Genomic DNA, 230,686 nt, shown 5'->3' on the forward strand with positions numbered 1-230,686 from the left:
AACTGGAATTTAAGCGCCCTAAGAAAATGGGATTCAAAGGATCTGTAACATCCACAAAGGCCGTGCTATTCGTCATTGCTGCAATTGCATATTCTTTTTCTGTTGTTGGGTCTGTCCAACCCCAAAGATCACTTCCTTCTGGGGTTCCGTTCGTATTTGCAAGTATATTAATAGGAACTCGAGAAAGTAAATCATAATTATTACAAGGATATACTCCTGCAAAGCCATTTATACATGGTGTTTGTGCACATATTATATGTGTAAAAAAAAGAAATAATATAGTAGTTTTTTCATCTTTTGCAAAATATAATTCAAAAATACTATTAAAAACCCGTTGTGCATTATGATTTAAGAAAAAAAATTTGCTCATCTTACTGAAAATCAGTAAATTGATTTAACCACAAATCACTTACAATGAGTAACTTAAATGCAAATTACGAAAGAATATTGGAAGTTTTAAGAAAAATATCAAAAGAACAACTTTTAACCTATCAAAGGAGAAAACCTAAAATGAGCGATTTAGAACTGATTACTTTAAGTTTAACGGCTGAATTTATGGGAGTTGATAGTGAAAATGATTTATTTAGAAACTTACCAGCATCATTTTTAGCAAAAATAGAACGAAGTGTTTACAACAGGCGAAGGCGTAATTTAGTACCACATTTAGAAATTATTCGTTTAAAATTAGCTTCTTTTTTTAATGATTTTGAAGATTATTTTATCATCCACAGCATGCCTTTAGAGGTTTGTAAATTAGCTAGAAGTTCACGTTCAAGAATTTGTAAAAAAGATATTTATAGTGCTCCAAATAAAGGATACTGTGCCTCACAAAACTCAAGTTATTACGGCTATAAACTGCATGCTATTTGCTCTGTAAATGGTGTTTTTCAAAGTATAGATTTGTGCCCTGCGCCAGTTCATGATATTCACTATCTTAAAAATATTAAGACTCAAATTAGTGATTTTACTTTAATTGGAGATAGAAGGTATCTATCCGCAGAAGTACAACTTAACCTTTTTGAAACTTGTAATATAAAACTCAATACTCCAATGAGAAACAATCAAAATAATTATAAAAAACAACCTTACATATTTAGAAAAAAAAGAAAAAGAACTGAAACACTATTTTCACAACTATGCGACCAATTTATGATCAGAAGAAACTATGCAAAATCTTTTCATGGTTTTAAAATTAGGATATTATCAAAGATTACAGCGTTAACAACTATACAATATATCAATACATTTATATTTGATAGAAATATCAATAATATTAAAATTAGTATTATTTAAAGTGCACAACGGGTTATTAAAAATGTATTTTTATTAATTTTTTATGTTAAAGTAATTGTTTCTATTTTTAGAATCTACTTATCTTTGCAGTATGTTAGAAGACAAAAATCAACAAAGAACATCATTGGCAGAACTAGGAGAGTTTGGCTTAATCAATCATATTACAAAATATTTTAAAACTGAAAATTTATCAACAATTAAAGCAATTGGAGATGATGCAGCCGTTTTAGATGCATCAGAAAAACAAACTTTAGTTACTACAGATTTATTAATTGAAGGTGTGCATTTTGATTTGAGCTACATGCCGCTTAAACATTTAGGATACAAAGCTGTAGTGACCAATCTATCTGATGTGTATGCAATGAACGGAGTTGCAGAGCAAATAACAGTTTCACTAGCTGTTTCTAATCGTTTTTCTTTGGAAGCAATTGAAGAATTGTATGCGGGAATTCAGTTAGCTTGTGAAACTTATAATGTCGATTTAATTGGTGGCGATACTACTTCATCAACCAAGGGAATGTTAATTTCTATTACTGCGATTGGTAAAGTAATTAAGGACGAAGCTGTATACAGAAACACCGCAAAAGAAACCGATTTAATTGTGGTTACTGGCGATTTAGGTGCTGCTTATTTAGGACTACAAGTCTTAGAAAGAGAAAAACAAGTTTTTAAAGTGGACCCTAATAATCAACCAGATTTAGAGAATTACACCTATTTAATTGAGCGTCAGTTAAAGCCTGAAGCTCGAAAAGATGTTGCTGGTTTATTAAAAGAATTAGAGATAAAACCAACTTCTATGATTGATGTTTCTGATGGATTATCGTCTGAACTTTTTCATATTTGTACTCAAAGTAAAGTGGGATGTAAAGTATACGAAGACAAATTGCCTTTAGATCCTCAAGTAATTTCTGCTTGTGAAGAATTTGAGCTAGATTCTACAATGGTTGCTTTAAGTGGTGGCGAAGATTATGAGTTGCTTTTTACTGTTGCCATTGCTGATTTTGATAAAATTAAAGGAAATCCTCATTTTTCAATAATTGGTCATGTTACCCCAGAAAACCAAGGTTTGCAATTAATTACAAGAGCTGGTCAAGAAATTGGGTTGAAAGCACAAGGTTGGAACTCGTTAGATAGACAAGATTAAACCAAGTCTTTTATCACTAAAAATGACCATTATTTTTAATGGAATCACTGCGTTTAATTTTATGTAATGCAAAATATTTTGCGCTTCCTTGAGGTTTTTCATACATCAATATTTTAATAGGTACTGAGATATTTTATTCACCTTATATAAACTTAAGTTTAATTTAAATGACGCTCAAATTGGGCTCGCTTTATTTTTTAAGGCCTTGGTTTGTTAATTTCAATTCCGTTTATGACAATCATAAAAAAAACAGGCGATGGTAAATCAACCAAAATAATAGTTTTTCTATTGGCAATTGCCTTTAATTTACCATTGTTGGAAGGAAGTTATATACTTCTTTATAAGAGTTTAATGTTAGAAGTTAACTAATTTTTTTAGAAACTCAACTTAACATCTCCTCAAAAAATCTTTCAAAACAGTAATTAATTTAGCGGTATTTTCAATATGGCTCATGTGTCCATCAGGAAAAATAACAAGTTCTGAATTGGTTTTTTTAGCTTCTTCCAAGGAAGTTTCGAAATCTAAAACAGGATCTTTTTCGCCAATAATCAGCAATTTTTTAAAATTATTTTCTGATAAAACAGCATTTGAATTTGAGCGTAATTTCATGCCTTCTTGAGCAGCAATATAACCTTGCAAAGATGTTTGTAAAGCTTCTTTTTTTACAGTGTTAATTTCGTTTTTAAAAGCAGCTAAATTTTCTTGATGAAACAAATTTGAAATAGATAATTTTACCATATTTTCAAAATTATTTTTCACCATTTTATTTGCTCTTGTTCTTAATTTTTTTCGTTCTTCAGAATCTTCGTAAGAGGTTGAATTTAATAAACATATCCCTTTTATTTTTGTAGAATTTATTTTGGCAAGCGCTAAAGAAATATAGCCTCCCAAGGAATGCCCAACCAAAATATATTTTCTGATTTTTAAGTGTTTTAAAACAGCATCAATTGTTTCAGCAAACAACTCCATAGAATGCACATATCCCAAACAATCAGATTTTCCGTGACCTAATAAATCAACTGTAATAATTCTGTTTTTTTTGATGAGTTCTAGTTTGATTTTATCCCACATTGTGGAATTCTCTAAAAACCCGTGAATCAGCACAACTGCAGTTCCTTTTCCTTCATCAGTATAAAAAATGTTGGCGTTTTTAAAATTCAAAATCATAGAAACAAATATAAGATTTGATTCTATTTAGAGAACTTAAAACATCATAAACTATTTACTATATTTGAAAAGTATTCCATTAAATCAAATTTATGTTTTTCAAAAAAATAACACTTTTAACACTCTTTGTTTGCTCATTAACCCTTAACGCTCAAATTGATGAGAAAAAACTCGATAAGTTAATAACTCAAACCTTAAAAACTTTTGAGGTGCCAGGTATTTCTGTTGGTATTTTGAAGGATGAAAAAATAGTCTACGCCAAAGGTTTTGGAGTTCGTTCTTTAACGAATCAAAAAGATATGAACGAAAGCACATTGGTTGGTGTTGCTTCTAATAGCAAGGGTTTTACTTGTTTTGCATTGGCAATGATGGTGGATGAAGGCAAATTAAATTGGGACGATAAAGTACGGAAACACATTCCAGAGTTTCAATTGCAAGACGCTTGGGTTACAGAACAATTTACCATTAGAGATTTGGTAACGCACAGAAGTGGTTTGAGTTTGGGTGCAGGAGATTTGATGTTTTTTCCGGAAGGAAATGATTTTACGGTAAAAGATGTAATCAGCAATGTGAAATACTTAAAACCAGAAAGTTCATTTAGAAGTGAATTTATGTACAATAACAACATGTTTATTATTGCTGGCGAAGTTTTAAAACGTCTTAGTGGTCTTACTTGGGAAGAATTTATTGAGATGAAAATAATGAAACCTGTTGGAATGACAGACAGTAAAGCATCTTACAATAGAGTAACCAATAAAACCAATAGTATTGATGCGCACACTATGGCCGATGGCAAAGTAATTCAGATTCCGCATGATTGGAGCGAAACAGCAAATGCTGCTGGCGGAATTGTAAGTAACGTAAATGACATGCTAACTTGGGCAAAATTTTTAATGAATAATGCCGTTACTAAAGATGGAAAACGTTTGTTAAGTGAGCAACAATTTAATGAATTATGGCAACTGCAAACAGCTATGAAAGTTGGTAAAAATGACAGTTACAACTCCAACTTTAAAGGCTATGGTTTGGGTTGGTTTTTAACGGATGTAAAAGGTGGTTACAAACAAGTATATCATACAGGTGGTTTGTTGGGAACCGTGACTCAGTTCACAATGATTCCAGATTTAGATTTGGCGATTGTAGTATTAACAAATCAAATGAATGGTAGCGCTTTTAATACAATTACAAACACCATTAAAGACACTTATTTAGGGTATAAAGATAGAGATTGGTTAAAAAATTACGGAGACAAAAACACCAATTATTTGCAATATAATGACAGTATTAAAGAAAGTGTTTATAGCAACGTAGCACTTGCACAAAAGAATCAGAATTTACCAAAACCGAATCAAATTGTTGGCACGTATCATGACGATTGGTTTGGAGATGTTACGATTACAAATGATGGAAATTCTTACAGTATAAAATGCGAACGTTCTGCTGCTTTAGTGGGAGAATTATTACCGTACAATCAAACTACATTTGTTGCAAAATGGAACAATAGAAGTTTTGATGCCGATGTTTTTGTAAACTTTACTTTTGATGAAAACGGAAATGCAACAAATGCCAGTATGCATTATGTTGCGCCAATTACTGATTTCAGCTTCGATTTTCATGATTTAAACCTTAAAAGAACGAAGTAATTTTGAACAAAACAAAAGAAATTTGGATTGCAGGTTTTGCACTTTTTTCACTCTTTTTTGGTGCAGGAAATTTAATTTTACCTCCTTTTTTAGGCGTAAAATCTGGTTTAGATTGGTGGATTGTTGTCTGTGGATTTGTTTTAACAGCAGTAACGATTCCTATTTTGGCTATCTTTGCACACGCAAAATTACAAGGAACTTTATATGATTTTGGCAAGAAAGTTTCCCCATTTTTTAGTACTATTTATTGCTTGTTAATTTACCTAATTGCAGTTGCAATTCCGTCTCCAAGAACCGCAGCAGTAACGCATGAAATGACCGTGCAACCATTTTTTGATACACCGCCACTTTTAACAAGTATTATTTACTTTGTATTGGTTTTTATTTTTGCTATAAATCGTAGTAAAGTTATTGGTTTAATTGGTAAGTTTTTAACGCCAATTATTGTTACAATTTTACTGATGATTATTGCAGTTGCGTTTTTTACATCACCAGAAATTATAACGCCAACCACTTTTAAAACGCCTTTTATAGATGGTATTTTAGAAGGATATCAAACCTTTGATGCCATTGGAGGTGTTGTTGTTGGAGCCGTAATTATCATCTCATTAAATTATAGTAGCCACACCACTTTTGAAGCGAAAAGAAAACTGATTAGACAAGCTGGTTTTATTGCTGGGACAGGTTTACTTTTAATTTACGGAGGTTTAATTTTAAGCGGATCTTTATTTTCTTCAACATTTGCAGAAAACGCAACAAGAATTGAAGTTTTATCAGGATTAAGCACACAAACTTTAGGCAATCTCGGAACTACTTTTTTAAGTGTTTTGGTCGCCCTGGCCTGTTTTACAACGGCTGTCGGAATTGTAACAGGAACAGCAGATTACATCAAAGGAATTTACAATGATTCACAAACTGCATATATGGTTACTGCGGCAATTTCATCAGTAATTGGTATTATTGTTGGGAGCTATAATGTTGGTTTTATTATTGATGTTGCAGTGCCTGCTTTAATGTTTTTATATCCGATTACAATTGTGCTCATTTTACTAAATATCGTTCCTGATAAATTTGCTTCAATACTTGTTTTTAGAGGTGTAGTTTTGGCAACTTTTATCTTTAGTATTCCGGATTTTTTAGGCTTTATAATTCCGAGAGAAAATTTAACTGGAATTAAAAGTGTGATTCCTTTAGCCGAGTTTAGTTTGGGATGGGTATTGCCTGCTTTATTGATTTTTATTGGGTTGAATCTTTTGGGGAAGAAAACCACAACTAACTAACTTTTTTTCCATAAGTCTATTCGTTTTTCAATTTTTCTTTGAGGCAGTCTATTATTGAACAGATAAAGTTCTTTTATTTTTTTGAAGAGCTATTTTATTTATAATCAAATTTTGATTTAATAATTCTTCAAAAACGTATAATATTCCTCGAACTTCTAAATCATCTTTTCTTGCCTGTTTTCTTAATTGACCATCTCCAGTTAACAAAATTCCATAGAGTTTTTTACAATAATACCGAACATAGCAGTCTTCAAAGCTTACACCAGTGCTTTTTTTAAAATATTATTTATTCCAAAAAATCATCAGTAGAAACCGTTTCAATGATATTGAGTCTGTTATTTGAATTTTTATTTATAAGTTTTAATGGCTAAGTTCTAAAGTAAATATGTTTTATCTTAGCAAAAAAGAACATTTATGATACCTTCTGATTTTAGAGATTATTTTTTGAGCAGTAGCTTAATTATCCAACAAGATATTGTAAACTCTTTACTGTCTTTATCAACATCGGGTTCACATTTAGAAGAAGATAAAGAACGAAAAGCAGTTACTTGTCCTCATGTAAAAGCGAACGCATACTTGCAAACGGTACATTAAAAGGCGTACAACGCTATTTGTGTAATGGTTGTGGTAAAAACTTTAGTGAAACGACAGGGAAATTTTGGTTTGCATTAAAAAAGAAAGACAAGATTAACAAGTATCTTTATTGTTTACTATCGAGCTATAGTATTAGAAAAAGTGCAAAGGAAACAGGAATCTCAATTCAGACCTCATTTGATTGGCGTCATAAATTATTAACCTCATTTTCTAGCGTGTCAGTATCCGAATTTGAAGGTATTGTAGAGAGTGATGATTTGTTTTTTCCAATTTCAGAAAAAGGGAATCGTACTTTAGAAAGAAAACCTAAGAAACGAGGAGAAAAAGCTAGCAAAGCAGGTATATCTAATGAAAAAGTAGCCGTAATTGCTACCTGCAATCGTTCTGGAAATAAGGATTTTGAAGTGGTTACAACAGGACGAATTAGTAAAAAAGACCTAAACAAGGTGTATCAAGGTAAGCTCGATAAAGCAACAGTACTTTGCAGCGACAGTCATAGAAGTTATGCTGCCTTTGCAAAATCTAATACAATTATTCATAAGAAGTTCAACGCATCAAAAGGACAGAAAACAGTTGATAAAATATATCATGTTCAGAATGTGAATAATATGGATATGAGATTGAGGAAATTTATGGAATCCTTTAATGGTGTAGCAACTAAATATCTGCAAAATTATTTAAACTGGTTTTTGGTACTAGAAAAAATAAAGAATAAGACCAATAAAATGGCAACACTTGCTAGTATTGCATTAGCTTCTAATCAAGTCTGGATACAATTCAAAGAAATAGCTATAAACAATATGCTTTTTAGAACTTAGCCAAGAAAATCAATTGAAAATAACATAGAAATTAATTTTTCTAAAAGGGAATGTGAGTTATTATAAACCGTTGTTGCAAATCCAAATCAAATTATAAAAAGAGAGGAACTCACCAAAAAAGTTTGGGAAGATAATCGTGTTTTTCTAGGTATAATTGTAGATGCATACATTTCTAAACTCAGAAAAAATTAAAAGATGATGCTAGTATTCAGCTTATAAATATTCACGGAGTTGGTTATAAATTCGAAATAAAATAAAAAAACAGAGTATAAATGCTCGGTTTTTTTAGAAGCTATTTCTTGACTTTAACTATTCGTTTTATCCAAAAAAAATGTTTTTCCTTAATGACTGTTTAAACTAAAAAGCCCAACTTAGCTAACGTTAATTATAAGTTACTTGTGCTGAACGCCAAAAAGAATTTCTCCTTCAAAAATTTCTATTGGTTTAGGTTTAGAATGCACTTTCATTTACTGCGTTTCGCACATTACAGTTCTTATGTCTTAAGTTGTTTTTTATACTGCAATAAATTTAAGGAAAAGCAACATAAATTAGGGTATAAAATAGTTTAAATTCAGCGTTTTACTTCAAATATAAATAATAAAAATGCAATTTTTTGTATTGTCGATTTATCAAAATTAAAAGCCCTATTTTTGTATCTGGTTTTATATATTTAGAAAAAAAATAATTATTTGTTAAACTACTATTCATATCCGCATACGACTTCTAAAGAATGGGTAACTTTTGTTCACGGAGCAGGAGGCAGTAGTTCTATTTGGTACAAACAAATTCGGGATTTTAAAAAGCATTTTAATGTTTTAATTTTGGATTTAAGAGGGCACGGAAATAGCAAGCCAAAGTTTAAAGATACCTTTAATCCTAAATATACTTTTGATTCTATTACAAATGATATTGTTGAGGTTATAGAACATCTAAAAATTAAAAAATCACACTTTATAGGTATTTCATTAGGCACAATTTTAATACGGAATTTAGCCGAAAAAAGGCCGGAATTGGTTAAAAGTATGATTATGGGTGGCGCAATTATAAAGCTTAATTTTCGTTCGAGAGTGCTTATTAAGGTTGGTGTTGTTTTTAAATCGGTTGTTCCATATATGTTGCTATATAAACTTTTTGCGTTTATTATAATGCCAAGGAAAAATCATAAAAAGTCGAGATTACTGTTTGTAAACGAAGCTAAGAAACTATATCAAAAAGAGTTTATACGTTGGTTTAAATTAACATCAGAAATAAACCCATTATTGCGTTTTTTTAGAACAAAAGATATAAATATTCCTACTTTTTATATCATGGGCGCTGAAGATCATTTGTTTCTGCCTTCTATAAAAAACATTGTTTCTCAGCATCTAACATCTAGCTTGTTTATTATAGAAAATTGCGGTCATGTTGTAAACATAGAGCAACCACAAACCTTCAATCAGCAAACAATTCGATTTATTTCTTCTATAAATTAGATTCTGTTAAACCTATTTACCGCTTTTTTTACTTTTTTAAAATCTAATAAACTAAAACGTTTAGAGAGGTATTAATGAAATGAATAAACTTTTATGCAAATCGTATTCGTATTCCAATGAAGATTTTATTAAGTCGAGCAAGGCATTAATGGTTAAATTTTCATCCATAGAAAAAGTTTTTGACAAAATTAGAACTCTATTAATTCTTCTTGGCATAAGATAAAAGCAAGAATATGGAAAGGCTTAGAATTTAAGGCAACTACTGAATTAGATTTTACACATATTGCTGATGGAATTGGCACAGGTGACGCTTTTGTGACAGGAATAATTCATGGTCTATTAAATTTGATGACGATAAAGCAATGGAATTTAGGAACGCTGCTTGCGCCATAAAACAGACGTATTCGTCAGATGTTAACTCCAAAAATGAAAAAGAAGTACTATCTATTTTAAAAGGAAATGTTACTGGCAGGTTACTTCGATAAAAACGTGCTAAAACAAAAAAAGCGAGTTTTAAAACTCGCTTTATAAAAAATAGTAAGTTGAATTAATGATTCATCAATTCCTCAATTTCATCTGCTTCAATAGGTATGTTTCCCATTAAATTAAAAGGAGTTCCTTTTTCTTGAACAACAACATCATCTTCTAAACGAATTCCAAAACCTTCTTTAGGAATGTAAATTCCTGGTTCTACAGTAAACACCATATTTGCTTTCATGGGTTCATGTAATAAACCATAATCATGCGTGTCTAGACCAATATTATGGCTTGTTCCGTGCATAAAATATTTTTTATACGCTGGCCATTTTGGGTCTTGATTCTGCACATCTGCTTTGTCTAGTAAACCTAATTTCAACAATTCTGATGTCATTATGTTCCCAACTTCTTTGTGATATTCTTTCCAAATAGTTCCCGGAAGTAACATATTTGTAGCCTCTTTTTTAACTTTATTTACAGCATTATAAACTGCTTTTTGTCTATCCGTAAAACGACCAGAAACCGGAATTGTTCTAGACAAATCACTTTTATAATTTGCGTATTCTGCGGCAATATCAAACAAAATTAAATCGCCTTCTTTACATTGTTGATTGTTCTCTATGTAATGCAAGACATTGGCATTATTTCCCGAAGCAATTATTGGGGTATACGCAAATCCTTTAGACCTATTTCTGATGAATTCATGTATTAATTCTGCCTCAATTTCATATTCCCAAACACCAGGTTTCACGAAGTTTAAAATTCTTCTAAAACCTTTTTCTGTAATATTACAAGCCTGTTGCATTAAATCTAATTCAATAGGGTCTTTTACAGCGCGTAAACGTTGTAAAATAGGATTACTTTTTACCACAGAATGTGCAGGATATTTTGCTAATAACCATTTTGTAAAACGGTTTTCGCGTGTTTCTGTTTCTGCAGAAGCTCTGTAATGTTCGTTGGTATTGATGTAAAAAGTATCGCAATAGGTGGTCATCTCAAACAAGACTTTTTCTAAATCCTGCAACCAGTAAACAGTTGAAATACCGCTTGTTTTAAAAGCAGCTTCTTTGGTTAGTTTTTCACCTTCCCAAACAGCAATATGATCATTTGTTTCTTTTACAAATAAAACTTCCCTAAAATCTGGATTTGGACAATCTGGAAATAAGATTAACACACTTTCTTCTTGATCTACACCACTTAGATAAAAAATATCTCGGTGTTGTTCAAAAGGCATTGTGCTATCTGCACCAATTGGGTAAATATCGTTTGAGTTAAAAACCGCTAAACTATTTGGCTTCATTTGAGAAACGAAATTTTTACGGTTTTTGATAAAAAGTTGTGAGTCTATTAGATGATATTTCATGCTTATCTGAATTTAGAAACAAAGGTAGGAATTATTAAAGCAAACAGACCTTGATTCTAAACATCATAAGGTTTAATCTAAAATACTAGAATAAAATTAGCGGGATTTCTAGTATCTTTTTTCGCCAAAAAAAGGGAAAAAGGTTAAGAATATCAACAGGTATTCGAACGGTTTCAATCCCTAACGCAAATTTAGGAAAACATTAAAATCTATAGAGAAGTTTTCAAAATTTCTTGGGTATAAAAAGAAATCCTACAAAGTTTTCAAAACTTTGTAGGATCTAATATTTTTAAAAATTTTCACACAATGACCTGTGCAAATCTCTTAAATTCTTGCTTAGTATCTTTTCTTTTTAGGGGCGCCAGTTCTGCCTCTTCCAGTAGTACTTTCTGTCTTATTTCCTTTAAAATGAGGCTTATTTTTTGGCTTATCTCCTTGAGAATTAGAGCTCTTATTTTTCTTACCAAAAGAACCTTTACTTTGTGTTGCGGCTCTTTTTGCAGGTGCCGTATCTGTAGGTTCAAAACCCTCTAAAACAGTAGTTTTTAATTTCTCGTTTAGTATTTTTTCAATTTCATTTTGGTATTCAGTTTCCTCACTACAAACCAAAGAAATAGCTTCTCCTGCAGCACCAGCCCTACCAGTTCTACCAATTCTATGAACATAATCTTCTGGTACATTTGGCAATTCGTAATTAATAACATGCGGTAATAAAGGAATGTCTAAACCACGAGCAGCAATATCTGTTGCTACTAAAATTTTAATACTATTATCTTTAAAGTTTTTTAACGCTTTTGTTCTCGCGCCTTGACTTTTATTTCCATGTATTGCAGCTGAAGAAATTCCAGCTTTAATTAATTTTTCCGTCAATTTATTAGCACCATGTTTTGTTCTTGTAAAAACCAAAACTTGATTCCAATTTCCGTCTTTTATCAACTTAATAAGTAACGTGGTTTTATCATTTTTATCAACATTAAAAACTTTATGCGTTACTTTTTGTGCGGTAGAATTTTGTGGAGCAGTTTCTACAGAAACTGGGTTTCTTAAAATACCAGCTGCTAATTTTTTAATATCATTAGAAAAAGTCGCAGAAAACATCAAATTTTGACGCTTTGCAGGCATAAAGCTAATAAGCTTATTTAAATCTCTAGCAAAACCCATGTCTAACATTCTGTCGGCTTCATCTAAAATTAGTACATCAATTCTGTTAAAAGACACTGCTTTTTGATCATGTAAATCTAACAACCTACCAGGAGTAGCAACTAAAATATCTACACCTTGTTTTAGTGTTTTTATTTGACTTGCTGCTTTTACACCTCCAAAAACTACTGCAGATTTTACATTTACATATTTGCTGTATTCTCTAACATTTTCATGAACTTGAGCAGCTAATTCTCTTGTTGGCGTTAAAACTAACACACGTAAAGGTCTGTATTTTGGATGTTTTGTTTCTGATAAATATTGTAAAATAGGCAAGGTAAAACCAGCTGTTTTCCCTGTTCCTGTTTGTGCTGAAGCTAAAATATCTTTTCCTTCTAAAATAACAGGAATTGCTTTTTGTTGTATTGAAGTAGGAACTGTATATCCTTTTTCTTCTACTGCTTTTACTAAAGCATCTGATAAACCTAGGTCTTTAAATGACATTGATAATATTTAAAAAAATGTAAATTTTGTTTTTTATAGAACTGCAAATGTACATTGATTAATTGTTTACTTTTAGTTATATATGGTTTAGTTAAGTTACAAGCAAAAAAAAAAGATGCTATTAGCATCTTTTTAAAGTTTTTATTTACACAAAACTACCTGCAATACCAATAATAATAGTTGTTATTAAGCCATAGGCATTATCACTCATCAGTACATCGGCTATATAACCGCAAACGGCTCCAATAACCATTGTGTATAATAATCCAATCATAGTTTAAAAATTTAATTGATTAATTATTGTTAATTTAGTAAAAAAATAATGCCTAAAATCTTTTAATGAAAACATTAAATTTACAGATTTAAAAACAGTCTTTTAACTTTGTGAATCACAACAAGTACTCATATGAAAAAAATTACACATTATTTATTGTTTTTATGCAGTAGTATTTTAATAGCTCAGCAAGCACCTACAAGTTCTATTGTAATAGAAAAATCTCTAAAAGAGAAAAAAACCTAGAAAATAGCTCTTTAGTAAAAAACATCAATTTTACAAATATTGGTCCAACGGTTATGAGTGGACGAGTTGTAGATGTAGATGTAAATCCTAATAATACAATTGAATTTTATGTGGGCTACGCTTCTGGGGGCTTGTGGTATACAAATAATAACGGTACAACTTTTACACCAGTTTTAGACAGTTCGCCAACTCAGAATATTGGAGATATTGCAGTAGATTGGAACTCAGAAACCATTTGGGTGGGTACAGGAGAAAAAAATTCTTCACGTTCTTCGTATGCCGGAATTGGTATTTTAAAATCTACGGATAAAGGCAAAACTTGGCACAATGTTGGTTTGCTAGATACTCATCATACAAGTAGAATTCTCATCAACCCAACTAATACAGACGAAGTTGTTATTGGTATTATTGGTCATTTATATTCTTCAAACAAAGAAAGAGGTGTTTTTAAGACTTCGGATGGAGGAAAAACATGGTCAAAAACTTTATATATTGATGAAAACACAGGAATTATAGACGTTGCAGTTGCGCCAGAAAATTTTAATATAATGTATGCGGCTTCTTGGGAAAGACAGCGTAAAGCTTGGGATTTTGATGGTGATGGTAAAAATTCTGCCATTTATAAAAGTATAGACGCAGGCACAACTTGGACCAAGATTTCTGATAAAAGCGGATTCCCAACTGGCGACGGAGTTGGTAGAATTGGTTTAGCAGTTTTTGATGAAAATACCGTGTATGCTTTACACGACAGTCAATTTAGAAGAGAAAAAAGCAAGGACAACAAACTTTCTGACGACTTAACAAAAGAAGATTTTAAAACAATGTCTTCGGATGATTTCTTGAAATTAACGGATAAAAAACTAAATACCTATTTAAAAAATAACGGATTTCAAGAGAAATACAGCGCAGAAAATGTAAAACAAATGGTTCGTGTTGGTTCTGTAAAGCCAGTTGATTTGGCTAAGTATTTAGAAGACGCAAATTCTATGCTATTTGATACTGAAGTTGTCGGAGCCGAAGTTTTTAAGACTATAAACGGTGGGAAAACTTGGAAAAAAACGCATGAAGATCATTTAGACGGATTGTATTCTTCTTACGGATATTATTTTGGGGAAATTAGAGTAGATCTTCAAGATGAAAACGGAATTTACGTATTAGGAGTTCCTATTTTAAAATCGAAAGATGGCGGAAAAACATTTACATCCATCAGTAAAGAAAACGTACATTCAGATCACCAAGCTTTGTGGGTTAATCCTAAAAAATCTGGCCATATTTTAAACGGAAATGATGGTGGTTTAAACCTGTCTTATGATGATGGCGAAAGCTGGATAAAATTAAATAATGCTGCAGTAGGGCAATTTTATTCTGTCTATGCAGATAACCAAAAAAATTACAAAGTGTATGGCGGTTTGCAAGACAACGGCGTTTGGGTTGCAGATAATAATGCAAGAATTGATAAAAGCTGGCAACAATCTGGTCAAAATCCGTATGAGTCAATTATGGGCGGCGATGGCATGCAGGTTCAGGTGGATGATAGAAATTCGAATATTGTTTACACAGGCTATCAATTTGGAAATTATTACAGAATTGATCGAGAAAAAGATAATCAAAAATACATCCAACCAAAACATGTATTAGGTGAAAATCCGTATCGTTTTAATTGGCAAACACCAATTTTGTTATCGAAACACAATCAAGATATTTTGTATTTAGGAGGTAATAAATTACACAGATCTTTAAATCAAGGAGATGATTGGGAAACAATTTCTGATGATTTAACAACAGGAGGTAAAAAAGGAAATGTTGCTTACGGAACCATAGCAACCATTGCCGAAAGTCCGTTTCAATTCGGATTATTATACACAGGTTCAGATGACGGATTTGTATATATTTCTAAAAACGGAGGAGGTTCTTGGACAAAAATTTCAGATTCATTGCCACAAGATTTGTGGATTTCTAGAGTAGTAGCTTCGGCACACAAAAAGGAAAGAGTATATGCAACTTTAAATGGTTACAGATTTGATGATTTTACGCCTTATATATACATGTCTGATGATTATGGACAAACTTGGATAAATATTGGTGAATCGATTCCAACAGCAGCGGTAAATGTAATTAAAGAAGATCCAGCAAATGAAAATATTTTATATGTTGGTACAGATAATGGTTTGTATATTTCTTTTGATAAAGGGACTTCTTGGCAAGTATTTAGTAAGAATTTACCAAACGTTGCTGTACACGATTTAGTAATTCAGCCAACGGCAAAACATTTAATTGTTGCAACACACGGCCGTAGTTTATACAAAGCAGACATTGAACCTTTACAGCTTTTTACGGATGCTTTAACGGCGAAACCAACCCATATTTTTGCAATTAACTCCATTAAAAAAAGAGATTCTTGGGGAAGTTCCAGGAGTAAATGGTCAGAGCCAAATTTACCTGAAATCAATATTCCTTTTTATACAAATGAAACCCAAAAAGTAACTATTGATATTTATTCAGGAACTGAAAAAGTGAACTCAATTTCTGTGGACGCTGACAAAGGTTTCAACGAATCAATTTTTGATGCCTCTTTTTCTGATAAAGGTAAAAAAGCATTTGAAAAAGTGAATAAAGAAGTGAAAATTGAGAAAGCTAAAAACGATGTGTATTATTTGCCTACAGGAAAATATAACTTTAAAATTGGCGAAGCAACAACAGCGTTTGAGATCAAATAAAATTAGATAAATTTAATTACAAACTAGAACTTGCCTGATTTGCCTAATATGCTATTAAAAGCATGATTGTATTTAAACTTATAATTATTAGTTCCTAGCTTTTTGCAACTTTTTTACTGTATAATTACTTTATTTTTAGCTTAATAAAAAAATACAGCAAGTTCATTTAATTAGTAGGTCAATTCAATTCTAATGATTTAAAAATTATTGAAGATATTGATGACACTCAAAATATTTAGAGCAACAGCTTTAAGATCTCAATAAAGCATGCCGCTCTTTTTTTCGCGAATACCCCAACTAAACTATGAAAAAAACACTCTCTATATTTTTTTTAATTTGTACATTTCAACTTTATTCCCAATCTAATTTTAAAAGTTTTTTTGAGCTTTCTGGACTAAAAAAAACGTGGGTTTTGTTTCATCCTTTTAAGGCTGTAAAATCATTAGAAATTTCTAAGGAAGCCAATAAAGTTTCAGATTCTATAAAAAAAACAAACTTGTTAGATGGTGATGCTGCGGGTGGTCAAGTTGATGCTTTTAGACATGCATATTGGATGGCAAGATTGCATCAAGAAATTGGTAAATCTGCTGCTCGTTCTTTAGGAAAAGCGCACGAAAAAGAAAACTATTTAACATACAAAGAGCGTAAATTAGAAGATGGAGTTGCGCCAGATGAAATTTCATCAAAGATGGATTTGTACAATAATGACCAAGGCCTAAAATTGATTTCTAAAGGAATTGAAGTTTCTAAAAAGGGGTTGATTTATAGAGTTGTGAATGCAATTTTGAAAGGCAAAATGAAAATTATACAAAAAGATAAAAAAGGAAATTTTTTAACCTGTGACGGTGTTCTTATTTTAAAAGAATCTTTAATAGGGAAATGGGAAAATAACAAATGTTTGGTGAGTTCTAATTTATAAAATTAATAGAAAAACAGAATTTGTTTCGCTTTTTTTATCAAACGCTTTCGTAAATTATTTATAACAGTTCTAAATACAAAATAATTAGCGTATTATTTATTGGATTGAAAACGATTTCGCCGTAAATTTGTCTAAAAATTTAATTAAATTTATACAATGAGCGGATTTTTCAAATCTTCAATTGGAAGAAAAGTAGCAATGGCGCTTTCGGCATTTTTTTTAATGTTCTTCCTTTTACAGCATTTATCAATAAACATTTTATCAGTATTAAGTCCAGAGACTTTTAATGAAGTTTCTCATTTTATGGGAACAAATCCTTTAGTTCAATTTGTTTTGCAACCTGTGTTAATTTTTGCAGTTGTTTTTCATTTTGTAATGGGTTTTGTTTTAGAACTAAGAAATTCTAGAGCCAGAAAAGTGGCGTATGTAAAGAACAATGGTGCTGCAAACTCATCTTGGATGAGTAGAAACATGATTTGGAGTGGAATAACAATTCTAGCTTTCATTGGTTTACATTTTGTCGATTTTTGGTTTCCAGAAATCAATACAAAATTTATACAAGGCGATTGGTCTGGAACTATGGAAGGTGTTGAAGGGTTGCGTTATCATGAAGAGTTAGTGCATAAATTTGCGCATCCGGCAAGAGTTATTGCGTATGTAGTTGCATTTATTTTCTTAGGATTGCATTTAGCCCATGGTTTTACATCAGCGTTTCAATCGATGGGTGGAACAGCGGGAAGAAAGAAAACATTACAAACAATTGGTAAAGCATATTCAATTATAATTCCAGCAGGTTTTATTTTTATTGCAATTTATCATCACTTTAACCATTAATCTTATAAAATTATGGCTTTAGATTCAAAAGTACCAAAAGGTCCAATTAAAGATAAATGGACAGATTATAAAAATCATATCAATCTTGTAAATCCAGCAAATAAACGGAATATAGACGTTATCGTTGTGGGTACCGGTTTGGCAGGTGGTTCTGCTTCTGCAACCTTAGCAGAGTTAGGCTACAATGTAAAAGCATTTGCATACCAAGACTCTCCAAGAAGAGCGCATTCAATTGCGGCTCAAGGAGGAATTAATGCAGCAAAAAATTATCAAGGAGACGGAGATTCTACGTACAGGTTATTTTATGACACTGTAAAGGGCGGCGATTACAGATCTAGAGAAGCAAACGTATATAGATTAGCAGAGGTTTCTGCAAATATTATAGATCAATGTGTGGCACAAGGTGTTCCTTTTGCTCGCGACTATGGTGGTTTATTAGACAACCGTTCTTTTGGTGGAGTTTTAGTTTCTAGAACTTTTTATGCAAAAGGGCAAACAGGACAGCAATTATTGCTAGGAGCCTATTCTGCAATGAATAGACAAATTGCTCGTGGTAAAATAGAAATGTTTAACAGACATGAAATGTTAGATGTTGTTATTGTAGATGGAAAAGCCAGAGGAATTATCGCAAGAAACTTAGTTACAGGAGAAATAGAGCGTCATTCAGCACATGCAGTTGTGATTGCTTCAGGTGGATATGGAAATGTATACTTCTTATCGACCAATGCAATGGGTTCTAATGTAACTGCTGGTTGGAAAGTGCATAAAAAAGGAGCCTATTTTGCAAATCCTTGTTATACACAAATTCACCCAACATGTATTCCACGTTCTGGGGATTATCAGTCTAAATTAACTTTGATGTCTGAGTCTTTAAGAAACGATGGAAGAATATGGGTTCCGAATAGCTTAGAGGATGTAAAAGCGATTAAAGAAGGGACTAAAAAACCTACGGATTTAACGGAAGACCAAAGAGATTATTTCTTAGAAAGACGTTATCCTGCATTTGGTAATTTGGTTCCACGGGATGTTGCTTCAAGAGCAGCAAAAGAACGTTGTGATGCTGGTTATGGCGTAAATGCTACAGGAGAAGCTGTGTATTTAGACTTTGCAGCATCTTTTGAACGTTACGGAAAAGAACAAGCGAAGATTCATAATATCGCGGATCCATCCGCAGCAAAAATTAAAGAATTAGGAAAAGAAATTGTAAAAGCGAAATATGGTAATTTATTTCAGATGTATGAGAAAATCATAGATCAAAATCCATACGAAACGCCAATGATGATTTACCCTGCAGTGCACTATACAATGGGTGGTGTTTGGGTTGATTACAATCTGATGACTACAATTCCTGGATGTTACGCAATTGGAGAAGCAAATTTCTCTGATCACGGTGCAAACAGGTTAGGAGCATCCGCATTAATGCAAGGTTTAGCAGACGGTTATTTTGTGCTGCCGTATACTATTGGAGATTATTTAGCAGATGATATTAGGACAGGAAAAATAGCAACAGATACTCCAGAATTTGATGCAGCAGAAAAAGATGTTACAGAAAGAATAGAATTCTTTATCAATAATAAAGGAACACATTCTGTAGATTATTACCACAAAAAATTAGGAAAAATTATGTGGGATAAATGTGGAATGTCTAGAAACACTGAGGGGTTAAAAGAAGCTATTGAAGAAATTTCTGCATTAAGAAAAGACTTTTGGAAGAATGTAAATGTGCCTGGAACAGCTACAGAATATAATGAACAATTGGCAAAAGCAGGTAGAGTTGCAGATTTCTTAGAATTAGGAGAATTATTTGCAAAAGACGCTTTAGAAAGAGAAGAATCTGCAGGAGGACACTTTAGAGAAGAGCATCAAACAGAAGATGGAGAGGCGAAAAGATTAAAAGACTTTCAATTTGTTTCTGCTTGGGAGTACAAAGGGGAGCCAAAAGATGCTATTTTGCATAAAGAGCCTTTAGAGTACGAAAATATAGAAGTTAAAGAAAGAAGTTATAAATAATATAGTTTATGGTTGATGGTTGTTAGTTTCTGGAAACAGCAGCTAACAACAAACAACTAAAAACCAAAAACTAAATAAAAATGAATTTAACACTCAAAATTTGGAGACAGAAAGACTCAAAAGATAAGGGTCAAATGGTTAATTATAAAGTAACTGAAATTTCAGAACATATGTCTTTTTTAGAAATGATGGATGTTTTAAATGAGCAGTTAGTAAATTCTGATGAGGAGCCAGTTGCTTTTGATCACGATTGTAGAGAAGGTATCTGTGGTATGTGTTCGATGTATATTAACGGCGAAGCACATGGCCCAGGTAGAGGCGTAACAACCTGCCAGCTGCACATGCGTATGTTTAAAGATGGCGATACCATTACCATTGAACCTTGGCGAGCAGTATCTTTTCCTGTTATAAAAGATTTAGTTGTAGACAGATCTGCTTTTGATAGAATTCAGCATGCAGGTGGTTATATTTCTGTAAATACATCTGGTAATACACAAGACGCAAATTCAATTCCTATTTCTAAATATGCTGCAGATACAGCAATGGACGCTGCAACTTGTATTGGTTGTGGAGCCTGTGTAGCAGCTTGTAAAAACTCGAGTGCAATGTTATTTGTAGGTGCAAAAGTATCTCAATACGCATTGTTACCACAAGGGCAAGTAGAAGCCGCAGATAGAGTTAGAAATATGGTTGCTCAAATGGATTTAGAAGGTTTTGGAAACTGCACAAACACAGGAGCTTGTGAGGTAGAGTGTCCTAAAGGAATTTCTTTAGACAACATCGCAAGAATGAATAGAGAACTAATGAAAGCGTCTATTTAATAATAGAAATTTCATCTAATAATAGAAAAAACTCTTTAGTGAACGCTAAAGAGTTTTTTTATAACTTATTTTCCGTTAAAAGTATTCATGGTATTGGCTAAACCTTCAATGCCAAAAGAAGTGATTATTTTTGCAGATGTTGGCAAACGTTCAATTAACAAGCTAGTTTCTTCTTTATTCCATTCGCCTAAAACATAATCTACTTGGCGTCCTTTAGAGAAGTTACCGCTAATTCCAAATCTGAATCTAGGATATACATTTGTACCTAATTTTTCTTGAATATCTTTCAAACCATTATGGCCACCATCACTTCCTTTTGCTTTAATTCTGAGGGTTCCAAAATCGATATTTAAATCATCTGTTACAATTAATAAATTTTCTACAGAAATTTTTCTTTTTGCATCCAAAATTTTACCGCTTTTCCACTTAAGTTCATAAAAGTGCTTGGCTTTAATAAAATAAAAGTTCTTCCTTTAAAACGAAAAGTAGCTACATTTCCTAAGGTATCAGTTTCAAAAACTACGTTATGTTCTTCTGCTACTTCATCAACAATTTTAAAACCGATATTATGACGCGTATTCACATATTTTTCACCGATATTTCCTAAACCAACAATTAAAATTTTTTTCATCAACGCTTTTCTAGTTTCAACTTTTATACTAGATATTTTATAAAAGAAGTTTATTAAATTCATTTGCAAAAATACTAAGAAAATATAGGATATCTGCTTGAAACAAATTTACTAGTTACTTGTTTTTAGTCAAAATCTTAAAAAAAATATTTTGGCGAAATTTCTTAAATAGCAAGTAATCTTTCGAGGTCTAATTTCGACTTACCTCTTTCTACTTTAAAATAACCATTTTCTGTAAGACTTAGTTTTAAACTATATCTATTTGCGATAAACCAACGTCTACTCTTTTTTGTACTATTTTTTTTAAAACTGAAGTATAAGAGTAACTTTCAAATTTTTCATTCTCTTTTTCTTTCATTTTTTTTTCAATGTACCAAAAGTAACACAAAAAAAATACTTTTTTACTTTCTATTTTAGACTAATGGTTTCTAGGTAGAAGGCTGCCTTTCACAGAAACCATTAGTCCAAAATGGAAATCGATTTATTTTTTTTAACCAATAATCTTTCTCAAATTTGAAAAGAGAAAATTGCTAATATTCACCCATTGTGCATTTTAAATTATTGAGTTAATTATTTAATTTCCGTATATTATAGTCATTAATATAAGAGATATGGAACAATTTGAAGGTCAAGATATACTAAACTTTATAAAATAATTGCCAAATAATGATGCTTGTAAGGCATATTTATCAAAAATAAAATGGCAAGATGGTTTTACTTGTAGTAAATGTGGTCATACAAAAGGCTGTGAAAAGTCAGGTTACAGATACCATTGTTATAGTTGTCAGCATGTAGAAAGTGCTACAGCAAATACGCTTTTTCATAAAGTTAAGTTCGGCTTACAAAAAGCTTTTTGTGTAGCTTTCGAAATGAGTACTAGTAGTAAAAGTATTTCGAGTATTCAAATGGGTAAACGTTTTAGTATTCACCAGGGAACAGCATGGTATTTTATGCAAAAAGTGCCTAAAACAATGAAGAGCAGTTAAAAATATCCTTTAGAAAAATTAATTCATGTTGATGAATTTACTGTTGGAGGAAAAGAAGAAGGCAAACAAGGAAGAAGTTATGATTCAAAAAAGAAAAAGGCAGTGATAGCTGTAGAATTGACAGATGATAATAAAGTTAAAAGAGTTTACATAAAGTCTATTGATGATTATTCAGCACAATCATTAACACCAATATTTGAAGAACATATAAGTACATCTGCTATAATTATAACGGATAAATGGAGAGGATACGAGCCATTAAAAGAAATGTATGATATTGAGCAAAAATACAGTAATAATGGAAAGAATTTCAAGCAATTACACATTATGATTATGCAAGTTAAATCATGGCTCAGAGCAATACCAACTCATGTAACCAAATGGCATATTCAAGCTTACTTTGATGAATTTTGTTTTAGAATTAATCGCTCTCAATTTAAAACCAACATTTTTCATAAAACAATTAAAAGAATGGTAGAAAGCAAACCAATATATCAAAATCAAATAAAAAGGATGTTAAGCGTATAACTCAATAATTTTATATAAATCCTTCCCAAAATACTTCGATTTCACTCCCTTTATCTCCACTTTATAAAAATTCAATTTATTCATAATCAATAGGTTGAGGTTTTTTGTTTTTATACTATTTATTTTTCACCTTTAAGTTTGCGTAGTTTATGCATAAGCTTTTCAGCAATACTGTTCTGTTCATTTTCTGGTTTTTTAATGATCATATTTTATTTCTGTTTATAATTTTGATTTTGGAATTAAAGTAGATTTAGTTTCCTATGCCATTTTTGAAGCTAAAAAAATCTAACTATTCTTCTTGATTAATAAGTCTTTTTTTGTAAGGCAAAATAGTAATAGCATCATTTTATTTTAGATAGTAATATTTTAGATATGAAATCAAATACTTTTACCATAAAGGAAATACTGTTTTTTTTTGATAATTCAACGTTATTAAACTCAACTTTCGTGGCCTAAAGGTTACACTCATTATAATTTTAGTAAAATTTTCAATATTCTTTTGTAATTTGCCTAAAGTTATTTAATGCCTAAAATTTATGATTTTTAGAAACAGGTACGCTCTATTATCATTGATGATAAAAGCGAAAAGAGTGTCATAATGAGGAATAATCAAGAAATTTTAAGATACAATCAAATTAAACAGTTTTTAAATTACAAAGTTAAAAAATAGAATATGACACAAAATAAACAAAAAAGTACGTTAGTTCCAATTCTTATTATTGCTGGATTATTTTTTATATTCGGATTTGTAACTTGGATAAACGGAGCATTAATTCCGTTTATGAAAACCATCAACGAACTTACAGATGCACAATCTTACCTAGTTGCATCAGCTTCTTATATCTCTTTTTTTGTTATGGCTTTGCCGGCATCCTACATCATAAATAAAATTGGTTATAAAAAAGGAATGTCTTTAGGTTTAATAACTATGGCAATTGGTGCTTTACTTTTTATACCCGCTGCAGAAGCAAGAACTTATTGGGTTTTTTTAGTGGCAATTTTTATTCAAGGAGCAGGAATGACGTTATTGCAAACAGCTTCTAATCCATATATCACCATTTTAGGACCTATGGAAAGTGCCGCAAAACGGATAGCAATAATGGGAATTGCAAATAAAGTAGCTGGCGCTCTTGGTTCTGTAATATTTGGTGCAATTTTATTATCAGGAATAGGCAGCATTAAAGAAAAGTTCCTTGTTGTTGATGATATAGAAAAATCAAATTTATTAAACACAATGGCAGATAGTGTTGTTACACCTTATATTGTAATGGCTGTAGTGTTATTTTTATTAGGAATTTTAATAAGAAAAGCACCTTTGCCAGATGTAGAAGCACAACCTATTGAAGTTTCGGAAACAGGAGAAAAAGCAAAAACAAGTATTTTTGAGTTTCCACATTTATGGTTAGGTGTTTTAGCACTGTTTTTATATGTAGGTGTTGAAGTTGTTGCTGGAGATACGATTATTTCTTACGGAATTTCTCTAAACATTCCTGTTGAAGAAGCAAAGTTCTTTACTTTATTTACATTAATGGCAATGGTTGCAACCTATGCTTTGGGGGTGTTTTTAATTCCGAAATATATAAGTCAGTCTTTGGCGTTAAAAGCGAGTGCAATTTTAGGAATCCTTTTATCCTTTTGTATCGTATTTACAACCGGCTTCACGTCTGTACTTTTTGTTGCAGCTTTAGGTATTGCAAATGCTTTAGTTTGGCCGGCAATTTGGCCTTTAGCATTAACAGGATTAGGAGAATTTACAAAAACAGGATCAGCTTTATTAATCATGGCAATTTCTGGAGGCGCAATTATTCCGCTTTTATATGGTGCTTTGGTAGATCATAAAAAAGCAGCATTAATTTCAACAGGAATAAATGAAGTTAGCGCTTTAGCAGAAGCGGCTTCTTTTGGATATTGGATTTTATTACCTTGTTATTTAGCAATTCTTTATTACGCTTTCTTTGGTCACAAAGTTCGGTTAAAATAAGGAGTAACTTAATTTCTATATTCAATTTTAACACATAAGAAAAGCATTAAAGAAAACTCTTTAATGCTTTTTGTATTTTACCTAACGATTTTTATTTTACCAGATTTTTACTCTGTCCTCTGGTTTTAAATACATTTTATCACTTTCTTTAACGTCAAACGCTTTGTAAAAAGCATCAACATTTTTAAGAGGCATATATGCTCTGTACATTCCAGGAGAATGAGGATCTGTCATAATTAAATTTTTTAAAGCTTCATCACGCATTTTAGTTCTCCAGATAGTTCCCCAAGAAAGAAAAAAACGTTGTTCTGGCGAGTAATCATCAATATCCGCTGGTCTTCCGTTTTTCTTTAAGAAGATTTGCAACCCTTCATAAGCAGCTTGCACACCACCTAAATCTCCAATATTTTCTCCCAAAGTATATTCGCCATTTAAGTGCATACTATCAATTGCAATAATATCGCTATATTGTTTTACCAATTGTTTGCCAATAACTCCAAATTTCTCAGAATCTTTATCTGTCCACCAGTTTTTAAGGTTTCCATCACCATCAAAACGAGCACCAGAATCATCAAAACTATGAGAAATTTCATGACCAATAACAGCACCAATTCCACCATAATTTACAGCTTCATCTGCTTTATAATCATAAAAAGGAGGTTGTAAAATTGCAGCAGGAAAAACAATTTCGTTATTTACAGGGTTAAAGTAAGCATTTACTGTTTGTGGAGACATTCCCCATTCCGTTCTATCTACTTCTTTTCCTAATTTTGCCATGTTTTTGTTGTAGTTCCATTTAGAAACGTTGATTGCATTTTCAAAGTAAGAACCACCTTCTTTTAAACCTGTAACTTGTAATTCAGAATAATCTTTCCAAACGTCAGGATAAGCAATTTTAACGGTTAACTTATGTAGTTTTTCTAGCGCTTTTTCTTTGGTCACTTCTGTCATCCAAGGTAATTGAGCAATTCTAGTTTCAAAACCAAGCATTACATTGTCAATCATTTCTTCAGCTTTTGCTTTTGCTTCTGGTGGAAACATTTTTTCTACATATAATTTCCCTAACGCCTCACCAATTGCGCCATTTAAATTACCAAGTGCACGTTCATCTCTTGGGCGTTGTTTTTTAGCCCCACTCATTTCTTTGCTGTAAAATTCCCAATTTGCAGTTTCTAAATCGGTCGATAATAATCCTAAAGAACTATTAATGGTAGTCCAACGTAATAATAATTTTATATCTTCTACAGAACGTTCTTTAAAAACGGTACTCATTGCTTTAAAATACCCAGGATCTGTAACAATAACTCTATCAATATCTGCAACACCAATTCCTTCTAAATGTGCTTTCCAATCAATTGCAGGCGCTAGTTTTGTAAGTTCTTCAACAGACATTGGATTGTACATTCTTCGAGTATCTCTACTTTCCTCTTTCGTCATCATTGGTGCTGCTAAACTTTTTTCAAAAGCAACAATGGTAGCCGCATTCGTTTTTGCAGTAGCTTCATCTGCACCAAATTCCTGCAATATTTTTGCTACAAATTCTTGGTATTTCACTAACTTATATGCAACTTTTTTATCTACATAATAATCTCTAGACATTCCTAAACTTCCAGGGCCCATATACCCTGCATATTCGCTACTATTTTTTAAATCGTTATAAACGCTAAAACCATAGAAATTACCACCATCATAAGGAGCCATATTTGTAATGTAGTTTTCTACATCTTTTTTGGTTTTAATTTCTTCTATTTTTGCTAAAAAAGGCATTATCGGAGCTTTTCCTTGTTGATTTCTAGCAACTGTATCCATGATTGTTTGGTAGTAATTAACCGCCTTTTCTTGGTCAGAATCTATTTCGTTTCCTTTGGCATCTTTTATCTTCGGAAAATTTCTTTCTTTAATGGCTGAGTTTAAAATATCTAAAACATCTGCATCTGTTTTTTTACGAAGTTGGTTAAAACCACCCCAAGAAGTTTGATCATCTGGAATTTCTGTTTTATCGATCCATGTTCCATTTACATGTCTAAAAAAATCATCTGTAGGTTTTACAGTTGTATCCATATTTTCTAAAGCAATCCCAGGAGCTTTTTCTACAGGCTTGTCTTGTTTACATGCAATAATACCCAAAGAGGCAATTGCTGATACAAAAAATACTTTTTTAAATGTTTTCATTGTTTTTTGAATTTAATGATTTGTTACAAAGTTAGTTCAAAGATGTTTATAATTTTATTTCGCCTTTGGCGGATTTGGTAATTGATCAAAACCCATATTAAATAAAGTAAAACCAAAAATGTCTGCATATTGGGCAATGGTTTTTGTAACCGGAGTTCCTGCGCCATGGCCAGCGTTGGTTTCTATTCGGATTAAAGTAGGGTTTTCTCCACACTGTTTGTTTTGCAACTCTGCCGCAAATTTAAAACTATGTGCAGGTACAACTCTATCATCATGATCTCCAGTGGTTATTAAGGTTGCAGCATGTTTTACACCAGCTTTTACATTATGAACTGGCGAATATCCTTTTAAATAGTCAAACATTTCTTTGCTGTCTTCTGCGGTTCCATAATCATAGACCCATCCTGCGCCAGCAGTAAAAGTATGATATCGTAACATGTCTAAAACGCCAACTGCAGGCAACGCAACTTTCATTAAATCGGGTCTTTGTGTCATTGTTGTGCCAACCAATAAACCGCCATTAGAACCTCCTTGAATTGCTAAAAATTTTGAGGAAGTATATTTTTCTGCTATTAAATATTCAGCTGCAGCAATAAAATCATCAAATACATTTTGTTTTTTTAGTTGCGTTCCTGCATCATGCCATTTTTTCCCAAATTCTCCTCCGCCTCTTAAATTGGGTACCGCATAAACTCCTCCTTGTTCCATCCAAACTGCGTTTGCAATACTAAAAGTAGGAGTTAAACTCACATTAAATCCGCCATAACCGTATAAAATAGTTGGGTTTTTCCCATCTAATTTTACTCCTTTTTTATGCGTAATTATCATGGGTATTTTTGTGCCGTCTTTTGATGTGTAAAAAACTTGTTTACTTTCAAAAGCATCAGAATTAAATGCAATGGAAGGTTTCCAGTAGGTCGTATACGTTCCGTTTGTTGGATTAAATTTAAAAGAAGATGCGGGTGTTTTGTAATTAGTAAATGAAAAATACAATTCTTTTGCGGTTGTTTTTCCTCCAAAACCACCAACAGATCCAACTCCTGGTAATTTCACTTCTCTAAGTAAGTTTCCTTCAAAATCGTATTGCAGCACTTTTGAAACTGCATCAACCATATAAGTTGCGAAAATAAAACCTGCACCAGTCGACGGACTTAATACATTTTCTGTTTCTAGAATAAAATCTTTCCAGTTTTCTGGAGTAGGATTTGCTGCATCTACAGAAACCACTTTTTGATTAGGAGCATTTAAATTTGTTGCTAAATATAATTTGCTTCCTCGATTATCAATAACTCGGGTGTCACTTTTTAGATCGTCTAAAATCGTAATTAATTTACTGTTTGGTTTTGATACATCCTTTATGAATAACTTATTTCCTGATGTGGAAATTTGAGCAGAAATTACTAAATATTTATAATCTTCAGTTAAATATCCGAAAACATATCGGTATTTTTCTGAAGTCTTTTCACCAAAAATTAAGATATCGTCCTTTTGCGAAGTTCCTAATTTGTGATAATATAATTTGTGTTGATCTGTTTTTGCAGACAATTCACTTCCTTTTGGTTTATCGTAACTTGAGTAGTAAAAACCTTCATTTTTATACCAAGAAATGCCAGAGAATTTAATATCTACTAAAGTGTCTTCTTGTATGGTTTTACTTTCTGCATCTAAAATAATTATTTTTCTCCAGTCAGAACCGCCTTCAGAAATTGAGTAGGCAGCCGTTTTTCCATCTTCAGAAAAGCTTAAAGAACCTAAAGAAGTAGTGGCATCCTCAGAAAAAGTATTCGGATCTAAAAAAACTTCTGCTTCAGCATCGCCTTTTTTTCTGTAGATAACCGATTGATTTTGCAACCCGTCATTTTTAGAAAAATAGGTATAATCACCTTCAATAAACGGTGTTCCTACTTTTTCGTAATTCCATAATTCTGATAATCGATTTTTTAATTCTTCTCTGTAAGGAATTTTGCTTAAATAAAGGAATGTAACTTTATTTTGTGCTTTAACCCAGGCTTCGGTTTCTGTACTTTTATCATCTTCTAGCCATCTGTAATTGTCTATAACGGTTGTTCCGAAGATGTTTTCTATTATTGGGTTTTTTATGGTTTTTGGGTACTTCACGTTTTTGTTTATTTGATTTTTTTATTGCAAGAAACTAAAATGCACTTACAAAAAGCACTGGTATTAGAAATTTAGTATTCTTGAGAAGTCGGTTTTGTTCTTATCAAAATTAATTGATATCTATTAAATCTAGCTTGTTTTAACAATTTTTAATTTTTAAGATGTGTAACCGAAGTATGTTTGTAATGTTTGGGGTTTTTAACGATTGGTTTGGCATTGAAAACAATGCAGTATTGCTTTAAGAATTTAGTATGACAGAAAATTTAACAAAAGAAAGGTTTTTAGAAGAAATCTTCAATTTTGAAGAAAAATAAAGAATGGAAGTTTGAGGGTAAATGACCCGCAGTAATAGCCTTTTATGCAGATTGGTGTGGCTCTTGTAAAATGATTGCCCCTGTTTTAGAAGTAATGAATAAAGTATCCAATGATAAAAATCTATAAAGTAGACACTGAGGTAGAGTAAAAATTTGCAGTTGCATTTTGCTAAAAGAAGCATTTCCTCTATGTTTAAAAGGGGCTTAACAAGATACTGACGAAAAGGAGGAGTGAAAAATCTGATATTTTATTGGTCATAAGAACTATTTAAATCAAAGTCGGATTCTCAAAATTAAAAGTTCAAGCTTTATTTATTTACTTAATTTTGTAACAAGTGGTGGTTTTTTAAATATAAGTGAGTAATATAATACCCGTTATGCATTTAAACAATATTGACTTTTAAATTGTTTATATTCCTGTTAAAGACAAATTTGTTAATGTATTGAATGATAGTTAATGCTGTTAATTTTGAGAGAATTCTTGTCTTAAAACCTTCAAAAGTTTTCGCATAATTATTCCGTATTTTAAACTGGTCACAAAGTTGAGAAAACAAGGTCTCAATTCGTTTTCTTTTCTTCCTAAAAATATACGTTTGTTTTTTGTAATTCTGTTGATTTTTACGCATTGGAACTTCTAATTTAATTTGTTTACTCTCAAATAAATCTAACTGATAGTCAGCACTTAGGTATTTTTTGTCCCCTAAAACCACACAGTTATTAAACTGATTTTTAATGTCTTTTAAATAATGAATATCATGTACAGAAGCTTTGCTAATATCAAAACTTTTAAACACGCCATCAATAGAACAAACAGCATGTATTTTATAGCCATAATAATGCATGTTTTGACTAGCACAATAACCTCTATTTGGGGCTGAATAAAAGTACTCTTTACAAACTTTACTTCTCCCGCTTCTTGAGAGTTTTACAATCTCCAAAGGCATACTATCTACCACATAATAGTTTTCAAACTCCGTGAACTTATTGGAGAGTTGAGTTCTTATAAATTCAATGGCAAAAAATAATTTTCGCTTCCGTTTATTGTAAACTGATCGCTCTATTTTAGCAAACAAATATTCTGGAATATCCCGAAACAACTGACATTCACTGTCTATACCCATATATTCTGCTGTTAAATTCATAGCGATTAATTCAATGTCTTTTAGTTTTGGTTTCCTGTTTTGACGTAAAAATTGTTCCTTTTCTGTAATTGTGGCTAAGACTTCTAAAATTTTATTGTAATTTGCTCTAAAGTTATTCATTGTATTTAATCGATTGATTGTCAATTAAATATACGCCTTTTAATAGTCAAATGAATAACTTTTTTTAACTATTTATAATGCACAACGGGTTATATATATATATTAGCATCGCTAAAAGGCTGTCCTTGTTTATAGTCAAAAAAAATTAACAATGAATAACTTGAGGCTATTGTATAATTATGAAAATATTATTAAGTAAAAATAACTTGTACTGGGCTTGTGTGGTGTTGCTTTTTACAACGCATTCTAAAACTCAAGAACTTTTCTATTCAGCATCCGAAAAAATAACTACTCCCCATTTTAAATCTGTAGAGCCTTTAAGTGCATCAACAACAAAATTTAATTATGGAGTTACGGAAACTTCGTATTCAACATTAGATACAACTATTACATCAATCAAGCTTAAACCAACGGTTGGGTTATTTCCAACAATTGAAACAATGAAGCAAGTAAATTCAAATTTACTGCCACAAACAGCTTGTGAAGGAGCTTCAGGAAATCAACTAGTTAACCCCTCCTTTGAAGTGCCTGAACAATCTTATGCTGGAAATAATATTTTGAAATGGCCAGAGATAAATGGTTGGTATGGAGAAGGATTTGATCCAAATATTGTAAGATGCGATTGAGTTGTATCTGCTGGTGGCCCAAGAAATGCACAGGAGGGCTCTCAATATTTAGATATTGCAGGAGGGGAAGCGGATTTTTATCAAGAATTTGACTTTCAGTGCAATACAAAAGTATTCTTTTCTGGTTATTTTTCCGTTCGTGATGGCCAGACTTCCACAGGAAGAATTGATATAGTACGCGTTAATAGCGATAATACCACTGAAATTGTTGCTAGTTCAAACCAGTTAAATATGCCATCTTTTGCTGAAATGTGGTATTTAGCTTCTGGGGATGCTGTATTACCAAAAGGCAGGTATAGGTTTCAAATCAGTATGAGTAACACCTCTAATTTTGATAATGCTTGTTTTTCTTTTGACTATCCAAATATTGAGACTGGTTCGTATGATCCATTATGCGAAAGTAGTAGTAGTATTACACTTACAGGTACCCCAACTAATAGTTTTGGTACTTGGACTGGCAGTGGTATAAGTGATAATGGTGACGGAACAGCAAGTTTCAATCCGTCAGGTTTAGGCGGAACTGCTGTAACCGCAACTTATTCTCATTTCAATGCTTCAGGTTTCGGTTGTTCTCAAAGCACTAATATTACCGTGAATCCATCGATTACTCCAACCTTCACTCAAGTAGCTGCTATTTGTAATGGGGAAACTTTAGATGCATTATCCACTACATCGGACAACAATATTACAGGAGCCTGGTCACCAGCAATGGACAATACGCTAACCACCACCTATACTTTTACACCAGATGCGTCAGAGACCTGTGCGGTCAATGAAACGATGACCATCACGGTGAATCCATTGATTACTCCAACTTTCACTCAAGTAGCTGCTATTTGTAATGGGGGAACTTTAGATGCATTACCCACTTCATCGAACAACAATATCACAGGAACCTGGTCACCAGCAATGGACAACACGCTAACCACTACCTATATTTTCACCCCAGACACCACACAACCGGGTCAAGCTTGTGCAGTCACTGAAACGATGACCATCACGGTGAATCCACTGATTACTCCAACTTTCACACAAGTAGCTGCTATTTGTAATGGGGAACTTTAGATGCATTACCCACTTCATCGAACAACAATATCACAGGAACCTGGTCACCAGCAATGGACAATACGCTAACCACTACCTATACTTTTTCACCAGACACCACACAACCGGCTCAAGCTTGTGCAGTCACTGAAACGATGACCATCACGGTGAATCCATTGATTACTCCAACCTTCACTCAAGTAGTTGCTATTTGTAACGGAGATGTTTTAGCAGCATTACCCACTACATCGAACAACAACGTAATAGGAACCTGGTCACCAGCGATCAACAATACACTAACCACCACCTATACTTTTTCACCAGACACCACACAACCGGGTCAAGCTTGTGTGGTTAATCAAACGATGGAGATCACGGTGAATCCACTAATTACTCCAACATTCACTCAAGTAGCTGCTATTTGTAATGGGGAAAGCTTAACAGTATTGCCGACTACATCGAATAACGGAGTAACAGGAACCTGGTCACCAGCGATGGATAATACTGCAACTACGATATATACCTTTACTCCAGACACCACACAAACGGGTCAAGCTTGTGCGGTCAATGAAACGATGACAATCACGGTGAATCCACTAATTACGCCAACATTCACTAGAGTAGACCCCATTTGTAATGGGGAAACTTTAACAGCATTGCCGACTACATCGAATAACAACATTACAGGAACTTGGTCACCTGTAATGGACAATACTGCAACTACAATATATACTTTTACTCCAAACGCATCAGAGACCTGTGCGATCAATCAAACGATGACCATCAAGGTGAATCCATTGATTACTCCAACCTTCACTCAAGTAGTTGCTATTTGTAACGGAGATGTTTTAGCAGCATTACCCACTACATCGAACAACAACGTAATAGGAACTTGGTCACCAGCGATCAACAATACACTAACAAGCACCTATACTTTTTCACCAGACACCACACAACCGGGTCAAGCTTGTGCGGTCAATGAAACGATGGAGATCACGGTGAATCCACTAATTACTCCAACATTCACTCAAGTAGCTGCTATTTGTAATGGGGAAAGCTTAACAGTATTGCCGACTACATCGAATAACGGAGTAACAGGAACCTGGTCACCAGCTATGGACAATACGCTGACCACCACCTATACTTTTTCACCAGATGGGTCAGAGACGTGTGCGGTCAATGAAACCATGACAATCACAGTGAATCCATTGATTACACCAACCTTCACTCAAGTAGCTGCTATTTGTAATGGGGAAAGCTTAGCAGTATTGCCGCCTACATCGAATAACGGAGTAACAGGAACCTGGTCACCAGCTATGGACAATATGCTAACCACCACCTATACTTTTTCACCAGATGCGTTAGAGACCTGTGCGGTCAATGAAACCATGACAATCACGGTGAATCCACTAATTACACCAACATTCACTAAAGTAGACCCTATTTGTAATGGGGAAACTTTAATAGCATTACCCACCACATCGAACAACAACGTAATAGGAACCTGGTCACCAGCTATGGACAATACGCTAACCACTACTTATACTTTTTTACCAGACACCACACAACCGGGTCAAGCTTGTGCGGTCAATCAAACGATGGAGATCTCGGTGAATCCATTAATTACACCAACCTTCACTCAAGTAGCTGCTATTTGTAATGGAGATGTTTTAGCAGCATTACCCACTACATCGAACAACAACGTAATAGGAACTTGGTCACCCGCGATGGACAATACTGCAACTACGATATATACTTTTACCCCAGACACCACACAACCGGGTCAAGCTTGTGCAGTCACTGAAACGATGACCATCACGGTGAATCCAATTACTCCAATATTCGCTCAAGTAGCTGCTATTTGTAATGGGGAAACTTTAGATGCATTACCCACTTCATCGGACAACAATATTACAGGAACCTGGTCACCAGTAATGGACAATACGCTAACCACTACCTATACTTTTTCACCAGACACTACACAACCGGCTCAAGCTTGTGCAGTCACTGAAACGATGACCATCACGGTGAATTCACTAATTACAGCAACTTTCACTCAAGTAGCTGCTATTTGTAATGGGGAAACTTTAATAGCATTACCCACCACATCGAACAACAACGTAATAGGAACCTGGTCACCAGCAATGGACAATACGCTAACCACGACCTATACTTTTTCACCAGACACCACACAACCGGGTCAAGCTTGTGCAGTCACTGAAACGATGACCATCACGGTGAATCCATTGATTACTCCAATATTCGCTCAAGTAGCTGCTATTTGTAATGGGGAAGCTTAGATCCATTACCCACTAAATCGGAAAACAATATTACAGGAACCTGGTCACCAGCGATGGACAATACGCTAACCACCACCTATACTTTTACACCAGATACGTCAGAGACCTGTGCTGATTTAATGACACTAGAAATTGTTGTTAATAATATTGTAAATTCCATAAATAGTATTAGAGTTAAAGTAAATCTGGTTCCTTCTTCTTTTGATGATAATCAATCAATAGAGGTAATTGCTTCAGGAGGTACTGCTCCTTATGAGTATAAATTAGAAAATGGACCTTGGCAAGACAGCCCTATTTTTAATGATATAACAGATTATTTTTATATAGTTTTCGTTCGTGAGAAGACAGCCTGCAATAATCAACCGGCGACTTCTGTTCAAGTAATAAATCATCCTGTTTTTTTTACACCTAATAATGATGGTTTCAATGATATTTGGAATATTAAAGGCTTAGAAGTGCAACCAGAAGCCCAAATAACTATTTATGATAGGTATGGCAAAATTATAACTATTTATAAACCTACTAGCCCTGGCTGGGACGGTTTATATAATGGTAAAAAAATGCCGTCTAATGATTATTGGTTTACAATTGAATATATTGATACAGAAAATATCCCTAGAGTTTTTAGATCACACTTCTCATTAATTCGTTAAGTTCTTAAAAGCTAAAAATTAATTTATATATTTTCTAACAAGAATCATTAAAAAAAATGTATCATCACTTTTAAACGTGAACTAAAACAGTACAATGACAGAAAATTTAACAAAAGCAACATTTTTAGAAAAAGTATTCAATTTTGAAAAAAATAAAGAGTGGAAATTTGAAGGAGAAAGACCTGCAGTAATAGACTTTTATGCAGAGTGGTGTGGACCATGTAAAGCTTTAGCGCCAATTTTAGAACAACTTTCAGAAGAATACGGAGACAAAATTGATGTTTATAAAATAGATACAGAAGCTGAGCAAGAATTGGCTGCGGCATTCGGAATTAGAAGTATCCCTTCTATGTTATTTTGTCATGCAGAAGGGCAGCCACAAATGGCAAACGGCGCTTTACCAAAACCAGAATTAGAACGCATTATTGCGGATGTTTTAAAGGTTACAAAATAATAATTTTTTGTAATTTATATATTTCACAGAAAGAACATTCTATGATTTTGACAAGGTTGTTAAATGCAAAAAGCTAAGCAAATAAAGTAGCAAAAGCTTCTTCTATTTTACCAACTAAAATATGGTTTATAGTGTGTTTTTTTGAGGTTATTTTATTTTGGTGCAACAAACGTTTTGTAACCCAATTTTTCTGCTTCTAAAATTCGTTAGTCAATTTTAGAAACGGGTCTAGTTTCACCTGCCAAACCAACTTCTGCTGCAAAACATACATTGGGTAATACCGTTTAAAATAATTTTCAAATAGTTAGGGATCAATACCAAAAGTTGCGGAGTAAAATTTAAAAGCTAAACTTTGATATTTAAAATATTTAAGATTTGGAGGGTTGAATAGATGTAGTTAAATTATTATTACCAGAACTTCTTGTAAACTATTTTAACCTATTAATAATAGTTAAATTATTAGGATGAATCATCTAAAAATTAAAGCGTTTAGAGTTCAGTTTAGGTTGTTAGAAATAAAGAATTCTTCCTTTTTAGACTCTCAAATATTTATGCATAAATTCTAAATACCACAACTTTTGGACTTGATCCAGAATATTTTTAATTTAATTTTATGATTTTAGTTTATTTGGCTTCCTAAATATTTCTTATCTTTGTTTAAGAAAAAATCATAAACGTTAAACAAAAAAAACATGAAATTATTTAAACTATCAGTTTTATTTATCTTTTTATTTGCTCTCACAAGTTGTGGAGGAACAGATAAAAAAAAGGAAGAATCAACTCCTAAAAAAGAAATAAAAACCCCAAAAAAAACAAAACCAGAAGTCGATTTGTACAGCGATATTGAGGCATCTAACAATATTTTGTTGACTTCTAGTGACGCATCTGTATATAGCAAAGAAATATTAAAGGTTGAAGGAAGTAAAAAAGTGAAAATTACTTTTAAACATACTGGCAAAATGGATAAAAAAGTAATGGGACACAATTTTGTTTTACTCAAAAAAGGAGTTAGCATGTCTTCATTTGGTAAAGAAGCAGCAAACGCAGTCTCAAATGGATATATACCAGAAAATACACAAGATGTTATTGCATATACCAAATTAATTGGTGGAGGTGAAGAAACAACAATAGAGTTTGATGCTCCAGAAGTTGGAACATACAGATTTATTTGTACTTTTCCTGGACATTATATAGCTATGAACGGAAAGTTTATTGTAATTTAAGTATAAAATCTTAAAACAGATATAGAAAAGCAAGAAATTAGTAATTTCTTGCTTTTCTATATCTGTTATTTTTTACCAAAAATAGTATTCAAGTAGTTTCTTATAAAATTGTAAACTAAGCAAATAAAGTAGCAAAAGCTTCTTCTATTTTACCAACTAAAATCAGGTTTATAGTGTGTTTTTTTGAGGTTATTTTATTGTATTTTGATGCAACAAACGTTTTGTAACCCAATTTTTCTGCTTCTAAAATTCGTTGGTCAATTTTAGAAACGGGTCTAATTTCTCCTGCCAAACCAACTTCTGCTGCAAAACATACATTTGGATTGATGGCAATATCTTCATTGGATGATAAAATTGCAGCAACAACCGCTAAATCAATTGCAGGGTCGTCTACATTTATACCCCCAGTAATATTTAAAAACACATCTTTTGCGCCCAATTTAAAACCTGCTCTTTTTTCAAGAACAGCTAAAATCATGTGTAAACGTTTTAAGTTATAACCTGTTGTAGAGCGTTGTGGAGTTCCGTAAACTGCGGTAGAAACTAACGCTTGAATTTCTATCATTAAAGGACGGATTCCTTCTAAAGTGGATGCAATTGCTGTTCCACTTAAATCTGCATCTTTTTTAGAAATCAATATTTCTGACGGATTTGAAATTTCTCTTAATCCGTTTGATAGCATTTCGTAAATTCCTAATTCTGATGTAGAGCCAAACCTGTTTTTTTGAGATCTTAAAATTCGGTATGTATGATTTCTGTCGCCTTCAAATTGTAAAACAACATCAACCATATGTTCTAAGATTTTTGGACCGGCAATGTTTCCATCTTTGTTGATGTGACCAATTAATAAAACCGGAGTAGCCGTTTCTTTGGCAAATTTTATCAATTCTGCAGCCGTTTCTCTAATTTGAGAAATACTACCAGGAGAAGCTTCAATAGCACTTGTGTGCAATGTTTGAATGGAATCTATAACCAAAACTTCCGGTGCTGTTTCTTCTATGTTTTTAAAAATTTGTTGCGTATTCGTTTCTGTTAAAATTAAGCAATTAGAGTTTTTCCCTTCTAATCTTTCTGCTCTCATTTTTATTTGAGACTGACTCTCTTCACCAGAAACATACAATACTTTTTGACGGATGTTTAAAGCAACTTGTAATAATAAGGTTGATTTACCAATTCCCGGTTCACCGCCTAAAAGTGTAACAGAACCTTTTACCAATCCGCCACCTAAAACCGTATCTAATTCGTTGTTATTCGTAACAACTCGTTCTTCAGGATTTAATTGAATATCAGCAATTTTTAAAGGTTTATTTACCCTTTGTTTTGCTGTGGTAGATTGTTTCCAAACACGTTTTTCTTCTTTGTGAATTATTTCTTCTACAATGGTATTCCATTCTTTACAGGCGCCACATTGCCCAACCCATTTTGCATGTTGAGTTCCACAATTTTGACAGAAAAAAGTTGTTTTGGTTTTTGACATTTATTTACTTACAAATTTTGAAAGTAACAAAGTTACAAGTTTCTACAATCTCATAAAATAAAGTTTAGTTATTTTATTAAAAATAAATAGATTTCACAGATTTTTAAAAATGTTAATTATTAATTTAATGCACTAAGATTGTATTTTTTCTAATAAATTCTTATGAGTTGTAAAATGGCCTTCGTTGATTCTTTTTTCAGCTTCCTTTACTTTTGAACTTATATTTCTTTACATTAGTGTCCGATAAAACTACAAATTTTAATTAAACCCATTTTTGAGCCCAGTAAACACGTTCTATATTTTTCTTTTTGAGTTAGCAAGGTGTCTATTTAAAAAGTTGCAGTTGTATATCTGGAGGTTTTGATGTGAGTTCCCACCATTGTTTGTTTGGGTTTTCGAGAAATTTAAACAGATCAATGTAGGTCATCAGATGAAATCTCATCACAGAAACCATATTTGAATATGCCCATTTTCGTTTGATTTTTCTTTGTATCACAAGCATGATGAGTTGAATGATTAATGCTGACCATATCTGAATCTCTATTGCATTTTGATTATCTCCAAGAAAATATTTAAGGGGAAAGTTCTGCTTGAGTCTTTTAAACATCGTTTCAATCTGCCATCTGTGTTTGTATATATCTGCTACTTGGTCTGGAGATATTTCTGCATTATTGGTGATAAACTCATATACCTTTTCTTTTGTAGCATCCCAATAAGCAACTCTTCTTATTTGAATAGATTTATCGTCTTTTTCTATCAATATAAGTTCATCTTTTAGTATTGCATCACTTGTTTTGTCTGCTAAATCAAATTCTTTAATGCTTTTATAGACAGCATTGTCTTTTTGGCGAGTTACAAAGTAAATATCATTTAAAGTCCACTCTAAATATTGGAGATAATCATTGTATGCTTTATCAAAAACGACAAAAGAATCTTTCTCTAAATTTAACTCTTTTAAAAAAGTGTGGTCGTGAGTAGCAGCACTGCTAAAACGTATCAGACAAGGTACATCTTCCAAAGCATTTATCATTGTGTGCATCTTTATACCTCCTTTTTTCTTACCTGTAATAGGATTACGACCAACTCCTTTTAAAATATCACTAAATAGGCTGATTGTGGTAGAATCTACAATTTTTAAATTCTTTACAGGAGATTTTAATGGACTGCTGTCCGATAAAAATGGAGCGTAGCGTTTGTATAATTTTGAATAAATTGCTCCAAAGACTTCACTGGTTCTTTTCTTGTTAGCATCTGACAATGTACTTCGCTTAGGGAAATGTTTTAGATTTAAATGGCTGATACGCCCTTCACAAGCTAATAAAACGGTCGACAACTCTCTAAGTGAGGAAACTCCACTCATTGTGGCATAAAGCATCGTGACTAAATGGTCGTAGGTTTTAAACTTTTTGTAGTAGCGGTCACTGTTATAGATTTTGGCTGTCCGAGTAATATCTGCTTGTGGTATATATTTTAAAATCTGTTTAATTATTGGTGTTCCGCTAAAGTGTGTACTTTTGTTCATATCTCAATTTTGTGGTAAAAATCAAGATATAAATAAAGCAGGAAATCCAACTATGGAAATCCTGCTTTTAAAATTATTTATCGGACACTAATGATTTCTTTAGTTAAAGATTCAGAATTTACTGAGTTCACAACAATATCCGAAGACATTTTTTGGCTTTTATAATGTATATTAGACATAGCCTCTACTTCATTTAGACTATTTTCATTAGTTTTTAAAATCCATTTTACTAAAGCTTTTCTTTTTCTGATAGTTTCATACAATTGCTTTTATCAAAGAAAGTTTTTTTAAGCAAGAAATAAGTTTAAAAGCTTTTCTAAAAGTTGGTAAATAGGTGCGTTAGCGATTGAAACGACATCCTTTTTGCTTTTTTGTAAAAAGATATAGTGTAAAGCGCGACCTTTAGGGAACGCCCAAAAATTATTTTTTATTGTAAATAGGAAGCACTAAAAATGCCAAACCACCAAAAATAATAATCATTGCAGTTTGTGCGGTCCACATAATCCAGCCAAAAGCAGTTGCAGGTTCTGTAGGAATATCAAATAAAGCCAATGCACCAGCAACCGCAATTGGGTATAAACCGATGCCGCCATTTGTTGCAGCAATAGAAAATCCGCCAGCAATAAAGCCAATTAAAATTCCGCCTAAAGGAACATTTAAACCATCAATTGCTGGGATTGTTGCCCAGAACATGGCAACATACATTACCCAAATAAAAATGGTATGAAAGATAAATGCCCATTTGTTTTTCATTTTAAAAATGCTGGTAACACCTTCTATTAGACCAGAAACAAAGGTTTTTATTTTTAATAAAAACCCTGATTTTGCTTTTTTTACAAAGGATGAAAAAATATAGAAACCAATAGTTAAAACGGCTAAACCAATGATAATCTTCGTTGGATTAAAATTCTTTGTAAGTAAATTGTAAATAAAATCGAACTGTACAAAAAGTGTAATTAAAACAATGCTAAGCATCATAATTAAATCGGCAATTCTTTCTGCTACAATGGTGCCAAATCCTTTTTCAAAGGGAACATTTTCGTAATTTGTTAGCACTAAAGCTCTAGAGACTTCGCCAGCTCTTGGCAAGGCTAAGTTTACTAAATAACCAACTAAAACTGCCAAAACATTGTTTGCGAATTTTGGCTTAAAACCTAATGGTTCTAGCATAAATTTCCATCTATACGCTCTAGAAAGATGGCTTAAAATACCAAAGAATAATCCAAGGAAGATCCAACTATAATTGGCTTCTTTAAAATATCCAATAAGCACATCCATAGAAATTTTAGAGAGCGAATACCACACTAAAAAACCTCCCAAGATGAGAGGTAATACTATTTTTAAAACTTTTTTAATGTTCAATACTTTAAGTAAGAGTGTTGTCTTTTTCGTTTGGAAAAACGAGTGAAGGTTTAAATTTCTTTGCTTCTTCGAAATCCATAAAAGCATACACAATTAAGATTAAAATATCGCCTACAGCAACTAAACGGGAAGCAGCGCCATTTAAAGTGATTTCGCCACTTTTTCTTGGACCTGGAATTGCATAGGTTTCTAAACGGTTTCCATTATTGTTATTTACAATTTGAACGCGTTCACCTTCTATAATATTGGCTGCATCCATTAAATCTTCGTCAATGGTAATGCTTCCTATATAATTTAAATCGGCACCTGTAACTTTTACACGATGGATTTTAGATTTGACTACTTGTACTAGCATGTTGCAAAAATACTATTTTTTTGTTTATAAATTATGTAATCGGATGTTATCAATCAATCTGATTTTGCCTACAAAAATCGCAATAAAAGCACGATATTTTTTGCCAGATTCCTTATTTTTTATGGTTTCTAATGTTTTTTCATCAGCAATTGTAAAATACTCTAATGTAAACAAAGGGTATTTTTTAAACTGATCTTCTACCCATTGGGTAAGGTTATTAGGGTTTTCTACCCCAAATTTCTTACGTACTTCTTTTAATGTTTTGTAGATAAAAGGCGCAGCTTCCCTTTGTTGCTCTATAAGTCTTGCGTTTCTAGAACTCATCGCTAAACCATCTTCTTCTCTAAAAATAGAACATCCTTTAATTTTTATATTAATGCGATGTTTTTTCACCATTTTTTTGATGATTTGCAATTGCTGAAAATCTTTTTGGCCGAAATAAGCTCTATGAGGTGCTACAATTTCGAACAACGTTTTTACGATTGTGCCAACACCGTTAAAATGGCCATCTCTAAACTTACCCTCCATTTTATGCTCTAAACCATCAAAATCAAATGTATCAGCAACTATTTTTTCATTATAAATCTCTTTTACAGAAGGATAAAAAAGCACATCGCAAAAAACACTCTCTAATAATTTAATATCGTTTTCTATGGTTTTAGGATATTTTATTAAATCGTCATTGTTATCAAATTGAGTGGGGTTTACAAAAATGCTAACCACAATAATATCGTTTATTTTCTTGGCTTGACTAATTAAAGATAAATGACCTTTGTGCAAAGCGCCCATTGTTGGTACAAGACCAATGGTCTTTTTTTGTGCTTTTAGGTCTTGTAAATAAACTTTTAATTCGTTTTTATACTTGAAAATTTTCATTCTAGAACTTTAGGAAATGTATGCAAACTTACCATTTTAACACGATATTAGAAGAATAATTTGTATTTTTGCCAATCTTATAAAAATAGTTTGAATTAATGAAGGACAAGAGAATTTTATTTGTATCATCTGAAGTGGTTCCTTATTTACCAGAAACGGAGCTGTCTTCTACCGCTTTTATATCGGCAAAAAACGCTCATTCTAAGGGGGTTCAAACTCGTATTTTTATGCCTAGATATGGTGTAATTAATGAGCGAAGACATCAATTACATGAAGTAATTCGTTTATCTGGAATGAACTTAGTTGTAAATGATATAGACATGCCTTTGATAATTAAAGTTGCTTCGATCCCAAAAGAGAGAATGCAAGTTTATTTTATAGATAACGAAGAATATTTTAAAAGAAAAGCTGTTTTTACGGATGAAGACGATGAAATGTTTTCAGACAATGATGAACGTGCAATTTTCTTTGCGAAAGGAGTTGTAGAAACTGTAAAAAAATTAAACTGGGCGCCAGATATTATTCATGTTCATGGATGGATGGCCTCGTTATTACCGTTATATCTAAGGAGTTTTTACAAAGAAGAGCCGCTGTTTACAGAAAGTAAAATTGTGACTTCTTTATACAACAATGGTTTTGAAGGTGAATTAAGCGCAGACTTGGCAGAAAAAGTAAAGTTTGATTTATCGGAATCTGACAAGCTAGCAATAATACAAACACCAAACCATACCAATATTTTAAAAAGTGCGATAGAAAATTCTGATGCTATTATTCATGGAAGTGAAATAATCTCGGACGAATTGAGTTCTTTTATAGAACAAAAAGGAATACCGGTTTTAGAATATGAATCAGGGAATTTAAAGGAATCTTATTTAAATTTTTACGCTGAATTATTAGCGGCTAATTAATTGTTTATAAAGTGAGAAAAGTTATTATAAAGAGTGTTTATGTAGGTATTTTGTTGTGGTTTTTTTTAGCAACCATATCATGTGAAGAAGATTTTACAGACATTGGATCGAATGTTATAAGTAATACAAAATTTAGTACAAATTTCTTTAATATAGAAATTACTGCAGAAAATAGTATTCTGGAAAAAGTAAAGTCTGATAATATTACTAGAGAGCCTGGGCAATATTTATTAGGGGTTTATAAAAGTGCAGATTATGAAAAACTAGAGGCTTCAATGGTTTCTCAAATAGCAATAAGTGCAGGTTTAACCCTACTTGAAGCTGATACAATTGCAAAATATGAAACAAGTACAACCTCTATTATTACAACGATAGATACTGTTTTTATAAAACTACCTTATCAGGCTACTTTAATTGAAAGTACAGCAACAGGACCAAAATATACTTTAGACTCTATTGTGGGAGATCAAACTAAGGCGTTTACATTTAACGCATATCAGACAAGCACCTATTTAAGTAGATTAAACCCCGCAGATCCTTCTAAATTAAATAGTTACTTTTCTAATGATGTTTTTGATAAAAAAGGTGATGCATTAAACGCTGTGTCTAATTTTGAGTTTAAACCGAGTGCACATGATACGGTAATGATCATCAAAAGATGGGCAAGCAATAAAACACTTGTTACAAGAGATACCGTAAAATATTCAGCTTCAACATCAACAGTTGTCCCTCTGCCATTTGCTGCAATTCCTTTAAATGAAGACAAGTTTAAGCAACTATTTTTAGATAAATATGGTTCTTCAGATTTTGATTCACAAGATGCATTTAACGATTATTTTCGAGGACTTATTTTAGAGGCATCAGGAAGTGAAGGTTCGTTAATTTCGTTTAATTTCATTAATTTAGTTGCGGCTTTAAGACCATCTATAGAGGTTTATTATACCAATACAGCTATCAATACGCAATCAGGAGATACAATTAAAACATTTAGAAAAAATAATTCTTTTTTATTGTCTGGAGTTAGAAGTGCTATTTATAAGATGGACGAAAAAACATATCCTGTAAACAACGAAATAAAATTACAAGGAACAGCAGGAAGTGAAGCCTCAATAGATCTTTTTGGTCCAGACTTAGATAATAACGGTATTGCTGATAAAATTGAGGAATTAAGAGCTAAAAATTGGTTAATTAATGATGCGTCTTTATCATTTTATATAAATCAATCTTCGGATACAACCGCGATACCTTTCAGGTTGTATATGTATAAAACTGCAGATAATTCTAGTACAAGTGAAAATCTAACGCAAATAAAAGACTCCTATTCAGAGCCTAATTTTGGAGGCTTTTTAGAAAGAGATGCAAGCGGAAAAGCAGAAAAATATACTTTTAGAATAACAGATTATATTTCTGATATTTTAAGTGGTGCAGAAACTGTTTCATCAATTTTAAAATTAAAAGTTCATAATATATCGGATGATCCTATTTCTACTACTCTTTTTACAAATTACAATTGGAGTCCAAAAGTAATTACACTTTTAAATCAAGATGCTTTAAATGGAGATAAAAGAGCAATATTAAAAATTTCTTATTCAGAGAAAAAGAATTAATATAATTGAATTAACCAACCCAAAAAAAAATGTTATGTGTGGAATATCGGCCTATATAGGTTATAGAGAGGCTTATCCAATCGTGATTAATGGTTTAAAAAGATTAGAATACAGAGGGTATGATAGTGCAGGGGTAATGATCTATGATGGTGCTCAAATGCAATTATCTAAAACCAAAGGAAAGGTATCGGATTTAGAGCTTATTACGGATAAAGATGAAAAAAGAAAAAAAGGAAATATTGGTATCGGGCATACACGTTGGGCAACTCATGGAGTTCCTAATGATGTAAATTCTCATCCGCATTTATCTCAATCTGGAGATTTAGTTATTATTCATAACGGAATTATAGAAAACTATGATACTATAAAAAAAGAATTAATAAGCAGAGGTTATACTTTTAAAAGTGACACAGATACAGAGGTATTAGCAAATTTAATTGAAGAAGTAAAGAAAAATGAAGGTTGTAAATTAGGTAAAGCGGTACAATTAGCTTTAACGAATGTTGTTGGTGCTTATGCCATTGCTGTTTTTGATAAAACAAAACCAGATGAAATAGTGGTTGCTCGCTTAGGTAGTCCTATTGCTATTGGAGTAGGTAAAGACAATAAGGAGTTTTTTGTGGCCTCTGATGCTTCGCCTTTTGTAGAGTATACAAAAGATGCTATTTATCTAGAAGATGAAGAAATGGCTATCATTAAAATTGGTAAAGGAGTAAAAGTTCGTAAAATTAATGATGATTCTAGAGTAGATCCAATTATTCTAAAACTTCAAATGAGTTTAGATCAAATTGAAAAAGGCGGTTATGATCACTTTATGCTTAAAGAAATTCATGAACAGCCAAAAGCAATTACAGATACGTATAGAGGAAGATTATTAGCTGATAAAAATATGATTAAGATGTCTAGTATAGAGGACAATCTTGATCGGTTTTTAAATGCAAATAGAATTATTATAGTTGCCTGTGGTACTTCTTGGCACGCTGGTTTGGTTGCAGAATATCTTTTTGAAGATTTAGCAAGGATTCCGGTTGAAGTAGAATACGCATCAGAATTTAGATATAGAAACCCTATTGTAACAGACAAAGATGTAGTAATTGCAATTTCACAATCTGGAGAAACAGCAGATACGCTCGCTGCTATTAAATTAGCAAAATCTAAAGGCGCTTTCGTTTACGGAGTTTGTAATGTTGTTGGTTCTTCTATTGCCAGAGAAACGCATTCAGGAGCTTACACGCATGCAGGTCCAGAAATTGGAGTAGCATCAACCAAAGCGTTTACAACACAAATAACCGTGTTAACCTTAATTGCTTTAAAATTAGGTCAAGCAAATAAATCTTTATCAGATGATGTTTTTAAAAACTATCTAGATAAGATGCAATTAATCCCAGAGCAGGTTGAACAATTGTTGAAAATTGATGACCATGTAAAGTCGATTGCAGCGGTATATAAAGATGCGAAAAACTGTTTATACCTAGGAAGAGGTTTTAATTTTCCGGTTGCTTTAGAAGGTGCTTTAAAGTTAAAAGAGATTTCTTACATTCATGCAGAAGGATATCCTGCAGCAGAAATGAAACATGGACCAATTGCTTTAATTGATGAAAATATGCCAATTTTTGTTATTGCTACCAACAGGGGGCATTATGAAAAAGTTGTAAGTAATATTCAAGAAATAAAAGCGAGATCAGGAAAAATTATTGCTATTGTAACCAAAGGTGATACACAGGTTAGAGATATTGCAGATCATGTTATTGAAATTCCTGATACAGAAGAAGCATTAACACCATTATTAACTACAATTCCTTTTCAGTTGTTATCATATCATATCGCCGTAATGTTAGGAAGAAATGTAGATCAACCTAGAAATTTAGCAAAATCGGTTACGGTGGAGTAGTCGGCAGATATCTAGGTTGATTTCTTTCATTTTAAAGGTATTTCGACGGGTTTTAGGACTGCGGGAGTACTGTTTATTTTACCCGAATTTGTGACATAATTGTCGAGGGAAACTTTCAACTTTGTATTTTTAGTTCATGAGTCTGATCGGAGTGGTTATATGAAACCACTGTTCGATTTAAAATTGTTCTGAGAACTTTTGTTTTACCCTCAACAGTCCATTCAGAATAAGATCTAAAATATGAATCCAATAAGGTTAGGTTACTATATCAAGATGTTTGTCTTCCAATTCTTTTTCTCAATGAGTTAACGAGTTCAACTTCTAAAAAAACCTTTCTGAAATCATCATTCATTGAGTTTTTTAAAGACTTATATACGTTAGGACTACTATAACCTTTTAACAGATTTTGTTTTTCCACTTCCACTAAACCATTTGTAATGGTCTCCTTATTGTCCTTCAATTCACTAAGTCTATCTAAAACTCGTCGTTCTGATTGTTCTATTAATAGAGAGAATTCTAAATTATCATTTTCAATGGAAGATTTCAATGAGATGATTAAAGAATTAGGTTCTTTTAAAAGGTTCAAAACTGAATTCCATTGGAACTCTTCCATAGAACCTATGTTTAAAAACTTTTTCATATCACATTCTTCGTCTGATGTAGATAACATGTTAAAAGTTATCTCTGATAATGGACAATAGTAATGATGAACACCTTTGGTTTCATTTACTTTACCCTCCAATAGGTCTACTACAGTAACAATACATGACGTTTCTCAGTAAGAACTTTCTTTTAGCTCTATTAAACTGACCTCTTCTTTTTAGTTTTTTTCTCTAAACATCTTAATTTCTTGAAAAAGTTTTTTAAAAACATAAATCGCCAAGTATTTAATGAGCGCTATTTAATGAATATAACTCCACTCCATTTGACGTAATAAAATTAAAAATTAGAAGAGGCTTAAAATATGATTTTTACCATACTTTGTCGTGAATTTTGGTAGGATTATTATCGTTCCAAATTGTAAGAATATCTGTTGCAACACTAGCCCCGCTTCCTGCAGCTATTGCAAATTGACTTCTACAGCCAGCAATAGTTCCGCAACAATATAAGCCGCGTTGTATAAAATGATTTTTATTTTTTAATTGAATTCTATCTTTATCTGGATTTGCTTTTTCATGCGGAATAACAAACGCCTCTAAACCTTTTATTGAAAAGGGTTTTGAATAGTTTAAAGCCAGCACTACAATTTTTGATTGATAGGTAGTTTTATTAGTTGTTACTATATAATTACTATTAATTTCTTCTACGGATAAAACTTTCTCATTTTCAATTTGAGAAACAGCAGGATATAAATTTGATAAATGCTCTTTTCCGCTTATTAAAATATCTTTTCCTAATGTTTTTGGTTGCAAACCTAATACATTATTAAATAAAGCATTTTCTAAATGAGAAGTGCGTTGATGCATAATAATTGCTATTTTTTTATCCGCAGCAAAAGGTTTGTTCTTAGCTGAACCTAAAACAAGCGCACATTGCATTCCAGAAACACCACCACCAATAATTAGAGCATCAAAAATCATTTAGATAAAAAGCATTTTTATGTTTTGAGTAAAGAGTTTTACAGAAATAGCTAATAAAATCACACCAAATACTTTACGTATAATTTGTATACCTGTTACACCAATTAAACGTTCTATTTTAGAAGAAGTTTTTAAAACGATATATAAAAAGATAACATTTAAAATTACAGCGATTATAATATTTTGTACGGCAAATTCTGCTCGTAAAGAAAGTAACGTTGTTAAACTTCCTGGGCCAGCAATTAAAGGAAAAGCGAGAGGAAAAACGGTTGCAGTTACTGCTCCATGATTGGCATCATCTTTGTATAAAGTAATTCCTAAAATCATTTCTAAAGCAATAAAAAACAGAATAAAAGAACCTGCTACTGCAAAAGAATTTACATCAATGCCAATAAATTTTAATAAACTTTGTCCTAAAAACAAGAAAACGATCATTATTAAACCAGAAATTAGAGACGCTTTTTCAGATTGAATATGTCCTACTTTTTTACGCAAATCTATAATAATTGGTATGTTTCCAATAATATCGATTACTGCAAACAAAACCATAAAAGCAGTTAGAATTTCTTTGTAGTTAAAGTCCATAATAAAAAAAATTAATTTTTTGTAAAATTAGTCAACTAACTTTACGAATTAGTCAAAAATTAGAAAAAAATAATCTTATTTTTGCGAATATGTTTCAACTAGGAAAAACAATTGTTTCTGAGGATATTATTGAAAAAGATTTTGTGTGTAATTTATCTGCCTGCAAAGGTGCTTGCTGTATTAATGGCGATGCCGGCGCACCTTTAGAGAAAGAAGAAACCACAATTTTAGAAGAAATTTATCCGAAGATAAAACCTTTTTTACGAAAAAAAAGTATAGAAGTTATTGAAAAAGTAGGCACTTGGGTTACAAGTGAATCCGGCGAATTAGAAACACCTTTAATAGATGGTGCAGATTGTGCGTATGTAATTTTTGATAAAAATAAGACAGCGCTTTGTGCAATTGAAGAAGCATATAATCAAGGAGAGATTGGTTGGAAAAAACCAGTTTCTTGTCATTTATATCCTATCAGAGTTAAAGATTACAGTGAATTTTCTGCCGTAAATTATGATAAATGGGAAATTTGTGATGATGCCTGTACTTTAGGAAAAGAGCTTCAAGTGCCTGTTTATAAGTTTGTAAAACAAGGTTTGGTTCGAAAATTTGGACAGAATTGGTACGATGAATTAGAAAAAGTAGCCGAAAAACATGTAAAATAATTTTTTAAATTATACTATATAAATTTAGGACAGCATCAAATTTTTTGGTGCTGTTTTTTTTATGGCACGTTCTTTGGTTTAACAAAGTCTTAACATTTAAAAACTTTCTAATTATGAAAAACTTAAAAAAATTACCAACCAAACAATTAGAAAAATTCTCTAACATTTTTACACAGCTAGGCCTTGTAGTAGTGCTTTTTATCGTTTACCTAACGTTAGAGCACAAAACGGAGCAAAAGCAATTTGCAGTTTTAGATTTCGATCCTCCAGAAATTGTTGTTTTTCAGCCAGATCAAATTATTCAATTCACTAGGGAGGTAAAAGATATTCCAAAACCAAAAATTGCAGCTGTTTTTATTCCTGATGAACCAATTGAAAAGGGGAATAATGATATTATTGAATCCATCATTGATATACCAACAAAAACTATTGTACAAATTAATCCTGATGATATAATTGAAATTAAAGAGTTTGTTGAAGATCCAATAGAAACCGTGCCTTTTATAAACATCGAATTTGCACCAGTTTTTAGAGGATGTGAAGGTTTATCAAAAGAAGATAATAAAGTCTGTTTTGATAAGAAAATGAAGCAATTTGTGCAGCGTAATTTTAATTTAGAATTGGCAAGTGAAATAGGTTTGCAATCTGGGAAATATAAAATACAGACCCAGTTTATTATTGACAATCAAGGAAATGTAGTGGATATAAAAATTAGAGCACCACACCTTAAGTTAAAAAACGAAACGCTACAATTAATTGAAAAGCTTCCCAAATTTACTCCCGGAAAGCAAAGAGACAAGCCTGTAAAAGTTAAATATACGTTGCCCATTTCTTTTCAAGTAAATTAAAATTAACCCCAACTTTAAGTTGGGGTTTTTTATTATTTTGTATTTTTGAATTTATGAAAATCAATCAATTTTTAGATGCTACGTATTTAAAAACAGCATCACAGGCAAATATTTCTGAAGAAGAGAATCAGCAAAAAGTAGTTGACTTAATAGATGAAGCTATTTTGTATCATTATAAATTAGTGATGATTCGTTCAAAATACATTTCCTTAGCAAAAGAAATGCTTCTAAAAGTAAATGCGGATGTATTAATAGGAACTGTTATCGACTTTCCAGAAGGAAACTCATCCAAAGAACAAAAGTTAGAAGAAGCCAAAAAAGCAATTGCTTTAGAAGCCGATGAACTTGATTTTGTCTTAAATTATACTGCTTTTAAAGAAGGAAAAATTAATTTGATTAAAGCAGAGGTTTTTGCTGCCACTAAACTGTGTTTAGAAAACAACAAAGTTGCAAAATGGATTATAGAAGTTGCGGCCCTAACATCAGAAGAAATTATTGTAATTTCACAGTTGATAAAAGAAGTTGTACTTACAAATTTTGATGAAAATGCTGCTAAAAAAGTGTTCGTAAAATCATCTACCGGCTTTTTTAAAACCGAAGACAACAAACCAAATGGAGCGACTTTTGAAACCATGAAACTAATTTCTGAAAATGCAAAACCATTGCAAATAAAAGCTGCAGGTGGAGTTAGAGATTACGGAACAGCTTTAAAAATGATTTCTTTGGGAGTTGATCGAATTGGAACGTCATCCGCAAAAGAAATTTGCAATAAAGAAGAAAATGGTAACTCAAAATATTAAATTTCGTATGGATTATTTTGCACATGAAACAGCAATTATAGATGCTAATTGCAAGATTGGTAAAGGCACAAAAATTTGGCATTTTAGTCATATTATGTCCAATTGCGTTATTGGAGAATCTTGCAATCTCGGACAAAATGTGGTAATTTCTACGGATGTTATTTTGGGTAAAAATGTAAAAGTGCAAAACAACGTTTCTATTTACACTGGTGTTATTTGTGAAGACGATGTTTTTTTAGGGCCCTCAATGGTTTTTACAAATGTGATCAATCCTAGAAGTGCGGTTATCAGAAAAAATGAATATTTAAAAACAACGGTAAAAAAAGGCGCAACTATTGGTGCAAATGCAACGATTGTTTGTGGTAATACTATTGGTAAATTTGCTTTTGTTGGAGCTGGTGCAGTGGTTACAAAAGAGGTTTTGCCGTATGCGTTGGTTGTTGGAAATCCGTCGAAACAAATTGGTTGGGTGAGCGAATTTGGACATCGTTTAAAATTTGATGAAAAAGGTTTCGCGACTTGTAAAGAGAGTGGTGAAGAATATCAATTGAAGGATAATAACGTAACTAAAATTTAATATAGAAGTATGAAAGTGAAAGAAAATGATTTTTTTATTGATAAATTGATTCTAAAATATCAAACATTATCACACAAAGAAAAAACGCTTTTAAATATAAGTATTGCATTATTATTTGTACTTTTTATTATTGGATCATTCTATAATGGTGGTGAAATTCTTGGAAAGTTTTTATATACTGTTAGTCATTAACTTTTCTTAAAAGCTTCATTTCCTCGTTTTAAAATATTGAAAAAAATTAAACCATATTGTTTAGACATCAAGGCAAAAGTAGAACTTTAAAACACAATTTAAGAATCGCTTCTGTTTTGTCTTTTGTAGCCGGAATTGTAAATGTTACCGGTTTTTTAGCCTTTAAACAACTGGCAACAAATGTAACAGGGCATTTTGCTTTATTTATCACGGATGTTGCAGACTTTAAGTTCTGGAAAGGAACCATTTATTTTCTCTATATTTTTTCATTTCTCTTTGGTTCTTTTTCGTCAAGTTTTTTAATCGAGAAGTTCAGAGCAAATAGAAAGCTAAACGTTTTTGTTTTACCAACATTAATTGAATGTTTCATTTTAATGTCAATTGCGCTTATCAGTAATGTTGTAGATATAGATTATCCTAATTTAATCGTTTGTTTACTTCTCTTTGCAATGGGAATGCAGAACTCTTTTGTAACCAAAATTTCAAATGCAATTGTTAGAACAACGCATTTAACAGGGTTATTTACAGATTTAGGAATTGAACTATCTCAATTGTTTTTCCCAGAAACGCATCCGCATAGAGAAAAAATTAAAGCCACTATAAAACTGAGAATTTTTATAATTTGTTTTTTCTTTTTAGGAGGAATAATAGGCGGATACCTTTATTCTAGACTCGATTTAAAATTAAACACGCTTATTTTCGGAGCAATAATTTTGTTATTAAGTCTATTTTATGATGATTTAAGGTATAAAGTAATTAGAGCTCGAAGAAAATTTAAACATAGAAAGTAATTAACACAATGATTTGTCTAGAATCACTATAAGATTCAATGAAGGATAAACTTGTTTTAAAGCTGTAACGGGAAAAAATAATAAAGAATTTTTAAAGGATAAAGTAACACTAGAAAATTTGACTTTAGAGCAAAAAGAAGATGCATGATTGTTATTTCTGATGGAACAAGCAGACAGAAATAAAACGGTTAGTAAAGAACAGGTTTATAAAATTCTAAAATAAAAAAACCGAAGTAATTATTTTACTTCGGTTTTTTTTGCACTGCCAACTGAATATTAAAAACTGCTGACTAATCTATGGCGCCGGATTCGGAATTAAGTCGTGCACTGCATTTATTTCAGCAATAATTTCATCGGATAAATGAACATTAATGGAGTCGATATTCCCTTTTAACTGACTCATTTTTGTTGCTCCAATAATATTACTAGTTACAAATGGTAACTGATTTATAAATGCCAGAGACATTTGCGATAATGTTAAATTATGTTTTTTTGCAATTCCTAAATATTTTATCACAGCTTTTTCTGATCCTTCATTTTTATACCTAGCAATAAACCTTGGAAACAACGTTCCTCTTGCGCCATCAGGTAAATTACCATCTAAATACTTACCAGATAAAACTCCTTGCGCCAGAGGAGAATATGCCAATAAACCAATCTCTTCTCGCATAGAAACTTCGCTTAAACCCACTTCATAACCTCTATGAATTAAAGAATATGAATTCTGAATAGTTACTGGTTTTGGCAAATTGAACTCTGCTGAAGTTTGTAAATATTTCATGGTGCCCCAAGGCGTTTCATTAGACAAGCCAATGTGTTTTATTTTTCCTTGTTTGATAAGATCTTGCAAAGTTTCTAAGATTTCTAAATGTTTTTCTACTTCTTTAGAAGATGTTTTAAAAGGGTAATCTCTTACTCCAAAACAATTTACACCACGATCTGGCCAATGTAATTGATACAAATCTAAATAGTCTGTTTTTAAACGTATAAGACTTCCTTCTAGTGCTTCCGTAATATTTTGTTTATTGAATCCGCCAGTTCTAATGTGGGCTGTATAATCGCCGCCGCCAGCAATTTTACTAGCTAAAACAACTTTGTTTCTATTACCTGTTTTTTGAAACCAATTTCCAATAATTCTTTCTGTTTCTCCATACGTTTCTGCCTTTGCCGGAACAGGGTATAATTCTGCAGCATCAAAAAAGTTTACACCATTTTCAAGCGCATAATCCATTTGTTCATGTGCTTCTGCTTCTGTATTTTGATTTCCCCAAGTCATGGTTCCTAAACAAATTTTGGAAACTTTTGTATCTGTATTTGGTAATTTTGTGTATTTCATTTTTGATGTGTAATTGTTGATTTGTGTACGTGTAAAAATAAAGCTTAATATTTAATAAAAGAAAAAGCGTGTAATTTTAACAATTACACGCTTTAACAATTAAACTTTTTGAGTTATACGCTTAGCATCTGTTTTATTTGATTTTGATATATTGGTTTACTTTCTACCATTCTATTAATCGTTTTATGAAATATGCTGGTTTTAAATTGAGAGCGATTAATTCTAAAACAAAACTCATTAAAGTATGCTTGAATATGCCATTTACTTACATGAGTTGGTATTGCTCTCAACCATGACTTAACTTGCATAATCACAATGTGTAATTGTTTGAAATTAGCACCATTATTACTATATATTTGGTCAATGTCATACATCTCTTTTAAAGGTTGGTAACCTCTCCATTTATCAGTTACTATTTTAGCAGATGTGCTTATATGCTCTTCAAATATCGGGGTTAATGATTTTGCAGAATAGTCTTTGATGGATCTGATATAAACTCTTTTAACTTTATTGCCATCTGTTAATTCTACTGCGATAACAGCCTTTTTCTTTTTCGTATCATAACTTCTTCCTTGTTTGCCTTCTTCTTTCCCTCCAACAGTAAATTCATCAACATGGATTAATTTCTCTAAAGGATATTTTTGACTGCTTTTCATTGCTTTACGCACTTTTTGCATGAAATACCACGCTGTTCCTTGGCGAATGCTAAAACGTTTTCCCATTTGAATACTTGAAATACTTTTACTACTTGTACTCATTTCAAAAACCACACAAAAGGCTTTTTGCAATCCAAATTTAACTTTATGAAATAAGGTGTTTGCAGTGGCGCTTTCTAAGTGTTGACAGTTATAACAATGGTATCTATAATCTACTTTTTCACAGCCTTTGGTATGACCACATTTCATACAAGTAAATCCATCTTGCCATTTTATTTTGGCTAAATACGCTTTACAAGCAGCATCATTTGGTAATTCTTTTATAAAGTTTAGTATATCTTGACCTTCAAATTGTTCCATATCTCCTGTTTTAAAGGATATAATATATGGAAATTAAATGACTAACTCAATAAACTTTTATACTTATTTATTTTAAAATTGCTTCAATGCCTGGTAACGTTTGTCCTTCTAACATTTCTAACATTGCGCCACCACCAGTAGAAACATAGCTTACTTTTTCTGCAAAGCCAAATTGTTTAACAGCGGCAACAGAATCTCCACCACCAACTAAAGAAAAGGCTCCGTTTTTGGTTGCTTTGTCAATAGAATGCCCAAGTGCAATAGTACCTGCAGCAAACGATTCCATTTCAAAAACTCCTAAAGGTCCGTTCCATAAAATAGTTTTACATTTATTTACAACATCGTCAAAAATTACTCTAGATTTTGGTCCAGCATCAACGCCTTCCCATCCATCAGGAATTTTATCAATATCACAAATTTGTGTATTAGCATCGTTGCTAAAATCATCTGCAGCAACCACATCAACAGGAATGTGAACTTGCACATTTTTAGCTTTTGCTTGTTTTAAAATTTCAAGGGCTAATTCCATTTTATCATCTTCGCAAATTGAGTTTCCAATTTTTCCTCCTTGTGCTTTCACGAAAGTAAAACTCATTCCGCCACCAATAATTAAATGATCAACTTTGTCTAAAATATTTTCAATTACCGTAATTTTTGAAGATACTTTTGCACCTCCTAAAATTGCTAGAACTGGTTTTTCAGAGTTGTTTAAAACTTTATCGATACTTTCAATTTCTCTTGCTAATAAGTTCCCAAAACATTTATTTCCTTCAAAAAATTGTGCAATAATGGTAGTTGATGCATGCGCTCTGTGAGCAGTTCCAAAAGCATCATTTACATAAATATCTCCTAATTTAGAAAGTTGTTTTGCAAAAGCAACATCACCTTTTTCTTCTTCTGCATAAAAACGAAGATTTTCTAATAATAAAACCTCTCCATTTTCTAAATTAGCAACAGCTTCTTCTGCCTTTGCGCCAATACAATCATCAACAAATTTTACTTTTACTCCAATAATAGTTGTGATTTCATCAACAATATGGCGCAAAGAAAATTCCTCTTGTTTTCCTTTTGGACGCCCTAAATGCGACATTAAAACGCAACTTCCGCCGTCTTTTAAAATCTGAATAATAGTTGATTTTGCAGCTTCAATTCTAGTAGCATCTGTAACTTCAAATTTGTCATTTAAAGGCACATTAAAATCTACACGTATAATTGCTTTTTTATTTTCGAAATTAAAATCTTTCAGTGTTTTCATTATTGTTGGTATTTTCAACAAAAATACTTTTTTATTTACGGTTATTAAAATTGATAACTCAAAATTTAAGATAACGTTTGCGTAATTTAAATTGTTTAAAATTTGCCTTGAATTCTAGAATTAGTGCGGAACAAATTTTTATATTTGTAAATGCTTTTCAACCAAATTATAGGTCAAGAACATATTAAAAAACATTTGCAACAATCTGCTGAAAATGGCAGAGTTCCGCATGCACAATTATTTGTGGGTAAAGAAGGTTCTGGGACATTGCCAATGGCGATTGCTTATGCGCAGTTTTTATTATGTAATTTTTCTGATGCTGTTGATTCTTGTAATATAAAGTGTAATAAATTACAACATCCAGACTTGCATTTTGCATTTCCTGTAACTACGAGTGATGCTGTGAAAAAACATCCTGTAAGTGATTTATTTTTAGAAGATTGGCGTCATTTTGTTGCCGACCAACCCTACGGAAGTTTATTTAATTGGTTGCAACAAATTGGAGTAGAAAACAAGCAAGGATTAATAGGGGTTGATGAAGCGGAAGCTGTTGTAAAAAAATTACAATTAAAAAGTTACGAAGGCGGATTTAAAGTAATGATTATTTGGATGGCAGAAAAAATGAACATTGCTGCTGCCAATAAATTATTAAAACTGATTGAAGAACCGCCGAATAAAACTGTTTTTTTGCTGATTACAGAAAATGAAGAACAGATTATAAATACAATAAGATCACGTTGCCAAGCCTTACATTTTCCTGCATTAAGTGAACAAGATATTGCAAATACGTTGGTTGTAAATCATCAAGTAGAAGACAAAGAAGCTATAAATATTGCACATCAAGCAGAAGGAAACTTTAACAAAGCGTTGCATTTAATGCAAAATGATGCTGCTGATTTGGTTTTTGAAGAATGGTTTATTGCTTGGATTAGAACTGCTTTTAGAGCCAAGGGAAACGCAGCCGTTGTGCAACAATTAATTTCTTGGTCTGATACGATTGCAAAAACAGGACGTGAAACTCAGAAACGGTTTCTAGAGTATTGTTTACAATTTTTTAGACAAGCATTATTAATGAATTATAAGTCTGATCAGTTGGTTTTTATGGAAACAAAGTCTAGCTTTGATCTTTCTAAATTTGCACCTTTTGTGCATTCTGGAAATATTCTAGACATAGAAAAAGAGCTAAATGACGCCATGTATCATATAGAAAGAAATGGAAATGCAAAAATTATTTTGCTAGATCTTTCTATGAAGTTAACGCGTTTTTTGCACAATAAAGAAGAGAAAGTTTAGGTGGATTTATTTTTTCCAAGTGCCACCAAAAACATAATTTGGGTTTTCTTTTTTTAAATTTAATACGCATTCTTTGCAGGCAAAAATCCATTTTTTGGTAAACTCATACTGAATTCTATACATAATTGAGAAATCTTTTTTACATATTTCACAGTATTTAATTCTAGGTTTCGTTGCCATTAAAACTCCTTTCGTTTTTAAAATTGAAATTACAAGTTAGTTAATCTTGCTACATATTTGCCAATTACATCGAATTCTAAATTTACAACATCGTTAACTTGTAAGGTTTTAAACGTGGTATGTTCCCAGGTATACGGTATAATTGCAACACTAAATTCGTCTCTTTTAGAATTCACAACCGTTAAACTGATGCCATTTATAGTAATAGAACCTTTCTCTATGGTGATGTTGTTTTTGCTAGATGTGTATTTAAAAGTACAAACAGTACTTCCATTTTCATCTTTCATGTTTGTGCAAGTTCCGGTTTCATCCACATGCCCTTGAACCATATGGCCGTCCAATCGATCGCCCAATTTCATAGCGCGTTCTAAGTTTACGATATCGGCTATTTTTAATTTACCAGTATTGGTTTTATCCAACGTTTCTTTAATGGCAGTTACGGTATATTCATCCTTGTTAATGTTAACAACCGTTAAACAAACGCCATTATGCGCCACACTTTGATCTACTTTAAGTTCATGTGTGATGCTACTTTTTATGGTTAAATGTGCATTTTCTTGTTCTTTTACAACGTTTGTTACTGTGCCAAGTGTTTCTATAATTCCTGTAAACATATCTCTAAAATTTCGTTACTTTTGTAGACATCAAAAATAGCAATATTACAAGAGTTATATGGATAAATCTGATAAAATAATCGTTGGAATTTCAATTGGAGATTTAAATGGAATTGGCATTGAAGTAATTTTGAAAACATTTGAAGACAAAAGAATGTTGGATTTTTGTACTCCGGTACTTTTTGGATCTACAAAAGTGATTTCCTATCATAAAAAAGCTTTAGAAATCGAAACTGCAGTTCACGGAATTACCGCAATAAATCAAATTAATCATTCTAAAATTAATATTTTAAACATTTGGAAAGAAGAAGTTGAAATTGAATTAGGTACCGCAACTAAAATTTCTGGAGATTATGCTGCAAAATCATTAGCATCAGCGGTAGCACATTTAAAAGATAAGACAATTGATGTATTGTTAACGGCGCCCATCAATAAAGAAAATATACAATCAGAAACATTTAATTTTCCTGGTCATACAGAGTATTTAGAGGCGAATTTAGAAGGTAAAAGTTTAATGATTTTAATGACAGATGAATTGCGAATTGGCTTAATAACAGGTCATATTCCAATTGCTAAAGTAGCAGAGTCTATTACGCCAGCATTAATTAAGAGCAAAGTAGAAACGATGCATGCATCATTACTTCAAGACTTCGGAATTAATAAGCCAAGAATTGCTGTTCTATCTTTGAATCCGCATTGTGGCGATAAAGGCGTAATTGGTGCAGAAGACGACGAAATTATTAAGCCAACAATAGACGAAATTAAAGAAACAGGCAAGTTAGTTTATGGCCCTTATGCCGCAGATGGCTTTTTTGGATCGGAAACATACAAACAATTTGATGGGGTTTTGGCAACCTATCACGACCAAGGTTTAGCACCTTTTAAAGCGTTGTCTTTTGGTAAAGGGGTTAATTTTACTGCAGGCTTAAATGCAGTTAGAACCTCGCCAGATCACGGAACAGGTTATGAAATTGCAGGTAAAAATAAAGCAAATCCGTCGTCATTTATTGAGGCATTGTTTACCGGAATTAAAATTTTTAAAACAAGAAAAGAGTATTTAGAACTCACTCATAATCCGTTGATTATAAAATAAAAATAAACATTCTTCTTTTTTTGATATAAAATATTGCAGAAATACATTTTTTTGTATCTTTGCCCGCTCAATTGATGTTTGATAATGAAAGGTTTGAAAGAATTCACGATACCGTTTGTAGGGTTAAAAGAAGGGAAACACCTATTCAATTACACAATTGATAATAAGTTCTTTGAAACTTTTAATTTTGATGATTTTAATAGTTCATCAATAAAAGTTTTGCTAACATTCGTAAAAAAGAGCACATTATTTGAGCTTGGTTTTACCGCAGAAGGTACTGTTGAGGTTCCCTGTGATATATCAAATGAGTTATATCATCAAGAAATAGATGCAAAGTTACCAATAGTAGTAAATTTTGGTCCAGAATATAATGATGACAATGAGGATATTTTAATTTTACCTCATGAAGCATATGAGTTAGATGTGTCTCAATTTATTTACGAAATGATTGTTTTAGCAGTTCCTAATAAAAGAGTTCATCCAAAGGTTTTGGATGGAACAATGGAATCTGAAGCACTAAAGAAATTAAAAGAATTACAAATAAAAGAAGTGAAAACTGTAGATAATACAGACCCAAGGTGGGATAAATTAAAGAATTTAATAACAGAAAAAAACACATAAAATGGCGCATCCTAAAAGAAAAATATCTAAAACAAGAAGAGATAAAAGGAGAACACATTATAAAGCAGCTGATCAACAAATTGCAACAGACCCAACAACTGGAGAGGCTCATTTATATCATAGAGCTCACTGGCACGAAGGAAAATTATATTACAGAGGTCAGGTTGTTTTAGAATCTGCAACAGCAGAAGTTTAAAAACATCTTTTTTAAAATACACCGAAACCCTCAATTTTGAGGGTTTTTTTACGTGTTTCAGGTAAAAACCATCTCTTTTGATGATTTTTAACCAAAAAAGTGAAATATTTTTCACTACTTTTGACCGTTCTAAACTTTAGAAACTAAACCTTACTTATGACTAAAATCACTGCAGCAATTACAGCCGTGGGAAAATATGTTCCTGATTATATCCTAACTAATAAAGAATTAGAGAAATATGTAGAGACTAATGATGAATGGATTACATCAAGAACAGGAATTAAAGAAAGAAGGATTTTAAAAGGCGAAGGACTTGGTACTTCTTACATGGCAATAAAAGCTGCAGAAGATTTATTGAAAAAATCGAATACAAAACCTGAAGACATCGATTTGGTAATTGTGGGTACCGCAACACCAGATTTACCAGTAGCATCAACCGCTGCTTATGTAGCTTCAGAGATTGGAGCAACAAATGCTTTTGCGTACGATTTACAAGCTGCATGTTCTAGTTTTTTATACGGGATGTCTACTGCAGCTAGTTATATAGAATCTGGTAGATATAAAAAAATACTTTTAATTGGTGCAGATAAAATGTCATCGATTATAGATTATGCAGACAGGGCAACTTGTATTATATTTGGTGATGGAGCAGGAGCTTCTTTATTTGAACCAAATAACGAGGGTTTAGGTTTGCAAGATGAGTATTTAAGAAGCGACGGAATTGGAAGAGATTTTCTAAGAATAGAAGCTGGTGGCTCTATTATGCCTGCTACAGAACAAACGGTAAAGGATAAAAAACATTTTGTATATCAAGAAGGTAAAACGGTTTTTAAATACGCAGTTTCTAACATGGCAGATGTATCAGAAAAAATGTTAACGAGAAATAATCTTACAGAAAAAGATATTCAGTGGTTAGTTCCGCATCAAGCAAATAAAAGAATAATTGAAGCTACAGCTAATAGAGTTGGTGTTGCACCAGAAAAAGTGATGATGAATATTCATAAATATGGTAATACGACATCAGCAACTTTACCTCTTTTATTAGCAGATTATGAAAATCAATTAAAAAAAGGAGATAATTTAATTTTCGCAGCATTTGGTGGAGGCTTCACTTGGGGAGCAATTTATTTAAAATGGGCATATAATTCGTAAAAAAAACAACTAAACAATAAGAAGCATGGATATTAAAGAAATTCAAAATCTTATAAAATTTGTAGCTAAATCTGGCGCTAGCGAGGTAAAGTTAGAAATGGAAGATATTAAGATTACCATTAAAACGGGTACAGAAACTACAATAGTGCAAGCTGCGCCAATGGCAAGCGTACCTCAAGTAGCTGATGCGGCAACTGCGCAGTCCGCTGCAGAAACAGTAACGGTTATTAAAGCTGATGATGATTCCAAATACCTAATTGTTAAATCGCCAATAATTGGTACTTTTTACAGAAAACCATCTCCAGACAAATCTAATTTTGTAGAGGTTGGTACAGAAATAAGCGCTGGTGATATCGTTTGTGTTATCGAAGCAATGAAATTATTTAACGAAATTGAATCTGAAGTTTCAGGTAAAATCGTTAAAGTTTTAGTGGATGATTCTTCTCCTGTAGAATACGATCAACCATTATTTTTAGTAGATCCATCTTAATTTTAGATTTCTAGATATTTAGACGTTTTAGACGCTAAATAATCAAACAATCCAATTATCTAACTAAATCTAAACTTTAAAAGATGTTTAAAAAAATATTAATTGCCAATAGAGGGGAAATTGCACTTCGTGTAATTAGAACCTGCAAAGAAATGGGTATAAAAACTGTGGCAGTATATTCTACTGCAGATGCAGAAAGTTTACACGTTAGATTTGCTGATGAAGCTGTTTGTATTGGTCCACCTTCAAGTGCTGAATCTTATTTAAAGATGTCTAATATTATATCTGCTGCAGAAATTACGAATGCAGACGCAATTCATCCTGGATATGGTTTTTTATCTGAAAACGCTAAATTTTCTAACTTATGTGAAGAACATAATATTAAGTTTATCGGTGCTACAGGGAAGATGATTGATCAAATGGGAGACAAAGCAAATGCTAAAGCGACCATGAAAGCTGCTGGTGTGCCTTGTGTACCAGGATCTGAAGGTATAATTGCTGATTTTGCAGAATGTGAAAAATTAGCAAAACTTACAGGATACCCTGTAATGCTAAAAGCTTCTGCTGGTGGTGGCGGTAAAGGAATGCGTGCTGTTTATAAAGCAGAAAATTTAAAAGACGCTTGGGATTCTGCTAGACATGAAAGTAAAGCTGCTTTTGGTAATAACGATATGTACATGGAGAAGCTTATTGAAGAGCCAAGACATATTGAAATTCAAATTGTTGGAGATTCTTACGGAAAAGCGTGTCATTTATCAGAAAGAGATTGTTCTGTACAAAGACGTCATCAAAAGCTAACAGAAGAAACACCTTCACCGTTTATGACTGATGAGTTAAGAGAACAAATGGGAAATGCAGCTGTAAAAGCGGCTGAATTTATCAATTATGAAGGCGCAGGAACTATAGAGTTTTTAGTTGATAAACATAGAAATTTCTACTTTATGGAGATGAATACTCGTATACAAGTAGAGCATCCAATAACAGAAGAAGTCGTGAATTACGATTTAATTCGCGAACAAATTCTTGTAGCTGCAGGGGTGCCAATTTCAGGTAGAAATTATTATCCACAATTACATGCTATAGAATGTAGAATTAATGCAGAAGACCCGTATAATAACTTTAGACCATCTCCTGGAAAAATATTAACTTTACATACTCCTGGAGGTCATGGAGTAAGAATGGATACGCATGTGTATGCTGGTTACACAATACCGCCAAATTACGATTCTATGATTGCTAAATTAATTGTTACTGCTCAAACAAGAGAAGAAGCAATTAATAAAATGAAAAGAGCTTTGGATGAATTTGTAATTGAAGGCATTAAAACGACCATACCTTTCCATAGACAATTAATGAATCATCCAGATTATGTAGCGGGTAATTACACTACAAAGTTTATGGAAGATTTTGTGATGAAACCCTAAAATATTTTATCAAATATATATTCAAAATAGAGAATACATATTTGTATTCTCTATTTTTTATCTTTAAGCTAAAATTGGATATCTATGAAAATTGACGGAATTGATAAAATAATCATTAAAAGTCTTGTAAACGATGCAAGAACGCCTATACTTAGTATTGCTCGAGAAGTAGGTGTTTCTGGAGCTGCCATTCATCAACGGTTAAGGAAATTAGAAAAATCGAAGTTAATAGACGGCTATAAAATGGTGATCAATCCAAAAATTTTAGGATACTCCACGACCGCCTTTATTGGTGTTTTTTTAGATTCCTCAAGCCTTTATTCGTCAGCAATAAAGCGATTAAAAGAAATTCCCGAAATTATAGAAAGTCACTATACAACGGGTAATTACGCCATTTTTATTAAGGTTTTGTGTAAGAATAACGAAGATCTAATGCAACTTTTAAACAAGGATATCCAAAACATTAAAGGCGTATCTAGAACAGAAACTTTTATTTCATTAGATCAACAGATTGATAGGCAGATAACTATTTAGGTAAAGCTATTTTAACGATAGACTTCTACCTTTGAAAGAGGTTTATAAATGATTTATCCAATAAATTAAATTACAGTTCTTTTTTATTTCGTTTTTGTTTAGATAAGAAACTTTACAAGAGGTTTTATCTTGTTTTAATTATTTTGGCTTTAGTCTAATTTATATATGTTAAATTGATAATGTCTTTAAATTCAGACAAAGCTGAAAAAGAAGTAACTATCAGCGCGACTGTTTTTTTATTGGACTTTTATTTCCATCTATGATTGCTTTTAATGCATACCAATTTAAATAATTTTGTGAATATTTTGATGAGACTCCATTGAATTTCTCTAGCCATTTTTTTAAATATTGTGCGGTTTGATTGACATGTTGAACACGATAAATTCCTTTTTTTACATACCCTTTGGCTGATACTTTTATTGTTTGATGCTCAAGTTGATTCTCTTTAGCAAAAGCTTCAAGACTTCTATACTCATCTGCACATAAAACTGTCTTTGGGACTAATTTATCCTTCAAAATATCATTTATATTTCCCCCGATATGCTACCTCTTGTGGCAACTTGTAAATGTTTATTTCCCTTTCTATCACAACTTATAAGAATTGCTGCTTTATCTTGATTGATGCCTTTTTTCTTTTTTATAAAAGCACTTTTACCTCTCTTTTTTGGCAATCGTTTTGGGCTTTGGTTTCCTTTTTCTAAAAATTCAATAAAAACAGCATCATTCTCACAAATTCCTGATAGCATTTGTTCTTTTTGGACCTTACCTAAAGCAGCAAGTATTTTATGTCTACAATCAAAAGAAGTTAGCTTGCTGATACCTGTTAATTTAATACATTTATCAAGGCTATAACCTTCCAGCATATTAGGAATATAAACTTTTAATAGTTCTTTTTTCTTTAAATGAGCTGTTACAGTGCCCGCACTCACTCTAAAATTCTTCTTGCAAGTCTGACCTCTTGCTTAACAACACATTCACGCCATTCGTCATTATTAAAGGGCTACTAAACGCTACGTGAGTTGCTTTTTGGCAAAAATATTATTTATTTAAAATAGTATTTATAAGTTGGGGGATTTATAAATTGATCCAAAAAGGACTGATTTTTCATTCTTTTTTTAATTATAAATAGTTTGAGTTTTTTTATTTTTTTGGCCTAGACATTAAAAATTAAATTTACTTATTTAAGTTCAGAAAACAAATTTTTTAGATATCTAGCCATTTATAGATAATTTGAAGAAATTGCCTTCTGTTAAAAGGTTTAAATAGATAATCATATTACTAAAGATGAAAAGTTTAATCTTTATGCTATTAATATGTTTTTTGTTGAGGTTTGTTATAACTCATTAGAAAATAAAATCTCGGGTATTAAGAGTTTTAAGAGTGGTTATTTATTAGATAAACCCGTTGTGCATTATAAATAGTTAAAAAAAGTTATTCATTTGACTATTAAAAGGCGTATATTTAATTGACAATCAATCGATTAAATACAATGAATAACTTTAGAGCAAATTACGATAAAATTTTAGAAGTCTTAGCCACAATTACAGAAAAGGAACAATTTTTACGTCAAAACAGGAAACCAAAACTAAAAGACATTGAATTAATCGCTATGAATTTAACAGCAGAATATATGGGTATAGACAGTGAATGTCAGTTGTTTCGGGATATTCCAGAATATTTGTTTGCTAAAATAGAGCGATCAGTTTACAATAAACGGAAGCGAAAATTATTTTTTGCCATTGAATTTATAAGAACTCAACTCTCCAATAAGTTCACGGAGTTTGAAAACTATTATGTAGTAGATAGTATGCCTTTGGAGATTGTAAAACTCTCAAGAAGCGGGAGAAGTAAAGTTTGTAAGGAGTACTTTTATTCAGCCCCAAATAGAGGTTATTGTGCTAGTCAAAACATGTATTATTATGGCTATAAAATACATGCTGTTTGTTCTATTGATGGCGTGTTTAAAAGTTTTGATATTAGCAAAGCTTCTGTACATGATATTCATTATTTAAAAGACATTAAAAATCAGTTTAATAACTGTGTGGTTTTAGGGGACAAAGGATACCTAAGTGCGGACTATCAGTTAGATTTATTTGAGAGTAAACAAATTAAATTAGAAGTTCCAATGCGTAAAAATCAACAGAATTACAAAAAACAAACGTATATTTTTAGGAAGAAAAGAAAACGAATTGAGACCTTGTTTTCTCAACTTTGTGACCAGTTTAAAATACGGAATAATTATGCGAAAACTTTTGAAGGTTTTAAGACAAGAATTCTCTCAAAATTAACAGCATTAACTATCATTCAATACATTAACAAATTTGTCTTTAACAGGAATATAAACAATTTAAAAGTCAATATTGTTTAAATGCACAACGGGTTATAATTAATTTACAATTAGGAGCGAATAACTTTTTAAATATTTACCTAACTAAACAAAATAATTTTACTGATAGTATTGGTTTATGGGATGCTACACAAATGGGAGAAAATGGCTAGTTTTACTATATAAAATGGAATTTAAAACTACAATTATTAAACACTTAATTCTTTTTTGTTGTTTTCTTTAAAAAAAATGCAAATTTTTAGGGTATTTTTTTTGTTTTTCTGTCTTATATAATAAATCGGTTCTCTCTTTTTACTTAAGTAAGACCCAATTAAACACATTTCAGATTTATTAACTAAATAATTTATTTATGAAACTAAATAACATTTTAAAAAATTTAATGTTTTCTTTTTTGTTTTTGCTGTCATTAACAATGGCAGCTCAAACTATTAAAGGAAAAGTAACAGACGCTTCAGGTGGTACTTTACCATACATGAATGTAGTTCAAAAGGGAACTACAAACGGAACGGTTACCGATGATAACGGTGAATTTACCATAACGGTAAAAAGTTTACCAACAAAGTTAGTGATTTCTTCTATGGGTTTTATGACCAAAGAAATAACGGTTACAAACACTACTTATGTAACAATCGTTGTAAGTGAGGACAACGCACTAGATGAGGTTGTTGTTATTGGGTCTAGAAATCCAAATAGAACAGCGATAGACTCTCCTGTGCCAATTGATATTGTAGATATTAAGGAATTAATAGCAACGTCTCCACAAGTAAATTTAAATCAGATTTTAAATTTTGTGGCTCCTTCATTTACCTCTAATACACAAACCATTTCTGATGGTACAGACCACGTAGATCCTGCAGCTTTAAGAGGTTTAGGGCCAGATCAAGTATTGGTGTTAATTAACGGAAAAAGAAGACACACCTCTTCTTTGGTAAACGTAAACGGTACTTTTGGTAGAGGTTCTGTGGGAACGGATTTAAACTCAATCCCTGCAGCTTCTATTAAAAGAATTGAAGTTTTAAGAGATGGTGCTGCTGCACAATATGGTTCTGATGCCATTGCTGGGGTAATTAACATTGTATTAAATGAAACTGTAAACGAGTTGTTATTTAATGTTACTACTGGTGGTCATTTTAGTAAAAACTCTAACGGACAAACTGGGGGTGTAGATGGTGAAACTATTAATATTAGCGCTAATTATGGTTTGCCTTTAGGTAAAAATGGAGGGTTAATTAACTTTACCGGAGATTTTGATTATAGAGAAGACTATAACAGAATGAAAGAATGGGAAGGAAGTATTTTTAATTTGTACAACACCGTAGAAAGATTTGCAAATAATGATGGTTATGATTTGTCTAAATTATTAGATAATGATGTTAACGACGTTATACAGTATGCAAATTCAGCAGGTATCAATTTAAATGGTGCTAGCACAAAAGCTGATTTACGAACTATTTTATCTGGTGATAATACTTCTGCAGAATTAACAGCTAGAGGTTTAGATAGAGCAGATTTTAATATGAGAGTAGGACAATCTCAAGTGCGTGGTGGTCGATTTTTTGTAAATCTTAAATTACCTTTAGATGATAATGGTACAGAATTGTACTCTTTTGCTGGTTTAAGCTCTAGAACTGGTAATTCTGCTGGTTTTTACAGACTTCCAAACCAAAGCAGAACTTATACTCCTGCTTATATGAATGGTTTTTTACCAGAAATTAACTCTACCATTACAGACAAATCTGTTTCTATGGGGATTAAAGGTATTGTAGGTGATGCTTGGAATATAGATTTTTCTAATACTTACGGTAAAAACTCTTTCTTATATACTATTGGTAATACGTTTAATGCATCACAACAAAATGCATCACCAGCTACTTTTGATGCAGGTGGATTTTCTTTTATGCAAAATACTATCAATTTAGATATCAATAAATTTTATGAAGATACTTTTCAAGGATTAAACGTTGCCTTTGGATCTGAATATAGATTAGAAAACTATGAAATTATTTCTGGTGAAGAGAGTTCTTATGCACAATATACCGCAGCTGGTGAAGTAATTAAATTGCCAACTCAATCACCATCTGTAGACTTCTTTGGAAGCGGAAGACCAGGTGGTTCTCAAGTGTTTCCTGGCTTTAGCCCTGCAAACGAGTTGTCGAGAGGTAGAAGTAGTGTAGCAGGTTATATAGATTTAGATGCAACATTATCTGATGCATTTTCTGCAACATTTGCAACACGTTTTGAAAACTATTCAGATTTTGGTTCTACCTTAAACTTTAAACTAGCAGGTATTTATAAAGCTTCAGAAAATTTTAGATTAAGAGGTTCTTTTAACACTGGTTTTAGAGCACCATCTCTACAACAATTAAACTTTAACTCTACGTCAACTATTTTTCAAGATGGTATCCCTGTAGAAGTTGGTACTTTTTCTAATGATAGTAGAGCTGCAAAATTACTAGGGATTCCTCAATTAAAAGAAGAAAAATCTAGAAGTTTTAGTACTGGTTTTACGGCTAAATTACCTGAGTCTAACATTACTTTATCTTTAGATGGATTTTTAATAAATATAGATGATAGAGTAGTTTATACAGGTCAATTTAAAGGTCCAGGAACAGGCACTGAATTAGACAACTTGTTGTCTCAAGCAAATGCATCTGCAGCGTCTTTCTTTGCTAATGCAATAGATACACGTTCTAGAGGGATAGATTTAGTAATTACCCACAAAGCAGATATAGGTTCTGGCTCTAGACTTACAACAGACTTAGCGGCAACCTTATCTAAAACAGAACAAGTTGGTGCCATAAATTCTTCTGAAGTACTAAGAAATGCGGGTTTAGAGAGCACTTATTTTTCTGAAGATAGCAGAATTTTCTTAGAAGAAGCTGTGCCTAGAACAAAAATAAATTTAACCAATAACTTTACTACGGGTAAATTTAATATCTTTTTAAGAAACGTTTATTTTGGTGTAGTTTCTGAAGCAACAAATTCAGTAGCAAATCAACAAGATTTTGCTTCTAAAATAGTTACAGATTTATCTTTTGGTTACAAGGCTAGCGAAAGCTTAACGATGACTATTGGGGCTAATAACTTATTAGATGTATATCCAGATAGAGCTATTCAAGCGAACAGAAGTGATGGTCGTTTTGATTGGTCTAGAAGATCTCAACAATTTGGTATTGGTGGTCGTTTCTTATTTGCAAGAGTAAGTTTAAACTTAAAATAATAACTACTCCTTTTTATTTTAAAAATAATTTTTTGAAAAGCTCTCAAAAGTACTTTACTTTTGAGAGCTTTTTTCTAAAAAAAATTGATTATGATTGCTATCAATAAAAATATCTTAGCCTTAAAACCTTCTGCTACTTTAGAGATTAATCAAAAAGTAAAAGAATTAAAAAATAAAGGTAAAACTATTTTTCATTTAGGTTTTGGGCAATCGCCTTTTTCTGTTCACAAATCTATTGTTAAAAAACTTCGAAAATACGCTACTGTAAACACCTATCTTCCAACTTTAGGGTTGCCCGAATTAATAAATCAAATAGGCGTTTTTTTAAAAGAACATCAAGGCATTACGGACACAAATAGAGCTGTTTATATTGGTCCAGGGAGTAAAGAACTTCTGTAGCAAACGATACTTTTATTAGAAGGTGTTTTTCTGATTCCGAAAGGAAGTTGGGTAAGTTACGGCCCACAAATACAAGCAAAAGGAAGCCGTTTTAAAATACTTTCTACAGATTTTGAAAATGATTTTAAATTAAAAGCTACAGATTTAGATGCTTTTTGTAAAATGGACACCTCAAAACAAAAAACTTTGATTTTAAATTCACCCAATAACCCAACAGGAGCTGTTTATACAGCACAAGAATTAACAGAAATTGCTGCTATTTGTAAAAAATATGGCGTTATTGTTTTGTCTGATGAAATTTATTCTCAACTAAATTTCAACGCAAATTACAGCCCTAGTATTTGTACATATTACCCTGAAAAAACGATTGTTTTTGGCGGGCTAAGTAAAGTGTTTTCTGCTGGTGGTTATAGATTAGGATTTATGTCTTTACCAAAAGAATTTAACTATTTAGAAACAAGTTTTAAAGCATTGTTTAGTGAAACTTTTAGTAGTGTTTCATCACCAATACAATATGCGGCAATAAAGGCTTTTAAAATGGATATAAAATTGCAATTGTATGTTGAACAGCAGTCTGAAATTTTAAAAAATATTGCTGCCTTTGTGAAAACCGAATTAGAACTGGCACAGGTTAGTTGCACAAAAGCACAAGGGGGTTTTATATGATGATTGGTTTTGAAAAACATAAAAAGCAACTTAAAAAATTAGGCTTTTTAACAAGTAAGCAATTAGCAGATTATTTATTAGACACTTATAGCGCGGCATTATTACCAGCTTCCGATTTTTATTTTAATAAGGATGAGTTTTGGTTTCGATTGGCATTTGTAGATTTTAATGAAAAAAAAACGCTTAAAAAAAACAGCCAATTAAATTTTGATAAATCGTTTGTAAAAAAGAATTGTCCAAATGTATTTTATGGGGTAGAAAAGCTAAAAGAGTTTGCTTTTACTCTTTAAAAGAAACTACGTTAAATTTATTTTCTACATACTCGCCATACGTAAAATACTGAATCCAATCGCCTAAATTTATATACGTAGAATTCTGTTGTAATTTAATTTCTAAAGGTAAGTGTCTGTGACCAAACACAAAATAATCATAGTGTTTTTCTGTGAGTTTTTGTTTACAATATAAAATGAGCCACTCGTTTTCTTCGCCTAAAAATTTAGCATCTTCATCCCCAGAAATAAGTTTGTTTTTAACAGACATATACTGCCCTAATTTTACGCCCAAATCCGGGTGAAGCCATCTAAACAACCATTTAAATAAAGGAAATGTAAACACCTTTTTCATGCGTTTATAGCCTTTATCTCCAGGACCTAAACCATCACCATGACCAATTAAAAACTTTTTATTGTTGATGAGAAACTCCTGTGGTTCGTGATATACAGTAATGTTTAGTTCTTTTTCAAAATAATCATGCATCCATAAATCATGGTTCCCAACAAAGAAATAAATAGGAATTCCGGAATCTTTAATTTCTGCTAATTTTCCTAAAACACGCACAAATCCTTTAGGAACAACTGTTTCATATTCGAACCAAAAATCAAACAAATCACCCAATAAAAAAATAGCTTCTGCGTCTTTTTTAATTCCGTCTAACCAAGCAACAAACTTTTTTTCTCTGGGGAAACTTGCTGCCGCAGTTGGTGCTCCAAGATGTTGATCTGAAGCAAAATATACTTTTTTATTTTCTGATGTAGTTATTGTAATCATTGGTGCAAAGAAAAGCTATTCCTTTTTACTTTCCAACTCTAAAACCTTTTGTAACATTTTATCGTCTTCATGTATAATTCTATAAAAGCCAATATCACCAAAAAGAGCACTTGCAATAGATGCTTTTAAGTATTTTTTAATACCTTCTTGTGATTCAGAAGATAGCTTTGCCCATTTTTTTATGTTCGTTAAATAGCTATTTAAAACAGTGTTATCTTTATCAAAATCGGTAATAAAGCTATTTACAGTCCATTTTGATAATTTTTTACGGTTGTTATCTACGTACTCAAAAGCAAAATTATTTATTGAATTAAAATAGAAATTTGAGAGGTAAGAAGTTGTGTCTATAGCAACAAAAATATCAGGAATAATGCCACCTCCGCCGTATACTATTTTTCCTTTTGGAGTTTTGTATTGTAAAGAATCTACTACTTTAATGCTGTCTCTGCTTAACAATTCTCCGCTTGCTATTCTTTTTTGATAATCTTTGTAATAGTTTCTTTTTTTGCCATTTGTATATGGTTTTTGAATAGAGCGCCCAGTAGGAGTGTAATATCTCGCCGTTGTTAAACGAACTGCCGAACCATCGCCTAAATCCATTTCTATTTGCACTAGACCTTTACCAAAAGAACGTCTTCCAATAATGGTTCCTTTATCATTGTCTTGCAAGGCTCCTGCCACAATTTCTGAGGCGGATGCAGAGTTTTCATCAATTAAAACATACAAACCACCTTTTTCAAAAGAGCCTATTTCCGTAGCAAAAAACTCTTCAATTTCTTCTTTGTTGTTTTTTGTAAAAACCATGAGTTTGTTGTCTTCTAAAAACTCATCAATAATTCTATTTGCAATATCTATGAAGCCACCACCATTTCCGCGTAAATCTAACACCAAAGATTTCATGCCTTTATTTATTAGCGTAGTCATTGCAGATTTGAATTCTATATATGTATTTCTCGCAAAACGATCTAGTTTTATATAGCCAATAGAATCGGTCATCATATACGCTAAATCGACACTTTTTATGTTTACTTTTCCGCGAGTAACATCAATCTTAAATAAAGAATTGTTGCTTTTTCTATAAATTTGAAGAGTTACTTTGGTTTCTGGTTTTCCTTTTAAGTATTTAGGAATATTATCACTTTTAATTTTTTTACCAAACAAAGTGTCTTTATTAGCCATTAAAATGCGGTCTCCCGCTTTAATACCCGCTATAACACTTGGGCCACCTTTTATAGTTTGAACAACCGTAATTGAGTCTTTGATCATTCTAAATTGAACGCCGATTCCCACGAAATTACCTTGCATACTTTCTGTAACTGCTTGTAAATCTTCTTTAGGAATGTACACTGAATGTGGATCTAATTCTCCCAACATTGTTGTGATTGCGCCATCTAACAAGCTGTCGGTATCAACTTTATCTACATAATCTTGTTCAATAAAATTAATCAGTTTTTTAATTTTTAACTCTTTGGATGGTGTTTTAGAAAACGAGAATAATTCGTTCGAATTTCCGCCAAAAAAAACGCCAATTAAAATACCAATAACAACAGCAATTGAAAAATATATGGGCAAACTATTTTTATTCATAAGGTAAATGTTTAATTTCTACACCAGCTTTTTCTAAAAAATCTAAACCAGCATCATCTCTGTAAGCTTTTGCATATACAACACGCTTTATACCTGCTTGATGTATTAATTTACTGCACTGTGTACAGGGTGATAATGTAATGTATAAAGTGGCGTTTTTAGCAGATTGTGTAGAAGAAGCAACTTTTAAAATTGCGTTAGCTTCTGCATGTAAAACCTCCCATTTTGTTACTCCTTCTTCGTCTTCACAACAATTATCAAAACCAGTTGGTGTTCCGTTGAAACCATCAGAAATAATCATTCTATCTTTTACAATTAAAGCGCCAACTTGTTTGCGTTTACAATGCGATAATTTACCCCATTCTAAAGCCATTTTTAAATAAGCTTTATCGTATTTTAATTGCTTTTTTTCTGTCATGAAACGAAAGTATAAAGATTTGTAGAATTAGGATGTTAATTAATAGACAAAAATATTACCAAAAAACGCTATCGATCATCATTTGTATAGAGAAACCAATAACTATGGATGAAAAAACTAAAATCCAATCTCTTCTATTTACGTTAAATACATTTTGAAAGAAGAAACCAAGACTTAAAATTGATAGCACTATAATTACTTGTGCAGCTTCAATTCCTAATGCGAATTCTAGCAATGGTAAAACTTTATCTTCTTCTTGGCCAATCATCATTTTAAAGTAATTGGAAAAGCCTAAACCATGAATTAATCCAAAAAATAAGGCAAAAACTAAGTTGATATTTTCTTTTCCTTTGGATGTTTTTTTCGCGGTAAAAAGATTAATTACAGCTGTAATAAAAATGGTTAACGGAATTAAAAACTCAATTAAATCTACGCTGATTTGTACAATTTCAAAAGCGGCTAAAGCCAAAGATAGTGAATGACCTAGTGTAAATAAGGTTACTAACCACAAAACTTTTTTCCATTGTTTAAAAGAAAAAACAACCGTCAAAACGATTAGAAATAAAATATGGTCAATGGCAGAAAAATCTAACACATGATTTAAACCCATTTTAAAATACAGCATAAAATCGTCCATATAAAATCTTAATTTAAAAGTTGTCAAAGATATTAAAAACTAGTAAATATTACAATTTTGAAACGTTTACATTTGTGTTAGATAAAAATGAAATAATGGAACTTACACGTTTTGAAATGGCAATGCTATTTATTGATAAGGAAAATTCAGAAGATATAAACACGATTATAATTGATGGCGTAAAACAATCTAAAGAATTATTGTATTCGCAAAGAATGACCAAAAAGCTTTTGCAATTTGAGCCGAACGCGTCTGAAGCACTTCAAATAGGGGCAAGAGCGCAGCATATTTGTCGCTGGAAAATTGCCAGAAACGAATATGCAATGGATAGAGTTGGGTATTTAAAATGGCGTGAAACTTTGAAAAAAATGCATGCGAGTATTACATCAGAAATTTTACAAAAAGTTGGTTTCGATACTCAATTTATCAATCGGGTTGAAAATATAATGCTAAAAAAATTTCTCAAAAAAAACGAAGAATCTCAAACTTTAGAAGACACGATTTGCTTGGTTTTTTTAGCTGATTATTTTGAGGAGTTTGCAGAAAAGCATACAGACGAAAAAGTAATCGATATTCTAAAAAAAACATGGGTAAAAATGTCTAAAAAAGGACACAATGCGGCTTTAACTATTTCTTTTTCTGATAAAAGTTTTGCTTTGGTAAAACAAGCTATTTCCTAAAAATTTTCTAATAGGTTAAATCCTCATTGCTATAGAAATAATGAGGCTTTGCCATTTCTATTGATTCACTTCCTGCTGGTATTCCTAAATTCTTCATCGTTTCACCGCTAGATAAACATTGAAAATAAATTCTACTTTTATAACCTAAACAACGCAAACTATTTGAATCGCGCGCAATTGCGCCAGCAGAAACATCTCTTGGTTCATTTGGAATATTTGGAGCATCAAAATCCCAATACGGAATATCGTCTTCTGGTAAGTTTTTAAGGTTTAATATGAACGCAGTAGTTTCTTTTGCTTGGTTTAAAACTAGAATAGTAGCAAAAATAACATCTTTAACAACAATACAGTACATCAATAAGTTAATTTTTAATAGAAATATAAACAATATTAAAATTAGTATAATTTAAAATGCACAACGGGTTTATTATTCTTTATATGGGTACTCATGAATTAGCCGTATTTAAAATTGAAACTCAAATTTGAGCTTTGGGGAACGGCTATTTTATATAATGGCGTTATGAGCCAGAAAGTTATTGAATGAAGGCAATTCCTGTTTTTGCAAAAGATAACGAAACCAGCATACCTCATTTTGAATTCATAAATACTGTAAGATCTGTTCCCTAAGAACTATTCTCAGAAGGAACTTTTATAATGCCTAATATTAGAAATAGTCATGTGATTATAGGGCGTATTCCTTCTGCTATAGGTAAAACCGGACAAGGAGCTATTGGAGCAAGAGAAAATCATTTACTATGAGTGATGGCTTTTATGGAGGAAATACCTCACGTGCACGCGTACATCAATAACCAGAAACTAAGTCTAACAATAGTTGGTGTTCGTAGCTATTCCTAACAAAATCTGTTCTCTAAGAAAAGCATAGAAAAGTTTAAAATCTTTATAGGTTTTAAAAATATGGTCTGTTGCAACTTATGTATTTCTACAGACGGGTTAAAGGAAACTTTTACGAGGCCAATCATTTGGAAGGCGATGTGGATATGTACAGTATTATAAAGGAGGTTGTGGTTGAAGGACACAGGAGAAAGGCAGCAGGAATAAAAAATGCATTAATCCCTATGCGCCAGATCACTGCCATCAAATACTGGACGATTTGCATAAAAAAAACGAATCCTGGATATTCAGGAGTAGGAAGATTAAGAGGCTTGGCTGAATTGAGAGGTTTAGAATTAGGGATTGTAAAAAGTTAGGCTTAATATTTATTTTCGTTGACTTTGCTTATAGTTTCGGGGTGATTTCCCCATAAATTTCTTGAAAATTCTTGAAAAATATAAGGGATCTTCAAATCCAACCTTGTAGCTTATTTCTTTTATACTTAAATCTGTATAGTTTAAATATTCGCAAGCTTTTTGGATTTTTTTAAGTTAAAAAAAACAACAATAGGGTAACCAGTTTTATTTTTAAACTTGGTGTGTAAATATGATTTTGAGTAGTTAAATTTTTCTGCAATCTCGTCTATTGTGAAATTCTGAATTAAATTATTTATTAAAAAATCTTTAATTCGGTCTATTAAGGTGTCATTTTGTATTGTGTCTATATTTAATTCAAAATCATGATAAATAAAGGAGCTAATTAAATTTAGACTTAAGAGATTGGCATATTCAATATAGTTTTCTAAATAATTACTACTAAATAAATTCAATATTTTTTCAAATAGTTCAATTTTAGCAACTGAAAAAGGAACGTTTTTGTAATTGCTTGAATGTGTTGATGAGTATCTTTCATATAGTTCAGGTGCAAGTATTCCTTTGAAATGAAACCAATAAAAATGATTGTGCTTGAGAATTATAAGTGCATAAATTTTTGATAATAAATATTTTAAATTAAAAATTAAAGAACAGGTTATCCTTATTTTTTCATTTATAAAACAACATTAGAAAAGCTAATAATGTAAAAACACCTCAAAACAAGAAAAATAGAAACAATAGATTTTCGGTGATAAGCTAATCTTTGAATAGCCTCTAAAGTTAATTACAAAATAACTAAGAGGCAGATTCTAATATACTCTTGGGTTTATTCTACTACCTCAAAGTTGTCATGCGTGTTAAAGTATATGTATGCACTATAAGAAGTCCCTACAATTTCAGCTTTATTCTGACCACTTATAAGTTGGATTGGATTTGATTTAGCCCCATCACTTGTAAAAGACATTATATACGGAATACCGTTTACAGTATATTCTATCTTTGTGGATTTAAAAATACCACTTCCTTCAGCATTTGTTTTAATTAACACTGCATAATTGGTATTCGGCTTTATACATTCTCCCTGTAATAGCGCCGATCCGTCCACATGCACAAAAGCGATACTCGTGGGAGTTATTGTTTTAAATTGTTCGTCTTTTGAACAACTAGATAAAAATATTATAAATGTAATTAAGATGCAATATGATGTGCGCTTCATAACGATTTTTTTAAATTAATTTTAATTTCCTTAAAATTTCCATCAACACTAACTTTATAATTGCCTTCATTTAAGTTGTTGAAAATCACCTCCCCATTATTAACTGTTCGGGTGGATAAAATAACCCCCTCTATACTTAAAACCACTTCTTCCTTTTCTACAGGAAATAAAACCTTAATTGCTCCACCTTCATAACAAACAGCCTCTTTTTTATAGTAGCTAGCAGTTACGGTTTTAACAACAACCGTCCACTGCTTAACTGTTGTTTGATCTTCAGATAGTACAGTAAAAACTACCGGATTTGTATAGTTTAATGCGTTGGCTCCTGAAATTTGTTTTGCGTTTCCGAGGTAAACTGAAGCGCCAGAACTGATAACAAAATTAGCGTTCAAGGCAGTTATGTCCTGACCTTTATTGAGATATACTGTAATTTGAGAACCTTCAATTACTACGTTGTTTGAAATAATATCTTTAAAACTAACGTCTAACATTTGAGCTCCTGATTGTAAAGCTGGACTTGCAAAAGCATAAGCCTGAAAAAGGTCTCCATATTGCTCATTTGTTTTAAACGGTATGGTTTTATTAATACTCTTTACAGCATTTTTTCCCGAATCATAAATTTTGAAACTAATTGTTTCATTATTTACATTTGAAAAAACAGTCAAATAGGCATAATGTCGCTTTTCACTTGCCACATAGATCACATTGGTAATTCCACGACACTCCCCATTTACAAAGGCAGCAACTTTATCATTAGGACTAACTAATCCAATTCCATCACTATTCAAAAACCCAACAAATGTCATGGTGTATTGATAATTATTTTGGTTTACAGACCAATTTGGATCCTGTCCAAAAATGGAGTTACTCATTAAAAACAGCGCTATGACAGAATATATATGATTTTTCATTTTTTGAAATTTATTTCATTAAAGCTCCTAAAGCACTTTTAAATAAACGCTTTAGGAACTGTTGTTTTGAATATTAATTTTTCATCACTTTGTTTACAGTCTTTTCTCCATTGATTTCGATTTGAAGTAAGTAGGCTCCGGATGCAACTTTTGGTTGGATTTTTAATACGTTTTCACCACTTACAACATTTTGTTTTTTATCAAATACCATTTGACCTGTTAATGAATATAATTGAATAGAAACAATTTGATCCTTATCAGCATTCACCTTTAGAGTGATTTCATTATCAAATGGATTAGGAAAAATTTTGACATAATTTATGATTTCCTCAATAATTATTGGTTTATTAATCGTTCCAAGAATATCATTGCCTTTGAAACTAAAGTTTTTTGAAGTCCTTTTTTCATTGGTACCATCTCCAATATAAAACACCAAGGTTTCGGACGATTCACCGTAAACCGTTATAAAACTTAGTGCCTTGCCATTGACTTCTTGATTCAAAGCAGCACCTTTTAAAACGCCGCTGGCATCATAAGCAAACAATTCACTGTACCCTTGGGGTAATGAAACTACCGCATTCATATTAGCAGCATACTTTGTAAACTCAGGTTTAATTGTTTGCAGATCTGAGTCAGCTAATCTGATGTCCTTTTTAGCAGGATTTATTTTAGCTGTTTGTTCTAAATAACTAGGATATTTGAATGACTGGGCTGTATTTGAACTTGAATTAAGCATATAGCCTTGTCCTGCTTTTAGATAATTCAGTGTTCCATTCCAACCTACGATCGGATCATAAATCGCAAATGAATTTTGTGACTTAATAACATCCCCATCGTTCGCATCAAAATAAGCTAAAGCTTCTTTAGTAAGGCGATTTCCTAGCAAGGGATAAGGAAGCCAATTCCAACCTGTTTCTATAAGAAACGTCCATGAAGAAATATCTACGGGAACTCCTGTTAGCATCAAAACTTGATCATTTGCCATATACACTTTGTACATTTCGGTATTAGTAAGACCTCCTGAATTAGTAATTTGTCCTGACCAACCCGTATTAGATAATGTATTATCGGTGTAGGTATCAAAACCAGAAAGATGACTTAAAATTCGATCATTGGTTTTTAAATTCAAGCTATTAGTCAACTGATTTAAGTCTGAAAAATTGTTATCATTCACATTAACTGAGATCCATGACCAACCTTTATTTAGATCAATTTTCTGCTCTAATAAGTCTGAGTTTTCAAAAATTACTGGTAAACTCAGCCTGCCTTGTACGCCATTCTCTTCAAAAAGAATAAATGAACTATTATCGACAGTGGCTAAAATAACTTCTCCTTGTGAGGAATCCCATATTTTAAATTCAATATTCTCACTAATAGTAGCATTACTGTAAACTGTTAGGAAAGCAAAATATTCCTGATAAGCTGAGTTGTAGATCAAATTTGTAACACCTCTAATTTCGCCATTATAAAAGGCGGCAATCTTATCATAGTAATCTTCAGAAAATTTACCATCTATTTTTATTTTCCCGACAATACTCATACTGTAAGAATACAAACTTGGGTCTACGGTCCAATCGGGTGCTTGAGCTAACTCTTTAACTTTAATGTATAACTTTTCGTCGTGTCCATAATCCGTTTGTAAAAATATATTTTCGTCATATTCTCCTGCTGTTAACTCTTTATCAATACTTGCGGTAATATTGATTTGACTGTCCGGATTAATTGTCCCTGAAGCCTTACTTAGCTTTAACCAACTAGGTATATTTGAAATATTAAATGGCTGTACTTTTCCCCCTTTGTTTAAAACTGCAATTACAAATGATTTTTCTTCTCCACTATTTTTTACAATATCAACAATCTCATTATAGCCATCAGCAAACCAACTCACATCGTTACGTTCTACATAAGCAGTCCAGGTTATTGGTGATTGCTGCGCATTATTGGCATCATCATACATTCTTTCTACGCTGATATCTATAACTTGCCCTTCCAGTAAGGCCCAGCTATCAATTTTTGGGGTAATGATAAGTTTGTCTCCATCAATAACGTAATCAACGTCAAAATTTATCAACTCCCTTTCTGGTTTAATAGCCGGATCGTCATTGGAATAGTTTACAGCCCCACTGCTTAAAACTGCATCACTTGGAATTACAGTTTGATTCGTGTCTTCATGGTAATATCGTGGTCCATTTGCAGTGACAGGATCTGGTGCATTCATCCTAGCATATAAAAGTAACCCTGGACTGTCAAAATTTACTTCATAATAGCGATCTCGACTTACTTGCTCCTCATTACGTAAGGTGTTCCATAACCTAAATTCGTCAATTTTACCTGTAAAAGGGCGGTCGACCGTTTCAATACCAGCTAAGTCTATTTGCCCTCTTGCACCCAACCAAATTTTATTTCCTGAGAAACCCCCAATAGTTGTTATTGCATTTGAGGTGACTGGTTCGGCATCGACATAACTTCTTAAAGAACCCAGGCGATTGAACAACAAAGCAACATGATGCCAAATACCATCTGCAACTGATTTCGTGGTTATTGTATATGATTTTCCTTCATTTTCAAAGCTTAACATGCCAGAAGAGTTCATGTTAATGGCCCATTTATTGCCAAAACCATTGGATTGAAGGACATCCGTTCCATCGCCTTTCCCGTTTGAGAAGATGGTGGCATCTTGAGAAACATCTGTTTTTATCCAGAAAGAAATGGTAGCATCCATTTCATTGGAAATTTGTACAAATCCAACGTTATCTAAAGATAAGTACTGTCCATTTTCAAATTGATACGAAGTTCCTTGTGGTTTGATACTCCAAGATGCACTAAGGATAGCATGCTTAAATCTAGCTTTATCGTGCGCAATAGTTCCATCACCTTCATCCATTGGCCAATAGCCAATAAGGTTTGCTTCATTACCAACTAAAAGATTGTACATTTTGGCATATGCATCTTCTAGACTTATTGATTTATTCCATATTCGGAAATCATGTATATTCCCAATAAAAGTATTCCCACCTATTACTAAGGCATTGCTATTGGAAATTGACAAATTACTACTTGCAGTATTACTAGCAATCACAGCAGCATCTTCATAAATACTTATTTCACTAGTACTACTTTTATGAGTAAAAGTATAATGATGGAATAAATTGTCATTGGTAATAGTTCCTTTGGCCGTTAAACCACCTAATTCAAATGAAATATCGTTATTATCCAATCCAATTTTTAAACCTCCATTTTGATCAACTACAGTAGCCATTGCTGCTTGGGTACTATTATTCATCCAAAACTCAATTGTTAAATCTCCTGTTGTCACTTTTGGATTGTTGATTACCGCGGTATTTTCAGTACCTTCAAAACGTAGTGATATGTTATGATCTATAAGCCCTTGATTGGTTTTCCCTTGTACTTGAATATTGCTAGTTGCAGAATTATAAAAGATATTTTCGTTGAAATTTACTTCTAAATCTTCTCCAGCACCCAAGATACCATCGATGGGCAATGGTATCCCAAATTTTTGAGGAGCATGTAAGTCTACTCTGCCTGTGATAACTTCCGAGATAAATTCAGTAGTTGTACAAATTGTTCTAGCTCTTATTTCATAGTTGCCATCCTGCAAATTTTTACTTGCGATGTAAAATGAATAGTTTAATGATGAATTGTCTATTAAAATGTTATCCAATTCACCACCAGCAATAGCATTTGTTAAATTTTCTTGTGTTCCATAATAACTTTGTAAGCGAGACCAGTTCGGCGATGTTGCCGCGCGGTATTCTAACACTATCTTTTCAAAGCTATCAAAATCAGTATTAAAACCTGTAAGATTTATTACCAATGGTTTTGTAGATCCATCTGTATTGTAAGCTTCGTCTACATTATACATCCAATTATTTAATGGTGCACTCACCGTAATTTCAGTGCAAGACGGGATAAAAGAAGCAGAGACGGTAGCTTCTGAACTCACATTGTCTGGATCGCAATCTGACTCCAACCGAATCGTTATATTTTCATAATCATAAACATCCGAAATTGACTTCCCTAAAGTTAATTTGTAGTAAACGGGCTTGCCAAATGGAATAAACAAACTATTGCCTTGTGGAGAAATATTGATTAAAGCATTGTTTGGATTGGTAGTGTTGTCAATTACTAAATTATAATAGGAATACTCAGGATCAATAATGTCGCTTAAGTTTTCTAATTTTAAAGTGAACTCTGCATTACTTCCTTCAGGGACATTGCTAAGGCTATTAGGTCCTTCTATGGTCAACTGAATGTTCTCTACGTGTTGGGTTGCAAAACTTAATGGAGCTTTCGCATCAGTTTCGCAACAGCTAGTATCATTAGAAAATTCTAAATCTAATGCTGCTAAATCCTCTTCTTTTGTTTTAGAATTTGAGTCTTGAATAGACCAATATTCGGTAAAATAGTCTTTAAATTTTGCTTCAGTAAAAAATTTAGATTCTTCAGCACCTTCATAAGGACATGAAGTACTCCCGCCCTGAGTAATAAAAATAGGTCCATTCCCATCAAAAGAATTTACCACATCAACACTTAATAAATTGGCAGGATCATTGTCTTTTAAGGTATAAGATATATTTGTAATTGCTACATCCTCCTGAGCTAACGAGGTTTCTATCCCCTGCTGAAAATAGGAGTTTAAGGTATTGACTACTCCTGTTCTATTTACATTAAATCCCCATTCTAAAGCAAAATTTTCATCAATTGTTAAATTATATTGTGTTGCCTTTGTTGATATAATAGCTGTCTCAACACTATTTGTAACCTCGCCTACACCGGCATCAAATGAAATATTATCATCAAAATGTTCATTTAACAACGTACTTATGTTCGTAGATTCGTTTAGCTGGTGTATCAGATAAGATTCAGCATCTGGATCATCGTCATTGGCGCCTATTGCTTTTTCAATTTCGCTACTGAAGGCCGTAATAACATCGGCTAAGGAAGTCTTGTATTTTTCACGCTCATTTTTTGCCAAATACTTGCTTTTTTCATTATCCGAGATTACTTTTTTCCACAAACGAATTTGTTCTTCATATTGCTCAATCTCCAATGTGCCTTCTACTCCTGGAATGAGCAAACCATTATTAATATTAGAAATAAACAACTCATATTCTGGAATCAAAGTCGTTAAAATATGTTTTTGTGAAAAAACAAAAAAGGTTTCAGAAGGTTCATCCACAAAATAGACTGCTTTTTGCGTACTTATATAAACTGATGTTCCGGCAGAATTAACTAGTTGTAGTGAAACTGAAGTCCCAATTTGAGCTGTCGAAGCCTGAACATCATTAAAAGAACCATAAAATTGGTTAGTCGATTTTCCTATATACAAATCGCCGTCTGATCCTACATAATCAGGATCGTCGCTAGTAGAGATGGTTTTGTTAAAGGTATAAGTTTTAGTCAAACTTTTTCCGTCTGTTGAGGTCCTAGAAAGTCCTATTCCAAGATCCGAAGTATCTTCGACTTCGCTTGAAATCATAGGTCCTGCTAAACCGCCTCCCGCCTCAAAATAAACCCCTAACAAAATTTTGGCTACATCCTCAGTTCCTTCTTGATCTGCAAAAGAGCTTTCAGTTGTAAAAGTAAAACTGGTACCTTGTTCAATAGATGCAAAACTGTTAGACCCTGGAGGGTCTCTCAAAATAATGTCTGGCCTGTCTGGCGCTGCTGTAACAAAGGTCTGTGTTCCATCTGATTGCCCCCCTAAAATAAGACCATGATTAATATAATTGGCAACCGGGTAATCGGTCCCATTGATGCGATAGTTTAGGGAACTTAACAGTGTAAATGGTGATGAAATCGCAGGCAATCCCCCCTTAAATGAATAGGTCAAAACACTTTCGTCATTTGGGTCTACTTCAATTAATTCAGAATCGGCTAGTGCAAAATTATTATTAATAATTAGCTCTCCATCTGTAACAGTTACAAAATCTTCAACCGCTGCATTTGGATCATCATAATTCGTGTAACGCTCAAATCGATTCAAAACCACTTTATAGTTTGCAAACTGTGAATACACATATAATGAATCATTACCAGTAGTTGTAAAGCCAGCAGTGGGTATAAGAGTTCCATTTATGTCTATGTTTTCATCATGTGTTTGTGAAACTACTTCGGCAACAGGGGCTGAGCGATAGGTAAAGCTTTTTTCGTAGTTATATGGCTCTCCTGTCGCTGTAGTTTCATCCTCAAATTTATATGTTGGCGTGGTGACAGCAGCAACATCTGAAAATGATAAATTTTCTGCTGTTCCGGGAGCTAAAATTGATATCGGTGCAATCGTTGCACTTGGAATGGTTAAATCACTGGCTACTAGTTCATAATCTAAAGGTAATAATTCTATTCTATATTCCCCTGATTCCTGATTTGTGGTAAAATTAGCCTTTGTAAACGCAGTAGCAGGTGATCCAGATGGTTTGTATCCTAATGTAATAGTCGCAACTCCAATATTATTTTTAGAACTTACTGTCACTGTACTTTGCACTCCATTTGCAGCGATGACGGATTTTTGAAACAAACCGTCTTGTCCAAAACCAATTACTCTTTGAGATTCAACACTTCCCCCGACCACTCTACCGACTACTGTAACCCTAGTTTCGTCAACAAAAGTTACGGACTCATAAGCGTCTTCAAAAAATTCTTTAGAGGTGCCTTCTGCGGCAGGATACCTTCCGTTATAAGAGAATTCATGTCCCTGTTTTTTTACAGTGATCACATGATTCCCTATTGGTACATTTACTTCAAAAAGTCCATCCTTATCTGTAACAACTGGCTCATTAAAGTCGTTCAGGACAATATTCCCATCTATGTATACATTCACATCTTCTGAAAAAATTGTTGCATATTGATCTAAATAGTCATCCGAAATATCACTTGGGGTACCATTGTCATTTAGCCAATATTCTCCCTTTGAATATTTTAAATTTCCTATTAGATAATAATTGTAACCTGGATCCAATATACCTGGTCCGTTAACTTTGCCCATAACAGCGAATACATCTTTTGTGTCATAAAGCACTTTCCCTTTAAAAATGAAAGATGATTTGTCTTTAAAATCAATTTTATTTACCACCTCAGATCCTTGTCCTAAAAACACCAATTGCTGGCCAGGCTCAAAGTTGTGCTGACCATACATTGGGGTAATTCTATACGACTCTCCAGTACCAGAATAGGGTATGGCATTGATTTGATAATTCCCATATTCATCTGTAACTCCTAAGACACCTAACTGGTCCACTGCCGGAAGATTTCCAGCACCTGAAACCCATGTTGTTGATACTAATTTTCCATTATTTTTGTTGTAATTAAATCCATTTCGAGAAAAATCATAGGCAAAATCACCTACATTTTCGTTTGCACTTAAATAACTAATTAAATTAGCGCTATTCCCACTAATATAACGACTATAATCTGTTCGAATAGTAACTGTGTCTATAACCGTGTTCCAAATTCTTATTTCATCAATAATCGCATCTGCTCCCCCGCCAATGGTAAGTTTATCCCATTGTGAATTTTGATTTGTCAAAGCGAATGAATTTGTGTTTGGAGTACCCAATACAACATCAAAGTAAGGAGCTGTGTAATTTGGATCTATACCTATTAATTTTGTATTTACATCTGTTTCATATTCCTCGCTTATAGCTCTACCATTGATAAATAATGAGGGAGCAAGTCCATTTTTGATGATTACCGAAATATGGACAAAATTGTTATTAAAATCAGCAACCGACACTAACTGATCATCTCCTCTGGAGTTGAGTGTACCCGATGGATAGTAGTTATTTAAATTAATAAGACTTCCGTCAATATTTATCTGAAGAATATTCGATGTTGCAAATAATTTTATAGTGACATCAATTGAACTTTCGTAGCCTAATGAACTGTCTAAACTAAATAATGTTATCGCAGTTTGTGCATTTGTTGTATAGGGAGTTTTTGGCTTTACCCATGCTTGAAAAGTACCTTCGGTAGAAATAGTATCGTCTAGTCCTTCGATTTCTACTCCTCCTGTTCTAGGAATATCTAGGGCGCTTCCAAAGCTAATGGCACCTCCTTCTGAAGTTGCAGTAACAACTACATCTTTTACAGGTGCTCCACCATCATAACTTACGTTCCCTGTAACTATGGCAGTTGGCGTTCTAAACCCGATTCCTGTAATGTAAGTATCATACAGCTTTTCTGTTTCGCTAACACCCTCCGCTACCAACTTGTACTCGTATAAAACACCCCCTTCTTCATATTTATCTTCATACTCATTATCTGTTACTGGAATGTTTGCAATAAAATTAGCTTCACTCCAAGCTACTGGATTACTGGTATATACCCGTCGGTACAATTTAAGCATGGTTATTAAATCGGCATTGTTTCTTATAACCCAGCTTATTAGTATTTTATCTCCAACATAACCTTTTGAAATATCAAATGATCCTTCGGCATCTGTAAAAGTAGGATATAGATACAAAATATCGAACGGAAAACGAATATCTAAAGGAGTCGTAGTACGCCTATGAGAATTTTTATTTTGTCCCAAGTACGGAAGACCTACTTGTATGCTAAAATTAGGATTAATAGCAGTGGTTTGTATAGCCTGCGAGACAGAAACAATTTTTACACCATCTTCACTTTGTGCCCATAACCCTATTGATAGTAGGTAACAGCCTACTACCATAATTACTTTTTTCCTAATCATAATGCTAGAATTTTATGATATGATTCACCCCATAGTTTACTGGACGTGTTTCTGTACTTCCAATAGATCCAGTTGAACCTGTGATGGTGTGGGTGTGAGAACCTTCATCGCTTGAGGTATTAGTGTAAAAATTTCTACTTATTTGAAACTCACCATGACCTCCTCCAGCAACCCCGGAGACACCACTAGTTAGAGGAGTGTATCCTGAATTATATGTATGTGTATGTGAGCCATCCGAACTATTGACCAAAGTACCTTGGTTATGTAAGTGACTCTCAAATTCATCTGTTTGTATCGTGTTTAATGTTGGACCTACATTTGTAGCATATGTGCTGCTACTATTGGTACCACTACCTCTTAAAAACATACCTCGTAAGTCTGGCGTTTTAGTACCAATCAAGGCAATTAATTCGGCAGCTGAAGCAGGCAAAGCATTTCCATCACAAAGAGCCCATCCAGCAGGGGCTACTGTTCCAATAAATGGCATAATAGAGCCGGTTGGTACGCCATTACTAGCTGCAATGGCATAGGGAACATGTTTTAACATCTCATCAGAGACTAAAGTTGTTCCTTTTTTTATTCTTAAATAGGCTTGAAAATTTGAAAATTTATAATTATTTACCTCAGTATTATTTAAAACATGTGAAAAAATACCAAAAGCATCCGTTGTCAAATTTATAGTTTCAATAGAGCCTATTGTAACTTCAGCACTACTGGCATCTTTATAATATAATTCAAAAGATAAACTTACAGTGGAATTTGTTAGCGCAGTATTGTTGCTATCTCTGGCAATCCCTTGTATTGCAATCCCTGTTTGTGTAGCTGTTGTTTGTGCATAGTTTACCAAAAAACTTAGCGACATTAAAAATGATAATAAAAGTAATTTTGAGTTCATGGTGTGAAAATTATTTGTTGGTTATTTAATTGCTATTGTTTTATTTTAAACTAAAATTTTTGATGTTTTGATTTTTTAAAGATGAAACTTTTGATTACGATGATTTTCTTGACTGTAATTGTCAAGATTTTTATTTTTTCACATTAAAATAATGTGTATCAAAAATTTAAATCCAAATTATGAACAGGTAAGATATAAAGAAAGCACTGTATTTTTTCACTGATGCTTTTTGATTTTTATTTATTTTAAAGTATTTTGCAATAAATTTAAACTTTTATCAAGACAACAAACTTGCTTTAAAATAGAATCAAAGCATGGAATGAGGGAAGAAGTAAAGTATTTTTAAAAAATTAAATTTCTATGGTGGTATCATTATTTTATATTATTTGCGGTTTTTTGGGATATCTAATTGCATTAATATCGTCCCTAAAAATCAAATCTAACAGGGCTATTAATGGTTACCTGCTTTTGGTTATTATCCTTGTTGCTACTCGACATTTAACAAATGGCTTGAGTTATTTTATAGATTCAATATACTTTCATAAGGTTATTATTGGCTCTAATCGTTTTTTTATATTGATTATACCCAGCTTATACCTCTATTTCAGAGAGATTATTTTTCCGAAGAATTCTTTTTCAGTTAAAGATATTTTACATTTTATATCACCTATTGTATTTTTTATTTTACTTCAACTTATAAAATTTGATGTTCTTGGAAATTTTGATCTTTCAATTATTTCTTATATTTTATTTACAGTATTTACTTTTTATGTTTCTAGTTATATTTTTTTTTGCTTTCGTCTTATAAACAGAGAGGTCTGGTCAAAAAAGAAAGATCTCAAAATTAAAAGTCATTTATTTTATCATTGGAGTAAATTTTTAATGCTATTTTTAGTGCTTTCAACTTTAAGGGTTATCATTTCCCTATATTTAAGAATTCAAGGCGATAATTTGGTTTCTGACTCTGATGACCTATGGGTATCTGCAATTATATGGCTTCCTATTTATTTTAAAATCTTAATTTCCCCTGAAATACTTTATGGATACAATGCATTAAATAGCATAATACAAGATGGTAAAATATCTTCTTTACATTTTGATTTTTGGGATATAAATTCAAAGAATGATCTGAACAATCTACAACACATAAAATTAAAAGAAATTGTAACACCAAATATCATCGACTATATTACAAGAATAGAAAAAAAAAGATTTTGTTATGAAACTTTTAAAATAAATTCATTTACAATTTCTGATTTTGCAAGAAATCTAAATATTCCTACTAGTCATTTAATTTATCTATTTAAATATCATTCTAAAATTTCTTTTGCAGATTTTAAAAAGTCTATTCGTATACGCCAGGCTATTGATCATATTGAGTCAGGTTATCTAAACAAGAACACTATAGAATCTCTGGCACAAAAAGTGGGTTTTAGCACATACACTTCCTTCTATACTAGTTTTAAAGAAATTACGGGAAAATCTCCAAGATTATATGTTAAAAATATAAACATTTATTGAGTTATTAATATAAATTCTGTATCTTATTATAGGTAAACCCTTTGTGCATTTAAACAATCTAAAAGTCAATATTGTTTAAATGCACAACGGGTATATCATATTCTTTTCCAAGAGAAGTACTTTTCCAATTCTTAACTAAAAAATCTTCTAAATGTTTTTCTAATGCAAACTCAGTCAGGTCTTCGATAGTTTTATCAGCAGATACAATTAAAGGTAATCGATTACCTTCAATCAATTTTTCAATCTCATCTGCATGGCCATTTAGGTCACAATGAGTCAAACCAGAACCTGTAGAACCTTGAAGAGCTTTACTCATGTCAATTCTATTTACTGTTTTACTATGCCAATTTACTTTTCTTCTGTGAGGAAGAACTTCTCCTTTTACAAAATAATAATCAGAAGAAATTTCTCCAACATGATACACTCCATTTCCATCTGGACAAAGAATTATATCGCCTGCAGATAAGTATACACAAACTGCATGAACACTACCAGCATGAATTCCTATAGCTATGTTAGATTTTTCTGGATTTAAGTTTTTATAATATGGTTTAAATTTCTTTTTAAAAGCCTCCCAGTCGTAATTAATAAAATCTGACAATTCATCCTTTAAATCAAAATCTATACCTATAAATTCTCCTTTTAGGCAATCATTTAAATGAGCGCTTTTACCCCCTGGCATTATTCTATAATATTTCATAACTTAATTCCGTGTATGTATATGAATTGTGAGCTTGTTGTAACCTCAATAATTTTAAATCCTGTCGACTCTATTTCTTTTTTTAATGCTTCAATGCGTTTTTCGACCTTCTTCTTTGGCTCACAAACGAATAGGTTTCCATAAGGTTTCACAACTCTAAAAGCCTCTTTTATATAATCTAAATAGTTAGACCCCATCAGAGAAAGAGAGAACACAATGGCATCAATTTCATTGTCCTGAAGAGGCATTGAACTCATGTCACATGCTGTAACATCCTTATCTATTGCAATATAATCAAATGCATGTACTTTGTTTGTAACCTCCTTAGACAAAAGATTTTCTCCACAACCCATGTCAGCAATAATCCACTCAGGTCGTTCCTTTATCTTTTTAGCGATTTCAAGATATGGGATTTCATCCCAATCTTTTCTTCTATCTGCATACAAACTATGATAATAATACCATTCACTAGGGTCTTTAATAAGTCGTTTACTGGTGCTTTCAGACCTTGTGGTACTCCAAGATTTATTCATTTCAGAGAAGTCTCCTAATGTAGGTTTTAAGAATTCTACAATCTCAGGTCTTAGCGGTAAAACTAAATCTTTCCGATCTACAGAAGTTATCTTACCATCATTTACTCTTTCTTTCCAAGATTTTAACGCTTGTAAAGAATCTGAGCATAATTTTTGTTTTGAAGGTATATGCTTAGATGGAATAATACCATCAACTGCTGCATCAGCAAGAGTTCTTTTCTCTCTAATTAATTGGAGGCGTTGTTTATCCCAAGACCACCTTTTATCATCTAAATCTACATATACTTGTGGTATGATGATCTCTACATCCCCAAACTTACTTCCTTGCCTATATGTACGTCCTTTAAGTTGCGTGTATTCCGAATCTGTCCAAGGAAGGGTTAATAATATCATGTTGTTACAAACATTTTGTAATCCATCAACACCAGTTCCAATGGTTCTGGATGCTATTAAAATATCAACATCTCCTTTAATAAAATCACGCTTACTTTGTTCTCTTTCTGCTGTGCTTTGCTCTCCAATATAAAGAGCGTGAGAATACCCTTTAGATTTCACATACTTTGCAACCCTTTTTGGTATTCTATCTTTATCAGTAAAATAGGTATATATAATAGTTTTGGGCTTTAGGTAGTTCCCTAAAACAGTCAACTTACTTTCTAATAATATTTTCTCTAAACCTAAATAATCTTTATTGCTGTTATCTTTTAACTTATCTGTTAAATCTGTTCCCTCAATATTTAAAATAGGCGTGTTTTCTGCGGTAAGCTCCTTCAGTATTATGTCATATTTTGGAATGTAACGAATACCATTTAAGAGTAACTGATTAAATATTTTTAAGGCATTCGAGATTGTGCCTCGGGTATTAATATCATCATACTTTTTACCAGTAATAAGCTTAAGTAATGATTTAGCCTCAATAAGGTTATTAATTACTGGTGTAGCACTCATTCCAAGTAAATGGAAGTTAGTGTTCATCTCTGCTGAACGTCCAATTAAACGCATTAAAGCACCTCTACGAAGGCTTTCTTTTTTATCTCTTTGCTTTGAGTTATGTACCTCATCTAGTACAATAAAATCAATAAGATTATTCTCGTTTAAATCTTGAAATATCTCTTCTGTATACCCTTGCTGAAATTTCTCATAATTTAAAAGCAGGTAGTTGTGTTTTGACCTATCGAACTTTTTACCTTTCTTAAAGTTTGAGTGTACTAAGCTATCTGGATAAACATCTAATATATCTTCTTCTAACTGAGATACTGTTGAATTCAAACAGATAACAACCGTTAACCTTGAGTCTATTTCTCTACTGGCAATTATAAATGAAATTGTTTTACCAGCGCCAGTTCCACTCCAGTTTCCATAACGCTTATAATCTTTTACTCTCTTTACAGTAAGCTTCTGCATCATGTTTGGTAGATACTTAAAAGCATACCCTTCTGGAGGTGAGTAATTGATAACCTTATTGTACTCCTCTAAAAATAAGTCTCGCAGTCTCGATGAATTCTTTCCGCCATTTAAGAGTTTAATTTCATCAACCTCTCTTTTGTCATTTATAACTTCGTTCCAAACCTTTTTAAGTTTGTATTGAATAAAAAACTCTACAGCCTCATCGTCACAAGTCCCAATCAGTTCTTTATCTAAAACAAGGATGTCCTCATTTGAAATACTTGGCAATCCTTGACGCTTTTTTTGTTCTTCCTCAGAGTATTCGACATCTTCAATAGATGGCGCCTCTGTAGAAGAGATGGCATCGTTTAATTCTTCATCATAAGATGAGGTTAACTCTTCTAATTTATCTGATAATTCTTCTGTTCTACTTTCGCTTATTTCTTCATCTTCTTCAATCCCTAACTTCTCTTTTAAAGTTTTTAGGGAGTTTTCTTTAGTTCCTTCAAGTGTAAAAACTAACTCTTCAAATTCTTTGGGTAGTTTTCCTTGAGCTATAAGCATATTAAGCTCCACAGGGTCCATGTTAAGTATGTCCTCGTTTCTTATGTCATTAATGAAATTAATTACCCTTTCAGGATTCCATCCCGAGTTACATGTCGGGCAGCCTTGTCCAAACATATGTTTTGAAGGAGTTTGTGAAAACTCTCCATGCAAATGACAATCTATTATTACTTTTTTGTTGTTGCCCTCGTATTTAACCTTTGAATAATTATATCTGTCTGCATGAACTTGCATGGATTTTTTAACAAAATCTTCGATTGTAAGTCTTTGGCTTAAAGCGCTATTAATTATCCCGCATTTTGGGCAACCCTGACCTTTTAGGTGGTTATTTCTTAATTGTTTAAAAACTCCATGAATACTGCATATAATTTCTATTGGCAAAAGTGTATTTTTATAATTTACTTTTGAATAATCATATGTGTTACTGTGTATTTTTTGAAAATCAGAAATAACTTCTTCTGATGTTAAATTCTTACCAGCACATTTTGGACATCCTGAACCACTTAAATGACTACCAGGCGATTGTTCAAAAACACCATGCTGTGCGCATATTATTGAAATTTTCGATTTAGTATTACGATAACTTTTAATATTTGAATAATCATAATTATTATTGTGTATTTTATTAAATTCTATACATAATTCTCTAATACTATATTTTGAATTTCCAGCGCATTTAGGACACCCTCCTTTTAAATGGGTGTTATATGTTTGCTTAAAACTTCCATGAGTTTTACATATTATCAATAATTTTGATTTAGAATCAACATACTTAACTTTTGAGTAATCGTACTCATCTCCTTTTACTTTAATAAACTCTGTAACAACCTCGTCTGTATTTTTGTCATAACCTCTACATTTTGGACACCCCTGTTTATTGCGGTAATGATTTGCGGGTAGCATACTGAACTCCCCGTGATCTTTACAAACTATTAAAACCTTTTCCTTTTGACTTTTGTAGATTGCGTTACTATAATCATATTTATTGGAAAATAATTTTTGAGACTTTTCAATAAACTCCTCAGTTGTCAACTGTCCTTTTCCGCTACATTTAGCACAGCCAAATTTCTTGTGAGAGTATGGTGATTGTTCAAACACTCCATGAACTGGGCAAATAATGTTAATATTAGTTTCAGAATTTTGATAATCTGAAAGAGAATAATCATATTTGTTTTTATGGACTATATTATATTCCTTTAATAAATTTTCAAAACTTACAGGAGCATTCTTGGCACAACTTGGACAACCTGATTTGCTGAATATATGTTTTCCAGAACTTTTTAAAAACTCTCCATGCACATTACAAATGATTATTGATTTTGAACTATTAGAAATATAGGTGAATTTTGAATAATCGTACTTGAGACCATGAATTTGATTAAACATCTTTACACATAAGTCTTGTTTATTTACCGAGTTACGTATAATACATTTCGATCCTTTGCTTATCATTGAGTCTGGGGACAACCAATGTCTTGAATCCCATTTCTTATCAATTACAATAACTTTATCCTTAGCACTTAAATACTCAACCTCAGAATAATCATAATCATCATTCCAATGACCACTATCTTTAAGTTTTTGAAGAAATTCTAATGTTTTTTGTGATTGAGGCATTTAAATTCTTTTTCTTATTTTCCCAAATATAATCAATTGAATTTGGATATATAATAAAATAAAAGTGCAAACAAATGGAATTTAATGAATAACATTTTGCAAAATCAATAAGGACTGTAAGATGCTAAATAAACTAAGGACCAACTATTAAGTTGTATGAAAACTCAAGGTGAAGTAAAAAGATTAAACGTATGGAACAAAACCAAAACTATAAATCTTAAAGAAAGTACTTTGGCTAATATATTAAGGAGATTTCTAGTGTCAAATCTGATAAAATATCTTGCACTAAGACACAAAGGGTTACCCCTGCACAAAATTTTACAACCCTAAATAAAACATAGGCAAGATATAATGCTTCATCTCTTGTATACATAGTGTTAACAAGGTTTTTAGCTGATAGCGACCACACTAGGGTATTTCTGAGGTTCAGGTGCAAAGAACCTTAGGGTTATACCCTATCTCACGAAGACCACCCCTCAAAAGAAAACCGATATTTTTAAGAGCATAATCTTAGAAATTAAATAATTTAAGACCGTTGCAAGGTGAATATTTTATTCCCAAAGTTCAGAGATTTTTATCTTCTCCACAACCTTTTGTGTTGATCACAAAATAAATAATAACCCGTTGTGCATTTAAACAATATTGACTTTTAAATTGTTTATATTCCTATTAAAAACAAATTTGTTAATGTATTGAATGATAGTTAGTGCTGTTAATTTTGAGAGAATTCTTGTCTTAAAACCTTCAAAAGTTTTCGCATAATTATTCCGTATTTTAAACTGGTCACAAAGTTGAGAAAACAAGGTCTCAATTCGTTTTCTTTTCTTCCTAAAAATATACGTTTGTTTTTTGTAATTCTGTTGATTTTTACGCATTGGAACTTCTAATTTAATTTGTTTACTCTCAAATAAATCTAACTGATAGTCAGCACTTAGGTATCCTTTGTCCCCTAAAACCACACAGTTATTAAACTGATTTTTAATGTCTTTTAAATAATGAATATCATGTACAGAAGCTTTGCTAATATCAAAACTTTTAAACACGCCATCAATAGAACAAACAGCATGTATTTTATAGCCATAATAATGCATGTTTTGACTAGCACAATAACCTCTATTTGGGGCTGAATAAAAGTACTCTTTACAAACTTTACTTCTCCCGCTTCTTGAGAGTTTTACAATCTCCAAAGGCATACTATCTACTACATAATAGTTTTCAAACTCCGTGAACTTATTGGAGAGTTGAGTTCTTATAAATTCAATGGCAAAAAATAATTTTCGCTTCCGTTTATTGTAAACTGATCGCTCTATTTTAGCAAACAAATATTCTGGAATATCCCGAAACAACTGACATTCACTGTCTATACCCATATATTCTGCTGTTAAATTCATAGCGATTAATTCAATGTCTTTTAGTTTTGGTTTCCTGTTTTGACGTAAAAATTGTTCCTTTTCTGTAATTGTGGCTAAGACTTCTAAAATTTTATCGTAATTTGCTCTAAAGTTATTCATCGTATTTAATCGATTGATTGTCAATTAAATATACGACTTTTAATAGTCAAATGAATAACTTTTTTAACTATTTATAATGCACAACGGGTAATAATACTCTTTTTATATAAATTCAGGACAAAAAAAAGCGTTACAGATCTGTAACGCTTTTTATAATTTATAGCTCGCAAAGATTACTCTGCTGCAGCTTCTTCTGTAGCTTCCTCTGTTTCTGTTTCTGCTTCTTCATCTTCTATTAAAGTTGCATTACGTGAAGTTCTTACTTGGACTACAACAGTATTATCTGGATGCATAAATGTGTAATTATCGTTAGATAATGAAGTTACAAATAATTTATTTCCAATTTTTAATTTAGAAATATTTGCTGTTACAAAATCTGGTAAATTAGCTGGTAATGCTTTTACTTTTAATTTACGGTTTGTAAAACGCAAAGAACCACCATTTAATACTCCTAAAGAAGTACCTTCTAATTGAACTGGAATATTCATAGTAATCTCCTTATCATCAAATAATTGATAAAAATCTACATGTAAGATTTTTTCTGATACTGGGTGAAACTGAATATCTTGCAAAATTGCAGCTATTTTATGACCATCAACGTCAAGGCTTGCTGTGTATACATTTGGAGTATAAACCAAGCTTTTAAACGCTTTTTCTTCTGCTGAAAAGTGTATTGGTGATTTTCCCCCGTATATAACGCAAGGAACCATACCAGCATTACGTAAGGCTTTAGTTGCTACTTTGCCCACGCTTTCTCTTTTTGATCCTTTAATTGTAATTGATTTCATTACTTTGTTTTATTAATTATTTTACATTAAAAATTGATCACTAATTGAAGTGTTGTCTTGCACTTTGTGCATAACATCCGCAAATAATGGCGCGCAAGATACTACTTTTATTTTTGATGTCTCTTTTTTAAGCGGAATACTATCAGAAACAATCAATTCTGTTAATCCAGAGTTTTCTATCTTTTCATATGCATCACCAGAAAGTATAGGGTGTGTGCAAATTGCACGCACACTTAAAGCTCCTCTTTCCATCATTAAATTAGCCGCATGCGCTAAAGTACCACCTGTATCAATCATGTCATCAACCAAGATAACATTTTTTCCTTGAACATCTCCAATCAATTCCATGTGACCAATTACATTCGCTTTTATTCTTTGTTTGTAACAGATTACAACATCACATAATAAGTGTTTCGAGTAGGCATATGCTCTTTTAGAACCGCCCATGTCTGGAGATGCAATTGTTAGATTTTCTAAGTTTAATTCCTTAATATAAGGCATAAAAATAGTAGACGCGAATAAATGATCTACTGGTTTTTCAAAAAACCCTTGAATTTGATCTGCATGTAAGTCCATGGTCATAATTCTTGTAGCTCCTGCTGATTGTAATAAGTTCGCTACTAATTTTGCTCCAATAGCTACTCTTGGTTTGTCTTTTCTATCTTGTCTTGCCCAACCAAAATATGGCATAACCGCTGTAATATGTCTTGCTGAAGCTCTTTTTGCGGCATCTAACATTAATAACATTTCCATTAGGTTATCTGCATTTGGAAATGTAGAACCGATAATAAAAACGCGTCTTCCACGAACAGATTCTTCGAATGCTGGCTGAAACTCACCATCACTGAAGTACGTAGTATCTACTTTACCTAAAGTTATATTGTATTCTTTTGCAATTTTCTCTGCTAAAACTATACTTTGCCTGCAAGCAAATAATTTTGGGGATAATTGATTTTTAGACATTTAATTGAAATTTTGTTGTGTTGTTGTTAGCTAACAAAAGTAGAAATAATTTATTGAGTGTGAAATAATTCTTTTCAGTTTAAAATACTAAAAATATTTAGTAGATTTGTGAACCAATTAATTACTTGCTCAAGTGGCGGAATTGGTAGACGCGCTGGATTCAAAATCCAGTACTTTCGGGTGTGTGGGTTCGATTCCCACCTTGAGTACTTAAACCGTTGTTAATCTTTTGATTTTCAGCGGTTTTTTATTTTTATAGACTTTAAATTTCCGACCTGTTTCCGACATTTTTTAAAAGCTTGCTATTTACAGTGCATTCCTTTCACTAATCCTGAGAGTAGCAATCGCTTGCTATCTTGTAAATAATCTATTTGTAACCTATAATATTAGTAATTAGCTAACAAGGTTAGAGAACTAAATAAAAATAAACTAGAGCAGCAACTAATAAAAACCTGAAAAAATCCGAGAAAATTAAGACCGTTGCAAAAAGCGAACTTAATTAATTTTACTTTTTAGAGTTCCCTTTTTTTTAGCTAAAACATCGATTATGCTATTTTTTTTCTATTTTAAGTGAGTAAATGCCTTTTTTAGGCTTCATTTTTCCTTAATTTTTACAATTAGACGCAAATATCCCTGGACTTCGATATAAATTGTAGCACATTGCCTCCATCAAATTTTGTGCTTGCATTTTTTTCATCCCTCTATATCTTGCAATTCCACCTTTAAACCATAATTTTATTCCTCCAAAAGTACGTTCAACTTTAAACCTTGTTTTTCCTATTAATTTATTGAATCTAGTTTCCCATTTTGTTAACGGTTTATTTTTTACCGCCTTTTTAAGGATATGATTCTTTAAATTACGCTTCTTTAAAATCGCAACATTTTTCTTTGATTGGTACCCTTTATCTGCCTTTAGAGGGATGTCTTTTGGTAATACCACATTTACAGTTTCTAGAACTTCCTCCAAATTTGCAATCTCATTTTTGCTCGCAGTTGTGGTTAGTACTCCTAGAACGAGTCCTTCGTTATCCGTTACATGATGCTTTTTAAACCCAAAATGGTACTTTCCTCTTTTCTTTAACCAAGTACCCTCTTTATCGACACTATCTGGATATTCTTTGTGTACTTCTACTTGGTCTGCACAGCGGTCTTCGGTTACCTTAAAATTTGTTTTTCCTTTTGGTCTAAGTGGCGTATCTATTACACTAGCGTCTATTATTAAACCTGTTTTTACAATGATATTATGTGCATCTAGCTGTTTGTTTATGGAGGTAAATAATTTTTCGAAGGTTTGTGTTTTGGTTAATGCGGTTCTAAACCTACTTAAAGTACTATGATCTGGAGCAACCTGTTCAATGGTCATCCCACAAAAATAACTAAAGGAAAGACTGTCATTTATTCGGTCTTCAACTTCATAATCGCTTAAACCATACCAACTTTGTAAAAGACACATTTTAAAAAGTAATGTCCCATCATAAGAAGGCTTGCCAGTGGCACTTTTTCCTTTTAAATAATCATTATTTATTAGGATAGAGATCGTATCCCAATCGATAAGGGTGTTTATTTGGGTGAAAAATGTCTTTTTAATTTTTCTTGCTCGTAAATCGCAAATGCTATCGGCTAAAGTTGGTTGTTTTTGTATTTTCATACACTAAATTTACAACTTAATATACTTACAATTAAATATTTAACATAAATAATTACGTGTTATTTTTGTGCTTTTTATTAGGTACTTCCTTGCAACGGTCTTAATCTGTATATTTTTGTGATTTCACTAAGGGAAGTATTCAAACTTTCTAAGCTGATTTTTCTTTTAGAAAACATTATGGCTATTTTGTTGATTAACCCTATCTGATTTTCAGTGTAGATGGTTAATGTATATTCTTGTTTCATTTTTTGTTATTGTATTTTTATAAATTTCAAACCCGTTGTGTATTTAAACAATATTGACTTTTAGATTGTTTATATTTCTATTAAAACCAAATTTGTTAATGTATTGAATGATAGTTAATGCTGTTAATTTTGAGAGAATCCTTGTCTTAAAACCTTCAAAAGTTTTCGCATAATTATTCCGTATTTCAAACTGGTCACAAAGTTGATAAAACAAGGTCTCAATTCGTTTTCTTTTCCTTCTAAAAATGTACGTTTGTTTTTTGTAATTCTGTTGATTTTTACACATTGAAACTTCTAATTTAATTTGTTTACTCTCAAATAAATCTAACTGACACTCACTGTCTATACCCATATATTCTGCTGTTAAATTCATAGCGATTAATTCAATGTCTTTTAGTTTTGGTTTTCTGTTTTGACGTAAAAATTGTTCCTTTTCTGTAATTATGGCTAAGACTTCTAAAATTTTATCGTAGTTTAAACTAAAGTTATTTATTATATTTAATCGATTGATTGTCAAATAAATACTCGCCTTTTAATAGTCAAATAAATAACTTTTTTTAACTATTTATTATGCACAACGGGTTTGAATTGATTTTTTTTACTAATTTCACGCCCTTAAGGTGTAATTATTAAACTATTAACTAAATCTTTATAAATAAAACCACTTCTTTTAAATCAGAAAATTAACATTATGAACAAAAAACTCCTCAACAAAGGTGTGCACTCCTTGTTTAATATATTAGGCACATTGCTATTTACGCTAATTTTAATTCCTCAAAATATTGCTGCGCAGAAATCAATGTCAGATCAAGACCAAATAATCACTAAATGCATTACAATTGAACAATTAGAAGCTAAAATACCTGTTGATGTGAAAGCTCAAATGAGTGAGTATTATATTCTAAACAGTGGTATAAAATTTTATTTTTCTTCAACGTTTGAAATTTCAAATAAAAAAACATCATTAATTAGTAAAGGAGAAATTAGTTTAAATAAACCATATTTTTTATTTCACACATTAAATATAGATAATGAAAAGGCATTTGTTAGATACTACTTCATTTATAGCTATAACGATGTTGAAACCACGGTGCCTATCACAATTGAATTTGTGAAGAATAATTTTTTGTGGCAGATATTAAATTATAAAATATAAAAATGTAGATTATGTTAAAAAAAATACTAGACCAAATACTATCTTAAAATTACTACTTCTGTTTGCAATATTTATTGTAGAATTTGCAGTTGCTCAAAATGTTGTTATGAATAATGGCTCTAGAAGAGTTGGTGATGGGATTGAAAACTCAATCAATAGCTCAGGGAACATGCAACAACCATTTTATTATAGTTCAGATAGTAATGCATGGCGTCAATTAACATATAGTAATTACCCATTAGACATAAGATGGGGTGTTGGAGGAGATGGAGTAAATGACTGGAATATCAATGGAAGTAAACAAGATAATCCTACAGTTTCAAATATTGTTTATGATTATTCAGGATTTACAACAACAAATGCAGGTACTGGTGAAGGTTATGGAACAATTAAATTTACAGGGAATATTACTGTTGATGGAAAATTGTTTTTAATTCAAAATACATATTCCTTAGGATCATCAGAAGGCTTTTTTCAAATTAATGTTAAAATAACCAATGTTAGTGGTGTAGATGCATCAAATGTTAGATTATGGGTAGGTACTCGTGACGACTGGGTTGGAAATACAGATAGCCCAACAAAAGAAAGAGGTAATTTGGTAGATGGTGCTTTTCAAATGATAGGAGCCACTAATGAGCAAGCAAAAGCAATTAAAGTTTTAACAGCTGATGAGGCTATTTTAGTTTATAGTAATTCAAATAGAGCTTATACCACTATAGCACATTATGGTCCTTTTAGTAATGCGACTGATAAAGATCCAGCTACAAACGCTATTACCGAGACAGGTGACGGATCTTACGCTATGTATGTTCGATTTAATGATTTAGCATCAGGAGAGAGTGACGAATTAGACTGGTATTATGCCTCAGGAACATTAGCAGAGATAGATGATATTATTACTGATGTAGCTGCAGCATCAGCAGCAGTTGGTAATATTTCATATACTACAGCAGATTACACCTACTCTTTTTCACAAAATGGCACAAGTTATTATACGGTTGTTGCAGAAGGTTCAACAGCACCAACTGATGCTCAAATAAAAGCAGGGGTAGATTATACAGGGGGCATAATTGTGACAAGTGGTAATGCTACCACAACTGCCAGTGTGAATACAGTATACAATTTAACAGGACTTAGACACAACACAAACTACGATATATATGCCGTTACAGAGTGGGATAATGGAGGGCTTGAATTTTCTTCAATTAGCACTTCAAATTTCACAACTTCTTCACTCCCCCTAACCATCACAGGTCTTACAGGAGTAGATAAAGAGTATAATGGCACAACAGCTGGAACAGCTACTGGAACAGCTGCCTTATCTGGTGTTATTAGTGGAGATGATGTTGCTCTTGGAGGTTCTCCAGTATTTACTTTTACTTCTGCTAATATAGGAACAGGAATTACAATGAATACTACTGGCTATACGATTTCAGGAGTTGATGCATACAAGTATAGTTTATCGCAACCAATACTATCGGCAGATATTACTCCAGATACACCGCCTACAGTAACAATCACAAGTCCGGTTGCAAATCCAACAAATAGCACATTTACAACGACCTTTACTTTTAGTGAAGACGTTACCGGTTTTGTGATTGGAGATATTACTTTAACAAATGGAGCTGCTTCAAACTTTACTGCAACTAGTAGTTCGGTTTACACAGCCCTGATTACACCAACTGCTGATGGAATTGTAACGGTTGATGTTGCTGCTGATGTAGCAAATGATACTGCTACGAACGGAAACACAGCTGCTGCACAATTTAGCACGTTATATGACGCTACAAGTCCGACGGTAACGATTACAAGTCCGGTTGCAAATCCAACAAATAGCACATTTACAACGACCTTTACTTTTAGTGAAGACGTTACAGGATTTGTTATTGGAGATATTACTTTGGGCAATGCAATAGCTTCAAACTTTACTACCACTAGTAGTTCGGTGTACACAGCGCTGATCACACCAACTGCTGATGGAATTGTAACGGTTGATATTGCTGCTGATGTAGCAAATGATGCTGCGACAAACGGAAACACGGTTGCAACTCAGTTTAGTACAACCTATGATGCGACAAGTCCGACGGTAACGATTACAAGTCCGGTTGCAAATCGTACAAATAGCACATTTACAACCACCTTTACTTTTAGTGAAGACGTTACCGATTTTGTGATTGGAGACATTACTTTGGGCAATGCAACAGCTTCAAACTTTACTACCACTAGTAGTTCGGTGTACACAGCATTAATCACACCAACTGCTGATGGAACTGTAACGGTAGATATTGCGGCCGATGTATCAAATGATACTGCTACGAACGGAAACACAGCTGCTACACAATTTAGCACGTTATATGACGCTACAAGTCCGACGGTAACAATTACAAGTCCGGTTGCAAATCCAACAAATAGCACATTTACAACGACCTTTACTTTTAGTGAAGACGTTACAAGTTTTGTGATTGGAGATATTACTTTAACAAATGGAGCTGCTTCAAACTTTACTACAACTAGTAGTTCAGTTTACACAGCATTAATTACACCAACTGCTGATGGAATTGTAACGGTTGATGTTGCTGCTGATGTAGCAAATGATACTGCTACGAACGGAAACACAGCTGCTACACAATTTAGCACGTTATATGACGCTACAAGCCCGACGGTAACAATTACAAGTCCGGTTGCAAATCCAACAAATACTGCATTTACAACGACCTTTACTTTTAGTGAAGACGTTACAAGTTTTGTGATTGGAGATATTACTTTGGGCAATGCAACAGCTTCTAACTTTACTACCACTAGTAGTTCGGTGTACACAGCATTAATCACACCAACTGCTGACGGAATTGTAACGGTTGATGTTGCTGCTGATGTAGCAAATGATGCTGCTGCGAGCGGAAACACAGCTGCCACACAATTTAGCACGTTATATGACGCTACAAGTCCGACGGTAACAATTACAAGTCCGGTTGCAAATCCAACAAATAGCACATTTACAACGACCTTTACTTTTAGTGAAGACGTTACCGGTTTTGTGATTGGAGATATTACTTTAACAAATGGAGCTGCTTCAAACTTTACTGCAACTAGTAGTTCAGTTTACACAGCCCTAATTACACCAACTGCTGATGGAATTGTAACGGTTGATGTTGCTGCTGATGTAGCAAATGACACTGCTTCAAACGGAAACACAGCTGCTACACAATTTAGCACGTTATATGACGCTACAAGCCCGACGGTAACAATTACAAGTCCGGTTGCAAATCCAACAAATAGCACATTTACAACGACCTTTACTTTTAGTGAAGACGTTACCGATTTTGTGATTGGAGATATTACTTTAACAAATGGAGCTGCTTCAAACTTTACTGCAACTAGTAGTTCAGTTTACACAGCCCTGATTACACCAACTGCTGATGGAATTGTAACGGTTGATATTGCTGCTGATGTAGCAAATGATACAGCAACCAATGGAAATACAGCTGCAACTCAGTTTAGTACAACCTATGATGCTACAAGCCCGACGGTAACGATTACAAGTCCGGTTGCAAATCCAACAAATACTGCATTTACAACGACCTTTACTTTTAGTGAAGACGTTACAAGTTTTGTGATTGGAGATATTACTTTAACAAATGGAGCTGCTTCAAACTTTACTGCAACTAGTAGTTCGGTGTACACAGCCCTAATTACACCAACTGCTGATGGAATTGTAACGGTTGATGTTGCTGCTGATGTAGCAAATGATACTGCTACGAACGGAAACACAGCTGCTACACAATTTAGCACGTTATATGACGCTACAAGCCCGACGGTAACGATTACAAGTCCGGTTGCAAATCCAACAAATACTGCATTTACAACGACCTTTACTTTTAGTGAAGACGTTACCGGTTTTGTGATTGGAGATATTACTTTAACAAATGGAGCTGCTTCAAACTTTACTGCAACTAGTAGTTCAGTTTACACAGCCCTAATTACACCAACTGCTGATGGAATTGTAACGGTTGATGTTGCTGCTGATGTAGCAAATGATACTGCTACGAACGGAAACACAGCTGCTACACAATTTAGCACGTTATATGACGCTACAAGTCCGACGGTAACAATTACAAGTCCGGTTGCAAATCCAACAAATAGCACATTTACAACTACCTTTACTTTTAGTGAAGACGTTACCGATTTTGTGATTGGAGATATTACTTTAACAAATGGAGCTGCTTCAAACTTTACTGCAACTAGTAGTTCGGTGTACACAGCATTAATCACACCAACTGCTGATGGAATTGTAACGGTTGATGTTGCTGCTGATGTAGCAAATGATACTGCTACGAACGGAAACACAGCTGCTACACAATTTAGCACGTTATATGACGCTACAAGCCCGACGGTAACGATTACAAGCCCGGTTGCAAATCCAACAAATAGCACATTTACAACGACCTTTACTTTTAGTGAAGACGTTACCGATTTTGTGATTGGAGATATTACTTTAACAAATGCAACAGCTTCTAACTTTACTACCACTAGTAGTTCAGTTTACACAGCCCTGATTACACCAACTGCTGATGGAACTGTAACGGTTGATGTTGCTGCTGATGTAGCAAATGATGCTGCTTCAAACGGAAACACCGCTGCAACTCAGTTTAGTACAACCTATGATGCTACAAGCCCGACGGTAACAATTACAAGTCCGGTTGCAAATCCAACAAATAGCACATTTACAACGACCTTTACTTTTAGTGAAGACGTTACAAGTTTTGTGATTGGAGATATTACTTTAACAAATGGAGCTGCTTCAAACTTTACTACAACTAGTAGTTCAGTTTACACAGCATTAATTACACCAACTGCTGATGGAATTGTAACGGTTGATGTTGCTGCTGATGTAGCAAATGATACTGCTACGAACGGAAACACAGCTGCTACACAATTTAGCACGTTATATGACGCTACAAGCCCGACGGTAACGATTACAAGTCCGGTTGCAAATCCAACAAATACTGCATTTACAACGACCTTTACTTTTAGTGAAGACGTTACCGATTTTGTGATTGGAGATATTACTTTAACAAATGGAGCTGCTTCAAACTTTACTGCAACTAGTAGTTCAGTTTACACAGCCCTAATTACACCAACTGCTGATGGAATTGTAACGGTTGATATTGCTGCTGATGTAGCAAATGATACAGCAACCAATGGAAATACAGCTGCAACTCAGTTTAGTACAACCTATGATGCTACAAGCCCGACGGTAACGATTACAAGTCCGGTTGCAAATCCAACAAATACTGCATTTACAACGACCTTTACTTTTAGTGAAGACGTTACAAGTTTTGTGATTGGAGATATTACTTTAACAAATGGAGCTGCTTCAAACTTTACTGCAACTAGTAGTTCGGTGTACACAGCCCTAATTACACCAACTGCTGATGGAATTGTAACGGTTGATGTTGCTGCTGATGTAGCAAATGATACTGCTACGAACGGAAACACAGCTGCTACACAGTTTAGCACGTTATATGACGCTACAAGTCCGACGGTAACAATTACAAGTCCGGTTGCAAATCCAACAAATAGCACATTTACAACGACCTTTACTTTTAGTGAAGACGTTACCGATTTTGTGATTGGAGATATTACTTTGGGCAATGCAACAGCTTCTAACTTTACTACCACTAGTAGTTCGGTGTACACAGCCCTAATCACACCAACTGCTGACGGAATTGTAACGGTTGATGTTGCTGCTGATGTAGCAAATGATACAGCAACCAATGGAAACACAGCTGCCACACAATTTAGCACGTTATATGACGCTACAAGTCCGACGGTAACAATTACAAGTCCGGTTGCAAATCCAACAAATAGCACATTTACAACGACCTTTACTTTTAGTGAAGACGTTACCGGTTTTGTGATTGGAGATATTACTTTAACAAATGGAGCTGCTTCAAACTTTACTGCAACTAGTAGTTCAGTTTACACAGCCCTAATTACACCAACTGCTGATGGAATTGTAACGGTTGATGTTGCTGCTGATGTAGCAAATGATACTGCTACGAACGGAAACACAGCTGCTACACAATTTAGCACGTTATATGACGCTACAAGTCCGACGGTAACAATTACAAGTCCGGTTGCAAATCCAACAAATAGCACATTTACAACTACCTTTACTTTTAGTGAAGACGTTACCGATTTTGTGATTGGAGATATTACTTTAACAAATGGAGCTGCTTCAAACTTTACTGCAACTAGTAGTTCGGTGTACACAGCATTAATCACACCAACTGCTGATGGAATTGTAACGGTTGATGTTGCTGCTGATGTAGCAAATGATACTGCTACGAACGGAAACACAGCTGCTACACAATTTAGCACGTTATATGACGCTACAAGCCCGACGGTAACGATTACAAGCCCGGTTGCAAATCCAACAAATAGCACATTTACAACGACCTTTACTTTTAGTGAAGACGTTACCGATTTTGTGATTGGAGATATTACTTTGGGCAATGCAACAGCTTCTAACTTTACTACCACTAGTAGTTCGGTGTACACAGCATTAATCACACCAACTGCTGACGGAATTGTAACGGTTGATGTTGCTGCTGATGTAGCAAATGATGCTGCTGCGAGCGGAAACACAGCTGCCACACAATTTAGCACGTTATATGACGCTACAAGTCCGACGGTAACAATTACAAGTCCGGTTGCAAATCCAACAAATAGCACATTTACAACGACCTTTACTTTTAGTGAAGACGTTACCGGTTTTGTGATTGGAGATATTACTTTAACAAATGGAGCTGCTTCAAACTTTACTGCAACTAGTAGTTCGGTGTACACAGCCCTAATTACACCAACTGCTGATGGAATTGTAACGGTTGATGTTGCTGCTGATGTAGCAAATGATACAGCAACCAATGGAAACACAGCTGCTACACAATTTAGCACGTTATATGACGCTACAAGCCCGACGGTAACAATTACAAGTCCGGTTGCAAATCCAACAAATAGCACATTTACAACGACCTTTACTTTTAGTGAAGACGTTACCGATTTTGTGATTGGAGATATTACTTTGGGCAATGCAACAGCTTCTAACTTTACTACCACTAGTAGTTCAGTTTACACAGCCCTGATTACACCAACTGCTGACGGAATTGTAACGGTTGATGTTGCTGCTGATGTAGCAAATGATACTGCTACGAACGGAAACACAGCTGCTGCACAATTTAGCACGTTATATGACGCTACAAGTCCTATTGTTCCAGTCATTCTTGGTATTGACACCTATACTTGTTCATCGATTACAAGAAATACTGGTGATAACACTTTAGTATTTAATGGTTCTGCTGAACCTGGAACAACGGTCGAAGTATTTGTAAGTATTGTTTCTGTAGGAACTACAACTGCTGATAACACGGGTAATTGGATTTTTGATCATTCCAGTACAGTTCTTGATGATGGTGTTTACAATATTACGGCAACTTCGACAGATACCTCTACAAATAAAAGTAAAATGTCTGCAACTTTTATCATTATAATTGATACCAAAGATTTTGATGAAGATGGAATTCAAGATTTCTGTGATGACGATGATGATAATGATGGAGTATTAGATGCTGATGACAATAGTTATTTACCAAACCCTGACCAAGCGGATACCAATAATAATGGAATTGGAGATGCGCAAGAAGATTGTGACAATGACGGAATTTTAAATTATTTTGACACCGATAATGCGAGCTGTCAAGGAAGCATTGTGATGAAAAAAAAATATGGGATCTCTCCAAATGGAGATGGTATTAATGATACTTGGGGAATTGAGAACATTCAATTATATCCAAATAATGTAGTTCGTATTTATAACAGATCTGGAAAAGAAGTCTATGAAATGAAAGGCTATAACAATACTTTTGATGGTTTTTCTAACAAAATAAACTCGACCAGAAAATTACCTGTGGGAGCTTATTACTTTATAGTAGAATTTAATACTCCTGAAGCCAAACCAGCCAAAGGATGGATATATATCAATTATTAATTATTAAAAATGAATTGCAACAAATTTTTAAACATAGAAAACATGAAAAAATTTATATATATATCGATCCTAATTGCTATTTGTACTGTACAAAATAGTTCAGCGCAGCAAGATCCAAATTTCACCTTGTATAACTTTAACATGAACATCATCAATCCTGCCTATGCAGGAAGTTTGGATATCAAAGAAATTAACATTGGTTACCGAAGTCAATGGGTTGGTATTAGTGAAGCCCCAAATACGCAAATCTTAAACTACACAACCCCTTTAGAAAACAATTTAGGGCTTGGGATTTCTGTTGTTAGAGATCAAGTATTTGTATTGAACGAGACAGATATTGCCTTAGATATTTCGTATAAACTAAAAATTTCTGAAACCCATGATTTATACTTTGGTGTAAAAGGAGGCGCTTCTATTATAAATATTGATTTGACCAATGCAGGTTCTAGTGTTGAAGATCCTTTGTTTGCAAGGAATGAAAGTTTTTTGAATCCACAGTTTGGAGCAGGAATGTATTTAAGACATGATGACTTTTACTTAAGTATCTCTTCTCCTAATTTTTTAAACGGAAAGAGATATGAAAAACAAGGAAACGTTCCAAGGGCAGCAGTAGACAATTTACATATGTATTATGGCTTTGGATATCATTTTGATGTTTCAGACAACCTAAGAGTCACTCCAGGAATTATGCACAGAAATACAGAAGGAGCTCCACCATCTACAGATATCAATGCGACTGTTAAATACAATACCATTCAAGCTGGAATGAATTATAGAATTGATGAAATGTATTCAATATTTACCATGTTTAACATTGTAGAGAACATTCAATTTGGTACAGCTTATGACTTTACAATCTCAAAATTTAATCAAGTAAATGATAATGGATCAATGGAAATAATGATTAAATTTCAGTTTTAAATAGAAATAGCTAATAAAAGTAGCTTTCCCATCTACGAAGGCTACTGTATTATACTGATATAGGTTGACCTTTTTTTTATATTAATTTCAATTTTTACCGAAATTTAGTTTATTTTTCCGATATGACTTATACTTAATATTCGGATTCAAATGGACTTCGGCAGGTTTTCTTAAACCGAGGCTAAAAAGGGTTCTTAAATTGTTGTAAATATATACTACTTGTTTCGTGACTTCTTGAGCAATGTTAGTGTTTTTAATACAGTTTCTAAGTCCATATTCATATTTTAAAGTTCTATTAATTCGCTCTGCAATTGCATTTTCATACGGGTCATATTGTTCAGTTATACTTATCATGATGCCATTTTCTTCTGCAAAGGCTGTATATTTAGGATTACAGTATTGAGAACCTCTATCAGAATGATGTATGAGTCTTTTGTCGCGGTATTTTCTATTTTTAATAGCCATTTCCAGTGCTTCTGTGCAAAGTGATGTCTTTATATTGTTATCTAGTTTATACCCCATAATTTGCTTAGAATAAGCGTCTGTAACAATTGCTAAATAATTATGTCCATTGTCGGTTTTAATGTATGTTATATCGCTTACCCAGAGTTGTTCTGATCTATTGGGTACTTGGTCTTTAATTAGGTTTTTATATTTTCTAAATTGATGATTGCAATTTGTTGTTGTAATGTAGTTTTTGAGTTTGGGTACCAGTAAATTATGAAGTCTTAAAACGTCATAAAATTTGTCTCTTCCTATTTTAATTTCCTGATTTATAAAACCTTGTTTAAGTTCTGCATAGCGCTTAATTCCACCAGTTCTCTGTGCAACTACTTTACGATAATCTTGAATCATTATGATAATTTTCTCATCGTTTAGTTGTTTGTTTTCTTGTGCTTTAAGTCTTTTGTAGAAGGCTTGTTTACTAATCCCAAAACATTCATAGAACCATTTTCTTTTAAACGGTTTTTCTTTTTTAGTGCTATCTCTTTTGCTACTATTTTGGGCAGCGACTTTTTTGATAAATCGACACCTGTAATGATCTCCATATCGGCAATAATATCTTGCTGAAAGTCTTTGATAAACTCCAATGCTTTAATACGATCTTTTAATTTTTTATTTCGTCTAGTTTACTCATTCCTGTATTTTGTTGCACTAAAGTACTATATTTTTTAATCCAATAGCCAATAGTAGTTCTAGGTATATCATATTTTTTAGAAGCGAAGTTGGTTGAGATCTGACCATTTTGAATTTGGTCAACAACGAATAATTTAAGCTCTAAAGTTACTTTTTCGTAAGTTTTTTTTCGGCAGTGTTCATTTTGTGTTTTCATAAGTGACTATAATTAAGTGTTTAATTTTTAGTCAACCTATTTCAGGAAAGTACATAAAACTTGGGATTATCTGGTTGACTGTAGATATAATGCTTCACCTTAATCATCATTTCTTCCTTGGAAATGTTAAAATCGTAATATGTTGATTCATTTAAAAGTCAGAATAGAAACATCACAAATTAATGCGGAAAAATAAGGTGACTTTTTTAATTATGGTGTTAATGTAAATATAAAAAATAATAACTGGTATATTTTATTTATAAAAAGAATGATTCATAGAATAAATAGTACGTTCTGTATATGAGTAGGTTACCCCGTTTGTACGCGCACCATCAAACATTTAAACCCTATGCGTTGTGATTAATTTTGACTATTAATGTGCAAATTTTCTCTGCATAAAAAAGGTTCCAAGACTGAATGTCTTGAAACCTTTACTACTTTCTTAAAAACAAAAAAGCCTTAACAAATTAATGTTAAGACTCGTTTTGCTCCCTCTCTTGGGCTCGAACCAAGGACCCTCTGATTAACAGTCAGATGCTCTAACCAACTGAGCTAAGAAGGAGTTTGCCACACAAATTTTTATGGTTTGTGTTTAGCGAGTGCAAATATAAATTTTTTTGGAACATTGCCAAATACTTTTTAAACTTTTTTCAATAAAATTTTAATAATTATAAATAAGTCCTTATTACTAAAATTCGTATTTTTGTCCGAATAATATGCTTCTAATAGAAGCGCAAACTATTATATGGACAAATTTTCGTTCTTAAACGCAGCACATACTGGCTTCATAGCCGATTTATACGATCAGTATCTCATACATCCAGATTCGGTAGAACCAAGTTGGAGGAGTTTTTTTCAAGGATATGATTTAGCAAATGAAAAATATTCTTTAAAAGAAGAAGACGATTCTATAGAAATTCCGCAAGAAGTTAAAAAGGAATTTTTAGTGGTAGATCTTATAAATGGATACAGAACTCGTGGTCATTTGTTTACTAAAACAAATCCGGTAAGAGAAAGAAGACAATATTATCCAAGTTTAGATCTCGAAAACTTTGGCTTGTCTGAAGCAGATCTAGACAAAGAATTTTCTGCTGGTGATGTTTTAGGCCTTGGTAGAGTTAAACTTTCTGACATCATTACTCATTTACAAAGCATTTATTGCGACTCTATTGGAGTTGAATATATGTATATGCGTAATCCTGAAAAATTGAAATGGTGGCAAAATCGTTTGAATGAAAACGACAACCATCCAAAATATAATTCGGAAGCCAAAATATATATTTTAGGAAAGCTAAATCAAGCCGTTACTTTTGAGAGTTTTTTACAAACGAAATACGTAGGTCAAAAGCGATTTTCATTAGAAGGCGGAGAAACATTAATTCCTGGAATTAGTGTGATGCTAAGAGATGCTGCAGAAAAATTTGGTGTTAAAGAATGTGTTTTAGCAATGGCACATAGAGGTCGTTTAAATACATTGGTAAATATATTTAAGAAATCAGTAAGAGATCTTTTTAGCGAATTTGAAGGAAAAGATTTTGAAGATGAAGATATAGATGGTGATGTAAAATATCACTTAGGTTTAACGTTAAGTAAAACCTACAGAAATGGCGCTAAGATTAAAATGAATTTAGTTCCAAATCCGTCACATTTAGAGGCTGTTGCTGCTGTTGCAGAAGGAATTGCGAGAGCAAAAATCGACAGAAAATACAATGGCGACTCTAGTAAAATATTACCGATAATAATTCATGGAGATGCCGCAATTGCAGGGCAAGGTATTGCTTATGAAATAGTTCAAATGGCGAAATTAAATGGTTATAAGACAGGAGGAACTATCCATATTGTTGTAAATAATCAAATAGGATTTACTACGAATTATTTAGATGCACGCTCAAGCACCTATTGTACAGACGTTGCTAAAGTTACGTTGTCACCAGTTTTACACGTAAATGCGGATGATACAGAAGCGGTTTGTCATGCAATGGAAATGGCGTTAGAGTTTAGAATGAAGTTTAAAACTGATGTTTTTATTGACTTATTAGGATATAGAAAATACGGTCATAATGAAGGCGATGAACCTCGTTTTACACAACCAAAATTATACAAAGCAATTGCAAAACATAAAAATCCGAAAGATATTTATGCAGAAAAATTACTTTTAGAAGGTACTATAACAGATTCTCATGTAGATGAAATTACTGCTGAATTTAAGGACATGTTAGAAGTTGAATTTGATGAAGCTAAGAAAGTAGAAAAATCAAAAGTTAGCGAGTTTATGCAATCTACTTGGAAAGGCTATGAACGCCAGCAGCTAGATGCAATGATGCTTGCTGAAGATACAAAATACGATCTTGATAAATTAAAAAATATAGCAAAAGTAGTTTCCACAGTTCCTAAAGACGCAAAATTTGTAAAAAAAGCAGAACGTATTTTAGAAGGTAGAGCTAAAATGACTTTTGAAACCAATCAACTAGATTGGGGTATGGCAGAGAATTTGGCGTACGGCTCTTTAATGGAAGAGGGTTTTAATATTCGTATTTCTGGACAAGATGTAGAAAGAGGAACCTTTTCTCACAGACATGCTATTTTACGTGATGAGGTTACTGAAGAAAGAATCAATTTATTAAATACAAACCCCCATAATAAAGGACAAATGACGATTTACAATTCGTTATTGTCTGAATACGGTGTACTTGGTTTTGATTATGGATATGCAATGGCAAACCCGAATACATTAACAATTTGGGAAGCACAATTTGGAGATTTTTCGAACGGAGCTCAAATTATGTTTGACCAGTATATTTCTGCTGCAGAAGATAAATGGAAATTGCAAAACGGAATTGTAGTTTTATTACCTCACGGGTATGAAGGGCAAGGTTCTGAGCATTCATCGGCAAGAATAGAGCGTTATTTACAATTATGTGCAATAGACAATATGACGCTTGCAAATTGCACAACGCCTGCAAACTTGTATCATTTATTGCGTCGTCAAATGAAACGTAATTATAGAAAACCTTTGATCGTTTTTACACCAAAGAGTTTATTACGTCATGCAAAAGTAATTAGTACTATTGAAGATTTAGCAACAGGTGAATTCCAAGAAGTTATAGACGATACCCTGCAGCCAGATGGCGTTACAAAACTAGTTTTTTGTATGGGTAAATTTTATTATGATTTATTAGCAGAAAGAGAAGAATTACAAAGAGAAGATATTGCTTTGGTAAGAATTGAGCAATTATTCCCTTTACATTTAGAAAAAATTCAAAAAGTAATAGATAGATATCCAAATGTTACAGAATATATTTGGGCACAAGAAGAACCAAGAAATATGGGAGCTTGGAGTTTTATGCTACAGCGTTTTGAGTTGGTAAAATTAACGGTTCGTTCTCGTAAATATTATGCAGTTCCTGCCGCAGGCTCTAGCACAAGATTTAAAAAACGTCATAGAGCTGTGATAGATAGTGTTTTTATTGATGAGTAAGTAGCGTTAAGGATTGAAACGGCATCCTTTTTGTTTTTGATTGAAAAGAAAAAATAAAAAGATACAGAGTAAAGCCTGTTAAAACGCCCAAATAATAAAAAGAATTTTAGATTAAAAAAAATATAGAACTGATGATTTTAGAAATGAAAGTTCCTTCTCCAGGAGAATCAATTACAGAAGTAGAAATTGCAACTTGGTTAGTTGAGGATGGAGATTATGTTGAAAAAGATCAACCAATTGCAGAACTAGATTCTGACAAAGCAACGTTAGAATTACCTGCTGAAGAAAGTGGAATTATCACTTTAAAAGCAGAAGAAGGTGACGCTGTTGCTGTAGGTGCGGTTGTTTGCTTAATTGATACAAGCGCTGCAAGACCAGAAGGTGATGCGCCAAAAGCGGAAGTAAAAAAAGAAGAAAAGAAAGTTGAAGTTAAGGAAACACCAAAGGCGGAAACGTATGCAACCGGAACAGCTTCTCCCGCCGCTAAAAAAGTATTAGCAGAAAAAGGAATTGAAACATCAGCAATTAAAGGAACAGGGAAAGATGGTAGAATAACTAAAGACGATGCTGTAAACGCAGTACCTTCTATGGGAACTCAGCCTGCGAACGGTTCTAGAAATACAGAACGCAAAAAAATGTCTATGTTGCGCAGAAAAGTTGCGGAACGTTTAGTCGCTGTAAAAAACGAAACGGCAATGTTAACTACTTTTAACGAAGTAAATATGCAGCCAATTTTTGATTTACGCACGGAGTACAAGGAAGCATTTAAAGCAAAACACAATGTAGGTTTAGGTTTTATGTCTTTCTTTACATTAGCAGTTGTGAGAGCATTAAAAATGTATCCTGATGTAAACTCCATGATTGATGGAGATTTTCAAATAAGTAATGACTTTCAAGATATTTCTATTGCAGTTTCTGGTCCTAAAGGATTAATGGTTCCTGTTATTAGAAATGCTGAAAACCTATCTTTTAGAGGTGTAGAAAGTGAAGTAAAACGTTTGGCTTTAAGAGCTAGAGACGGACAAATAACAATTGATGAAATGACAGGTGGAACTTTTACGATTACCAATGGTGGTGTATTTAGTTCTATGTTGTCAACACCAATTTTAAATCCTCCTCAAAGCGGAATTTTAGGGATGCACAATATTGTAAACAGACCAATGGCAGTTGATGGGCAAGTTGTAATTCAGCCAATAATGTATGTTGCGCTGTCTTATGATCACAGAATTGTTGATGGTAGAGAATCTGTTGGTTTCTTAGTTGCGGTTAAAGAAGCATTAGAAAATCCTATGGAATTATTGATGGATAACAATCCAGAAAAAGCATTAGAAATGTAGTTTCTTTTTAGAAACAAGACTTTTTAAATATAAAAATCTTGAGCTTTTGCTCGGGATTTTTTTTTGTTTGATAATTAGATTTGCTTCTAGTGTTTTAAAAATATAACTTGGCTACTTTCATATTCAGAAAATTAGTTACAAAATGGATACTCAATTCAAAAATATACATAAAGTTATTTCTACTTATATTGATATTAGTGACGAAGAATGGGCTCGTTATTCCTTGATGTTAGAAGTAAAAGAAATTAAGAAAAAGAGCATTATTCTTAGTGAAGGTATCATTTGTAGAGAGGTTTTTTTTATAAATAAGGGATTGTTGAGAATATTTTTTGTGGATAATAACGGAGAAGAGAAAATGTTTCATTTTGCATTAGAAAAAACCTTTGCCACAGATTACAAAAGTTTTTTAAAGGAAATACTGTCAAATTATTCAATTCAGGCGATGGAAGACACGCAGGTTCTTGTTATGTCGCTTGATATGATTTTGGGTGGTTACAAAATGATTACAAACGGCGAAAAGTTGGGAAGACTTTTAGCAGAAGATTATTTCTTTATGTTTAATGATAAAATTCAGGCGATGTATACACAAAATCCTCTTGAGCGTTACAATGACTTAACCAGCAGTTTTCCTAAAATATTTCAACGAGTACCACAACATGTAATTGCTTCGTATTTAAATATTAGTTCGGTTCATTTAAGCCGCTTAATTAACGCATCTTAATAGCTTTAATTGAAACTGATAACATTTGTTATCGTTAAAATTTTGTTTCTGCCTTATTTTTACGTTTATTACTAATGAGATTCAAAATTTTCTGATATGATACAAATGAAGGGTAAAACAGTTTTAATAACTGGCGGAGCGTTGGGTATTGGTAAAATCATGGCTCGTTTGTTATTAGAGCGTGAAGCAAAAGTAATTATTTGGGATATTGATCAATCAAAAATGGATAAAACGATGGATGAATTTTCTAGCAGAGGTGATGTGGTTGGATATATTGTGGATGTTTCGGATATCAATCAAATTGAAAAAACAGCCCAACAAGTAAAACAGGAAGTAGGCATTGTTGACGTACTTATAAATAATGCAGGTATTGTTGTAGGAAAATATTTTCATGAACACACTACGTTAGATATCTTAAAAACAATGGAGATAAATGCAAATGCCCCGATGTTTATCACCAAGGAATTTTTGAATGATATGCTCAACCAAAATTCTGGACATATTTGTAATATAGCATCTTCCGGCGGATTAATTTCAAACCCAAAAATGTCTGTGTATGCAGCAAGTAAATGGTCATTAATTGGCTGGTCTGATAGTTTGCGTATAGAAATGAAACAGCTAAAAAAGAACGTTCATGTAACCACCATAATGCCATATTATATCAATACAGGAATGTTTGATGGTGTAAAATCAAAAATACCAATCCTCGAACAAGAAGTTGCAGCACTTACAATCATAAAATCCATAGAGCAAAAGAAGCGAATGGTAACTATTCCTGGTTATATATACAGGCTTACAAAACTAGGTCAGGGGTTTATGTCGATAGATGTTTTTGATTGGTTTGCAGGAACGGTATTAGGTATTTATAAAACGATGGAGCATTTTATTGGGCATAAAAAGTCATAAAAAAAGATTAATGAAAGATACAAAAGAAGATTTAATTATTAAAAATATAGCGAATCATCGTACTTTTTTTTTAACACAAAAAACAAAAGGGTTTTCTTTTAGATTAACTCAGCTTCATAAATTAAAAAAAGCAATTCTTGAATATCAAGAAAAAATAGAGAATGCCTTGTGGGAAGATTTGCATAAATCACCTGAAGAAGCGTATTTAACCGAAATTAGTATCGTTCTCGGGGAAATTGATAATCACCTAAAACACTTAAAAAAGTGGGTTTTACCAAAGAAGGTAGCAACACCAATTCATTTGTTTCCGTCATCTAGTAAAGTACTTTTCGAACCGTTAGGAGTTGCATTAATCGTTGCTCCGTGGAATTATCCGTTTCAGTTGTTAATTAATTCGTTGGTAGGTTCTATTTCATCAGGATGTTGCTGTGTTTTAAAGCCATCACCAGACACACCTAATGTTGCGAAGGTATTGGAAAATATGATTTCAGAAAATTTCGATTCAGATTACATTAGCGTGGTTCAAGGCGGACGAGAAACAAATACTCTATTATTCGCGCAGCGTTTTGATCTTATTTTCTTTACAGGAAGTTCTAAAGTTGGTAAAGTAGTAATGAGAGCGGCTGCCGAAAATTTAACGCCTGTGGTGTTAGAATTAGGAGGGAAAAGTCCATGTATAGTAGATGCTGATGCCAATATTGATATAGCAGCAAAACGAATTGCTTGGGGTAAATTGATCAATGCAGGGCAAACTTGTATTGCTCCAGATTATCTTTTTGCGCATCAGTCTATTAAAGAGGAGTTATTAAACAAAATTGCTGAGAATATAAAATTAATGTATGGTGATGATATAAAACAAAGTCGTTTTTATCCGCGGATAGTTAATGAGAAAGCAACTTATAGATTACGTACTTTATTAAAAGAAGGGAAAATACATACTGGTGGAGATGTTGATGTAAAAGAAAGGTTTATTACACCAACAATTATAGATGAGGTTACTCCTGATTTTCTGATAATGCAAGAAGAAATATTTGGACCTATTTTACCAGTAATGACTTTTAATCATATCGATGAACCGATCAATTATATTAATAAGAACGAGAAACCGTTGGCTTTTTATTATTTCGGAAAAAACAAAAATGTGAAAGAAGTTTTATCAAAAACTACTTCTGGCGGCGCTTGTATTAATGATACTTTAATGCATATAACCAATGATAATTTACCTTTTGGAGGAGTGGGTAACAGCGGAATGGGAACTTATCATGGTCACGAAAGTTTTTTAGCTTTTAGCCATAAAAGAGCAGTGGTAAATACGCCAACTTGGATCGATTTACCCTTAAAATATGTGCCTTTTAAGTATTTTAAATGGATGAAGAAAATTATTTAGATATCTTGTAACCTTTTATGAAATTAATAAAATAGTCTCGAAAATGAATATTTTTAAAATTCTAATACTTTTCAGTAGCACCTTATTACTAACCAGTTGTGCGTCAAAAAAAATAAGTGATATTTCGTATCTTAAAAGTTCAAAAGCTTTGGTAGAATCTTTTCCTGAATTGAATGTTTTTAAAACTCGAAAATCTAAAAATAACCCTGTTGTAATTTTTATTCACGGTGGTTCTTGGAACGAAGGGAATAAAAATATCTATGGATTTTTAGGTCGTAATTTTGCTAAAAAAGGCATTGTAACGGTTATTGCTAATTATACTTTAAGTCCGGATGGAAGTTACGATACCATGGCGAAAGAAGTTGCTGCAGTAATAAAGTGGACGTATGAAAATATTGAAAAACACAACGGAAACCCCAATCAAATATTTTTAATGGGGCATTCTGCAGGTGGTCATTTAATTGCTTTGGTTGGCACAAATCCTAAATATTTAGAAAACACTAATTTGATAAAAGGCATAATTTTGAATGATGCGGCAGGATTAGATATGAATTCTTTTTTAGAAAAATATCCGCCAACTAAAAATCGTAATTACGATGTAACTTGGACAAAAAATCCAGAAAATTGGAAAGATGCTTCACCTATTTATTTTTTATCAGAAAAAACACCTCCAATTTTTATGATTACTGGTACTAAAACCTATCCTTCAATTATTTCACAGAACAAAGATTTTGTTCAGAAATTGAAAACTTTTCAACCAAATGTGAAGATCAATTTTTTGAATAAAAAACACGTACCAATGATGAGTCAGTTTATTCTTCCATGGAATAAAAATTACAAAGAAATTATAAAATTTATAGAAGTAAATAAATAGGAGTAATCTCAAGTACTTACTTTTCAGAGCGTCGAATAAATTTACAGATTGATAGAAGTTTGATTGCAGTCTAAATCAGCATTTTGCTTTAGAGGTATCTAAATGCTGAAATTTTCCCTGGTTTTTTGTTACTCTTTTTTGAATCTCTTGTTAATTAACTTTTGTTTCCACTCATCTCCAAGGAAATCAAAAATATTTAGAGAATAAACTCCTATGATTACGATCCAAGAAAGGAGTAGCCAGAAAAAGACACCCCAATTTGAGGCATCATTAATTGCAAGGATAACAGGAGCTATTAAACTTAAAATTGCGATGGCAAGAAGTTTATAAAATCCTTTTATATTTTGAATGTATGCTTCTTCCTTTCTAATTTGTGCTATTTCTTTCTTTTTATCGGAATCAATAATATCTATTTCAAAAACAGCTGCTAAAGATTTTAAAGATTCTAAACCTGCATTTTCGCCATTTTCAATCCGTTGAATAGTTCTGATACTTAATCCGCTCATTTCTGCTAATTGCTCTTGTGACCAATGGCGTTGCAATCTCATTTCTTTGAGGTCTCTTAAATTTATAGTTGTCGGGTTCATACTTTTTCCATATTATTTATTGGACAAAGATACGGATTCACTTTTCTATTGCGATGCAGCCAATAGGTAAGGGATATGACACACATACGACAGCAGTCTGACAGCTATAGATTTAGTAAAACAGACAAATATTAAATAACTTTACTCATTTTTAGTGCTATTTTTTATGAAGTTATTTATGATTGTTTACCTTGCAGCAAAAAGATACAATGCAAACAAATCCTGAGTTAGAACTTGCCTTAAACTTTATTGAAAAAACAGACAGGAATCTTTTTATCACAGGAAAAGCAGGTACAGGAAAAACAACTTTTTTACATCAAATTAAAAAGGAATCTTTAAAAAGAATGGTTATTGTTGCGCCAACTGGTGTTGCGGCAATTAACGCAAAAGGAGTTACGATTCACTCTTTTTTTCAAATGCCTTTCGGACCTATTTTACCCAACCAAATTGCAAATACTTCGAATGCGCAACGTAAGTTTTCAAAGACAAAAATTGATATTATTAAATCGTTAGATTTAGTAATTATTGATGAAATTTCTATGGTGCGTGCAGATTTATTAGACGGCATAGATCAAGTACTGCGTCGTTATAAAAACAGAAATAAAGTGTTTGGTGGCGCGCAAATTTTAATGATTGGAGATTTGCAACAATTAGCGCCCGTTGTAAAACCGAACGAATGGAGTTTGTTACAGCAGCATTATCATACGGTTTATTTTTTTAGCTCAAAAGCCTATCAAGAAGCCAATGTGGTTTCTATAGAATTAAAGCATATTTATCGTCAGAAAAATGAAGATTTTATCAAAATATTAAATGAAATTAGAACCAATACGCTATCCGAAGAATCTGCTGAAATTTTAAATAAAAATTATAATCCTACTTTTTCGCCAACCAAAGAAGATGGGTATATCACATTAACAACTCATAATAATAGAGCTAATTTAATGAACAGCTCTGAGTTGAATAAGCTCAAAACAAAGAGTCATTTTTTTAATGCTGAGATTTCTGGGAAATTCAATGAAAATTCGTTTCCTAATGACGAAAAATTAGAATTAAAAGTTGGTGCGCAAGTAATGTTTATTAAAAATGATTCGTCACAAGAAAAAAGATATTTCAACGGAAAAATAGGAATCGTTACAGACATTTCTAAACAAAATGTTACGGTACAGTGTGCCAACGAAATTGATGAAATTGTTACAGAAAGAGAAACTTGGGAGAATATAAATTATTCCATTAACGATGACACGAAAGAGATAAAAGAAGATATTACAGGTTCGTTTTCTCAGATTCCTTTACGTTTGGCTTGGGCAATTACCATTCATAAAAGTCAGGGTTTAACCTTTGAAAAAGCTATTATTGATGCAGAAGCTTCGTTTGCACACGGACAAACTTATGTAGCTTTAAGTAGATGTACTTCTTTGGATGGATTGGTTTTAAAAACACCAATTACCAGCAACGCAATTATTAATGACAGAACGGTGAGTTCTTTCAATGAAACGGTAGAAGAAAATCATCCGGATGAGCGAATTTTAAACGCATCGGAAATACAATTTCAGCTTAATTTAATTTCAGAATTATTAGATTATCAGCCATTTTTATATCCAATAACAAGATTGGTTGATATTTATTACAAAAATCAAACAAGTATAAAAGGAGAAGTTATTGAGTATTTACAAACAATTAAAGATGATGGAGTTGCTGCGTTAATGAGGGTTTCTAATGGATTCAAAAATCAGTTAAATGTAATTTCTGAAGATGGTATCTTGCCAGAAAATAATTCAGTTATTCAAGAACGATTTATAAAAGCGGTTGATTATTTTTTGTCAGAAACTATTAAAAATTCGGTACAACCATTTTCTAAAATTTCTTTTTCTTCGGATAATAAAACGGTAAAAAGCGATTTTACAAAGCAATATGATAATTTTCAAGAACTCTTAAACGAAAAAGTGTTTGCGCTCAAAAGCATGACGAAAGGGTTTAAAGTTCAAGACTATTTAAAAGTGCGTGCAAATGCCGTTTTGCAAAAAACAGAACCAACCAAAAAGAAAACGCTTTCTACGAAACGCGACCCAATTTTAGCATTAAAATTACGTGAATTGCGAGATGAAATTTCTAAATCTTTGGGTATTCCGCATTTTCAAATTTTTACACAAATAACCTTATATGCAATTTGTGACGCTTTGCCAAGAAGTGAAAATGAGCTTTTAAAAATTGAAGGATTAGGAAAAACACGTGTTTCCAAATATGGAGAACAAATTTTGGAAGCTATAGAAACCTATTGCTCAAAAAACGGAATTAACAAGTTCAACGAGCAAAAAAAGGAGGACAAAAAACCAACAAAACAGATTTCTTTTGAGTTGTTTAAATCGGGACTTTCTCTAAAGGAAATTGCCAAAGAAAGAAGCTTAACCTCGGGAACTATTTCAAGTCATTTAGCAAGTTATATTCCTTCTGGAGATGTCGATATTTTAGAGTTGGTAGACATTAAAAAGTATAAAAAATTATAAAAGCAATAGAAGAAACCGAGTTTAAAACGCTAACAGAACTCAAAGAAAAAGTAGATAAATCATTTACTTTTATGGAGTTAAGAATGGTTTTGTTGTCTATGGAGAATTAGGTTTTTAAGAAGCTTGTCATTTCTTTAAAAATCAGCATTATTTTGTAAGTAGAGATTTAAATTAAATTAAGGATTTTATCTATTTCAAATCTTTCAACAACAATTGCACCGTTTTATAGCCATTCCATTCGTTTTCATCCAAAGCATAGACAATATCAAAATCATTTTGAACAAAGTCTATTTTATCGCCTAAATTAAAACCAATAGCGTTGTAGGTTTTTTGATTATCACCTTGAAAAATAGTTAGTTTTAAATGCGTTTTGTCTGCACCAACCTGTTTGCCATATCCATTATCTCGAACACAAGTAGACGTAAAAGTGGGTTTCATATTCATGGGGCCAAAAGGGGCCATTTGCTGAATGATTCGAAAAAATTTAGGTGTAATTTCTGATAAATCAATTTCTGCATCAATAGAAATTTCGGGAGTTAAGAACGCTTTATCAATTGTTTTTGCGACAACCTCCTCAAACTTTTTTTTAAAATTTTCGTAATTCTCGGGTAACAATGTTAATCCGGCAGCATATTTATGTCCGCCAAATTGCTCTATAAATTCAGTACATTCTTCTAGCGCATTATAAACATCAAAACCTTTTACAGAGCGGGCAGAAGCTGCTAATTTATCGCCACTTTTTGTAAATACTAAAGTTGGTCTGTAGTACTTTTCTATCAATCTAGAAGCTACAATTCCGATAACTCCTTTATGCCAATCTTCTTGAAAAACAACGGTAGAGAAACCTTGCTCTTCTTCATTATCAATAATTTGAATAATGGCTTCATCCGTAATTCTTTTATCTAATTCCTTTCTATCCGCATTAAAAATTTCGATTGCGGCTGCAAATTCTATTGCCGAATCTAAATCCATTTCTGTTAATAATTCAACAGCATAATTACCATGTTTCATTCTCCCTGCAGCATTTATTCTTGGCGCTATTATAAAAACAACATCGGTAATCGTTAGTACTGTTTTTTTAACTTGATGGATGATTGCTTTAATTCCGTTTCTAGGTCTTTCATTGATGACTTTCAAGCCATGATAAGCCAAAATTCTATTTTCGCCGTTCATAGGTACAATATCTGCAGCAATCGCAGTGGCAACTAAATCTAAATAAGGCACAAAATGATCAATAGTTTGATTTCTAGAAACACCTAAAGCCTGAATCAATTTAAAGCCAACGCCGCAACCACATAATTCATCAAAAGGGTAGTTACAATCTTCTCTTTTTGCGTTTAAAACAGCAACCGCCTTTGGAATTTCTGGCCCAGGTTTATGATGATCGCAAATAATAAAATCGATATTTTTTTCTGATGCATACGCCACTTTTTCGATGGCTTTGATACCACAGTCTAAGGCAATAATTAAAGAAAAATCATTGTCATGTGCAAAATCAATTCCCATATAAGAAACGCCATAACCTTCTGAGTAACGATCAGGAATATAGGTTGCAATATTTGGATAAATTGTTTTTAAATAAGAGGAAACTAAAGAAACAGCAGTTGTTCCGTCAACATCATAATCACCAAAAACTAAAATATTTTCGTTATTCGAAATTGCAGTTTCTATTCTTGCAACGGCAACATCCATATCTTTCATTAAAAAAGGATCATGAATGTTTTTTAAACTAGGACGGAAAAACTTTTTAGCATCCTTAAAGGTTTCAATATTTCGTTGACAAAGAATCGCTGCAATTGTTTTATTAACTTGCAATTCTTTAGCTAATGTATCAATCTTTTCTTTTTCTGGTTTTGACTTTAACGTCCATCTCATAGCAATATTTTGAGGTTTATTGGCAATTTTTAAATTGTATGCAAATGAATTTCTATTTCTACTTCAGCAAATTGTCGAAACATTTCTATGACTCCGCAATATTTTGTGACTGATAAGTTTACCGCTTTTTGAATTTTTTCTGACTGTAAATTACTGTCTGTAAAATGATAATCAACCTTTACTTTGTTATAAAACCTAGGGTGTTCGTCTGTTAATTCGGCCGTAACTTCAACTTTGAAATCAGCAACTTCTGCGCGCATTTTTTCCAACAATGAAACAACGTCTAATCCAGAGCAACCGGCTAAAGAAGAGAGCATTAAAGCTTTCGGTGCAAAGCCAACAGTATCTCCATTATCTTGAGATTTATCAAACATTGTCAATTTAGATCCGCTAGGATTATCCGTTTCAAAATGTGATTTACCTGTCCAAACTGTTGTTATTATATTTTTATCCATAATTTATTAAATATTGAAGTATTAAATTGTGCTTTATTACAAAAGTAAGAAAACACACATAAGTTAATGATTAAAAACAAGAAATCTCTAAAGTTTAAAAATAAAATAGTAGTTTTTGTTTTATTGATTTTGAGTACGTTTTTGTATTCACAAAGTCCGCCATCTATTACAGCAGAAAGAAGGCAAGCTTTTTGTTTAGGAAATGCTATGAAAATTATTACAGATTTTTCAATTACGGATATAAATGATACAACAAATGCCACTGCCTGCGAATCTGGATTGGTAACCATTACTGCAACAAAAAGCATAAGCGAGGGAGAAATTTTATGGTTTAATGCTTCTACAGGAGGCATGCAATTAGCAACAGGAGCTTCGTATACAACAAATGTTTTAACAGGAAACACCTCCTTTTAAGCAACAGTTTCTTTAAACGGATGTAAAACTTTACAAAGAACGCCAGTAATCGTAACTGTAAATAAAAGGCCAGTTATAACATCTACTGTTAACGATTTAATCTGTTTTAGAATATCCAAAGTTTTTTACGCCGAATGCTGATGCTGATAATGATATTTGGAAAATAGAAGGATATGATAAAAATTTCAATACAATTTCTGAGGTATATATTTACGACCGATTTTGGAAATTAATTTATACGATTGATAAAAATTCTGATGGTTGGAATGTCATTCGTATAACGGAAAATCAATATCTAATGAGTATTGGTTTAAAACTATTTTAACAGATCTTAATGGGTATTCTATTGAAAAGACAGGAAATTTTAGTTTAATAAGAAAGTAGATGTTCAATTAAAATATCTAATTGTTCTTTAGTGTGATTGGCGTTCAACACAATTCTATTAATTTTTTTTGATGAGGTTGGATAATAAAAACTGGTAATTACTATTTTTTTTGTCAATAAATAATCGGCAATGTTTTCATCATTTATAAAAAAACAGGATAGTTCTTAGAGATATTTATTTTGTCTAAATATTTCAAGTTTTCATATACATAAGTGCAATTTTCTTGCAACTTTTTTTGTTGATTTTTGTATAAATCTTGACCGTCTAAGAAGCTTTCTAAAAAAGCAGGATTCATACCAGAACTTCCAACAAAAAGTGGATTTTCTCTAATTAAATTGATAAATTTATTTGTACCAGAAATAACGCCACCGTTAATTCCGAACGCTTTTGTAAGCGAAGAAACAGTTACAATTTCTATATTATTTTGAATGTTGATTGTAGCTGAAATTCCGTTTCCATTTTCACCTAAAATACCAAAACTATGAGATTCATCAACCAAAAGAAATACTTTTTTTTGGGATGAGATTTCTTGTAAAAAATTAAAATTATAAGGCTTGGTTTCTAAAGCAGCAATTGCATCAACAACAATACAAATGGTTTCTTTTTTTTGATTAATTAATAAAGAATTTAAATCATTTTCTTCGAAAACAGGAAGTGCATTTTTGGCTAAAATTGCTGGATGTGTTTTTGGCATAAAATAGAAAGCATCAACAATTTTCTCTAACGTAGAAATTGCAAATTGCCCAGCAATAGTTCCAGAAGAAACTGTTGTGCAATCTTCATTATTTATAAAAGTAGACAAAAAATCTTCTCCTCTTTTGTATACATTTAATTTAAGGTTTGCATTTCTAGAACTGCCATAAGAAGTTCCCCAATTTTTAATATTTTTAAAAATAATTTCTTGAAATTCGGGCAATACAGCAACTCCCAAATAAGAAGTTCCGCTAAAATATAAATGCTCAATATCGCTTATAAGAACAGCAGTATTTGGGGCTTTATCTAACTGCATCTTTAAAGTAAGTTTACGCCAGTTCCGTTTTCATCAGCATAAGAAATCACACCATTATTTATGGTAATTCCTGCTGCTATATCGGTTTTTAGTAACAAGCTTCCGTCCATATCTACATAATCTAATAAAGGCAATAAATGAGCAATAGCAGAAATACCAACAGTAGATTCTGTCATGCAACCCACCATTGTTTTTAAGCCTAACCTTCTTGCATTTTCTAACATTCTTTTACCAGGAGTTACACCACCGCACTTTGTAAGTTTTACATTTACACCATGAAATAATCCAACACATTTTTCTACATCACTCTCTACAATACAGCTTTCATCAGCAATAATTGGCAGTGCAGCGTTTGTATATAATTTTTTAGCACCTTCTATGTCATCTGCTTTTAAAGGTTGTTCTAAAAATTCGACGCCAAGTTCTTTTAGTTTAAAAGAATTCTCAATAGCTTCCTCTGCGGTCCAACCACAATTTGCATCAATTCTAAAAATAGCGTCTGAGTGTTTTCTTAATGCTGTTACTATTTTTATATCATCTTTTGTGCCTAATTTTATTTTATAAATCGGCCAAGGAAGTTCTTTCATTTTAGCAACCATTTTTTCAACAGAATCAATACCAATCGTGTAATCTGTCATCGGATTTCTATCAATTTTTAAATCCCAAACTTCATATAATTTTTTGTTTTGTTTGCGTGCATATAGATCATTAAAAGCAATGTCTAAAGCACATAAAGCAAACATGTCATCTTTAAAAAGGGGTTGTAATTTTCTCCAAAATTCGGTAGGTTTTTCTGTGGATAATGATGCTATAAAAGCTTTGTTTTTTGAGATAACAGCAATCATTTTATCAGTAGTACTATTGTAATAAGGATTTGAAGTGGCTTCACCAAAGCCAGAAAACCCGTCAGAATTTAACTCAACAATTAATGTTTCTTGAAAATCATGAGACTCTCTAGAAATTGTAAAAGTGTGTTTTAGCTCAAGATTAAAAGAATGTAGTTTAATTTTCATTTTTTAGAGTTATATTTATGGTGAAGTTATAAAAATAATTCATAAAAATAAGATAATGCCATTAGTAACTCCTCTTTCATCAGAACACGATTTAGAAACAAAAAAGCTAGCAGAATTTTTTAATGAAACATTGGGTTTTTGTCCTAATTCGGTTCTAACAATGCAACGCAGACCAGCCATTTCTAAGGCTTTTATCAACCTAAATAAAGCAGTAATGGCAAATGAAGGACGCGTTACTTCCGCATTAAAAAGAATGATTGCATGGGTTTCTAGCAACGCAACTGGTTGCAGGTATTGCCAAGCGCACGCAATTAGAGCCGCCGAACGTTATGGCGCAGAACAAGAACAATTAAATAATATTTGGGAATTTAGCACGCATGCAGCATTTTCTGAAGCAGAAAGAGCCGCTTTAGATTTTTCTTTAGCAGCTTCAATGGTACCAAATGCAGTTAATGCAAAAATTAAGGAGGAGTTATATAAATATTGGGATGAAGGAGAAATTGTAGAAATGTTAGGTGTAATTTCACTCTTTGGATATTTAAATAGATGGAATGACTCGATGGGCACAACTTTGGAAGAAGATGCCATTGAAAGTGGTAATCAGTTTTTAGGAAAACATGGTTTTGAAGTTGGTAAACACAATGGTTCTAAATACTAAATTTAGAGCTAAAATAACCTTGTCTTTTTAATGAGAAGGTTATTTTTTCTATTAGGTCTCCCAACCTAAATAGTTTGGTAATGCAAACATAAAAAAAGGTGTAGTTTTACAAATGTAATTTGCAAAGGAGTATATTTAATTTTTGTAATTTTTAAGTAAAATATTGAAGCGATGAATGTAGCGGAAAAAAAACTATTTAATTATTTAAAAGCAAGGGCTTCAGAAAACGTTTCTTTTGCAGACGAAATTGCAGATATTTTGGACATTAGCGACGATGCCGCTTATAGAAGAATAAAAGGAGAAACATCCTTAATTTAAATGAAGGTTTAAAACTTTCTAGGGACTTTAATTTTAACTTAAAGAAGGTCTTTATTGATAAAGAATTGGATGAGGAAAGAATAATTGTAGAAAAAACACACCCAATTTTATCAAACAACGCTCTAAAATTATTTTTTAAATAAGGAACAACCGAGGCTCAAAAGGTTTATAGTTCTAAAAACGGACAAATAATTAATTGGGCAAAAGAGTACCCTTTTTATCATTTTGATAGCCGACTGTTAAAGAGCTTTAGACTCTATGTATTTGTAAATACACTAAGTAAAGATCCAGCGCAAAAAAAGATTCCTTTTTCTAAATTTAGGCCGTCTGCTATTCTTTGAGAAAAGTATGAAGCTTTTTTAAATCAGTATAAAAAAATTGCATTGGTAGAGGTTTGGAATGATTCTACCATAGACAATATTTTAAATCAAATTCAATTTTTTCATGAAGTTGGCCTTACCACAAAAGAAGAACCGTCTTTAATTGCGAATGGTCTAAAAGATTCTTTGAAATTAATAGAGGAGGATTCAAAAAATAAAAAGAGAACTATAAATAAAAATAGTTTTCATTTGTATCATAATAATATAACTTCTCTTTTAAATACAGTATTTATGAAATCGCATACCGAAAAAAAGTATTTGTGCCGTATACAAATTTAACGTATTTTAAAGTTATTGATAAAAATACTACAAATCAAATAGAGGAATATATAAAAAGGCAAATAGAATTTTCTACCAGTCTTTCTGGAGAAGCTTCTTTTGAAAGAAGCAAGTTTTTCAATATAATGAATCAAAAGATAGATGACAAAATGCTAAAACTATTGCTTTAGTGTTTTTTCGATTTCACTTGTAATGGAATCAATTAATTTTTGTGATTTTTCTATTTCTTTACGGATTGTTTTCTCATCAGAAACCAAATCTTTAGTGGTTGCAAAAGATTTTTGATACCAGTCTTTCCAAGCTTCAATAATTTCTATTTGGGTAGCTAAAGAATCTCCGTTATTAAGTGCAATTTTGCTTTGTTTTAATTCTTCATTTAAACGAACTACAGCCGCTTTTTCTAAATCTGATAAAACTGATTTTGCAGTATTTTCATCGGCATTTAATAAGGTATAAGCAGCAATTAACGCCGTTGTTCCTACATTTTTTAAAGTACTTTTTGATACTTTGTCAATTCTGTCGTTGTCTGTATGATAAAACTGATCTGTAAAATGCCAAAATAAAACACTTGGTATATTTTCTCTTAAAAAAGGCACGTGATCACTTCCGCCTTCAAACGGGTTTGTGCTCACAATCCAATTGGTTCTTTTGCCCTGTGCTTTGAATTTGTCAATTAAAAAATCGTTTAAATAATGAGGTTTCATCTGGTCTAAACTCATTTTAGAACCGCCCCATTCTGTATGTTTATCGCTTCCACGTGTCCAAATTGCACTTGGATCTGGCATTTTTTCTATTAAGAAAGTTCCGCCAGTTTTCTCAGTATTTTCACCAACCATGTCCAAAGAAATTCCCCATTTAATATTTTTTACTCTTAGAGAATCTTCTTGCACATACCTTCTAGTAGAAATAATTTCATCACCCCATAAAAAAGTTAAAGTTCTTTTTGGTTGATATTCTTTTCGCTTGCTAAATTTTGCTGTTAAAGTTGCCATTTCAAGCGCAACTCCAACGCCTGTTGCGTTGTCATTTGCGCCAGGTTCTTGAATGTGAGCGCTAAAAACCAAGCGTTCTTTTGGATTTTCACTTCCTTTAATATCCGCAATAATTGTAAGTTCTTCGGATGGATAAATATTCGTTTCAACCATCACTTTTAATGCTACTTTTTTATATTTTAATGCTCTTTTTAATCTTTCTTTAGCCTGATAAGAAAGTGCAATTGCCCAAGGTTTGGTTACAGAATCTAAAGGAATTGAGCGAAATTGAATAGAGGTTGTATTTTTTTCTGGTTGTAAATAAGCAGGATTGTCGTAGGTTATAATTCCTGCTGCTTTTCCATCAACAATTGCCGCTTTAAAAATTTGATACGGACTGGTTTCTGCAAAGACAATTTTGCCTTTTACATCCATCGTAGAAAGTTTTTGTACGTCGTCAATATAGACAACTTCTGCTGTGATTCCTTCTTTTGGAGTGCTGTAAGAATTTAAAGCAATCATATTTCTGTTGGTGCTATGTTGCAATAAGGACTCAATTTCCCCTTCAATTAGGACCCTTGCATTTACAGATTCCCAAGTTGGTTTTTGAAGTGATCGCTTTTCTATTCTATACGTTAGTATGTCTTTTTCAGTGGCATTTTCTTCTAAAATATAACCTGCTTTTTCTAGTTCTTCGGCAATTTTATAAATTGTTTTATTAAAACCGATATTCCCAACAACTCGCCAATATTTTTCTACAAAAGAAGTCGTTTCAAAAGCTAAATCACCAGTAAACTCTTGATTGATAATATCAGCATAATTGGTAGAATTTAGCTCTAAAGGTTTCTGGTTTTTACAATTGATAAAAAAGGTTGCAATCAATAACAGAATAATCGATTTTTTTAGCATTGTATTATTTTTTAATTTTTTTTGGTCGCAGATACGTTCAAATAAACTGTTTATGAGTAAAAACCATTAAAATTTTTTATTTTTTTATACTTAAGGCTTCATTTTCAAAAGATAAACCCTTAAAGCCAGTTTTCATAAAATTTCGAATATTATAATGAGAAGTTCCTTTTTCGTCATTTAAAACAGTTCTATAATTTTCGCCAAAGCAAAGCAACGTTTCTGCTTTTGTTAATTTATGCAGAATGGCAAATGAAAATAATTTACAAGAGCCTGAATTTTCGCCAACTTTATTTTTAAAGTTACCATTTTTAAAAGCTGTTGGTGTAAAGTTGTAATTATCGTCAATTACTTGCATGGTTTCTGCGAACGTAATTGCTGACGGAGTTGTTTTTAGTTTGGCTTTGAATTGTTGAATGGTCATAATGGATTTAGGTTCTATAATTTTTTCGATTTTTGGTTCTAAGGTTTTAAAAGCATATTCATTTACTAATTGTTGTAAAAATGGCACATCGTTATCTTTCATGAAAATTAAATACAAAATTTGGCCATTTGTATCTAAAGTCGATATATTTCCAGGAATCGTTGAAACGCTTTTTCCTGTAAAATACTTATAAAAAGCCAACCCTAAAAGATAGGTTCCGTTTGAAGAAGGATGAATATCGTCATGGAATAATTCTATATCAGGTCTGTATTTAATTGAGCTCGCAAAAAGTGGTCCGCCGGGAATAAAATTTGAATTTGTTTGTTCAGAAAGGTTTTTATGCAATTTTTCGATTTCCGGCAACATTAAAGGATTCGATTTATAAGCCCACGTCATCATAAAAATGGGTTCAGCTCCTTTTGTTCTCACCAAATCAGCAAATTTTTTACTATAATCTAGAAATTTTTCTGGGGTATTAATGGCACTCAAACTATGATTGTTAAAAACGACATAATCCCATTTTTCTAATTCAATCATGATGCGAGTTTGTGTTCCTCTTTCACTTTTCCAATGATTTTCTAAACTAGAACCGCCAACAGTAGAATGCTTTGTTTCTATAATTACGTCTTGAGATTTTGCCATGGCAGAAACTACTTGCGGTAAATTATTATAATAAGTAAAACTATTACCCACAAACAAAACCCTAATTTTTTTGTCTTGGGCAGCTAAAGAACTACTTAAAAACAGGGCTAATAACAAATAAGATGTAAAGATTATTGATTTTAAATTCATGTTTAAGCGATTTTATTATTCTTTCTAAGAAAGTGCAATATTAATAATTTTATTTATTGGGTTTATTAATATTGAAAATATAAATTTTCCATTTGTAAAAGTCGTTGGAGTAAAATTGTAATTGTCAGCAATTACTTGCATCGTTTCTGAAAAATTAATTCCTATTGGAGTTGCTTTTAGTTTGATTTTGAATTGTTGGAGAATCATAATGATTTTTGAAAATCAAAAACAGAAAAAATATAGTTTATTATTACCGTAGGTAATTAGTATGATTTTGAATCTTTTAAAAAATACAACGATTTTACTGTTATAAATGAATGCTATTTTGCGTTCTATAAATAGAATGAACAAAGAATATTTTAAAGTTACTGTCTTTTCACTATCAGAACGATTATTTCCATTGGTAGCTCGTTTATTGGGTGATAAAACGAAAGCAGAAGATGCTATTCAAGAAATAATGATAAAACTTTGGGAAAAAAGAAAACAATTAGATAACCACCCAAATATAAAAGGTTTTGTGTTTTTAACAGCGCGTAATTATTGTATTGATTTATTAAGAAAAAAAAGAATTTTTGTTGATGATATTTCAACACATTTAAGTGTTTCTAGTTTTGATAAAGAAGAATCTCAATTAGAATGGGAAGAATTGAATTTAATTATCAATAAAGTTTTGAATAAGTTAAGTAAACAGCAGAGAGAAATTTTTGTAATGCGTGATTTGGATGGTTATGAGTTTACAGAAATAGCCACAGCAATGGAGATTAAGATAGAACATGTTAGAGTGTTATTGTCTAGAGCAAGAAAACAGATAAGCGAAGAATTAGAAATAAAATACAAGTATGAAAGAGGAAACTATTAAAAATCTAATTGAAAAATATAAAAAAGGAGAAACTTCATTAAGTGAAGAAAAAGAACTTTTTAATTCGGTAAATGAAACTCGGTCAGAAATAGCAAATTTGTCTCAATTTATAAAGAACAATCAAATAAAGACTCCAGAGAATTTGAATGAGGAACTGTGGGAATCTTTTGATGAAAAAAGTGTTAAGAACAATAAATTCCGAATTGGTATTTATTCTGCGGCTGCTTCAATTTTGCTTATTTTCTCTCTTTATTTTTGGAATTTTGAGCCCAATAAAATGACTTATAATGAAAAATTGGCATTATTAAATGAAGCTAAAAGTATGTTTGCAGATGAATCATTAAAAGAAATAAATCATACTATAATTTTAGAAACCGATTTAGTCATCGTGTACACCAGTAATAAATAAATTAAACAATTAAATATTTTAAAAATGAAAAAATCAGCATTTTCAATTATTGTACTACTATCATTTGTAGTAACAATGCAAGCGCAGAAAGTAGAAATAAAAAAAACTACGAAAGAAGAAAAATTATACGTAAAAGTTAAAGAGGGTGAAAAGCCAGTTATTTATGTAGATGGTAAGAAATTCGATTTTCCAATAGAATTGATTGATCAAACCAAAATACAATCGATGTCTGTTTTAAATCATGAAAATGCGGCAAAAATGTATAATGAACCAAATGGTGTTATTTTAATTAAAACTAAAATTACAGAAGAAATTATAGCTCCCGAACTACATATTGTTGCAAATAAAAATTTAGTTTCAAAAAATAAACCAATGATAATAATAGATGGTGAAATAACCACTCAGGAAGTTTTAGGGAATTTACTGCCAGAAAACATTGAAAGTGTGGATGTTGTAAAAGGAGAAAAAGCCTTAAAAGAATATAATGCACTAAATGGAGTAATTATTATTACCAAAAAGAAGAAAAATAAAAAGTAAATTTAATAACATAAAAAAATTCAGACCTCACAGATTTTCAAAAACTTTGAGGTCTTTTAGAAGAGTAATATTTATTTTGTAATAACCAATAGCTATTTCTTCCCCTCAACAATAATAACAATTTCTCCTTTAGGTGGTTTAATCGTATAATGGGCTAAAACTTCAGTTGCGGTTCCTCTAATGGTTTCTTCAAACATTTTTGTGAGTTCTCTTGACACAGAAACTTGTCTGTCAGCGCCAAAATATTCTACAAAATGTGCCAAAGTTTTTAGTAGTTTATGCGGAGATTCATAAAAAATCATGGTTCTGTTTTCCTCGGATAAAAGCAAAAAACGAGTTTGCCTTCCTTTTTTAACAGGTAAAAAGCCTTCAAAAACAAATTTATCATTTGGCAAGCCAGAATTTACCAAAGCAGGGACAAAGGCAGTTGCGCCAGGTAAACAATCTACTTCAATATTATTTTCTACACACGCTCTTGTTAGTAAAAAACCAGGATCTGAAATTGCAGGAGTTCCGGCATCAGAAATTAATGCGCAGGTTTCACCGTTTTGTATTCTTTGTACAATACCTTTTACAGATTTATGCTCATTATGCATATGATGACTGTGCATTTGTGTGCCAATCTCAAAATGTTTTAAGAGTTTTCCGCTAGTACGTGTGTCTTCTGCTAAAATAAAATCTACCTCTTTTAAAACACGAATCGCTCTAAAAGTCATATCTTCCAAATTACCTATTGGTGTAGGAACTAAATATAATTTACTCATTTTATTTCAGTTATCAGTTATCAGTTATCAGTTATCAGTTATCAGCGTGCTGTAATATTGATAAATGATAATTGTTCATTGTTAAATTGATTCGTAAGTTTCAACAGTAATATCAGCAATTATATCTCCTGTGTGCTTAATGCTTAAAGGTTCAAATAATAAAACATGAACTTCCTCTTTTGCAATAGGTTTATGTTCTACTCCTTTTGGTACAATATAAAATTCACCTTTATTTAAAGTGACTGTTTTATCTCTCAATTCAATATCTAAACTACCTTTCATTACCATAAATAATTCATCTTCATTTTCGTGTTTATGAAATAGAAACTCACCTTTTAGTTTTGCTAATAATATTTGCTGTCCGTTTAATTCGCCTATTTTTTTTGGAGACCAATGATCGGAAAACAACTTGAATTTCTCTTGAAGATTAATAACAGTCATAAAGCAAATTTACAAAGAATTGTACGGATTTTGCGTTACCGATTGCAGCAATTGTTTGAGCTCTTTTTTGTTTAAAAAAAGCGAGTGCGAAAAGCGGGGCATTTCTCTTTAGAAATGAACGCCCAAAAAAGGTTTTTTCTAATGAAATTGTTTAATTTTGCTGTTCATTAAAAGAAAAGAAATGTATAGAAGTCATTCTTGTGGCGAGGTAAGAGCATCGCATATAAATACAGAAGTAACCTTAGCGGGTTGGGTTCAGAAATCTCGTGACAAAGGGTTTATGGTTTGGGTAGATTTACGTGACAGATACGGAATTACGCAACTTATTTTTGATGAAGAACGCACGCCAAAAGAAATGATGGAAAAAGTGAAATCGTTAGGAAGAGAATTTGTGATTCAGATTACGGGAACTGTAATTGATCGTGAATCTAAGAATGATAAAATGGTTACTGGAGACGTGGAAGTGTTGGTTTCTAAATTAGAAATTTTAAACGCATCAATGACACCCCCTTTTACAATTGAAGATAAAACTGATGGCGGAGAAGACATCAGAATGAAATATAGATATTTAGACATTAGAAGAAATCCTGTAAAAAACAGTTTAATTTTTCGTCATAAAGTAGCTATGGAAGTTCGTAAATACTTGTCTGATCAAGAATTTATAGAGGTTGAAACACCATATTTAATAAAATCTACACCAGAGGGCGCAAGAGATTTTGTGGTTCCAAGTAGAATGAACGAAGGTCAGTTTTACGCATTACCACAATCTCCGCAAACATTTAAGCAACTCTTGATGGTTGGCGGAATGGATAAATATTTTCAGATTGTAAAATGCTTTAGAGACGAAGATTTACGCGCAGACAGACAGCCAGAATTTACACAAATTGACTGTGAAATGGCGTTTGTTGAGCAAGAAGATATTTTAAATGTTTTTGAAGGATTAACGCGTCACTTATTGAAAGAAGTTAATAATGTTGAGGTGGATAAATTTCCAAGAATGTTATATGACGATGCAATGCGAATCTACGGAAATGACAAACCAGACATCCGTTTTGGGATGGAGTTTGGCGAGTTAAATGAAGTGGCACAACACAAAGATTTTGGTGTTTTTAACAGCGCAGAATTGGTGGTTGGCATTGCAGTTCCTGGAGGAAATGCATACACAAGAAAAGAAATTGATAAATTAATTGACTGGGTTCGAAGACCACAAGTTGGTGCTTTAGGCATGGTTTATTGCAGAGTTAACGAAGACGGAACTTTTAAATCTTCTGTTGATAAATTTTATGATCAAGAAGACTTGGCAAAATGGGCAGAAAAAACGGATGCAAAAGCGGGCGATTTAATCTGTATTTTATCTGGTGTAACTAATAAAGTAAGAGCACAACTATCTGCTTTAAGAATGGAATTAGCAGCACGTTTAGGATTGAGAGATCCAAAAGTATTTGCGCCACTTTGGGTAATTGATTTCCCGTTGTTAGAATTAGATGAAGAAACTGGGCATTATCATGCAATGCATCACCCTTTTACATCTCCAAAACCAGGGCAATTAGAAATGTTAGACACAGATCCTGGAGCTGTAAAGGCAAATGCATACGATTTGGTTTTAAACGGAAATGAAATTGGTGGAGGTTCTATAAGAATTCACGATAAAAAAATGCAAGCTACCATGTTGCGCCATTTAGGTTTTTCTGATGAAGATGCCAGAGCACAATTTGGTTTCTTAATGGATGCTTTTGAATATGGTGCGCCACCTCACGGAGGTTTGGCTTTTGGTCTAGATAGATTGGTTGCTATTTTAGGCGGACAAGAAACAATTCGTGATTTTATTGCGTTTCCGAAAAATAATTCAGGTCGAGATGTAATGATTGACGCGCCAGCGTTTATTGATGATGATCAACTAAAAGAATTAAGTTTGAAACTAGATATTAAATCATAAAATTTTAAATCCCGCTTTTAGCGGGATTTTTTGTTTCTGTCTCTAATTTTTGAAAAATTAAAAATGGTAAAGAACCAATAAAGAAAACTCCTTTTTGAGAAACTTCACTTTTTATGTGAGTTTGTATTATTCTTGGCGGAGTTATAGTTGTATATTTTGCTTTGAGTTTGTTAAGAGATATAAATAATCAAGAGAAAAAATAGAGTAGCTTACTTTTTTAACTGTTTAAATCTCTAATCATAAGGCGTGAAATTATTTTTTTTCTGATTTTAAAATATTGTTAATTTAAAAAAAGACCACAAAAATCATTTTTTATTAATGTAAAAGACATTAAAATTAAAGACAAACCATTCTAGAAAACAGGTATTTTTAAGTGTTTTTGTATTAATTTTACCGATGCATTAATTATCTATTTAGATTATACTTATTAAAGTATAAAATACATCAAGAATAATTTTATAAATATTTATTACAATTACAACAAGTGCCAACAACAAAAAACATATTCAAAAAAATATTAATTTGGAGATATAAGCACATCTCTGAAAGACAATTTATTTATATTTTAAGCATCCTAGTTGGCTTCTTAGCCGGTTTTGGTGCTGTAATTTTAAAAAACGTAACGCACTTTTTTCAACATCTTTTAGAAGGAAATGTCGTGAGAGATTATCACCATGCATTTTACTTTTTATTTCCAATTATTGGTTTAACACTCGTGTATTTTGTCATAAAATATGTTATTAGAAATAAAGTAAGTCATGGTATTCCTTCCACACTTTTTGCTATTTCAAAAAGAAAAGGAATTATGAAGCGTTACCAAATGTTTGCGTCTATTTTAACAGCTCCAATAACAGTTGGTTTTGGAGGTTCTGTTGGGTTAGAAGGTCCAACCGTTGCAACGGGTGCAGCAATTAGTTCTAATATTGCAAGGTGGTTTCATTTAAATCAAACGACTAGAACTTTATTAATTGGTTGTGCTGCTGCTGGTGCACTTTCATCAATATTTAAAGCGCCAATTGCAGCTATTATTTTTGCGATAGAAGTCTTTAGTTTAGACTTAACAATTGCTTCGATGTTGCCATTACTTTTAGCCTCATTATCCGCAATTATTACTTCTCGTTTCTTCTTTGGTTCGGATGTTTTGCTACCATTTGTAATAGAAGATCCATTTAAAATAAACGATATTTTATATTTTATATTTTTAGGAATTATTGGTGGTTTAGTGTCCATTTATTTTACGGAAGTTTATGATAGAATTCAGAAATTTTTTGATAAAATGAGTTCGCCAATAAAACGTCTTTTAGTAGGTGGAATTGGTTTAGGTATTCTCGTTTATTTCATTCCGCCGCTATATGGTGAAGGTTTTGAGGTAATAAATAATCTTCTTGTGGGAAACCACGAGGAAGCATTGAGAAATAATTTTATGCAATTAGATTTATCAAATGTATGGATTGTAATTTTGTTGTTATTTGGCTTAGTTTTCTTTAAAATTATAGCAAGCGCTTTTACTTTTGGAGCAGGAGGAGTTGGTGGTATTTTTGCGCCAACACTTTTTATGGGAAGTGTTATGGGAAATTGTGTTGCCAAAATAATTAATACAACGGGATTCTCTAATGTGTCCGAAAGTAATTTTACACTGGTAGGAATGGCTGGTTTAATGGCAGGAGTTTTACATGCACCATTAACTGCAATATTTTTAATCGCTGAACTTACAGGTGGTTATGAACTTTTTATACCCTTAATGCTAACTTCCACAATTTCATATTCTATTGCAAAATATGTACATCCGTATTCTGTGTATGCAATGCAACTGGGTAGAAAAGGAGAATTAATAACACACAATAAAGACCACGCAGTGTTAACTTTAATGGATATTGATAAAGTTATAGAAAATAATTTTGTACCTGTTTATTCAGATATGAATTTAGAAAATATGATAAAAAATGCGGTCGTAAAATCTAATAGAAACATTTTCCCTGTACTTAATAAAGAAAGTGAAAAACTAATTGGTATTATTTTATTAGACGATTTAAGACCGGTAATGTTTGATCAAGCTTTATATAAAACTCTATTTGCAAGAGATGTAATGCAAAATCCGCCAGAAATAATAGTGATAGGTAAGGATAAAATGACCGACATCATGAAGAAGTTTAAAGAGAGTGGTGCTTGGAATTTACCTGTTATAAAAGAAGAGAAATACATAGGTTTTATCTCAAAATCGAAATTATTAACCGCTTATAGAAATAAGCTGATAGAAGTTACTGCGTAAAGCAAAGAAAAGAAATGAGAACAAATAGTTTTACCGCAAAAATGAGTAAAATATCTAACGAGGCGTTAGAAACAATTTTTAACGAAAAAAGTAAGTATACAGAAGAAGCTGTGCAGGCTGTAATTTGGGAATTGGAAAATAGAAGTTTAATTGAAAAAACGGAAATTCTTTATCAAGATCCAGAAAAAGTAGTTCAAGTAACTAAAGTTGCCAGTACAAAAGAAACGCAAGAAAAAAACGAAAGTCCTTTCGAAGAATTGGTGTTGCCTGTTTTATATTCACAAAAAGCGGTTCAAGGTTTTACGATATTTTTCACCACAATATTTGGGGCGGTTTTATTAATGCGAAATTTAAAAGAAATGAACAAACCAAAAGCAGGAATTCTGGTTCTTGTTTTTGGAAACGTGTACACCTTATTTTCAATTATCCTTTTAAATTATCTTCCTAAAATGTTTTTTATCACTTTAATATTCAATCTTATTGGTTATGCAATTCTAATTGAATTTTTTTGGAACAAACATTTAGGAACGGACTTAGAATATAAAAGAAGCAAGTTTGGAAACCTTTAGTTATTTCTCTTTTAATTACTGTGGGATTAGTTTTCTTACAGTTTCAACCACAAATTTAGGCGTAGTAAGAGCGTTAAATAGAAATTAAAGTAGATTCTCTAATAATTAAATTGGTTTTAATTTCTATGGTTTTGCTAGCTAAATATTCTTTAGGGTTTTCAATTTCCTTTATGAGATAATTAACAGCAATTTCTCCAATTCTATTTCCTGGCTGATCTACAGTTGTTAGTTTTGGCTGAATAATTGTAGAATTTAAAGAATTACTAAAACCTACAACAGCAATTTCTTCAGGTATTTTGATATTAAATTTATGTAGCGTTTGTATGGCACCAATTGCAGCTGTATCAGTAATAGAAAAAATAGCGTCTGGTTTTTCCTGTAAACTAATTAATTGACTTGTAAGTCTTCTGCCTTTTTTAAGGGAAATATCATGCGTGCTTAAAATTAATTTTTCATCTATAGCAATATTGTTGGTCTTTAAAGCTCTTAAATATCCCTGAAATATTTTTTCAGAATTATACGATTGTTCAAATTCTTTAAGAATAGCAATTCTTTTTTTACCTATATTAATAAGGTGTTCAACTGCATTGAAAGCAGCCTCTTCACCATTAATAATTATTTGAGTACAAGGAACTTTTGCAGAAACTTTATCAAAAAGAATTAAAGGTTTCTGATTTAACGCATATAATATAGGATCAACATCAACCGTATTTTTTGATAATGACATAAGAATACCATCAACCCCAAATTGAAGCATCGTATGTAGCATTTCTTTTTCTTTTTTTACATCATTATTCGTTTCAGAAATAATTATTCTATATCCCTTAATTTCTGCTTGCAATAATATTTCTTTTAAAATTGTTGATATAAAGTAAGAAAGAATATTTGGCACAATAACGCCAATAATATTTGTTTTATGTTGTCTAAAACCCTTCGCAAAAATATTGGGCATATAATGTAACTTTTTTGCAAGGTTTTTTACCTTTTTTGTGGTTTCTTCACTAATATCTGGGTGATTATTTAAAGCTCTAGATACTGTAGAGGTAGAAATATCAAGCAGTTGAGCCATCTTTTTTAGTGTTGTAACTTCTTTTTTCATCAAAATATAGTATTAATTTTATAAAAATATAAAAAACAAACGTTCCCGCAATCGTTTGCGTTATATTTTCGTAATAAAACCTTAAAAAAATAATGTACTTGTTAATAGATTTACCTAATAATTAACTAAATCATAAAAAAATGAAAAAATAGTACTAACATTAATTTGTATTATTAGCTTTTCTGCAATGAATGCGCAGACAAAAGTTAAAGGAACAATTAAAGATACTACAGGAGAACCAATACCTGGTGCAAGTATCCTAATTAAAGGAACTAGTTTTGGAGGGTCTTCAGATTTTGATGGTAATTTTAGTTTTACAACTTCTAGTACTGGAACCCAAACTTTACAAGTTTCTTACATCGGTTATAGTATTTTTGAAAAGACCTTAAATTTAGATGGAACAACATTAACAGTAAATGTTGTACTACAAGAAGGAGGAAATCAATTAGATGAAATTGTTTTAACAGCTTCTGCAACATTTAGGTCTCAAAAAGAGACACCAATGTCTATTAGTTCTATTAAACAAAAGGAGATTACTAGATTATCGGCAAATTCTCAAGCAGATATTATTAGAAGTATTCCTGGTATTACTGCGGAAGGAGGTGGTGGTGAAACTGCAACTAATGTATTTGTAAGAGGTTTACCTTCTGGAGGACAATATGTGTTTAATCCATTACAATATGATGGTATGCCTTTAATGAGTACGTTTGGTTTAAACTCATCTGCACATGATGTGTATGCAAGACCAGATATCGGTTTTAAAGGAGTGGAATTTGTTAGAGGAGGTTCTGCTGTTTTATACGGAGCTGGTTCTGTTGCTGGTATTATTAACTACACAAGTAAAACAGGAGATACTAATGCAGAAAACATTGTAAACATAGAATGGGCAGATCAAGGACGTTTAAAAACAGATTTTTATACCGGAGGTAAATTAGGTGGAGAAGACTCAAACACTTATTATGCATTTACTGGTTTTGTAAGAAAAGATGATGGTCCAATAGAAACAGGAATGCCAACAAGAGGTGTTCAATTTAGAGCCAATATTAAAAAGAAATTTGAAAATGGTTCTTTTACAGTTCATGGACAACTTATTAATGACAACGCTCAATTCTTTATGCCTTTACCTTTAGATGGTAGTAGAAATAGAATTGCAGGAAATGATGGAGAACCAGTATCTCAATTATTGTCTAGCCAGTTAGCAAATACTTCTTTCTTAACAGCTGGTGGTGCCTATGAAAGTCCAATTGAAGATGGAGTTTCTACGCAAGGTGGTTATGTAATGGGAGATTTTAACTATAATTTTTCTGATGATTTAAAATTCAAATCAAAAGTAAAATTTGCAAACTATCAACATAATTTTGCTTTATATGTTGGTGGAAACGGAACCTATAACAACCCATTAACGTTAGCAAATTATGTAAATAATGTAGCTCCTGGTAATACAGGATATACAGCACAATATCAAGGAGGAGTAGGTTCAGTGAATCCTAATGACCTAGTTGTAGAAAACTTACACGTAGATCGTTTAAGACCAATGACAGATTATTCTGGTGAAGCTTCTTTAACAAAAACCATAGAAACTGATAAAGGAAGTCATAATATTACTGCTGGTGTGTATTTAGCAAGAACAGAAGCAGAAGACGTAAACTATCAATACAGAGTTTTATCAGAATTTAACAACAATCCTCGTTTGGTAAATTTAAGTTATACAGACGCAGGTGATAATAATGTAACATATTCTGATGGAGGTTTATACAACAGAATTGGTATGACAGCGAATAACTTTTTATCACAAAGTAAAACCGCATTTTACTTAACCGATGAAATGGTTTTTGACAAATGGCGTTTTGATGCTGGTATTAGAATAGAAAGTACAAAAGGTACTTTTAATAAAGGTAATGTTGCAACTAGTGCAGTATATGATGATGCTGATTTAACAGCAAACCTAGCGAATGTACAATTTGCTGATGGTAGTTTTGTAAGAGGAAATGTAGAAGCTACAGATTGGGCAGTTTCTTTGGCAGCATTGCATAACTTAACAGAAGATGTAAATTTGTATGCTAACTTTTCTAGAGGGTTTTTCTTTCCACAAATTAGAGGTTTTGCACGAACTGCAGGAATACCAAATACCAATTACGACTCTGAAAAGATTACACAATTTGAAGCAGGTGCTAAATTAGGTACTGAAAAATTATCAGGTTCTTTAGCTGCTTATTATGTAAGTTTAAAAGATAGAGTAAGAATTACTCAAGGGTTTTCAGGGGGTGCTCTAGTAGATTTATTAAGGTCTGACCAAAGTACTTCTACATTTGGTGTAGAAGCAAACTGGTCTTATAAATTTACAGAGCATTTAGATTTTAGAGGTTCTGCAACGTATCAACAACACGAAATCACTAAAAATATTGATGAAGATTTAGTGAATGGCGGTTCTGCCGAAGTTAATGTTGGTAATGAATTAGCAAGACAACCAAATTTTTTAACAACATTAGGTTTACACTTTGACAATAGTAGTTTTGATGCATTATTTACGCTAAACCATACAGGTAAAAAGTTTACAGCAGATAATAACAATGTAGAGTTAGACGCTATTAATATTTTTAGACTTGGTGCTGGATACACATTTGGTCTAAGTAATGATAAGGATAGAAATGAAAACTTAAGATTAGGATTCTCTGTTTTTAATTTATTTGATGATGCTGGTGTAACAGAAGGAGATCCAAGAAATATAAACCAAGCAGGTGACGCAGAATTTTTCTACGGAAGACCAATTTTACCAAGAAGAATGTTTTTAACTGCAACCCTTAATTTTTAATACCCCTAATTAATTTTAGTGTGCTCACTACTTAAAAACATCTGGGTAGTGAGTTTTCAAATTAAGTAACATCAATTTTTATACAATGAAGAAATTACAAGAACAAGCTATAGAAGTACTTAATAATAACTGGACAGGAAGTTTTAGTATTCCATGTGCTAACTTATATCCATTTCAGTGGTTTTGGGACTCAGGTTTAATAGCGATAGGTTTTGCGCATTTTGATATGCCAAAAGCCGAAAAAGAAATAGAAACATTATTAGATGCACAATGGGAAAATGGCTTTATACCACACATCATTTTTCATACAGAGAATGATAGCTATTTTCCGGGAGCGAGTTTTCATCGCTCAGATTTACATCCATTAGCTTCAAAAAAATACAAATCTACAGGAATGACACAGCCACCTGTAACGGGTTTTGTGTTAGAAGAAATGTATAAAATTAGTAACCAAAAAGAAGCTTCTTTAAAATATATAGCATCAGTAATTGATAAAGTATATTTTAATCACGAATATTTTTATAAAAATAGAGATCCTCAAAATGAAGGCTTGGTTTACATCTATCATAATTGGGAATCTGGTACAGATAATTCACCAATTTGGGATGATATTTGGGAAACCATGAATCCGCCAGAATATACTTTTGAGAGAAGAGATACCACACATGTAGATGCAGCACAACGTCCATCTAAAAGAGAATATGATCATTATTTACACATTATAGAAATTGCAAAAGAACATAATTATAGTGATGAAAAAATCGCTGAATTATCACCTTTTCTGGTTCAAGATCCATTATTTAATGCAATGCTAATCAAATCAAATGAAAGTTTAATAACTTTATATAAATTGATTGGAGGTAATATTGATAAAATTGAACAACTTAAAAAATGGCAAGAAAAAAGTAAAGAATCATTTAATAATAAGTTATTTGATGACGAATTAGGAGCTTATATTCATTACGATTTAAGAAACGAAAAACCGTTAAGATATTTATCATCATCATCATTTTCACCTTTGTTTGCAAATATTCCTACAAAAGAGAAAGCAGACAAGATGATAAAAGTAATGATCGAGAAATTTGGAGGAGAACACCAGTATCTGTGTGCTTCTTTTGATCCAACAAGTGCGCTATTTAATCCAAAAAAATATTGGAGAGGCCCAGTTTGGATAAACCTAAATTGGATGCTTTTTAATGGGTTAAACAATTATGGTTATACCGATATTGCAGAACGTGTAAAACAAGATACCATTAGTCTTATTAAAAATAATGGTTTCTATGAGTATTTTGATTCTAGAAAAGAAATGCATACAAATGGAAAAGCGGGTTATGGAGGAAATAATTTTTCCTGGAGTGCAGCTTTATTAATTGATTTACTTGAAAAATAACCAAAAACCATGAACTGGCTAGACTACAGTATTATACTATTTTATATCATTTTCTTCTTAGGAATGGGATTCTTTTTTAAGGATAATAAAGATTCCAAAGATTATTTTTTAGGAGGTAAAAGCATGGGATGGTTTCCTTTAAGTTTATCAACAATGGCAACACAATTGTCTGCCATAAGTTTTATTTCTGCTCCTGCCTTTGTAGGATTAAAATTAGGTGGTGGAATGAAATGGTTAACCTTTGAGTTTACTGTTCCTCTTGCTATGATTTTTATAATGATTGTTATAATTCCGCCATTATTTCGTTCTGGAGTTGTTAGTATTTATGAATTTGTTGAAAAACGTTTTAGTGCTTCAACTAGATTAATTTTAAGTGTTGTTTTTCAGTTAAGTCGTGCTTTGGCAACTGGTGTAATGGTGTATGCAATTGCCATTATTTTACAATCGGTTTTAGATATTGATTTTGTATACACAATTTTAATAATAAGTGTTATTACGATTATTTATTCTTGGCAGGGTGGCATGAAAGCTGTTGTTTGGGGAGATGCCATACAAATGATTATTCTGTTTTTTGGTTTAATTATTTGCTTGTATTTTGGATGGAGTCAGTTACAAGAACTTGGTGGTTTACAAGAAGGTTTTAATCCTGAAAGACTAAAAGTAATCGATTTTAATTTAGGCGTAGGAGAAGGAAATGAATACGGATTATTACCAATGATTTTAGGAGGTTTCTTTTTATATGCTTCTTATTATGGATGCGATCAAACACAAGCACAAAGACTTTTATCCGCTAAAAGCGAAAAAACGATTCGTCAATTATTATTAGCAAACGGGCTTTTAAGATTCCCTGTAGTATTAATTTACTGTATTATGGGACTTGTTATTGGTGGTTTAGTAACTTTAGCTCCAGATTTTTTACAAGAAATTGCAAATACAACTCAAAAATATTTTCCAGAAGAATTTGCGAAAAATGGTATAAAAGCAGATTTAATGATTCCTGTTTTTATCATGAAATATTTACCACATGGCCTTATCGGTATTTTAATGGTTGGTATTCTTTCTGCAGCAATGTCTTCTTTAAGTTCTACCGTTAATTCTTTATCTGCTGTAACCGTTGAAGATTTTTTTAACCGTGGTAAAACAAAATTAACAAATAAGAAATATATGATGATTTCTAAAGCATCAGTAGTGTTTTGGGGATTAGTTTGTATTGCTAGTGCCTTTTTGTTTGGTGGTAGTAAAAGTGCCGTTATAGAAATTATTAATGCAATAGGTTCTGTGTTTTATGGCCCTGTATTAGTAACCTTTGTGCTAGCTTTCTTTTCTAAAAAAGTAAACCATATTGGTATGAATGCTGGTATTATTTTAGCTGTTTTAATTAACTTGATTTTTTCAAAAACCATTCAAGGATTATTTCACATCGATTTAGGAATTCATATTTTTTGGATTTGGCTTAACTTTACAGGTGTTATTATTTCGTTAGTTGTTGCTTATGTTGTTAGTGCTTTTACAAAGAATGTTGAGATAAAAAAGATTTCTAATTTTAATGTAGCTATTAAAAAGAAGATTTTATGATAAAAGAGGTTTACATTTTAGTAGCGTTTTTTATAGCGATTGTAACTTTTAGTTTCTTTATTCCAACAATATTCGGATGAAAATAATACTTGCACCAGACAAATTTAAAAACTCTTTAACAGGATTAGAGTTCTGTGAAGCTGTAGAAGAAGGTATTTGTAAAATTACTTCTGATGTAGAAATTACAAGACTGCCTCTTGCAGATGGAGGAGACGGCACTATTGAAGTTGTAAATTATTATTTAAAAGGAAATATTATTAATGTACTCGTTAATAATCCTTTTTTTGAACCTATAAAAGCTACTTATTTATATGCTGATGCAACAAAAACTGCATTTATAGAAATGGCGGAAGCTTCTGGTGTAAAGCGGTTAAAGAAAGAACAGTTTGATTGTAAAAACGCCACCACTTTTGGCACTGGAGAAATGATTATAGATGCCATTGAAAAAGGAGCTTCTACAATTATTTTAGGAATTGGAGGAAGTGCAACAAGCGATTGTGGTATCGGTATGGCAACTGCTTTAGGATATCAATTTTTAGATAAAAATAATCAAAAATTAAAACCTATCGGTGCTAATTTATCTAAAATAAAATCAATTGATGCAACAAATATTCATCATAAATTAAGTAACGTAGATTTTAAAATTGCTTGCGATGTAACCAATCCTTTATATGGAGAAAATGGAGCAGCTTTTGTTTATGGTGCTCAAAAAGGAGCATCAACAGAAGATATTTTAATGTTAGATAAAGGTTTGCAAGATTTTTCTGCTATTTTAAATGATGTTTTTACTATTGAGGTGCAATCTGTTAAAGGAGCTGGAGCTGCAGGTGGAATGGGAATTGCTTCAAAGCTTTTTTTAAACGGAACGTTAGAGCCAGGAATTCAATTAATTAAGAATTTAGCCCAATTTGATGATAAAATTAAAAATGCAGATTGGATTATTACTGGCGAAGGAAAATTAGATATACAAACAATGTCTGGTAAAACGATTCAAGGTGTTTTGTCTTCTGCAAATGCACAAAAAATAAAAGTAGCTGCTTTTTGTGGTACTATTGATTTAGAAGAAAACGCTATTGAATCTTTAGGGATTAATTATGCTGATGCTGTTATGAAGTATGCCAATAATTTAGAAGATGCAATGCAAAACAGTTTTGATTATTTAAAAAAAATAGCTCAGAAATTTGCAGAAGAAATCAATTAGTTTTCTGTTAAATTTTCTAAAATCAACTCCAAGGTTCTTGGTTTGGTTCTAGTTGTTTTTGGCTCGTTAAAATAGCTTTCGAACTTTGTTCTGTATCACCAATTTTTAAACAGGAGAATAATAAAAAACAAATTTCTAAATCTTTTTTGTCTAAAAGTTGTAGTTTAATACATTCTTTAAAATTTTCATTCGAAAAAGATTCATCTAATTCTGCTATTTTCGTTCCATTTTTAAAGATAGATTTTTTCTTTTTGTAATGCGTTTTTATCTCATAAGTAATCTCATTAATATCTATAGAATAGATTGTTTTTCTGTTGTTTTGAGAAATTAAATTTAGTACATTTTCTTTATTATCTTTTATGGTAAATACCATTTTCCATTTCCAAAATTTGAATTTTTTAGTGATTGAATAAATAATTTTTTCTTCTGAATTGAAGACCTCGGACCCGAATTTTCCGAAATCCATAAACCATTGAGAATTGTAAATGCTCTCGTGAGAATTAAAAACATCTAATCGATTATTATAATGTTTTATTGAATATAATTATGTAGTCATAGTGTTATTCATCTTTTAAAAAATTCACAACCAAATCAGGGAAATCAGTAAAACAACCATCAATATTTGCATCTATTAAGAGCGTTTGCATCATTTCTTCAAAACTAGAAAATTCATCTAAAGAATCTGCTCTAAAAGTATATGGGTGTACTTTTAAACCCAATTGATGTGCATCAGAAACTAAAGAAGTAAATGTGAATTTATCATTAATTTTTTCTGATAAAATCTGTTTGTAATAAGGGCCAATTCCGTCTGCATAGGTTGCAAAATGTTCCAATTGTTTAGTTTCTTCTGGGAATTCTATTAACTGAACCAAAAATAATTCTGATTGTAATTCTTTTCTGATTCGCTCTAATTCTTTTGCATCAAAACATTGCAGAATACATTGGTCTTTTTTAGTTTTGTAACCATAATCAGAAAGCACTTTTAAAACAATTTTCGTTAAGTTTTTTCCTTCTTTTCTGTGGAATTCAGGTTCTTTGATTTCAGGATAAATACCAATATTTTTGCTTGTACTTTTATTTAATCCTTGAATTAATTCGATTTCTTCTTGTAAAGAATGTAGTTTAAAATTCCCTTTGTTTTTCGGGAAACGATTTGGATAAAATTGTTCTCCAGTTTTTGGATTAAAACGTTCTGTAACGCTTAGCGTTTTTAGTTCATCAAACGTAAAATCGATTACGTAATACCGATTGTCATTTCTTTTTCTGTCAATAAATTTTGTGGTAACATCCGTAACGTCATCCAAATAAATGTCATGAATTACAATAGGAATATCATCTTTACTCAATACCAAATCTTGTTCAATAAAATCGGCATTCATTGCGTGTGCCATGGCTTTCGCTTCTAAAGTATGTTCAGGTAAATACCCTGAAGCACCTCTATGTGCAATTACAATTTTTTGGTTCATAATTGGTTGTTTTTTAGTTTGATTGCAAGAAAAGAGCAACAAACCAATCAAAAATACTGAAATTGATTTCATTTAAATAGAAAATTATATTTTATTAAGGCCCTAATTTATCTAATTTTAACTAATCAGAAAAATTATATTTTTGGAAAATACTTGTCATTTATATTTTTTCAAGATATAACTTTTGTAAATTTACAACATGAAATTAACGTTAAAAATAATGTTTGTCGTTTTTTTGGTTTGGATGGCAACGGGAGTATATCTTGTAAACGCAGAACACGAAAAAGCACAAGTCGTTATGGGCTTGGGTGTTTTTTACTTCTCGTTTTTGTTTATGCCTTTTTTTATTTATTATAGATACAAGGACGGCAAATACAAAAAGTATATTTTAAATGATGAAAAGTTGATAAAAGCTTTTAAGAATGTAGGTAAGGATTAATCTTCTTTTCTAGAAAAGTATATACAGGAAAATGGTCGGAAAATCCTCCTTGATATCACCTACTAATATTGGTTTTAAAAGGGCTTCCTTTTAATTTTCCTGAGTTCCATCAACAATAGTTATCAGCATTTAGGCAGCAGCAATTCTTTTAGGCGTTGATTCTGCTTTACCTTAGCTTCAAGAGGTCCAATTATTTGCTAAAACATTTAGTAACTCTCTATGCAAGTTTCCACTAAATTTTAAAATACCTCTTGTATAATCTCGTTTGCCTGCATTATCTTTTAGAAAAACGAGATAGGTTTTATAACTCAATAATTCGAAAGCAATTTTATTGTACAACAAGGCTAAATCAGCTACTACTTTTTCGTTTTCAACTTCGACTAAACCATCAAGTACAGGTGGATTTTCAGATCGTCTCATGCCTAATTGCAAAATTACAGAACCCAGTTTCTTGATTTTAATTTTGTAACGTCTAAAGGTTCATTTGTTTTTCTTTTTGGGGTAAACTCATCATCGGCGGTTGTTGGGTTATTAAAAGTATCAAATAAATTTTCTATATTAGAAAATGTGATAGTTGTATTTTTTCACTTTGTTTTGAGGATGAAAATTAGGTGAACATATAGAGTTTCTTGTAAATCTAGCACAATTTTATAACATTAAATATAATGTTATATTAACATTAGGATATGCTATTTTAACTTTTTCTATATTAGTTTTGTAAAAATTAATTGTTTAAAAAGAAAAGTATAAGACCAAAAACCATCAGATTTGAATTAATTAGCTAAAACCTCAATTTCGGTTGAGGTTTTTTTATGCTTTAAACGGACTAAAGCAAATCGTTAAAAATTAGTTTCACACATATAATTAGTAGCAATACTATTTTATTTTTATAAAATATAATCAGTATGAGAATTTGTATTCTTTTTTTATCTATTTTTTTATTAGCAAACAAGTCATATTCGCAAGTTGTCGAGAATCAAACGGGTGCTTGGTACATGTATTTTTACAACCATCAGTTTAAAAATTTGCAGTGGGGAATTCAAGGGGATTTTCAGCACAGAGATTGGCAAGTTTTAGGCGATCAAGAACAATTATTATTGCGTTCTGGAATTACTTTTACACCTAAAGATGCTGGAGTTCTATTAACCCTAGGAATTGCAAATATAACTTCAGGGCAGTTTGGAGAATCGGACGATACATCAAACGAAAACAGAATCTACCAAGAAGCATTGTTGCCTCAAAAAATAGGGAATCGACTTTTAATTACACATCGTTTTAGATACGAACAACGTTTTGTGGAAAGTCAAGATTTCAGAACAAGATACAGGTATAATTTATTTATCAATATTCCTTTTAATGCTAAAGATTTAAGTGCAAAAACGATGTATGGGGCCTTTTATAATGAGCTTTTTATAAATGGAGAAAGAACCATTGGAGACGGTAAAGAGGTAGAATTATTTGATAGAAATAGAAGTTATTTTGGTTTGGGTTATGTTTTAAACAAATCAGTAAGATTTCAAGTGGGTTATATGATGCAGACGACCAATGCTTGGAGTAAAGGGCAATTACAATTTAGTATGCATCATAATTTTTAACAAGAACGTTTTAACACAAAGAGATTATTCCACTCAAAGAAGTTTCTTTTAAAAACGAAGCTTTTACAAATGCTCTAATACATAATAATGCTTTAAAAACAGTTGATTACATTAGAGTTACATCACCTAAAATAGCAAGTTTATAAAAAGAAGGCAAAATTAAAATAGTAGCAGCAATTTATAACATGGCTGCAGGAAATTTAGAATTTATTCAATAAGAAATAAATAAGTTTGAGTGATTGATTGATTAGTTGGTGTCAAAATTCTTTTGGTGTCAACTTTCTTTTTACCTTTGTATCTTATGATAGACCAAAAAGAAGCCATTTCTGAAAAAGTTGTTTTAATAGGTGTAATTACCCAAAAACAAGACGAATCTAAATCTCAAGAATATTTAGATGAACTAGAGTTTTTAACATTAACTGCTGGTGGAGTTGTTGTGAAAAGATTTGTTCAAAAAATGGAAAAACCAAATCCTAAAACCTTTTTAGGAACAGGTAAACTAGAAGAAGTAAGAGATTTTATTCAGGGAAACGAAATAGGAACCGCTATTTTTGATGATGAATTATCTGCCGGACAATTGCGAAATATTGAAGCAATTCTAGATTGTAAAATTTTAGACAGAACCAATTTAATCTTAGATATTTTTGCGCAAAGAGCACAAACAAGTTCGGCAAAAACACAAGTTGAGTTAGCACAGCATCAATATCTATTACCACGTTTAACGAGACTTTGGACCCATTTAGATAAGCAAAAAGGTGGAATTGGGATGCGTGGTCCTGGAGAAACAGAAATTGAAACGGATAGACGTATTATTCGGGATAAAATAGATGTATTAAAAAAGAAACTTTTAACCATAGATAGACAAACGTCTGTGCAGCGTAAAAATCGCGGAAAAATGGTAAGAGTTGCTTTGGTTGGTTACACAAACGTTGGGAAATCGACATTAATGAATGTAATTAGCAAGAGTGATGTATTTGCAGAAGACAAGCTTTTCGCAACTTTAGATACCACAGTTCGAAAAGTAGTGATTAAGAACCTTCCGTTTTTAATGACAGACACCGTTGGTTTTATTAGAAAATTACCGACACAATTAGTGGAATCTTTTAAATCAACGTTAGATGAAGTTCGGGAAGCAGATTTATTATTGCATGTGGTAGATATTTCTCATGCAAGTTTTGAGGATCAGATTGCTTCGGTAAATTCTGTTTTAGCGGATATAAAATGTGCAGACAAACCAACTTTAATGGTTTTTAATAAGATTGATGCCTATTCTTTTGAAACGATTGATGAAGATGATTTAGTTACAGAAAAAGGCAAAGAACATTACACTTTACAAGATTGGCAAAAAACATGGATGAATGATTATGATGCACCATCTATCTTTATTTCTGCTCTAAACAAAGATAATTTAGAATATTTTAAAGAAACAGTTTATGAAGAAGTAAAGAAAATTCATATTCAACGTTTTCCTTATAGCGACTTTTTGTATACTGAATACGAAGAGGAAGAGGAAATTTAATAATTTAATACAATCCTACAGGGTCTTTTAAGACCTTGTAGGTATTTTATTCCTCTTTTTTTTCCTCAATAATTCCCATTCGTTTAGCTCTATTTTTCCAAGATTTTCTTGCCAACGCTTGCAAGTCTTCAACAGAATCACTTTCGTCCATAATTTCTAAACCAAGCAAAGTTTCTATAACATCTTCTTGAGAAACAATACCACTAACAGAACCATATTCATCAACCACTAAAGCAATATGTTCTTTTTCTTGTATTAATTTATCAAACAAATCCGGAATCGATAAATCCCTTTCTGTAATTAAAATATTTCTTCGGATGCTCGCCAAGTTTTCATTTCCTTGTCCGTTGATGATTGCTTCCAATAAATGATCTTTTAAAAAATAACCAGTGATTTCATCCTGATTTTCTGCAAAAACAGGAATTCTAGAAAAATGCAACTTTTTATGCTCGTTGTAAAAAGATTGTATGGTTTGGCTTTCATCAGCAATCTCTAAAACAGATCTTGGCGTCATTACATCATTTACTTTAATCTCGTTAAAGCCTAAAAGGTTTCTAATAACCTTACTTTCATTCTTTTGAAAAACACCGTCTTTTTCAGCCATTTCTGTCATTACTAAAAAGCTTTCTCTATTTAAAATACTACCGTGACCTTTGCCTCCGATTAACTTTGTGGTTAATTGTAAAATCCATAAAAATCCTGTCCATTTTAAGGGAAAAATCAAAATTTTTAAAGTTTTAGCAGTAAAACTTGCCAGCTGTTTCCAATACGTTGCACCAATAGTTTTAGGTATAATTTCTGAGGCTACCAAGATTAAAATAGTCATGACTGTCGAAACAATACCCACCATAACGTCTTCGGTAATATTTATTCCAAGAATGCTTTTAACAGAAGTTCCATACATTTCTGCGTAGGCAACTTTTGCCTGGACACCAACTAATATTGCGCCCACGGTGTGTGCAATAGTATTAATTGTTAAAATAGCAATAAGTGGCTTGTCAACATCTTTTTTTAAGGTTTCTAAATCTATTGCAAATGCTAGCCCTTCTTTCTTTTTAAGGTTTATAAATGTTGCAGTAATGCTTAGTAAAACAGCTTCTAGAATTGAGCATAAAAATGAAAAGAAAATAGATATGGTAGCGTAAATAATTAATAAGGTCATTACATGAATTTAGGTTGCAAAAATAGGCAAATATAAAGGCCTTAACTACTCTTTCTTTATTTTGAAAAATGGTAGATGAAAATAACTAATAGTAGTATATTAAAATTATAAAAAATGATTAAATTAGCTGTATTTGTTTATAGAGGGACGTTGTATATTAGTGCTTTAATTTTTTTTTATGATAAATATCTTATTTTTAGATATAAATATATTTTTATTCGAGTATTAAATTATATCAAATGGACATAAAAAGTTATTTAGCGCATCCAAATAGAAGATAAAAAGAAAAGTTTATAAATGAGTTATCAGTTTTAAAAAATTGCAAAATAACTCCAGCAGAAAAGAAAGACGTTATTGTTCTGATTACGCACACAGAAAGTGATTTTGGCGACGCTATTTTAAAACAGCGTATAGAATTTTAATAGGTTAAAAACTATAGCACGAGTCTCTTAGAGAGAATAACTCACACCAAACAACCAATAAGATTGTAATTTATTATTTACGGTATTAAAATTTTCTGACGGATTTGTAATTAAAGAATTACTTAAAGCTTCTTGTTTGTTTTTTCGAAGACCAAGTTCAAAACCTAAGCCAATTCCTTTCCAAACTGTATATCCTAAAGAGTTTGTAAATGTCCAGTTAGATAAATCACTATTTTTATAACTTTGAAACATCGACAAGTTCGATTTTACGCTTAATTTATTATATTTTGTTGTATGATCTGCGACTATTTTTGTTCCTAAAGAAGATTCAAAAACACTATTTCCTTTACTAAATACAAAGTTGTAGTTTCCTGGATTTATAACAACAACGAGGTTGCTGGTTGGCGTCCAAGTTAAACCTGCACCTAAATCTAAATATCCCGGATCATTAAAGTTTTCTAATAAGGTAGTTCTATATTCACTCAAACCAGAAATTGCCCATTTTTGATTTAGTCTTTTTCCATATAAAGAAGATATTGTAAAAACATCGGTAGCTGTTTCAAAATTACCACTATCAGTTGGGTCGTCTCTATTGTCTATTTTTACCCAACCTAGATTTACCGTTCCAGAGTTTCTCCAAAAGAAATCTTTTTGAATTAAATTAGCAAAAGCATTAACAGTGAAACCAATGTTACCTGCAGAAGTATTTGGTGCAGATCTAGCATACCAGTTATTAAATCCAGATAAACTAGCCCCAATTGTGCCAAAAGCACCTTTTCTCCAGCCAGGAAGTGCATCTATTTTGGCTTGTATCGCATTTGTTTTTACTTGTAATTTAGTAATAGAATCTTTCTTAGAGGCTAATGTTTTTTTTAATTCATCAATAGTTTGTGCGTTTATAGAAAAACATATAAAAACAAATAATAGTAAGATTGATAATTTTTTCATCAATAAAATTTTAGGAATTTGAAAAAGGAGTCTTTAGAAGTTTAGACCTAAAAAGTTTTAATAAGTCACTTTTTCATGGAAATCATAATTAAGTCCCATGCCAAAAAGTTGTCTAAATTGAACTTTCCCGGATGAATTATCATCGATAATTGTATGAAAAGTCATTTGCATTTTTATGAACTTATTTACCTTAAAACGGATGTTAGATTGATAGTCTAAATCAATATTTTGAGGCTTTCCTAGATAATCTGAGTATAGTGCTATAATGTTTTCCATTTCAATGTTCTCCATCAAAGAAAATTTGGAATATCCAGTTAAATTAAAACCTAAACTAAAGACAGAATTGTCCCCCTCTTCTACACCAAATTGACCAGAAAACTCATCGTTAACGAAAGTGAATCTTGAGGTTGCCGGGGCTATGTTCACATTTAAATTGTCAGATTCTTTCCAAAGCATTCCTGGTCCAAAACTTAAATAGGCAGGAGAGAAGAAGTTGGATACTAAAGATTTAGGTTCTATTTTATAATTATAACCTTCTGTGTATTGAGTTTTAAAATTGGTAAAGAAAGAGAAAAACCAAAAGTCTTTAGATTTTATACCTAAAAGTGAATTAAGTTCAAAACGATCGTCTGTTTTACGATATCCTTTTTCACCTAGATAGCTTAAACCATAGCCACTTATAACTCTGGTATCCCAGTTTAAATTCTCATTTTTATGGTTAATATCGTAGTTGATATTGATGTTTCCAGCAACCGTATTTTCTCCCCCAGAAACCCAATTGGTAAATGAAGATTGATTAAAAATAAAGGCAAATCTTCCTTGTATTTTCCATTTAGGGATTGGAAGAGGTTCTTTGGCTTTCTTTTTTTGAGCAAACAAATTTATTGAAAATAAAATGCAAAAAATTAAGAAAAATTTATTCAAGGTACATTCTTTAAAAGCAAAAATAATAAAATCTATTTAAATTATAAAACTATTTCTTTGATTTATAAAGCGGTACGGTAGAACAAGCCTCCCCAAACATAATGCTTTTTGCTATTGGCTGTAATTTTGATATTAAAAAGGCATACGCAGAATTTGGTATTGGTTTATTTGCGCATCCTTTTATAATTATAGGCTTATCAGCAAAATCTTTTAAATCTAAAAAACCAATCAACTCTTGATAAATAACAGTTTCTAACAATTCTAGACCACCAATAACAACTTTATTTGCAAAAGGTGTCAATTCTGATGCAATTAACATAAAAGCCCAAGAAGGAATTATGGCGTCAGCAGAGCAAGAAACAGCTACAAAACAGTTTTTGTATTGAGACCAATTATGAGTATTAACAGATTCTCTAAAATCTTTTTCTTTTAAAATGATTTCTTGAAATAACCAATCTTTAATGTCAAAAACAACTCTTTTTCCTTCTGGATAAATCTCCTCTAGATCAAAAGTTATTAATTTGCTATTGGTTACTCTATTTATAATTTCTTCTTGCATGCTTTTGGTTCAAGGTTTAAATTTCAAAGATTCAAAGTTGCAGAGTTGCATAGTTAGTTTTAAAACTGGTTATAGCAGAGTATCAGACAATTTTTTATAAACTAAAAACTAATTACAGCATTCCCAATTCTAACTTTGCTTCTTCACTCATCATTTCTGAGGTCCAAGTTGGGTCAAAAGTAATTTCAACTTCGCAATTATTAATTTCTTTTAAAGTTTTCACTTTGTCCTCAACTTCTACGGGCAGTGTTTCTGCAACGGGGCAATTAGGTGATGTTAATGTCATTAATATTTTTGCATTGTTTTCTTCGGATACAAAAACATCATAAATTAATCCTAATTCGTAAATGTCTACAGGAATTTCTGGATCATAAATGGTTTTTAAAACTCTTACAATTTTATCTCCTATTTCGTCTAATTCTTTATCTGTCATTGTCTTAAATCTTAATTTTGCAATTTTACTTGTTGTGCAATTGCATACATTTTTATTTGTTTTATCATAGAGACTAATCCATTTGCTCTGGTTGGCGAAAGGTGTTCTTTTAAACCAATCTTATCAATAAAACTAGTTTCTGCAGTTAAAATAGCCGCCGGTTTTTGATCTGAATACACACGTAATAAAAGTGCTACAATTCCTTTTGTTAAAATTGCATCACTATCCGCCGTATATTTTATGATATCATTTTCTAGTTCAGAGAATAGCCAAACTTTAGATTGACAACCTTTTATCAGATTTTCATCCAATTTATATTGGGCATCAATTATGGGTAAAGATTTGCCAAGCTCTATAATATATTCATATCGTTCCATCCAATCATCAAACATGGAAAACTCATCAATAATTTCTTCTTGTATTTCTTTGATAGTCATTTTTTAAACTTATTTTTGCGGCGTCATAGACACCTTTTTTATAATAGACAAAAATACGACAAAAAAGCGTTAAAAATGCTCGTTGAGTATAAAGTAAACTGATTATTATTTTTTGTTAAAATAGTATTTGAATATAGTAACTAATGTATTAAATTCCTTCTTGAAATTACATTTAGGACAGTAGAAATCGGAAAAATAAAGAAAGGCACATGAGTAAATTATTAGCAGTAGGTACAGTAGCGTTTGATGCAATTGAAACACCTTTTGGCAAAACAGATAAAATTCTTGGAGGTTCAGGAACTTTTGTTAGTCTAGCAGCAAGTCAGTTTGGAATAAAAACAGGAGTTGTTTCTGTGGTTGGTGGAGATTTTCCTGAGTCCTATTTAAAAATGATGAATGCCAAAGGAATTAATACCGATGGAATTGAAATTATAAAAGAAGGAAAAACTTTTTTCTGGAGCGGTAAATATCGTAACGATATGAACTCTAGAGATACTTTAATTACAGAATTAAATGTATTAGAGAATTTTGAACCAGTTGTTCCCAATGAATTTAAAGATGCAAGTATTGTAATGTTGGGTAATTTACACCCCTTAACCCAAGGATCTGTTTTAGATCAAATGATAGAAAAACCTAAATTAGTAGTTTTAGATACTATGAATTTTTGGATGGATATCGCACTTGCCGATTTACATACGGTTCTTAAAAGAGTAGATGTAATTACGATTAATGATGAAGAAGCTCGCCAACTTTCTGGAGAATATTCTTTGGTAAATGCTGCAAAGAAAATCCATGAAATGGGACCAAAATATGTGGTGATTAAAAAAGGAGAACACGGCGCCTTATTATTTAGTGAGGGCAATATGTTTTATGCACCCGCTTTGCCTTTAGCAGAAGTTTTTGATCCAACAGGAGCAGGCGATACTTTTGCAGGTGGTTTCTGCGGATATTTAGCAAAAACAGAAGACATTTCTTTTGAAAATATGAAAAATGCCATTATTTATGGCTCTAATTTAGCGTCGTTCTGTGTAGAGAAATTTGGAACAGAACGTATGCAAGACCTTACAAAGGCTGAAGTCAAAATACGCTTGCAAGCTTTTAAAGAGTTAACACAATTTGATATATAAATCTCATAAATAAAAATCCGCGTTTAAAATTCGCGGATTTTTTTATACATAAAACATAACAAAACAACCAATTAAATGAGTGACGCAATAAAACATGAATGCGGAATTGCATTAGTTAGATTAAAAAAACCCCTACAGTTTTATAAGGATAAATACGGTTCTGCTTTTTACGGTATAAATAAAATGTATTTATTAATGGAAAAACAACACAATCGTGGACAAGACGGTGCTGGTTTTGCAAGTGTAAAATTTAATGTCCAACCAGGTACAAGGTATATTAGTAGAGTGCGCTCTAATAAATCGCAACCTATACAGGATATTTTTGCTCAAATTAATGGTCGTTTAAATGCTATTTTAGAAGAAAATCCTGATAAAAAAGACGATATCGAATGGCAAGAAGAAAACATGCCGTATGTTGGAAATTTATTTTTAGGGCATGTTCGTTATGGAACTTTTGGTAAAAATTCCATAGAAAGTGTACATCCATTTTTGCGTCAAAGTAACTGGAGACATCAAAATTTAATTGTTGCCGGTAACTTTAATATGACCAATTCTAAACAAATGTTAGAAGAGTTAATAGAGTTAGGTCAGCATCCAAAAGAGTATACAGATACGGTAACTGTAATGGAGAAAATTGGGCACTTTTTAGAAGCTGAAGTTGCTGATTTATATCTAAAAGCGAAAGAAAAAGGCTTTAGTAAAAAAGATGCATCTCCTTTTATTGAAGAAAATTTAAGCTTAAAAAATATTTTAAAAAGATCCTCTAAAAATTGGGATGGTGGTTACGCAATGGCTGGTTTAGTTGGTCATGGAGATGCATTTGTGTTACGAGATCCTAACGGAATTAGGCCTACATTCTTTTATGAAGATGATGAAGTTGTTGTAGTTGCGTCAGAAAGACCAGTAATACAAACTGTTTTTAATGTAAAAATTTCGGATGTAAAAGAATTAGAAAGAGGGCATGCGTTGATTATTAAAAAAAGCGGAATGACATCTATAGAATTGGTTCTAGAACCTAAAGAAAACAAAGCGTGTTCTTTTGAACGTATTTATTTTTCTAGAGGTAGTGATGCTAGTATTTATCAAGAACGTAAAAATTTAGGAAAATATGTGTTTCCTGAAATTTTAAAAGCAATAAATTCTGATATTTCTAATACCGTTTTTTCATATATTCCGAATACTGCGGAAACCTCCTTTTATGGAATGACCGAAGCTGCTGAAGATATTTTGAACAAACAAAAAACAGCAAAAATTTTAGAAGGTGGTAAAAATTTATCAGCAGAAAAAGTAACTCAAATTTTGTCAGAAAGGGCACGATTTGAAAAAATTGCAATTAAAGATGTAAAATTAAGAACCTTTATAGCAGATGATAGTTCTAGAGACGATTTAGTAGAACATGTATATGATATTACCTACGGTGTTGTAAAACCTACAGATAATTTGGTGATTATTGATGACAGTATTGTACGCGGAACTACCTTAAAGAAAAGTATTATAAGAATTTTAGATCGATTAGAACCTAAGAAAATAGTTGTAGTTTCTTCTGCGCCACAAATTCGTTATCCAGATTGTTACGGAATTGACATGGCAAGAATTGAGGATTTTATAGCATTTAAAGCTGCATTAGAATTGTTAAAAGATAATAATAAATACCACATTATAGATGAAGTCTATATAAAGTGTAAAGCACAGCACGATAGTAAAGATATCGATATTATAAATTTTGTAAAAGAGGTTTACAGTCCTTTTACAATTGAAGAAATATCAGCTAAAATTGCAGAAATGTTAAAAACTGAGGATATTAAAGCCGATGTTGAGGTTATTTATCAAACTATAGAAGGCTTGCATAAAGCCTGCCCGAATCATTTAGGTGATTGGTATTTTACAGGGAATTATCCAACGCCCGGAGGTCACAGAGTCGTAAATCAAGCTTTTATTAATTTCTATGAAGGTAATTCTAAAAGAGCTTATTAATCAGGTTTATTAAAAAAAAGTAGATTCTAAAAGAGCGAATTATTTTAATTCGCTCTTTTTTTGTGATTTGATTTTTGAAAATTTGATTCCTTAAATAAGGAGTGTTTTATTTAAAATGATGAATCTATAATTATTGATATTATTTCATTTAATTAAAAATGAATATAGGTTTGTTAACTTAGAAATTTATCAGAATATAAGGCAAATGCCATATTTTAAGAATTGTAGTAATCAGATAGTTTTACAGCGGTTAAACGACTCCTTAAAACAATCTTAATATGAAAATAAAACTAGAAACAGTATTATTTCTTTTTGCAACAGTATTTATTATTTTTTCAACAGTAAGTGTACAATCATTTCTAAAAAGTAAAGAAAAAGGCGCCTACAACTGCGGGTATGTTTGCAAACCTTCTATTTTAAGTAAGCTAAAACCAATGAAAATTATTTTAAAGTTAGCTGGCAGATTAATGAAAGGGGAATCAAAATCTAATCTTAGCGAAGCAATTTAATTTGTAACTTACTTTTCTAACTTGATACCAAATCATAATTTAGATTTTAGGCCTAATGGACAAAATGGTTGGTCTTTTTTCTGGTAATTTCGTCAGTTTATTTTAGTTCTTAAAAACTCATTTATAAATTTTATTTTTCTTTCTTTAGTTAATCCATTATGATTTCTAAGTTTGTTTTTTAAATCAGAAAAATGACCATCAATCATATTGGTTGTATTTGGGATATTTAATTTATAATTATCGTACCAAGTAAATAGCCATGTCATATTTGTATTAAGGCTTCTATATGCACTTCTAAGCCGTTTATGTGTGAAGTAGCTTTTACCTGTTTCAATATTAATAGTACGTTCATTTAAAAAGTTTTCCCACTTAATAAACCACATTTTTAATCCACCTTCAAATGATTCTTTATCAGTATTTTTTAGCATAGCTACATGAAGCTTCAAGTCAATCGAAGCATGCATTTTTGGGTTTTTAGTTATATATCTTCTTATTGTTGCAACTTGATGAAATTGACAAAGTTGAACAGGTATATCTTTAAATGCCCCAACCAATCCTTTTCTGCCATCACAAACGATAGCCACAACCTCAAAACCTTTAGATTTCAGTTCATTAATTCCCTTTATGTACAATGCGTTAGTTTCTGATTTGACGTAATACCAAAGAAGATTTTCTTTACTGTAGGCGTCTTTAAACAACATTAATCCAAAATTTCTTCCCCAATAGGTTGTATCCATTAAAACAATAACCTTCTTAGGGATTATCTCTGCTTGCTTAACTTGATAAAGATCTAGTTTGCGTTGGATTGTTCTCTTTGAGCATCCATATTTGACTGCTAGTTGTATATAAGTTTGTTTTCCTCTGGCATATTCATCCCAAAGAAAATCTATTGAAATTTGTTTTACTCCATTAAAAACCTTGCTACAATCTAAACATTTGTAACGTTGTTTACTTAATCTAGTACCGTATTTATGTGTGTGTAAACTATCACAAAATTTACATTTTTTTTATTCAAAACCTTTGATTTGCTTCAAAGTTAATAAACAATAGGGATAAGGAGGATTTCACCAACCATTTTGTCTATTACATCGAGATTTTGTTACAAAGACAGATGGTTGGGAAACCTGTAATTAGTATGGTAGCTTTTGCACCTAACACTAGTTTTAGAACCTCTGCAACTTATTACGGTTTAAGTGCAGACACAAAATCAAAACCTTTAAGCGAAGTAAATACTTACAATAAAAGAACTGTTGGGTCAGAAGATATTATTTATAAATTAATGAAAGCAGACGATTCTTTTAATGCGTGTACTTTAGCCATGGGTGAGTTGAAAAATGGAGAGAATAAAGTGCTTGCATATCAAAAAAAATTTGGCAAGACAGAAAGAAAAGGAAAACAGAATATGAGTAAAGAGCAAAGTGGTTTAAGAAAAAAGCATCTTTCCAAAATTTAGGAAAGATGCTTTTCTGTTTTTATAAAATTCTAGTAAAACCACTTTTTAAAAAAGTGAAATATAGAAAGTAACTGAGTTACTTATTTAGCTGCAGCATATCTTTTTTCAACTTCGTTCCAGTTAACAACTTTAAAGAAAGCACTAATATAATCTGGTCTTCTGTTTTGGTAGTTTAAATAATAAGCATGTTCCCAAACATCTAATCCTAAAATTGGAGTTCCTCCACAAGTAACACTTGGCATTAATGGATTGTCTTGATTTGGCGTAGAACAAACTTCTACTTTTCCTCCTGGATGCACACATAACCAAGCCCAACCAGAACCAAATTGTGTTGCAGCAGCTTTAGAGAAAGCTTCAATAAACGCATCCTTAGAACCAAAAGCAGCTTCGATAGCGTCTTTTAAGTCTCCAGATAAATAACCTTTATCTTCCGGATTCATCACGGTCCAGAATAAAGAGTGATTGTAAAACCCACCTCCATTATTTCTAACAGCACCATTACTCATATCTAAATTTCCAAGAATATCTTCAATAGATTTTCCTTCTAAATCAGTTCCAGCAACTGCGTTGTTTAAGTTATTTGTATATCCTTGGTGATGTTTTCCATGATGTATTTCCATGGTTCTAGCATCAATATTTGGTTCTAATGCGTCGTGCGCGTATCCTAATTCTGGTAATTCAAAAGCCATAATTTTTTATATTTAAGTTGAATAATTAATTTTTTCTACCACAAATTTAAACATTAAAAGATAGTTTAACAAATAGATTGTGTTTTCATAATTTATAGTTGAATAGAAAGGACTTATTCTCCAAACTCACGCATAAATTCTTCTACTTTTTCAACCATGTTTTTACTTCCGCAAACAAAAGAAACTCTTTGGTGTAATTCTGTTGGCTCAACATCCATTGTTCTTGTATAGCCATCAGAAGATTTCCCGTTTGCTTGTTCTGCAATAAAAGCCATAGGATTACATTCATATAATAAACGTAATTTTCCGTTAGGATTTCTAGAACCTTTAGGATACATGTAAATTCCGCCTTTAATCATATTTCTATGAAAATCAGAAACTAAAGAACCAATATATCTGCTTGTGTAAGGTCTTTCTCCTGCTTCTTCCTGACAGTATTTTATGTATTTTTTTATCCCAAGAGGAAAATCCAAATAATTCCCTTCATTTACAGAATAAATATTTCCATCTTCTGGGAACTTCATATTAGGATGTGATAAGTAAAAAGAACCAATTGCAGGATTTAATGTAAAACCATTTACCCCATAACCAGTTGTGTACACCAACATTGTAGAAGTGCCATAAACTACATAACCAGCAGCAACTTGCTCACTTCCTTTTTGTAGAAAATCTTCTAGTTGAACAGGCGTTCCAACTGGAGTAATACGTCTGTAAATAGAGAAAATAGTTCCTACAGAAACATTTACATCAATATTAGAAGAACCATCTAATGGGTCAATTAGAACAACATATTTATTTTGATTGTTTTCATCTTGGCTATTAATAGTTATAAAACTATCTTCTTCTTCACTTGCAATACCACAGACAATATTTCTCTTAGTTAATGTTTGAATGAATTTTTCATTAGCGTAAACATCCAGCTTTTGTTGGTCTTCACCTTGAATGTTTGTATCGCCAGCTGTACCAAGAATATCTACTAAACCCGCTTTGTTAACTTCGTGATTTACTACTTTTGCGGCTAATCTTATAGAGTTAATTAGTCTAGAAAGTTCACCAGAACTATATCTAAATGAAGATTGATTTTCAATAATAAATTCCCCTAAAGTTTGTTTTTGTGTAGTCATTTTTTTTGGTATGTTGATTTTACAAAGATGCTATTTTTTTCACTATATCCTTTTCGTAATCAAGGTTTTTAATGTAAAAAAAAACAATGTTTTCTTTTGAAATGCGTAAATTTTTAACAAATCAAAAATAAATGTTCAAAAACATCAAATATTTTTGAGCAATGGCAAAACAACTATCTTTGGTCAAATTTTTAGAAAATGAGTTTCATAATAAGAGAAGGACAAAAACAAGATGTAAAGGCTATTTTAGATCTAATAACAGAATTGGCAGTTTTTGAAAAAGAACCAGATGCTGTAGAAATTACGGTTGAAGATTTATTAAAAGATGGCTTTTCTGATAACCCCAAATTTAAAACTTTTGTTGCAGAAGAAAATGCTGTAGTTATTGGTATCGCTTTGTTTTACGAACGATATTCAACTTGGAAAGGGAAATCAATTCACTTAGAGGATTTAATGGTAACGCAAAGTAAGCGAAAAATAGGCGCTGGTAAAGCTTTGTATACGGCTGTTTTAAAATATGCTCATGATCATAATTTTAACAGAGTTGCTTGGGAAGTAATTGATTGGAATACAAATGCAATCAATTTTTATAAAAGCACAGGAGCTACTTATTTAAGTGATTGGTCGGTTGTGCAAATGAATAAAGAAAATTTATCAAAATATATTAGTGAAACGCTAATTTAAGAATCGTAAAGTGATTTATTTAAATTAGTTAGCAGAACTAATCCCGCTTTTTTAGCGGGAACTAAAATTTAGTCCAGTAATAATTTGATTAGAAAAACAAGAAAACCTTTTTGGAGGTAATAAATTTAAAATAATAGAATTAATAATGAAGATTTTTAAGTTTGGTGGCGCATCGATAAAAGATGCAGAAGGTGTGAAAAATGTGGCTTCAATCATTAAAAATGAAGGCGCTAAAGATACCTTAGTAGTTATTTCTGCTATGGGAAAAATAACAAATGCTTTTGAAGAAGTTGTAGATGCATATTTTACTAAATCGGATGAATTACCCAATAAATTAACCTTTATTGAAGAGTATCATAAAAATATTATGAGCTCTCTTTTTGATAAAGAAGATGCTGTTTATAGGGATGTAGATATTCTTTTTGGTGAATTAGGTTGGTTTTTAGCCAGAAATGCATCACAAAGATATAATTACGTTTATGATCAAATTATTTGTTTTGGAGAGCTTTTATCAAGTAGAATTGTAAGTGCCTACTTATCTAAAATGGGTACAGAAAATAGTTGGTTTGATGTGCGAAATTATATAAAAACCGATAGCAATTACAGAGATGCAAAAGTAGATTGGGAACTTACAGAGGCAATTATTATAAAAAAAGTTGATGCTACAAAAATAAATATTACGCAAGGTTTTATTGCTGCAAACGATACGGAAAACACAACAACTTTAGGTAGAGAAGGATCTGATTATACAGCAGGTATTTTTGCGTATTGCTTAGATGCTGAAAGTGTTACTATTTGGAAAGATGTAGAAGGAGTTTTAAATGCAGATCCAAGGGTTTTTACCGATACCACTTTGTTAGCGCAAATTTCTTATGAAGAAGCCATAGAAATGGCTTTTTATGGCGCTTCCGTAATTCATCCAAAAACATTACAACCTTTGCAAAAAAAGGAAATTCCGTTGCTAGTTCGTTCATTTTTAAATCCCAAAGAAACAGGTACTAAAGTTTCTAAAGGAGCTTCTTTAGTCCCGTATATTCCTTGTTTTATTGTAAAGAAAAATCAGATTTTAATTTCAATTTCGGCCTTAGATTTTTCTTTTATGGTAGAAAATAATATTAGTTATATTTTTCAAAAATTGCATGATTATCAATTAAAAGTAAATTTAATTCAGAATTCAGCCATTAGCTTTTCTGTTTGCATTGACAATAAATTTAATAAATTTGAAGACTTTTATAATGAACTAAAAGCACAATTTAAAATTGAAGTACAGAACGAGGTAGATTTATATACGGTGCGTCATTTTGACACAAAAGCCATAGCTATTATAGAAGAAAAGGGTGTTTCATTATTAACTCAAATTAATAAAGAGACGTCTCAAATTGTAGTGAAACCAAATTAATAAAATGTTGCTTTAATTTTTTTAGTAGATTTGCACATGCGTCTAATTTTAATTTATGGCATTAGTTACATCTAAAGAAATTGCACAAGTAATAGGGTTAAAGAAATTTGGTTTTCTAGGCATCTTTGTAGGTTGGTTACTTATTAGAATATTGCGTATTTCTTCTATCAATAAAATCTATGAAAAGAATAAAGACAAATCTGTTTCAGATTTTTTAGACAGTGTTCTTGACGATTTAGAAGTTGAATTCGAAGTGCCAAAAGAAGATCTTAAAAGAATACCAAAAAACGGTGCTTTTATTACTGTTTCGAATCATCCTTTAGGCGGCATAGATGGTATATTAATTTTGAAGATTTTATTAGAGCATCGTTCTGATTATAAAACTCTTTCCAATTTTTTGATTCATAGAATTGAACCACTAAAACCTCACACAATCCCAGTAAATCCTTTCGAGGATCTTAAAAGTGCTAAATCAAGTATTGGAGGAATTAAAGAAGCTTTAGGTCATTTAAGAGCAGGAAATCCTTTAGGTATTTTTCCAGCTGGCGAAGTGTCTACTTTTAAAGAAGGTAAGTTGATGGTAGATAAGCCTTGGGAAAAAGGTGCTGTAAGATTAATTAAAAAAGCCGAAGTACCTATTATTCCAATTTATTTTCATGCAAAAAACAGTAAGTCTTTTTATATTTTAAATAAAATTAGTGGAACTTTAAGAACAGCGAAACTACCATCAGAATTACTTAATCAAAAAAATAAGGTCATTAAAATAAGAATTGGGAAGCCAATTTCTGTAAAGGACCAGAAAGAATTTGAAAATATTAATGCCTTTTCTGATTTCATAAGAAAGAAAACTTATATGTTGGCAAATCCGTTTGAAAAAGCGCATAGGTTAATTTCTGCTCAGAATATTAAGATTAAACGACCAGCAAAAAAAATCACTCTTCAAAAAAATGTAGATTTCTTTATGAAAGAAGTAAATATTTTAAGAGAAAAAGACGGTAGACTTTTAGAAAGTAAAAATTATGAGGTGTTTTTTGCAAGCGCAAAAGAGATTCCTAATTTATTGAACGAAATTGGAAGGTTGCGAGAAATAACTTTTAGAGATGTTGGTGAAGGCACAAATAAAGCCATAGATTTAGATATCTATGACAAGTATTATCACCATTTATTTTTGTGGGATAAAGAAGTTAATTGTTTAGTAGGAGCTTACAGAATGGGTCTTGGAAAAGAGATTTATAAAGAACACGGAATTAACGGTTTTTATATACACACCTTGTTTAGAATTGAACCAGAGCTGCATCAAATGATGGAAAACAGCATAGAAATGGGACGCGCTTTTATTATTTCTGAATATCAACAAAAACCAATGCCATTATTTTTATTGTGGAAAGGAATCGTGCACGTTACGTTGCGGTATCCAGAATATAAATATTTAATTGGAGGTGTTTCTATAAGCAATCAGTTTTCAGATTTCTCTAAATCCTTAATGATAGAGTTTATGAAATCTCATTATTATGATCCTTATATAGCACAATATATTCGTCCGAAGAAAGAGTATAAAGTAAAATTAAAAGATGCTGATAAAGACTTTGTGTTTGACGCTACGAAAGCGGACATGCAAAAATTTGATAAAATAATTGATGAAATTGAACCAGGAGCTTTAAGAATCCCTGTTTTAATTAAAAAATACGTGAAACAAAACGCTCGTTTGGTCGCTTTTAATGTAGATCCAAAATTTAACAATGCAATTGACGGATTAATGTATATTAAAGTTGAAGATATTCCGGAGAGTACTGTAAAACCAGTTATGGAGGAATTTCAGGCGGAGTTAGAACGCAAAGCTACAGAAGATCGATTATTAGAAAAGCAACTAATTTACTAATTTTTTTTACCACTAATTATTAGTCATCACTCTTTACAACCTTTATTAATAAACTTTTTTAAAGAATTTATTTCTGCTAAAAACTATTGCTAAAAACTTTGTAAATTATTTAGAAGAATTTATAATTAATAAAAATTTATCATTAGATATCAATCTAAATTTATGATTTTATGCCTTGGGTTTACATTCTAACACAATGGATAAACAACCACTATTATTTTTCTACTGTAGATAATAATATCTTTGGTGGTGGTTCTAAAACAACACATAATGTTACTGGTAGATTTGGAGTAGTGCAAGGTAATGGCGGTGATTTAAAAATGGGTTTACCGTTGCAATCGGTAAGTAAAACTGATTCAAAAATGTATCACCAACCGCTGCGTTTGTCTGTACTTATTAACGCGCCTTTGCCAAGAATTATCGATATTTTAACAAGAAATGAAAATTTAAAGTCGCTGTTAGATAACGAATGGATTTATTTAATGGTGATGGATCCTACGGATGATAACAGTATTAAAACGTATCAGAAAGGAATGCAATGGACCTTATCTTCTGATGAAAAATCAGTAAATAAAACAGTAAAAAAGAAAGAATTACAAGTATTAGTTTCTTAATAAATATACTACCATACAGAGAGGTTAGACCCTCTCTTGTATTATTTATTGGCTATTCTTTTTTAAAAGTTGTCTTTAAATCTGCCAAATTTTCTGTTATTTATTTTTGGTATAATTTTCGCTATATTTAGGGAAAATTAGAAGATATGAAAACCTTTTTAAAAATTTTATTAACCGCTTTAGCAGTAGTTGTTTTAGCTAAAATTTTACCAGGAGTGACTGTCATAGACTATACAACAGCAGTAATTGTTGCTATTGTAATTTCGTTATTAAATATGTTCGTAAGACCACTTCTAGTATTTTTCACATTGCCAGCAACGATTGTAACTTTAGGATTATTTCTGTTTGTAATAAATGCAATAATTATTTTATTAGCTGATAAATTAGTGGATGGCTTTGAAGTTCCTGGATTTTTTACTGCGTTACTTTTTAGTGTTTTACTTTCATTTTTTAGAACGGTTTTATTTTCGCTATTGAAAGATGAAAAGCAAATTAGGAACTAAAAGCAGCTCTTTGCAAACGGTCATTTATAGATTTTCCTAAACCTGTTTCAGGTAGTTTTTCTGCAATAATAACATCCAAATTTAAAGAATCTAATTCATGCAAAGCATCATATAATTTTGAGGCTGCTTCTTGTAAATCACTAGTTGTAGATAAGACGATTTCAGTAAAAATAGCATGCGTTTTAAAGGAGGAATTAAAAGCTAAAACCCCAATTTTTTTAGGTAAATATTTTTTAATTTCTGATGTAATATCCGAAGTTAAAACCGTATTAGTTGCAGGCGAATAATGCTTATCTAACATTCCTGGAGCATCCGGACTTTCTTCTTTCTTATTTTTTATTTCAACTTTACCAACTACAGCTTCAATATCCTCTAAAGATAAAGCGCCTAATCTGTATATAATTGGTTCGCCGTTTTCAAAACCTATAATGGTAGATTCAATTCCGTTTTTACAAGCACCACCATCTAAAACCATTTGAATATCATTTTTAAAATAACGTTCTACGTGTGCTGGTTTTGTAGGGCTAATGCTACTAAAAGGATTTGCACTTGGCGCGGCCAAAGGAAAAGGTAATTTTTGTAAAAGTTCTAAAGTTAGAGGGTGATTTGGCACACGCACAGCAACGGTATCTTTGCCAGCAGTAATCATATCAGGAATATTTTTCTGCTTTTTTAGCACCAACGTCATCGAACCTGGCCAAAAAGTTTTAGCTAATAGTTTTGCTTTTTCAGGAACTTCAGAAACAATCGTTTCTAATTCATCCATAGAGGAAATATGCACAATTAACGGATTAAAAAAAGGTCGTTTTTTAGTATCGAAAATACTTTTAATCGCTTTTTCGCTAAAGATATTTCCAGCTAATCCATACACTGTTTCAGTAGGAATTGCCACCAATTCTTCGTTCGTTAATAAAGCAATTGCTTTTTGTATGTCTTTAGAAATAATGCTCATAATTCATTTGCGAAATTACGGATAAAATTGATGTATCAAGATATTACAAATTAACTTTTCTACTATTTTACAAGAGAGTTAAAACGGAATAGTTTTTGGTGTTCTGTTTGTCTTAAATTTACTTATGAAAAAAGTATTACTCACTTTTATGTTTCTCTTTATTTTTTACATCGTCTTTTCGCAAGAAAAATTAGGAAGACCTTTTATTACGGGTGATGTTAATTTTACGTTAGGTATTCATTAAAACTATCCTATTTCTAATGATGATGGTGAAACTTTTTTGGTTCCGTCAGCATTATTTTTTAGAGTAGGTTTTGGGTACAAATTTCAATGAAGACTGGCTGTTGGCTTTAATGTAGGCTACGATTATCATTGGAATTACGCAGTAAGTGCGTTCCCAACTTATGGAAGTTTAAAATATAATATAACCGAATTTGAGGATGACGCACATTTTATAGAAGTGCGTTATGGTAAAATGTGGACTCCTTCTTCTAGGTATCCTGATGGAAATTATTTTGGCGTAGGATTTGGGATTCAATTTGCAGGCGAAAAAAGATGGAACACTATTGTAAGATTAGATTACCACAGAAAGGGAATTGTTGGTTTTGAAAACAATAGATTAGACAGCGTTTCTTTCGGACTTGGTTTTTCGCTTTTTTAGAATTCAGCATCTACTGTAAAACTCATTTTTTCGTTTGTCGATGGATGAAAAAACTCAATAAACTCTGCATGAAGGTGTAATCTGTTCGTTTTCTTTCCATACAGATCGTCACCAAAAATGGGAGTGTTTAATCCGTTTTTATGAGCAGCGTGGACTCTTAATTGATGTGTTCTACCAGTAATAGGATAAAAATAAACCCTTGTTTTTCCGCATTCTCTTCGGATGATTTCCCAATCTGTTTCAGCATTTTTTCCGTTTACAAAATCTACCAATTGTTTTGGTCTGTCGTCTAAATCTACTCGCAAAGGCAATTTTATTTTTCCGCTATTTTCTGATAAATTTCCATCTAGCAGCGCAACATACCGTTTTTTAACGGTTCTATTTATAAACTGACTTTGCAAAACTTTGTTCGCCTCTTTCGTTTTGGTTAATAATAATATTCCGGATGTAGACATATCTAACCGATGCACAATTAAAGGGCCAGTTGCTGTTGGATATTTTTCTTTAATTCTACTATACACAGAATCTGTAATTTCTTTACCAGGAACAGATAAAAATTCGGCTGGTTTGTTTACAACAATTAAAACATCGTCTTCATAAATAATTTTTAGTTCTTGCTTTTCTGATAAATTTTCTAACAATAAATTAGGGTCCAATTTAAGGCCTTGTAACATGTGCGTTAAAATTGGTTTGCATCTACTTTGGCAAGCTGGATAATAGTTTTTGTGCTTTCTAACGGCTGAGTTCGGAGAAATTCCCCACCAAAATTCTGCCATAGAAATAGGTTTTAAATCATTTGCAAAAGCATATTGCAATAGCTTTGGAGCAGAACATTCTCCAGAGCCTGCAGGCGGTTTTATAGCCGGATCATTAAAAACATCTAGTAAGTTTTTTAATTCTTTTTGGGGATTTAAAAAAGCATATTTACTAAATAATGTTTGTTGTAAATAGTTGGATTTTTCTTTTCGTTCTTTCTTTAATAATGCAATTTTATTTTCAAAAACAACTACTTCTTTTCCTTCTTTTTTGCTTTTAGTTTCATAATATTCCAGTAATTCTTTGTAGAAAAACTGATCATTGTAACTCTCTTGCATTAATTTTTTGGTGAGATTTTTAACTTCCAGCTCACTTAAAACAGAAATGGATTTTTTCTTACGGAGTTTTCGATCAGATTTGGAAAGCTTCATTTTCTTTCTTTGGTTTTCTAAATCTTCAGCAATTGCTTGGGTAAGTTTTTTGAATGATTTTTTTAAACATAAATAGTGCTCATTGCTTTTTAGCAAAGTTAATTGCGCATTTATTTTGTCAATTTCAAGCTCACCTTTAATGTAAAAACTACCTTCTGTTCTCATATTAAAAACAGGTGGAACGAATTTTCTTGGTAAGCTTTTATCCGCCAATTTGCCCGAAAACGCCGCTAAATATCCAACTTCATTCTTCTGGTTTTGTACAATTAAAACGCCAAACATTTTCCCGATTGGTGAATCAGTTTTACTTGTATCCAGTCCAAAATTATGTTTAAAATCAGTTTGAGATTCTAAATATTCTTGAATTTCTTCAGTAGCAATTTTAGCCAAAGAATGTGGTTCGTAATAAAAAGGAAATGTAAATTTCTCGGGAAGTTGAATTCCTGAAATATCAGTTTTAAAATATTGGAAATGTTTCAAGTAGAATAGAAATAGAATCGTTAAACGGTAATTGCAAAATTACGGATAAAAAAGAAACTATTATTGATAGATAGTATCCTCAAAAATCTTCTTAAAAAGATTTGTATACTGATAGATAAAAAATAATTTCAAATTTAATTTAAAAAATCTTCTTTATCCTAGTCGTCAAAACTAGCTGTCGGACAAAATAATAAATCTGTCGGATTGTCAATTTCATATAAATATTGATAGCCTTTAGATTCTTTTTTACAGAACGGTTCTATCAATTTTATCATTTTCTCAAACCCTTCTAAAGTTAAAATACAGAAAAATGTTTCGTTGTCTTTGGTGAGAATTCCTTCATCAGATTTAAACAAGCCGAAAATTAAATTGCAATTGCGCGAAGTTATAAACTCCACTTGAGCTAAATCTAATTTTTGTTTTTTATCAATAACTGTGGCTTTTAAGAGGTCTCTAAACTGAATCGCTTCTGCTTTGTTAAAATTGTACAATCGAACAATATTTTGCTCGTGCCCATCGATGTCTTCAATATAATCTAATTCCATTTTTATTTTTAGTGAAACTCAATTTTAAAATAATAGCGAAGCTATGAATTCAAAGTTGATAGTTGAACCAGCCTTATCGGCAAGCTTGCTAATCCTACTTTTCTAGCGGGATCTGTGTTTTAATATTTCGATAGTTTATTTAATGCGCTTCCAGCCAATTATCTCCAATTCCTATTTCAACATCCAAAGGAACACTCATTTTAAAAGCGTTTTCCATTTCGAATTTAATTATTGGTTTGATGATTTCTAACTCGTCTTTATGAGCGTCGAAAACTAATTCATCATGCACTTGTAACAACATTTTAGACTTAAAATTTTCTTTCTCAAAACGCTTGTAAATAGAAATCATTGCTAGTTTTATAATGTCTGCAGCAGAACCCTGAATAGGCGCATTTACAGCATTTCTTTCAGCAGCATTTCGTACCACAGCATTTCTAGAATTGATATCTTTTAAATATCTACGTCTGTTTAAAACCGTTTCTACATAGCCGTTATCTCTGGCAAAATCTACTTGTGCAGCCATGTATGCTTTTAATTTCGGATAGGTTTCATAATACGTATCAATCAACTCTTTTGCTTCACTTCTTGACAAATCTGTTTGATTGCTTAATCCGAAGGCAGAAACGCCGTATATAATACCAAAATTAACTGTTTTCGCATTGCTTCTTTGTTCGCGAGTAACTTCATCCAAAGGAATATTAAACACTTTTGCAGCGGTGGAAGCATGAATGTCTTCGCCATTTTTAAAAGCATTCATCATTGTTTCTTCTTCACTTAAAGCGGCAATAATTCGCAATTCAATTTGAGAATAATCCGCAGCCAATAAAACGTAATTTTCATCTCTAGGGATAAACGCTTTTCTAACTTGTCGTCCACGTTCTGTTCTTATAGGAATGTTTTGTAAGTTCGGATTGTTAGAACTCAATCTTCCTGTTGCAGCAACCGCCTGCATATATTCCGTATGAATTCTATTTGTCTTCGGATTTACTTCATTCGGCAACGCATCTACATATGTGCTTTGTAATTTTTTATATTGACGATATTCTTGGATATTTCGGATAATTTCATAGTCTTTTGCCAAGTAAGATAAAATATCTTCGCCTGTAGCATATTGCCCAGTTTTAGTCTTTTTAGGTTTATCAACTAACTTCATGTTCTCGAACAAAACGATTCCTAATTGTTTAGGCGATGCAATATTAAATTCTTCGCCTGCTTGTTCGTAAATGTTTTTTTCAAGTCTGTTGATGTCATCCGTGAGCACAACCGACAATTCATTTAAATAACTTGTGTTGATGTTAATTCCTTCAATTTCCATGGCTGTTAATACAGAAACTAGAGGCAATTCAACTTCATTAAAAAGTTTGGTAACGTTACCACTTTCTAATTCTGATGTAAAATGTTCTTTTAATTGAAGCGTAATATCTGCATCTTCAACAGCATACTCTGTTTGATCATTTATAGGCACATCTCTCATAGAAAGCTGATTTTTCCCTTTTTTACCAATCAATTCTGTGATCGAAACGGGCTGATAATTTAAATAGGTTTCTGCCAAAATATCCATATTATGACGCATATCTGGGTTAATCAAATAATGCGCAATCATGGTGTCAAACAAATCTCCTTTTACAGGCATATTGTAATTTGATAAAACTTTGATATCGTATTTTAAATTATGACCAATTTTTTCAATTTCTGATGCTTCAAAAAACGGTCTAAATTCTTCTAAAATTGTTTTTGTTTCTTCTTGGTCTTCCGGAAAAGAAACATAAAATCCTTTGCCAATTTCGAACGAAAAAGAGATTCCTATTAATTCAACTTCTAGCGCCTTTAAACCTGTAGTTTCGGTATCAAAACAAACAGATTTTTGCTGCATTAATTTTTGCAACAAGATTTTTCTTGATAAAGGCGAGTTTATATGTTGGTAAAAATGATTGGTATTTTCGATGTTTTTAAATCCGGATGCAATTGCTTCATCAGTTATACTCCCGGTTCCTGGAGCCGCAAATAAATCAAACTGACCTTCTGCACTTATAGGTGCTTTTTTTGTTGATTTTTTTGATTCTTGTTCAGAATACTCTTCTATAGAATTTACTTTCTCTGTATTTTCATCAGCAAAAGTTTTTGAGAAATTCGTTAATAAATTCCTAAATTCTAACTCGTTAAAAAGTTCGGTTACTTTTTCTATATCTGGCTGGTCTAAAGTGAAATCGGTTGCGTCAAAAATTACAGGAACATCCAGCATAATTGTTGCCAATTGTTTAGAAAGGATTCCTAACTCTTTTGCAGCCTCTATCTTCTCTTTCATTTTTCCTTTTAGCTCATGGGTATTTGCTAACAAATTTTCCATAGAACCGTACGTTGCTAAAAGCTTTTTGGCAGTTTTTTCTCCAACTCCAGGTAAACCAGGAATATTATCCGCAGAATCTCCCATCATTCCAAGAAAATCGATGACTTGTAAAGGATCTGTAATTTCAAATTTCTCTAAAACTTCTGGAACTCCCCAAATATCATAACCACCGCCAAAACGTGGTTTGTACATAAAAATATTTTGGGAAACGAGTTGCGCAAAATCTTTATCTGGCGTTACCATATATACTTTGTAGCCTTCTTTTTCTGCTTGTTTAGAAAGTGTACCAATTACGTCATCCGCCTCAAAACCTTCTTTTACCATAATTGGTATGTGCATGGCTTTTAAGATTTCATAAATATACGGAACAGCTAATTTTATAGCTTCGGGAGTTGCATCTCTATTTGCTTTGTAAGCCTCAAACATTTCAACACGATCTACACTGCCGCCTTTGTCAAAACAAACGGCTAAATGATCGGGTCTTTCGCGTTTAATTACGTCTAACAACGAGTTCATGAAACCCATAATTGCTGAGGTGTCTAGCCCTTTTGAATTGATTCTCGGGTTCTTTATAAATGCGTAATATCCGCGGAAAATTAATGCATATGCATCAACTAAAAAAAGTCTTTTTTGGTCTGACATTGTATCTTTTATTGAAAAACATAAAACTACAAAAAGTTATGATGAGAAGGAAACTTCAAGGACTATTTATAAATGTAAAAATTTCTGATAAAAATTAATTAAAACAGGAAGCGAACTTGATTTTTAGATTAGAAATTAAATAGAGAATTTAAGCCTTGTATTCTGCCGATTTTAGATCCTTTTTAAAAGGTGCTTTTAATTGATATAAAATATTATCTGCTTTTTCCGCATCTAAAATATCAATGCCGTACACAATGTCTTTGGTGTCTTTGTAAACAAAAGTTCCAAAAAGACGATCCCAAAAAGAGAAGATATTTCCGAAGTTGGTATCCGTCCATGGCATTGTATGATGATGGTGAAACTTATGGGTGTTTGGCGAAATAAAAACATAACTAATTGTTTTGTCTACAAAATGTGGAAGCTGAATATCCGCATGCGAAAAATAGGTAAAAAGTACTGTTAAAATGCGATACATTAAATAATACGAAACCGGCAAACCCGCAATTACAATACCGAGTAAAGCAAAGGTTTCTCTAAAAATAAAATCTATTGGATGGTGCCTCGTTCCAGAGGTTACATCTACATGTGTATCGCTATGATGCACGGTGTGAAAGCGCCACATTACTGGAATTTTATGCAACATATAATGCACTAAATATTGAGATGTAAAATCGAGAATCATAATTGCTAAGATGATTTCGATCCAAACAGGTAGGTCAATCATGTTTAATAAACCAAAATTATTGGCATCAATCCAGATGAAGACTCCCACGGTTAAAATGCCAAAAACTACATTAATAATGATGGTAGAAAGCAGCAAAATAAGGTTTGTTTTTGCATGTTTCCATTTGTTGTATTGATGTTTTTTTAACGGATAAATTCCTTCTAAAATCCAAAATAAAGACAAACAACCAGCCACCCAAAAAAACTTTTGCAGACTTGTTAGGTTTTCAAAAAAGGCAATAATAGTATCCATTATTTTATGAAATTTAAAATTCATAAACTTACTAAAAAAACTTTAACAGTAGGTTAAAATTCATTCATTTTTTAACAGTTATATTTGTAAATTATTAAAAATAAATTTATGCCACGTTGGATTTTTCCATTGATAATAGTACTTATTCTAACAGTAATTCTTGAAATTTATACGTTTCAAGCTTTAAAAACGATTTCTAAAAGTAAGTTTTTACGCTATGGTTTTTTGCTTATAAGTGTTGCTGCTTATATCAATTTTTTGGTAATTATGTTAAACTATTCTAGAAGCGACGGGCAAACGCCAAAATTTCAAATGGCGGTTGGTTTATTGCTGACGGTTTTAGTTCCTAAATTGGTAATTCTGATAGTTCTTTTTGGCGAGGATATATATCGATCAGTTTTAAAAGCAATTTCTGCAATCTCAAATACAGATACGCAGCCTTTAGTTGGTCGAAGAAAATTTGTATCGCAAGTTGCTTTGGGTTTGGCTGCAATTCCGTTTGTATCTTTTATCTATGGTATTGTGCAAGGAAAGTATAATTATAAAGTAATAAAATACCAGCTAACGTTTAAAGATTTACCAGCAGCTTTTGATGGATATACCATTACACAAATTTCTGATATTCATTCAGGGAGTTTTACCAACAAAAAGAAAATACAATACGGAGTTGATTTAATAAATGAGCAAAAATCTGATCTGATGTTATTTACAGGTGATATCGTAAATAATAAAGCGGATGAAATGGATAATTGGATTGATGTTTTTAGTCAGTTAGAAGCAAAAGAAGGTAAATATTCCATTCTTGGAAATCATGATTATGGCGATTATATGGATTGGGAAAAACCAGAAGATAAAATCAAAAATTTTCAGGATGTAAAAGATATTCATCAAAAAATTGGTTTTGATTTACTGTTGGATGAACATCGTTATATAGAAAAAAACGGACAAAGAATTGCACTTCTTGGAGTAGAAAATTGGGGAAAAGGATTTAATCAAGCAGGAGATTTGCAAAAAGCATCCGCAAAAATAAAAAAAGAAGATTTTAAAATTTTAATGAGTCACGATCCAAGTCATTGGCAAGAAAAAGTTAAAAATGACGATTTCAACTATCACCTTACCTTAAGCGGTCATACACATGGTTTACAATTGGGAATTGAAATTCCGGGTTTTATAAAATGGAGTCCATCTAAATATGTCTATAAACAATGGGCCGGTTTGTATGAAGAATTTGGTAGATTTATTAATGTAAACAGAGGCTTTGGTTATCATGCTTTTCCAGGAAGGGTAGGTATTTGGCCAGAAATTACAGTAATCGAATTGAAAAAAGGTTGATAATCAGTATATTTATTAAGAATTGTTATATTTGTAATAGTACAATTGTAAAATTATCAGTTTTTATTTCCTTAAAAACGTATTGTTATGACAAAATTTGGAGAATTAATTAGTGTTGATAAACCTGTTTTAATCGATTTTTATGCTGATTGGGACGAGGTTGAAAATAGTTTGGATATTTTAAGAGACGTTGCGGCAGCTCTAGGAGATAGAGCAAAAGTTATAAAGATTGACATTAAAAAGAATGAAACTTTAGCAGATGCTTTGCGCGTTAAAGGGAATCCTACCTTTATGATTTATAAGAATGGCGAAATGAAATGGCGCCAAACAGGACATCAAGATGCAAATACTTTAATTGGCTTGGTGCAACAATACTTTTAGTATTCTAGGCCTTATTATTACATAAAAATACAAACACCAAAGTATCTAATTGAACTTTGGTGTTTGTATTTATTTTTAATTATTATTTGTGTTTTAAATAGTGATCTTTACACTGCTTAAAATCACCGCGATATATACTTTAAATTTAAAAATTTATAAAGCACGATGTTAAATTATAAAACTAGTTTCATTCTGCTTTCTCTTCCGGAATAATATGGTCAAACAATTGTAATGTTTGATTGAATTCGTTTTGAATTTCCAGTACGAATTTTTCATCCGTATCATGCTCTACAATTTGATCGATAACGCCTCTATATAAATATCTAAAAGTCATATCAAATTCATCAAAAACCATATCAAACTCATCCTTAGTGAACGTACTATACCAAACTAATTTGTCTTTAAATAATTTAATTAAGGTTTTTGCCGCGGCTCTCGCTTTTTCTTGTTCGCCTAATTTATAATACATTTCGGGGTATTCCATAGACAAACTGTAATGATCAAAATCCTTGATTGGTAGTTTATCTAATGATAAATCTAACATTTCAATTGCTTTTAAAGTATCACCTTCAATTGCAAAAGCAGCAGATAAGCGCATTAAACTATTTCGTAAAGAGATGGAATTTCTTTTGGTTTGTTCATCTAAATAAATTTTGCCGTCGTTAATATTTCTCCAATCCCACTTTTGTACATTTTTGTACATTTTCTCAGAATCGATTCTACCAATATCAAACAAACTTAGTTCTCTTTCTAATTGTCCGTTTTTATTATAAATTTTCGTTGGTGTTTTTATCGGCACCAATTTAAAAGCAACCCCATCTAGCTGTAAATAATCTTTTAGCCAAATATATTCGCTATCAGTATTAGAACCACCCGTAAAATAAATAGGACGTTCCCAATTAAAATTATTTAAAATATCTAACATTAAAATGGTGTTTTTAGCCAAAGCTCTATCAACAGTAATGTCTATATAAGGCACAATTTTATCTGCATCTTTTTGAGCAACAATACCATATTTTAAAACATTTTCTTTGTTAACCGGAATTCTGATTTTATTAGTTGGCAATATTTTTTCAGGATTTCCATCATCATCTAAATCATAAAAAGTTCTTTTGCTATCGCTTCTAATCCATTTCATATAACTGTCTAAATCTAGCACAGAATCCTTTAATTGAGGAAATAACTCCGCAAAATAATATGCAACATCTAAAGTTCCATATTTATATTCATTGTGTGTTAATTGCGACGGAATAGGAGCAGACTTATAAGAAGCGCGTTTCATTTGGTCAATATACCAATCTGTTTGAAAAAGGCTTGTATTTACTAGTTTTATATCTGTTCTAATGCCTTCTACTTCTTGCATATACCAAAGCGGAAACGTATCGTTATCGCCAATAGTAAACATAATTGCGTTAGGGTCACAACTTTCTAGATACGCTTGTGCATTTAAGCGCGTTGTATATCTGTTTGAGCGATCATGATCATCCCAGTTTTCGAAAGCCATTAAAGACGGTACAGCTAAGATTGAAAGTAAAGTAACCGAAATTGCTATCGGTTTTTTAGGTCCCAAATTTTTTAAATAATCATATAAAGCGAGCACTCCAAAACCAATCCAAATAGCAAATATGTAGAAACTACCAACAACGGCATAATCACGTTCTCTAGGTTCAAAAGGCCTCGGGTTTGTATAAAAAATAATTGCAAAACCTGTAAAAATGAAGAACATAAACAAGGTGAAAAAGTTTTGTTTATCCCATTTTATCTGATATAATAAGCCAATAATTCCTAAAATTAGCGGTAAAAAATAATATGTATTACGACCTTTATTTTCTAATACATCCGCTGGAAGTTGTTGTTGAGAGCCTAATCGCGCTTCATCAATAACATCAATTCCGCTCAACCAATTACCATCAAAAACATCTAGTCTTCCTTGGGTGTCATTTTGACGCCCAACAAAATTCCACATAAAATAGCGCCCATACATATAGCCAAACTGATAACTTACCATAAACTTAATGTTCTCAGCAAACGTTGGTCTACGGTTACTTTTTTTAGGAATACCGGCAATAGCTTTGTACATTTCTTCTGAAGCCGGGTTTACCATTCTTGGTATAAAACCTTTGTGTTTATCAGACCAGTTTGGTAAAACGTCTTTGTAAACATTTACAATAACATATTTGCCATCTTTTTGCTCATACTTTGGCTTATCGTTTTTTGTAGGATTTTTAGCATCTTGCTCTCTACTATAAGAATTTGAGTAATACGTGTCGTAAAAAACATTGGCATCTCCATATTGTTCACGTTCATAGTACGCTAATAACTCACGGGCACTGGATGGATTATTTTCGTTAATCGTTGTATTTGCATTCGCTCTAATTGGCAACATCATCCAAGAAGAAAAACCAATCATAATAAATAATATAGAAAGGATGAATGTATTTGCCGTGATGTTTTTCGTTTTTCTAGTGTAATTTAATCCAAAATAGAACAATGCAATTAAAGTGATTGCAGCGATTATAGATCCTGAATTATAAGGCAATCCAATAGAATTGATAAAAAATAATTCTGATGCACTAAAGAATTTTAAAGTAAAAGGGAATAGAAATTTAAAGACAAACATTAAAACGATCACAGAAATTACAGTCGCAATTGCCGTTGTTTTTAGATTGATTGTTTTATAGGTTTTAAAGAAATATAAGAGTACAATTGCAGGAATCACCAATAAAGAAAGGATGTGAACACCGAATGATAAACCAACGACAAAACTAATAATAATTAGCCATTTATTTCCTCTTGGTTGATGCAATTCACTTTCCCATTTTAATCCTAGCCAGAATAATAACGCCATTAAAAATGATGACATTGCATATACTTCCCCTTCAACAGCACTAAACCAGAAACTATCAGAAAATGTGTAGGCTAAAGAACCTACTAAACTACTTCCTAGAATTGCAATATATTTTCCGTCAGTAATTTCACCTGTTTTTAAAGCCATTTTTTTGGCTAGATTGGTAATTGTCCAAAACATAAATAAAATGGTAAATGCGCTTGCTAAAGCAGACATGAAGTTGACCATTTTAGCAATTTCAGAAACCTCCGAAGTAAACATTGCAAAAAATGCACCTAACATTTGAAAAAGAGGCGCTCCTGGCGGATGACCAACTTCTAATTTTACAGAGGTTGAGATGTATTCTCCACAATCCCAAGCACTCACGGTTGGTTCTAAAGTTAGAATATAGGTAATTAAAGCTATTACAAATGCAGCCCATCCTAGGATGATGTTCCATTTTTTAAATTTTTCTGATGTCATAAGTCACTTAATAATCTGTGGGCGAATTTACTAATAAATATGTAGAAAAGTAAGTTCTCTTGCCTTTTCTGATAATAGTAAAGCTCATAAAAAAATGTTAAACTAAAAATTTATAAAAAAAAGTTTGTGAAATTAAAAGATTGGGTTAAATTTGCACCCGCATAAAAGCATTGGCCTATGGTGTAATTGGTAACACACCGGTTTTTGGTACCGACATTCAAGGTTCGAGTCCTTGTAGGCCAACAAAAAAGTCCTAATAATTTAAATTATTAGGACTTTTTACTTTTTAAAAGATTTATTATTTCATTAAAAAATCTTTTAAGTCTTGATAACTAGATGCTTTAAAAGCAACTTTCTTATTATTGATGATTTTTTTTATTTGTTCCGGAATTTCAACTTTTACAGGTAAAATGTCTTCAACAACGTCTAAAAACTTTACAGGATGCGCTGTTTCTAGAAAAACACCAAATTCATTTTCTTTTAAACCGTATTTTTTTAAACCTAAATACCCAATCGCACCGTGAGGATCTGCAATATAACCAGCATTTTTATAGATTTCTTTCATAGTTGTGCGCGTTTCGTCATCTGTAAAACTATATGAAGAAAAAGCATTTTTAAGTGTTTCTAAATCATTATTAAAAAGTTCCTGTATTCTGATAAAATTACTTGGGTTTCCAACATCCATCGCGTTAGAAATAGTTGCTTTTGATGGTTTTGGTATGTAGACTCCGTCCACTAAATAATTAGGAACTGTATCGTTTATATTAGTAGAAGCTATAAAATGTTTGATTGGTAAACCTATTTTTTGTGCCATAATTCCGGCACAAATATTTCCAAAATTTCCGCTAGGAACAGAGAAAACCAACTCTTTATGTTTTTTGTGTAATTCTTTATAGGCAAAGAAAAAATAGAACATTTGTGGCAACCAACGAGCAACATTTATAGAGTTTGCAGAGGTTAATGTTTTGGTGATTTCTTCATCTAAAAAAGCGGTTTTCACCATTTCTTGACAATCATCAAAAACACCGTCAACTTCTAAAGCAGTAATATTCTGACCTAAAGTTGTGAGTTGTTTTTCTTGAATATCACTTACTTTTCCTGATGGATATAAAATTACCACATTTACGCCTTTTGCGCCTAAGAATCCGTTTGCAACTGCGCCGCCAGTATCGCCAGAAGTGGCCACTAAAACAGTAACTTCGTCATCATTATCTTTGTTGAAATACTCTAAACATTGTGCCATAAACTTAGCGCCAACATCTTTAAAAGCCATTGTTGGTCCGTGAAACAATTCTAAAGAAGCAATATTATGATCAATTTTAACCAAAGGAAAATCGAAAGAAACAGTTTTAGCAACAATCTCTTTTAGTTTTTCAGCAGTAATTTCATCACCGACAAACTGTTTAATTACAGTAAAAGCAATTTCTTGATTTGTATAATCAGAGATATTTTCTATAAATTCTTTTGGAAGTTGTTGAATGTTATCAGGAAAATAGATTCCTCTGTCTTTTGCCAGTCCTTGAACAACAGCGTTTTTAAAGGTTGATTTTGGCGATTTATGGTGTAAACTGTAATAGTTCATTTTTTTTGTTTTTTGTCTTTGATTTTTAGTTTTTAGCGCCGGAGTGAACCAACAACCAAAAACTAAAAACCAACAACTATTTTATGATTCTTATTCCTTCTGGATTTATTTTTGAGATAAACATTTCAAAATCAATTCCTGTATTTTGATAGCTTTCTTTGATCGATTTGTACACTTTTTTTGCAATTTCATCACCTTTACAAAGTGCAAAAATTGTGGGTCCAGAGCCGCTAATTCCAGCACCTAAAGTCCCTGCTTTAACTGCTGCGTTTTTTACATCATCAAAAAACGGAATTAATGGTTTGCGTGCGGGTTCTACAATAATATCAACCAAAGAATTACTGATTAAATTGTAATTATTAGTGTATAAACCGCTAATTAAACCACCCACATTTGCCCATTGTGTAACGGCATCTTTTAACGGAATTTCTATTGGTAAAACGGCTCTAGCGTCTTTCGTTTTTATTTCTATTTGCGGATGAATGGCAACGACTCTCAATTCACTCGGAACGGGTAATTTGATAATTTCTAATGGATTATAGCTTCTTACTAACACGAATCCACCATAAATTGCAGCAGAAACGTTGTCTGCAATCGCAGATCCACAAGCAACTTCTTCACCAAACATGGCAAATTTTGTCAATTCTAGATTAGAATATATAGTACCTAATAATTGATTTGCACCAAAAGCAGCACCAGCAGCACTTGCCGCAGAACTTCCTAATCCGCTTCCTGGAGCAAAACCTTTATGAATTGTTAATTCAATTCCGAAATCAGCATTTGCTTCGTTGAGTATTTTTTTTACAACCGCACTTGCGGCATTTTCATCGACGTTATAGGTTAAATTTGCCCCGTAATATTGGTTATTTTTACGCCTTTTTCTGCTGTTTTTGTAAATGTCATTTCATCACCAACAGCATCTACAGCAAAACCGAGAGAATCAAATCCGCAGGAAACATTGGCAACAGTTGCCGGAGCGAAGATTTTTAAATAGTTCATTTTTTTTAGTTTGCATTTATAAGATTCAATCTTCAGTAAGCCAATTACGGCCAATTGAAACTATATACTGAATACTTTTTATTGATTAGAAATTCTAATTACATCCGCAAAAATACCAGAGGCTGTAACATCCGCACCAGCGCCTGCACCTTTTATTATTAATGGATTTTCTGGATATCGATCCGTGAAAAACAAGACAATATTGTCACTTCCTTCCAAATTATAAAAAGGATGATCTGAAGGAATATGTTGTAAACCAACATTTGCTTTTCCGTTGCTAAATTCTGCCACATATTTTAAGCGACAATTTTCACCATTTGCTTCTTTGTAAATATCTTGAAAATGATTTTCGTGCTGTATTAAAGAAGCATAAAAGTCTTTGTTATTAGTGGTATTTAAACTTTCTAAAGGTAAAAAAGGATTGTTGGCAATGTCACTTAATTCTAATTGATAACCACTTTCTCTGGCTAAAATTAAAATCTTTCTAGCAACATCAACTCCACTTAAATCAATTTTTGGGTCTGGTTCTGTATAGCCTTCTTTTTGAGCTTGCGCAACAACATCATGAAACGTTGAGTTCTTATCAAAATTATTAAAAACAAAGTTTAAACTGCCTGATAAAACTGCCTGAATTCTATGAACTCTATCGCCAGAATTGATCAAGTTTTTAAGTGTATCAATTATTGGCAAACCTGCACCAACATTGGTTTCAAATAAAAAGGAAGCATTGTATTTTCTTGAAACTTCTTTTAATTTTTTATAATTATCAAAGCTAGAAGCACATGCAATCTTGTTACAAGTTACTACAGAAATACTCTGACGTAAATATTTCTCATAAACTTCAGAAACTTGCTGATTTGCAGTATTATCGATAAAAACACTGTTTATATGATTAGAATTTTTAACTTTTTCGTAAAAAAGATCCAAACTTGTTGGCTCCCCATTTTCTAAGTTTTCTTTCCAGTTTTTTAGGTTGATGCCATTATTGTCAAAAACCATTTTTTTGGAATTTGAGATTCCGATAACCCTAATTTTTAATTTTAAGTTTTCTTTTAAGAATTTTTTTTGCTGCTGTAGTTGCGCTAAAAAGCGTTCGCCAACATTTCCAACCCCTGTAACAAATAAGTTTAATTGTTTTGTTTTTTCTTCAAAAAACTGCTCATGTAAGGTATTTAAAGCTTTTTCTGCATCATATTTATTAATAACAGCAGAGATGTTTTTTTCTGATGAACCTTGCGCAATTGCTCTTACATTTACATTATTTCTTCCCAGGGCGCTAAACATTTGTCCGCTTAAACCTTGATGGTTTTTCATGCTTTCTCCCACAACCGCAATAATAGCCAAATCCTTTTCTATAATAATTGGCTTTATTTTTTTTCTTTCAATTTCTACGCTAAAAGTTTCATCTAAAAATAGTTTAGCTTTAGGTGCATCACTATCATAAACTCCCACACAAATTGAATGTTCTGACGAGGCTTGTGTAATAAAAACAACATTAATTTTTTGTTGAGAAAGTGTTTCAAACAACCGTTTTGAGAAACCCGGAATCCCTACCATTCCGCCACCTTCTAAAGTGATTAAACTAATATTTTCTATGTGCGAAATTCCTTTCACATCTGTCCCTTTTTTAGGGTTTTTAGAAATTAAGGTGCCTAAATTTTCTGGATCAAACGTGTTTTTAATTCTAATTGGGATTTCTTTTCTTAAAGCAGGTTGAATGGTTGGTGGATATAAAACTTTTGCGCCAAAATGAGACAATTCCATTGCTTCTTCATAAGATATTTCTGAGATTGGATAGGCTTGTTTTACAACTCTAGGATTTGCCGTATACATGCCGCTAACATCCGTCCAAATTTGTAATTCATCCGCATTTAAATCAGCTGCATAAATTGATGCAGAATAATCTGAGCCTCCTCGGCCTAAAGTGGTTGTTTCTCCGTCAAGATTAGCAGAAATAAATCCGCCTAAAACAACAACTTGGTGTTTATTTTTATCAAAAAAGGAATTAATATTCTTATTCGTTAATTTGAAATTAACTTGCGCATTTAAGTAATCATCATTAGTAATTATTAAATCTCTGCTTTCTCCATGAGCTGCATCGTATGTCTCTTTTGCAGCATTAGCGATAATGAAAGAAGAAAAACGTTCACCAAAACTAGAAACTTTTGCAAGGGTTTTATCAGACAATTCTTGAAGTAGAAAAACACCTTCGTAAATAGACTGTAATCTATCAAACAAAGACGTAATTTCTTCAGAAACTTCTTTTTTGTTTGCAGAAATTAAATCATCAATTATTTGAAAATGCAGTGTTTTTATGGATTCTAAAATTCCTTTAGCATCCGTAATATCTTCTAAAGCTGCTTTAGCGCCAGCTAATAATTTATCAGTAGTTTTAGCGAATGCAGAAACAATTACTGCTACTTTGATTTCTTTTGAAGTTTGATAAACAATGTCTAAAACTTTCTTTATATTTTCTGAGTTTGCTACGGATGAGCCTCCAAATTTTAATACTTTCATCTTTTTATGATACTAAATTATATACTATGTTTTATGATGTTATTTCGTTTTTACGAAAAAATAGATGACCTAAATAATATGAATATAAATAACCCCTAAAGGGTCGTAGTTGTAGTTGTTGAGCGAATACATGTGTGCATAGAAATACAAACTACAGTTGTAGTTTTTGAAGAATTTGTATTTATTTTAGAATAATTCACACCGCAAAAATAACCGTATTATTTACTTTGATCCGATTTAGTAACGATTTTTTTAAAAATTAACCCAATTAATATGGTTTTCATAAAAAAAGTAATCAAACAGTTAGATATTCTTATTTTTATTTGAAGAATTTAATTTTTCTTTAATTATTAAAGCAATTGGTTTGTTTTCTATTTTACTTTCTAACCAAGATAAAATATCTAAATATAAAAAGGCTCTTTTTTCATACGGATGATCTTCATATTTTTTTAATTTGGTATGAATTTTTTTAAACTCATTTTTTATTTCATGCGGAAAAACATCGCTCAAATCTCTTATAGAAGTTAAGAAAACTTTTTGAACTTCTTGAAGGTTTTCCATTTTTAGCAAAAATTTATAGGTGTCTAAAAACTGTCTCTCTAAATCATAATCTAAACCACATTCGTAATGCGCAATTAAATTTAAAACTCTTGCAAAACACTGTAAATCTTCAGCGGCACTAATGTTTTTAGATTTAATTATTTTTTGTAAATAAACAATACAAAGTTCATTTTTGCCCATTCCAAAGTACAAACAGGCCATTTTGTAATAAAGCATTACTATATAATGATTGTCTAATCTGTTTCTGTATTTTTCAATTTTATGGTTGATAATTTCAATTAAATATTCACCATCAGAAAATGTAGCTTCTAAGAAATGTAAATGCAATTTGTTGGCATATAAATACTGAAAAATTAAAAGTTCAGTATTTGTGTTCAAAGGAATTACATTTTGCTCAATTTCCTTTTCAAATGAACTAAGTTCCTCCTTAAAAGTTGATGCTTTTTTCACAAAGAAAGAAGCCTCTAATAAGTAATTGATTCCTTTTAAATAAAAGACAGGATGCAGAACGATGTACTTTCTATCCTCTCTAAATAAATCGACCCATTTGCGCGCGTATTTATAACTCTGAATAAAATCTTGCGTTAAAAAACTAAACCATAAATGAGATTTATACAGCCATAATTTTTCTCTAAACCCGAAGTCGTCAAATTTATATTTTGGCAGTTTGCTATAAAAATAGGCATTCACAAACTCTAATTCTTCATTGTTTTTTACATAACCATTCTGTAATAAATGGCTGTATAGTTGCAGTGATAAATTAGACAACTTACTTGCCATAACGTTTTGCTGGCTCAATTCTTTTGCTTGTACAGAAAGTTGATCTGCTCTATTGCTTAAACTTCTTGTAATATATTGTGTTTCAATTACTTTTTCTAATTCTACAATTTCGTATGCAATGTTCTTCTCTTCGTTTTCGAGTGCTAAATGTTTCGCTTTATCTAACAGTTTTAAACTTTGTTTGTACAATCCTTTTTGATATAAGACAGTTGCAAAATCTAACTGTTCTCTAATCTGAATTCTAATATTTTTATGAGCAGGATTTAGTCTAAGACTTATTAAAATCTGTTTGTATAAATGTGCTTTTAAATTAGAAAGTTGTTGTTTAGAAACAATGCCACTATTTATGATCACTTTTTCGTCATATAGTTTTAATTTTTCTAAAAACTTAAAAAGCGAGAAGAATTTGGCATCAATATTACCACCTAATCGACCAACATATAAATTAAACTGCCTCTTTTCAGACTTTGTTAAAGATTTAATAAGAACAAAAAGGGCATCATTTTGTTGATTGGCTGATGTAACAATTTTACTCATAATGTACTGGTAGTTAATTAATTGTGTTTTTAAAAAGTATATTAGAAATCGTGCAAGATGCAATATAATAGTATTTATTGAAAATGTAATATTTATTTTTGATTAAATATAAAGATAATCTTTACAAAATGATGCAAGATAATAAAGTTCAAATTTTTGATACAACTTTAAGAGATGGTGAACAAGTGCCTGGTTGTAAGTTAGATACTAAGCAAAAATTGATTATAGCAGAAAGGTTAGATTTACTAGGAGTAAACGTGATTGAGGCGGGTTTTCCGGTTTCAAGTCCTGGAGATTTTAAATCTGTTTCTGAAATTTCTAAAATTATAAAAAATGCAACAGTTTGTGGTTTAACACGAGCTGTAGAAAATGATATAAAAGTTGCGGCAGAGGCATTAAAATATGCAAAATACCCAAGAATTCATACCGGTATTGGTACGAGTGATTCACATATAAAATTCAAATTTAATTCAACTAGAGAGGCAGTTATAGAACGTGCAATTAAAGCTGTTAGCTATTCGAAAATTTTTGTTGAGGATGTCGAGTTTTATGCGGAAGATGCGGGTAGAACAGATAATGAGTTTTTAGCAAGAGTTTGCGAAGCAGTTATAAAAGCTGGTGCAACTGTTTTAAATATTCCTGATACAACAGGTTATTGCTTGCCAGAAGAATATGGTGCAAAAATGAAATATTTACGCGAAAACGTAAAAGGGATTGAAAACGTAATTCTTTCTTGCCATTGTCATAACGATTTAGGAATGGCAACGGCAAACTCAATCGCAGGTGTTATAAATGGTGCGCGTCAAATAGAATGTACTATAAACGGAATCGGAGAACGTGCAGGAAATACCGCTCTAGAAGAAGTTGTAATGGTGCTAAAACAACATCCATATTTAAATCTTGAAACAAGTATTAATACAAAACTATTATACGATACAAGTATCTTAGTTCGTGAAAGTATGGGAATGCCTGTGCAACCAAATAAAGCAATTGTTGGTGCAAATGCATTTGCCCATAGTTCTGGAATTCATCAAGACGGCGTTATAAAAAACAGAGAAACGTATGAAATTATGGATCCTGAAGATGTTGGTGTTACAGAAAGCGCAATTATTTTAACAGCAAGAAGCGGAAGAGCAGCGTTGGCTTATAGAGCTAAAAAAATAGGATACGAGTTAACAAAAGTGCAGTTAGACGTTGCGTATACTTCTTTTTTAGAATTTGCTGACCAACAAAAAGAAATAAAAGACGAGGATATTCATGCGATTATGAAAGTAGTGAATAAAATTTCAAAAATAGTAATGGCATAAAAGTACAAAAGAAATTTTGTCTTCAATAATACTTATGTTACTTTTGATATAACTTCTATCTTTAAAATAAGATAAGTTTTTAATCTTCAAATAAATAATGAAATTAACAATCGCCGTAATTCCAGGAGATGGTATTGGACCAGAAGTAACTGCACAAGCAAAAAAAGCTTTAGATGCAGTTGCAGAAGTTTATGACCATATTTTTTTATACAAAGAAGCACAAATGGGAGCTTGTGCAATTGAAGCAACAGGAAACCCTTTGCCAGATAAAACAATAGAAATTTGCAAAAAAGCAGATGCTATTTTATTTGGCGCAATTGGTGAACTTAAATATGATAACGATCCATCGGCAAAAGTTTGGCCAGAACAAGGTTTATTTCAATTGAGAAAAGAACTGGGTTTATTCTGTAATATAAGACCAGTAAAAGCATACGAAAAACTAATTAAAAACTCTCCTCTAAAAAGAGAGGTAATAGAGGGTACAGACATTGTAATTTATAGAGAATTAAGTGGTGGAATTTATTTTGATACTAAAGAACTAAGTGAAGATGGTTTGTCTGCGTTTGATGTCTGTTCTTATACAGTTGATCAGATTTCTAGAGTTACACATTTAGCTTTTAAAGCTGCTCAAAAGAGAAAGAAAAAAGTTACTTTGGTTGATAAAGCAAATGTTTTAGAAACTTCGCGTTTGTGGAGAAAAACAGTAACAGAAATTGCAAAAGAATATGCAAATGTAAAATTAGATTTTATGTTTGTAGATAATGCAGCATTGCAAATAGTTTTAAACCCTAAGCAATTTGACGTTATTTTAACAGAAAACCTTTTTGGTGATATTATTTCTGACGAAGCTTCTGTAATTTGTGGCTCAATAGGCTTATTAGCCTCTTCATCAGTTGGAGAAAAAACTGCAATGTTTGAACCAATTCACGGTACTTATCCGCAAGCAAAGGGAAAAGATATCGCAAATCCTTTAGGGTCAATTTTATCAGCAGCAATGCTTTTAGAGCATTTTGGTTTACAAGAAGAAGCAGATGCAATAAAAAGAGCTTTAGAAAAATCTTTAACATTAGGTATTACAACAGAAGATATTAAAGGCAAAAATCAATATTCAGCATCTACATCAAAAGTAGGTGGTTTTATTGCAGATTATATTTTAAATCAAGAAGATAGTAATATGAACTTTATGAACATTCATGCAGGTCAGAGTACCATTATTTAATATTTACAGCATTTACTTTCTCTTTTTTCCAAGTCATTAAAACTAAAATGATGCAGAAAACTGCAGATAAGGCGCAGGTGAGATACATTCCAAACCAACCAAATGTGTTTGTTATGTATGCAAGACCAATTCCAGAAAAAGTAGCGCCAACATATCCAAAAAACCCAGTCATTCCGCAAGCCGCAGAAATTGCTTCTTTAACAGTAACTCTAGATGCTTGAACTCCACTAATCAAGTTTTGTGGACCATCAATTAAGAATCCAATAAGTAATAAAGATATTCCTGTAATAAATATATTATTAGGCCCAGAGTAAAAGTAAAAACCTAAAATACTAAATGTTAATAGTACTAAGTAAATAACATTAATAGGAGCGCAACGACCATTCCAAAATCGGTCTGCCAAATACCCTGCTACGATACCTCCGGGTATACCCGCTAAAGGCATTAATGTCCAAAATATGGCAACGCTAACTTGGTCTATACCTTTTATATCGTATAAAAATATGGTAGCCCAATCTAAAGTCCCAAATCTAATTATATAAATAAACATGTTCGCAAAACTTAAAATCCAAATATACTTATTGGTAAAAATGTATTTTTTTAAGATTTCCCAATGCGATTTTAAGTTTTCAGTTAACTCTACTACCGGTCTGTCTTTTTTAAAATCCTCAATTTCTGGCAAGCCTAAAGATACTGGTCTATCACGTAACGTAATAAATAAAAATATGGCGGTTATACACCCTATGATTCCTGGCACATAAAATACAGCCTCCCATCCTACAATACCTTTATGATATAAATTGATGATGCCCGCTACTAATAAGCCAACACCAAATGTCCCAGCAGTATGTGAAGAGGACAAGATAGTCCATTTTGTAGCTCTTTCTTTAGGTGAAAACCAGTGTACTAAACCTTTTGCTATCGGTGGAAAGCCCATAGATTGAAAGGCGCCATTAAGCCCCAAAAGAAAACTATTAAATATAAACTATCTAAAAAACCAATAAACAAATGTATGATAGAGGCTAAAAAAAGCCCTATTGCCATAAACATTCTAATATTTGCTCTATCTGCAAAAAGCCCACTGATAAATTTTCCAATACCATATACTATATAAAAAACACTACTTAGTATCCCTAATTGAATGATGTCAATATCTAGTTTATCACTAATAAGTGGTAATGCAGGTGAAATATTTTTTCTTGTAAAGTAAAAGATGGTATACCCTAAATACATACCAATAAACATGCGCAATCTCCAGTATTTAAATTTTATAGGGATTAATTCATCTGATACTTTATCTACTGATGGTGGTATTTGTTTGAAAGATGGAATTTTGGTATGAAACATATAGTATTGTTTTGCTAGTGAAAAAAAGAATAGAAAATATTCTTAAAAGTTGTTTTAGATAGGTAAGTTGTCTTTGATTAACTGTAGGATTAATCACTATTTTACATCACAAAAATCAAAATAAAATTCGTTGTGTTTTTTATGGTCATTTAAGCGATGAAATAAACAATTTCGATTCCTTTTCATTAGCCATTAGTAATTGTTTTTTTAACAAAACGCAACTCACTATTACTTTTAAAAGCAGGGTAGTAAATTTCAGATTCAAACGAGAACATTTTTATCTTGTAATTTCGTGTTACGCGAATATACTCCGTGTAAAGAGTGCTAAAAAGCACTTTAATAAAATAGCAAGTATGCAATGAAAACATACTTGCTATTCACAATTAGCTCAAACAAATAATATAAAAATTGTTACCAACCCATATTTTGCGATAAGGTCTCTCTACTAGTGTCTATTGCATTGGCAGGAATTGGCCAAACACGATGTGTTTCTAAGATAAAGTTATCTCTTTGCCTCCATACCTCTGATGTTGGAAAAACTTGTGTAAAATCGGTAGAAAGCACAGGGAAACCTTTATTATCTCCCTCGGCAGTATCAAATACAACGCCTAAGTGTCTTTTTCCGTGTAAAGCTCCTTTAATTTTAGCTGCATCACCCCAACGACATAAATCTTCATAGCGTCCAAACAATTCACCTGCAAATTCAGCTCTTCTTTCAGATTTTAAATCTTCTAGCGTTGCGCCTGTTTTAGCAACTAATCCTGCACGTGCTCTTACTAAATTAATTTCAAGATCTCCAGATCCAGCTCCATTTTTCGCAATCAATGCTTCTGCTTTCATCAATAAAATATGAGAATAGCGCAGTAGTGGTAAGTTTAAATTTGTTGAAGGATGATCTCCGTTAGGATTTAATTGAACAGCATTTGCATACCCAAAAGGCTCTAAGTATTTTTTTAATTGAATGCCTGTTAAACTATTTGCGGAGGCATATTTTCTAGTACTACCAAAATATTCGAATTCATCTCCAAATGCTAACAAAGTAGCATCTCTTCTTGCGTCTCCGACCTCATAAGATTCATATAATTCTAAGGTTGGCGCAAAATATCCCCAACCATTGTATTTACCCCAACCTCTATTTTCTAAGGCTGATCCAGCAAACATACTACCACCTATCGTATTACTTGGTACAGACCAAAGATATTCAGATCCCCAATTGTTGGCAATTTTAAAAGCATCTTTAAAATTAAGCTCTAAAGAATTTTTATTCGAATTTATAACTTGATCACAAGCAGTAATTACGCTATCCCAAGAATCAGCATTAAATTCTGCATTGTGCAAGTGCACTCTTGCTAAATAACCAAGGGCAGCATTTTTATGGGGCCTACCTAATCTGTCATTATTAGATGCATCAAAATAAGGCAATAATGCTGCTGCTTTTGTGAAACTTTCTGCTGCAAACTCGTAACTTGTGCTCACTGAAGCGGGTCTTTCAATAAAGAAATCCTCTACAATTGTTTCATCTACAATTGGAATTCCTCCAGAATTGTTATCCCCGTATAATAAGGATAATTGAAAATAAGCTAGCCCTCTCATAAAGTACGCTTCTCCTAAAGCAAAGTTTTTTACATCCGCATTAATCTCTAAATCTGGTACATTACGTATAATATCATTGGCTCTTTTAATAACTATAAAATGCATTGGCCAAATATCTCTTGTATAAGATCCATTACCCGATGTTATAAAGTCTTTTATTTCTTCAATTTGTCCTTTTGGTTTTCCAACTATAAAATCGTCACTGGCTACTAAAGAATATAGGTTCATTCCTCTACCGTATATTCCTTGAAAATCATTAAAAATGTACAAGGCGGTTGTGGCAGAAATAACATCTGCCTCTGTTTTCCAAAAATTAGCATTGGTAGGCTCTCCTTGCGGTTCTTCTACTAAAAAGTCTTCACAGCTTATGAGTCCAAATAGTACTACGATTAGTAATGTGATATATTTTTTCATGGTTCTAAAATTTATATTATTATTTAAAAAATTATGTATTAAAAACCTACATTTAGTCCAATGGTATATGTAGTTGCAACAGGATATTGACCGCCATCTAAACCTCTATTTCCTACTTCAGGATCCAAACCAGAATAGTCTGTAATGGTAAATAAATTTTCTCCTGCTACATAGATTCTTAATCTGCTTATTCCTTTTAATTCAGGAAAAGTATATCCAACAGTAATGTTTTTTAGTCTTAAATAACTGGTGTCTTCAATCCAAAAATCTGAAGGTCTTAGGTTATCTCCAGCGCCTCCTAATCTAAAATTAGAAGAACCCGTGTTGGTTGGACTCCAAGTGTCAATAGCATCCGCAGATAAATTTGCTTCGGGTCCTACAGATGTTTGATTAGGATATACTGTAGTTAATTTAAAACCATTGTATGCACTTGAACCGCTTACTCCTTGTAAGAAAATTCTCATATCAAAATTCTTATAGTTAAAGTCTGCATTAAAAGCATAGGTAATATCTGGGAAAGCACTCCCTACAGTAACTCTATCGTCATCATTGATTCTACCATCGTTATTATGGTCAATAAATTTTAAATCACCTGCAACCGCATTTGGCTGAACGGTATAGGCAGTTGCTTCTGCGTCCGTTTGAAAAATACCATCTGTTTCTAGTACATAAAAAGAAAACAAAGATTCCCCAATTTCAGTTAAAAGCGGTGTATGACTCGCAACATTATAACCATCAATATGTGGTATTGAAGAATCATTTGAAACTGACTTTAACTTATTATCAATTTTAGATAGATTACCAGAGAGTTTGTAGGTAAAATCTCCTTTCGTTTTTTGATAATTTAAGCTTAGCTCAAATCCTTTGTTTTCAACCGAACCTCCATTTACAAATGGAAATTGACCTATTCCTTCTAGCGTGCTTCCTTGCAATCTAAGCAACATATCATCTGTAGTTTTAATAAAATAATCTCCAGTAAGAGACAAACCATTGGCTAAACTAATGTCTGTACCAAAATTAAGTGATTTTGTTAACTCCCATTTGATGTTTGAATTTGATCTTCCATCTAAAGCAAGTCCTGAAAGAAAATTATTATCATCTGCACCTAGAATTGTATTGACCGTAGCCAATCTAATATCTGTTGGGTAATTGTCTAAAGAATTGATATTTCCAATAATACCCCAGCTAGCTCTTAGTTTTAAATTGCTAATGGTTTTATTTTCTTTTAAAAAATTTTCATTAGACATTCTCCAGGCAACTGCAACCGAAGGAAAAGTTCCCCAAGTGTTATCAGAGGCAGCACTTGGTAGTTTTGACGTTCCGTCTGCTCTTAAACTTGCTGTAAGGATGTATTTGCTATCATAATCATAAATAGCTCTACCAAAGTAAGAAACTAAAGAGTTAGAATTAAAGGCAGTAAGTGGTTTTGTCCACGCAGTAGCATTTACGAGTTGTCTAAGATTAGGTAGCTCTGAAGAAAAATCTCTACCGGTAATACTAAAAAGATTGCTTTGAAAACGTTGTAATGTATTACCCGCTAATAATGTTAAATTATGTACATCTTTAAACGTTTCATTATAACTTAGCGTAGTTTCTAAAGACCAGTCTTGTTGCTCACCTGTTAAAAAATCTAAGCTATTCTGATCTGTTCTTGTTTTAGAAACTTCTGGACTTTTTGGATTGAATTGTTGAAAATTTCTTGTTTTAGAATTGATTCCAAAGCTTGATTTTAAGATTAAATTGTCTAAAATTTTATAATCAAAATAGATGTTTGCAAAAAAATCTTGATTCACATCTTCAATGTCTAATCTATTTAAAGTAGAAACAGGATTAATGGTACTTACGGATAGTAAATCGTTATAATTTCCGTCTGCATCATAAACCGCTATACTAGGATTTGTTTTAATTGCTTGTGCAATAATTCCATTATAACTTTGCCCACCATTTTCATCTGTTGTTCCTGTAAATACAGAATTACCAGTAGTTCTAGTATAATAAATATTTTCTCCTATTTTTAGTTTATCATTTACTTTAAAAGAAGAGTTTAATCTAAAAGTTAATCGGTCTGCATTTGTATTAATCAAAGTTCCCTCTGTTTTGTTGTAACCAATAGAAGATGCAAACGTATATTTATCATCTCCTCCTCTTACACCAAGATCATAGTTTTGAACAACGCCTGTTCTAAAAATTTCATCTACCCAATTTGTTCTATCAACAGTGCTGTATTCTACTGGGTTAGATGTTGTATCAAAACCAGCTTGCGTTAAATATTTAACTCTATCTGCTGCGCTTAATGCTTTGGGTTGTTTTGCAGTTATCATAGTGTTAAAGGAGTTAAAATCGAAAGATAATTTTCCGTTTTTACCTTTTTTGGTGGTAATTAAAATTACACCACCAGCAGCTCGCACTCCGTAAATAGCTTGAGAGGAAGCATCTTTTAAAATACTTATAGAAGCAATATCAAAAGGATTAATTGGCCCTCCAAAATAAGGAACTCCATCTACCACATATAAAGGAGATTCGTTATTAACAGTCCCCAATCCTCTAATTTGTACATTAGGCTGGGCAGTAGGATCACCACCGGTACTAGAAATAGTAACACCAGATACACTACCTTGTAAACCTGCCGCTGTACTAGTAACAGGTCTTTCATTAATATTATCTACAACACCAACAGCACCTGTTAAATCTTTTTTAGCAACACTACCGTACCCAATAATTACAATTTCATCTAATTTTGCGGCATCTTCTTTTAGTGCAAAATTAATTTCAGTTTTTCCTAAAACAGCGACTTCTTTAGTTGCATACCCAATATAAGCAGCCACTAATATTGCATTTTCGTCGGTAACAGAAATAGTATAATTACCATCAAAATCGGTACTAACACCATTAGGGGTGCCTTTTTCTAAGACACTTGCACCTGGCAAAGGTACTCCAGCCTCATCTGTGACTAGTCCGGTAATTTTTATTTTTGCTTCTTTCTCCTTTTTATTCTCCTGCGTATTTAGGGTATTAATTTTCATCTTTTTCACAAGAATTGTATTATTTTCTGTGAATTCGTAGGTGAAATTAATTGGAGATAAACATTGTTTTAATAAAACACTCGCTTTAATAACTCCTTTTTTTAATTGAAGTTTTGGAGCATCTTTTATTAAATCATAACGGTACACAAACGTATAATCTGTTTGTTCATTAATAAGTTCGAAAACCTTACTGATACTTATTTTTTTGTCTTTTTCAATTGTTATTTTCGCATCTTGTGAAAACCCATCTTTAGGGCTTAATGCGAAGGATAAAGTACAAAATAAGAATACAAAAGCTTTCATAATTGTGGTTAGGAGTTCATTATAAAAATGAGTTCTCGTTTTAATAAATTTAAAATTCATAAATTTGCAGTTGATTTAGTTAAACATTGTTTTAATTAAACTCTTTAGGGAATATGGCTGATACTGTCCAAGGTGAGGCCATTTTCTTTTTTTATTTTATTACTATTTTTCTATCTGTTATGGTGTATTTTAAATCTCCATTACTCGTAGCTTCAAAGAATTTTAAAACATCTTTGATTGCTGTCTTTCTTTCTAAAACTCCTGTAAACTGATATTTTTTTATTTCTTCTGACTCAAAAATTACTTCAACATTATACCTTCTAGATAAAATTTTCATAATCTCATCAAGAGGTGCTTCCTTGAAAGAAAAAAATCCTTTAATCCAAGCAACTTCATGAGAAACATCTACACTTAAAACTTCTATAAAATTTGTTTTATTGAAAACTTTTGATTGTTGATTTGGTTTTAATAAAATAGCATTTAAACCATTGTTAACCTTCACTTTTCCTTCTAATAATGTAGTTGAAATTAAACGATCTTCCTTATAGGCTTTAATGTTAAAGTGAGTTCCTAAAACGGTAACTTCTTGATTTTTAGTGATAACATGAAATGCATCTCCATGATGTAATTCACTTGGTGAAACCTCAAAATATGCTTCACCGTAAACAAGTTCTACTTTTCTAATTTCTCCATTATTAAAGTTTTCTGGATATTTTAATTTAGAATCTGAATTTAACCAGATTTTTGTTCCATCAGAAAGTTGAACAAAAAATTCACCACCTCTGGGAATCGTTAAATAATTATAGGTTAATTCTTTAGTAGTATTATTTGCTATATTTTTTGATGAATAAAGAAGTTCTTTACTATTTCCTTTTACTTTATTAGAGCTGTATTTTTTATCAGTATCTAAAGATATGTTCTTGCCATTATTTAAAGTAAGTATCGTTCTATTAGAAACTTCTTCAAAATCTTTTTGAGTAGCAATGTTTTCTATAGTATTGTTATTGTTTGTATATTGAAAAAAAGAAACTCCTAAAAGAATAATTATAGAAGCCGCAATAGAAATAGTCTTCACAAAAGAGGCTCTTCTTTTCTTTTTGTTGATTTCGATTTTATTTTTTATAGATACTTTTGCTTTTTCTACATTATAATCTGCTAAATTAACGGCAATTAAATATTCTGTTTTAATAAAATGATTAAAAATTATTTTATTTTCATCATTTTTTAACCATAAATCAAGCGCTTTTAATTCGCTTTGATTTGCTTCTTGGTTTATAAATTTAACAATTATTTTTTCTATTGTTGATTTCTTCATTTAAACTTAAATTGTACTTTTTGTAAGTATTATATATCTCTATTACGTATTATTCAATAACACCCCTCTATTTTTATCAAATTATTTTTTAAACATCAAATTAATAAACTTTTCTCATCTTTAGTTTTATTTATATAGATTTGCCAATCTATATTAGACTATTTTGGACTTTAACAATAATTTCTTTTTAGCAGAACAAATGAGGCTAGGCAATTCTAAAGCCTATGATTTTTTGATGAACTCTTTTTATCGAAAATTATGTGCTTATGCGTATACATTATCCCATGATCATGGAGCTTCGGAAGATATTGTACAAAATGTTTTTGTTGAAATTTGGTCGAATAAAAAAAATATTAACCCTTTATTTTCTATAAAAAGCTATTTGTATAAATCTGTTTACAACGAGTTTATTAACCAATACAGAAAAAATAAACCTGTATTTTTTTTAGAAAAAAAATATTTTGAATCGGTAGATTTAGTTGTTGAGAATACTGAAGAGAACCTAGAGGAGTTGATACAATTAGTGGAGAAAGAGATCAATAAACTACCTCCTAAATGCAGAGAAATATTTTTATTGAACAAAAAAGAAGGTTTAACTCATTTAGAAATATCCGAGTATCTAGACATTTCAACAAAAACGATTGAAGGTCATATGACAAGAGCTTTTAAAATTTTGAGAAAAAAGTTAAATTTTAAAATGAAAACTATTCTCTTTCTTTTATTTGGTTGTACTTGCACTAAAAGCACAGCTAATTTTACGAGAGCAAAGCTAAAATAATGAAGCTTAAATTAGTCTCTTTTATCATACACATTCTTAAACATAAATAAGTGTCAATCATATTTTAATAAATAAACCTTCCTGTAAAATGGAGGGCTTTTTTGTGAATTTATTTTACAGATTGAATATCATAATAAAAATTAATTAAAACACTGATTATAATTGTTTTAAATTGTTTTTTTAATGCCTGAATTTAAACATTTACGTTGAATCTTATTAAATGAAAATAGAGAAATAACCTAATTTAGTCAACGAATTGAACAAAATAATAAATGGAATTAAATAAACATAGCAAAAGATTAACCCAAGATGAATCTCAACCGGCTTCGCAAGCAATGTTGTATGCAGTTGGTTTAACGGATGAAGATATGAGCAAAGCTCAAGTTGGTATTGCAAGTACTGGTTATGACGGAAATCCTTGTAATATGCACTTAAACACTTTAAAAGATGAGGTAAAAGTAGAGTGTAATATTGCAGGTTTAGTTGGGTTGGGGTTTAATACAATTGGTGTTTCAGACGGAATTTCTATGGGAACTTCGGGTATGAATTACTCTTTAGTTTCTAGAGATATTATAGCAGATTCTATAGAAACGGTTATGAATGCCCAAAGTTATGATGCTGTTATTGCAATTGTAGGTTGTGATAAAAATATGCCAGGATCTGTTATTGCGATGTTGCGTTTAAATCGTCCAGCGATCATGATGTATGGTGGTTCAACGGCATCAGGAAACTATAAAGGAAAAAAATTAAATATTGTTTCTGCTTTTGAAGCTTTAGGGCAAAAAATGGCAGGAGAAATTGAAGAAGAAGAATATAGAGAAATTATAAAAAGAGCAATTCCGGGAGCAGGAGCTTGTGGCGGAATGTATACGGCAAATACCATGGCCTCTGCCATAGAATGCATGGGGTTTGCATTGCCTTATAATTCTTCAATTCCGGCAGAAAATCCGAATAAATTATCAGAAGCAGAAAGAACAGCTATCGCAATTAAAAACTTATTAGAAATCGATTTAAAACCTTTAGATATTATTTCTAAAAAATCGTTAGAAAATGCAATTGCAATTGTAAACGCCTTAGGTGGTTCTACAAATGCAGTATTACACTTTTTAGCGATTGCGCATGCTGCAGATATTGAGTTTACTTTAGAAGATTTTCAAAAAGTAAGTGATAGAACGCCATTAATTGCTGATTTAAAACCATCAGGAAAATACTTAATGGAAGATGTTCATGGAGTTGGTGGAACGCCTGCAATTATGAAATATTTATTACAAGAAGGTTATTTACACGGAGATTGTATGACGGTTACGGGTAGAACATTAGCAGAAAATTTAGCAAATGTAAAAGCCATGGAATTTGATGAACAAGATGTTATTTATCCGAAGGATAAAGCCTTAAAATCATCAGGTAATATTCAAATAATTTACGGAAACCTTGCAACCGAAGGAGCTGTTGCGAAAATTTCCGGAAATGAAGGTTTATTATTTGAAGGAAAAGCGGTGGTTTATGACGGTGAACAAGCTGCAAATACCGGAATTGTAAATGGAGAAGTAGAAAAAGGAGATGTCGTCGTCATTCGATATGTGGGTCCAAAAGGTGGTCCAGGAATGCCAGAAATGTTAAAACCAACTTCGTTGATTATGGGAGCGGGTTTAGGAAAATCGGTAGCATTAATTACGGATGGTCGCTTTTCAGGAGGAACTCATGGTTTTGTGGTAGGACATATCACACCAGAAGCACAATCTGGAGGAACTATTGGGGTTTTAAAAACGGGAGACAAAATTAGAATTAGTGCAGAAGACAATTCTATTAATGTTTTAATTTCAGATGAAGAAATCGCAGAAAGAAAAGCAAAATGGGTTGCACCAGCATTGAAGCATACAAAAGGAATATTATACAAATACGCTAAAACTGTAGCATCAGCGTCTAAAGGATGTGTTACAGATTTATAAAAAAGAATCAAGAAAAAAGACCCAAGAATAAAGATAGTAGAGCAGATACGAATCTATACGCTCTATTCTTTCATCTAAATAAGAAAGTATGGAAACAGAAACCATAAAAAACAAAGAAATAGCAACAAAAGTTACAGAAAGAATTTCTGGTAGCGAGGCAATTGTAAGATGTTTAATTGAAGAAGGTGTAAAAATAATTTATGGATATCCTGGAGGGGCAATCATGCCAGTTTATGATGAGTTATATAAATATCAAGATCAAATTCATCATGTATTAACACGTCATGAACAAGGTGCAACACATTCTGCACAAGGTTTTGCAAGGATTTCTGGAAAAGTTGGGGTTGCTATTGCAACTTCTGGTCCAGGAGCAACCAATTTAATTACGGGTATTGCAGATGCGCAAATAGACTCCACACCAATGGTTTGTATTACAGGTCAGGTTCCTTCTCATTTATTAGGAAGTGATGCTTTTCAGGAAACAGATATTGTTGGTATTTCTACGCCAGTTACAAAATGGAATTGCCAAGTAACAAAAGCATCTCAAATTCCTGCCGCAATTGCAAAAGCTTTTTACATCGCTAAGAGCGGGAGGCCAGGACCTGTTTTGGTTGATATTACAAAAGATGCACAGTTTGAAGAATTCGATTTTGTGTATGAAAAATGTACCAAAGTAAGAAGTTATTTTCCTGTACCAAAAACAGATATTACGACTGTTGAAGCAGCTGCGAAATTAATTAATGCAGCAAAAAAACCGTTTATCGTTTGGGGTCAAGGAATAATTTTAAGTGAAGCTGAAGAACAACTAAAAGCAGTTGTTGAAAAAGCAGGTATTCCCGCTGCGTGGACAATTTTAGGAGCTTCTGCATTGCCAACTTCGCATCCATTAAACGTTGGTATGTTAGGAATGCACGGTAATTATGCACCCAATGTTTTAACAAATGAATGCGATGTTTTAATTGCAATTGGTATGCGTTTTGACGATAGAGTTACTGGTAATTTAAGCACATACGCAAAACAAGCAAAAGTAATTCACTTTGAAATTGATGCGGCAGAAGTAGATAAAAATGTAAAAACGGATGTAGCTGTTTTAGGTGATGCAAAAGCAAGCTTAGATTTATTATTGCCATTATTAAATGAAAATTCACATCCAGAATGGCATCAGCAATTTAAAGATTTGTATGCCATTGAATATGAAAAGGTAATTAAAGAAGATTTATATCCTACGAAGGAAGGCTTAACAATGGGTGAGGTTATAAAAGAAATCAACATTCAAAGTAAAGGAGAAGCTGCAATTGTAACTGATGTTGGTCAGCACCAAATGATTGCGTGCAGATATGCCGAATTTAATAAAACAAAAAGTAATATTACTTCGGGTGGATTAGGAACAATGGGCTTTGGATTGCCAGCTGCAATTGGAGCAAAAATGGCTGCTCCAGAGCGCGAAGTAGTTTCTATTTCTGGTGATGGAGGTTACCAAATGACCATCCAAGAATTAGGCACTATTTTTCAGCAAAAAGCGGCCGTCAAAATTGTTGTTTTAAATAACGAATTCTTAGGAATGGTGCGCCAATGGCAACAATTGTTTTTTGACAAACGATATGCATCTACAGAAATGGTAAATCCTAATTTTGTAGCAATTGCAGAAGGGTATTATATCAAAGCAAAAAAAGTTACCAAACGAGAAGAATTGGCAGAAGCGGTTGCAGAAATGATGGCAAGTAAAGAAGCTTATTTTTTAGAAGTGCTTGTAGAAAAAGAAGGAAATGTATTTCCAATGGTGCCTTCAGGAGCAAGTGTTTCTGAAATAAGGTTAGAGTAGTAATTTAAGAGGATAGACAATAGAATAAAGAAAAAAGACAGTTTTAGGGAAGTAGTAATGTCTACGATCTATCATCTTTCTTTTAAAATATTTTAAAAAAATGAGTATAGAAAAACAATTATATACAGTATCAATTTATACTGAAAACAATATTGGATTGTTGAACAGAATTTCAGCAATTTTCCAGAGAAGACACATTAATATAGAGAGCTTAAATACTTCTCCATCAGAAATTGAAGGCGTTTCTAGATTTACAATTGTTGTAAATATGACAGAGGTAAATATGAAAAAAATTATTGGTCAGATTGACAAACAAGTAGAGGTTATTAAAGCGTTTTATCATACAGATGATGAAACTATTTATCAGCAATCTTGTATGTTTAAGTTTAAATCTAATTTATTATTTGAAGAACGCAACATTCAAAATATTATAAAAGATAGTAACTCAAGAATTGTTACGGTAAACAAAGAGTTTTTTGTGATTGAAAAATCAGGAAAAAAAGAAGAGATAGATGAATTATACAAAGAATTAAGTGCTTTTGGTATTATGCAATTTACACGCTCGGGCCGTATTGCCGTTACAAAAGATGAAATGAAAATAACAACTTTATTAGAATCATTCAACAACTAAATACAGATCAAAGAAAAGAGAAAAAGAGAAGAGACAAAATAAATAGCTACTATAAGTAAAATTTATTTTTTTCTTTTTTCTATAATCTTTACTTTAAAATTATCAAACAAAAACAAAAACAATGTCAAATTATTTTAACACATTAACATTAAGAGAAAAATTAGAGCAGTTAGGAAAATGTAGATTTATGGACGCTTCAGAGTTTGAAGATGGCGTAAATGCATTATTAGGGAAGAAAATTGTAATTGTGGGTTGTGGAGCGCAAGGTTTAAACCAAGGTTTAAATATGAGAGATTCTGGTTTAGATATTTCTTATACGCTAAGAAAAGCAGCAATAGAACAAAAAAGAGAATCGTATATCAACGCAACTTCTAATGGTTTTACTGTTGGAACTTATGAAGAAGTATTGCCATCTGCAGATTTGGTAATCAATTTAACACCAGATAAACAACATACAAATGTTGTAAATACAATTATGCCTTTACTTAAAAAAGGAGCTACATTAAGCTATTCTCATGGTTTTAATATTGTTGAGGAAGGTATGAAAATTCGTGAAGATTTAACGGTAATTATGGTAGCACCAAAATGTCCAGGATCTGAAGTTCGTGAGGAATATAAAAGAGGATTTGGAGTACCAACTTTAACTGCAGTTCACCCAGAAAATGATCCGCAAGGAAAAGGTTGGGCAGAAGCAAAAGCATATGCAGTTGCAACTGGTGGACATAGAGCCGGAGTTTTAGAATCGTCCTTTGTTGCTGAAGTAAAATCTGATTTAATGGGAGAACAAACTATTTTATGTGGGTTGTTACAAACAGGAGCAATTTTATCTTTTGATAAAATGGTGGAAGAAGGAATTGAACCAGGTTACGCGGCTAAATTAATTCAGTATGGTTGGGAAACCGTAACAGAAGCTTTAAAACACGGAGGAATTACCAACATGATGGACAGATTGTCTAATCCTGCAAAAGTGGAAGCTTTTAGAATATCAGAAGAATTAAAAGACATTATGCGTCCGTTGTTTCAAAAACATATGGATGATATTATGACAGGTCATTTTTCTAAAACCATGATGGAAGATTGGGCGAATGATGATAAAAATCTATTAACTTGGAGAGCTGCAACAGGAAATACTGCTTTTGAAAAACAACAAGTTACCGACAAAGAAATTTCTGAACAAGAATACTTTGATCACGGAACTTTATTAGTTGCTTTTGTTAGAGCTGGTGTAGAATTAGCTTTTGAAGCAATGACAGAATCTGGTATAATCGCTGCTTCTGCTTATTATGAATCTTTGCATGAAACTCCATTAATTGCGAATACAATTGCGCGTAAAAAATTATACGAAATGAATCGTGTAATTTCTGATACTGCAGAATATGGTTGTTATTTATTTGATCATGCTTGTAAGCCTTTGTTAACAGATTTCATGAAAACTGTAAAAACGAATCTTATTGGTCAGAAATTTACAAACTCGAATGATGTTGATAATAAAGAATTAATTAGAATTAACAGCATTATTAGAAATCATCCGGTAGAAAAAGTAGGAGAAAAATTAAGAGCTTCTATGACAGCAATGCAAGTAATAAAATCTGCATAATCAACTAATAAAGATTTTAACTTTTATAGAAACCTGTCAGATTTTAAAGCCTGACAGGTTTTATTTTTATATTCAAATAATGAAAACCAAAGAGATTTATTTTCCTAGTTTAGAAAACATCAAACAAGCTGCTTTAAATTTAAAAGACGTTGCTTATGTTACGCCTTTAATTCAGAATCAAAACCTGTCTAAAGAGTTTCAATCCACTATTTTATTTAAAAGAGAAGATTTACAAGTAGTTCGTTCTTATAAAATTAGAGGTGCTTATAATAAAATTTCTTCTTTAACTTTGGATGAGAAACAACGAGGAATTGTTTGTGCTAGTGCAGGAAATCATGCGCAAGGCGTTGCTTTATCTTGTAAATTATTAAAGATAAAGGGCACAATTTTTATGCCTTTACCAACACCAAATCAGAAAATAAATCAGGTAAAAATGTTTGGTGAAGACTATGTTGACTTGGTAATTGAAGGTGATACTTTTGATGATGCTTTTAGCGCAGCAACTTTAGAGTGCAATTCTAAAAACAAGACTTTTATTCACCCTTTTAATGACGAAAAGGTAATTGAAGGTCAGGCTACCGTTGGTTTAGAAATTTTAAATCAAACAACCGAAAAGATAGATTATCTTTTTGTGGCAGTTGGAGGTGGCGGTTTATCATCTGGATTGTGTGGAATCTTTAAAGAATTATCCCCAAAAACAAAAATTATTGGAGTAGAGCCAGAAGGTGCTCCATCGATGTTAACATCCATCAAAAATAAAAAAAATACAGCTTTAGAAAATATAGATTCTTTTGTAGATGGCGCTGCTGTTAAAAAAGTAGGCGATTTAAATTTTGCTATTTGTCAGCAACGTTTACACGATATGATTACGGTTCCCGAAGGTAAAACTTGTCAGACAATTTTAGATTTATATAATAAAGATGCCATTGTTGTTGAGCCCGCAGGTGCTTTAAGTATTTCTGCCTTAGATTTTTTTGCTGATGAAATTAAAGGAAAAAATGTAGTTTGTATTGTTAGCGGTAGTAATAATGACATTACAAGAACAGCAGAAATTAAGGAAAGAGCCTTATTGTATGCAAATTTAAAACACTATTTTATTATAAAATTTCCTCAAAGAGCAGGAGCTTTAAAAGAATTTGTAGTAGAGATTTTAGGACCAAGTGATGATATTACGCATTTTGAATATACTAAAAAAAGCAACAGAGTTAATGGTTCTGCGGTTGTTGGTTTGGAGTTAAAATCAGCAAAAGATTTAGAACCTTTAATCATTAAAATGAAAGAAAGAAATTTCTTTGGAGTTTATTTAAATGACAAACCAGAGTTGTTTGATTTTTTGGTTTAGAAAAAAATAAGCTGTGATCAGCGTTTTAAAAAATAATCGAATAAATTAATTCCGTTGCTCAAAACCCGAAAACCATTTCGCTTTTAAAAATAGAAATATGGTATTTTATGTTTAATTTTAGTTAATTTTGATGAGTAAAAAATAACCCAGTAGTTTATTAACTTTTAAGTAATGGAGTAGGTTGCTTCATTGTAAAAATCAATTTATGAAGAATACATTTAAAGAAGTTCCAAACGAATATAAAATTACTTCATTAGTGAATCAAAACACCTATTTGGTAGAAGGTGAATTAAAAGAGTGGAAGGGTGCAACTGCTGAAGTTTATTCAACAATTTCATCAACCGAAAATTACCAACCAACATTATTAGGAACCGTTCCGGATTTAGGAGAAAATGAAGCTTTAGAAGCTTTAAGCTCTGCTGTAAAAGCTTTTGGAAAAGGGCAAGGTTTATGGCCAACAATGAAAGTTGAGGGTAGAATTGCAGCCATGGAAAAGTTTGTAGTTCAAATGAAAACCAAGCGTACAGAAATTGTAAAACTGTTAATGTGGGAAATAGGTAAAGCCTTAGCAGACTCAGAAAAAGAGTTTGACCGAACGATAGAATATATTTACGATACTATTGAAGATTACAAACAAATGGACAGAGATTCTGCTAAGTTTCAAAAAAATAGCGGAGTTCATGCACATATTAGACGTGGACCTTTAGGAGTTATTTTGTGTTTAGGACCTTACAATTATCCGTTAAATGAAACTTTTGCATTGTTAATTCCTGCTATAATTATGGGAAATACAACCGTTTTTAAACCGGCAAAACATGGAGTTTTATTATTGACACCATTATTAGAAGCTTTTAGAAATAGCTTTCCTGCAGGTGTTGTAAATGTCATTTACGGTAGAGGTCGAACTTTGGCTACACCAATTATGAAAACTGGTAAAGTTGATGTTTTAGCTTTAATTGGTAATAGTAAATCAGCTAATGCAATTCAGGAAAACCATCCACAGAAAAATAGATTGCGTTTAGTTTTAGGTTTAGAAGCTAAAAATCCTGCAATTGTTTTAGAAGATGCAGATCTAGATTTGGCGATTAACGAATGTGTATCCGGTGCGACTTCTTTTAACGGTCAAAGATGTACCGCTTTAAAAATTATTTATGTTCACGAAAATATTATAGAAGAATTTAACAAACGTTTTTCGGATAAAGTAGATGCATTAAAATTTGGAAATCCTTGGGAGCAAGGAGTAGAATTAACGCCTTTGCCAGAACCAGGTAAAACGGCTTATATTCAAGAATTAATTGATGATGCAACTAATAAAGGCGCAAAAATAATCAATAAAAAAGGAGGAGAAACTACAGAAAATTATATTTTTCCATCAGTTTTATATCCGGTTTCTAAAGACATGAGAGTGTATGAAGAAGAACAATTTGGACCTGTAACGCCTATTTTATCCTTCAAAAATATTGAGGAACCTTTAGACGATATGGCCGAATCTAATTATGGGCAACAAGTAAGTGTTTTTGGAAGTGATGTAAACACATTATCGCCGTTAATTGATACGCTTGTAAATTTAGTTTGTCGAGTAAATTTAAACAGTTCTTGTCAGCGTGGGCCAGATGTGTATCCTTTTACAGGAAGAAAAGATTCTGCAGTTGGAACATTAAGCGTGCACGATGCGTTGCGTTCTTTTTCTATTAGAACCTTTTTAGCATCAAAAGATACAGATTATAACAATGCTATTTTAAAAGAGTTATTAGACAAAAAAACCTCTAATTTTATAAGTACAGATTATATTTTGTAAAAAATAATTTAAAATTTAAAACCCTCTTTTTACTGATATAATCTCAGTTTAAAGAGGTTTTTTTTGTTAAGATTCGCTAATTTATACCAATTTAGTTAATAAATGCCGCATTAAATGCATTTAAAAAATGATGATTTCCAGTTATAGATTTAATCGTTTCACTATCCATTTTCGTGACGGTTTTATGCAGCCATTCTTTAAGGTTTTCCATTTTTTCAAAGCGTTGATTTTTAAATCTATTTTTAATGTATTGCCAAACTTGTTCACAAGGATTTAACTCTGGATTATAAGGGGGGATTCTTAATAAATGAATATTTTCAGGTATTTCGATATTCTTTGTTGAATGAAAACCTGCGTTATCGATTACCACAATTTTATATTCCTTAGGCTTATATAAAGAGAATTCTTTAAGATAGGCTTCGAATATTTTAGTATCAACACCATTAATTTCCCATACAAAACAATCTCCATTGATTGGGGAATAACTTCCATATAGATAAGTTGTTTTGAAAATATGCTGATAAGTAACTATTGGTTTGACTCCACTAGCTGTTAAATATTTTCCTAAATGATTCATCATTCCAAATCTAGCTTCGTCTTGAAAATATAGATTTACCTCTTTGTATTTATTTTTATTTAGACTTAATCTAATGTTGTTTAGCGTATTAGGTAGTTTTTAAAAAGGCTTTTTCAGCCTCTACATTTTTTTTGTAATGAGATTTTCGCGGGCTTTTAAGTTTTGTTTTAAAATGTTGCTTTAAATACTCTCGAATACGTTGATATTTTATCTCAATCCCATAGGTTTCATTTACCCATATTTGCGAATCCCAATATCCTAAAAAAGGGTTGAGAGGGTCATTAACTCTTTGCGATAAACCTAAATGAATTTCAGAAGTAATAATTTTTGATTGTTTATTTTTTGGCTTATCACTAATCATTTGATCAATTCCAAATAATTTATAGGTTTCTACCCATCTTTCTAATGTTCTGATGTGAACTCCTACAGAAGCTGACACTTCTTGTCGAGTTTTAAACTTTTTTGTCTTTATATAAATTAAAGATTTTACTCGCTTTTCCCCTTTTAATGTTGTTTGCTTTGACACTAGTTCTTTAAGCTCAATTAGTGATTCTGAAATATCTAAACTTGCTATTCTTCCCATAACGTAATATAATGAAAATATACGGCATTAAAAAACTATTTTGGTATTACTTGCCTTTTAAAGGCGATAATCTTTTTGTTATGCGATGTAAAGCAGGAAATTAAAGTTGGTCTTTTGATAGTACTATTTGTATGTTATTGAACTTTAAAGCTAAATTTATTTTGCATTATATAACTAAATACTACGGTTATTATAATTGTTAAAAAGCGAGATGGCGTTGGATAAAAATGAAATACATCTACCAGTAACTTCATACAAATATAACTAAGCAACAACGCGATTAAAGCAACCGATAAGTATCTTAAAAATTGAGTTTTAAATGATAATTTTGACTCAGAAAAGACAATGAACCGGTTCAATAAAAACCCGATAAAAAAAGTGATCGGAAACACAAAAAACAAAGAAGCGATGTGTGGACTTAAAACAACAATAAATAAGTCTAAATTTTGTTTGTCAAAAAGGAACTGAAAGCAGATAAAATACAAGGTAATATCTAATATCAAATTACTTCCGCCACAAACTGCATACCTGTATGTTTTAAGGGGCATAATTTTTTTGAAAATGAAATAGCCGGAATCTATTATTTTAAGCAGAGAATCTTTCATAAGTTACTTCACTCAAATCTAATTTTTTAAAATGCTTATAAAACTCAGATTTGATGACTGTTTTAATATTGAATTCATAACGAACGATTTAAATCTGAATTTATCTAAGTTCTATTTTAGGTTAAGAAACAAACGAACTTACTATACTATAGTAAAATCCAAGTGGATTGCCTGGGTTTAGACTATTTATAATAAAAATAGCTATTATTTTTTAGCCAATAAGTCCCTTATTTCTGCTAATAAATCTTCTTGACTTGGACCCGATGGCGCTTTTGCCGGAGCTGCTTCTTCTTTTTTCTTCATGCTGTTTATCCCTTTTACAATCATAAACATTACAAAAGCAACAATTATAAAATCGATAACATTAGTTAAAAAGTCACCGTACAAAACAGCAACTTCTCCAGAAAATGCACCTGCAGCATCTGCGATTCCTTCTTTAATAATAAGTTTCATGTCTTTAAAGTCGGCATTAAAAAGTAACCCAATAAGAGGTGAAACGATTCCGCCAGTAAACGATGTAACTACTTGTTTAAAAGCAGCACCCATTACAAAACCTACAGCAATATCAGTCAGGTTTCCCTTCATTGCAAAGTCTTTAAATTCTTTAACCATTCCCATTTGTATTTATTTTTTAAGATGTTAGGCCACGAAAATAATTAATATTTTAAAACCTTTTTAACACGTGGTGAAATAGCAGTGAGCGTTTCATAAACAATAGTTTCAGAAATTGTAGCAATATTTTTTATCATTTCTTGGTTGTTAAAAATGATCACTTTGTCTCCTTCTTCGCACTCAATTTTAGTAATATCAACCATAATCATATCCATACAAACATTACCGATAATGGCTGCCTTTTGATTATTAATCATTACAAAACCTTTCTTATTGCCTAATCTTCTAGAAATTCCGTCTGCATGACCAACAGGAATGGTTGCAGATTTTACAGTCTCTGTGGCAACAAAAGCTCTGTTGTAGCCTACTGTTTCGCCCGGTTCAATGGAATGGATTTGAGAAATAATGGAAGTTAAATTATGTGTATTTTTTAAGTGTGATGTTTCTTTTGCATCATTACCAAAACCATACAATCCAATACCAATGCGAACCATATCAAATTGAGCATCAGAATAATTTACAACCCCGGATGTATTTAAAACATGCAACATTGGTTTATAGCTAAGGTTTTTGTAAAACTCTTGCGCTACGAATGTAAAATTAGCGATCTGATTTGTAGTAAAATCCCGCTCGTTTAAATCTTCACTTGCTGCTAAATGAGAAAATAAAGACTGCACTTTTATATGATTGGTTTCTTCTAAGCACGATAAAATTTTAGAAATGTCTGCATGTTTAAAACCTAATCTATTCAACCCGGTATTGAACTTTAAATGAATGGGATAATCAACTAAAGCAGCTTCCTTTGCTAATTCTAAAAAAGTATCAAAAACTTTAAAACAGTATAAATTTGGTTCTAATTGATACTCCACAATAGCTTGTAAAGTTGGTATTTGTGGATGTAAAACTAAAATCGGAGTTTGTATACCTGCTTCGCGCAAGGCAATTCCCTCAGAAGCGTACGCAACCGCGAAATAATCTACTTTATTCTTTAAAAAATCTGCAACTTGAACACCATCACTTCCGTATCCGAAGGCCTTAACCACAGCTAAAATTTTGGTTTCTGGTTTTAATTTTTGCTTAAAATAATGTAGGTTGTGTTCTAGCGCATTTCCATCAATATCTAAAACGGTTACATGATTATTCATATATGAAGCACTTTATTCAGGATCTTTTGAAGCCGATTTTTTTTCATCAGAAGGCAAGATTTGTTTTTGTTTATTTTTGATTGCTTTGTAGTAAGCAGCTCTGCTTAAAGGTTCGTATTCTTCTATTTCGCCTAATAATACTAATTTGTCATTTTGTGCTTTTCTAAAACTATAATGCGCCAAATTTCCTGTATGTGTGCAAACTGCATGTACTTTTGTTACATATTCTGCAGTCGCCATTAAAGCAGGCATTGGTCCAAAAGGATTTCCTTTAAAATCCATGTCTAAACCAGCCACAATAACTCTAATTCCGCTATTTGCTAAATCGTTACAAACGGCTACGATTTCATCATCAAAAAACTGCGCTTCATCAATACCAACAACATCTACATCATTTACTAACAAACGAATATTTGATGCGATAGGCACAGGAGTTGAACGAATTCTGTTATCATTATGAGATACAACTTCCTCAATATCATAACGTGTATCCACAGCAGGTTTAAAGATTTCTACACGTTGTTTCGCAAACTGCGCGCGTTTTAAACGTCTAATTAATTCTTCTGTTTTACCAGAAAACATGGAGCCGCAAATAACCTCAATCCAGCCAAATTGTTCTGTGTGATTTACTGTATTTTCAAGAAACATTTTGTAATTTTAAGCGTTATAAATTTGCGTTACTTTGCGTGATGCAAATTTAGGGATATTTACTAGTAAAAAATAAAATCAAACGACAACTTATGCACAAAAAATTAGAGGCAGATTTAATAAGCTTAGCGCACAGTGTTCTGCAGATGAAGAATAGGGACAATGTATTCTTGTTAAAACAAAAAGCGAAGGAAATTTATGAAAAATTATCGGTTCTGGCATTTGTTGAAGAATATGTAAACTCAACACCAGGTTTAAAAGAAACAAAAGAAGAATTGTTAGAAAAAGTTACGCAAGCTTTTGAGGCAAAAGAAAATAGTTTTGTTGCTGAAATTAGTACTGAAGAGTCAATTACGGTCGAAGAAAAAGTACTGTATAGTCTTGTTGATGAGCCTGGTGACGAAGAAATAATTCAAGAAATTAAACAAGAAGTGATCATTGAAGAAAAGATAGCGGTTAAAGTTGAAGAAATTTTAGAGCAACCTCTTGATGCATTAGAAGAAATTATTTTTTCTAAACCAAAAATTGAAGAATCTTATTTGAGTGAAGTTATAAGGGTTGAAGTAAATAAAACAAAAACATTAGAAGAGGAGTTGCAAGACACTTTTTCTGTTGATTTAATGGCAGATTTTTTTGAAAATGCACAACCAAAATCTTTAAATGACAAGTTTACAGCAAATATTCAAATAGGATTAAATGATAGAATTGTATTTGTTAAAAACCTTTTTAACAATCAGCAAGAAGATTATAACAGAGTAATTTCTCAATTAAATACGTTTAAGTCTTTAAATGAAGCAAAAGAATTTATTGATAAAATGGTAAAACCCGATTATAATTGGTCTAAACAAGAGGAATTAGAAGCTCGTTTTTTAGCGATTATAGAACGTAAATTTGCTTAAACGACTTCTAACTTTTAATAGCTAACATTAAATTTTGAAACCAGTATTAATTCATACACATTTTCATAAACGAAAAACAGGACTTACCAGAAGTATAGAAAATGTGCTACCTTTTTTTACGGATGATTTTGAAACCTATGTGCATGGTTCAAATATCGACGGACCCCAAATAACCGGTTCAAAGCTAAGATCAATTTTATTTTCTGATGTAAAAACCGTAGTTCATTGTCATAGGAATAATGAAATTATGAGAATGTTGTTGTTTCGTTTTTTAGGAGCAAAATTCACATTAATCGCCACAAGACATGCAGAAAGCGTTCCGTCTGGTTTAACTAAATTCCTGTTAAAAAAAGCAGATAAAGTTATTACGCTCATCAAAAGTATGAGCACTAATTTAGGAATTAAAAATACGATGGTGGGTCATGGAGTTCGAGTTGATGAATTTGTGCCAAACTCAGAAAAAAAGGTAGAAAGCGTATTCCAAGAAAATATTATTTTAAATGCGGGCAGAGTTAGAAAATCAAAAGGACAACTTGTTTTATTAAAAGCAGCAAAAGTATTAAAAGACCATAAAAATTGGGCTTTGGTAATTGTTGGTAAAGTGGACAAACCTGCTTTTTTAGAAGAATTAAAAATAATTATTAAAAAACATCAAATAGAGCATCAGGTTTATTTTGTTGATGAAACAAGAGACATTATTCCGTATTATCAAGCAGCGAAAATTGTGGTTGCTCCCAGTTTTTCGGAAGGATTTTCTTTAGTTACAGCAGAAGCGATGTCTTGCGAATGTGCTGTAATTGCGACAAAAAATGTGGGAGTTCATTCGGATTTAATTACAGATCAGAAAAACGGTTATTTGTTTAAAGCTGGAGATTCATCAGCATTAGAAAGCCTTTTGTTAAAAGCGATGAATACTGAAACTCCGGATGTAGGAAAACACGCAAGAGAAGAAATTCTAAAAAACTGGAGTGCAAAAAAAGAAGCTCAAAACTTAATAGCGGTTTATAAATCAACTTAATTTTTAAAAAATGATAAAATAGGTTTTATCAGAATTGAGAATAGTTAATTAGCAAATAGCTTGCAAATATTTTGAAAAGTAATGGTGAACTTTCAATTTAATGAAATCTGCCAAATCGAATTACAATTAGGTAGCCATTTTAGTAGTTTCTGGAGTAACGTTAGTTGGTTTTCCTATCAGAACAGCAGTTTGATGTGGGGTTCCAAAATAGGAACTAGCGGGCGCCATAGCAGCTTTAATTTTAGCAACTATTCCTATTTTAAATAATGATTTAAAACAAGAAAAAATGTAACAGTTTTTGCTAAAACTTGGTTGAAAAAAAACTGATGTTTGTAACAAACTCTTTTTGTAATCGTCTCAAAATAAACAAACCATATGAAACGAATTACAACAATTTTATTTGCACTTTTTATTGGCAGTGTAACAGCTCAGGAAGTAGCTTTTCAAAAATTTTACACTGTAAATAAAGATAAATCAACTTTTTCAATCAATTTATCTGCTTCTTTAGCGGGTTCATTTTTAGATGATGAAAAAGATGGAGATTTAATGAATATTATAAAAAAATCGAGCGATTTTCAAGTCATGATTTTTGACAATAAAGACAATACCATCTCTAAAGATTTTAAGAAATTTACTAAAAAAAATCAATTAAAAACCTTTGCACGCATAAAAGACAACGGAAGTAAAGCCGAAATGTTTTTTATTGAAAAAGATAATTATATCACAGAAATCATTATTAGAACAAATAGCAATGACGATAAACTTGTTTTATTTGGCTTAAAAACCAAGATTACAAAAGATGAATTAGCGGCGATGATTTCTTCTTCGGATATTAATATTTCTTCAAACTAAATTAAATAGTAGTTAAAATAAGACTTTACAAAAAAGAAAGACGAATATATTTCTGAACAAATTTCAAAAAGGAAATATCAAAATTGCACCCAAGACGTAAGAATTGAGATTGAAAAAGGTTGTGATAGCGCTTAAAGTAAAAGAACAGTTTCAGATATTATTAGAAGTAAAGTAAACAAATAAATCAGTAACTTCAGTTCTCTAATCCTTAATGAATTTTAACTAATCTTCTTTTTCAATTCTTCAATAATTTTCTTGCTATTCCCAATAAAAATTTCATCAGCAACTATAAAAACTGGGCGTTTTAAAAACGTGTATTCATCCAAAATAAATTGTTTGTAATCAGCTTCTGACAAAGACTGATTTTTTAAATCCATTGCAGTATATAACTTTGCACGTTTGTTAAATAATGCTCCATAACTTCCAGAAAGTTGGTGCATTTCTTTTAATTGAGTAGCATTCACTGGATTCGCTTTTATTTCGTGACGCTCAAAACCATACGTATTTACCTCCTTTAAAATTCTTCGGCATGTATCACAAGTTTGTAAAAAGTAGACTTTCTTCATTTTATTAAATTATATTTACATCTTCAAAACTACATATAAAAACGGAACATCCAAAACTTAAAATTTCATCAGAAGAAAAAACGTTTATAATGATTTTATGTATGGTAGTTTTAAAAAAATAAAGAACGTATGAAAACACAATTTGATATTTTAAGAGTATCTAGAGCGCTTGTTATAAAACAATTAGAAGGTTTAACGTTAGCTCAAATTCACGAAATTCCAACAGGTTTTAAAAATAGTATTGCTTGGAACGTGGCACATTTAGTGGTAACGCAACAATTATTGCATTACAAATTAGCCGACTTAGATTGCCTTTGTCCGGATGAATTAATCGAAGGATATAAAAAAGGAACAGCACCAACAACACACTTTACAGAAGAAGAATTTGAAGAAGTAAAAGAGTTGTTTTTAGGTTTGCCAGATACTTTACAAGAAGATTATGAAGCAGGTATTTTTGAGACTTTTACAGAATATCCAACAAGTACTGGTTTCGTTTTAACATCTATTGAAACAGCAATTACCTTTAATAATTTTCATGAAGGAATTCATTACGGAATTATTAGATCCATCAAAAAATTCGTGTAATATTCTATGGATTATTTTTTGATAGCAACTGTATTAATAGTGATTTCAGCCATTTTTGGGTACATAAATACTCGTTTTTTAAAGTTGCCAAATGCAATTGGCTTAATGCTGATTACCATATTGTTCACCTTAGGCGTTTTTGTGTTAAGTTATTTTGATGACACGCTGCTTCTTAAAGAGCGAGAATTGATTACAAGTATCGATTTTAAAACGGTGCTTTTAGATATTATGTTAAGTTTTCTGCTGTTTGCAGGCGCTTTGCACACCAATTTTCAGCAATTAAAAATCCAAAGAAAGCCAGTATTAATTTTTGCAACATTAGGGACTTTAATTTCTACTTTTTTAGCAGGAATTTTCGTTTTTTACGCGCTTCAAATTGTAAATCTTGATGTAGATTTTATCTATTGTTTACTTTTTGGAGCTTTGATTTCACCAACAGATCCTATAGCGGTTTTAGGGATAATGAAAAAAGTAGGTGCGCCAAAAAAATTGGAAACAAAAATTGTTGGAGAATCTTTGTTTAATGACGGAGTTGGCGTTGTAATTTTTCTAACTATTTATCAGATTGCAAGTGGTGGAAATGATATTTCTGTAGGCCATATTGCAGAATTATTTCTTGCTGAAGTTGTTGGAGGAATCATATTTGGACTTGTTATTGGATGGATTACCTATCGTTTGCTTAAAAGTATTGATGATTACGATATAGAAGTAATTATTACGCTTGCTGCAGTTATGGGCGGAACTTTAGTTGCCCAGCATTTTCATTTATCTGCTCCACTAGCAATGGTTACAGCAGGTTTATTAGTAGGGACAGATACTGTTAGAAAAAATTCTATGAGCGCGGTTACAGAACTTTATGTAGATAAATTTTGGGAACTTATTGATGTGCTTTTAAACACAATTCTATTTGTACTTATCGGGATGGAAATTTTAGTTTTAACACTAGATACAACTTATATTTTAGCCGGATTTATGGTAATTCCGTTGCTCTTAGTAGCCAGATATGTTTCATTATTATTGCCGATAAAATTATATGCAGAAAAATTAGATTTTGTTCCGAAAACGAATTTAATTATGACTTGGGGAGGTTTACGTGGCGGAATTTCAATTGCTTTAGCATTGAGTTTAACGCAAGACATGGAACGCGATTTATTTTTAGTAATTACCTACATCGTAGTCGTTTTTTCAATTTTGGTTCAGGGTTTAACGGTTGGGAAACTGATAAAGAAATTTACACAACAACCAGAGAATATTTAATTGGTAGTTGACAATTCGTAAAATTAAAAAAATGAAATTCAACACAAAAACAATTCACGGAGGTCAAAAACACGAAGAAGCTACCGGAGCTGTAATGCCGCCAATTTTTCAAACATCAACGTATGCACAATCAAGTCCTGGAGTTCATAAAGGATATGCGTATTCAAGAGGTGCAAATCCTACACGAACGGCTTTAGAAGATAGTCTTGCAGCTTTAGAAAATGGCACACATGGTTTTGCTTTTTCATCTGGATTAGCGGCAATAGACTGTGTTTTACGCACCTTAAATCCGGGTGATGAAGTGATTGCGGGTGACGATTTATACGGTGGAACGTACAGAATGTTTACAAGATTATTCATGAAATACGGATTGGAATTTTCTTACGTAGACATGAATCTTGCATCGAATGTTAGGGATGCAATTACACAAAAAACAAAATTAGTTTGGATAGAAACACCCACAAATCCTTTAATGAAAATTGCAGACATCGCAGCAATTTCGTCAGTGGTAAAAGATACAAATTCTGATATTTTAATTGCAGTAGATAATACGTTTGCGACTCCTTATTTGCAGCTACCTTTAGATTTAGGAGCAGATATAGCCATGCATTCTGCAACAAAATATTTAGGAGGTCATTCAGATTTAGTAATGGGCGCTTTAATTGTTAAAGACGCTAAATTAGCAGAAGAAATCCATTTCATTCAGTTTGCAGCGGGTGCAATTGCTGGTCCAATGGACTCATTTTTAGCCTTAAGAGGTATCAAAACATTGCACATTAGAATGCAAAGACATTGCGAAAACGGCAAAGTAGTTGCTAATTTTTTAAAAGATCATGCAAAAGTAGGAATGGTGTATTATCCCGGTTTTGAAAATCATCCAAATCATGTAGTTGCTAAAAAGCAAATGAAAGATTTTGGAGGCATGGTTTCTTTTAAATTAAAAGATGAAAGTAAAGCAGCTGCTTTTAAATTTTTAGAAAGCACAAAGATATTCACACTGGCAGAATCTTTAGGAGGTGTAGAAAGTTTAGTGAGTCATCCTACAACAATGACGCACGGATCAATTCCGGAGCCAGAAAGATTAAAAATCGGAATTACAGATTCTTTAATTCGATTAAGTGTTGGTATTGAAGATGAAGAAGATTTATTGGCTGATTTAGAACACGCTTTGAATCAATAAAAGCTAATATACTTTCGCTTCTAGGGCATTCGAGAACTATTTATTTTGATAAGACCTAAAAAGTTTAGAAATTTTTCAGGTCTTTTTACGAGGGTTATTTATTCAACTATAAAATTTTCTTCTAAGAAAAAATTGGCTCTTAAATCGGCATTATTTATTTCCTTATGATACAAAATGATTTCAGGAAGTTGCTTTTTTAGATAATTTCCAGTGTCCCATTTGTTATTTTTATTTTCATCAATAATAATTCGTATCGTATATTTTTTGGGTTCTAATAAATTAAAAACAATGGATTTAGAAGTGGTTAGAAAATTGCGCTGTACAACGAGGTTTTTTTTAGTTCCTGTAATCAATTCAATAATTAAGTTTTTAGAATTTACATTGCTAACATTCATTGTAATCCTGCCGTAATCTTCGAATTCTTTCGTGATAAAACGATATTTTAAAGTATCATTTTTATTTAAAAAAAGATCATTAAAAGCATCAGGAAAAGCTGTAAAACTGTATTTCTGTTTAGGTTCCTTATCAAAAATAATGCCTATTGTATTTTTCTTTTCAGAAGGTAAGGTTGTGTATTTAACAGCAATTGTATCTTTATCAAAAAGGCTAATTTTACTAGTATCAATCTTTGTGATTGGGTTATTGCTATTTAAAAATAAGGTATCTCTAAAATTTAAAATATTGCTGATAGATGAATTTATAATTAAAGAATCTATTTTGTTTTTGCGCAACCTTACCGTTAAAGTATCTATGAAATTGTTGTTTGAAACCTCGAAATTTAAAGAATCTGCTTCAAAAGGAGTAAACCAAAAGTTTAAAGTGTCTTTGTCAATTTCAAATTTTGAGATACTTTTAAAGTCATCTGGCACTTTAGAAAGTACTTTTATTTGCATGTTTTTTGCATCACCTTCAAAACCAAATTCTATTTTTCCTTTGCTAATTTCTTTTGCTCTTTTAAATTGATAAGGTTGTTCTTCTTTAAATAGAATAATTGGTTTTTTGATAATACTATCTCTTGGAAACTGAATGGTATCTGTACTAAAACCAATTTTTTCCGTTACTGGATTAAAAATATAATCGTTAATAGATTCTTGCAAAGCCAACATTAAATAGTTGCCTTTTCTAAGGTTTGTAAATTTAAAAACAGTAGTATCTAAAGTACTTGTAATGTAATTAGGTTTTTTTTTGTAAATGATAGAATCGTTAAAAGTACTGTCTAATCGATACAATAAAATATTTATATTTTTAGGAGCTTCAACAAGTTTAGCATCTTTTATACTGCCAGAAGTTTTTAACGAATCGATGTACGTTCCTGTAGAAAAAACATACTTAAAATTCTCTAATTTATTGCCTTCGTTATTGTCTTGAACTGCGTTTCCAAAATTAAATATGTAAGTTGTATTTGGCTGTAAAGTGTCTAAAATTTCAATTTTTATGTATTCGCTTGGTGAACCCTGTGGCGAAATTAATGGTAGGTTTTTCATTGGTGGAGAAACTACCAATTGGCTGTTTAAATCTTTTAATACAATGTATTCATTAAAATTAATTTTAATTTCTTTTTTATTAAATTTTACAGTTTCATAAGGCGGAATAGAAGTTACGAACAAAGGCGCTTTTTCATCTTTTGGGCCACCTTCTGGTCTACCGGTTCTTGCGCAATTGGTAACAAAAATAAGTAAGACTGATAAAAAAAGAAATCTATAAACTATTTTCACAAAATTAAATTTGATACAAATTAACAATAATTTTTGAATATAAAATCATAAAACTTACTCTGTATATGCCATGGTTAAAATACTTACGGTACAGTTTTTAGATTTCAGAAATTCTTTTGCACACGCCTCTAAAGTTGCGCCCGTTGTAATAACATCATCAATCAATAAAATATTTTTGTTATTAAAAAAGGAAGGGTGTGTTAAAAGAAACTTTGTGTCAATATTGTTAAAACGCTCAAAACGTGCTTTAAAAGTTTGGGTTTTGGCTGATGAAATTCTGATTAAATAATTTTCTAAATAGACAATTTCTAGGTGCTTGCTTACTGTTTTGCCAAATTTTGTAACCTGATTATATCCTCTTTCTCTTAATTTCTTTGGATGTAACGGCACAGGAACTATATAATCAATGGTTTTAAATTCGTTATTTTCTTTTAAAATTGCACCTAACCAATTCCCAAAGAAAAGACCAATTTCTTCATTTCCTTTGTATTTTAAATCTTGAATTAATTTTTGAGTACTTCCTTTTTTTCTGTAGAGCAATAAAGAAAATGCTTTTTCAATAAGAATTCTTCCATAAAAAGTTTGCGTAACCTTATTATTTTTATAATCTAGAAAACCGGTCAAAGGTAAATCATGCCTGCAAAGAGTACAAATAGTAGTTTCGTTTGCTACTAATTTATCTTCACAAACAGTGCATAATTTAGGATAAAAAAGATGGAAAAAGTCTTTTAAAAGTCTCATCTTTACAGAACAATTTTTTAGAAATATACTTAATTAATAAGAAATAACAATTGTCTAGCCGAATAAATTTTTTAAAAGAAGCCCTGAAAAATATCAATACATTAGGTACTGTTACTCCGAGCTCGAGGTTTCTATCAAAAAGAATGTTGAAAGAAATTAATTTCTCAAAAGCAGATGTTATTGTTGAATTGGGTCCAGGGACTGGTGCAATTACAAAATATATTTTGGAAAATTTATCACCCAAAGCAACCTTAATTTGTTTTGAAATTAATGATAATTTTTATCAGCAATTACAAGCATTACAGCATCCGCGGTTAGTTGTTTTAAAGGCATCCGCAGAAAATATTGCAGATGAATTAAAGAAATTACATATTAATCAAGTAAATTATATTATTTCTAGTCTACCGCTTGCAATAATACCAGATGAAATTTCTAATAAAATATTAGAAAGATCTTTTGAAGCTCTAGAACAGAATGGTACTTTTATACAGTATCAATATAGTTTAAGCTATTTTAAAAAATTGAAGAATGTATTTAAAGAGTCAATTTCATTAGAATTCGAGCCTTTAAATATTCCTCCAGCATTTATTTATCGCTGTAAAAAAGTCGTTTAGATTTTTCTTGAAAAATTTCACTAAACGTGTATCTTTGCGATCATTATGGCAAAACAAGAAGATCACTTTAAAAAAGTTTTATCGCATGCAAAAGAATACGGTTATGTATTTCAATCATCTGAAATATATGATGGATTAAGTGCGGTTTATGACTATGCTCAAAACGGAGTTGAGTTAAAGAAGAATATTAGAGATTATTGGTGGAAAGCAATGGTGCAAATGCACGAAAACATCGTGGGTATTGACGCTTCGATTTTAATGCATCCTACAACATGGAAAGCTTCTGGGCATGTAGATGCTTTTAACGACCCTTTAATTGATAATAAAGACTCTAAAAAACGTTACCGAGCTGATGTTTTAATTGAAGATTATTGCGCTAAAATTGAAGGCAAAATAAATAAAGAAGTAGACAAAGCTGCAAAACGTTTTGGAGACGCTTTTAATAAAGAGGAATTTTTAGCAACTAATGCAAGAGTTGTTGGTTATCAAGAACAAATAAATACGATTTTAGCAAGAATGGGTAAGTCTTTAAGTACTGAAGATTTAGCTGATGTTAAATTGTTAATTGAGGAATTAGAAATTGCAGATCCTTTAACTGGTTCTAGAAATTGGACGGAAGTGAAGCAGTTTAATTTAATGTTTGGAACTCAGATTGGTGCATCCGCAGAAAATTCGACACAAGTTTATTTAAGACCAGAAACTGCTCAAGGTATTTTTGTAAACTTTTTAAATGTTCAAAAATCTGGACGAATGAAAATTCCTTTCGGAATAGCGCAAACAGGTAAAGCCTTTAGAAATGAGATTGTTGCAAGGCAATTTATTTTTAGAATGCGTGAATTTGAGCAAATGGAAATGCAATTTTTTGTAAAGCCAGGCACTCAAAAAGAATGGTATGAACATTGGAAAGAAACCCGTTTAAAATGGCATTTAAGCTTAGGAATGGGTCCAGAAAATTATCGTTTTCACGACCATGATAAATTGGCTCATTATGCAGATGCAGCAGCAGATATCGAGTTTAATTTTCCCTTCGGATTTAAAGAATTAGAAGGAATTCACTCACGTACAGATTTCGATTTAAAAGCACATGAAGAATATTCTGGCAAGAAATTACAGTATTTTGATTATGAAGAAAATAGAAGTTATACCCCTTATGTGGTAGAGACTTCTATTGGTTTAGATAGAATGTTTTTGGCTGTTTTCTCTAACTCTTTAGTAGAAGAAGATTTAGAAAACGGAACGAGCAGAACTGTTCTAAAATTACCAGCGGTTTTAGCACCTTTTAAAGCAGCAATTTTACCTTTGGTTAAAAAGGATGGCTTACCAGAAGTTGCTCGTGAAATTTTGGAAGATTTAAAATGGGATTTTAATGTTTTTTATGATGAAAAAGATGCTGTTGGGAAACGGTATAGAAGACAAGACGCAAACGGAACGCCTTTTTGTATTACGGTAGATCATGATACGTTAGTAGATAATACTGTAACGATTAGATATAGAGATTCTATGGAGCAAAAACGCGTTGCAATAGTAGATTTAAAAGGAATAATTAAAGAAGCAGTTGCCGTTAAAACGTGGTTGCAAAAAATGTAGAAACATTGTTTCTTTAGGGATAAAAAAAATCCGTTAGAAAATTATTTTCTAACGGATTTTTACTTTTTATTAGCAAGGTTTAAAGCTTCGTTTTAAAATCTCCAACCAACATTTAAACCAATTCTTGGAACGATAACAGGTGAGTTAGAACCAAATAAATTACGACCAAGTCCACCATACAAATCAATTGTTAAGCCACCGCTTGCAATGTATTTTGTACCTACAGCAATACCTAAAGCGCCATCTGTATATTTTTCATAACTTATTTCCGGGTTCCCAATACTTATAACTTTATACTTTCCAGAATTTATTCCCAAAAAACCTTCACCAAACAAATTCCATTGAGAGTTTGTTGTAAAATAATGACGATAATACGGAGTAATCATCGTGTTTTCATTGTATCTAAAATTAGTAGATTGTTCTGCTAAATTGAATAACGCGGAAATTCCAATAGAAGATTCGTCTGTTAAATATTTTTCGTAAGAAAATTCGATGCTTTTAATTATTAGGGCATCAGCAATGTCTAATTTTAGTTCTTGTTGTGCAAAGCCAAAAGAACCTATAAATAAAGTAAAAATTAAAACTATTTTTTTCATAGGATGTATTTTTATTTAATAACTTTTCATTGATAGTAAAAGTATGGTACAAAAATAAGAAATTTTAATAGGGTTTTTTAAAACCTGTATCCTAAAGAAATTCCGCCTCTAGTAATTAAATCGTTATCTAGAGGACTATTATTATCGTTATTAAAAAGGTTTCTACCAACACCACCATATATTTCTGCAGTAAATCCAGATTTTATTATAAATTTTCCACCAACAGAAACACCAAGAGCAAAGTCTGTTTCTTTTATTGGTTGATTTGGGTTATAATTCCCAATGTAATCATAGTAATAGTCGTCTTTATAAGTGTTTAGCATTCCAAAACCTTCTACAAAGAAACCTCTTGCAAATCTTGTTTCAGAAAAAAACCATCTATAATAAGGCGTTATAGAGAATTTTTTAGGGTAGTACAAATTATCATTAACATCATTAAAATTATAGAAAACTCCAACACCAAAAGAAGAGTCTTTGTTTAATAAATATTCATAAGAAACGTCCAAAGAAGAGAACACAATTAAGCTAAATGCATTTAATTTTATTTCATATTTTTTATTAATGTCTTGTGGATATGTTTCTTCTTTTTCTTGAGCAAATGATATTGTGGTTGTAAATAAAAGAATAAATAAAACGATTTTTTTCATGGTCTAATTTTTTAGATATTAATTTAGCTAAAGTATCAAAAAGCATTCTAAGAAAGTCAAAAAATAGCTTTTAATTGTTTAATTTTCTTTTTTTTAGGAGTACTTGATCTTCAGTTTTAAAAAATGAATTTAGTTTTTTTGATTTAAAAATGATTTAAAAATGATTTTATTGATTGTGGGCTTATTTTACTATTCAGAAAAACTATTTAATAACATAAAAATACCTTTGGTCAGTATTTTTTTGTTTTCTAATACCGCATAATTTTTTACTTGTACATAATTCTCGTCTTGCAAACCAACATTTAATTTCACTTTTTTAAACTGATACTTATTATCCTTTTTATCTTTTAAAACTAAAGCAAAATAGTTGTCCTCGTTTTGTATAATGGCACTTTTTGGGAGCGAAATCTTTTTTTTAGAATCGCAAATGATATCTGCCTCTACAAACATTCCTGTAATAAATTTCGTCTTTTCTTCTTCATGTATATGACCATGAACTTTAATTGTTCTGTCATTACTGACAGATGTGCCAACCAAATACACTGCTGCATCATGCACTTTATCTGACGCTTCAGGCACTTTAAAAAGTATTTTTTGTTCTTTTTTAATCTTTAAAATATCTTTTTCAAAAACGGATAATTCAAGATGAATATGATTCGTATTCACAATTTCTAACAGCTCATTTGCAGAAGATATAAAGGTGCCATTGCTTACATTTACTTTAGTTATATATCCATTTATAGGCGCATATAAATTTATGGTGGATGTTATTTCTCCTCGTCCAACAGCATTTGGATTAATATTTATCATTTGTAATTTTTGACGTAAACCATTATAAGTTGCCAAATTACTTTTGTAGCTACTTTCTGCTTTTAGGTAGTTTTTTTGCGATGTAATTTGTTCATCAAACAATGTTTTTTGTCGAGTATATTCGTTTTCTAGATAGATAAGTTGTTCAGCAACTTCTAAATATTGTTGCTGTATCTCTACAAATTCAATGCTTTCTAAACTAGCTACTAATTGACCTTTTGTTACTTTGTCACCAATTAAAAGCGGAATTTTAGTTACATATCCACCTATGAAAGTATTTACACTGAATTTATTTTCTGGCGGAACGTCTATCATACCGTTTGTTCTTATCACAGTGTTAAAACTTTGTTCAGAAAGTTCGCCGAATTCCATTTTTTCGCTTTCAAACTGGGCTTTACTAATCGTAATTTTGCTTTCGTTAACCGCGGCTTCTACTTTTTTAGTTGTATTTTTCTCTTGATGTCCACAAGCTAGAAAAGCGAATGAAAATAGTACTATATATAAATGTTTCATTTTTAAAATGTATTTAAAATAAGATGATTAATGTTGATAACAGTTTGGTTATGTGCATTTAAATTTTCTAAATATGACAACTCAATTTCTTTTGCAGTTTCTACACTTTGTATGTATTGAAAAAAGTCTATTTCGCCTTCTTTATAAGTAAGGTTGGCGGTTTTTATAATCTCATTTTTAAGAACTTTCCCTTCATTTTCGTAATAATTTACAGCCTCTGCATATTTTTTTAAGGTTGCTAAAAGCGCATTGTATTGAGCCTCTAACTTTGTTTTATAATCTTGCTTTTCTTCAGAAACAATTTCTTGGGCTATTTTTGAAGCTTTGATTTTTGAACTATTACCAGAAAATAATAACGGAATTTTTAAACCCAATTGATATCCTTGTATGTTCGTATTTAGTTGGCTATTCGTTCCTTGAAAATACTCCAAACTAATATCTGGCAATAAACTTTGTTTCTCTTTTTTAGTCAGAGCTTGCTGATAGTTTTTTGCATCTTCAAAATAGAGCAACCCTAAATTCTCTTTAGTAGAAAAAGTTTTAATCGCTAGCTTTTGAAGCGGTTGGTCTAAAATATGTAAAGAATCTATTTGCACAACAGCTTTTAATTGTTCTGTTGAAAACAAAACTTCTTGTAACGCTTGATTATATTGAGTTTTTAGTTGTTTTTGTTTTGACTTGGCGGTAATCATTTCTAAATAATTGGTTTCACCTAGCTCAAATTTACGTTTTGCTTTTGTTGCAAAATCCATATACAAACTATCTAAAAAACGATAGGTTGTAACTTTATTTTTTGCATAACTAAGCTGATAATAATTAGTATAAACTGCTTTCTGAATTTGTAAAAGCTGCAAACTGTAGTGAGTTTCTTCGATACTCACTCTTGCTTTTTGTACCCTTTTATCAGCAAAATAAACCGTTGGAAATTTAAAATCTTGCGCAATTCCAAATACTTTTAAAGGCTGATTATTTATAGCTAAATTATTTTCGTCATAACTATAATAAACAGCAGTTTTATCAAAGCTAAATGCGCTTCCAATTAATGCATTATGCTCTGCTACTTTTAGATTAGAAGCTTTTAAACTCGCATTATTTTTTATTGCTAAAGCTAAAGTTTCTTCTAAAGTTAGTTTGCTTTGTGCAGAACTACTTAGGATAAAAAAGAAACCAAGAATAGTTAGAATGGCGTTTTTATTCATTTTAATAGCTTTTTTTTCTTCAAACCATGCATATAAAACGGGTAATACGATTAATGTTAAAATGGTTGCAGTTACCAAACCACCAACAACAACAGTTGCTAATGGGCGTTGCACTTCTGCACCAGCATTTGTGGAGATAGCCATTGGTAAAAAACCGAAAGCAGCTGCAGCAGCAGTTAATAATACAGGTCGTAAACGTTCTTTTGTTCCTCTTTTTATACGTTCTTCGATGTCTTCAACACCTTCTTCTTTAAGTTCTTTAAAATGCTCAATCAATACAATTCCGTTAAGAACCGCAATCCCGAAAAGGGCAATAAAACCAACCCCTGCAGAAATACTAAAAGGTAAATCGCGAATCCAAAGTAATAAAACACCACCAACGGCAGAAAGCGGAATGGCAGAATAGACCAATAAAGCTTCTTTTACAGAACCAAATGCAAAGTATAAAAGCAGAAAAATTAGAGCTAAAGCGACAGGTACAGCTACCATTAAACGCGCTTTAGCGCTTTGCAGGTTTTCAAATTGCCCTCCATACGTTACTTTGTATCCAACAGGTAATTTTAGTTTACGACCAACAATCGCTCTTACATCATCAACAACGGATTGCAAATCTCTATTTCTAACGTTCACGCCAATTACAATTCTACGTTTTGTGTCATCTCTTGAAATTTTGGCAGGTCCAGTTGTATATTTAATTTCTGCCAGTTCGCTTAGCGGAACTTTAGTTCCATTTGGGGTGTCTATATATAAATGCTGAAGGCTTTCCAGATTTTTTCTATTGTTTTCATCTAAACGCATTACTAAATCGAATCGTTTTTCACCCTCAAAAACATTTCCAACAGTACTACCAGCAAATCCCATGGTAATCATTTGATTTACATCAGCAATATTTAAACCATAACGCGCAATTTTACTTCGGTTAAAGGTTACGCTCATCTGTGGCAAACCATCTACTTTTTCTATAATAATGTCAGAGGCACCATCAATATTTTTAATGAGTTCCT

The 230,686-nt window shown here is 31.9% G+C and carries 195 protein-coding genes, 3 tRNA genes and 10 pseudogenes (2 of these 208 cut by a window edge); 109 read left to right on the top strand and 99 right to left on the bottom strand.

The window, feature by feature from the left end; all coding sequences use genetic code 11:
* Positions 1-370, bottom strand: partial view of a choice-of-anchor B family protein gene (locus BST83_RS17215; RefSeq protein ID WP_104811000.1) — the 5' portion only. The gene continues 1,163 nt to the left of window position 1, outside the view; the window shows 370 of its 1,533 coding nt (coding positions 1-370); it begins with the start codon at positions 368-370; the stop codon falls past the left edge of the window.
* Positions 371-414: 44 nt separating this feature from the next.
* On the opposite strand from BST83_RS17215, the gene BST83_RS17220 reads away from it, so the two are divergent.
* Positions 415-1,293 carry an IS982 family transposase gene (locus BST83_RS17220; RefSeq protein WP_104811001.1) on the top strand — a complete coding sequence of 293 codons (879 nt, stop codon included), beginning with the start codon at positions 415-417 and terminating at the stop codon, positions 1,291-1,293.
* 91 nt (positions 1,294-1,384) lie between these two features.
* Complete coding sequence (gene thiL, locus BST83_RS17225; protein ID WP_104811002.1) at positions 1,385-2,437, top strand: thiamine-phosphate kinase; 1,053 nt, start codon at positions 1,385-1,387, stop codon at positions 2,435-2,437.
* A 387-nt stretch (positions 2,438-2,824) separates the two neighbouring features.
* Here thiL and BST83_RS17230 read toward each other — a convergent pair whose 3' ends face one another.
* Positions 2,825-3,604 carry an alpha/beta fold hydrolase gene (locus BST83_RS17230; RefSeq protein WP_104811003.1) on the bottom strand — a complete coding sequence of 260 codons (780 nt, stop codon included), beginning with the start codon at positions 3,602-3,604 and terminating at the stop codon, positions 2,825-2,827.
* A 92-nt stretch (positions 3,605-3,696) separates the two neighbouring features.
* On the opposite strand from BST83_RS17230, the gene BST83_RS17235 reads away from it, so the two are divergent.
* Both BST83_RS17235 and brnQ read left to right on the top strand, forming a co-directional pair.
* On the top strand, positions 3,697-5,247 hold the full coding sequence (locus BST83_RS17235; protein WP_104811004.1) for a serine hydrolase: 1,551 nt from the start codon (positions 3,697-3,699) through the stop codon (positions 5,245-5,247).
* 2 nt (positions 5,248-5,249) lie between these two features.
* Complete coding sequence (gene brnQ / locus BST83_RS17240; RefSeq protein ID WP_104811005.1) at positions 5,250-6,527, top strand: branched-chain amino acid transport system II carrier protein; 1,278 nt, start codon at positions 5,250-5,252, stop codon at positions 6,525-6,527.
* Between the two features lie 51 nt (positions 6,528-6,578).
* Here brnQ and BST83_RS19975 read toward each other — a convergent pair whose 3' ends face one another.
* Complete coding sequence (locus BST83_RS19975; protein WP_170062815.1) at positions 6,579-6,734, bottom strand: hypothetical protein; 156 nt, start codon at positions 6,732-6,734, stop codon at positions 6,579-6,581.
* Positions 6,735-6,941: 207 nt separating this feature from the next.
* On the opposite strand from BST83_RS19975, the gene BST83_RS19675 reads away from it, so the two are divergent.
* From BST83_RS19675 to BST83_RS21190, 5 genes are all read left to right on the top strand, one after another.
* Positions 6,942-7,121, top strand: coding sequence for a hypothetical protein (locus BST83_RS19675; protein ID WP_146092199.1), 180 nt, complete (start codon positions 6,942-6,944; stop codon positions 7,119-7,121).
* Positions 7,076-7,939 carry an IS1595 family transposase gene (locus BST83_RS17245; protein ID WP_104811006.1) on the top strand — a complete coding sequence of 288 codons (864 nt, stop codon included), beginning with the start codon at positions 7,076-7,078 and terminating at the stop codon, positions 7,937-7,939. Before BST83_RS19675 ends, BST83_RS17245 begins: the two co-directional genes overlap by 46 nt.
* Positions 7,940-8,032: 93 nt before the next feature.
* On the top strand, positions 8,033-8,131 hold the full coding sequence (locus tag BST83_RS20885; protein WP_240614890.1) for a helix-turn-helix domain-containing protein: 99 nt from the start codon (positions 8,033-8,035) through the stop codon (positions 8,129-8,131).
* Between the two features lie 497 nt (positions 8,132-8,628).
* On the top strand, positions 8,629-9,411 hold the full coding sequence (locus BST83_RS17255; RefSeq protein WP_104811007.1) for an alpha/beta fold hydrolase: 783 nt from the start codon (positions 8,629-8,631) through the stop codon (positions 9,409-9,411).
* A 362-nt stretch (positions 9,412-9,773) separates the two neighbouring features.
* Positions 9,774-9,896, top strand: a complete 123-nt coding sequence (locus BST83_RS21190) for a hypothetical protein (RefSeq protein WP_302849496.1) — start codon at positions 9,774-9,776, stop codon at positions 9,894-9,896.
* A 62-nt stretch (positions 9,897-9,958) separates the two neighbouring features.
* Here the strand turns inward: BST83_RS21190 and BST83_RS17260 are convergent, their stop codons facing one another.
* A complete protein-coding gene (locus BST83_RS17260) occupies positions 9,959-11,251 on the bottom strand; it encodes an aminopeptidase P family protein (RefSeq protein ID WP_104811008.1) in 1,293 nt (430 codons plus the stop codon).
* A gap of 336 nt (positions 11,252-11,587) precedes the next feature.
* Complete coding sequence (locus BST83_RS17265; protein WP_104811009.1) at positions 11,588-12,895, bottom strand: DEAD/DEAH box helicase; 1,308 nt, start codon at positions 12,893-12,895, stop codon at positions 11,588-11,590.
* Between the two features lie 406 nt (positions 12,896-13,301).
* On the opposite strand from BST83_RS17265, the pseudogene BST83_RS17275 reads away from it, so the two are divergent.
* The 5 genes and pseudogenes from BST83_RS17275 to BST83_RS17295 all read left to right on the top strand — a co-directional run bounded on the left by BST83_RS17275 (position 13,302) and on the right by BST83_RS17295 (position 20,716).
* Positions 13,302-16,132 (top strand): annotated as a pseudogene (locus tag BST83_RS17275) (glycosyl hydrolase).
* A 412-nt stretch (positions 16,133-16,544) separates the two neighbouring features.
* Entirely contained in the window at positions 16,545-17,051 is a 507-nt protein-coding gene (locus BST83_RS17280; RefSeq protein ID WP_240614852.1) for a DUF6973 domain-containing protein, read from the top strand.
* 156 nt (positions 17,052-17,207) lie between these two features.
* Positions 17,208-17,885: a succinate dehydrogenase cytochrome b subunit gene (locus BST83_RS17285; RefSeq protein WP_104811011.1), complete on the top strand. Its 678-nt coding sequence runs from the start codon at positions 17,208-17,210 to the stop codon at positions 17,883-17,885.
* A 12-nt stretch (positions 17,886-17,897) separates the two neighbouring features.
* Positions 17,898-19,895 carry a fumarate reductase/succinate dehydrogenase flavoprotein subunit gene (locus BST83_RS17290; protein WP_104811012.1) on the top strand — a complete coding sequence of 666 codons (1,998 nt, stop codon included), beginning with the start codon at positions 17,898-17,900 and terminating at the stop codon, positions 19,893-19,895.
* 80 nt (positions 19,896-19,975) lie between these two features.
* Positions 19,976-20,716, top strand: a complete 741-nt coding sequence (locus BST83_RS17295; RefSeq protein ID WP_104811013.1) for a succinate dehydrogenase/fumarate reductase iron-sulfur subunit — start codon at positions 19,976-19,978, stop codon at positions 20,714-20,716.
* Between the two features lie 65 nt (positions 20,717-20,781).
* Here the strand turns inward: BST83_RS17295 and pth are convergent.
* Positions 20,782-21,347: pseudogene (gene pth / locus BST83_RS21590) on the bottom strand (aminoacyl-tRNA hydrolase).
* Between the two features lie 656 nt (positions 21,348-22,003).
* On the opposite strand from pth, the pseudogene BST83_RS17305 reads away from it, so the two are divergent.
* Positions 22,004-22,861 (top strand): annotated as a pseudogene (locus tag BST83_RS17305) (IS1595 family transposase).
* 673 nt (positions 22,862-23,534) lie between these two features.
* Positions 23,535-24,842: a sugar MFS transporter gene (locus BST83_RS17310; protein ID WP_104811014.1), complete on the top strand. Its 1,308-nt coding sequence runs from the start codon at positions 23,535-23,537 to the stop codon at positions 24,840-24,842.
* Between the two features lie 96 nt (positions 24,843-24,938).
* Here the strand turns inward: BST83_RS17310 and BST83_RS17315 are convergent, their stop codons facing one another.
* Together BST83_RS17315 and BST83_RS17320 are read right to left on the bottom strand one after the other, a co-directional pair.
* Complete coding sequence (locus BST83_RS17315) at positions 24,939-27,014, bottom strand: M13 family metallopeptidase (RefSeq protein WP_104811015.1); 2,076 nt, start codon at positions 27,012-27,014, stop codon at positions 24,939-24,941.
* 54 nt (positions 27,015-27,068) lie between these two features.
* Positions 27,069-29,144, bottom strand: coding sequence for a prolyl oligopeptidase family serine peptidase (locus BST83_RS17320; protein ID WP_104811016.1), 2,076 nt, complete (start codon positions 29,142-29,144; stop codon positions 27,069-27,071).
* 336 nt (positions 29,145-29,480) lie between these two features.
* Between BST83_RS17320 and BST83_RS20890 the strand changes: the two genes are divergently transcribed.
* Positions 29,481-29,573: a thioredoxin domain-containing protein gene (locus tag BST83_RS20890; protein WP_240614891.1), complete on the top strand. Its 93-nt coding sequence runs from the start codon at positions 29,481-29,483 to the stop codon at positions 29,571-29,573.
* Positions 29,574-29,829: 256 nt separating this feature from the next.
* On the opposite strand, the gene BST83_RS17330 is transcribed toward BST83_RS20890, so the two are convergent.
* Positions 29,830-30,708 carry an IS982 family transposase gene (locus BST83_RS17330; RefSeq protein WP_104811017.1) on the bottom strand — a complete coding sequence of 293 codons (879 nt, stop codon included), beginning with the start codon at positions 30,706-30,708 and terminating at the stop codon, positions 29,830-29,832.
* A 179-nt stretch (positions 30,709-30,887) separates the two neighbouring features.
* On the opposite strand from BST83_RS17330, the gene BST83_RS17335 reads away from it, so the two are divergent.
* The 5 genes from BST83_RS17335 to trxA all read left to right on the top strand — a co-directional run bounded on the left by BST83_RS17335 (position 30,888) and on the right by trxA (position 35,785).
* The gene (locus BST83_RS17335; protein WP_104811018.1) at positions 30,888-31,334 is read left to right on the top strand and encodes a hypothetical protein; all 447 of its coding nucleotides are present in this window, start codon (positions 30,888-30,890) and stop codon (positions 31,332-31,334) included.
* 231 nt (positions 31,335-31,565) lie between these two features.
* Positions 31,566-32,399: a hypothetical protein gene (locus BST83_RS19680; protein WP_146092200.1), complete on the top strand. Its 834-nt coding sequence runs from the start codon at positions 31,566-31,568 to the stop codon at positions 32,397-32,399.
* Between the two features lie 134 nt (positions 32,400-32,533).
* Positions 32,534-34,678 (top strand): hypothetical protein, encoded by a 2,145-nt coding sequence (locus tag BST83_RS19980; RefSeq protein WP_170062816.1) that lies wholly within the window; start codon positions 32,534-32,536, stop codon positions 34,676-34,678.
* Positions 34,679-34,731: 53 nt separating this feature from the next.
* Positions 34,732-35,331, top strand: coding sequence for a T9SS type B sorting domain-containing protein (locus BST83_RS17350; RefSeq protein ID WP_104811021.1), 600 nt, complete (start codon positions 34,732-34,734; stop codon positions 35,329-35,331).
* A 94-nt stretch (positions 35,332-35,425) separates the two neighbouring features.
* Positions 35,426-35,785: a thioredoxin gene (gene trxA, locus BST83_RS17355; protein WP_104811022.1), complete on the top strand. Its 360-nt coding sequence runs from the start codon at positions 35,426-35,428 to the stop codon at positions 35,783-35,785.
* Between the two features lie 73 nt (positions 35,786-35,858).
* Here trxA and BST83_RS20895 read toward each other — a convergent pair.
* Positions 35,859-36,060, bottom strand: a pseudogene (locus BST83_RS20895) (DNA repair protein RadA); the annotation flags it as partial.
* Between the two features lie 417 nt (positions 36,061-36,477).
* Here BST83_RS20895 and BST83_RS17365 point away from each other — a divergent pair.
* Positions 36,478-37,008: a plastocyanin/azurin family copper-binding protein gene (locus BST83_RS17365; protein WP_104811023.1), complete on the top strand. Its 531-nt coding sequence runs from the start codon at positions 36,478-36,480 to the stop codon at positions 37,006-37,008.
* A gap of 115 nt (positions 37,009-37,123) precedes the next feature.
* On the opposite strand, the gene radA is transcribed toward BST83_RS17365, so the two are convergent.
* The 5 genes from radA to panC all read right to left on the bottom strand — a co-directional run bounded on the left by radA (position 37,124) and on the right by panC (position 42,600).
* Entirely contained in the window at positions 37,124-38,485 is a 1,362-nt protein-coding gene (gene radA, locus BST83_RS17370; protein WP_104811024.1) for a DNA repair protein RadA, read from the bottom strand.
* A gap of 325 nt (positions 38,486-38,810) precedes the next feature.
* Positions 38,811-40,007 (bottom strand): IS4 family transposase, encoded by a 1,197-nt coding sequence (locus BST83_RS17375; protein ID WP_104808119.1) that lies wholly within the window; start codon positions 40,005-40,007, stop codon positions 38,811-38,813.
* A 420-nt stretch (positions 40,008-40,427) separates the two neighbouring features.
* Complete coding sequence (locus BST83_RS17385) at positions 40,428-41,369, bottom strand: lysylphosphatidylglycerol synthase transmembrane domain-containing protein (protein ID WP_104811026.1); 942 nt, start codon at positions 41,367-41,369, stop codon at positions 40,428-40,430.
* 4 nt (positions 41,370-41,373) lie between these two features.
* Positions 41,374-41,724: an aspartate 1-decarboxylase gene (panD, locus tag BST83_RS17390; protein WP_104811027.1), complete on the bottom strand. Its 351-nt coding sequence runs from the start codon at positions 41,722-41,724 to the stop codon at positions 41,374-41,376.
* A gap of 24 nt (positions 41,725-41,748) precedes the next feature.
* Complete coding sequence (gene panC / locus BST83_RS17395; protein ID WP_104811028.1) at positions 41,749-42,600, bottom strand: pantoate--beta-alanine ligase; 852 nt, start codon at positions 42,598-42,600, stop codon at positions 41,749-41,751.
* Between the two features lie 98 nt (positions 42,601-42,698).
* On the opposite strand from panC, the gene BST83_RS17400 reads away from it, so the two are divergent.
* From BST83_RS17400 to glmS, 3 genes are read left to right on the top strand one after another with little or no spacing between them, the layout of a single operon-like run.
* Positions 42,699-43,508 carry a glycogen/starch synthase gene (locus BST83_RS17400; protein WP_104811029.1) on the top strand — a complete coding sequence of 270 codons (810 nt, stop codon included), beginning with the start codon at positions 42,699-42,701 and terminating at the stop codon, positions 43,506-43,508.
* Between the two features lie 11 nt (positions 43,509-43,519).
* Positions 43,520-45,115 carry a DUF4270 domain-containing protein gene (locus BST83_RS17405; RefSeq protein WP_104811030.1) on the top strand — a complete coding sequence of 532 codons (1,596 nt, stop codon included), beginning with the start codon at positions 43,520-43,522 and terminating at the stop codon, positions 45,113-45,115.
* A gap of 34 nt (positions 45,116-45,149) precedes the next feature.
* A complete protein-coding gene (gene glmS, locus BST83_RS17410) occupies positions 45,150-47,006 on the top strand; it encodes a glutamine--fructose-6-phosphate transaminase (isomerizing) (RefSeq protein ID WP_104811031.1) in 1,857 nt (618 codons plus the stop codon).
* Between the two features lie 268 nt (positions 47,007-47,274).
* On the opposite strand, the gene BST83_RS17415 is transcribed toward glmS, so the two are convergent.
* The 3 genes from BST83_RS17415 to BST83_RS17425 all read right to left on the bottom strand — a co-directional run bounded on the left by BST83_RS17415 (position 47,275) and on the right by BST83_RS17425 (position 49,171).
* Positions 47,275-47,748, bottom strand: a complete 474-nt coding sequence (locus BST83_RS17415; RefSeq protein WP_104811032.1) for a hypothetical protein — start codon at positions 47,746-47,748, stop codon at positions 47,275-47,277.
* A gap of 229 nt (positions 47,749-47,977) precedes the next feature.
* On the bottom strand, positions 47,978-48,586 hold the full coding sequence (locus BST83_RS17420) for an FAD-dependent oxidoreductase (RefSeq protein WP_104811033.1): 609 nt from the start codon (positions 48,584-48,586) through the stop codon (positions 47,978-47,980).
* Positions 48,587-49,171 (bottom strand): MarC family protein, encoded by a 585-nt coding sequence (locus BST83_RS17425; protein WP_104811034.1) that lies wholly within the window; start codon positions 49,169-49,171, stop codon positions 48,587-48,589.
* An 89-nt stretch (positions 49,172-49,260) separates the two neighbouring features.
* Between BST83_RS17425 and BST83_RS17430 the strand changes: the two genes are divergently transcribed.
* From BST83_RS17430 to BST83_RS17455, 6 genes are all read left to right on the top strand, one after another.
* On the top strand, positions 49,261-49,830 hold the full coding sequence (locus BST83_RS17430; RefSeq protein WP_104811035.1) for a DUF3109 family protein: 570 nt from the start codon (positions 49,261-49,263) through the stop codon (positions 49,828-49,830).
* A 113-nt stretch (positions 49,831-49,943) separates the two neighbouring features.
* Positions 49,944-50,678 (top strand): energy transducer TonB, encoded by a 735-nt coding sequence (locus BST83_RS17435; protein WP_104811036.1) that lies wholly within the window; start codon positions 49,944-49,946, stop codon positions 50,676-50,678.
* Positions 50,679-50,731: 53 nt separating this feature from the next.
* The gene (gene deoC / locus BST83_RS17440; protein ID WP_104811037.1) at positions 50,732-51,478 is read left to right on the top strand and encodes a deoxyribose-phosphate aldolase; all 747 of its coding nucleotides are present in this window, start codon (positions 50,732-50,734) and stop codon (positions 51,476-51,478) included.
* A 7-nt stretch (positions 51,479-51,485) separates the two neighbouring features.
* Positions 51,486-52,055 (top strand): acyltransferase, encoded by a 570-nt coding sequence (locus tag BST83_RS17445; RefSeq protein WP_104811351.1) that lies wholly within the window; start codon positions 51,486-51,488, stop codon positions 52,053-52,055.
* 9 nt (positions 52,056-52,064) lie between these two features.
* Positions 52,065-52,247: a hypothetical protein gene (locus tag BST83_RS17450; RefSeq protein WP_104811038.1), complete on the top strand. Its 183-nt coding sequence runs from the start codon at positions 52,065-52,067 to the stop codon at positions 52,245-52,247.
* A 56-nt stretch (positions 52,248-52,303) separates the two neighbouring features.
* Complete coding sequence (locus BST83_RS17455) at positions 52,304-53,038, top strand: YoaK family protein (RefSeq protein WP_104811039.1); 735 nt, start codon at positions 52,304-52,306, stop codon at positions 53,036-53,038.
* A gap of 295 nt (positions 53,039-53,333) precedes the next feature.
* Here the strand turns inward: BST83_RS17455 and BST83_RS17460 are convergent, their stop codons facing one another.
* From BST83_RS17460 to BST83_RS17470, 3 genes are all read right to left on the bottom strand, one after another.
* On the bottom strand, positions 53,334-54,374 hold the full coding sequence (locus BST83_RS17460; protein WP_104811040.1) for an NADP(H)-dependent aldo-keto reductase: 1,041 nt from the start codon (positions 54,372-54,374) through the stop codon (positions 53,334-53,336).
* Positions 54,375-54,487: 113 nt separating this feature from the next.
* A complete protein-coding gene (locus tag BST83_RS17465; RefSeq protein ID WP_104811041.1) occupies positions 54,488-55,390 on the bottom strand; it encodes an IS1595 family transposase in 903 nt (300 codons plus the stop codon).
* A 67-nt stretch (positions 55,391-55,457) separates the two neighbouring features.
* Entirely contained in the window at positions 55,458-56,645 is a 1,188-nt protein-coding gene (locus BST83_RS17470) for a phosphoglycerate kinase (RefSeq protein ID WP_104811042.1), read from the bottom strand.
* 150 nt (positions 56,646-56,795) lie between these two features.
* Between BST83_RS17470 and BST83_RS17475 the strand changes: the two genes are divergently transcribed.
* Positions 56,796-57,938 carry a DNA polymerase III subunit gene (locus BST83_RS17475; protein WP_104811043.1) on the top strand — a complete coding sequence of 381 codons (1,143 nt, stop codon included), beginning with the start codon at positions 56,796-56,798 and terminating at the stop codon, positions 57,936-57,938.
* Positions 57,939-57,944: 6 nt separating this feature from the next.
* Here the strand turns inward: BST83_RS17475 and BST83_RS21765 are convergent, their stop codons facing one another.
* Positions 57,945-58,118, bottom strand: coding sequence for a DUF8622 domain-containing protein (locus tag BST83_RS21765; RefSeq protein WP_496559623.1), 174 nt, complete (start codon positions 58,116-58,118; stop codon positions 57,945-57,947).
* Positions 58,119-58,147: 29 nt separating this feature from the next.
* Entirely contained in the window at positions 58,148-58,732 is a 585-nt protein-coding gene (locus BST83_RS17480; protein ID WP_104811044.1) for a riboflavin synthase, read from the bottom strand.
* Positions 58,733-58,790: 58 nt separating this feature from the next.
* Here BST83_RS17480 and pdxA point away from each other — a divergent pair, with 58 nt between their 5' ends.
* The 7 genes from pdxA to BST83_RS17515 all read left to right on the top strand — a co-directional run bounded on the left by pdxA (position 58,791) and on the right by BST83_RS17515 (position 64,242).
* Positions 58,791-59,825, top strand: coding sequence for a 4-hydroxythreonine-4-phosphate dehydrogenase PdxA (gene pdxA, locus BST83_RS17485; RefSeq protein WP_104811045.1), 1,035 nt, complete (start codon positions 58,791-58,793; stop codon positions 59,823-59,825).
* A gap of 84 nt (positions 59,826-59,909) precedes the next feature.
* The gene (locus BST83_RS17490; protein ID WP_104811046.1) at positions 59,910-60,446 is read left to right on the top strand and encodes a YceD family protein; all 537 of its coding nucleotides are present in this window, start codon (positions 59,910-59,912) and stop codon (positions 60,444-60,446) included.
* Between the two features lies 1 nt (position 60,447).
* Positions 60,448-60,642 carry a 50S ribosomal protein L32 gene (rpmF, locus tag BST83_RS17495; protein ID WP_104811047.1) on the top strand — a complete coding sequence of 65 codons (195 nt, stop codon included), beginning with the start codon at positions 60,448-60,450 and terminating at the stop codon, positions 60,640-60,642.
* A gap of 156 nt (positions 60,643-60,798) precedes the next feature.
* The gene (locus tag BST83_RS17500) at positions 60,799-61,794 is read left to right on the top strand and encodes a beta-ketoacyl-ACP synthase III (protein ID WP_104811048.1); all 996 of its coding nucleotides are present in this window, start codon (positions 60,799-60,801) and stop codon (positions 61,792-61,794) included.
* Between the two features lie 25 nt (positions 61,795-61,819).
* The gene (accB, locus tag BST83_RS17505; protein ID WP_104811049.1) at positions 61,820-62,284 is read left to right on the top strand and encodes an acetyl-CoA carboxylase biotin carboxyl carrier protein; all 465 of its coding nucleotides are present in this window, start codon (positions 61,820-61,822) and stop codon (positions 62,282-62,284) included.
* 83 nt (positions 62,285-62,367) lie between these two features.
* A complete protein-coding gene (gene accC / locus BST83_RS17510; protein WP_104811050.1) occupies positions 62,368-63,708 on the top strand; it encodes an acetyl-CoA carboxylase biotin carboxylase subunit in 1,341 nt (446 codons plus the stop codon).
* Positions 63,709-63,792: 84 nt separating this feature from the next.
* Positions 63,793-64,242, top strand: coding sequence for an Lrp/AsnC ligand binding domain-containing protein (locus BST83_RS17515; protein WP_104811051.1), 450 nt, complete (start codon positions 63,793-63,795; stop codon positions 64,240-64,242).
* Positions 64,243-64,461: 219 nt separating this feature from the next.
* Here BST83_RS17515 and BST83_RS17520 read toward each other — a convergent pair whose 3' ends face one another.
* Together BST83_RS17520 and BST83_RS17525 are read right to left on the bottom strand one after the other, a co-directional pair.
* Positions 64,462-64,758: a transposase gene (locus BST83_RS17520; protein WP_170062817.1), complete on the bottom strand. Its 297-nt coding sequence runs from the start codon at positions 64,756-64,758 to the stop codon at positions 64,462-64,464.
* 8 nt (positions 64,759-64,766) lie between these two features.
* Positions 64,767-65,171: a hypothetical protein gene (locus BST83_RS17525; protein ID WP_104811053.1), complete on the bottom strand. Its 405-nt coding sequence runs from the start codon at positions 65,169-65,171 to the stop codon at positions 64,767-64,769.
* 560 nt (positions 65,172-65,731) lie between these two features.
* Here BST83_RS17525 and BST83_RS17530 point away from each other — a divergent pair.
* From BST83_RS17530 to BST83_RS17550, 5 genes are all read left to right on the top strand, one after another.
* Positions 65,732-66,610: an IS982 family transposase gene (locus tag BST83_RS17530; protein ID WP_104811054.1), complete on the top strand. Its 879-nt coding sequence runs from the start codon at positions 65,732-65,734 to the stop codon at positions 66,608-66,610.
* Between the two features lie 328 nt (positions 66,611-66,938).
* On the top strand, positions 66,939-69,809 hold the full coding sequence (locus tag BST83_RS17535) for a TonB-dependent receptor (protein ID WP_104811055.1): 2,871 nt from the start codon (positions 66,939-66,941) through the stop codon (positions 69,807-69,809).
* A 90-nt stretch (positions 69,810-69,899) separates the two neighbouring features.
* A complete protein-coding gene (locus tag BST83_RS17540) occupies positions 69,900-70,208 on the top strand; it encodes a PLP-dependent aminotransferase family protein (protein ID WP_104811056.1) in 309 nt (102 codons plus the stop codon).
* Positions 70,209-70,277: 69 nt separating this feature from the next.
* Positions 70,278-70,874 (top strand): pyridoxal phosphate-dependent aminotransferase, encoded by a 597-nt coding sequence (locus BST83_RS17545; RefSeq protein ID WP_240614892.1) that lies wholly within the window; start codon positions 70,278-70,280, stop codon positions 70,872-70,874.
* Complete coding sequence (locus BST83_RS17550) at positions 70,871-71,164, top strand: hypothetical protein (RefSeq protein WP_146092202.1); 294 nt, start codon at positions 70,871-70,873, stop codon at positions 71,162-71,164. Before BST83_RS17545 ends, BST83_RS17550 begins: the two co-directional genes overlap by 4 nt.
* Here the strand turns inward: BST83_RS17550 and BST83_RS17555 are convergent.
* Genes BST83_RS17555 through BST83_RS17570 form a run of 4 tightly spaced genes read right to left on the bottom strand, consistent with a single transcriptional unit; the run spans position 71,154 to position 74,563 of the window.
* On the bottom strand, positions 71,154-71,921 hold the full coding sequence (locus BST83_RS17555) for a UDP-2,3-diacylglucosamine diphosphatase (protein WP_170062818.1): 768 nt from the start codon (positions 71,919-71,921) through the stop codon (positions 71,154-71,156). The two genes, BST83_RS17550 and BST83_RS17555, sit on opposite strands and share 11 nt — an antisense overlap.
* Before the next feature lie 15 nt (positions 71,922-71,936).
* Positions 71,937-73,508 (bottom strand): S41 family peptidase, encoded by a 1,572-nt coding sequence (locus BST83_RS17560; RefSeq protein ID WP_104811059.1) that lies wholly within the window; start codon positions 73,506-73,508, stop codon positions 71,937-71,939.
* Positions 73,501-73,926, bottom strand: coding sequence for a deoxycytidylate deaminase (locus BST83_RS17565; protein WP_104811060.1), 426 nt, complete (start codon positions 73,924-73,926; stop codon positions 73,501-73,503). The genes BST83_RS17560 and BST83_RS17565 overlap by 8 nt, the downstream gene beginning before the upstream one ends.
* 55 nt (positions 73,927-73,981) lie before the next feature.
* On the bottom strand, positions 73,982-74,563 hold the full coding sequence (locus tag BST83_RS17570) for a HupE/UreJ family protein (protein WP_104811061.1): 582 nt from the start codon (positions 74,561-74,563) through the stop codon (positions 73,982-73,984).
* A 95-nt stretch (positions 74,564-74,658) separates the two neighbouring features.
* Between BST83_RS17570 and BST83_RS17575 the strand changes: the two genes are divergently transcribed.
* Positions 74,659-75,243, top strand: a complete 585-nt coding sequence (locus BST83_RS17575) for a DUF4202 domain-containing protein (RefSeq protein ID WP_104811062.1) — start codon at positions 74,659-74,661, stop codon at positions 75,241-75,243.
* 175 nt (positions 75,244-75,418) lie between these two features.
* Here the strand turns inward: BST83_RS17575 and BST83_RS21725 are convergent.
* Positions 75,419-75,550: pseudogene (locus BST83_RS21725) on the bottom strand (glycoside hydrolase family 88 protein); the annotation flags it as partial.
* On the opposite strand from BST83_RS21725, the pseudogene BST83_RS20900 reads away from it, so the two are divergent.
* From BST83_RS20900 to BST83_RS17590, 3 genes and pseudogenes are all read left to right on the top strand, one after another.
* A pseudogene (locus BST83_RS20900) lies at positions 75,534-75,653 on the top strand (IS982 family transposase); the annotation flags it as partial. The pseudogenes BST83_RS21725 and BST83_RS20900 overlap by 17 nt on opposite strands.
* A 490-nt stretch (positions 75,654-76,143) precedes the next feature.
* Positions 76,144-76,257, top strand: a complete 114-nt coding sequence (locus BST83_RS21730) for a hypothetical protein (protein WP_437438463.1) — start codon at positions 76,144-76,146, stop codon at positions 76,255-76,257.
* Positions 76,242-76,451, top strand: coding sequence for a mannonate dehydratase (locus BST83_RS17590; protein ID WP_240614854.1), 210 nt, complete (start codon positions 76,242-76,244; stop codon positions 76,449-76,451). The genes BST83_RS21730 and BST83_RS17590 overlap by 16 nt, the downstream gene beginning before the upstream one ends.
* A 9-nt stretch (positions 76,452-76,460) precedes the next feature.
* Here the strand turns inward: BST83_RS17590 and BST83_RS17595 are convergent, their stop codons facing one another.
* The 6 genes from BST83_RS17595 to BST83_RS17620 form a co-directional block, all read right to left on the bottom strand.
* Positions 76,461-76,616 carry a helix-turn-helix domain-containing protein gene (locus BST83_RS17595; RefSeq protein WP_104811353.1) on the bottom strand — a complete coding sequence of 52 codons (156 nt, stop codon included), beginning with the start codon at positions 76,614-76,616 and terminating at the stop codon, positions 76,461-76,463.
* Positions 76,592-76,903 (bottom strand): AraC family transcriptional regulator, encoded by a 312-nt coding sequence (locus BST83_RS19990; protein WP_170062819.1) that lies wholly within the window; start codon positions 76,901-76,903, stop codon positions 76,592-76,594. The genes BST83_RS17595 and BST83_RS19990 overlap by 25 nt, the downstream gene beginning before the upstream one ends.
* Before the next feature lie 371 nt (positions 76,904-77,274).
* Positions 77,275-77,664 (bottom strand): hypothetical protein, encoded by a 390-nt coding sequence (locus BST83_RS17605; RefSeq protein ID WP_104811066.1) that lies wholly within the window; start codon positions 77,662-77,664, stop codon positions 77,275-77,277.
* Positions 77,661-78,575: an SGBP N-terminal domain-containing protein gene (locus BST83_RS17610; protein WP_146092203.1), complete on the bottom strand. Its 915-nt coding sequence runs from the start codon at positions 78,573-78,575 to the stop codon at positions 77,661-77,663. The genes BST83_RS17605 and BST83_RS17610 overlap by 4 nt, the downstream gene beginning before the upstream one ends.
* Before the next feature lie 73 nt (positions 78,576-78,648).
* Entirely contained in the window at positions 78,649-87,285 is an 8,637-nt protein-coding gene (locus BST83_RS17615; protein ID WP_104811068.1) for a LamG-like jellyroll fold domain-containing protein, read from the bottom strand.
* A gap of 4 nt (positions 87,286-87,289) precedes the next feature.
* Positions 87,290-88,180, bottom strand: coding sequence for a tail fiber protein (locus BST83_RS17620; protein ID WP_104811069.1), 891 nt, complete (start codon positions 88,178-88,180; stop codon positions 87,290-87,292).
* 360 nt (positions 88,181-88,540) lie between these two features.
* Here BST83_RS17620 and BST83_RS17625 point away from each other — a divergent pair, with 360 nt between their 5' ends.
* On the top strand, positions 88,541-89,701 hold the full coding sequence (locus tag BST83_RS17625; RefSeq protein WP_104811070.1) for a helix-turn-helix domain-containing protein: 1,161 nt from the start codon (positions 88,541-88,543) through the stop codon (positions 89,699-89,701).
* A gap of 58 nt (positions 89,702-89,759) precedes the next feature.
* On the opposite strand, the gene BST83_RS17630 is transcribed toward BST83_RS17625, so the two are convergent.
* The 5 genes from BST83_RS17630 to BST83_RS17650 all read right to left on the bottom strand — a co-directional run bounded on the left by BST83_RS17630 (position 89,760) and on the right by BST83_RS17650 (position 97,763).
* Positions 89,760-90,401, bottom strand: coding sequence for a restriction endonuclease (locus tag BST83_RS17630; protein ID WP_104811071.1), 642 nt, complete (start codon positions 90,399-90,401; stop codon positions 89,760-89,762).
* Positions 90,398-94,501, bottom strand: a complete 4,104-nt coding sequence (locus BST83_RS17635; protein WP_104811072.1) for a DUF723 domain-containing protein — start codon at positions 94,499-94,501, stop codon at positions 90,398-90,400. The genes BST83_RS17630 and BST83_RS17635 overlap by 4 nt, the downstream gene beginning before the upstream one ends.
* 632 nt (positions 94,502-95,133) lie before the next feature.
* The gene (locus BST83_RS17640) at positions 95,134-96,012 is read right to left on the bottom strand and encodes an IS982 family transposase (protein ID WP_104808411.1); all 879 of its coding nucleotides are present in this window, start codon (positions 96,010-96,012) and stop codon (positions 95,134-95,136) included.
* Between the two features lie 173 nt (positions 96,013-96,185).
* On the bottom strand, positions 96,186-96,800 hold the full coding sequence (locus BST83_RS17645) for a 50S ribosomal protein L25/general stress protein Ctc (protein ID WP_104811073.1): 615 nt from the start codon (positions 96,798-96,800) through the stop codon (positions 96,186-96,188).
* A gap of 21 nt (positions 96,801-96,821) precedes the next feature.
* A complete protein-coding gene (locus BST83_RS17650; RefSeq protein ID WP_104811074.1) occupies positions 96,822-97,763 on the bottom strand; it encodes a ribose-phosphate pyrophosphokinase in 942 nt (313 codons plus the stop codon).
* A 127-nt stretch (positions 97,764-97,890) separates the two neighbouring features.
* Between BST83_RS17650 and BST83_RS17655 the strand changes: the two genes are divergently transcribed.
* A tRNA-Leu gene (locus BST83_RS17655) sits at positions 97,891-97,972 on the top strand.
* Between the two features lie 395 nt (positions 97,973-98,367).
* Here BST83_RS17655 and BST83_RS17660 read toward each other — a convergent pair.
* Both BST83_RS17660 and BST83_RS17670 read right to left on the bottom strand, forming a co-directional pair.
* A complete protein-coding gene (locus BST83_RS17660; protein ID WP_104811075.1) occupies positions 98,368-99,411 on the bottom strand; it encodes an IS5 family transposase in 1,044 nt (347 codons plus the stop codon).
* 288 nt (positions 99,412-99,699) lie between these two features.
* A complete protein-coding gene (locus BST83_RS17670) occupies positions 99,700-100,149 on the bottom strand; it encodes a transposase (RefSeq protein ID WP_104811354.1) in 450 nt (149 codons plus the stop codon).
* A 198-nt stretch (positions 100,150-100,347) separates the two neighbouring features.
* Between BST83_RS17670 and BST83_RS17675 the strand changes: the two genes are divergently transcribed.
* The 3 genes from BST83_RS17675 to BST83_RS17685 all read left to right on the top strand — a co-directional run bounded on the left by BST83_RS17675 (position 100,348) and on the right by BST83_RS17685 (position 109,780).
* Positions 100,348-100,812, top strand: coding sequence for a hypothetical protein (locus BST83_RS17675; protein WP_104811076.1), 465 nt, complete (start codon positions 100,348-100,350; stop codon positions 100,810-100,812).
* A 106-nt stretch (positions 100,813-100,918) separates the two neighbouring features.
* The gene (locus tag BST83_RS17680; RefSeq protein WP_104811077.1) at positions 100,919-108,859 is read left to right on the top strand and encodes an Ig-like domain-containing protein; all 7,941 of its coding nucleotides are present in this window, start codon (positions 100,919-100,921) and stop codon (positions 108,857-108,859) included.
* Positions 108,860-108,901: 42 nt separating this feature from the next.
* Positions 108,902-109,780 carry a PorP/SprF family type IX secretion system membrane protein gene (locus tag BST83_RS17685; RefSeq protein WP_170062820.1) on the top strand — a complete coding sequence of 293 codons (879 nt, stop codon included), beginning with the start codon at positions 108,902-108,904 and terminating at the stop codon, positions 109,778-109,780.
* A gap of 87 nt (positions 109,781-109,867) precedes the next feature.
* Here BST83_RS17685 and BST83_RS17690 read toward each other — a convergent pair whose 3' ends face one another.
* From BST83_RS17690 to BST83_RS17700, 3 genes are all read right to left on the bottom strand, one after another.
* Positions 109,868-110,872, bottom strand: coding sequence for an IS3 family transposase (locus tag BST83_RS17690; RefSeq protein WP_104811079.1), 1,005 nt, complete (start codon positions 110,870-110,872; stop codon positions 109,868-109,870).
* 16 nt (positions 110,873-110,888) lie between these two features.
* Positions 110,889-111,113 (bottom strand): helix-turn-helix domain-containing protein, encoded by a 225-nt coding sequence (locus BST83_RS17695; RefSeq protein ID WP_104811080.1) that lies wholly within the window; start codon positions 111,111-111,113, stop codon positions 110,889-110,891.
* Between the two features lie 488 nt (positions 111,114-111,601).
* Positions 111,602-111,675, bottom strand: a tRNA-Asn gene (locus BST83_RS17700).
* A 183-nt stretch (positions 111,676-111,858) separates the two neighbouring features.
* Here BST83_RS17700 and BST83_RS17705 point away from each other — a divergent pair.
* The 6 genes from BST83_RS17705 (at position 111,859) to BST83_RS17730 (ending at position 119,816) form a co-directional block, all read left to right on the top strand.
* Entirely contained in the window at positions 111,859-114,591 is a 2,733-nt protein-coding gene (locus BST83_RS17705; protein WP_104811081.1) for a 2-oxoglutarate dehydrogenase E1 component, read from the top strand.
* A 131-nt stretch (positions 114,592-114,722) separates the two neighbouring features.
* Positions 114,723-115,928, top strand: coding sequence for a 2-oxoglutarate dehydrogenase complex dihydrolipoyllysine-residue succinyltransferase (odhB, locus tag BST83_RS17710; RefSeq protein WP_205853618.1), 1,206 nt, complete (start codon positions 114,723-114,725; stop codon positions 115,926-115,928).
* Between the two features lie 142 nt (positions 115,929-116,070).
* A complete protein-coding gene (locus tag BST83_RS17715; protein WP_104811083.1) occupies positions 116,071-116,649 on the top strand; it encodes a Crp/Fnr family transcriptional regulator in 579 nt (192 codons plus the stop codon).
* Positions 116,650-116,745: 96 nt separating this feature from the next.
* A complete protein-coding gene (locus BST83_RS17720) occupies positions 116,746-117,555 on the top strand; it encodes an SDR family oxidoreductase (RefSeq protein ID WP_104811084.1) in 810 nt (269 codons plus the stop codon).
* A gap of 10 nt (positions 117,556-117,565) precedes the next feature.
* The gene (locus BST83_RS17725) at positions 117,566-118,942 is read left to right on the top strand and encodes an aldehyde dehydrogenase (RefSeq protein WP_104811355.1); all 1,377 of its coding nucleotides are present in this window, start codon (positions 117,566-117,568) and stop codon (positions 118,940-118,942) included.
* Positions 118,943-118,985: 43 nt separating this feature from the next.
* Complete coding sequence (locus BST83_RS17730) at positions 118,986-119,816, top strand: alpha/beta hydrolase (RefSeq protein WP_104811085.1); 831 nt, start codon at positions 118,986-118,988, stop codon at positions 119,814-119,816.
* Between the two features lie 128 nt (positions 119,817-119,944).
* Here BST83_RS17730 and BST83_RS17735 read toward each other — a convergent pair whose 3' ends face one another.
* The gene (locus BST83_RS17735) at positions 119,945-120,403 is read right to left on the bottom strand and encodes a helix-turn-helix domain-containing protein (protein ID WP_104811086.1); all 459 of its coding nucleotides are present in this window, start codon (positions 120,401-120,403) and stop codon (positions 119,945-119,947) included.
* Positions 120,404-120,612: 209 nt separating this feature from the next.
* On the opposite strand from BST83_RS17735, the gene BST83_RS17740 reads away from it, so the two are divergent.
* Positions 120,613-122,907, top strand: a complete 2,295-nt coding sequence (locus tag BST83_RS17740; RefSeq protein WP_367889205.1) for an HRDC domain-containing protein — start codon at positions 120,613-120,615, stop codon at positions 122,905-122,907.
* A gap of 189 nt (positions 122,908-123,096) precedes the next feature.
* On the opposite strand, the gene recJ is transcribed toward BST83_RS17740, so the two are convergent.
* The gene (gene recJ / locus BST83_RS17745; protein WP_104811087.1) at positions 123,097-124,782 is read right to left on the bottom strand and encodes a single-stranded-DNA-specific exonuclease RecJ; all 1,686 of its coding nucleotides are present in this window, start codon (positions 124,780-124,782) and stop codon (positions 123,097-123,099) included.
* A 29-nt stretch (positions 124,783-124,811) separates the two neighbouring features.
* Positions 124,812-125,237, bottom strand: a complete 426-nt coding sequence (locus BST83_RS17750) for an OsmC family protein (protein ID WP_104811088.1) — start codon at positions 125,235-125,237, stop codon at positions 124,812-124,814.
* A gap of 66 nt (positions 125,238-125,303) precedes the next feature.
* Here BST83_RS17750 and BST83_RS17755 point away from each other — a divergent pair, with 66 nt between their 5' ends.
* Positions 125,304-125,651: an immunoglobulin domain-containing protein gene (locus BST83_RS17755; protein ID WP_104811089.1), complete on the top strand. Its 348-nt coding sequence runs from the start codon at positions 125,304-125,306 to the stop codon at positions 125,649-125,651.
* Here BST83_RS17755 and BST83_RS21205 read toward each other — a convergent pair.
* Positions 125,648-125,770, bottom strand: a complete 123-nt coding sequence (locus BST83_RS21205; RefSeq protein WP_302849504.1) for a hypothetical protein — start codon at positions 125,768-125,770, stop codon at positions 125,648-125,650. The genes BST83_RS17755 and BST83_RS21205 overlap by 4 nt on opposite strands.
* Positions 125,771-125,814: 44 nt before the next feature.
* Here BST83_RS21205 and BST83_RS21600 point away from each other — a divergent pair, with 44 nt between their 5' ends.
* Positions 125,815-125,976, top strand: a complete 162-nt coding sequence (locus tag BST83_RS21600; protein ID WP_367889211.1) for a T9SS type B sorting domain-containing protein — start codon at positions 125,815-125,817, stop codon at positions 125,974-125,976.
* 202 nt (positions 125,977-126,178) lie between these two features.
* Here the strand turns inward: BST83_RS21600 and BST83_RS17765 are convergent, their stop codons facing one another.
* Entirely contained in the window at positions 126,179-127,045 is an 867-nt protein-coding gene (locus tag BST83_RS17765; protein ID WP_104811090.1) for an aminotransferase class I/II-fold pyridoxal phosphate-dependent enzyme, read from the bottom strand.
* A gap of 2 nt (positions 127,046-127,047) precedes the next feature.
* Positions 127,048-128,058 carry a dipeptide epimerase gene (locus tag BST83_RS17770; RefSeq protein WP_104811091.1) on the bottom strand — a complete coding sequence of 337 codons (1,011 nt, stop codon included), beginning with the start codon at positions 128,056-128,058 and terminating at the stop codon, positions 127,048-127,050.
* Positions 128,059-128,113: 55 nt separating this feature from the next.
* Between BST83_RS17770 and BST83_RS17775 the strand changes: the two genes are divergently transcribed.
* The 3 genes from BST83_RS17775 (at position 128,114) to BST83_RS17780 (ending at position 129,693) form a co-directional block, all read left to right on the top strand.
* Positions 128,114-128,716: a carboxymuconolactone decarboxylase family protein gene (locus BST83_RS17775; protein ID WP_104811092.1), complete on the top strand. Its 603-nt coding sequence runs from the start codon at positions 128,114-128,116 to the stop codon at positions 128,714-128,716.
* 171 nt (positions 128,717-128,887) lie between these two features.
* A complete protein-coding gene (locus BST83_RS19995; RefSeq protein ID WP_170062821.1) occupies positions 128,888-129,034 on the top strand; it encodes a hypothetical protein in 147 nt (48 codons plus the stop codon).
* A gap of 383 nt (positions 129,035-129,417) precedes the next feature.
* Positions 129,418-129,693, top strand: coding sequence for a hypothetical protein (locus tag BST83_RS17780; protein WP_104811093.1), 276 nt, complete (start codon positions 129,418-129,420; stop codon positions 129,691-129,693).
* 158 nt (positions 129,694-129,851) lie between these two features.
* On the opposite strand, the gene BST83_RS17790 is transcribed toward BST83_RS17780, so the two are convergent.
* The 3 genes from BST83_RS17790 to BST83_RS17805 all read right to left on the bottom strand — a co-directional run bounded on the left by BST83_RS17790 (position 129,852) and on the right by BST83_RS17805 (position 132,993).
* Positions 129,852-131,573 carry a M28 family peptidase gene (locus tag BST83_RS17790; RefSeq protein WP_104811095.1) on the bottom strand — a complete coding sequence of 574 codons (1,722 nt, stop codon included), beginning with the start codon at positions 131,571-131,573 and terminating at the stop codon, positions 129,852-129,854.
* Between the two features lie 76 nt (positions 131,574-131,649).
* On the bottom strand, positions 131,650-132,786 hold the full coding sequence (locus BST83_RS21605; RefSeq protein ID WP_367889206.1) for a HopJ type III effector protein: 1,137 nt from the start codon (positions 132,784-132,786) through the stop codon (positions 131,650-131,652).
* Positions 132,787-132,810: 24 nt separating this feature from the next.
* Complete coding sequence (locus BST83_RS17805) at positions 132,811-132,993, bottom strand: HopJ type III effector protein (protein WP_104811096.1); 183 nt, start codon at positions 132,991-132,993, stop codon at positions 132,811-132,813.
* 136 nt (positions 132,994-133,129) lie between these two features.
* On the opposite strand from BST83_RS17805, the gene BST83_RS17810 reads away from it, so the two are divergent.
* From BST83_RS17810 to BST83_RS17820, 3 genes are read left to right on the top strand one after another with little or no spacing between them, the layout of a single operon-like run.
* Positions 133,130-133,645, top strand: a complete 516-nt coding sequence (locus BST83_RS17810; RefSeq protein ID WP_104811358.1) for a GFO_1088 family ECF-type sigma factor — start codon at positions 133,130-133,132, stop codon at positions 133,643-133,645.
* Positions 133,626-134,054 carry a hypothetical protein gene (locus BST83_RS17815; protein ID WP_104811097.1) on the top strand — a complete coding sequence of 143 codons (429 nt, stop codon included), beginning with the start codon at positions 133,626-133,628 and terminating at the stop codon, positions 134,052-134,054. Before BST83_RS17810 ends, BST83_RS17815 begins: the two co-directional genes overlap by 20 nt.
* Before the next feature lie 24 nt (positions 134,055-134,078).
* Positions 134,079-134,591: a hypothetical protein gene (locus BST83_RS17820; protein ID WP_104811098.1), complete on the top strand. Its 513-nt coding sequence runs from the start codon at positions 134,079-134,081 to the stop codon at positions 134,589-134,591.
* A gap of 92 nt (positions 134,592-134,683) precedes the next feature.
* Here the strand turns inward: BST83_RS17820 and rsmI are convergent, their stop codons facing one another.
* A complete protein-coding gene (gene rsmI / locus BST83_RS17825; protein WP_104811099.1) occupies positions 134,684-135,355 on the bottom strand; it encodes a 16S rRNA (cytidine(1402)-2'-O)-methyltransferase in 672 nt (223 codons plus the stop codon).
* An 81-nt stretch (positions 135,356-135,436) separates the two neighbouring features.
* A complete protein-coding gene (locus tag BST83_RS17830) occupies positions 135,437-135,796 on the bottom strand; it encodes a cupin domain-containing protein (protein ID WP_104811100.1) in 360 nt (119 codons plus the stop codon).
* 181 nt (positions 135,797-135,977) lie between these two features.
* On the opposite strand from BST83_RS17830, the gene aspS reads away from it, so the two are divergent.
* From aspS to BST83_RS17845, 3 genes are all read left to right on the top strand, one after another.
* Complete coding sequence (gene aspS / locus BST83_RS17835; RefSeq protein ID WP_104811101.1) at positions 135,978-137,732, top strand: aspartate--tRNA ligase; 1,755 nt, start codon at positions 135,978-135,980, stop codon at positions 137,730-137,732.
* Positions 137,733-138,216: 484 nt separating this feature from the next.
* Entirely contained in the window at positions 138,217-140,001 is a 1,785-nt protein-coding gene (locus BST83_RS17840) for a chloride channel protein (protein WP_104811102.1), read from the top strand.
* Positions 140,002-140,042: 41 nt separating this feature from the next.
* Complete coding sequence (locus BST83_RS17845; protein ID WP_240614856.1) at positions 140,043-140,570, top strand: hypothetical protein; 528 nt, start codon at positions 140,043-140,045, stop codon at positions 140,568-140,570.
* Between the two features lie 73 nt (positions 140,571-140,643).
* Here BST83_RS17845 and BST83_RS17850 read toward each other — a convergent pair whose 3' ends face one another.
* A complete protein-coding gene (locus BST83_RS17850; RefSeq protein ID WP_104811103.1) occupies positions 140,644-141,669 on the bottom strand; it encodes a LacI family DNA-binding transcriptional regulator in 1,026 nt (341 codons plus the stop codon).
* A 187-nt stretch (positions 141,670-141,856) separates the two neighbouring features.
* Between BST83_RS17850 and BST83_RS17855 the strand changes: the two genes are divergently transcribed.
* The 4 genes and pseudogenes from BST83_RS17855 to BST83_RS17870 all read left to right on the top strand — a co-directional run bounded on the left by BST83_RS17855 (position 141,857) and on the right by BST83_RS17870 (position 148,647).
* Positions 141,857-144,481, top strand: a complete 2,625-nt coding sequence (locus BST83_RS17855) for a TonB-dependent receptor domain-containing protein (protein WP_104811104.1) — start codon at positions 141,857-141,859, stop codon at positions 144,479-144,481.
* 85 nt (positions 144,482-144,566) lie between these two features.
* Positions 144,567-145,871 carry an MGH1-like glycoside hydrolase domain-containing protein gene (locus BST83_RS17860; protein ID WP_104811105.1) on the top strand — a complete coding sequence of 435 codons (1,305 nt, stop codon included), beginning with the start codon at positions 144,567-144,569 and terminating at the stop codon, positions 145,869-145,871.
* A 9-nt stretch (positions 145,872-145,880) separates the two neighbouring features.
* A pseudogene (locus tag BST83_RS17865) lies at positions 145,881-147,526 on the top strand (sodium:solute symporter family transporter).
* Positions 147,523-148,647 (top strand): glycerate kinase, encoded by a 1,125-nt coding sequence (locus BST83_RS17870; protein WP_104811106.1) that lies wholly within the window; start codon positions 147,523-147,525, stop codon positions 148,645-148,647. Before BST83_RS17865 ends, BST83_RS17870 begins: the two are co-directional and overlap by 4 nt.
* A gap of 22 nt (positions 148,648-148,669) precedes the next feature.
* Here BST83_RS17870 and BST83_RS17875 read toward each other — a convergent pair whose 3' ends face one another.
* The gene (locus tag BST83_RS17875; protein WP_240614857.1) at positions 148,670-149,113 is read right to left on the bottom strand and encodes a tubby C-terminal domain-like protein; all 444 of its coding nucleotides are present in this window, start codon (positions 149,111-149,113) and stop codon (positions 148,670-148,672) included.
* A gap of 94 nt (positions 149,114-149,207) precedes the next feature.
* Positions 149,208-150,185 (bottom strand): glycerophosphodiester phosphodiesterase, encoded by a 978-nt coding sequence (gene glpQ, locus BST83_RS17880; RefSeq protein ID WP_104811108.1) that lies wholly within the window; start codon positions 150,183-150,185, stop codon positions 149,208-149,210.
* A gap of 127 nt (positions 150,186-150,312) precedes the next feature.
* Between glpQ and BST83_RS17885 the strand changes: the two genes are divergently transcribed.
* Entirely contained in the window at positions 150,313-150,552 is a 240-nt protein-coding gene (locus BST83_RS17885) for a hypothetical protein (protein ID WP_104811109.1), read from the top strand.
* Positions 150,553-150,729: 177 nt separating this feature from the next.
* Here BST83_RS17885 and BST83_RS17890 read toward each other — a convergent pair whose 3' ends face one another.
* Positions 150,730-150,972, bottom strand: a complete 243-nt coding sequence (locus BST83_RS17890) for a hypothetical protein (protein WP_104811110.1) — start codon at positions 150,970-150,972, stop codon at positions 150,730-150,732.
* 14 nt (positions 150,973-150,986) lie between these two features.
* Positions 150,987-151,124, bottom strand: a complete 138-nt coding sequence (locus BST83_RS21610; RefSeq protein ID WP_367889212.1) for an endonuclease/exonuclease/phosphatase family protein — start codon at positions 151,122-151,124, stop codon at positions 150,987-150,989.
* A gap of 333 nt (positions 151,125-151,457) precedes the next feature.
* Between BST83_RS21610 and BST83_RS17895 the strand changes: the two genes are divergently transcribed.
* On the top strand, positions 151,458-152,147 hold the full coding sequence (locus tag BST83_RS17895; protein WP_104811111.1) for a DUF2490 domain-containing protein: 690 nt from the start codon (positions 151,458-151,460) through the stop codon (positions 152,145-152,147).
* Between the two features lie 301 nt (positions 152,148-152,448).
* A complete protein-coding gene (gene hflX, locus BST83_RS17900; RefSeq protein WP_104811112.1) occupies positions 152,449-153,666 on the top strand; it encodes a GTPase HflX in 1,218 nt (405 codons plus the stop codon).
* Positions 153,667-153,712: 46 nt separating this feature from the next.
* Here hflX and BST83_RS17905 read toward each other — a convergent pair whose 3' ends face one another.
* The 6 genes from BST83_RS17905 to BST83_RS17930 all read right to left on the bottom strand — a co-directional run bounded on the left by BST83_RS17905 (position 153,713) and on the right by BST83_RS17930 (position 158,551).
* The gene (locus BST83_RS17905) at positions 153,713-154,828 is read right to left on the bottom strand and encodes a CNNM domain-containing protein (RefSeq protein ID WP_104811113.1); all 1,116 of its coding nucleotides are present in this window, start codon (positions 154,826-154,828) and stop codon (positions 153,713-153,715) included.
* A gap of 449 nt (positions 154,829-155,277) precedes the next feature.
* A complete protein-coding gene (locus BST83_RS17910) occupies positions 155,278-156,198 on the bottom strand; it encodes a DUF3078 domain-containing protein (RefSeq protein ID WP_104811114.1) in 921 nt (306 codons plus the stop codon).
* Between the two features lie 57 nt (positions 156,199-156,255).
* Complete coding sequence (locus BST83_RS17915) at positions 156,256-157,077, bottom strand: DUF3078 domain-containing protein (RefSeq protein ID WP_240614859.1); 822 nt, start codon at positions 157,075-157,077, stop codon at positions 156,256-156,258.
* 94 nt (positions 157,078-157,171) lie between these two features.
* Complete coding sequence (locus BST83_RS17920; RefSeq protein ID WP_104811116.1) at positions 157,172-157,681, bottom strand: DUF2480 family protein; 510 nt, start codon at positions 157,679-157,681, stop codon at positions 157,172-157,174.
* 112 nt (positions 157,682-157,793) lie between these two features.
* Positions 157,794-158,114, bottom strand: coding sequence for a DUF59 domain-containing protein (locus tag BST83_RS17925; protein WP_104811117.1), 321 nt, complete (start codon positions 158,112-158,114; stop codon positions 157,794-157,796).
* 11 nt (positions 158,115-158,125) lie between these two features.
* Positions 158,126-158,551: a SufE family protein gene (locus tag BST83_RS17930; RefSeq protein WP_104811118.1), complete on the bottom strand. Its 426-nt coding sequence runs from the start codon at positions 158,549-158,551 to the stop codon at positions 158,126-158,128.
* Between the two features lie 209 nt (positions 158,552-158,760).
* Here BST83_RS17930 and BST83_RS17935 point away from each other — a divergent pair, with 209 nt between their 5' ends.
* The 3 genes from BST83_RS17935 (at position 158,761) to BST83_RS17945 (ending at position 162,161) form a co-directional block, all read left to right on the top strand.
* Positions 158,761-159,678, top strand: a complete 918-nt coding sequence (locus tag BST83_RS17935) for a PfkB family carbohydrate kinase (protein ID WP_104811119.1) — start codon at positions 158,761-158,763, stop codon at positions 159,676-159,678.
* Positions 159,679-159,753: 75 nt separating this feature from the next.
* Positions 159,754-161,652 carry an amidophosphoribosyltransferase gene (locus tag BST83_RS17940; RefSeq protein ID WP_104811120.1) on the top strand — a complete coding sequence of 633 codons (1,899 nt, stop codon included), beginning with the start codon at positions 159,754-159,756 and terminating at the stop codon, positions 161,650-161,652.
* A gap of 278 nt (positions 161,653-161,930) precedes the next feature.
* Positions 161,931-162,161 carry a hypothetical protein gene (locus tag BST83_RS17945; RefSeq protein WP_104811121.1) on the top strand — a complete coding sequence of 77 codons (231 nt, stop codon included), beginning with the start codon at positions 161,931-161,933 and terminating at the stop codon, positions 162,159-162,161.
* Between the two features lie 92 nt (positions 162,162-162,253).
* On the opposite strand, the pseudogene BST83_RS17950 reads toward BST83_RS17945, so the two are convergent.
* A pseudogene (locus BST83_RS17950) lies at positions 162,254-163,153 on the bottom strand (IS256 family transposase, variant Zn-binding type); the annotation flags it as partial.
* 104 nt (positions 163,154-163,257) lie between these two features.
* Between BST83_RS17950 and BST83_RS17955 the strand changes: the two are divergent.
* The gene (locus BST83_RS17955; RefSeq protein ID WP_146092204.1) at positions 163,258-163,614 is read left to right on the top strand and encodes a hypothetical protein; all 357 of its coding nucleotides are present in this window, start codon (positions 163,258-163,260) and stop codon (positions 163,612-163,614) included.
* A gap of 80 nt (positions 163,615-163,694) precedes the next feature.
* On the opposite strand, the gene BST83_RS17960 is transcribed toward BST83_RS17955, so the two are convergent.
* Positions 163,695-164,303 (bottom strand): superoxide dismutase, encoded by a 609-nt coding sequence (locus tag BST83_RS17960; protein WP_104811124.1) that lies wholly within the window; start codon positions 164,301-164,303, stop codon positions 163,695-163,697.
* 113 nt (positions 164,304-164,416) lie between these two features.
* Complete coding sequence (fbp, locus tag BST83_RS17965) at positions 164,417-165,427, bottom strand: class 1 fructose-bisphosphatase (RefSeq protein WP_104811125.1); 1,011 nt, start codon at positions 165,425-165,427, stop codon at positions 164,417-164,419.
* 198 nt (positions 165,428-165,625) lie between these two features.
* Between fbp and BST83_RS17970 the strand changes: the two genes are divergently transcribed.
* The 5 genes from BST83_RS17970 to BST83_RS17990 all read left to right on the top strand — a co-directional run bounded on the left by BST83_RS17970 (position 165,626) and on the right by BST83_RS17990 (position 170,506).
* The gene (locus BST83_RS17970) at positions 165,626-166,111 is read left to right on the top strand and encodes a GNAT family N-acetyltransferase (protein WP_104811126.1); all 486 of its coding nucleotides are present in this window, start codon (positions 165,626-165,628) and stop codon (positions 166,109-166,111) included.
* 145 nt (positions 166,112-166,256) lie between these two features.
* Positions 166,257-167,510, top strand: coding sequence for an aspartate kinase (locus BST83_RS17975; protein WP_104811127.1), 1,254 nt, complete (start codon positions 166,257-166,259; stop codon positions 167,508-167,510).
* 55 nt (positions 167,511-167,565) lie between these two features.
* Complete coding sequence (locus tag BST83_RS17980; RefSeq protein ID WP_104811128.1) at positions 167,566-169,389, top strand: GNAT family N-acyltransferase; 1,824 nt, start codon at positions 167,566-167,568, stop codon at positions 169,387-169,389.
* Positions 169,390-169,559: 170 nt separating this feature from the next.
* Positions 169,560-170,003, top strand: coding sequence for a putative inorganic carbon transporter subunit DabA (locus BST83_RS17985; RefSeq protein WP_240614861.1), 444 nt, complete (start codon positions 169,560-169,562; stop codon positions 170,001-170,003).
* 146 nt (positions 170,004-170,149) lie between these two features.
* Complete coding sequence (locus BST83_RS17990; RefSeq protein ID WP_104811129.1) at positions 170,150-170,506, top strand: phage holin family protein; 357 nt, start codon at positions 170,150-170,152, stop codon at positions 170,504-170,506.
* Here the strand turns inward: BST83_RS17990 and BST83_RS17995 are convergent.
* Positions 170,496-171,458 (bottom strand): L-threonylcarbamoyladenylate synthase, encoded by a 963-nt coding sequence (locus BST83_RS17995; protein ID WP_104811130.1) that lies wholly within the window; start codon positions 171,456-171,458, stop codon positions 170,496-170,498. The two genes, BST83_RS17990 and BST83_RS17995, sit on opposite strands and share 11 nt — an antisense overlap.
* 460 nt (positions 171,459-171,918) lie before the next feature.
* Here BST83_RS17995 and BST83_RS20905 point away from each other — a divergent pair, with 460 nt between their 5' ends.
* Complete coding sequence (locus tag BST83_RS20905) at positions 171,919-172,119, top strand: hypothetical protein (protein ID WP_240614862.1); 201 nt, start codon at positions 171,919-171,921, stop codon at positions 172,117-172,119.
* Here the strand turns inward: BST83_RS20905 and BST83_RS18005 are convergent.
* From BST83_RS18005 to BST83_RS18020, 4 genes are all read right to left on the bottom strand, one after another.
* Complete coding sequence (locus tag BST83_RS18005; protein ID WP_104811131.1) at positions 172,116-173,786, bottom strand: RluA family pseudouridine synthase; 1,671 nt, start codon at positions 173,784-173,786, stop codon at positions 172,116-172,118. The genes BST83_RS20905 and BST83_RS18005 overlap by 4 nt on opposite strands.
* A 158-nt stretch (positions 173,787-173,944) precedes the next feature.
* Positions 173,945-174,331 carry a hypothetical protein gene (locus tag BST83_RS18010; RefSeq protein ID WP_104811132.1) on the bottom strand — a complete coding sequence of 129 codons (387 nt, stop codon included), beginning with the start codon at positions 174,329-174,331 and terminating at the stop codon, positions 173,945-173,947.
* 139 nt (positions 174,332-174,470) lie between these two features.
* On the bottom strand, positions 174,471-177,320 hold the full coding sequence (gene polA, locus BST83_RS18015) for a DNA polymerase I (protein WP_104811133.1): 2,850 nt from the start codon (positions 177,318-177,320) through the stop codon (positions 174,471-174,473).
* Positions 177,321-177,468: 148 nt separating this feature from the next.
* The gene (locus BST83_RS18020) at positions 177,469-178,296 is read right to left on the bottom strand and encodes a sterol desaturase family protein (RefSeq protein ID WP_104811134.1); all 828 of its coding nucleotides are present in this window, start codon (positions 178,294-178,296) and stop codon (positions 177,469-177,471) included.
* A gap of 108 nt (positions 178,297-178,404) precedes the next feature.
* Between BST83_RS18020 and BST83_RS18025 the strand changes: the two genes are divergently transcribed.
* Both BST83_RS18025 and BST83_RS18030 read left to right on the top strand, forming a co-directional pair.
* Entirely contained in the window at positions 178,405-179,628 is a 1,224-nt protein-coding gene (locus BST83_RS18025; protein ID WP_104811135.1) for a metallophosphoesterase, read from the top strand.
* Between the two features lie 87 nt (positions 179,629-179,715).
* Positions 179,716-180,009, top strand: a complete 294-nt coding sequence (locus tag BST83_RS18030; RefSeq protein ID WP_104811136.1) for a thioredoxin family protein — start codon at positions 179,716-179,718, stop codon at positions 180,007-180,009.
* 187 nt (positions 180,010-180,196) lie between these two features.
* Here BST83_RS18030 and BST83_RS18035 read toward each other — a convergent pair whose 3' ends face one another.
* Positions 180,197-183,319, bottom strand: a complete 3,123-nt coding sequence (locus BST83_RS18035) for a glycosyltransferase family 117 protein (protein WP_104811137.1) — start codon at positions 183,317-183,319, stop codon at positions 180,197-180,199.
* Positions 183,320-183,490: 171 nt separating this feature from the next.
* On the opposite strand from BST83_RS18035, the gene BST83_RS18040 reads away from it, so the two are divergent.
* Positions 183,491-183,562: transfer RNA gene (locus BST83_RS18040), tRNA-Gln, on the top strand.
* A gap of 55 nt (positions 183,563-183,617) precedes the next feature.
* Here BST83_RS18040 and thrC read toward each other — a convergent pair.
* From thrC to BST83_RS18060, 4 genes and pseudogenes are all read right to left on the bottom strand, one after another.
* Entirely contained in the window at positions 183,618-184,901 is a 1,284-nt protein-coding gene (gene thrC, locus BST83_RS18045; RefSeq protein ID WP_104811138.1) for a threonine synthase, read from the bottom strand.
* Positions 184,902-184,977: 76 nt separating this feature from the next.
* Positions 184,978-185,900, bottom strand: a pseudogene (locus tag BST83_RS18050) (homoserine kinase).
* Between the two features lie 78 nt (positions 185,901-185,978).
* The gene (gene thrA / locus BST83_RS18055) at positions 185,979-188,417 is read right to left on the bottom strand and encodes a bifunctional aspartate kinase/homoserine dehydrogenase I (protein WP_104811139.1); all 2,439 of its coding nucleotides are present in this window, start codon (positions 188,415-188,417) and stop codon (positions 185,979-185,981) included.
* Positions 188,418-188,720: 303 nt separating this feature from the next.
* Positions 188,721-190,295, bottom strand: a complete 1,575-nt coding sequence (locus tag BST83_RS18060; RefSeq protein ID WP_104811140.1) for a hypothetical protein — start codon at positions 190,293-190,295, stop codon at positions 188,721-188,723.
* 131 nt (positions 190,296-190,426) lie between these two features.
* Here BST83_RS18060 and BST83_RS18065 point away from each other — a divergent pair, with 131 nt between their 5' ends.
* Positions 190,427-191,602: a 2-isopropylmalate synthase gene (locus BST83_RS18065; RefSeq protein WP_104811359.1), complete on the top strand. Its 1,176-nt coding sequence runs from the start codon at positions 190,427-190,429 to the stop codon at positions 191,600-191,602.
* A gap of 97 nt (positions 191,603-191,699) precedes the next feature.
* On the top strand, positions 191,700-192,821 hold the full coding sequence (leuB, locus tag BST83_RS18070; protein ID WP_104811141.1) for a 3-isopropylmalate dehydrogenase: 1,122 nt from the start codon (positions 191,700-191,702) through the stop codon (positions 192,819-192,821).
* Here leuB and BST83_RS18075 read toward each other — a convergent pair.
* The 4 genes and pseudogenes from BST83_RS18075 to BST83_RS18090 all read right to left on the bottom strand — a co-directional run bounded on the left by BST83_RS18075 (position 192,814) and on the right by BST83_RS18090 (position 200,816).
* Positions 192,814-194,168: pseudogene (locus BST83_RS18075) on the bottom strand (MFS transporter). The gene leuB and the pseudogene BST83_RS18075 overlap by 8 nt on opposite strands.
* Positions 194,169-194,579: 411 nt before the next feature.
* Positions 194,580-196,175 (bottom strand): RagB/SusD family nutrient uptake outer membrane protein, encoded by a 1,596-nt coding sequence (locus BST83_RS18080; protein ID WP_104811142.1) that lies wholly within the window; start codon positions 196,173-196,175, stop codon positions 194,580-194,582.
* Between the two features lie 38 nt (positions 196,176-196,213).
* Positions 196,214-199,561, bottom strand: a complete 3,348-nt coding sequence (locus BST83_RS18085; protein WP_240614865.1) for a SusC/RagA family TonB-linked outer membrane protein — start codon at positions 199,559-199,561, stop codon at positions 196,214-196,216.
* 91 nt (positions 199,562-199,652) lie between these two features.
* Positions 199,653-200,816: a FecR family protein gene (locus BST83_RS18090; protein WP_104811144.1), complete on the bottom strand. Its 1,164-nt coding sequence runs from the start codon at positions 200,814-200,816 to the stop codon at positions 199,653-199,655.
* A gap of 199 nt (positions 200,817-201,015) precedes the next feature.
* Here BST83_RS18090 and BST83_RS18095 point away from each other — a divergent pair, with 199 nt between their 5' ends.
* From BST83_RS18095 to BST83_RS18125, 7 genes are all read left to right on the top strand, one after another.
* On the top strand, positions 201,016-201,594 hold the full coding sequence (locus BST83_RS18095) for an RNA polymerase sigma factor (RefSeq protein WP_240614866.1): 579 nt from the start codon (positions 201,016-201,018) through the stop codon (positions 201,592-201,594).
* A 272-nt stretch (positions 201,595-201,866) separates the two neighbouring features.
* Complete coding sequence (ilvD, locus tag BST83_RS18100) at positions 201,867-203,543, top strand: dihydroxy-acid dehydratase (protein WP_104811146.1); 1,677 nt, start codon at positions 201,867-201,869, stop codon at positions 203,541-203,543.
* A gap of 88 nt (positions 203,544-203,631) precedes the next feature.
* The gene (ilvB, locus tag BST83_RS18105) at positions 203,632-205,365 is read left to right on the top strand and encodes a biosynthetic-type acetolactate synthase large subunit (protein WP_104811147.1); all 1,734 of its coding nucleotides are present in this window, start codon (positions 203,632-203,634) and stop codon (positions 205,363-205,365) included.
* 100 nt (positions 205,366-205,465) lie between these two features.
* The gene (ilvN, locus tag BST83_RS18110) at positions 205,466-205,996 is read left to right on the top strand and encodes an acetolactate synthase small subunit (protein ID WP_104811148.1); all 531 of its coding nucleotides are present in this window, start codon (positions 205,466-205,468) and stop codon (positions 205,994-205,996) included.
* Positions 205,997-206,117: 121 nt separating this feature from the next.
* Complete coding sequence (gene ilvC, locus BST83_RS18115) at positions 206,118-207,593, top strand: ketol-acid reductoisomerase (RefSeq protein ID WP_104811149.1); 1,476 nt, start codon at positions 206,118-206,120, stop codon at positions 207,591-207,593.
* A gap of 79 nt (positions 207,594-207,672) precedes the next feature.
* Positions 207,673-208,935: a threonine ammonia-lyase IlvA gene (ilvA, locus tag BST83_RS18120; protein ID WP_104811150.1), complete on the top strand. Its 1,263-nt coding sequence runs from the start codon at positions 207,673-207,675 to the stop codon at positions 208,933-208,935.
* A 205-nt stretch (positions 208,936-209,140) separates the two neighbouring features.
* Positions 209,141-210,733: an NADP-dependent glyceraldehyde-3-phosphate dehydrogenase gene (locus BST83_RS18125; RefSeq protein WP_104811151.1), complete on the top strand. Its 1,593-nt coding sequence runs from the start codon at positions 209,141-209,143 to the stop codon at positions 210,731-210,733.
* Positions 210,734-210,824: 91 nt separating this feature from the next.
* Here the strand turns inward: BST83_RS18125 and BST83_RS18130 are convergent, their stop codons facing one another.
* From BST83_RS18130 to BST83_RS18155, 6 genes are all read right to left on the bottom strand, one after another.
* Complete coding sequence (locus BST83_RS18130) at positions 210,825-211,385, bottom strand: IS630 family transposase (RefSeq protein ID WP_104808084.1); 561 nt, start codon at positions 211,383-211,385, stop codon at positions 210,825-210,827.
* Positions 211,386-211,398: 13 nt separating this feature from the next.
* The gene (locus tag BST83_RS18135; protein ID WP_104811152.1) at positions 211,399-211,893 is read right to left on the bottom strand and encodes a transposase; all 495 of its coding nucleotides are present in this window, start codon (positions 211,891-211,893) and stop codon (positions 211,399-211,401) included.
* A gap of 134 nt (positions 211,894-212,027) precedes the next feature.
* Complete coding sequence (locus tag BST83_RS21615; protein ID WP_104811153.1) at positions 212,028-212,498, bottom strand: GtrA family protein; 471 nt, start codon at positions 212,496-212,498, stop codon at positions 212,028-212,030.
* 204 nt (positions 212,499-212,702) lie between these two features.
* Positions 212,703-213,110, bottom strand: a complete 408-nt coding sequence (gene mscL, locus BST83_RS18145; RefSeq protein WP_104811360.1) for a large conductance mechanosensitive channel protein MscL — start codon at positions 213,108-213,110, stop codon at positions 212,703-212,705.
* A gap of 44 nt (positions 213,111-213,154) precedes the next feature.
* Positions 213,155-214,255, bottom strand: a complete 1,101-nt coding sequence (alr, locus tag BST83_RS18150) for an alanine racemase (protein ID WP_104811154.1) — start codon at positions 214,253-214,255, stop codon at positions 213,155-213,157.
* A 12-nt stretch (positions 214,256-214,267) separates the two neighbouring features.
* The gene (locus BST83_RS18155) at positions 214,268-214,903 is read right to left on the bottom strand and encodes a thymidine kinase (RefSeq protein ID WP_104811155.1); all 636 of its coding nucleotides are present in this window, start codon (positions 214,901-214,903) and stop codon (positions 214,268-214,270) included.
* A gap of 92 nt (positions 214,904-214,995) precedes the next feature.
* Between BST83_RS18155 and BST83_RS18160 the strand changes: the two genes are divergently transcribed.
* Both BST83_RS18160 and BST83_RS18165 read left to right on the top strand, forming a co-directional pair.
* Complete coding sequence (locus BST83_RS18160) at positions 214,996-215,802, top strand: DUF8457 domain-containing protein (RefSeq protein ID WP_104811156.1); 807 nt, start codon at positions 214,996-214,998, stop codon at positions 215,800-215,802.
* A 34-nt stretch (positions 215,803-215,836) separates the two neighbouring features.
* Positions 215,837-216,820, top strand: coding sequence for a glycosyltransferase family 4 protein (locus tag BST83_RS18165; RefSeq protein ID WP_104811157.1), 984 nt, complete (start codon positions 215,837-215,839; stop codon positions 216,818-216,820).
* A 126-nt stretch (positions 216,821-216,946) separates the two neighbouring features.
* On the opposite strand, the gene BST83_RS18170 is transcribed toward BST83_RS18165, so the two are convergent.
* Positions 216,947-217,159 carry a hypothetical protein gene (locus BST83_RS18170; protein WP_104811158.1) on the bottom strand — a complete coding sequence of 71 codons (213 nt, stop codon included), beginning with the start codon at positions 217,157-217,159 and terminating at the stop codon, positions 216,947-216,949.
* 36 nt (positions 217,160-217,195) lie between these two features.
* Between BST83_RS18170 and BST83_RS18175 the strand changes: the two genes are divergently transcribed.
* The gene (locus tag BST83_RS18175) at positions 217,196-217,672 is read left to right on the top strand and encodes a DUF4252 domain-containing protein (RefSeq protein WP_104811159.1); all 477 of its coding nucleotides are present in this window, start codon (positions 217,196-217,198) and stop codon (positions 217,670-217,672) included.
* 218 nt (positions 217,673-217,890) lie between these two features.
* Here the strand turns inward: BST83_RS18175 and BST83_RS18180 are convergent, their stop codons facing one another.
* Positions 217,891-218,238 carry an arsenate reductase family protein gene (locus BST83_RS18180; protein ID WP_104811160.1) on the bottom strand — a complete coding sequence of 116 codons (348 nt, stop codon included), beginning with the start codon at positions 218,236-218,238 and terminating at the stop codon, positions 217,891-217,893.
* 129 nt (positions 218,239-218,367) lie between these two features.
* On the opposite strand from BST83_RS18180, the gene BST83_RS18185 reads away from it, so the two are divergent.
* Genes BST83_RS18185 through BST83_RS18195 form a run of 3 tightly spaced genes read left to right on the top strand, consistent with a single transcriptional unit; the run spans position 218,368 to position 221,260 of the window.
* On the top strand, positions 218,368-218,823 hold the full coding sequence (locus BST83_RS18185) for a DinB family protein (protein WP_104811161.1): 456 nt from the start codon (positions 218,368-218,370) through the stop codon (positions 218,821-218,823).
* A gap of 6 nt (positions 218,824-218,829) precedes the next feature.
* Positions 218,830-220,080, top strand: a complete 1,251-nt coding sequence (locus tag BST83_RS18190) for a cation:proton antiporter (protein ID WP_104811162.1) — start codon at positions 218,830-218,832, stop codon at positions 220,078-220,080.
* A 31-nt stretch (positions 220,081-220,111) separates the two neighbouring features.
* Positions 220,112-221,260 carry a cystathionine gamma-synthase gene (locus BST83_RS18195; protein WP_104811361.1) on the top strand — a complete coding sequence of 383 codons (1,149 nt, stop codon included), beginning with the start codon at positions 220,112-220,114 and terminating at the stop codon, positions 221,258-221,260.
* A 98-nt stretch (positions 221,261-221,358) separates the two neighbouring features.
* Here BST83_RS18195 and BST83_RS18200 read toward each other — a convergent pair whose 3' ends face one another.
* A complete protein-coding gene (locus tag BST83_RS18200) occupies positions 221,359-222,975 on the bottom strand; it encodes an Ig-like domain-containing domain (RefSeq protein WP_104811163.1) in 1,617 nt (538 codons plus the stop codon).
* A 54-nt stretch (positions 222,976-223,029) separates the two neighbouring features.
* On the bottom strand, positions 223,030-223,716 hold the full coding sequence (locus BST83_RS18205) for a ComF family protein (RefSeq protein ID WP_104811164.1): 687 nt from the start codon (positions 223,714-223,716) through the stop codon (positions 223,030-223,032).
* A 50-nt stretch (positions 223,717-223,766) separates the two neighbouring features.
* On the opposite strand from BST83_RS18205, the gene BST83_RS18210 reads away from it, so the two are divergent.
* A complete protein-coding gene (locus BST83_RS18210) occupies positions 223,767-224,330 on the top strand; it encodes a class I SAM-dependent methyltransferase (protein WP_104811165.1) in 564 nt (187 codons plus the stop codon).
* Between the two features lie 45 nt (positions 224,331-224,375).
* Entirely contained in the window at positions 224,376-225,917 is a 1,542-nt protein-coding gene (locus BST83_RS18215) for a glycine--tRNA ligase (protein ID WP_104811166.1), read from the top strand.
* Positions 225,918-226,009: 92 nt separating this feature from the next.
* On the opposite strand, the gene BST83_RS18220 is transcribed toward BST83_RS18215, so the two are convergent.
* From BST83_RS18220 to BST83_RS18235, 4 genes are all read right to left on the bottom strand, one after another.
* On the bottom strand, positions 226,010-226,513 hold the full coding sequence (locus tag BST83_RS18220; RefSeq protein WP_104811167.1) for a hypothetical protein: 504 nt from the start codon (positions 226,511-226,513) through the stop codon (positions 226,010-226,012).
* Positions 226,514-226,590: 77 nt separating this feature from the next.
* A complete protein-coding gene (locus BST83_RS18225) occupies positions 226,591-227,160 on the bottom strand; it encodes a DUF3575 domain-containing protein (protein WP_104811168.1) in 570 nt (189 codons plus the stop codon).
* A 189-nt stretch (positions 227,161-227,349) separates the two neighbouring features.
* Positions 227,350-228,483: an efflux RND transporter periplasmic adaptor subunit gene (locus BST83_RS18230; RefSeq protein WP_104811169.1), complete on the bottom strand. Its 1,134-nt coding sequence runs from the start codon at positions 228,481-228,483 to the stop codon at positions 227,350-227,352.
* Between the two features lie 2 nt (positions 228,484-228,485).
* Positions 228,486-230,686 carry the 3' portion of a CusA/CzcA family heavy metal efflux RND transporter gene (locus tag BST83_RS18235; RefSeq protein WP_104811170.1) on the bottom strand. 2,119 nt of this gene lie beyond the right edge of the window, so 2,201 of the gene's 4,320 nt are visible here — the last part of the coding sequence; its start codon lies off the right edge, out of view — the gene reads right to left on this strand; its stop codon occupies positions 228,486-228,488.

The sequence above is a fragment of the Polaribacter filamentus genome (assembly GCF_002943715.1).
Taxonomy (GTDB): domain Bacteria; phylum Bacteroidota; class Bacteroidia; order Flavobacteriales; family Flavobacteriaceae; genus Polaribacter; species Polaribacter filamentus.

Excerpts from the sequence above, each read along its gene's own strand:
- rsmI (WP_104811099.1), bottom strand. The coding sequence starts at position 135,355 with ATGAGTAAATTATATTTAGTTCCTACACCAATAGGTAATTTGGAAGAT.
- BST83_RS17615 (WP_104811068.1), bottom strand. The coding sequence starts at position 87,285 with ATGATTAGGAAAAAAGTAATTATGGTAGTAGGCTGTTACCTACTATCA.
- BST83_RS17445 (WP_104811351.1), top strand. The coding sequence starts at position 51,486 with ATGGATTATTTTGCACATGAAACAGCAATTATAGATGCTAATTGCAAG.
- BST83_RS17540 (WP_104811056.1), top strand. The coding sequence starts at position 69,900 with ATGATTGCTATCAATAAAAATATCTTAGCCTTAAAACCTTCTGCTACT.
- odhB (WP_205853618.1), top strand. The coding sequence starts at position 114,723 with ATGATTTTAGAAATGAAAGTTCCTTCTCCAGGAGAATCAATTACAGAA.
- BST83_RS17645 (WP_104811073.1), bottom strand. The coding sequence starts at position 96,800 with ATGAAATCAATTACAATTAAAGGATCAAAAAGAGAAAGCGTGGGCAAA.
- deoC (WP_104811037.1), top strand. The coding sequence starts at position 50,732 with ATGAAAATCAATCAATTTTTAGATGCTACGTATTTAAAAACAGCATCA.
- pdxA (WP_104811045.1), top strand. The coding sequence starts at position 58,791 with ATGGATAAATCTGATAAAATAATCGTTGGAATTTCAATTGGAGATTTA.
- BST83_RS17910 (WP_104811114.1), bottom strand. The coding sequence starts at position 156,198 with ATGAAAAAATTATCAATCTTACTATTATTTGTTTTTATATGTTTTTCT.
- BST83_RS17850 (WP_104811103.1), bottom strand. The coding sequence starts at position 141,669 with ATGAAAAAAGAAGTTACAACACTAAAAAAGATGGCTCAACTGCTTGAT.
- BST83_RS17635 (WP_104811072.1), bottom strand. The coding sequence starts at position 94,501 with ATGCCTCAATCACAAAAAACATTAGAATTTCTTCAAAAACTTAAAGAT.
- BST83_RS17930 (WP_104811118.1), bottom strand. The coding sequence starts at position 158,551 with ATGACTATCAAAGAAATACAAGAAGAAATTATTGATGAGTTTTCCATG.
- BST83_RS17740 (WP_367889205.1), top strand. The coding sequence starts at position 120,613 with ATGCAAACAAATCCTGAGTTAGAACTTGCCTTAAACTTTATTGAAAAA.
- BST83_RS17885 (WP_104811109.1), top strand. The coding sequence starts at position 150,313 with ATGAAATTAACGTTAAAAATAATGTTTGTCGTTTTTTTGGTTTGGATG.
- BST83_RS17310 (WP_104811014.1), top strand. The coding sequence starts at position 23,535 with ATGACACAAAATAAACAAAAAAGTACGTTAGTTCCAATTCTTATTATT.
- BST83_RS18190 (WP_104811162.1), top strand. The coding sequence starts at position 218,830 with ATGGATTATTTTTTGATAGCAACTGTATTAATAGTGATTTCAGCCATT.
- BST83_RS17235 (WP_104811004.1), top strand. The coding sequence starts at position 3,697 with ATGTTTTTCAAAAAAATAACACTTTTAACACTCTTTGTTTGCTCATTA.
- BST83_RS17295 (WP_104811013.1), top strand. The coding sequence starts at position 19,976 with ATGAATTTAACACTCAAAATTTGGAGACAGAAAGACTCAAAAGATAAG.
- BST83_RS21765 (WP_496559623.1), bottom strand. The coding sequence starts at position 58,118 with ATGGCAACGAAACCTAGAATTAAATACTGTGAAATATGTAAAAAAGAT.
- BST83_RS17650 (WP_104811074.1), bottom strand. The coding sequence starts at position 97,763 with ATGTCTAAAAATCAATTATCCCCAAAATTATTTGCTTGCAGGCAAAGT.
- BST83_RS17730 (WP_104811085.1), top strand. The coding sequence starts at position 118,986 with ATGAATATTTTTAAAATTCTAATACTTTTCAGTAGCACCTTATTACTA.
- recJ (WP_104811087.1), bottom strand. The coding sequence starts at position 124,782 with ATGAGATGGACGTTAAAGTCAAAACCAGAAAAAGAAAAGATTGATACA.
- BST83_RS17975 (WP_104811127.1), top strand. The coding sequence starts at position 166,257 with ATGAAGATTTTTAAGTTTGGTGGCGCATCGATAAAAGATGCAGAAGGT.
- BST83_RS17425 (WP_104811034.1), bottom strand. The coding sequence starts at position 49,171 with ATGGACTTTAACTACAAAGAAATTCTAACTGCTTTTATGGTTTTGTTT.
- BST83_RS18020 (WP_104811134.1), bottom strand. The coding sequence starts at position 178,296 with ATGGATACTATTATTGCCTTTTTTGAAAACCTAACAAGTCTGCAAAAG.
- BST83_RS17335 (WP_104811018.1), top strand. The coding sequence starts at position 30,888 with ATGAAAATATTATTAAGTAAAAATAACTTGTACTGGGCTTGTGTGGTG.
- accB (WP_104811049.1), top strand. The coding sequence starts at position 61,820 with ATGGATATTAAAGAAATTCAAAATCTTATAAAATTTGTAGCTAAATCT.
- BST83_RS17680 (WP_104811077.1), top strand. The coding sequence starts at position 100,919 with ATGAATAATGGCTCTAGAAGAGTTGGTGATGGGATTGAAAACTCAATC.
- BST83_RS17945 (WP_104811121.1), top strand. The coding sequence starts at position 161,931 with ATGAAAATAAAACTAGAAACAGTATTATTTCTTTTTGCAACAGTATTT.
- ilvC (WP_104811149.1), top strand. The coding sequence starts at position 206,118 with ATGTCAAATTATTTTAACACATTAACATTAAGAGAAAAATTAGAGCAG.
- BST83_RS18035 (WP_104811137.1), bottom strand. The coding sequence starts at position 183,319 with ATGACATCAGAAAAATTTAAAAAATGGAACATCATCCTAGGATGGGCT.
- BST83_RS17460 (WP_104811040.1), bottom strand. The coding sequence starts at position 54,374 with ATGAAATACACAAAATTACCAAATACAGATACAAAAGTTTCCAAAATT.
- BST83_RS17620 (WP_104811069.1), bottom strand. The coding sequence starts at position 88,180 with ATGAACTCAAAATTACTTTTATTATCATTTTTAATGTCGCTAAGTTTT.
- BST83_RS17365 (WP_104811023.1), top strand. The coding sequence starts at position 36,478 with ATGAAATTATTTAAACTATCAGTTTTATTTATCTTTTTATTTGCTCTC.
- aspS (WP_104811101.1), top strand. The coding sequence starts at position 135,978 with ATGTATAGAAGTCATTCTTGTGGCGAGGTAAGAGCATCGCATATAAAT.
- BST83_RS18135 (WP_104811152.1), bottom strand. The coding sequence starts at position 211,893 with ATGGGAAGAATAGCAAGTTTAGATATTTCAGAATCACTAATTGAGCTT.
- BST83_RS17480 (WP_104811044.1), bottom strand. The coding sequence starts at position 58,732 with ATGTTTACAGGAATTATAGAAACACTTGGCACAGTAACAAACGTTGTA.
- BST83_RS17575 (WP_104811062.1), top strand. The coding sequence starts at position 74,659 with ATGGAACTTACACGTTTTGAAATGGCAATGCTATTTATTGATAAGGAA.
- BST83_RS21615 (WP_104811153.1), bottom strand. The coding sequence starts at position 212,498 with ATGAAAGATTCTCTGCTTAAAATAATAGATTCCGGCTATTTCATTTTC.
- BST83_RS18065 (WP_104811359.1), top strand. The coding sequence starts at position 190,427 with ATGCAAGATAATAAAGTTCAAATTTTTGATACAACTTTAAGAGATGGT.
- BST83_RS17755 (WP_104811089.1), top strand. The coding sequence starts at position 125,304 with ATGATTAAAAACAAGAAATCTCTAAAGTTTAAAAATAAAATAGTAGTT.
- BST83_RS18155 (WP_104811155.1), bottom strand. The coding sequence starts at position 214,903 with ATGTTTCTTGAAAATACAGTAAATCACACAGAACAATTTGGCTGGATT.
- BST83_RS17420 (WP_104811033.1), bottom strand. The coding sequence starts at position 48,586 with ATGATTTTTGATGCTCTAATTATTGGTGGTGGTGTTTCTGGAATGCAA.
- ilvB (WP_104811147.1), top strand. The coding sequence starts at position 203,632 with ATGGAAACAGAAACCATAAAAAACAAAGAAATAGCAACAAAAGTTACA.
- BST83_RS17285 (WP_104811011.1), top strand. The coding sequence starts at position 17,208 with ATGAGCGGATTTTTCAAATCTTCAATTGGAAGAAAAGTAGCAATGGCG.
- BST83_RS17490 (WP_104811046.1), top strand. The coding sequence starts at position 59,910 with ATGAAAGGTTTGAAAGAATTCACGATACCGTTTGTAGGGTTAAAAGAA.
- BST83_RS18230 (WP_104811169.1), bottom strand. The coding sequence starts at position 228,483 with ATGAAACATTTATATATAGTACTATTTTCATTCGCTTTTCTAGCTTGT.
- BST83_RS17430 (WP_104811035.1), top strand. The coding sequence starts at position 49,261 with ATGTTTCAACTAGGAAAAACAATTGTTTCTGAGGATATTATTGAAAAA.
- BST83_RS17990 (WP_104811129.1), top strand. The coding sequence starts at position 170,150 with ATGAAAACCTTTTTAAAAATTTTATTAACCGCTTTAGCAGTAGTTGTT.
- BST83_RS18125 (WP_104811151.1), top strand. The coding sequence starts at position 209,141 with ATGAAGAATACATTTAAAGAAGTTCCAAACGAATATAAAATTACTTCA.
- BST83_RS17450 (WP_104811038.1), top strand. The coding sequence starts at position 52,065 with ATGAAAGTGAAAGAAAATGATTTTTTTATTGATAAATTGATTCTAAAA.
- ilvN (WP_104811148.1), top strand. The coding sequence starts at position 205,466 with ATGAGTATAGAAAAACAATTATATACAGTATCAATTTATACTGAAAAC.
- BST83_RS17735 (WP_104811086.1), bottom strand. The coding sequence starts at position 120,403 with ATGAACCCGACAACTATAAATTTAAGAGACCTCAAAGAAATGAGATTG.
- BST83_RS21605 (WP_367889206.1), bottom strand. The coding sequence starts at position 132,786 with ATGAATTTAAAATCAATAATCTTTACATCTTATTTGTTATTAGCCCTG.
- BST83_RS17315 (WP_104811015.1), bottom strand. The coding sequence starts at position 27,014 with ATGAAAACATTTAAAAAAGTATTTTTTGTATCAGCAATTGCCTCTTTG.
- trxA (WP_104811022.1), top strand. The coding sequence starts at position 35,426 with ATGACAGAAAATTTAACAAAAGCAACATTTTTAGAAAAAGTATTCAAT.
- BST83_RS17970 (WP_104811126.1), top strand. The coding sequence starts at position 165,626 with ATGAGTTTCATAATAAGAGAAGGACAAAAACAAGATGTAAAGGCTATT.
- BST83_RS17695 (WP_104811080.1), bottom strand. The coding sequence starts at position 111,113 with ATGAAAACACAAAATGAACACTGCCGAAAAAAAACTTACGAAAAAGTA.
- alr (WP_104811154.1), bottom strand. The coding sequence starts at position 214,255 with ATGAATAATCATGTAACCGTTTTAGATATTGATGGAAATGCGCTAGAA.
- polA (WP_104811133.1), bottom strand. The coding sequence starts at position 177,320 with ATGTCAGACCAAAAAAGACTTTTTTTAGTTGATGCATATGCATTAATT.
- BST83_RS17675 (WP_104811076.1), top strand. The coding sequence starts at position 100,348 with ATGAACAAAAAACTCCTCAACAAAGGTGTGCACTCCTTGTTTAATATA.
- BST83_RS18095 (WP_240614866.1), top strand. The coding sequence starts at position 201,016 with ATGAGGCTAGGCAATTCTAAAGCCTATGATTTTTTGATGAACTCTTTT.
- BST83_RS17720 (WP_104811084.1), top strand. The coding sequence starts at position 116,746 with ATGATACAAATGAAGGGTAAAACAGTTTTAATAACTGGCGGAGCGTTG.
- BST83_RS17610 (WP_146092203.1), bottom strand. The coding sequence starts at position 78,575 with ATGAAAAATCATATATATTCTGTCATAGCGCTGTTTTTAATGAGTAAC.
- BST83_RS17535 (WP_104811055.1), top strand. The coding sequence starts at position 66,939 with ATGAAACTAAATAACATTTTAAAAAATTTAATGTTTTCTTTTTTGTTT.
- BST83_RS17985 (WP_240614861.1), top strand. The coding sequence starts at position 169,560 with ATGCCTTGGGTTTACATTCTAACACAATGGATAAACAACCACTATTAT.
- BST83_RS17265 (WP_104811009.1), bottom strand. The coding sequence starts at position 12,895 with ATGTCATTTAAAGACCTAGGTTTATCAGATGCTTTAGTAAAAGCAGTA.
- BST83_RS17895 (WP_104811111.1), top strand. The coding sequence starts at position 151,458 with ATGAGAATTTGTATTCTTTTTTTATCTATTTTTTTATTAGCAAACAAG.
- BST83_RS17705 (WP_104811081.1), top strand. The coding sequence starts at position 111,859 with ATGGACAAATTTTCGTTCTTAAACGCAGCACATACTGGCTTCATAGCC.
- BST83_RS18185 (WP_104811161.1), top strand. The coding sequence starts at position 218,368 with ATGAAAACACAATTTGATATTTTAAGAGTATCTAGAGCGCTTGTTATA.
- BST83_RS17465 (WP_104811041.1), bottom strand. The coding sequence starts at position 55,390 with ATGGAACAATTTGAAGGTCAAGATATACTAAACTTTATAAAAGAATTA.
- BST83_RS17715 (WP_104811083.1), top strand. The coding sequence starts at position 116,071 with ATGGATACTCAATTCAAAAATATACATAAAGTTATTTCTACTTATATT.
- BST83_RS17810 (WP_104811358.1), top strand. The coding sequence starts at position 133,130 with ATGAACAAAGAATATTTTAAAGTTACTGTCTTTTCACTATCAGAACGA.
- BST83_RS18195 (WP_104811361.1), top strand. The coding sequence starts at position 220,112 with ATGAAATTCAACACAAAAACAATTCACGGAGGTCAAAAACACGAAGAA.
- BST83_RS17830 (WP_104811100.1), bottom strand. The coding sequence starts at position 135,796 with ATGACTGTTATTAATCTTCAAGAGAAATTCAAGTTGTTTTCCGATCAT.
- BST83_RS18215 (WP_104811166.1), top strand. The coding sequence starts at position 224,376 with ATGGCAAAACAAGAAGATCACTTTAAAAAAGTTTTATCGCATGCAAAA.
- BST83_RS17790 (WP_104811095.1), bottom strand. The coding sequence starts at position 131,573 with ATGCTAAAAAAATCGATTATTCTGTTATTGATTGCAACCTTTTTTATC.
- BST83_RS17960 (WP_104811124.1), bottom strand. The coding sequence starts at position 164,303 with ATGGCTTTTGAATTACCAGAATTAGGATACGCGCACGACGCATTAGAA.
- BST83_RS17475 (WP_104811043.1), top strand. The coding sequence starts at position 56,796 with ATGCTTTTCAACCAAATTATAGGTCAAGAACATATTAAAAAACATTTG.
- accC (WP_104811050.1), top strand. The coding sequence starts at position 62,368 with ATGTTTAAAAAAATATTAATTGCCAATAGAGGGGAAATTGCACTTCGT.
- BST83_RS17550 (WP_146092202.1), top strand. The coding sequence starts at position 70,871 with ATGATGATTGGTTTTGAAAAACATAAAAAGCAACTTAAAAAATTAGGC.
- BST83_RS17570 (WP_104811061.1), bottom strand. The coding sequence starts at position 74,563 with ATGGACGATTTTATGCTGTATTTTAAAATGGGTTTAAATCATGTGTTA.
- BST83_RS17815 (WP_104811097.1), top strand. The coding sequence starts at position 133,626 with ATGAAAGAGGAAACTATTAAAAATCTAATTGAAAAATATAAAAAAGGA.
- BST83_RS17925 (WP_104811117.1), bottom strand. The coding sequence starts at position 158,114 with ATGACAGATAAAGAATTAGACGAAATAGGAGATAAAATTGTAAGAGTT.
- leuB (WP_104811141.1), top strand. The coding sequence starts at position 191,700 with ATGAAATTAACAATCGCCGTAATTCCAGGAGATGGTATTGGACCAGAA.
- BST83_RS17500 (WP_104811048.1), top strand. The coding sequence starts at position 60,799 with ATGACTAAAATCACTGCAGCAATTACAGCCGTGGGAAAATATGTTCCT.
- BST83_RS19980 (WP_170062816.1), top strand. The coding sequence starts at position 32,534 with ATGACCATCACGGTGAATCCATTGATTACTCCAACCTTCACTCAAGTA.
- BST83_RS17350 (WP_104811021.1), top strand. The coding sequence starts at position 34,732 with ATGGACAATACGCTAACCACCACCTATACTTTTACACCAGATACGTCA.
- BST83_RS17220 (WP_104811001.1), top strand. The coding sequence starts at position 415 with ATGAGTAACTTAAATGCAAATTACGAAAGAATATTGGAAGTTTTAAGA.
- BST83_RS17290 (WP_104811012.1), top strand. The coding sequence starts at position 17,898 with ATGGCTTTAGATTCAAAAGTACCAAAAGGTCCAATTAAAGATAAATGG.
- BST83_RS18160 (WP_104811156.1), top strand. The coding sequence starts at position 214,996 with ATGCACAAAAAATTAGAGGCAGATTTAATAAGCTTAGCGCACAGTGTT.
- fbp (WP_104811125.1), bottom strand. The coding sequence starts at position 165,427 with ATGACTACACAAAAACAAACTTTAGGGGAATTTATTATTGAAAATCAA.
- BST83_RS17375 (WP_104808119.1), bottom strand. The coding sequence starts at position 40,007 with ATGAACAAAAGTACACACTTTAGCGGAACACCAATAATTAAACAGATT.
- glmS (WP_104811031.1), top strand. The coding sequence starts at position 45,150 with ATGTGTGGAATATCGGCCTATATAGGTTATAGAGAGGCTTATCCAATC.
- BST83_RS17995 (WP_104811130.1), bottom strand. The coding sequence starts at position 171,458 with ATGAGCATTATTTCTAAAGACATACAAAAAGCAATTGCTTTATTAACG.
- thrC (WP_104811138.1), bottom strand. The coding sequence starts at position 184,901 with ATGAACTATTACAGTTTACACCATAAATCGCCAAAATCAACCTTTAAA.
- BST83_RS18080 (WP_104811142.1), bottom strand. The coding sequence starts at position 196,175 with ATGAAAAAATATATCACATTACTAATCGTAGTACTATTTGGACTCATA.
- panC (WP_104811028.1), bottom strand. The coding sequence starts at position 42,600 with ATGAAAATTTTCAAGTATAAAAACGAATTAAAAGTTTATTTACAAGAC.
- BST83_RS17820 (WP_104811098.1), top strand. The coding sequence starts at position 134,079 with ATGAAAAAATCAGCATTTTCAATTATTGTACTACTATCATTTGTAGTA.
- BST83_RS17935 (WP_104811119.1), top strand. The coding sequence starts at position 158,761 with ATGAGTAAATTATTAGCAGTAGGTACAGTAGCGTTTGATGCAATTGAA.
- BST83_RS17470 (WP_104811042.1), bottom strand. The coding sequence starts at position 56,645 with ATGAAAACACTGAAAGATTTTAATTTCGAAAATAAAAAAGCAATTATA.
- BST83_RS18205 (WP_104811164.1), bottom strand. The coding sequence starts at position 223,716 with ATGAGACTTTTAAAAGACTTTTTCCATCTTTTTTATCCTAAATTATGC.
- BST83_RS21190 (WP_302849496.1), top strand. The coding sequence starts at position 9,774 with ATGGAATTTAGGAACGCTGCTTGCGCCATAAAACAGACGTATTCGTCA.
- BST83_RS18060 (WP_104811140.1), bottom strand. The coding sequence starts at position 190,295 with ATGAGTAAAATTGTTACATCAGCCAATCAACAAAATGATGCCCTTTTT.
- BST83_RS18085 (WP_240614865.1), bottom strand. The coding sequence starts at position 199,561 with ATGAATTTTAAATTTATTAAAACGAGAACTCATTTTTATAATGAACTC.
- BST83_RS17725 (WP_104811355.1), top strand. The coding sequence starts at position 117,566 with ATGAAAGATACAAAAGAAGATTTAATTATTAAAAATATAGCGAATCAT.
- BST83_RS17860 (WP_104811105.1), top strand. The coding sequence starts at position 144,567 with ATGAAGAAATTACAAGAACAAGCTATAGAAGTACTTAATAATAACTGG.
- BST83_RS17870 (WP_104811106.1), top strand. The coding sequence starts at position 147,523 with ATGAAAATAATACTTGCACCAGACAAATTTAAAAACTCTTTAACAGGA.
- BST83_RS17855 (WP_104811104.1), top strand. The coding sequence starts at position 141,857 with ATGAATGCGCAGACAAAAGTTAAAGGAACAATTAAAGATACTACAGGA.
- BST83_RS17920 (WP_104811116.1), bottom strand. The coding sequence starts at position 157,681 with ATGCAAGAAGAAATTATAAATAGAGTAACCAATAGCAAATTAATAACT.
- mscL (WP_104811360.1), bottom strand. The coding sequence starts at position 213,110 with ATGGTTAAAGAATTTAAAGACTTTGCAATGAAGGGAAACCTGACTGAT.
- thrA (WP_104811139.1), bottom strand. The coding sequence starts at position 188,417 with ATGAAAGTATTAAAATTTGGAGGCTCATCCGTAGCAAACTCAGAAAAT.
- BST83_RS18025 (WP_104811135.1), top strand. The coding sequence starts at position 178,405 with ATGCCACGTTGGATTTTTCCATTGATAATAGTACTTATTCTAACAGTA.
- ilvD (WP_104811146.1), top strand. The coding sequence starts at position 201,867 with ATGGAATTAAATAAACATAGCAAAAGATTAACCCAAGATGAATCTCAA.
- BST83_RS17940 (WP_104811120.1), top strand. The coding sequence starts at position 159,754 with ATGAGTGACGCAATAAAACATGAATGCGGAATTGCATTAGTTAGATTA.
- radA (WP_104811024.1), bottom strand. The coding sequence starts at position 38,485 with ATGTCAAAAACCAAAACAACTTTTTTCTGTCAAAATTGTGGAACTCAA.
- BST83_RS17555 (WP_170062818.1), bottom strand. The coding sequence starts at position 71,921 with ATGATTACAATAACTACATCAGAAAATAAAAAAGTATATTTTGCTTCA.
- BST83_RS17765 (WP_104811090.1), bottom strand. The coding sequence starts at position 127,045 with ATGCAGTTAGATAAAGCCCCAAATACTGCTGTTCTTATAAGCGATATT.
- BST83_RS19675 (WP_146092199.1), top strand. The coding sequence starts at position 6,942 with ATGATACCTTCTGATTTTAGAGATTATTTTTTGAGCAGTAGCTTAATT.
- BST83_RS17770 (WP_104811091.1), bottom strand. The coding sequence starts at position 128,058 with ATGAAAATTAAACTACATTCTTTTAATCTTGAGCTAAAACACACTTTT.
- BST83_RS17605 (WP_104811066.1), bottom strand. The coding sequence starts at position 77,664 with ATGAAGCGCACATCATATTGCATCTTAATTACATTTATAATATTTTTA.
- BST83_RS18175 (WP_104811159.1), top strand. The coding sequence starts at position 217,196 with ATGAAACGAATTACAACAATTTTATTTGCACTTTTTATTGGCAGTGTA.
- BST83_RS17515 (WP_104811051.1), top strand. The coding sequence starts at position 63,793 with ATGAAAATTGACGGAATTGATAAAATAATCATTAAAAGTCTTGTAAAC.
- BST83_RS17435 (WP_104811036.1), top strand. The coding sequence starts at position 49,944 with ATGAAAAACTTAAAAAAATTACCAACCAAACAATTAGAAAAATTCTCT.
- BST83_RS19995 (WP_170062821.1), top strand. The coding sequence starts at position 128,888 with ATGAATGTAGCGGAAAAAAAACTATTTAATTATTTAAAAGCAAGGGCT.
- BST83_RS17630 (WP_104811071.1), bottom strand. The coding sequence starts at position 90,401 with ATGAAATATTATAGAATAATGCCAGGGGGTAAAAGCGCTCATTTAAAT.
- hflX (WP_104811112.1), top strand. The coding sequence starts at position 152,449 with ATGATAGACCAAAAAGAAGCCATTTCTGAAAAAGTTGTTTTAATAGGT.
- BST83_RS17640 (WP_104808411.1), bottom strand. The coding sequence starts at position 96,012 with ATGAATAACTTTAGAGCAAATTACGATAAAATTTTAGAAGTCTTAGCC.
- BST83_RS17875 (WP_240614857.1), bottom strand. The coding sequence starts at position 149,113 with ATGGATTTCGGAAAATTCGGGTCCGAGGTCTTCAATTCAGAAGAAAAA.
- BST83_RS17530 (WP_104811054.1), top strand. The coding sequence starts at position 65,732 with ATGAATAACTTTAGAGCAAATTACGATAAAATTTTAGAAGTCTTAGCC.
- glpQ (WP_104811108.1), bottom strand. The coding sequence starts at position 150,185 with ATGAAATCAATTTCAGTATTTTTGATTGGTTTGTTGCTCTTTTCTTGC.
- BST83_RS17980 (WP_104811128.1), top strand. The coding sequence starts at position 167,566 with ATGGCATTAGTTACATCTAAAGAAATTGCACAAGTAATAGGGTTAAAG.
- BST83_RS17685 (WP_170062820.1), top strand. The coding sequence starts at position 108,902 with ATGAAAAAATTTATATATATATCGATCCTAATTGCTATTTGTACTGTA.
- rpmF (WP_104811047.1), top strand. The coding sequence starts at position 60,448 with ATGGCGCATCCTAAAAGAAAAATATCTAAAACAAGAAGAGATAAAAGG.
- BST83_RS17660 (WP_104811075.1), bottom strand. The coding sequence starts at position 99,411 with ATGAAAATACAAAAACAACCAACTTTAGCCGATAGCATTTGCGATTTA.
- BST83_RS17890 (WP_104811110.1), bottom strand. The coding sequence starts at position 150,972 with ATGAGACGATCTGAAAATCCACCTGTACTTGATGGTTTAGTCGAAGTT.
- BST83_RS18220 (WP_104811167.1), bottom strand. The coding sequence starts at position 226,513 with ATGAAAAAAATAGTTTTAATTTTTACTTTATTTATAGGTTCTTTTGGC.
- BST83_RS18010 (WP_104811132.1), bottom strand. The coding sequence starts at position 174,331 with ATGGAATTAGATTATATTGAAGACATCGATGGGCACGAGCAAAATATT.
- thiL (WP_104811002.1), top strand. The coding sequence starts at position 1,385 with ATGTTAGAAGACAAAAATCAACAAAGAACATCATTGGCAGAACTAGGA.
- BST83_RS17805 (WP_104811096.1), bottom strand. The coding sequence starts at position 132,993 with ATGATTCTCCAACAATTCAAAATCAAACTAAAAGCAACTCCAATAGGA.
- BST83_RS17905 (WP_104811113.1), bottom strand. The coding sequence starts at position 154,828 with ATGACCTTATTAATTATTTACGCTACCATATCTATTTTCTTTTCATTT.
- ilvA (WP_104811150.1), top strand. The coding sequence starts at position 207,673 with ATGAAAACCAAAGAGATTTATTTTCCTAGTTTAGAAAACATCAAACAA.
- BST83_RS17330 (WP_104811017.1), bottom strand. The coding sequence starts at position 30,708 with ATGAATAACTTTAGAGCAAATTACAATAAAATTTTAGAAGTCTTAGCC.
- BST83_RS17845 (WP_240614856.1), top strand. The coding sequence starts at position 140,043 with ATGAGTAAAATATCTAACGAGGCGTTAGAAACAATTTTTAACGAAAAA.
- BST83_RS17230 (WP_104811003.1), bottom strand. The coding sequence starts at position 3,604 with ATGATTTTGAATTTTAAAAACGCCAACATTTTTTATACTGATGAAGGA.
- BST83_RS18225 (WP_104811168.1), bottom strand. The coding sequence starts at position 227,160 with ATGAAAAAAATCGTTTTATTTATTCTTTTATTTACAACCACAATATCA.
- BST83_RS17625 (WP_104811070.1), top strand. The coding sequence starts at position 88,541 with ATGGTGGTATCATTATTTTATATTATTTGCGGTTTTTTGGGATATCTA.
- BST83_RS18090 (WP_104811144.1), bottom strand. The coding sequence starts at position 200,816 with ATGAAGAAATCAACAATAGAAAAAATAATTGTTAAATTTATAAACCAA.
- BST83_RS18180 (WP_104811160.1), bottom strand. The coding sequence starts at position 218,238 with ATGAAGAAAGTCTACTTTTTACAAACTTGTGATACATGCCGAAGAATT.
- panD (WP_104811027.1), bottom strand. The coding sequence starts at position 41,724 with ATGCTAGTACAAGTAGTCAAATCTAAAATCCATCGTGTAAAAGTTACA.
- BST83_RS17560 (WP_104811059.1), bottom strand. The coding sequence starts at position 73,508 with ATGAATAAAAATAGTTTGCCCATATATTTTTCAATTGCTGTTGTTATT.
- BST83_RS18030 (WP_104811136.1), top strand. The coding sequence starts at position 179,716 with ATGACAAAATTTGGAGAATTAATTAGTGTTGATAAACCTGTTTTAATC.
- BST83_RS17590 (WP_240614854.1), top strand. The coding sequence starts at position 76,242 with ATGTACAGTATTATAAAGGAGGTTGTGGTTGAAGGACACAGGAGAAAG.
- BST83_RS17750 (WP_104811088.1), bottom strand. The coding sequence starts at position 125,237 with ATGGATAAAAATATAATAACAACAGTTTGGACAGGTAAATCACATTTT.
- BST83_RS17565 (WP_104811060.1), bottom strand. The coding sequence starts at position 73,926 with ATGACAGAAAAAAAGCAATTAAAATACGATAAAGCTTATTTAAAAATG.
- BST83_RS19680 (WP_146092200.1), top strand. The coding sequence starts at position 31,566 with ATGCCATCTTTTGCTGAAATGTGGTATTTAGCTTCTGGGGATGCTGTA.
- BST83_RS17400 (WP_104811029.1), top strand. The coding sequence starts at position 42,699 with ATGAAGGACAAGAGAATTTTATTTGTATCATCTGAAGTGGTTCCTTAT.
- BST83_RS17775 (WP_104811092.1), top strand. The coding sequence starts at position 128,114 with ATGCCATTAGTAACTCCTCTTTCATCAGAACACGATTTAGAAACAAAA.
- BST83_RS17260 (WP_104811008.1), bottom strand. The coding sequence starts at position 11,251 with ATGAAATATCATCTAATAGACTCACAACTTTTTATCAAAAACCGTAAA.